Consider the following 230686-nt stretch of genomic DNA (forward strand, 5'->3'; position numbering starts at 1 on the left):
TGAATTTAAATAAGATAATTATGAATAGCGAAATTTGCGATATGCACTAAGAGTTCTGAACTTATTTTACTAAAAGTTAATGCAATGACTTCCAGTTTCATTACAATAGACGTTGCAGAATTAGAGAGGTGCACTGGTTTTTTCGCTCATCTATGTTTAGAGCAGCCCAGTGTTCCAATAACAGGAAGTGAGTATGGCAACGTTAAAAGATATCGCAACCGAAGCAAATGTATCATTGGCGACGGTTTCAAGGGTCCTTAATGAAGATCCAACATTGAGTGTTAAGGAAGAGACCAAAAGGCGTATCTTTGAAATTGCAGAAAAGCTGGAGTACAAAACCAGCAGCTCACGTAAAACAGTTAGCAGTAAGAAGCAGCACCATCACTTTCTTGCGCTGTACAATTACAAGCAAGAAGCTGAGGTAAACGATCCATACTACCTATCTATTCGCCACGGAATTGAAACCCAATGTGAGAAGATGGATATAGAGCTAACTAACTGTTATGAAAGTAAAATACAGTCTAGCACTAGCCCTATTACAGGTATTCTTCTTGTTGGTAGAATGTCTCCAGAAGTCATTGAGCAAGCGAAAAAACTCACTGATAACATCTGTTATGTGGACTTTACTGATCACTCAGAACCGTACGACTCCGTTGATATCGACTTAGCTCGAATCAGTAAAGAGATCACTAACTTCTTTGTTGACCAAGGCTACGACCGCATCGGCTTTATCGGCGGCCAAGATGACGTAAATACACCGGATATTCGTGAAGTCGCTTTCGCAGAGTACGGCCTTTTGAAACAAGTAGTGAGTGAACAAGATATCTATCGTGGAGATTTCTCAAGCTTGTCAGGTTATAAGCTAGCGAAGCAGATGTTAGAAACTGGCGACTATCCAAAAGCGATGTTTATTGCTTCAGATTCCATCGCAATTGGCGTATTACGTGCTATTCATGAGCATGGATTGAACATTCCTGAAGACATCGCTCTGATCAGCGTCAATGATATCCCTACGGCTAAGTTTACTTTCCCATCTTTATCAACGGTTCGTATTCACTCTGAACTGATGGGTATTCAAGGCGTTAACCTACTGATCGAGAAAGCTCGTGATGGGCGCACCATCCCACTTCGTGTTTACGTCCCAAGCAAGTTGAAGCTAAGAGATACCACAAAATAATCTTTTAATTTCAAAAAGATAGATAAAGTCACCTTCTCTAGAGGTGGCTTTTTTGTATCAAGAAAACTATCTAAACCTCTTCCTAAAATCGCCCAGATCTGCCCACCTTTCCACCACACAGCATTCTTTTAAGTCGATCACACCACGTTGTAAAAAGCCCTTAAAAAACGTGATGTAGTTAAAGTAAAACGTTTTCACCAATTTCATTTAGTAAAACTTTTACTAATAATTACCTCAGTCCAAAAAATACTCGTATTCACTACGACCCAATTACGCATAAGAACGTCGGCTAGCATTCAAATAGGCCGAGAGAGAGGCAACGTGAACAACTGGGAAAACTTCCTGAACTTACATGAGAACCGTATGGCACCACGTGCTTACTTCTTCTCATACGCATCAGAAAAAACCGCTAAAACATTTCAACGTGAACTAAGCAGTCACTTCCAACTACTGAGTGGTCAATGGAATTTCAGCTACTTCACTAACCCGCTCTTGGTTCCTGAAGAGTTTTACTCTCAAGAGATGAGCGATTGGGGCCATATTACGGTTCCAAACATGTGGCAGATGGAAGGCCACGGCGACCTTCAATACACAGACGAAGGTTTCCCTTTCCCAATTGATGTACCTTTCGTACCGTCAGATAACCCAACTGGCGCATACCAACGTTCGTTCTTTCTTGGCGACAGCTGGAACGACAAACAGACCATCATCAAGTTTGATGGTGTAGAGACTTACTTTGAAGTTTACGTAAACGGTGACTATGTCGGTTTCAGTAAGGGCAGCCGACTCACCGCTGAATTCGATATCTCTAGCCACGTAAAAGCAGGCAACAACCTACTTTCTATTCGCGTGATGCAATGGGCAGACTCCACTTACATTGAAGACCAAGACATGTGGTGGACAGGCGGTATCTTCCGTGATGTTTACCTTGTTGGTAAAGAACAACTTCACGTTCAAGATCTAACGGTTCGCACTGATTTTGACGACGCTTACCAAAGCGCTACCCTTTCGTGCAACGTTGCTCTAGAAAACCTAGCAGCAGCGACAAACGCAACTCTTGAGTACGCATTGCTTGATGGCAGCCAAGTTATCTCCCAAGGCTCAGTAGATAACTTAACGGTTCCTAACCAACAAACTGGCGGCAATGCGAACACTCAATTCTCTATCGATGTAGTGAACCCAGTTCAGTGGAACGCTGAAAACCCATACCTTTACCAACTGCTGCTGACGCTAAAAGATGCTGACGGCAAAGTGCTAGAGGTCATTCCACAACGCGTTGGTTTCCGTGACATTAAAGTTCGCAATGGTCTGTTCTACATCAACAACAAATACGTGATGTTGCATGGCGTAAACCGTCATGACAACGACCACCTAAAAGGTCGTGCAGTTGGCATGGATCGCGTAGAGAAAGACTTGGTGTTGATGAAGCAACACAACATCAACTCAGTACGTACCGCACACTACCCGAACGACCCACGCTTCTACGAGCTATGCGATATCTATGGCCTATTTGTCATGGGCGAAACCGATGTCGAAACACACGGCTTTGCTAACGTTGGCGACCTAAGCCGCATCACTAACGATCCAGCATGGGAAGCTGTGTTTGTTGAACGTATTGAACGTCATATTCACGCTCAGAAAAACCACCCTTCTATCATCATGTGGTCTCTAGGTAACGAATCAGGCTACGGCTGTAACATCCGTGCTATGTACGATGCGGCAAAAGCGATTGATGACACTCGTTTAGTTCACTACGAAGAGGACCGTGATGCTGAAGTGGTTGATGTTATCTCTACCATGTACTCACGTGCTCAGCTAATGAATGCCTTCGGCGAGTACCCACACGAAAAACCACGCATTATCTGCGAATACGCACACGCAATGGGTAACGGCCCAGGTGGCTTAACCGAATACCAAAACGTGTTCTACAAGCACGATGCAATTCAAGGTCACTACGTTTGGGAGTGGTGTGATCACGGCATCTTAGCTCGTGATGAAGCGGGTACTGAGTTTTACAAATATGGCGGTGACTACGGTGACTACCCGAACAACTACAACTTCTGCATGGACGGTTTGATCTACCCAGACCAAACACCGGGCCCAGGCTTAAAAGAGTACAAGCAGGTTATCGCACCAGTGAAGATCCGCGACTTCAATTCTGAAGACGGCACATTCACCGTTGATAACAAGTTGTGGTTCTCAAACATTGATGACTACACCATCACAGCAGAAGTTCGTGCTGAAGGCGAAACCATTGCAGTACAACACATCAAGGTTGAAGAGTTGGCTGAAAACTCTAGCCGTGAACTGACACTTAATTTGCCAGAGCTTGATGAGCGCGAAGTATTTGTGAACTTTACTGTGCGCAAAGATTCTCGCACGCCTTACAGCGAAGCGAACCACGACATTGCGGTGTACCAGTTCCAAGTGAAAGAGAACACAGCACAGCTAGAAGCCTTCATCAACAACAATGCAACGGCACTGAATGTTGAAGAGTCTCGTCTCGCCTATCTAATCAAAGGTCATAACTTCGCACTGAACTTCTCGAAAGTGAGCGGCAAGCTGACGTCATGGTTGGTCAATGGCGAAGAGATGATTAAGTCAGAACCACGAATCAACTTCTTCAAGCCAATGATCGATAACCATAAGCAAGAGCACGATGGTTACTGGGAGCCTGCACACCTACAGATCATGCAAGAGCACTTCCGCACGCTTAACGTGGAAGAGAACAATGGCAAGGTTGAAATCACGACAACCAGCATCATTGCTCCACCAGTATTCGACTTCGGTATGCGTTGTGAATACCGCTACCAAATTAATGCGGAAGGCCAATTAAACGTTGAACTAAGCGGCGAACGTTACGGTGAATACCCGCATGTGATTCCTGTGATTGGTTTTGATATGGGCATCAATGGCGACTTCGACCAAGTTCAATACTACGGTCGCGGCCCCGAAGAGAACTACCAAGACAGCCAGCAAGCCAACATGATTGATGTGTACCAATCAACCGTCGCAGACATGTTCGAGAACTACCCGTTCCCACAGAACAACGGCAACCGCCAACATGTTCGTTGGGCTGCGCTTTCAAGCCGCGCGGGCAATGGTATTGCAGTAAAACCACAGCAAGAAATCAACTTCAGTGCATGGTTCTACACCAACCAAAACCTGCACCAAGCACAACACACCATTGAGCTAGAGAAAAGCGGTTACATCACGCTAAACCTAGATCACCAAGTGATGGGCTTAGGCTCTAACTCATGGGGCAGCGAAGTGCTCGACTCTTACCGCGTGTACATGGACGAGTTCCGTTACGGCTTAACTCTGATTCCATTCCAAGCAGGCGATTGCGACGCACAGCACCTAATCAATCACAACTTTGGCGATGAGTTTTTTACGGCGAATGCACTAAAAGCTCAACAACAACTGAACGAGGCATAAACGATGATCGTTTTAGAGAACTTAGAACAATTTAAAGTCGTCTACCGTGATGGTCGTAAATGGCAACGCTGTGTAGAAGCGATTGAAAACATCGGCAACATCAAAGATGGCGTGATGTATTCAATTGGTGACTCACTGGCCTACATGATTGAAGACGGCGTGGCTCGCAACACAGAAAACTTCACCGGTAATCGTCGTTACTTCGATGTGCACTACTACCTAGAAGGCCGTGAAACGGTTGAGTTCGCAGCGAAGTCAGAGCTAGAGCAAATCCAAGCTTACAGCGATGAAACCGACCGTGAACACTTAGTGGGTAACGGCGAAACTCGTGAGCTGGCAGAAGGCCAAGTGGCCATTTTTGACAACAACCAGGCTTACCGTTTCCACGGTGATAGCCGAGTTCGCAAAGTGGTATTGAAAGTGACCATTGAAGACGGTTACTTCCTCAACAAATAACAACAACCCTATTTATTCGCAGAGTGAGCCTTGCCGTTCAGGCTCACTGAATAATTAACTCTCTAAGTCACCGAATAAAGACTTAGGACCATAACTACTATAATTACGTGATTCTCGGAGGACACTACTATGTCTGAATCTGTACGCGGAAAGTTAGGCAAATTTGCCCTACTCTCCATGACATTTGCAGCGGTATTTAACGTTCGCAACATCGTAAACAACAATATCGAATTGGGATTAAGTTCTGCCCCTATCTTTTTGCTTGCGACCCTTATCTACTTCATCCCGTTCGTGTTCATCATTGCCGAATTCGTTTCAGCAAATAAGAACTCTGAGTCAGGTATGTATGACTGGCTGAAAAAGCCACTCGGAACCAAAGCCGCTTACCTAGGTTCATTCCTATACTGGTTCGTAAACCTGTTCTGGTTTGTATCTCTGCTACCAAACGTCATTGCTTACGCCTCTTACGCGATGTTGGGCTACGAATACGCCTTCTCTCCACTAGTGACTTCGGTGATCTCGATTGTTCTATTTGCCGCTGCAACCCACATCTCGACTAAGGGTGCGACTTGGCTAGGTAAGATCTCTGAAATCGTGGCTTACGGTGTATTCGCACTCTTTGCAATCTACGTTATCGGTGCACTAATGGCGCTAGGCGGCGACCATGTTCCAGCAGAGCCAATCACGCTTCAAGCTATGTCTCCGACCATTAACTGGGCAACGCTAGGCATTATGTGTTGGATCTTCCAAGCAGCTGGCGGTGCAGAAACAGCGGCGGCTTACCTAAACGATGTAAAGGGTGGCCACAAGTCATTCATCAAGGTGATCATTGGTGCAGGTATCGCTATCGGTTCAATGTACGCTGTCGGCTCATTGCTGGTAAACGTGTTCGTTGCTCGTGAAGACCTAACCTATGCGGGTGGTATGGTTGAAATCTTCACAGGCATGGCTCAGTTCTTCAGCATCTCAGAATCTCTAGTTGGCCGCTTCGTTGGTATCGTTCTGTTCGTTGCTATGTTTGGTTCAATGATGATGTGGACAGCAGCACCAGTGAAAATCCACTTCTCTGAAATTCCGAAAGGCGTTTACGGTGAGAAAACAACAGAGCTAAACGAACATGGTGTTCCAGTCCGTGCTGCATGGTGGCAGTTTGCGTTCGTATTCGTGATGCTTGTGGTTAACGGCTTCGGCTCTGAGTCAGTACAAGACATGATGAACACTGCAATCAACCTAACAGCGGGCACCGCAATGCTACCGCCTATCTTCATCATGGTGGCGTACTTTGTGTTCCGCTTGAAGCATGACGACACACCGCGTGATTTCCGTATGGGTACTCGCACTCAAGGTATGGCCGTGGTTTCCGTACTGATTACTATCTTCGTTGTGAGCATGACAGCGTCAGCCTTCCCAACAGGTGTAGACCTAGTTCAAGCCTTCTTCATCAACGTATTTATGACAGCGGTATTCTCTGGCATTGCATGGTGGTGGATCTCTCGCTTTGAAAAGAAGCAAGCAGGTAAAGAAGCTAAGCTAGAAACCGCTAAACAGTCGTAACCTTAGTTAACCTATAACATTTATAAAAAAGCGCCTTACATTGGCGCTTTTTTCTATTTAAATCAGATAATTAAAATCACAGACTCAATAATAAAAACGCCATTCCGTCAAGTGTAAAACTCTCATAAATCGTCATAAAACCCACAGGTAAAACATTAACTAAATATATTTACTCAAGCTCACATATTTGACTAATTTCAGTTAACTTATTGGCGTCTAATCTTTAATCTTCTTGTTGAAGAGATAGCCGATTCTACACAATAAAAAACGACACAAAGTCCCTACAAGCCTTTAAATAGTCGAAGTGTAGATGTTCAACTCTTCCATCCTCTTCTTTGTTAAATATGGTCTCCACCAAGTAATAAATTTACTTAAAGAGTCATAAACACAGAGAAGACCGATCGTAAAAATAACAACAATAATCGCTCTCCCCCTCTTTAAGAAAGGGAGTTAGCAAACCAACACAATAATAAAAACGCGGTCTAGATTTTCCTCTCTAGAACCAAGTACTAACGATCATCAACGTGATTCACCGGAGAACATCATGTCCGATAATAAACGCAGTACGATAGGCAAGTTTGCCCTACTGTCTATGACTTTCGCGGCGGTATATAGCTTCAATAACATCATTAACAACAACATCGAAATCGGCCTCTCTTCGGCTCCGATGTTCTTTTTAGCAACCATCTTTTATTTTGTTCCTTTCTGTCTGATTGTTGCTGAGTTCGTATCCCTGAATAAAGACTCAGAAGCGGGTGTTTACTCATGGGTTAAAAGCTCTCTAGGAGGCCGCTGGGCATTTATTTCAGCTTACACATACTGGTTTGTTAACCTATTCTTCTTCACGTCTCTGTTGCCTAGAATCATCGCTTACGCGTCTTATGCGTTCTTGGGTTTCGAGTACATCTTCACGCCAATGACCACCGCGATATTGAGTACCATTTTGTTTGCGGTCGCGACGCATATCTCCAACAACGGCGCGAAACTACTAGGCCCTATCACCTCATTAACTTCGTCACTAATGCTGCTTCTGACCATGTCTTACATTTTGCTGTCAGGCGGTGCGTTGATCGGTGGTATCGAGCCAGCTGACCCAATCACCATTGAAGCAATGACCCCAAGCTTTAACTGGGCATTCCTAGGTGTCATCACTTGGATCTTCATGGCCGCTGGCGGTGCAGAGTCGGTCGCGGTTTACGTAAACGACATCAAAGGCGGTCACAAGTCTTTCGTTAAAGTGATCATCATTGCGGGTATCTTCATTGGTGCGCTGTACTCGGTGGGTTCTATCCTGGCTAACGTATTCGTATCTCGTGAAGAACTTAAGTTCACCGGTGGTTCAGTACAGGTTTTTGAAGGCTTAGCACTCTACTTCGGCTTACCTGAAATTCTTATGAATCGCTTTGTGGGCATCGTTTCTTTCACTGCGATGTTAGGCTCTCTACTGATGTGGACAGCGACACCGGTTAAGATTTTCTTCTCTGAAATTCCTAAAGGTATCTTTGGTGAGAAGACGGTCGCTCTGAACAAACAAGGCGTACCAGAGCGTGCAGCTTGGGTTCAGTTCTTCATCGTGATTCCGTTGATGTTCATCCCGACGCTAGCGTCTGACACGGTGCAAGATTTGATGAGCACCATCATCAACATGACTGCAGCAGCTTCTATGCTACCGCCACTGTTCATCATGATCGCGTACCTGCACTTGCGCCTGAAACTCGATCACCTACCACGTGATTTCCGCATGGGTTCCCGCCCTGTTGGTATCGCAGCGGTATCGATTCTTATCAGCATATTTACCGTGGGTTTCTTCGCATCGACCTTCCCAACAGGTGCTGACATCATGACTATCATCTTCTATAACGTCGGCGGTATCGTGATCTTCTTGGGTTACGCTTGGTGGAAGTACGGTCAATACGAGAAAAGCTTGTCTGCAGAAGAGAAGAAGCTAGAAGCACGACCTGAACCTGCAAACGCCTAAGCTAATCCTACATCCTTGTTAAAAATTCTAAGGCACTCCCCATTCGGTGAGTGCCTTGTTATTTCCCCTGTTCTATTCCTTAATTTTCATTCAATTATCAAATACTCCCCACACCAACTATTTGCCTATAAATTCAACTAAACCTCAAAATAAAACACAGGTAAAAATTTTACTAAAATAGATCACACTTTGGCGTTAAAGAGATTTTAAACAACACATTTATCAGTAATATCAGTCAGGAGAACGCGAGCAACCTGACCGCTACGCCTTGAGAGCACCCCATATTAGAAGTCAGAACTGCTTACGATTCTTCATTTACTAACCCGACACAGAAGTGAACAAAATGAAAAGTAGTTTTACTAAAACCACTCTTATTACAAGTTGTATCCTTGCTGCGCTATCGGCGAATGCCCATGCTGATGAAACAGCGGCTAACCACAGCGAGACTCAACCTCCCCAAACCGAAACTCTATTTAACTTTTACGGTGAACTTGGTCTAGGCGGTCATGTAGCCCTAGAAGGTGACGACAAAGGCCGCTACGCAGACGGAACTTACATTGAAGCTGGCTTGGCTATCGAGCATGGCAATTGGTTTGGTCTTGCTTATATGGAAGGCTGGACAGTTCAAGCCGATGACAAAGGCAATGCATGGGCGACTGGCCATGGTTGGGGCGGCTTCGAAGGTGGTTTTAACCGCTTCTACGCAGGTTACCGCACAGATGCAAAAACAGAATTTATTGTCGGTCGTATGGACTCATCTCTGGATGACGTTCAATGGTGGGGTGACCCAACGGTAGAGTACGGCTATGCGATCTCAAATACTCGTGACGTACACGTTGGTGTGAAGATCCAAAACCTAGAAGGCAAGCTGCGCTACAGCGTTTCCTTCGCTCCAGAATCTGACTTCTCTGAAGACGATGCGCTGATTCACTTTGGTAAATACGACAACTTCGCAGACCAATGGAAAGATAAAAATGCCATGGTCAACGGTTATGTCCAATACGACCTGACTGACGACCTAACACTAATGGGTGGCGGTGAAGTTCGTAATAATGACGGTGGCGAACTTCTACTATTGGGTGCTGAATACAAGAACTTTGCTACTCGTGTGTGGCACGACACTGACAAAGGCAACCAAGAGTCTTTCGGCAGTGAGTCTGGTATTCAAACCAGCGCTTGGTACGAAGTCGCGCAAGGTGTTTACCTATCTGCCGCATACAACTACGCCAACTTTGATGGCGATAACGGCGAAAAAGAGATCACTTCTTACATCAACGCAGGTGTTTGGTACGAATACGGAAACGGTGCATTTGCGACCGCTTTCGATAGCCGCTTTGGCGTAGGTAGCGACACTGAAATTGGCGACGCACAAGTGTTCGCAATGCAATACTTCTACTGGTAATAACAGGAACTCACTATGAAACTGAACATATCATTCGCAGCTATCGCTATTGGCGCAGCACTTGTTGTTACTGGTTGCGCGTCAAATACAGGCTCTGAAGAGCTTCAAGCAAATCAATTTAAAAACGTTATCGACCGCACTGGCTCACCAAAATACATGCGTGACTATGACTTCGATGACCATCAACGCTTTAACCCGTTCTTCGACCTAGGTGCATGGCACGGTCACTTGCTACCAGACACAGCTGAAGGCATGGGTGGCTTCCCGGGAACGGCGCTACTTACTGAAGAATACATTAACTTCATGGCCGATAACTTTGACCGCCTAAGCGTGTACAAAGATGGCAAGAAAGTCGAATTCACGATGGAAGCTTACAGCCTGCCGGGCGCGTTGATTCAGACCCTAAAATCTGACGATGTAACGGTAGAGATGACGCTGCGTTTTGCTTCTAACCGTACCTCTCTGCTAGAGACTAAAATCACCACTGACTCGCCAGTTGAGTTAGTGTGGGACGGTGAACTGCTTGAGAAAACACACGCGAAAGAAGGTGTCGCGCAAACCGATAAAACAATTGCCGAGACTTACCCTGATTACAATCGCCAAATCGTTGCAACCGACGATGGCCTAAAAGTCACTTTCGGTAAAGTGCGTTCAACGTGGGATCTATTGACCTCTGGCGAATCTGAATACCAAATTCATAAGTCGATTCCAACCCAAACTAAGGTCGATGGCCTAATGTTTACTTCAACCGCAAGCATTGAAGAATCAACCACCATCTACACCACATACTCACACGTGTTAACTGCAGAAGAAGCAAAAGCGGAACAGCCTGAGATCAAAAAGATCATGGCAAACCCTACCGATTTCTTAGCGGCATCGGAAGCGCGCTGGGAAGGTTACCTAGAGATGGGGTTAACCAACCCGAATGCGACGCCTGAGCAAGAGCGTGTTGCGGTAAAAGCGATGGAAACCCTAAACGGTAACTGGCGTGGTGCAGCCGGTGCGATGGAGTTTGACTCTGTGACACCTTCGGTAACAGCGCGCTGGTTCTCAGGCAACCAAACATGGCCATGGGATACATGGAAACAAGCTTACGCGATGGCGCACTTCAACCCAGACGTAGCGAAAGACAACATCCGCGCAATGTTTGCCTACCAAACTCAAGCTGACGATCCGGTTCGCCCTTGGGATGAAGGTTACGTGCCAGATCTATTGGCTTACAACCTAAGCCCAGAGCGTGGCGGTGACGGTGGTAACTGGAACGAACGTAATACTAAACCAAGCTTAGCGGCATGGGCGGTAATGGAAGTCTACAAGACCACCAGCGACGAAGCTTGGCTAGAAGAGATGTATCCAAAGCTAGTGGCATACCACGATTGGTGGCTACGTAACCGTGATAACAACGGCAATGGCGTTCCAGAATACGGCGCAGCGCGTGATAAAGCACATAACACTCCTGAAGGCGAAATGTACTTCACAGTAGTTCGTGGCGACAAACATGAGACAGTCGTAGGCCAAGCGGCGCTGGATAAAGTGATTGCAGAAGGTAACTATGACTACATCGAGAGCCCAGCTCAAACTGCTGCGTCTTGGGAATCAGGTCGTGATGATGCGGCAGCCTTTGGTTTCATCGATAAAGATCAGCTAGACGCATACGTTGCCAACGGCGGCAAACGCAGTGATTGGGATGTTGAATTCGCCCAAAATCGCGCGGAAGACGGCACCTTGTTAGGTTATTCACTGTTACAAGAGTCCGTTGACCAAGCAAGCTACATGTACAGCGATAACAAGTACCTAGCGGAAATGGCTGACATTCTTGGTAAAGATGCAGAAGCGAAAGAGTTCCGTGAAAAGGCTGAGCACCTGTCGAACTACATCAACACCTGTATGTTCGATGAAGGCACGAACTTCTACTACGACATTCGCATTGAAGATAAACCTTTAGCTAATGGCTGTGCTGGTAAACCGATTGTCGAACGTGGCAAAGGCCCTGAAGGTTGGTCACCACTGTTCAACGGTGCAGCAACCCAAGCACACGCGGATGCGGTGGTCTCTGTGATGAAAGACACCTCAGAGTTCAACACCTACGTACCACTCGGCACTGCAGCGCTATCTAACCCAGCATTCGGCCCAGATATTTACTGGCGTGGACGCGTATGGGTAGACCAGTTTTACTTCGGCTTGAAAGGAATGGACAGCTACGGTTACCGTGATGATGCGATTGAAATGGCAGGCGCTTTCTTCGACCACGCTGATGGCTTGGTACAAGACGGTCCTATCCGTGAGAACTACAACCCATTAAACGGTGAGCAGCAAGGTGCGCCAAACTTCTCTTGGAGTGCAGCTCACTTGTACATGCTTTACAACGATTTCTTTACTGACGCAGAGTAAGTCAAAGCTTTAACATCGTTCTAAAACCACTACAAAAACAAAGGCACCCAACAGATGTTGGGTGCCTTTTTCTTTGAATCAACTTTCAGCTCATTTAGGTTACTGTAGTATTTGGCCTACTATGATCTTTTTGCTCCACAAGCAGATCACCAAGCCTCTATGCACCAAAGAATCGAACCTGATAACGGTAGTGCTCTTGTGTTAATTTGAACTCATCATGCACACTTGGCGTCCATGAATCATCCCCACCAACCCCCATATGAAAGCCATCGATGTAAACAAACAACTGGTCTTGCTCGGTGAGTTCACAGGTGTGTTTGGCCTGCACAAGTTGCTGCTGTCCAAAGCGGCTGACCGAAAAATGAAAATCGCCCTGTAATTTAAATCCGCCAATAACGGCTTCACGCACATCGCAACGCAACCCACAATCGGACGGGAAAATATAAGGAGTATGCATCTGCTCTATGCTCTGCTGATAGCGACCAATATGAGCCGAGCTTTTTCTGTCTGGGTAGTTTTCATGTGGCCCACGACCAAACCATGTCACCTCATTCGACGTCTCTTTTAGCGCGAAGGATAAACCAACACGTGGCAGTGATGGCAGACCTTTGGCGGCCTGAACATGCACATCGATAATCACTTCGCCATCAGAGAACAATTGATATTGCCAAGTCGACAACAGGCGTACTTGCCCTTCAACAACATGGGCAATTTTCGACATCACAAGCACTTTGTTTTCATGCGTGAAGAAGGAGAAATCAATGCACTCTGGCGTCAGAGAATCTAATCCCGCGGCTTGCCATCGCGCTATCCATGAGTTGGGATCAACGCGATTTGCTTCACTCACACCAATATCGTTATCCAGTGGTGCACGATAGAAGTTATCACGAATGCCACTGGCAAACTGTTCAACACCGTCTTTCAACCAACTTTCCACATAGCCTGTTATACGATCGAACTCAACGCGATAACGCGCACCGACAATAGCGAGTCGCTCTTCACTCTCGATGGCCTGCGGTGGATGCTCAGAGACATTATCATCCAGCACCAGCTGTGATGATGTAGGTAAAGTGAGTTGCTCGGTGGCTGTAACGTGACCTTTGCTTGCCCACTTAGTATCTTGATGTAATCTCACTTCTAAATTTAGGTGGTTGAGCGCATTGGCCTTTTGAGGAAGCACAATGCCATCTAACTCAATCTGAATACTCGACTCTGGTTCTAACAACAGTTCAATGCTGCCACAACTTTGCTCTTCTCCATCTTGAGCAATAGACCAACAAAGGGTTTCTTTATCACTTGAGCAAAATAGGTTCTCGCTGCGCACTTCAATCACTACAGGCTCAGTCGATATCAGAGCGAATTGATAAAACTGTTGCGCCTTTTTTACCTCGTTCAAGCTCGGGTGCGGGGTTCGGTCTGGAAACACCAATCCATTGATACAGAACTGACGATCATTAATCTCATCACCAAAATCGCCACCATAGCCCCAATAAGGCTTGCCTTGTGCGTCGGTTTTGGTGATGCCTTGATCAACCCAGTCCCAGATAAAACCACCTTGCAGCCTTGGATTATCGCGAAAGGCTTGCCAGTATTTGTTAAAACTACCTAGGCTGTTGCCCATCGCGTGTGCGTACTCACATAAAATCAGCGGACGCTGCTCATTCGGCAATGCGATCGCTTTGCGAATTCCAACACGCGGCGTCACCTCTGGTTGATGAGCAACGACAGGTAAATCCCAATCCACTCGCGCATACATAGGGCACAGAATATCGGTAGCTGCGGTATCCGCCCCACCTCCTTCATATTGAACAGGTCGAGTTGGGTCGCTCTGTTTAACCCACTGATAGAGTGCATGATGGTTACGGCCAACCCCTGACTCATTGCCCAGTGACCAAATGATCACGCTAGGGTGATTTTTATCGCGTTCGACCAAGCGAGTCATGCGACGCATATAAGCATTTAGCCAAGAGGCATCGTCTGATAGGCGGCACATAGGTACTTGCCCGTGTGTTTCGATGTTTGCTTCATCAACCAAGTACAACCCATATTCATCACACAGTTCATACCAAAGTGGGTGATTAGGATAATGAGCGGTTCTCACCGCATTGAAGTTGTTTTTCTTGATGAGTTTAATGTCTTGAATCATGCCCTCACGAGTCATGGTATGCCCAAGTTCAGGGTGATGCTCGTGTCGATTCACGCCGCGAATTAGCAGCGGCTTACCATTAACTTTAAGCAGGCCATCGTTGATCTCGACACTGCGAAAACCGACATCGTAAGCTTCGCAATCGAGCAGCTCGCCTTGTTCATTCTCTAACGAGATAACACAGCGATAGAGATAGGGAGATTCAGCACTCCATTTGTGGGGGTTAGCAACGGAATTTTGGCTGTATGCAACTTCCTGCCAAGGCCCTTTTTCATCGACATATCGTTGGCCAAAACCGACAACATCAGGTTCAATGACTTTCTGAGCTTGCGCATCATACAATTCAATTTTTACCTGATAAGCATCGCTACTGCCGTCACTGTTTTTTGATATTTTCACATCAACACAGAGCTGCGCGTCGCGATAAGCAGCGTCTAATTGAGTTTCAATTTTTACATCTTCGATCGTAGTCTTCGGCTTAGTGAGCAATGTAACGTCGCGGAATATGCCGCTCAACCACCACATATCTTGGTCTTCAAGATACGAGCCATCTGACCAGCGTAACACCATAACTGCTAACGAGTTCTCTCCCGCTTTGACAAACGCCGATAAGTCAAACTCAGCAGGCAAACGGCTGTCTTGTGAATAGCCAACCCACTTGCCGTTACACCACAAATGAAAAGCAGAGTTGACGCCATCGAACACAATTCTGTGGGTATTCGCCAATGCTTGCTCTGTGCATTGAAAAGAGGTTCGGTACAGCCCTGTCGGGTTATCGCGAGGCACAAATGGCGGATTATCCGCAAACGGGTACTTCACATTGGTATAAATTGGTTTGTCATAGCCTTGCATCTGCCAGTTACTCGGCACCTCAATCGAGCCCCAGGTTGTATCGTCAAAATGCTCTGCAACCATGGCTTCACTAACCAACTCTGGCGCATCAAACAGCTGAAACTTCCAGACCCCATTTAAAGATTTGGTATTCGAAGCTGTTCGTGCAAGAGCACCTTCTCGAGAGGTATACGCCTTCAAAGGAGCATGCGCTTCCAGCACGTTATGATGTGTAATGTGTTGGTTTTCCCACTCACGAGCGGAGATGATTTGAGAGAAGCTTCTCATTAACTGTTCCTTGCAATAAGCCGTTCAGAGTGTGTCATTGTCAATATGACTTAACTGCCTTTAGCCAATGGCAGTGGCAACGAGGTGAGTCGCACCATAAATACTATTGACGATGACACATACAGAGTGATGAAAGCCGCAGCGACAGTTGCTGCGGCTTGGTCTCAATTACTTAAAGGCGCGTTTGCTTACCTTATCTAGCTTCTTAAGAATCTTATCGATACGTTCAGGGTGAACCATAAACTCTTGGAAACCTTTCATCCCCTCTTTTGCCATCGCTGGGTTGGTGTCTCGATCATAGAACTGTGCAGTACCATCACTCGCTGCCAACATCGCAACGCCTTTGTCTAAGAACGGATCTGACTTAGCTTTCGCTTTGTTGTTGGTTGGGATCTGCAGCAGCATCTCATTGATTAGCTGTTGGTTCTCAGCACGAGCGACAAACTCTAAGAACTTACGAGCATCAGCTTTGTTCTTCGCTTTTGATGGAATGTGCAGAGTATCCATTGGCGCATCTTCTGCCATTGGCACGCTTGGGTCGATGACTGGAAATTGGAAGAAATCCATCTTGCCGTCCAGCTCCGCCGGGAAGTTTGGCGTAATGAAGTTACCCATTAAGTACATCGCTGCCTTACCGTTGTATAGGAAAGGTTGCGCTTCTTGCCAAGAGTAAGATGCGTGGTTATCTAAGAAGTAGCCTGGCTCAACCAACTCAGCCCAGTTAGCGAATGTTTTCTTCACACGCTCATCGGAGTAAGGGACCTTGCCATCCATCAATTGGATATGGAAATCTAAGCCATTGGTACGCATGTTGATGTAATCGAACCAGCCAGCAGCCGTCCACAGATACTTAGTACCGATGGTAAATGGTGTCACGCCGTTTTCTTTTAGCGTTGCTGACGCCGACTTTAGCTCTTCCCAAGTTTTTGGTTCAGCAATACCGTACTGCTCAAAGATGTCTTTACGGTAGTAGATACCCCATTGGTAATACGTGTAAGGCACACCATATTGCTTGCCTTGCACCGTCATCGCCGGCGCCGCTGCTGCAAAGTCTTGCTTCATGTTGTTGTCTGCCCAGATGTCACTCACATCTTCAAACAAGCCACGATCAACAAACGCCTTCATACGGTTACCGGCATACCAGAACACCACATCCGGTGGCGAGGTCACCAACCAGTTACGAATCGTGGTTTTATACGACTCATGGTCATACAGGTTGTACTTAACCGTGATATCAGGGTTCTCTTTTTCAAAGCGACTGATGATCTCACTCCAAGCCTCTTTTGGCGCTGGGTCAGAGGCATCTGAGTTGATGACTAAGGTTCCTGCGAACGCTGTAGTCGAGACGGAGGCAGCAAGCACTGCAGTTGCAGCGATATGTTTCACGTATTTCATATGTAGGTCCTTGTTATAGAGCGGGGCTCACTAAGTCCAATTTTTATTATTGTGCTGGGTAGAGTTATTCGTGCTTTGGTTACTCTCGGTGTATCCATTTAAGGTGGATTGTTTACATAACGGCTCCTACTTTGAGGAGCCCTCATTGAATATTTAGCCTTTGGTTGCACCTAAGGTCAGACCGGCAATAAAGTGCTTCTGCATGGTAAAGAACAGCACAACGGGTGGAATTGCGGCGACTACTGCACCCGCTGACATGAACTGCCATGACGCCAACCACTGACCTTGAAGTGAACTTAAACCAGCAGTCACTGGACGCACTTCATCACTTTGAACCAGAACCAAAGCCCAGAAGAAATCATTCCAGATAAAGGTAAACACTAAGACCGCAAGTGCAGCTAACGCCGGGCGAACCAGCGGCAGAACCACATGCCAGAATATTTTCCATTCGCTGACCCCTTCTACACGCGCAGCTTCGATCAGAGCATCAGGAATACCGACGATAAAGTTGCGCATAAACAGGGTACAAAAACCGGCTTGAAAGGCGATATGGAAGAAGATCAGAGCCCAATGTGTATCGTACAAGCCTAGGTTAATCGTCAGGTCACGTACCGGGATCATCAGGATCTGGAAAGGTACAAAGTTACCCGCAATGAACATAGCAAAGATCCAGAGGTTGGCTTTGAAGTTGTATTTAGCTAACGCATAGCCCGCCAATGTCGAGAGAGCAACCGCTCCCGCCACCGCTGGTAGGGTGATGATTAAGCTATTAATTAGGTACTGGCCCATCGATGTCGAGGTGAACACTTGAGTGTAGTTTTCAATAAACTGAATCTCGCTTGGCCAGCCCCAGTAGTTACCTTTGTTGATGTCTTCCATCGAGCGAATCGAGGTCATCATCACCGCAATCAGGGGTAGCAGCCACATGACAATAGAGATTGGCAGAGCCACTCGATAACTGATGTTGGTAAAGCGTCCTGCTTTTTGAATCGGTTGTGGATACATTATTTTTCACTCCTCAACATACGCCACAAGAAGTAAGCGATATAGATATCCATAATCAGGAATAGGACAACGGAAACCGCAGCGCCATAACCCATTCGATAGTTAAAGATCGACTCTTCGTACATTTGATAAGCCAATACTGTAGAGCTTCCCCAAGGGCCACCAGCAGTCATGGTTGCCACCAAGTCAAATGAACGCAGGGCGCCAATTACGGTGACGACCACGGCAATAAAAGTGGCAGGTCGCAATTGAGGCAACACCACATACCACAGCATTCGCCACTTCTTGGCTCCATCCAGTCGTGCTGCTTCCAACTGTTCAGGGTCTAGGTTGTTCAAGCCCGTTAAGTACAAAATCATGCAGTAAGAGATTTGCGGCCACAGGCCTGCCACGATAATTCCGTAGGTAACGTAATCTTCATTGGCGAGAATGGAGATAGGCTCAAAGCCAAGTGAACCTAAGACGATATTGAACAGGCCAAAGGATGGGTCGTAAAACCAGGCAAACACTAAGCCCACAACCACTTGTGAGATAACAAATGGAAAGAAGAAGAGAGACTTAACGACACGGATGCCTTTCACTTGTTGGTTGAGAAAGAGGGCGATAGCCAGACCACAAGGTGGCGCAAGCATAAAGAAGATCAACCAAAGGAAGTTGTTAGTCAGTGAGGTGTAGAACGCATCGGAGTCAAATAGCTCACGATAGTTCTCTAGCCCCACCCACTCTTTCTCACCAAGACCGTCCCACTCGAAAAAACTCAACCAGATACTGTCCACAATCGGAAAGATCACATAGAGCGAGAAGATGGCTATTGCCGGTGTTAAAAACAGCCACGGCGACAGCTTAGAGCTGATGCGCCTTTTCTTTCTGGCTGATGGGATGCGATTTTCTGGGTATATCGTTTTCACAGATTGCACCATTTTCCCAAATTCCTTGTCTTCATAGCTTTGTTTACAATTCCATTTGTTTCAAAGTTAATCGGCGAAACATCATCAAATTGCTAAGCTTTAATCGTAACCATGCTCAAATATTAATCTCAGCAATCATATTTTGTATCTTTATGTTTAAATTGTGTAAACGATTCCACAAAAAACAGAATACTTTGTAAAATTTGTATGAGCCGGATCAATAAATCGTGCGAGGCACCTAACAAATTTCTGATGAATGCGTATGTTTTAAAGGCAAAGTGATGTAGTCCAACAAGGCAAGGAGATAGCATGGCTGATATCAGCTTAAAAAAGGTCATTAAGCGTTATGGTGATGTACAGACCATCCACGGTGTTGATCTAGAGATAACCAACGGTGAGTTCGTTGTTTTTGTTGGTCCGTCAGGTTGTGGTAAGTCGACACTGCTTCGCTTGGTTGCTGGTTTAGAAGAAATTACCGAAGGCGAAATTCATATTGGCGACGAGCTAGTCAACGATGTTGACCCTGCCGAACGCGGTGTCGCCATGGTATTCCAATCTTATGCACTCTACCCACACATGACTGTGGAAGAGAACATGGGCTTTGGTTTAAAGATGAATGGCGTTGCTAAAGAGACCATTGAAAAGCAGGTCACCAGCGCAGCCAAAACACTGCAATTGGAACACCTACTTAAGCGCAAACCGAAAGAGCTTTCAGGTGGTCAGCGACAAAGGGTGGCTATTGGACGTGCAATTGTTCGCAATCCGAAAGTGTTCTTATTCGATGAACCACTCTCGAACCTAGATGCAGAACTTCGTGTCGATATGCGCCTACAAATCGCCAAATTACATCAAGATCTGCAAAACACCATGATTTATGTCACCCACGATCAAGTCGAAGCGATGACGCTTGCCGATAAAATCGTGGTGCTTAGAGACGGTAGAGTCGAACAAGTCGGCTCACCATTGGAGCTTTACCACAACCCACAGAATGAGTTTGTGGCTGGCTTTATCGGCTCACCGAAGATGAACTTCTTACCATGCGTAGTGGGCTCTTGCTCAGAGACTCATGCTCAACTTTCGATTAATGGTAATAGCCAAATCACTCTGCCACTTCCAAATCAAAAGTTAGCAGAAGGACAACAGCTGACACTAGGCATCAGACCAGAGCATTTGGAGATCAACGGCGGCTCTGAGATAACGATTGAGTTTCAAAGTGAGGTGGTTGAACGACTAGGAAATAGCACCTACATGTTTGGTCAATCTTGCGGCATAGACGGCTTTAAGGTTCACCTCCCTGGCGACCAAGAGGTGTCTCGCTATCAATCTCTGGAGCTAAACTTCTCTGCAAAAGACTGTCATCTATTCGATGCACAGGGGCAGCGAATCGACTAGCTATACGCTTATACAAAGCCAGTCTGCGCACTGGCTTTGCCTTTCCAACACTCTCCTCTCTTACTCTATCTACTCCCTCAAGCTCGTTGGATAGGGTAAACGTTACCAAAACAGTGACATTTTCAGCTCCAAATCCGGCTCTTTTTGACCTTGTAGGTAATCCGGACATTATTTTGATAGTTGTTTTCTTAATAAGCACTACACTAAAGCCTCACCCTTCCTTTTTTGAGAAAACCTAAATGCCTAATGCTGATTCCAACCTAAACAAACGTATGGGAATCGTTGCGCTCACTTGGCCAATATTCATTGAAGTTCTACTGCGAACCGCGCTCAACACCAGTGATGTATTCATGCTATCTGGATACTCAGACAAAGCCGTATCAGCGGTTGGTGTTATCTCGCAAATCTCATTTTTCCTAATCATTGTCTCCACCATGGTGAGCAGCGGAACAGGTATCTTGATTGCACAATACAACGGCGCTTCTCGCGATCAAGAGAGTGCGCATGTCGGCGTAGCCAGTATTATCCTCGCCGTCATCACAGGCGTTTTGTTGAGTATTCTCGCAGTGTTAGGCGCTGAATATTTCATTCCGCTCTACCAGCTTGAAGCGCAAGTGGAGCAGTACGCTCAAGAATATCTGTTTATCAGCGGTGCGCTGACTTTTAACGTCACCATAGGGGTTGTACTGACTACGATTCTTCGCAGTCACGGCTATTCAAAGTCACCTATGGTCATCAATATGATTGCTGGTGTTATCAACGTTGTAGGTAACTACTGCGCTCTTTATCAACCATTTGGGTTGCCTGTTTACGGTGTTCAGGGTGTGGCGGTCGCGACCGTGTTCAGTCAAGTTGTCGGTATGTTCATTTTGATTGGAGTGGTCAGAAGCAAAGGGATCGACCTTCCAATGAAGCAATTTAGAGAGATTCCAAAATCGATTTACCAAAAGATCATCAAAATCGGCTCCATGAATGCGGGTGAAGTGCTCTCTTACAACATGGCCCAAATCAGCATTACCTTCTTTGTGGTGCAAATGGGCACCTCTTCGCTGGCGGCCTTTACCTACGCCCAGAATATCGCTCGCCTCTCTTTTGCGTTTGCGTTGGCTACTGGTCAAGGCAGTCAGATTCAAACGGGCTACTACATTGGCAAGGGCTGGATCGATGAGATCACCACACGAGTGCAGCGATACTTTATAGTAGGTTTTATTGCATCAACCGTTATCACCTGTTTGATATACCTATTCCGATTCGAGATCTTAGACGTCTTTACTCAAGATCCAGAGATCATCGCTCTGACGGCAGGTTTGATTGCTGGCTCAATACTGCTTGAAGCAGGCCGTGTGTTTAATCTGATTTTTATCTCTTGCCTAAAAGCCGCTGGCGACATTCAGTTCCCAGTAAAAATGGGCATATTGAGTATGTGGGGCATTGGGGTTGCCATGAGCTATTTGCTTGGCGTGCACTGGGGCTACGGCGTATTCGGTGCTTGGATGGCGATTGCGATGGATGAATGGTTCCGAGGCATCATCATGGCTCATCGTTGGCGAGCGAAGAAATGGACTAGATACTCTTTCTAAACGTATTGAGACAGAAAAGAAAAAGCGCTAGGGGGAGCTAGCGCTAACCAACTAAATCCGTTTAGTGTGGGAGAGTTTTCAACTATATCAAACCGTTATAGTCGATACTAAAAACTTAGATAAACGAAAAATTCTATTCATTACATCTGTAAAAATCTTTAATTTAAGTATAGTCAGGTTCTGAAAATTGGCGTGATTTTTTTGTAGGAAAACTCTGATATTTTAACCTCGTTTTTCCATCACATTGTCTTCATTAATAATTGCCGACACCGCATTAGAAACTAAGCTTCGTAAGTGTTTGTTTTTGTCTTCAGCGATCTTTCCTCGACGATAAAGTAACTGAATATCGAAGTCCGGCACATCGATAGGCGGAGTGATGGCAATCAGACTCTCTTCTACCACTTCCGACTCACTACGAGCCACCAGCTTAGGCACAATACACAGTATTTTTCGACCACGGATCAATCGTTTCACGGTCAAGAAGTTGCTTGAAGACAAAGCGACCTTTCGCGTTACACCGGCGTCGGCCAACTTAGCATCTACCCCTGTTTGCAACGCGCCATTCGGAGAAACTAAAGCATGCTCGACTGCAACAAACTCTTCAATTGAGATTGGATCGCTTACGTTCAAAATCTGACTGTCATAAAGGCAAACATGCTGCTCAGTGTAGAGGTGCTTAGTCCGATACAGTGATGGCACTTCTCCAAAGCTACCGATGGCAAGGTCTAATTTGGCCTCTTCGAAGACGTGTTGATAATTGGATCGGTTTACATTAAAGAACACAACTTGAGAATTAGGAGATTCAGTTTTGATGTAATCAAAGATGCTTGGACCAAACATCTGCTCAGCATAGTCGGTCAATCCAATCTTCCATGTACCTTGATAGGTATCAACATCAAACACTTTGGACATCAGTACTTCGGATTGAATAGTACTCAATAGAGCATCAACTGTTACAGCGAGTTCAATCGCTCTGTCAGTCGCTTGCATGCGTGAGCCAACTCGCTCAAACAGAGGGTCATCGAACAACTTCCTCAACCTCTGCAAGCTATGACTCATTGCTGATTGACTGACATAACATCGCTCAGCCGCTTTGCTCACACTGTTGGTTTTGTACAAAGCCTGCAATGCAATCAACAAGTTAAGATCAATACCCTTCCAATTGAAATCCGCCACCAGAAAAACCTATATGATTCATAGTAATAATTAAAACAATTAATTTGAATCATAGTACAACTCCACATAAATTAGCCACAAACATTTATTTGGATACGATCATGCTTTCAATTTTTAAGACGTTTTTCTGGCTTGGCTGGATTAGCTTTGGCGGGCCTGCCGCGCACATTGGGTACTTTCGTAAGACCTTTGTTGAAAAATTAAACTGGCTGTCAGATGAAGAGTACGGTCAAATTGTTGCCCTCAGCCAATTCCTGCCAGGGCCAGGTTCAAGCCAAGTGGGATTTGCTCTAGGCTACAAAAAAGGCGGCTTAACTGGCGCGATTGCCGCATTTGTCGGCTTTACCTCGCCATCTGTCATCTTGATGCTTGTGTTAGCCGTTATCAGTGGTCAGTTTCTCGAAAGCTCATTATTCAATTCGATCATCCATGGACTAAAACTACTGGCTGTGGTTGTCGTTGCTGATGCGACATTTGGCATGTACAAAAACTTTTGCCAATCAAAACTAGCCACGACCCTATGTGTTATCACGGCTGTTGTGCTACTGCTCATGCCCGGTATCTGGTCGCAGATCCTAGTGCTATTTTTTGCTGCATTCATCGGCAGCCAGTACTTGCTTCCTAAAGAACCTAAGGCAATTCAAAGTACCAATAAAATCTCAGTGATGCCTCTGATTATCTTTGTTGCCCTATTAGTTGGCCTACCACTAGCAAGCTCACTTTCACAAGGTATTGAAGTATTTGGGCTCTTCTATCAAGCCGGTAGCTTGGTATTTGGTGGCGGGCACGTAGTACTTCCGTTATTGCAAAATGGTATTGGTGACCAACTGTCCCAAGATGCGTTTTTAACCGGTTACGCAGCAGCACAGGCTGTTCCAGGGCCGATGTTTACCCTAGCAACCTATCTGGGTTACGTGCTAATGCCTTCCGCGCCTATTATTGGTGCTCTACTGGCAACTATCGCGGTCTTCCTTCCAGGCTTTTTACTGCTGCTTGGTGTGTTAAAGAACTGGCAGACTTTAGCAAGCAAGCCTAAGGTAGCAGGCGCTTTAACAGGGGTTAATGCTGCGGTCGTTGGTCTACTATTAGCGGCTCTATACCAACCGATCTTTACCAGTGCGGTAAACAATGGTTTAGACTTCGCATTGATTATTGTTGGTGTGTGGCTTCTCAAATCAGTTAAGCTGCCGATCGTTGGCCTAGTCGGTGTGTTTATTACTGCGGGTGTTGCTCTAAACTTTATTTAATGCGCTACTGTTACTAACAAAGAAAATGTTACTGACAAAGAAAAGCGTCACATTAAGGTGTGACGCTTTTTAATTTGAGTCATACTACTTTAAGACCATATCCACTCGTCGGTTTTGCTGCCTACCTTGCGAGGTATCATTGCTTGCGATTGGTACTAGCTCGCCTTTTGATACGCCTTCAAGAGACTCTTTATCAGCTCCTTTCTGAACAAGGTAATTCTCAACAGAAGTAGCACGTCGCAAGCCTAGAGAGAAGTTGTATTCCTTGGTACCAATGCTATCAGTATGTCCCTCAACAAATAGATTCGGATTATTACGGGTGATCTTCTTCGATAGCTCATCCAATACGTAAATGGATTCTGGTGTTAAGCGATATTTATCAAACTCAAAATAGACACGTGCAACCACATCGCCACTTTCGAAGTCCTCAAAGTTACCTTGAGTAATCAAAAACTCGATACACTTTGGGCTTACGCCTTGCCTTAACAGCTCTCGGCGCAATTGATCTTGTGGGAAGACATAGTTACTCTCTTGTTCAATCAGTGAAAACGGCCCTTGATTAAGCGTCATCGAGCGGCCTTTATGCGCTGAAATAGAGTGTTGAAAATTGACATCGTCCTGCGAGCAGTAATATTCCAACTTGGTAACCTGGTCTTCAGAGGCATAACCTGCTTGAGAATAACTAACCAAAAGCAACAGCGGTAATCCTACCCAGTAATTTGACTTTTTCATGTTTTCTCCTTGTTATCAGCACATTCAGACAACCACTATTTCAAATGACCGATCTCTTCACTAATCAGCTCAAGTATTTTGGCGAGTATCTCTGTCTTGTTTTGTGCTTTAAAAACGTTATCTTCGCCAGCACACGTTTTTAAACCCACGTTACTATCTAGGTCATAGTCAAAACCGATAACAGCAATTCTAGATAACACGTCATCACCGCCGCTCGTTGTTTGGCTATTCAAATCATTCCTAATCTTGTCGCACATTCCATGCTGCCCATAAAGCTTCTCCGAAATCCCTTTGTGGGATTTTGTTCCTTTGTTGGCGATTTTGTTGTCACCTAAGTCAGCACCATCCGATAAAATGATGATAAGTCGTCGAGGGTTATCTCCTTTCATTGCTAATTGTGCGCCACGAATTAGTCCTTGATGAGATGCGGTATATCCATCCGGTCTAAATGTCTTTACGGTATTATTAAAAGCCGTGAAACCTGTTGTCGGTAGAATATCGTTAAACTTAGCATCAGGGTATATATTTGATGTTCGACAATTTGATGCACTTTTTTCGTTGAAGACATTATTTACAGTCGAGTTGAAATTAACTCTAATTTCAGTTCTTGGTCTAAAGTTCTTTATTACTACCTTAGATTTATAAACGAGCTGATCTAAATAACAGTTATGTTGGGTCACTTTAGTATAATTATTAAAACCAGCAAAAGAGATAGTGTTATCATCAAGGTTCACGTTGTCATTAAACTTCTGTAACTCTACTGTTACTGCAGCGATTACATCCCTTAAGTCTTTATACTTATCTTGACTACCACCACTCCATCCATCATCCATAGAGCCTGAGAAGTCAGATACAAACACTACATCAACAGGGTTGTCTTGGTACTTTCTAGATATACTAGATCCTGAAACATCGAATTGAGCACCAAAATTTTCGTCACTCGAAAACCAACTGTCGTGTTTAGTTGATGCGGTCACTTCATACTGAAAGAATCTTGAATCACCATTACTTAATCCAGAAACACAATCGGGAATGTTGTCGCAATCTAACTTGGTTATTTTAACCCCTGTAATGCTCTCTTTATCTGTCACATAAGCATTTACATAGGCGTTAACTATATCTTTATTAACCTGACTACCGTTAGTCCCGATGTTGTCATCATTATGTGCCGATACTGCAAGCACCGCTGCCTCTAACGCATCATCTAAACGAGCTTTGTCTTGTAAACCCCTAGCGCCATCCGTCCCCATACTAAACAACATCCATAGTGCTGGGAGTATTAACACTGTTAATATTCCAGCGTGACCTTGTTGACCCTTACGCAGTCTCAGGTCATTTTTAGATAGTAAGATATTCATACTACCTCCCCACTATCACAGACGAAGATTGAACCGTCGTAAAACCCGCATTCAGCAAGTTGGCAATTAAATTCTCCGTTTCATAACATAATGTGACTCGATATAAAGTAGCTTGTCGCCCCCAAGAAGTTACGACACTCAAATCCCCTTCCACACTTGAAAGTGTTTGTGCAGGTTGGCAGTTCGTTCCTTCAGCATAAGTCACTAAAGTATTCGCAGTTCCATCGCTTTGATACGTCTGCTCTTCAATTAGAGCCCCAAACTTGGTTGAATCAAAACTCTCTAAAGTACGTCCAAATGAACTCTTAACGACGTCAAATACTAAGTCAGCATCAGCCTGAGTCGTCAGATAACTTTCGTTATATAATTGAGTTCTTTCTTTCAATAAATTTACTGAAGAAAAAGACAATCTATCCAATTTACCCTTTGTTGATATTTTTATGGTTGAATCTATTGTCACCATTAGAAGAATACCAAGAAATAATCCAACAATCGCAAATTCAATAGCAAACGTACCTTTTTGCTTATATTTCAAATTTGTCACGTTCATATTCTTGCACCACAATAACTTCGCGAGATAATAAGGTCGTACTCTCAAAAAAGTACGTAAAAACCCCACCTATGTCGTAACTAAGGTGATAAATCGCGATACTACTATTTTCTTCCGTGCCACATACCGCGTCCCCAGTAGAGCTAGGTGCGCAGGTATCTGCTATCGAATGCAAATCAGACATAGAAGCAACGTATTGGACTGAAGATTTAACTTTCGTTGCATCAACAAAGTTCGACCATACACTATTACTTTCATTCAAAACGTTCTTGAAAGCAGTTACGTAAGTACTATTGTCTTTCTTTGCTTGGCGTGAGGCATTTGCGATTGCGAGATCAGTCGCAGCCGATACATAGGATAGGAAGCAGACCTCCACCCACGCAGCTATGAACAACCAAAACGCAAAAAAACCTAGAGCAAACTCTACTGACACAACGCCTTTCTGTGATTGTCGCCTTCTTGCTAACAATCGACTCACTATAAAACTAGCCATACTCACCTCCTAGTAAGTAGAGCTTTTCCGTTAAAGCTGTGTCTTAACGGAATCGTTCAGAGAAACATCCTTTAATCCTGTATAGATGTGATACAACTCTTCGGTTGAATACATTCCACCTAACAGGGCTTTAACCTGAACGAAGTCACCCACCTTTGCATACGCTAACACTAGGTTAGATATGACTTGTTTATCCGCTTGCCCATTTTTATAAACTGGTTCTAAGCGTGTTATTGCTCGTTGATAATCAGCTTCTAAGATATCCATAACAGCTAAGTTATTACTGATTACCACGTCCTCATACAGAAGCGCCCGAGCTTTTAAAAAGTGCTCTCTGGCACTTTCAAATTTTCCTAATCTAACAAAAACCAACCCTAGCAAATTTTCAACTTCGGCGAATTCAGGTCTTTTCTCCAAAGAGCGCTTTCCATAAACGAGAGCTTGCTGTGGATCATCCTGTTCAAACTTCACTCTAGCCTTCAAATAGTCCAATTCTGCACTTTGACTTTCTGGAGCGGTCATTCTGTCCAAATGAAAATCAGCAGAATCGATGTCTCCAACCTCTAGATAAGCATGGACTAATTTCAACCTCACGTCATAGTTGTCATTCTTGGTTAACTCATCTTTATATAAGGCAATTAGCTTATTGTTATCGTTAGTATTTTTTAGAAGTGCCTCTTTAGATTTAAATTCTTGCTCAGAAACTAGGTGGCTATTTGAGTTCGATGTACATCCAATTAAAGTTATTGAAATAAATAGTATTTTAATAATCATTTCAACATTTTTAAAAGTGTTCATACTAACCTCCGAGCATACGCATTATCCCTGGAGCTGTAATTAAGATAACAATAGGGAACATAATAAAAAGTATAAGCGGTATTGACATTTTCGCCGCTAATCTTCCTATTTTTTCTTCAAGATCGAGCATATGAACTTCCCTAATATCTTTAGCTAGATTTGACAATACCTCGTAAATAGATGAACCATATTGTAAACTTTGGTTTAGGGTCATTACAAAACTACGTACTTCATTAGTAGGAACTCGTGCGTACAACTCTTCCAGTGCGCTCTCTAACCCAACCAACTTTGCTCGCTCATTTGTTTGGTGAAGCATATGCGCAATGTCTTTATCAAATCCCTCCATCTCATGAGCTAGATATGCAATCGCTGCTTCTATCGTCATACCAGTGCGAACACAAACTCCCATTAGGTCAAGCAAATAAGGTAGGCGCTCAGACAACCTACGTTGAAGCTTTCGCTTTCTTATCTCAAGATACAAATCTGGACCAACCACAACGAGTACAACCCACACTGCGATGAAGATAATCGTGTTGGTCAGTGTCATATGTTGTCCTGTCGTATAGAAAAATATGGCTACGACACCAACAGCAAGGGAGATATACTTTATTGGTAACAACCATTTATAGAACTTACTGTTATAAATACCTGCGGACGTGAACTTTTTCTCGACATCTCTTTCAGAAATTGAAAACAGCTGACCAAACCACTGGCTTAATGAGTCAATGTTAGACAACCTTTCAAGACCTTCATTTTCTTTGATATCTATACCTACTTTCTTTAAGTCTTTTTTTCTGGTTAAGTAATCAATCAAAGAATAAGCCAAAACAGATAACCCGATGACTATCATCCAGAAGAATATAATATTCTTAACTTTGTCATCTGATATTAGTATTAATAGTTCTTCCATTATCGAACCCTCTTCATTAAGAACCAGACAATAGAAATCCCTATAAATTCACTGATTAACACATAATAAAGAATTGGTTTACCACGCTCATTAAACATCACAAAGTCATAGTTTTCAGGACTAATAAACTGTAGTAAGAACAAGAATGCAAATGGTATTGCCGCTACAATCTTTGAAGACATACGAGCTTCTGATGTTAAAGCAAATTTCTTTTTGTTGATCGCTCGAGCATCAAACATAAGGCGATTAATGCGAGTCATCACCTCTTTTAATTGACCACCACGATCTAGGTTGGCTCGAAGTGTAATGATGAAGAAGTAGAATGATGGATACGGAAAGCGTAGACATGCCTTCCTAAATACGTCGTCAGGGCTTTCACCAATCTTCATTCGTTCAGCCATCAATCGAAACTCATTTCCCACATCATTGTCTTGTGATTTGCCAACATAAGCAACTGCATGCATTATGCTTTCACCTGCAGATACTGAGCTGGCAAGCATATTCAAGACATCAGGAAAAGATTCCTCAAATAGTCTTTCCTCCCTCTGCTTCAACCAAATAGAAGCATAGATGGAAGCTATAACCATGACTATAACGTTAATAAGTAAGCTTTCTGTCTTGAAGAAATACAACACAAGGATAGAGGTTAGACCGTAAATAAAAACTTCAAACAAAATAATTTTAACAATTGGATATTTGCCTAAACGTTTAGTGAAATTATCCCAACTCGTTTCCACTTTTTGCAAAAACGTCTGTTCGGTTAGAGATGCTAGGTTAACAGCTTGTTGACTTGTCGCAGCAACATGCTCAATTACAACCGTTTCACTGCTCTGCTTTAGATATGACAGTGTCTTTTTTTTCTTAGTCATAGAAATTGACAGCAGTAATAAACCTCCGACTATCAATAGTATGTAATAAATCATGCGACTCTCCCCGCTGAGGCGAATACAGAGTCAAGCTGTTGATGTAAACCAAAGAAACGTGCCTTCTCTACCAATACTGAGCGCTGCATCAGTCCTGTCGTCACGTAGTTACCTTGGATTTTACTGAACTCAGGTTGTTGTAAATCAGGTTGGAAACGAAATATCTCTTCCATTACAACGTTATCACCTTCCATTCCGACCACTTCTGAAATACTCATGATCTTACGACTACCGTCATGCAGGCGACTAACTTGCACAATAATGTCTACTGCACTAACAATGGTTTTACGGATAGCATCTAAAGGTAAATTCTTCGTAGCCATCATTACCATAGCTTCTACACGCCCAAGGGCATCTCTTGGAGTATTGGCATGGAGCGTGGACATAGACCCATCATGCCCTGTGTTCATAGCTTGTAGCATTTCGAAGGCTTCCCCACCACGACACTCCCCAACAATAATTCGGTCAGGTCGCATACGTAGGGCGTTAATAACAAGGTCCCGTTGTGTGACTTCACCTGTATTCTCAATACCGGCCTTACGAGTTTCTAACCTCACTACATGAGGTTGGAGCAAACTTAATTCTGCGGCATCTTCTATGGTTACGATGCGCTCCGTTTCCGCGATATGCTGAGACAAGGCGTTCAACAACGTTGTTTTACCCGACCCAGTCCCTCCAGAAATCAAAATGTTTAAGCGACAGCGAGACGCAATCATTAAGACTTGCGCCATCTCTTGACTCATAGAGCCATAATCGAGAAGGCGAGAGAAGTCTATAGCCTGTTTCTTAAATTTACGAATGGAGATACTAGTGCCATCAAGTGCTATTGGAGGAATCACAATATTGACACGACTCCCATCTTGTAAGCGCGCATCACATAAAGGTGAGGAATCATCGACACGACGACCAACTCGGCTTGCTATCCGTTTAGCAATATCAGTAAGTTGGCGCTCATCCACAAAGGTGATGTTTGATTTCTCGACAAGCCCATTTCGTTCGATGAAAATGCTGTCATAGCCATTGATCATTACATCTGTAATAGAGTCATCATCCATTAAAGACTGGAGAGGCCCTAAGCCATGTAATTCGTCCACAAGGCTTTTCACATATTGATGTCGAGTGGCAGACGATACAGACAATTGATCTTTTTCAATCAACAATTCAACAGCTTGCTTTAGCTGAGTAGCAAGTTGGTCACTCGACATCGCATTGATTGCATCCGGTTCCAATGCTTCAAAGATCTGGCTACGAATCTCTTTATACGCTTCTGCAGGATTTTTCATGTTGCCACCTTACCCAAACCAACTCGAACTAGACTTGACCTCTTCTCCAAGAATCAAGGCCCCAAGAGTTTCCAGAGATTTGGCGGGCTTCCCTCCCATCGAGATCACAGATTTCCCCTCCATGAGTTTATGGTCGAGTTTTTTGATATGAGGAATCACTACGTCAATGGAGGCTTTAAGGTACTTTTCGGCCTCTTGTTGAGTGACCGTCGCATCCCCATTTGCGTATATACAATTCATAACCAAAATGACACGTAAGTTATTATCCAATCCCAAACTATCATCTAACTTACGTTTGAACTGTCCTGCCTCTCTGAGTGACGATACGCTTGGCCCGAACGTCAAAACAACACAATTTGAAAGCTCGATTAACTCTTTAATGCCGTAAATAAGACTTGATGTATTGGATAAATCTTCCAACAGAAAGTTGCTAGTTTGAGAAATATGTCCAGAGGCCGATTTAGTGAATTGTTTTAACTCATCAATTTCCATTTCATTTGATGTTAAAGAAAGAACTGCTAATGAACTTGATTGCTTTTTGAGTAGACTTTGTGACGCGGCTTCATCCAAATTTAGAACTTGGCTTCCTGGACGTATTTCTCGTTTTTCAAAACCCTCAATGCCCAACATAATATCCATGTTTCCGCCATGGTAGGCATTATCAATCAACACACAGCTAGCGTGACGCTCGGAGGATAAATAACGGCCTATCTCGGCACAAACAAAAGTGTTACCCACTCCGCCTTTACAGCCAATAAAACTCACTTGCTTCGCTTTTCTTGTGAGCCCAACACCATTATTGGCCTCCCGATTGCGATAAACACCAAGAGCAAAATCAATAAACTCTTCTTTAGAGACAGGCCAGAATAGGTAGTACAGAACTAAAGAACGTAAACGACGTATTGTCGAGATAGAGTCTTCTTTACCGACTATGATCACAGATGCAGTATTCGGAATTAGATGACAAATTCTCTCCGCATCTACCACTATATCCGGGCTCTCATTGAGCTCTACAATAATGAGCTCAATGTCTTCACCCTTGCTAAACTCAGTCACATTTTCATCATTTAATGGTTGAAACTCAGGTAAACTAAAGCCCTCGAAGTTACACGCTTCACGTATTAAAGTTTTACATTCATCAGTTTGATAAAATACAACACTACGAATACCTGTTGTGGAATGTGCCTGAGACACTTTTTTATTTAGGATATCAATCAAGTCCATTTGGCGCCTCCCAGTTAATAGTTACTTTTATCAAACATACGTTCAGGATGAGTAATAGCCTTCCATCTCATACCTTCAGGAAAACAGCCATTCGTAATTGCTCCATAATTTCCAATTGTTATGTAATCACACATTGGAACCACAACCTTATGAACTGTCGTCGAGAAATTAAAATCAAAAGCGGTATTTAACTCTTTGTCTTGATATAGTGTTAAGTTCTGTGACTCCACACCTCTACTTTTTAAATACTCAGCATATTTGTAAACTAATTTCTTTCCTTCATTACTATTCCAACTGAAAGACATATGTTGGTTTGCAAACACAGACCAGTTATTAGAAACATACTCATCTAAATATTGCCATGCTTGTTGCTGCTTGCTTTTTTCAATTTTTACCGCGAGTTGATACTCAATAGGCACAACCTCAATGGAAGGGCCTGACTGCTCAGAAATATGTTCCGCACAACCGACAAGTCCGAGTAAAATTAGAAGTAATAAATGTTTCATTTTTTAAACCCTCCGGCTGCTAATATCTGATTAACAAACTCTTCTGAGGCTTTAGGGTAATCCGTGCTTAACCCCAACCAACGGTTTAAGTTATATGTCTTGTGTATCGTAGGAAGCTGAACTTGATTTGGATGAATAGGCTGTACAAGGTTCACTGTTGCGACAATGATCAGCTCTGTTTTGGTTCTTTCAGTCGCTGTTTTTCTGAAGAGCGCCCCCAAGACCGGAATATCTCCAATATACGGAATGCGTCGCAGCTCTTCTCGCTCTTCGGTACTCAACAGCCCAGCTAACACAAAGCTTTGACCGTCACCTAACTCAACAGTGGTTCTTGCTCGACGAGTTCTTAGTGCTGGCAAATCAAAGTTATCATTTTGATATTGATTATCTAATGCACTCACCTCCGGCATCATGGAAAGCTTTATCTTCTCATCGTTAAGAACTTTAGCCATCAATTCAAGGCGGATACCGTATTCGCGATACTCAACATCGGTACTACCATCAATTACCGTAACCACTGGTATTTCACCACCCGCTAAAAAGCTTGCTGTTTCACCCGATATTACAGATAAGTTGGGTTCTGCAAGGACTTGTCCGACTCGATCATCACCGATTGCTGTGATTACGGAGATAATGTCATCAGCACTAAAAGAAGTCAGCTGGTCAACGAAAACACCGGGAGAGACCGTACCTATTTCAATACCAAATTCTTCCAAAAAAGTGTGGGATACTTCAGCAATTGAGATTTTAACATTCACTTGTTTGGTCGTTTTTACCTCGATATTGTCAACAACACCTGGATAGCGGTAACGTCGCATAAACTCCATCTCATACTCTTCATCACCCAAACGCCAGCTTACATCGGTAATTTCCGCATCTTTTCCCAACAGCTCACCAGTTAATCGATAAATATCTTCTTTAATTTTCTCTGAAGATACCGTACCACTTAATACAGCCTGTTCTCCTAGATTGTAAATACTAACGTCAGCATCTGGATAACGAAGTGCTATCTGTTGTTCAATATGAACCAAACTCTTATTCACAACGAGTTTATTAGATATGACTGTATTACCGTCTTTATCAAATATCATAAAAGAGGCACTACCGGTTTGTCGGCCGAAGAAAACAACTTTATTCTCATCAATCACTTGATAATCGGCGACATCAGGGTTGGAAATAAATACTGAGCCTATTTCCTGCTTCGTCGATATACTACGCGCATCACCTTCTGCTAAGTTAATGACTCGCGCTATAGCAACTTGACACATAAACAACATCATTAGTGCAAGTATCCATCGAATTATATAATTATTGTTCATGGATGTACCCTCTTGCGTCCTTAGCGAATTTTGGCACTGTCACCGCGATATTCGACTATCGCGCGATATTCAGGTAATACATCTCCTGAATTAGCCTGTAGCTGCTCTGCATGCTCCACACCAATTGATTTGTGAATCTCTAATTGAGCAATATTTTTAGCGATTGACAGAGTTGCAACCTGACGGCGAGTCAACTCAAGAACAATAATCACACCTGATAGCTGATCTTCCCCAACTTCTTCCGAATCGAGGTTTTCCACTTTCAACACTTTTACTGCAAGTAGAATGGGTGAAACGGAAACTGTCTGAAAGCCATCAACTTCGTTCTCAATCGCTAAGTTTTGTTGTTGAGAACTCAACGCAATGACATCAACGATACTACCATGACTGATTACGCCACCAACGATCGACTCTCTTCCTATGATTACAGGATAAGGGACCATTTGATCAGATATCATTGCTTCGATGTAACGACTGTCATCGGGAGTGACAATTAAATCTGCCGAAAGAGTTGAATCAGCAGCAATATCAGATAACGCTACCGCCCCGGGAGGAATTGAGAGTGTTGTATTGGCTGCCACTTCGTTTTCAGGAACAGAACTAATTTCAAAGTGACCACGATTGAGCGTTTCACCTTTTGTTATGTCTTGACTAGCAACCAATGTATCTACAAGTTTGATTGTAGGGGCTTCATTTACCTGTTGATTATCATCAGAATTAGAAGACAAATACTGTTGAGATATACCGAACAACCCTGCCCCAACAATGATCAGGGCTACTGGAACCAATATTTTCATGAAACGTCTCCATCTTTAAAACGATGTTATTAGCCCAAAAATCCCACCAAAACTAATGGCTACACCGTATGGAAGAGTTCGTATTCCTTTCGTTTTCTTAATCTTGGAGTATAGAAAGTCGATTACGACTAAAAACCCTCCGAACAACAAGGTAACAATAAAAAAATACAGCATAGACTTGATTGAGATTGCACAAGATAGTGCGATGATTAATTTAGAATCTCCAGCTCCAAAAATACCAAACCTCCATAGTAATATTGATACTATCGAGGCAATGATAACGCTATATTCATTAAAGCCATTATTAAAATAAGAAAGTGAAATACAAAAAATAGCTGCTAATGCAGTTAAGTAGTTAGGTATTTTTCTATGTTTAATGTCTGAATAACAGACTAGTAGCAAACAAATAAAAATACCTAACAGACTTAGACTTACCATATGGATTAGAATGGCGCTGTACCACCCATCGCTGCTTTAATTTTAGCTACCCCTGTAGTTAAAGCATCTCCAAGTGAGCCGGTACCAGTTGCTGTAAATACTGCTAAAACAATGGCAGCAACTGCCACACCTAACACCGCGTACTCAATCGCAGTCACACCGCGCTCGTCATTTTTGAACTCGTCAAGTAGTAGTTTTGCTTTGATATAAGTTGATAAAAACATAATGAACTCCATGTCACTCTTTTGGTTTGCACTCACCTGAGTGCCTTTCCCCTAAAACGCAAATAAAACAATGCCCTAGGAGGAATATAAAATGAGTACGCTTTTTCGTGATCTTTTATTCCATCACTTACGTATCAATCTCACCTGTTCATTTCAGTACATTTCATACCAAGCAGTTAGTATTATTTTGTCAATAATTTGACCTTTCTTACTATTCTTCTAATATTTACTTTACCAATAATAAACTGGATTCATAAGGTAAATGCCTTATCAAATAGTTAGAGTTATGGACAAGGGAACTTTTTTTGGCGATGATTTAATTTATTTAGATTCTTGCTTGGCAAAAATAATCCAATCTAATTTTATTATTCATCATGTCGGATGGGATATATCTGTACTTAGTGAACCAAATCAGTCATTTAACTTTCTCTACCTATATAGTAGTAAGAATAGACAGCTAGCCGATCTCGCAGAGAAAATAGCGGTTAATTTAAATAGAGACATCATTGTTATTCACAATAATATATATCAACAACCAAACAATATAAGCAACATAACTCATATTAACGAGAAGAATATTCAAGCCTCCAATCACCTTTCAACGATATTGGAAAGGTACAAACAGTTGAATAGTAAATCTGACGCTTATTGTTTATCGCATCGGTTCAATATAGAAAGCACGGTTTCTTACATCGATGAACATTTAATTGACGCTTTAACTGAAAAAGATGTTGCTGATCACTGCCATCTATCAGTTAACTATTTTTCAAAAGTCTTTCATGCCAATGTGGGAGTGAGTTTTCAAGAGTACGTAACGACTGCACGCATTGAGCAAGCCAAGCTCACCTTGATTCAAAAAAGGGAACACACTATTGCCAACGTGGCTTATATGTTGGGCTTCAAAGATGTCTCATACTTTAGTCGTTTATTCAAAAAAAAGACCGGGCTCACACCTGGACAATTTAGGAAGTTTGGAAACCATTAATTTTACTCCCTAAAAGCTAAGTTACGTGCTATGTTTAACATAATTTTAACAATAATAACTTAGCGAAAAACATGGAGTTAGACAATGATTCAGCCTAACGAGTTTAGCCAAGACCAAAACCAAGCTCTCCCTACACCAAATGAAATGATTTTAAAATGGGCAGAGGAGCGCCCAAATGAGGTCTATCTAAAACAGATCATCAACCGTCAGTTTGTCGAGTTCACCTACAAAGAGGTCGCAGACAAAGCACTCAAATTAGTTACTGCACTTGAGGACCTGGGTGCTAAGCCTGGCGATCGAGTCGCCTTAGTGTCAAAAAACTGTGCCGAGTGGTTCATTACCGACTTAGCAATGATGCTGGGTGATTTTGTAAGCGTGCCAATCTTCCCAACGGCAGGTGCAGATACTATTGCTTACTGTATCGAGCACAGTGAAAGTAAGATCGTAATAGCAGGTAAGCTAGACGATCCCGCGGCCACTCAACAAGTGATCGATGAAAATCCTGAACTAATCAGTATCGCTCTGCCTTATGACACTGCAGCAAAATGCCAATACGCATTTAATGAACTCATAGACAAAAGTACTCCCTCTTCAAAACGCCCTGTGCATCACGATGACAAGCTTATGTCACTGGTTTATACATCAGGGACCTCAGGTCAACCAAAGGGCGCTATGTTGACCTATGGCGCCTTTACTTGGTCGGTTCAGCGTCTGATCGACCATATTGGTATCGAGAAAAACGACCGCCTGTTCTCTTATCTACCATTGGCTCACATCACAGAGCGTGTTTACATTTTTGGTTCATCAGTCATGGGTGGTGTACCAACCGCGTTCCCAGAATCACTCGATACCTTTATCGAAGACGTGAAGATGCACAGACCGACTCTATTCATCTCCGTGCCAAGGCTCTGGACTCTGTTCCAACAACGTATTCAAGACAAACTGCCGCAGAAGAAGCTTAATATTCTTCTCAAGATTCCGTTTGTTAACTCACTCATTAAGAAGAAGCTGGCAGATGGTCTTGGGTTAGATCAAGCTCGCGTTCTTGGTTGTGGTTCTGCGCCAGTATCTCCAGCTCTGCTGGATTGGTATGAGAGTGTAGGCCTGCACATCACTGAGGCATGGGGGATGACTGAGTCGTTTGCTTACAGCACCCTCAACTACCCATTCAGAGCCGATAAGATTGGTTCTGTCGGTAATGCCGGCCCAGGTGTTGAGCTTAAGATTGCTGAAGATGACGAGATCTTAGTGCGCAGTAAAGGCTTGTTCTCTGGTTACTACAAAAATGACATTGCTACACAAGAGTCATTTAACGCCGAGGGATGGTTACACACCGGTGATATTGGTGCCATTGATAACGAGGGCTACCTAACGATTCAAGGTCGTAAAAAGGATACCTTCAAGACAGCAAAAGGTAAGTTCGTTGCTCCTGTACCTATCGAGAAAAAGCTATTTGAGTACAGTCGCGTGGAGATGATGTGTCTGATTGGTCTGGGCTTACCTGGTCCTATCCTGCTTGTTGTTCCTCATGACTTCCCTAACTTCGACCGTGAACGCTACGAGAGAACCACTAAACGCGTTATTGAGAAGATGAACTCACAATTAGCGTCTCATGAGAAGATCAAAGGCGTACTGATGATCAAAGAACCGTGGAGCATTGAAAACGGTATTCTAACGCCAACGCTCAAGATCAAACGTCATATTCTAGAGCAGAAGTACCATGAAGTTGGCCATAACTGGCCAAAAGACAAATTGGTAGTTTGGGAGGAGTAATCCACCTTAAGCCAAGTTCTTTTTGGTAAAAGCGCTTGTGAATATACAAAAAAAAGCGTAACTCAGGTAACAACTTGAGCTACGCTTTTTATTTAAATCTAACTCCCTTACTCCCAAAACACCTTCCTCGCCTCTTGCTGTGCTTGTGTATGCGTTAGCCCAATATCATTTAAAAGGTGATCGGGTAGAGCAGCTAAGTGCTTTCTTGTTTTAGCATTTTGTCTAAATTGCTGTACTTTGAAATAGAATTTCTTAATCAAAGAAGTGTTGTTCGAGCGCTCATCTAGTTCGACTCTAACTGTAGCTGAATTCATAATTTACCCCTTCTATACTTTTATTCTCTATGTTTATCTGTTTACATGTCTAATATTCGACCAAAGACAGTCAGCCGACAAACGATAGATATTGGCATTCAGTTAAGGAAAACTAATGTGAGTGAACGAACACCTCCCTTTCAAGGCATCTACTACTTCTATATTGCAGCCGACAAAGGCAGCTTTAAGCTCGCTGCAGAAACCTTGTTTGTCACCGCTGCTGCGGTAAGCCAACAGATCAGGCAACTTGAAGACTGGCTCGGTGCCGAACTCTTCATCAGGCAGCACCGAAAAATTGTACTCACTCATGAGGGGGAGGTTCTATATCTTCAAGCGAAGAAAGGTTTTGCTCACCTTCAAGATGGCGTGAGAAGAATCAACCAAGACCCAAATCCAAATCAGCTCTCGATTTCCACCGTTCCATCCTTTGCGCAGCACTGGTTAGTGCCAAGGATTGGTGACTTCAGAGAGAGACATCCAGACCTATCCATGCTGATTGAACCAACCAACAAGCTAATCACCTTTGAGGATTCAAGTATTGATATCTGTATACGCTACGGGCACGGTAACTACCCAAATCTAGATTCGCGTTGGTTAATGGATGAGGTGCTATACCCTGTTTGTCATCCGCTCTATCAGGAAAAACATGGAATATACACTGTCGAAGACCTGCACAAAGCTGAGCTAATTGAAGACCGATGGCCCGATATGGATTGGTCAATATGGCTCAATGAAGTGGGCGTTGAAGGCGGTCACACGACATTGCAGTTTGATGGTTCTCACTTTGTACTAGAGGGAGCGCTCTCGGTTCAAGGTGTTGCTTTGGTGAAGCACAGCTTAGTGTATCGATACCTACAAGAAGGCAAGCTGGTCAGAATTGGGGATACCGCGCTAAGGCCGAAATACAACTACTTCTTATGTGCACCGCCGGGATACTTTCATCGCGATAAGATTCAACGCTTCTCTAAATGGATAGAAGAACAAGTCAGTGAGTTTGGTAATAAAGGAAGGGAAGATCTTAACATCGTCGATACTGATTTCTCTTTGAAATGGTCCGGAAACTCCTATGGCTAAGCTGCTATACTGACGAAAAATACCTATTGGACTTATCATGACACAAGTAAACAACCCACTGCATGGCATTACTTAGCAAAAACTACTGACTGAGCTAGTGGATCACTATGGTTGGGAAGAATTGAGTTACATGGTTAACATTAACTGCTTCAAGAAAGACCCAAGCATCAAGTCGAGCTTAAAGTTTCTGCGAAAAACAGAATGGGCTCGAGCTAAAGTTGAACAAATCTATATCGATCTAAAACGCTAATATCCGCTCCCTACATCGTTCCAATTCCCCGTAGTTACCTCGCGGGGATTATCCCCTGTGTCTACTTTTTAGGGCCACATCAATCTCGTATATCGTATCTCGTATATCGTATCTCGTATCTCGTATCTCGTATCTCGTATCTCGTATCTCGTATCTCGTATCTCGTATCTCGTATCTCGTATCTCGTATCTCGTACTATGATTACCATAAAATAAAAGCCCCGCAAGCTTTCACTTGCGGGGCTTTAAAACTAATTAGATTCTAAAAACAATTACTTGTTTTCTTTCTCTTCTTTAGCTTTTGCGATTACTTCTTCAGCAACGTTTGCTGGACATGGTGCGTAGTGTGCGAATTCCATAGAGAATTGACCACGACCAGAAGTAATTGTACGTAGGTGACCGATGTAACCAAACATTTCTGATAGAGGTACGTCAGCTTTAATACGTACGCCAGTAGCACCAGCTTGTTGGTCTTTGATCATACCACGACGACGGTTAAGGTCACCGATTACATCACCAACGTGATCTTCTGGAGTGAACACGTCAACGTTCATGATTGGCTCAAGAAGTTGCGCGCCAGCTTTTGGCATAGATTGACGGAATGCGCCTTTCGCTGCGATTTCGAATGCGATCGCAGACGAGTCAACTGCGTGGAAGCCACCGTCGAATAGTTCAACTTCAACGTCTAGAGTTGGGAAGCCAGCAAGAACACCGTTATCCATCATAGACTCGAAGCCTTTCTCTACTGCAGGCCAGAATTCTTTAGGTACGTTACCACCAACAACTGTTGAAGAGAACGTGAAGCCAGAGTTTGGCTCACCTGGTTTGATGCGGTAGTCGATCTTACCGAACTGACCTGAACCACCAGATTGCTTCTTGTGCGTGTAGCTATCTTCAATCGCTTGAGTGATAGTTTCACGGTAAGCTACTTGTGGAGCACCTACAGTTAGCTCAACGCCGTATGTACGCTTAAGGATGTCTACCTTGATGTCTAGGTGAAGTTCACCCATACCTTTCAGGATAGTTTCACCTGAATCTTCGTCAGTCTCAACTTGGAAAGATGGATCTTCTGCAACCATCTTACCGATAGCGATACCCATCTTCTCAGTAGAACCTTTATCTTTAGGCGCTACAGCGATAGAGATTACTGGTTCTGGGAAGATCATTGGCTCTAGAGTACATTCGTGCTTCGGATCACATAGAGTGTGACCAGTTTGAACGTTCTTCATACCAACAACTGCGATGATGTCACCAGCTTGAGCTTCAGTTAGCTCGTTACGGTCATCAGCTTGCATCTCAACCATACGGCCGATACGCTCAGTCTTACCAGTTGCAGCGTTAAGGATAGTATCACCCTTCTTCATGCGACCAGAGTAGATACGGATGAACGTTAGTGCACCGAAACGGTCGTCCATGATCTTAAATGCTAGAGCACGTAGTGGCTCATCTGCAGATACAGTTGCAACTTCACCAGTTGGTTCGCCAGTCTCTTTATCAGTTAGAGGCTGTGGATCAACTTCAGTTGGAGATGGTAGGTAATCTACAACAGCGTCTAGTACTAGCTGAACACCCTTGTTCTTAAATGCAGAACCACAGAATGTTGGGAAGAATGCTAGGTCACGAGTACCTTTACGGATACAACGCTTGATGTCTTCGATAGAAGGCTCTTCACCTTCCATGTAAGCTTCCATTAGATCATCGTCTTGCTCAACAGCAGTTTCGATTAGCTCTTCACGGTATTGCTCAACATCATCAACCATGTCAGCTGGGATGTCTTGGATTTCGTAGTTTTCTGGAAGACCAGAGTCGTCCCATACGTAAGCTTTACGGCTTAGTAGGTCTACAACACCAACGAAGTCGTCTTCACGACCGATTGGTAGAACCATAACTAGTGGGTTTGCACCTAGAACGTTTTTAACTTGGTCAACAACGTTGTAGAAGTCTGCGCCCATACGGTCTAGTTTGTTAACGAAGATCAGACGAGATACTTCTGATTCGTTAGCGTAACGCCAGTTAGTTTCTGATTGTGGTTCAACACCACCAGAACCACAGAATACACCAACACCGCCATCAAGAACTTTAAGAGAACGGTATACTTCAACTGTGAAGTCAACGTGTCCAGGAGTATCGATAACGTTTAGACGGTGACCGTTCCAGAAACAGCTTACAGCTGCTGATTGGATAGTAATACCGCGCTCAGCTTCCTGTTCCATGAAGTCAGTCGTTGATTCGCCGTCATGTACTTCACCAGTCTTGTGGATTTGACCAGTTAGCTTAAGGATACGCTCAGTGGTAGTTGTTTTACCCGCATCAACGTGCGCGAAAATACCAATGTTTCTGTATTTCGATAAATCTGCCATTGTCTTACTCTGTTAATAGGATATAAAATGCGCGCAGAGTATATCACAATCTGTGAAGACTGATAGCTTTGCATGCATTTGAGACTAAAAAACTTTTGCCTTTCCACAATAAGAAAGGAAAAGTGCTCTGTAGAAACAACCTAAGCGGTTGTTAATTTTAATATTGGGCTCGCAGAAAGACGATTAGCAAACCCAATTTGATTTGCTGCTGTATAGATTAGCCTAACTTAGCTTTATTACAACTCATCAAAAGCACTAATTGCTTCTGACAGCTTTTTCACTCCGTGGATTTGCATCCCTGGAATACCGCCCTTAGGCATATTGGCCGCTGGCACGATCGCTTTTTTAAAGCCGTGTTTGAAGGCTTCGTTTAGACGCTCTTGTCCACTTGGAACCGGTCTAATCTCCCCAGCCAAGCCAACTTCACCAAACACGACCACATCTTTAGGCAGTGCTCTGTCTCTAAAACTAGACAACAGTGCCATCACTAATGCTAGGTCAGCACTGGTTTCGGTTACTTTAACACCACCGACGACATTCACAAACACATCTTGGTCGGCCATTTGCAGTCCACCGTGTTTATGCAGCACGGCGAGTAATAAAGAAAGACGGTTTTGCTCTAAGCCTACAGCGACACGGCGAGGGTTTGCCAGCTGTGAATAATCCACCAGCGCTTGAATCTCGACGAGAAGTGGACGTGTACCTTCCCAGACCACCATCACTGAACTACCTGACGTTTCTTCTTCACCACGAGAAAGGAAAATAGCCGAAGGGTTGGAGACCTCTTTAAGCCCCTGCCCTGTCATCGCAAATACACCCAGCTCATTTACCGCACCAAAACGGTTCTTATGGCTGCGCAGCGTTCTAAAGCGGCTATCAGTGCCACCATCTAGCAGTACCGAACAGTCAATGATGTGCTCTAGAACTTTCGGCCCCGCCAGCGTGCCATCTTTAGTTACGTGACCAACAAGGAAAATAGCCACATTATTCTGCTTAGCAAAACGAGTCAGTGCGGTTGCTGACTCACGTACCTGAGCCACACTGCCCGGCGATGACTGAACATCGGCGACGTGCATAACCTGAATCGAGTCGATGACCATGATCTTCGGTTGCTCTTTCTCCGCAACCTGACAGATCTTATCAACGTTAGTTTCCGACAACATTTTCAGATGCTCTTTCGGTAGCCCTAGACGCGAGGCGCGCATCGCCACCTGCTGCAACGATTCCTCACCTGTGACATATAAGGTCGGAAGCTGTGAAGAGAGCAGACACATCGTCTGTAATAATAGAGTCGACTTACCCGCACCTGGGTTACCACCGATAAGAATCGCCGCACCCGGCACCACACCACCACCAAGAACGCGGTCGAGCTCTTTAAAGCCACTGCTAAATCTTGGTACTTCTTGCAGATCGATCTCTGAAAGGGTTTGAACACTCGATTCTGTTGCACTACCCGCGTAACCGGTAAGCCTCTCATTACGTGCAACCTGAGGTGATGCAGCAAGCCTTACCTCTGTGATTGTGTTCCAAGCTCCGCATGCATTACATTGCCCCTGCCAGCGCGGGAAGTCTGCGCCACAGTCATTACATACATAAGCTCGTTTTGCCTTAGCCATAAAACCTCAATAATTTACTTCGTTACACGATGATGTTGTCAAATTGTGATGTCGTTGTCCGTACGGATTAAAATAATCGTTGCAGTCGTACCAGTTATACTTAAAGATCGATTTAAACTAGTCGATAACATAAGTGCACTATCCATTCTAACAATAAAAGTATGCAGCAATCTGAAATTCTATCTGTAGCAGAGCGACTCATCCCAGCCTATCACGCTGAGGATTTCGATTTCCTTCTATCACAAATGACAGAGGGCGAATCCCCGTCTCTGAAATTGCTCGTTAAAATGGAACTGAATCGTATCATGGCGCCGTGTACCAAGAGTATCGATTTACGCGGCCGTATCGACGACGAATGTCACCAGTTTACCCTAGATGGGCGTAAACACTGGCTTGATGATATCGCACTTAATGCCTATCAGCGCGGCACAAAGAAGTTTCGCGGCTACACTGAAGGCGTTTGGGAGATGGTCATGTCTCCGCGAACTCAGCCAGTCAGCAACCAAATCAATACCACTCAGCAAGAAGACAACGGCATCACCAGTGCCAATAGTCCTTATGAAGCGGAACCTATTAACCTTGGTTATGATTTAAAACGTCAAGAGAACCGCCTAAAAGTTGCGTCACAAGTCGAGATAACAACCTCAAAAGGCCAAGTGCTGCATGGTGTGACTGTGGATATATCGCCATCAGGTGGGAAATTCAAGGTGCCAAGCGCATTCAAGTATAGCCTTGGCGAAGTGGTTGGCGTCAAATTTACTGAACTGGTCGAAAAGTCGAAAGAGCCGGGAGTCGATAAAACCACAGAGTTTCGAATTCTTGGTATCGACGACTCTTACGATAACAACGCTGTTAAGTTTTTAAGAACAGTACGCGTTTGCGACAGTAATATCGTAGGTCGTTTAATCGAAGAGTCACTTAACAGCAACAGCAAGAAGACTCAGCACGAAAACCAAGACCGAATCATTCGCACCCGCACTCGCGGAATCGAGCATACATACCTCAAGCACACCTGTAACTTGCCTCTCTTTTTTAGCGGTAGTGAGCTCAAGCTAGCTTTACTGACCGATAACAACCACCCTCTTTGGCAGTACTGGCATGATGAGCGTAACCAACAAGCTTTAGGTACGTTGTTTAATGAGCAACGTATGAACCAATTAGCGAAGCCAGGAGTGAAAGGCACGAGTAATGTTATCTACTCATTCACTCACGAGCACCAAAATAAGACGTTGTTCTACTCAATGATGTTGCCAGAAGCAACTCGCGAGCAACGCCAACTGTTCTGGCATATTGGTGCTAAGAGATCGAGCTGGAAAACCTTTAAGTTCTCTGTTTTTGAACTGTCCGAAGAAGAGCAACAAGCATTAGCTCAGCACTCGAAAGATCTCGCAAGAAGCTCAGAGCAATTGACCCACTGTGGTATCTTGCAAGAGATCGGTGCTGACGACAGTGCGGACGACTACCTGCTTACAGAAAAACCACGTATTGCCAGCAGTGAGCTGAATAAGTTCCGCCATGCTCGCACCGTTGTGGGTAATATTCAGAGCATCTACTTTGATTCTCAGTCTCGCCGCAAAGAGCCACGCTATCAGTTTAAGTCACCACTGCAGATCACTGCAGGCGATGGTGCAGCAGCGAACGGTCATACTCAGGATCTTTCCAAGCGTGGCTTAAGCATCACATTAGAGCAGCCATTGGTACTCAAGATCGACGATCCTGTAATCATCAATTTCAATGAGCTACAGCTCTATGATAAGAAGCTACCACTGAGCGCCGTACCTTACCGAGTGATCCGTGTTAGTCCGAACGGTAAGAATGTTCAGTTGGCGATCGATGAAACGGGCAAAACCATGCGTACCGTGGCCTTCCTTAATGGCCTCATTGATCATAACCAAAATAAACTGATCAAAAAGAAAGAGATACTACCGACTCACTCACTGTTGGAATCCCTCCACAATGTACTATTGAGTAAAATGGTCAGTAACCCGATCTTTATTGATAAGCCAAGTTCAAAACTACGCTGTAAGATCATTGGGGTTAACTTCCCACTCAATAACTACTTGAGCTTACTGGCGAAGCTTGGACACAACCATAAACTGTCATTAGAGCCGATATTTAAAGGGCACAGTAATACTCTATTAGCGGATCCGCTGAAGAAAATAGAGGGGGCTGGTCCAAAGCATCATGATGTTTACGTAGCAGCGGTTAAGTTTGGTGACAAGATTCAATCAGTACATACCAAGCTAAGCCGAGAGTTCAAATCGGTGAAAGAACGAATCATGTTCATCAAAAAAGCTCAGCATATGGGGGAGCTCTACGTTTTACGAGTATCAACAGCACCAGTTTTCGACCCACTGACCAGCCTGTTTCAATCTGATTTAGAGGCGATTGCTCGGATTAGTATGTACCAAGCGAAGAAACTCGAAAATGAAGTGACGGCCTTTATTGGTTATGGCGAAATGTGTGATATCACAGATGAAGTGCTGATCAGACTCGAGCTGACCAAGTAGCCGATCTACATCATTCAGCTATTAGCAAAACCCATTTAAAAAAGCAGGCTCTAAGGCCTGCTTTTTCTATCTATAAAGATGCTATGGCTTCACTTGCCAGCTGATTTTTTGATGCTTAGCCAATACACCAGAAAGAATACATAGCACGCCGCCCAACCCTGAGTAACGCACTGCAGACTGTGTCTGCTGCTCAACTTTCGGTTTCGCGTGATAAGCAATACCCAAACCTGCCGCTTTCATCATCACCAAGTCGTTAGCACCATCACCGACAGCCACCGTATTGTGCAGCTCAATCTCATGCTCGTCAGCCAGCTCAATCAGAATGTCAGCTTTGGTTTGCGCTGATACGACATCGCCCAACACTTGCCCTGTCAGCTTACCATTGACGATTTCCAAGGTGTTAGATTGCGCGTAATCGAGATTAAGAGTGTCTTTAAGGTAGTCAGAGAAATAAGTAAAGCCGCCTGATGCAATGGCCGTTTTCCAACCTAGCTTATTCAGTGTGTTAACCAGCTCTACCAAGTCTGGCATGAATGGTAGTGTACTGCGCACCTGCTCTAAGATAGCTTCATCGGCGTCTTTCAGTGCACCAACACGTTGACGAAGGCTCTGTTCAAAATCGAGTTCACCCTGCATTGCGCGCTCGGTAATATCGGATACCAGCTCACCCACACCCGCCAGTTTTGCAATCTCATCGATGCATTCAATTTGAATCGCTGTGGAGTCCATATCCATCACAATCAAACCCGGCTTCGATAAGTCTGGAACTTCGCTTAGGCAAGCGTAATCCAGTTTTAGACCCTGTAAGATCTCTTCATGCGCAGGAGTAAGTTGTCCAGACATCAGAGCAACTTCGTATTTGCCCACTTTCCAAGTGTCTAGAATGGTGTTGTAGAAGCCTGTGAAAAAGTCGATGTCATCGAAGGCTTGAGGAGAAAGATACTCACCAAACACGATCCAGTTTGCCTTTGATTTGGCCAGTTGAGAGGCGAATCGCGTCTCCGGGAGTCGAGTTAACAGTGTAGTATGCCTTTTGATAGGCAAGAGTTTCTGTGCGTCCATGTGTATGATTCCTAATTAACTTAGCTAGACGTTAACCTATTGCAATTTACATGTGCAAGTCTCAATATACCTTAATCATAACATTTGTTTATTTCAGGCGAGATGAATCATGAATGAATCGCTATTCTCATTACGCAATGCACTGCGTATCTTAGCGCTGATTTTATTAGCCGCTATGTTGGTGGTCACCATCAAAAATACCGTAGTGATCAGTAAGGGTAATGAGAAAATTCAAGCCAAACAGCTCGAAACTCTAACCAAGGTTCTGATCTCACAAGCGTCGCTGTCTGCGAGCAAAATGATCATTCAGCAAGACCAAGAACGCCTGCTAGAGCTTACCAATCAGCTATCTCAAGACCGACTGGTTTTTGATACCACAATCTACAACGCTGAAGGTATTCGTTTAGCATCGAGTGAAAAAGCGCTAACGGTTCGTGAAGTACTAGGGTTAGACACTCCTCTTTCTACAGCCAGTATCGGCAAACAACAGCTGGTTGAACCTATCTACTCTCCGGAAAACACCATCATAGGGTTTATCCGTGTGACTTTTGAGACAGGCCGAGTCACGGCTATCTCAGATCACCATTACCGCAAGAGTGACCGCTATATGATTGGTATGGTAGTGATGGGATTTGTGAGTGGTGTGCTGTTTATTCTATTAATCCTCAGACGCGGCAAGTCTAAGTCAGGCGAGAACCTGCTACTCAAGAACGTTAACTCTTAGTAGGCAAGCTTCAATACAACCAAACAATAAAAAGCCCCTACAGTCGAGACTGTAGGGGCTGTTTTCATTCAGCTCAAAGCATACTGAGGCTTTCGATTACTCGTCGTCGCCCAGCAGAACAGAGTCTAGTGCGATTACCATCATGTCATTGAAAGTCGTTTGACGCTCATCAGATGTGGTTTGCTCGCCTGTTTTAATGTGGTCTGAAACAGTACAGATAGTTAGTGCTTTCGCGCCGTACTCAGCACATACGCCGTAGATACCAGCCGCTTCCATCTCAACGCCAACGATGCCGTACTTGTCCATAACTTCAAACATTTCTGGATCTGGAGTGTAGAACAGCTCAGCTGAGAATAGGTTACCGACTTTTACGTCAACACCGCGCGCTTTTGCCGCGTCTTCAGCTGCACGAACCATTTTGTAGTCAGCAATTGCAGCAAAGTCATGACCTTTAAAGCGAATACGGTTCACTTTTGAATCTGTACAAGCGCCCATGCCGATAACAACATCGCGCACTTTAATATCTTCGCTAACCGCACCACAGCTGCCAACACGGATGATTTTCTTCACACCAAAGTCTTTAATAAGCTCTGTCGCGTAGATAGAGCACGATGGGATGCCCATACCGTGGCCCATCACAGAGATCTTACGACCTTTGTAAGTACCTGTGTAACCAAACATGTTGCGAACATCACACACCTGAACAACATCATCTAGGAATGTTTCTGCGATGTATTTAGCACGTAGCGGGTCACCCGGCATAAGAACAACGTCTGCGAATGCGCCCATTTCAGCATTAATATGTGGAGTTGCCATTGAAAATATCCTTTATCTCAAAACAAAAAAGAAGAGAGAGGCTACCCTCTCTCTTCAGTATACTTAAAAATTACAAAAAGCTTGTGCCGTAGCCCATTGGCGACGTACCGAAGTATGCTGCTAGCGTTTGGCCGATATCAGCAAATGTGTCACGACGACCTAGTGAGCCAGCAGGTACATTCTTACCGTAAACAATCACTGGGATGTGCTCACGAGTGTGGTCAGAACCAGGCCATGTTGGGTCACAACCGTGGTCAGCAGTTAGGATCAAGATGTCATCTTCTTGCATCATATCCATAACTTCGTGAATACGACCATCGAAGTACTCAAGTGCCGCTGCGTAACCCGCTACGTCACGACGGTGACCGTAAGCAGAGTCGAAATCTACAAAGTTAGTGAACACAATCGTGTTGTCACCCGCTTCTTTGATCGCGTCTTTGGTTGCTTCAAATAGGTCAGGAATACCTGTCGCTTTAGTCTTCTTAGTGATACCACAGCCAGCGTAGATATCAGAGATCTTACCGATTGAGTGAACCTCACCGTTTTTCTCTTCAACCAATTTTTGCAGGATCGTTGCTGATGGCGGCTCAACAGATAGATCGCGACGGTTACCGGTACGCTCAAACTGACCTTTACCCGCACCAACGAAAGGACGCGCGATAACACGACCAATGTTGTAATCTTCTAGCTCTTCACGAGCGATCTGACAAAGATCTAGCAGGTTTTGTAGACCAAATGTCTCTTCATGACATGCGATCTGGAATACTGAATCTGCAGAGGTGTAGAAGATAGGTAGGCCCGTCTTCATGTGCTCTTCACCTAGATCATCCAGTACTTGAGTACCCGATGCGTGACAGTTACCTAGGAAACCAGATAGGCCAGCACGCTCTAGAATGCGGTCAGTCAGCTCTTTAGGGAAGCTGTTCTCTTTATCCGTGAAGTAACCCCAATCAAAAAGAACAGGAACACCCGCAATTTCCCAGTGACCCGACGGTGTATCTTTACCAGAAGATAGCTCAGCTGCATGGCCGTAAGCACCGATGATTTCAGCGTCTGCATCCATACCAGGAGCAAAACGACCTGTTGACTCTTTATGAGCCATCGCAAGACCCAGTTTAGATAGGTTTGGCAGAGTCAGTGGACCTTGACGGTCAGCGTTATCCGCTAAGCCCTTATCACACTGATCAGCGATGTGACCCATAGTATCTGAACCTACATCACCAAATTTCTCAGCATCAGCCGTTGCGCCAATACCAAATGAGTCTAAGACTAAAATAAATGCTCTTTTCATTGCTATTTCCTTTAGCCCGCTCATTATCGAATAATTTTGGTGTGAGCAGGCTTTGTGTAATTTCTTAATTAAACGTCTTCTGAACGAATTTGACGGTAAACGTCCGGCGTTGCTGTGTATTCACCACCAACAGTAATCGCACTTTGAAGGGCTGTTGCCGCTTCTTGCCATTGCTCTTCGTTGCGTGCGTGAATAACCGCAAGAGGCTTGTCTTCGCTTGCCACTTCACCTAGACGGATGAAGTTATCGAAGCCAACTGCGTAATCGATGCTGTCAGTTGCAACGCGACGACCGCCACCCATGCCAACAACAGCCATACCGATTGCGCGCGTATCCATTGCTGATACAACGCCACTTTCAAGTGCGTATACTGGCTTGATGATTTCCGCTTTCTCTAAGTAGTTGTCGTAGTTTTCTACGAAGTCAGCTGGCCCACCTAGACCTGCAACCATCTTGCCGAAGCACTCTGCTGCTTTACCGTTATCCAGTACCGCCATTAGCTTCTCACGAGCCTCTTCAGAGTCTTTCGCAAGGTTGCCAAGCACGAGCATTTCAGCACATGAAGCTAGCGTGATCTCTAGAAGACGAGGGTTACGGTATTCACCCGTCAGGAATTGAACCGCTTCACGTACCTCTACTGCATTACCTGCAGAAGAAGCCAGAACTTGGTTCATGTCAGTTAGAATCGCTGTTGTCTTAGTACCTGCACCGTTTGCTACAGCAACGATAGATTTCGCCAACTCTTCAGACGCTTCGTAAGTTGGCATGAATGCACCAGAACCTACTTTTACATCCATTACTAGAGAATCTAGGCCAGCAGCCAACTTCTTAGAAAGGATTGAAGCTGTGATTAGCGAGATGTTATCTACAGTCGCAGTGATATCACGCGTCGCGTATACCCGCTTGTCCGCTGGAGCTAGATCACCTGTTTGACCGATGATTGCAACACCTGCGTCTTTGGTTACTTCACCAAACACTTCATTTGTCGGTGTGATGTTGTAGCCAGGGATAGATTCAAGCTTATCTAGGGTACCACCTGTGTGGCCAAGACCACGACCAGAGATCATAGGAACGAAACCACCACATGCTGCCACCATTGGGCCAAGCATTAGTGAAGTTACGTCACCTACACCACCTGTAGAGTGTTTATCAACGATAGGACCATCAAAGTTCATGTGGCTCCAATCGATAACCATACCTGAATCACGCATTGCACACGTTAGCGCAATACGCTCTGGCATTGTCATTTCGTTGAAGAAGATCGCCATTGCAAATGCGGCGATTTGGCCTTCAGAAACCGTGTTTTTAGCAACGCCCTGAATAAAGAAGTTGATCTCTTCAGCAGTCAGCACTTCGCCGTCACGTTTTCTGCGAATAATTTCTTGAGGTAGAAAAGTTGGAGTTTTGGTATTAGATACTTCAGACATTAGATTCCTCCCAACACTCATGATGAGTATGGTATGTAAGGTAAAGAGGTAATATGGAGCGGTAAAATCACCGCTCCATCAAACAGACAATTTAAGAATTAGTAAGCTGTTGGATCAGCTGTCTCGTCTGTTACTTCTAATGTGTTTAGTAGGTTAGTCAGTAGGCTTGATGCACCAAAACGGTAGTGCATGTTGTCAGCCCAATCTGCGCCTAGGATGTCATCAGCCATTGCTAGGTATTGTGCTGCATCTTCAGCAGTACGAACACCACCTGCAGGTTTGAAACCAACAGTCTTAGCTACGCCCATGTCACGGATCACTTCAAGCATCATGCGCGCGTACTCTGGAGTCGCGTTTACTGGCACTTTACCTGTTGAAGTTTTAATGAAGTCAGCGCCTGCTTTGATACAAATTTCAGATGCTTTCTTGATTAGTGCTTCTTCTTTAAGCTCACCAGTTTCGATGATTACTTTCAGTGTGATTTCGCCACATGCTTCTTTACACTGTTTAACTAGCTCGAAACCTACTTCTTCGTTGCCAGCGATTAGAGCGCGGTATGGGAATACTACGTCTACTTCGTCTGCACCGTAAGCTACTGCTGCTTTAGTTTCTGCAACTGCGATTTCGATGTCATCGTTACCATGAGGGAAGTTAGTTACAGTCGCAATACGTACTTCTGGAGTACCTTGCTCACGCAGTGCCTTCTTAGCTGCTGGGATAAAGCGAGGGTAAATACAGATTGCAGCTGTGTTGCCCACTGCAGTCTTCGCGTCGTGACAAAGCGCTACAACTTTTTCAGTTGTGTCGTCGTCATTTAGCGTAGTTAGGTCCATAAGTTTAAGTGCACGTAGAGCTGCTGCTTTTAAATCGCTCATTTCTATCTCCGATCAATATATTCAAATAGTTAACTACTTCGCCCTCCATCCAGTATAGATGGATATTTTAGTAATGCTCTGTAGTCACCAATGAACGGACTTGGTTCCCTGAAGACTTGTTGGCCTTACGCCATCAATTGCTATCCTTGTCACCGCACAGTACCAGTTTGGTCTATGGCACAACAAATCTACCTTGTTGTGTCTAACATCTATAGCGTATCGCTATGTTTGGCCTAATCCCAGAAGAATCACGATTGCGATTAAACAAGCGATCATTTTCTTGCCAAAAAGGGAAATCCTATCCCTATAGCTTATACATTATAGGTATCCTTCGATAATTTGTAGTGCTCCTTAGAACGCAAACGGTTTGTATCTCAAAATAATTCAGTTTCCGAGTTATTGATGGCAGCAATCGTTGTGAGTAACACATACTATGTATCAACGTTTCCTGCACTTATTGCTCAATAACCCGGTCCCTAAAACAAAAAAGCCCCGCAGCAATCTCTTGCTACGGGGCGATATTAAAGTGGCGTCTATATAATCTAATCTACTTAATTAGAAAGATAGGAAGAAGCCAGCAATTGTCGCTGCCATCAGGTTAGATAGAGTACCAGCAACAACCGCTTTAACACCCATACGAGCGATGTCGTGACGACGGTTTGGAGCTAGACCACCTAGACCACCCAGTAGAATCGCGATAGAAGAAAGGTTTGCGAAACCACATAGAGCGAACGAGATAATTGCTTGAGTCTTAGTAGACATTACTTGACCAGTCGCTTCAACGATTTGAGCGTTTTCACCAACGAAAGGTACGAAGTTTAGGTATGCAACGAATTCGTTAACTACGATCTTCTGACCGATGAATGAACCAGCGATATCTGCTTCAGCCCATGGCACACCAATAATGAATGCTAGTGGAGAGAATACTTTACCAAGGATCCATTCAAGAGTTAGGCCTTCGAAACCAACCCAACCACCGATGCCACCTAGGATACCGTTGATTAGAGCGATTAGACCGATAAACGCTAGTAGCATTGCACCAACGTTTAGAGCAAGTTGTAGACCAACAGATGCACCACCAGCAGCTGCGTCGATAACGTTAGCTGGTTTGTCGTCGCCACCGTCCATTTCATCAGCGATGTCGTCAGCAGGAGTATCAGTCTCTGGCTTGATGATCTTAGCGAATAGTAGACCACCTGGTGCCGCCATGAATGATGCAGCAACTAGGTACTCTAGAGGTACACCCATAGAAGCGTAACCCGCTAGTACACCACCAGCAACAGAAGCTAGACCACCACACATTACAGCGAATAGTTCAGACTGAGTCATTTTTGGTACGAAAGGACGTACAACTAGAGGAGCTTCAGTTTGACCAACGAAGATGTTTGCTGCAGCAGACATAGACTCCGCACGAGATGTGCCAAGAGCTTTCTGTAGGCCACCACCAAGAATCTTGATAACCCATTGCATTACACCAATGTAGTAAAGTACAGAGATAAGTGCAGAGAAGAAGATTAGAGTTGGTAGTACTTGGAATGCAAAGATGAAACCGATACCGTCAACTGAGAAGTTAACTAGGCTGCCGAATAGGAAACCAGTACCGTCTTTACCGTAGTCGATTACGTTTGCTACACCAGCAGAGAAACCTGCAAGCAAATCACGACCCCAAGGGATGTAAAGTACGAATGCACCAAGTGCGAATTGGATAGCGAATGCGCCACCCACCGTTCTTAAGTTAATAGCTTTGCGGTTGTCAGATAGTAGTACTGCGATTGCAATCAGTACAACCATACCGACTAGGCTCATAAACAGGCTCATAGTTTATGACTTCCTTATTAGTTATTTATTGGCGTGTTACAAAATGGGGCTATAAAGCGGAGGCAATTATACTCATGCGACCACTAATAAAGTAATGCCGTCCTCACACTTTGGTATAAGATTCATGTATCATTCATTTACATCTGTGAGCCAAGTCACGATACAGCTGTAAAACACGCAAACGATAAACAAAAACTTTAGATTTTATTCACATATACCGAATAGCTGATGGCTATTTTGCCACATTTGAGTTGCAATCGATTGCTTTGACTCTTTCCTGAGCGAAACAAGTTCATTTAATATCGTAACTAAATATTTGGAATGATTAATGTTTCCTTGCTTACCGCTGATCGGCATATCCGGTGCATCCGTCTCTAAAACGACCCATTCAAGGGGTAAACGAGCGACAGTGGTGCGCGTTTTCTGCGCTCTAGGGTAAGTTATCGTTCCACCGACACCGATATAGAATCCCAAGCGAATCCACTCTAAAGCTTGCTGCTCGCTTCCCGAAAAACCATGGATCACTCCACCATTGGTGAATTTTTGTTGCTTGATAAGCTGGATAAGACGGTTATGTGATTTCCGTTCATGGATAATCAGAGGCAGTTTAAAAGCAGTCGCGAGCTGTATCTGATGGATAAAAAAACGCTCTTGCTTATCGATATCCACATCCACAAAGAAATCCAAGCCGCACTCTCCTATCGCAACACACTGCTCAGAAGCGCCACTTAAATTCAGTTCAAGTTGAGCAAATTCGCTCTCACTCGCCGTCGCTAGAAAGTAAGGATGAAAACCCAGCGCATAGTAAAGGTTGGAATGTTCCGAGCTCAGTTGCTCGAGCTTTTCCCAGTTGGTTTGACCAATCGAGGGGACGACGACCTTCTCAACGCCTTGCTGCTTAGCAGTTATGAGATAGTCTTGAGCGGCCGCAGAACTGTCTTGATCACCCAACGAAAAGACGTCGAAGTCTAGATGACAGTGGGTATCGAATAGCGGTATCGACATTACGGCTTATCTTTCGGTTCAGGTTGAGGATCGCTACGATAAGGGGTGCAGCTACGCTTATTTTCTGGCGTTAACCCTAACTCTTTACACCATTTATCGTACTGCTTAATCCATCTTTTAATGACTTGAAACATCCACTCTCCTTAAGGCAAACATAAAAAAACGCCTATTGCAGAACAATAGACGTTTTTAATCACTTCGACTAGCACCACCTCAGTGAGTTGGCACCGTCATCAATAGATTAGTGCTCGCGAGTTGCACGGAACTCAACATCAGGGAAACGCTCTGATGCTAGGTTCAAGTTAACCATAGTTGGTGCGATGTAAGTTAGGTTATCGCCACCATCCAACGCTAGGTTAGTCTGGTTCTTACGCTTGAACTCTTCGAACTTCTTAGCATCACCACACTCAACCCAACGTGCTGTCGCAACGTTCACGCTCTCATAGATCGCTTCAACGTTGTATTCCGCTTTCAGACGAGCTACAACCACATCAAACTGAAGCACACCAACCGCACCTACAATCAGATCGTTGTTCTGTAGTGGACGGAATACCTGAACCGCACCCTCTTCAGAAAGCTGAACTAGACCTTTAAGTAGCTGCTTCTGTTTTAGTGGATCGCGCAGACGAATACGACGGAATAGTTCTGGTGCAAAGTTAGGAATACCAGAGAACTTCAGTGACTCACCTTGAGTGAAGGTATCACCAATCTGGATTGTACCGTGGTTATGCAGACCAATGATGTCACCCGCGTATGCTTTCTCAGCACGTGCACGGTCGCCCGCCATAAAGGTTACCGCATCAGAGATACTTACATTCTTGCCTGTACGAACATGGTTCATCTTCATACCTTGAGAGTAAGTACCCGATACGATACGCATGAATGCGATACGGTCACGGTGTTTTGGATCCATGTTTGCTTGGATCTTAAATACGAAGCCAGAGAACTTCTCTTCTGTCGCTTCAACATCACGCTCAACTGCTTGGCGAGTTTTCGGCATTGGCGCCCACTCAGTCAGGCCATCTAGCATGTGGTCAACACCAAAGTTACCCAATGCAGTACCGAAGAAAACCGGTGTTAGTTCGCCCGCTAGGAATAGGTCATGGTCGAACTCAGGGCACGCGCCCATGACAAGTTCAAGCTCTTCACGAACGCTTTCCGCTAGATCTGCGCCAACTTCTGCATCCAGTTCCGGGTTATCTAGACCTTTGATGATACGAACTTCTTGGATCTCATGGCCGTGGCCAGATTCGTACAAGATCGTCTCATCGCGGTGAATGTGGTAAACACCTTTAAACTCTTTACCACAACCGATTGGCCAAGAGATTGGTGCACACGCCATGCTCAGCTCGCTTTCAACTTCATCTAGAACTTCCATTGGATCACGCACATCACGGTCCAATTTGTTCATGAAGGTTACGATTGGAGTATCACGTAGACGTGTTACTTCCATTAGCTTACGTGTACGGTCTTCGACACCTTTTGCAGCATCGATAACCATTAGACATGAGTCAACAGCCGTTAGTGTACGGTAGGTATCTTCCGAGAAGTCTTCGTGTCCCGGAGTATCTAGTAGGTTTACTAGGCAATCATTGTACGGGAACTGCATCACAGACGTGGTTACCGAGATACCACGTTCTTTTTCCATCTCCATCCAGTCAGATTTAGCATGCTGGTTAGAGCCACGGCCTTTTACGGTACCCGCTTTTTGAATCGCGTTTCCGAATAAAAGAACCTTTTCAGTAATCGTGGTTTTACCCGCATCCGGGTGAGAGATAATCGCAAACGTTCTACGTTTGCTCACTTCTTGTTGGAAAGACATAGTCGCCCTTTGCTGATCTAAAGCGTAAAAAGGGCAAGTTGTTGAGACTTGCCCTTGAATTTTGTGTGCGGATTATACAGAAGTCGCCCAGCTTTCTAAAGCCTGAGCTAGAAAAAGTCAGAGAGTTAGGATAACTGCGGCTTACACTAGCCTAAAGTGCCGGACATGGGCACAACGTTGGAGGCAGAGTTCAACTTAAGATTCTCTATCAATCTATCTGCGGTTTGAGGAGAAGTAAGATAGAATCCTTGCCCTATCTCAAACCCCATCGACATCAAGTCTCGTTGCTGTTGCAATGTTTCCACGCCCTCGGCGATGACTGCTACTCCTAGCTCGTTACCTATCTGAATCATGCTCTTGAGTAGAACGAGTGAGGTTGAATTGGTGACATAGTCCATCACAAAGCTGCGATCTATCTTCAGAGTATCGAACTCAAAGTCCTTGAGGTAAGAGAGCGATGAAAAGCCAGTACCAAAATCATCAAGTGCGATACGAACGCCGAGCTGGTGCAGCTCTTTAAAGATGATTTGTGCGAATTGGTCATTCTCTATCATCACAGTCTCAGTGATCTCTACTTCTATCCTATGCGTGGCCACACCACTAGAAATAATCACGCGCTTTAAAGCATCAAAGAATTGAGGATGCTTTAAGCTTCGAGCTGAGATGTTAAGACTCATTACGCCGATATCAATACCGCGGGTAAGCCAGTTTTTGTGTTGCGCCAACGCTAGCTCAGCCACCAGCAGATCTATCTGACGAATTTGCCCCGTCGCTTCCGCAACAGGAATAAAATCATTTGGGTACATCAAGCCTTTAATTGGATGCTGCCAACGCACTAGTGCCTCAACACCCTCCACATCACCTGACTTCAACGCCCATTTTGGTAAGTAGTGAATCTCAAACTGCTGTTTGTCGATCGCCTGCCTTAAATCGCGTTCCAACTCTTTTTGCGACATCGCAATGTAGTTGAGCTCTTTGGAATAGAACTGGAAATTGTTTTTCCCTAGTGACTTGGCGTGATACATCGCATCATCAGCGTAACGGATCAGAGAGTGTTGAGAGGTGCTATCGTCTGGGTAAATAGAAATACCAATACTCGCTGTGACCTCCGCGGTTCCATGTTTCAGTTCAAAAGGCTCTCTCAGACGCTTAATCAGTTTCGAGGCAATTTTATTGGCGACACTCACCGCCATATCGACATCGCGCAGGTGTTCCAAAACAATGACGAACTCATCACCGCTGAATCTCGCTGAGAGATCCGTCACTCGAATCGATTGTGTTATGCGCTGTGCGACCTGCTTTAACAGTTCATCACCTGCGGCATGACCATAGAGATCGTTGACCTCTTTAAAATGGTCAAGATCGAGAAACAATAACGCGAACGGACGCTGAGTCTGTTGAGCATTGAGTATCGACTGCCCGAGTCTATCGAGAAACAGAGTACGGTTGGGCAGCTCGGTTAAAGGATCGAAGTAAGCTTGAGTATGAAGCTGTTTGTTCTTGAGCTCGATAGAAGACTTGGCGTCAGTGAGCGATTTCAATAATAAGTCTCGGCTCTGTTCATGCTTAAACTGAACACGAAGCGAGTACACACCGATAAAGACAGCTGCGATAATCAAGGTAATGCTGGTTTTGGTATAGCTGGCAATGCCTGACTCATAGCTAGTTTTAATCACGCGCTGAATCTCATCCGCCTGACTGGCGAAGTCGAGATAATACTCGTCAGTCTTTAATCCCAATGACGGCGTTTCTAAAACCGATTGTTGATAATGCGAACCTGCATATTGGCGAAATTCAGCCAGTGTTTGGCGTAGCATCATCAATCGCTCTCGAAGTTCAGGATCGCTGATCGGTTGATAGCTGCCCATGATGCTCTCTCCTCCATCGAGCAACGCCCCTACATGCCAATCAGCAATCTCTAGGTAGTACCAAACCTCTTGGATCGATTGGGTTGTATCGCCAGAAACAATTTCATCAAACCATAAATAAGCCAGAGAGCCGTTGATCTTTATCTCAGCAGCAGCTTCTGCAAGGGGGGACTTTTTGATCAAAAGATCGGTCGATTGCATGACGAGGACTGTGGTCGACGCTACCACCAGCAACGCTAATAAAGAGGTGAATAGGAACTTTCGTTTATTTAGCATTTTGGGGAATAACATAATCAGGACAAAAAGATTGGGAATAAATCGACCTTAATCCATCAATGTTTCAAATCAATGAACAATCAACCATTTCAGTCACTTATGAAGTTTTGATGAATATTGATGAGTGCGCATTGTATAACCAAGTTCAACACCGTATATTTCGGTGGCTTGATTAAATCTGACAATGCTGGCCGATAGAAGCGTAACGTACACTATGATGGAAAGGTTCTTACACAAAGCAATCACCACTGTTATCTGTTTGTCTCTATGGCCAACGATGGGCATGGCAAAAGATCTGATCAAGATCGAAGGCTCAAGTACGGTTTATCCGATCACTCGTCAATTTGCTCAGCAATTTATGACGCAGCAGAAAGATGTCGCACAGATAGTGGTTGGTGTCACAGGAACTGGTGGCGGGTTTCGCAAATTTTGCCGTGGTAAGACGGATATCTCTAACGCTTCCCGCCCTATCAAAACGCAAGAAAAAGCCCTGTGTCGAGAAAACGGCATTGAGTTTTTAGAACTGCCCATTGCGCTCGATGCGATCACACTCGTGGTCAGTAAAGACAACGAGTGGTTACAACACCTATCCCTTGAGAATCTGGCAACCTTATGGCACCCCTCTTCTGAAAAAACCATTACGCATTGGCATCAGCTCAATCCAAGCTTCCCCGCAGAGCCGATCAAGCTCTATGCTCCAGGGAGCGACTCTGGAACTTACGACTACTTTACCAACGTTGTTCTTAATGGCGACGAGCTGCGCGGTGACCACATCGCCAATGAAGACGATTATCTATTGGCCTCAAAGGTCGCTAGCGACCCAAATGCGTTGGCATTTTTAGGCTTTGCTTATTACCAAAACAATCAAACCCAACTCAAGGCTGTTTCAATTTCCAATGACAAGCAGCAAGCCATCGCTCCAAGTATCAATAGTGTCACCAGTGGCAAATACAGCTCGCTTTCTCGACCGCTGTTTATCTACGTTAACAAAGCAGCCGTCAATCGTTATTCCGTCAATCAGTTCATCGAGCACTACTTAAATCAAAAGCATCTATCGTATGTCGTGAGTACTGCTGGCTATATTCCACTGTCCCCGAAAATGCAGAGCGCTGCCCAATCAATCTTTGAAACGCAGACCATGGGTTCGGTATTTAACAGTAAAGAGCTAAGCACTAACTTCGAACGCTTTATGGAACGTAACTAAACAGTAGCCCTGTTCTCAAAGGGCTGAGGGTAATAAAAAAGCCCAACCTAAGTTGAGCTTTGCCAATATCGATGTGAGCGAGTGACAGGTTAAAAGAAGATGTAACTCATGATAATTGCATCTTCTTTACCAGTGGCCGTTGGGTAATAGTTACGGCGACGGTCCACCTCGTTGAAGCCAACCCACTCATACAGACCAAACGCGTTGATATTACTTTCACGGACTTCAAGCCATGCACTTTCTGCTTTTGCCTGTTCGCACACACGTAGAAAATGCTCAATCAACGCCTTGCCATATCCCTTGCCTTGATGATGAGGGGCAACAGCGATATTGAGAAGTGTTACTTCACCAACAATGTTTTGCGCATAGAAGTAACCAACCACCTCGTCATCGACTAGCATCACATGATGGCAACCACCTCGGCTATCGAGATCGCGAATCATGTTTTGTGACCAAGGGTGCGTATGAGCTTGTTGCTCAATCTGCCAGATTGCATCAAGGTGCGACTCTGACATGGAGATAAATTGACTATTCATAAGAACAAATTTGCTGCCACAGAGCGCGGCGTTGCTGATTGTTACCATCAATCTGAGATAGTAAAGGGGATTGCAGCGTTTTAGCCGCTATATCAGTATCGGATTCACACCCTGCGAACCATACCCATTGCGGTGAGCTTAAATCAAAATGGCTCAGCTCACTTGGATGGACATATTGCGCTTGTGACAGTTCCAGTTTGATGCTTTTTAGCACTCGCTCAAACATCTCAGCTAGCGCGCCTTGAGGCTTTTCTGGTGAGACTAATAGCAACTGACATGTTTCAGGCAGTTTAACGAGCTCGGTCTGATAACCAGCCAGACGTTCAGGGTGGCTCAGTTCCCATTGAGTAATTCCCATTTCCTGTAAATACTGCGCATGAATCTGTGACATGTCTGTGCCTATATGACTGAGCCTAAGGTTGAATCGAGCTGATACTAACAAAAAATAAAGGAGCATCAAGCTCCTTTATCTCTATTGGTCACGTTTCTTCTATCCGCATCTTATGTGCTGGCGAAGTCGATGAGGGTTGCGCTCGCCTAGAGCTCATTAAACTCAGGGCTGTACTCAATAGTACCACTGTGTCCAGAGAATGCGCCTTCCACCAGCTCAATCGCTTGAAATGCCCCTTCAGGAACATCCCAACGGCACTGAAAACCAAACTCACTCGCAGCCTTAAAACCGACTTTACTGTAAAAGCTTGGATCGCCCAGAACCACACAGGCTGGATAACCAAAATCGCGCAGTGACGAAAAGGCCTCTTCCATCAAAGATCGAGCAATGCCTTGACTACGAAAGTCCTCACGCACAGCTAATGGCGCTAAACCCTGCCAATTATGATCTTCGCCTTGTAGTGTCAGTGGACTAAACATCACGTGGCCAACCACTTCACCTTCATCAGAGCACGCCACCAAAGACAGCGTCAGATGACTGTTTTCACGCAGGCTCATCACTAGGTTCGCTTCTGCGTCGGTTTCAAAAACAGATTTCAGCAAGCGGTCAATTGCAAGTATGTCTGCAGGTGCCTCAGTTCGAATAAGCATTCATTACCTCATTTTGTGTCTGAGGCGATTGTACCCCCTTCTGCACAAAATCAGCTAATTGATTCAATAACATTTTCATCGGAGCCGGAAGTAGGTCTAAATCTACACTGTCCATCAGGTTCTTCACCTCTAGACCAAGCTCGGTATCCCCTTCAATAGAGAGGCGGCGTTGAAAGAACAAAGTATCTGGGTCTTCTTTGCGTCCAGCGATCAAAACAAGATCGTTCAGGTTGCCACTAAAGCTCACGTCTTCTGTCACTTCTTTATCTGCAACAACCAGCTGCTCATCTTGATAGCTGATGCACCAACTCAAGCCCATATCTTTAATCGACACTTTTAACCACTTGTCTTCAAGAAACTCAAAGTCGCCATCTTCTAGCGCTTCCTTGAAAACATTCTTAAGTGCTTCTAACAAGGCTCTTTTTTGTACTGTTTTTGGCAATAACTGGACTGGAGATCGCAAAATTGATGCGGCGTTTTGAACTAGTTGAGTGCGAATCTTGTTTATCACGTGACTTATCCGTAACTTTATCAATAATATGGCACTCATCTTAAGTGATGTTAAAGGCTCAAATCCTGTTATGTATCAAATTAATTTCGGTTTGATGCTTGTACTTTAATATCCTCAAAATCATAGTTATAGTAACTCTGGTAATAAGAACAGTCGCAGAATTGCTGCTATGCTAGGTAAATAGCTAAAATTACATCATTTAGTAATAAACATTCACCTATAATGAATACTCAAGCTTTTGGAGAATTGGTAGTACTTTGATGCCTCCCCAGCAACTACAACATTGGTTTTCACAGCTCACAGCAAATAGTCCTTTCTTTTTTGCTGTTCTCGATGCTCAGCATAACTATTTTATGGTTAATGAGCGCTACTGTGATATTGCGGGGTTAAACCAATCAGAGTTAACAGGAATGAACGACCGCCAAACCCTTGGTGAACAGTTCTACCAACACCTGAAGCCATACTACGAGCGCGCCTTCAAGGGTGAATCCATTGAGGCGGAAATTACGCTCAACGAAACCGACCTCGATACCAGCCTTCATTTTAGCCTAGCACCACTGTCTAACGGAAAAGACACCGACTACATTGTCTTTCACGCCTTTGACACCTCTGAAAATCAAGTTCTTGTCCGCTCACTGGAGGAGTCTGAAGCCAAATTCCATAAGCTGACTCACTTACTACCGGACGGACTTCTTCTCGTTGAAGATGATTTCATTCTCTCTTCTAACCCAGCTGCAGCTCGTTTGCTTGGCTTTAACTCTCCATCAGAGTTACTTGGCGAAGAGCTAGGACGCCTATTCATTGATGAGCAAACCAAAACAGTCTTCAGCAATAAGCTCAGCTCTATTGTTTCTGAGTCTGGTTTGGTTTGCTTAACTGGCGCGCGCTGCGGATTTGAGCGTAAGGTTCAGTTGCATATTGATTCAACTGCCCTGTTGGGAAGCACTACCCAATTAGTCCTGATTCAAGACGCGCAAGAAGCACCCAAAACCCTCACCACCAACGTTAATGAAGATGCCTACATTGACGACCTGACTAAGCTGTATAACCGTGTTGGGTTCACCAAACGTTTAGAACAGTTTATTCATAATGAGACGCCAGCGGTTATGTTGTACCTAGATATTGATAACTTCAAAAATATCAATGACTCATTGGGTCATCACATCGGTGACAAGGTGATTAAAGAGGTCGCATCTCGCCTTAAGCGTCTATTACCAAGACGCGCGGTAGTAGGTCATTTGGGTGGCGATGAATTTGGTATCATCCTGCCAGAGCCAGAACACAAAAAAACCGTTGAAGCCCTAGCTGAAAAGATCATTGCTCTGATCAATCAGCCGTTCGATCTTCACCATTTTAGCAAACGCTTGGCTTGCTCCATTGGTAGTGTCAGCTTTCCTCAAGATGGTACCGATGCGCGTATCTTGCTGCAAAATGCCGATACTGCGATGTATGAAGCCAAAGACCGAGGCCGTAACCGCTTAATTAAATTCAATGAGCAGATGAACAAAGAGGCTCGTATGCGTCTTTGGCTTGAAATCGAACTTCAGAAAGCACTGCAGCAAAATGGTTTAGAGGTTTGGTATCAACCTAAGGTCAACGCCCGTGACTTCACCATCAATGGTGCTGAAGCCTTGGTACGCTGGAAGCACCCAGTCGAAGGTTACATTAGCCCAGCTGCCTTTATCCCAGTTGCTGAACGCGCGGGTTTGATTGAACAGCTAGGCCGAGTGGTGATGCGTGAGGTGTTTGCAACGGTTAAGCGTTGGAAGATTCAAGGAATCCTTCCTGGGCGCGTAGCGATCAACCTTTCCCCTGAGCAATTTGGTAACCCTAAACTGATCGACTACATGGAAAAGCTACTGCGAACTACAGAGCTAGACCCAAGCGCTATCACCTTCGAGTTAACCGAAAGTGCGGTGATGAGTGACAGCGAACACACGCTTCAGATGCTGAACGCCATTAAGAAGCTTGGCTTTGCCCTCTCGATTGATGACTTCGGCACCGGTTACTCATCGCTTTCTTACTTGGCTCGTTTCCCAATTGACGAGTTGAAGATAGACCGCGCCTTCATCACCGACATTGATACCCTGCCAAAGCAAGTCACGGTGATTGAGAACATCATCAACCTAGGTAAATCTCTTAACCTGACGGTGGTTGCTGAAGGTGTTGAAACTAGCGAGCAAGCGACACTGCTATCGAACCTCAACTGTAGCTCAATTCAGGGCTTCCACTTCTACCGACCTCAACCAAAACAGGAAGTTGAGGAGCTCTTTGCCCAGAACCGTCGCCATAAAAACTAGCCCACCATTTTTAGGTTTTGCTCTACCTCAAACGGAGTAAAAGCGGATTTATCCGACTAAACCTGCCTTACATCAATTCTGACGTTCACATTTCTTCATAAAATGCTCGCTTCAAATTTATCTACTGGTAGTGAGCAAATGGAACTCTTATGCCCAGCAGGAAACTTACCTGCTTTGAAAACAGCCATTGACTGTGGTGCGGATGCTGTCTACATCGGATTCAAAGACGACACTAATGCACGCCACTTTGCTGGACTGAACTTCTCTGGCAAGAAGCTAGATCGTGCCGTTGAATACGTCCACGACCGCAAGAAAAAAATTCATATCGCACTCAACACATTCGCTCACCCTAATGGTTTTGAACGTTGGACCAATGCTGTTGACCAAGCTGCGGCATTAGGTGTGGATGCGCTGATCGTGGCGGATATTGCCGTTCTTGAATATGCGGCGAATAAGTACCCGCATATGGAGCTACACCTATCAGTACAAGCTTCAGCGACCAACGCTGCAGCCATTGACTTCTACCACAAAAACTTCAACGTGAAGCGTGTGGTACTGCCACGCGTACTCTCTATTCACCAAGTAAAACAGCTGTCTCGCAATATCTCTTCAGATGTAGACCTTGAGGTATTTGCCTTCGGTAGTCTGTGTATTATGGCAGAGGGTCGCTGTTACCTCTCATCTTACATGACCGGTGAATCTCCAAATACAGTAGGCGCCTGTTCTCCAGCGAAATACGTACGCTGGCAAGAGACTGAAACCGGGCTTGAATCTCGCCTCAATGAAATCTTGATCGACAAGTACGCACAGGGTGAAAACGCTGGCTACCCTACCCTTTGTAAGGGCCGCTTCGAAGCTGAAATCGAAGGCGAACGTAAGCGTTATCACGCACTGGAAGAACCAACAAGTCTAAACACCTTATCGATGCTGCCAGAGCTGTTTGCCGCCAACGTAGCGTCAGTCAAAATCGAAGGCCGTCAACGTAGCCCAGCTTACGTAGAACAAGTGACTCGCACTTGGCGAGCTGCCATTGATCGTTACCAAGCAAACCCAGAGGCTTACCAAGTTGAAGCCGCTTGGAATGCGGCTCTCGCGAACGTGTCTGAAGGTACACAAACCACGCTTGGCGCTTACCACCGTAAATGGCAATAGGATTGATGGAGAACACAATGAAATACGCATTAGGCCCACTACTCTATTTTTGGCCAAAACAAGACGTAGAGAGCTTCTACGAGCAAGCTAAGACGAGCTCTGCTGACATCATCTACCTTGGTGAAGCGGTCTGTTCGAAACGCCGCGAGATGAAAGCAAAGCACTGGTTGGATATCGCCAAAGAACTTTCAGCTTCAGGCAAGCAAGTCGTACTATCGACTATGGCGCTTTTGGAAGCACCAAGCGAAGTAAACATCATGAAAAAGTACGTCGACAATGGCGACTTTGCGATTGAAGCAAATGATGTATCGGCCATTCAGCTTGCGAGTGAAAGTAAGGTTCCATTCGTAGTTGGCCCAGCGGTCAACACCTACAACGCGCACACGCTGAACCTATTTCTAAAGCAAGGCATGACTCGCTGGTGTATGCCTGTTGAGTTATCTCGTGAGTGGTTATCAAACGTGATGACTCAGTGTGAAGAGCTCAACATTCGTAATAAGTTTGAAGTGGAAGTCTTCAGCCACGGCTACCTGCCTTTGGCTTATTCTGCACGTTGCTTTACAGCTCGCGCAGAGAACAAAGCGAAGGACGATTGCGAGACCTGCTGTATTAAGTACCCAACCGGTCTTCAAGTAGAGAGCCAAGAAGGACAATCAGTCTTCAACCTAAACGGTATTCAAACCCAATCAGGCTACTGCTACAACCTGATCAATGATCTGCCAAATATGCATGACTTGGTTGATGTGATTCGTTTAAGCCCATTAGGCATTGATACTTTCTCTGAGCTCAATAACTTTAGAGCTAATGAAAAGGGTGAGAACCCAATTCAAATTGCTGACCGCCAATGCAACGGCTACTGGCATCAGTTAGCTGGCTTGGAAGTAAAAAACATCTAAGCTAAGCTCCAAATACAAAAAAGGTCTAGCAGTCGCTAGACCTTTTCTTTATCAATTGACTCTTAATTCATTACGCTGTTGCTGTCTGCAGCGGCTGTGCATTGAGCTTCTTTACATCTTTCACCAACATCAGAATCACCACCACACTCAGCGCAATGTTCGACAGTGGGTAAGCAATCCAGATCCCCGGTACACCGAACAGCTTCGGCATGATGTACAAGAACGGCAGTTGAATCAGCATATTGCCTACCGTTACAAACATTGCTTTGCTGCCTTTGTTTACAGCTTGATAGTAAGCACCAGCGACGACCAAAAAGCCATCAAGCGCCAGAGCGAACATATGCAGCCTAATCCCCAAAACTGTGTACTCGACTAGTTGTGGATCTTCTGAGTTAAACACCGATACAAACTCTCTCGGGAAGATGTTCAACAGAACAATAAAGACCATACCCACAGAGACTGAACTCACCATCGCAATCTTAAGCAGCTGGCGAATATTGTCGTGACGCTTAGCACCATGGTTATAACTCACTAGAGGTTGCATGCCATTGGCGATCCCCTCTGCTGTGAGGTAGTAAACCGTCACAATGTAGCCGAGAATCGCATACGCACCAATCATCAGTTGGTTACCATATTGTGCAAACAACGCATTATGTAGCGCCACCATCATCGAGCCATAAGCGTACATAAAGAAGCTCGACGTACCGATAGCGAAGATCTGTGGAATCACATCAAGCTTAAGTCTCAGCTCACTCCAACGCAGACGCAAGTTCGCTCTGCGTGAGAAGAAGTAAGCTAAACCTAGACCTGTTACCACTAGCTGTGCGATTGCGGTAGCTAAAGCGGCACCTGTCAGTTCCCAGTTCAGCCATGCAATGAATAGATAGTCGAGCACAATGTTAATCACCGCACCAACCACCATCAAAATAGTGGCTAAATTTGGACTGTCGTCATTGCGCAGTAAGAACGGCATCGCGATCGAACCCAAGGTAAAGACACTGCCCACAATCAGAATCTGTAGGTACTGTAAGCCAAGATCAAATACGCGCCCTTCCGCCCCCTGCCAACGCAAAAAATCGTCTGCAAAGAAGAAAAGAACGCCAGCGACTAACGGCGTCAACGCCAATAATAGAGTGAGACCAGTAGCGAGGATCTGTTTAGCCCCTTGGGTATCTTTTTCCCCTTGGCGAATCGATACTAAAGCTCCCGTACCCACACCAACAAGCATGCCTAGACCGAGAATTGAACCGATCACCGGCCAAGCCACGTTGATACCGGCAAGGCCATCGGCACCAACAAAACGACCAATGAAAATACCATCAACCACTTGGTATAAACCATTGACCAACATTGCAGCCACGGTTGGGATTGTATAGCGCCAAAATTGACGACTGATTGACTGACTCATCTTCTACTCTTACTTTCTACTGTTATCTCACTATAACCAGTGAGTGATGACGTTTCTGTTGTCCTTGAAACCTGCGCTCATCCTGCCGACCACTTAGTTAACTAGGCTAACTAAATAATCAAATTTTTACTTGAGAGCCTTATTCAACAATAAGTTCAGCTGATCTATTTCTTGCTCGCTTAACTGGCTCTCTAATGTGTTTGCCATAACCTGATAGATCTTACTCTCTTCCTCTAAGCCCGTTTCAGCTTTTGCTGTGAGTACAACTAGCTTCGAACGTGCATCTTCAGGGCTCGGGCGTCGCTCTACTAACCCTTTTCGCTCTAAGCGCTGTACCATAGTGGTCGCAGAGGGTTTAGTCACTTGCATTTCTTCTGCAAGGTCCGTTAATCGAATGGGCTCTTTAGCCGCCTCAATGACCTTGAGGTAGTCATACTCATTAAAGCTAAGCTGACCAATTGGATCCTCTTTCGATTGCGTTCGCCATATTTTCGACGCAAATCGCTCGATCTTTTCTAGGTTCTCATTCAACACAGTTCTTCGAATAACCCACATTTAATTAGCAATGCTAACTATTTTAATCCAGGTTGATTAAATTGCAATCAGAAAAAGTGTGCCACATAAAAAAGCCGCTCATCAGAGCGGCTTTATTGAAAGCTATTTTGAATAGGACTAATTTACTTTTCTTCAGCTTTTGCTTGTTCTAGCTTAGCCTGCGCAAGGCGCTCTTCCTTAAGGTCCATGAAGATACGACCAAGCTCAAGGAAAGAGTAACGATGCTCTACGTACTCATAAACATTAAATGACACAGCTAGCTTGTAAAGAGAGATCGCGTTCGCATAGTCACCACGCAAATGATAACGCTTACCTAAGTAGAAGTAGGTCTCGGTTAAACGCTGAGCCAACAGTGTGTTATCACGAGTGCCACTCAAGATCGCTTTGAATGCCTGCTCTTCTGAAATTTCATCGAGCATAATCGCAACCAGCACCCAGCCCCATTGCTCATCACGCTCTTGGTAGCGTGATTGCAAATCTTTTAGTGCTTGCTCTGGCGTAAGTTCACTCTGAATGATGTAAAGCCATAGAGCACGGAATGGGTCACTTGGATCATCATTATAGTGCTTAAGCATCTCTTCATTTGACAGCTCGTAACGCTCGCCATAGTAAAGGGCAATAGCGCGGTTACGTTCTGCGTATGAGTTGCTTGGATCAAGCTCTAATGTTGAGTCGAAAGATTCATAAGCAGCATCAAACTCACCCACTTGGGTAAAGTAAACACCCAATAGATTAAAGATGTCAGGTTGTGCCGGATTCAAAGATAAAGACTGATTAAAATCGAGTCGAGCGAGATCACGCAAGCCGACGCTGTCGTAATAGTTGCCGCGTTCAAATAGCATCTTAGCTCGAACGTCATCACCAAGGTCAGGTCTTTGTAACAATTGAGATAAACGAGCTATCTGAACTTCTTGTTGCACACTCGGCTGCAGTGGCACAGCCATAGGTGGGTAGACCCAACGCTGAGCTGAACTGTCCATTGTCGATGCACAACCTGTTAAAACAAGCAGCAGAGACAGACTCGCGGTTTGAAACCATTTCACAAATACTTACTCCTGTTATGACCGCAATAAAAAAGGGAGCGATATGCTCCCTTTATAACATGCTTTGTTAATGATGGGTTAGAAATCACTAAAAAGCGATAGTTCCATCATTTTACTGAGAATTACTCAGCAGCAGGTGCTTCGCCTTCAGCTGGCGTTTCAACTGCTTCTTTCATGCTTAGACGTACACGGCCTTGACGGTCGATTTCAAGAACCTTAACAGGAACTTCTTGACCTTCAGTTAGGTAGTCAGACACTTTCTCAACGCGCTTGTCAGCGATTTGAGAGATGTGTACTAGACCATCTTTACCTGGAAGGATAGTAACGAATGCACCGAAGTCTGCAAGACGCGCAACCTTACCTTGGTAGATACGGCCAACTTCAACTTCTGCTGTGATCTCTTCGATACGACGGATTGCTTCTTTCGCAGCTGTACCTTCAGTTGCAGCAATCTTGATTGTACCGTCGTCATCGATTTCGATAGTTGTACCTGTCTCTTCAGTTAGAGCACGGATAACTGCACCACCTTTACCGATAACGTCTTTGATCTTCTCTGCGCTGATCTTCATTGTATGAATACGCGGAGCGAACTCAGAGATATCTTCACGAGCACCAGAGATAGCTTCATCCATTACAGATAGGATGTGCTTACGTGCACCTTGCGCTTGGTTAAGAGCAATTTGCATGATCTCTTTAGTGATACCTTCGATCTTGATGTCCATTTGAAGTGCAGTGATACCAGTGTTAGTACCCGCTACTTTAAAGTCCATGTCGCCTAGGTGGTCTTCGTCACCAAGGATGTCAGAAAGAACAACGAAGTCGTCGCCTTCTTTAACAAGACCCATTGCGATACCCGCAACAGAAGACTTGATTGGCACACCTGCATCCATAAGAGCAAGAGAAGTACCACATACAGAAGCCATTGAAGAAGAACCGTTAGATTCAGTGATTTCCGATACAACACGTACTGTGTATGGGAATTCATCAACAGAAGGCATTACTGCTGCGATACCGCGTTTAGCCAGTTTACCGTGACCGATTTCACGACGCTTAGGAGAACCTACAAAACCAGTTTCACCAACACAGTATGGAGGGAAGTTGTAGTGTAGTAGGAAGTGATCTTTACGCTCACCAGTTAGCTCGTCGATGATTTGAGCATCACGCTGCGTACCTAGAGTCGCAGTTACTAGAGCCTGAGTTTCGCCACGTGTAAATAGTGATGAACCGTGTGTACGAGGAAGAACACCAGTACGTACGTCTAGCGCACGAACCATGTCTTTTTCACGGCCGTCGATACGTGGGTTACCAGCGATGATGCTGCGACGTACAACTGTCTTCTCTAGATCGTGGAAGATAGTGTGGATTTCTTTTGTGTTCGCTTCAGGGTCTTCAGCAAGTAGTACTTCGTTTACTTCACCAGCGATCTCGTGGATGCGGTCGTAACGAGCCATCTTCTCAGTGATTTGGTAAGCTTCAACAAGTTTCGCTTCAGCTAGCTCGGCGATCTTATTTACAAGTGCTGTGTTCTCTTCTGGAGCAACCCAATCCCAAGCAGGAGTCGCAACTTCAGCAGCAAACTCGTTGATTGCGTTGATCACTGTTTGTTGTTGGTCGTGGCCGTAAACAACCGCTGATAGCATTTCTTCTTCAGTTAGGTTGTCAGCTTCTGACTCAACCATTAGTACTGCAGATTCAGTACCCGCAACAACTAGGTCTAGCTTAGAAGCTTCTAGTTCTGTGTTGCTTGGGTTAAGTACTAGTTGACCGTCGATGTGACCAACACGTGCAGCACCGATAGGACCGTTGAACGGAATACCAGAGATAGCTAGCGCTGCAGAAGTACCGATCATAGTTACGATATCAGGTTGAACATCTGGGTTAACAGATACTACCGTTGCGATAACTTGTACTTCGTTTTTGAATGCATCTGGGAAAAGTGGACGGATTGGACGGTCGATTAGACGAGCCGTTAGCGTTTCACCTTCAGATGGACGACCTTCACGCTTGAAGAAGCCACCAGGGATCTTACCTGCAGCGTATGTACGCTCTTGGTAGTTAACTGTTAGTGGGAAGAAGTCTTGACCTTCAACCGCTTCTTTTTTACCAACAACAGATACGAATACAGACGTATCGTCCATTGTTACCATTACTGCAGCAGTAGCTTGACGTGCAATAACACCTGTTTCTAGAGTTACGGTGTGGTTACCGTACTGAAACGTTTTTACAACTGGTTTTTCAAACATTGTATTTCCTTCATCTAAAGATTGCTCTTTAGAATAAGTGAATGGGTACTCCGCAATGACTAATCGCGACTAGTAAAAAAAGACGAAAAAGAACGACGTATTACGCTCATCTGTTTTTAATAGTCGCGACCTATTGGCCGACATCTGTGACTGTCATTGTTGAGTAAAGTGAAGTGCCAGAGTTTCATAGAATTACTGGCGTGCAAGAGTATAAACTATTTTTCTGACAAGAGACATTTTCAGAGCCAAAAAACGAGTTTACAGCACACATAACGGGTACTTTTCTCTGCGTTGTGACGATATTTCAGACATAAAAAAAGCCTCAGCAATTGCTGAGGCTCTTTCATCAAATTCGAGATTTGATTAGCGACGTAGACCTAGACGCTTGATAAGCTCTTGGTAACGACCAAGATCTTTACCTTTTAGGTAGTCTAGAAGCTTACGACGGCTAGAAACCATACGTAGAAGACCACGACGGCTGTGGTGATCGCCTTTGTGAGCTTTGAAGTGACCTTGTAGGTGGTTGATAGAAGCAGTAAGTAGAGCTACTTGTACTTCTGGTGAACCTGTGTCGCCTTCAGAGCGCGCGTATTCTGCAACGATTGCTGCTTTAGTTTCTGCATTCAGAGACATAATTCTCTCCTGATAAGAGTAGTTTGATATTTGTAGCAGCCAATCTCTGATTCAGCCGCTACGCGAGCCGTGGATTATAGGGAAGTTTGCCTAGTGGTGCAATAACAATCTATCGCGATCTCACTGAACGAAAACAAAAAAGCAGAAGACCTAAATTGGACTTCCGCTTTTCACGACTTATAAGCAAAGATTGCGTTTAATCTTGATTACGCTTGCGGCTCTTCTTCACGGAAAACCACCAAGCGTTTTGGTGCTACGCGACCATCATTATCGATCTGAGCTACACCGACAAACAGCTTCTCTTCGCCACTTGTCATACGCACTGTGCCTTCTGCTGGCGCACCGGCAACTTGAACTGGCATACCGTGTTGAACTAAATCAGTCAGCTCCGCATTCAGGTTCACTTCTGGTAGATCTTCTACTGCGGTGTCCATTGGCATCAACAGTGGATCAAGCAGCTCTTTTGGTGCAATGTCTTGCTGTTGAGCTTGCTCTAGGATCTCGTTCAGTTGCTCTAGCGTAACCATGCGCTCGTATGGGTACTTTGCAACACCGGTACGACGTAACATGGTTACGTGCGCACCACAGCCTAGCATTTCGCCCAGATCGTCAGTGATGGTACGGATGTAAGTGCCTTTTGAGCAGTGCACTTCCATCTCTACTTCATCACCTTCAAAGCGAAGTAGATCGATAGAGTAAACCGTGATCTTACGAGATTCACGCGGTACTTCGATGCCTGCACGCGCGTATTCATACAAAGGCTTACCTTGATACTTTAACGCAGAGAACATGGATGGAACTTGGTCAGTTTCACCCTTGAAGCTCTCAATGCAACGCTCAAGCTGTTCGCGAGTGACATTCACTTCACGAGTTTCAACAACTTCACCATCAGAGTCGGAAGTGTTGGTACGCTCACCTAGCTTAGCGATCACAACGTAGCGCTTATCAGAATCTAATAGAAACTGAGAAAACTTGGTTGCCTCACCTAAACAGATTGGCAGCATGCCTGTCGCAAGAGGATCCAAAGCACCGGTGTGCCCTGCTTTCTCCGCAAAGTAAATACGCTTTACTTTCTGCAGTGCGTCATTCGATGAGATGCCAGTCGGCTTATCTAATAAAATAACCCCGTTAATCGGGCGACCTTTACGACGGCGAGCCATTACTCTTCACCTTCCGAAGTAGACTCATCACGGCCAGCAGCTTGCTGCTTACGCTTGTCTTCGCTTACCACTTCAGACACTAAGTTAGACATACGCATACCTTCAACCAAAGTGTTGTCGTAAGTGAAACGAATTTCTGGCGTTAGGCGTAGACGGATACGCTTACCTAGCATCATACGTAGTTGAGGCTCGTGCTCTTTCAGTGCAGCTAGGCTCGACTCTGGTGTTTGCTCGCCCACACATAGGAAAGTAACGAATACTTTTGCGTAAGCAAGGTCACGAGAAACCTCTACATCAGAGATAGTTACCATACCGATACGTGAGTCACGAACTTCACGTTGTAGCATGATTGCTAGCTCTTTTTGTAGTTGCTGAGACACGCGCTGCGTGCGGCTAAATTCTTTTGACATTTTCTTTTCTCACTTAGAAAGATGGGGGGCTTGGTAATAACCAGCCCCCCATGGTGTATTCAACAACCGATTACCACTTACCTATACCAGTAATGTTAGTAACCTTAGTCAATATGTCGAGTCAGCGGACTAATTAGTCTAGAGTACGCTTAACTTCAACAATTTCGAATACTTCGATTTGGTCACCAACGCGAACGTCATTGTAGTTCTTAACGCCAATACCACACTCGTAGCCATTCTTAACTTCTTGTACGTCATCTTTAAAGCGACGTAGTGACTCTAGTTCACCTTCGTAGATAACAACGTTGTCGCGTAGTACGCGGATTGGGTTGTTACGCTTGATCGTACCTTCAGTAACCATACAACCTGCGATTGCACCAAGCTTAGGCGACTTAAACACGTCACGTACTTGAGCAAGACCGATGATCTCTTGTTTGAACTCAGGAGCAAGCATACCGCCCATCGCCTGTTTCACTTCATCGATCAGTTGGTAGATGATTGAGTAGTAACGTAGGTCTAGGTTTTCGTTCTCAACAGTACGACGAGCTGTCGCGTCTGCACGAACGTTGAAGCCTAGGATGATAGCGTTAGATGCTGCTGCAAGTACTGCATCAGTTTCTGTAATACCACCAACACCAGAACCTACGATGTTCACTTTAACTTCGTCAGTAGACAGTTTCAGTAGAGAGTCTGCGATTGCTTCTACAGAACCTTGTACGTCCGCCTTAAGAACAACGTTAAGCTCAGCAACTTCACCAGCAGCCATGTTAGAGAACATGTTCTCAAGTTTCGCTTTCTGTTGACGTGCTAGTTTCACATCACGGAATTTACCTTGACGGTAGTTCGCTACTTCACGTGCTTTACGCTCATCACGTACAACTGTTGCTTCATCACCAGATGCTGGTACGCCAGAAAGACCTAGGATCTCTACTGGGATAGATGGACCTGCAGATGTAACTTCTTGACCGTTCTCATCGCGCATTGCACGAACACGGCCGTACTCTTGACCACAAAGAACGATGTCGCCCTTGTTTAGAGTACCCGACTGTACAAGTACAGTAGCAACTGGACCACGGCCTTTATCTAGGCGAGATTCTACAACCACACCAGATGCCATGCCTTCTTCTACTGCTGTTAGTTCTAGAACTTCAGATTGTAGAAGGATAGTCTCTAGAAGACCTTCGATGTTAGTACCTTGTTTCGCAGAGATGTGAACGAACATGTTCTCACCGCCCCACTCTTCAGGGATAACGTCGTACTGTGCCAGCTCGTTCTTAACGTTGTCTGGGTTAGCGTCTTCTTTATCGATCTTGTTTACAGCAACGATTAGCGGTACTTCAGCTGCTTTCGCGTGCTGGATCGCTTCGATCGTTTGTGGCATTACGCCATCGTCTGCTGCTACTACTAGAACAACGATATCTGTCGCTTGAGCACCACGAGCACGCATTGCTGTAAATGCCGCGTGTCCAGGAGTATCAAGGAAAGTGATCATGCCGTTTTCAGTTTCAACGTGGTATGCACCGATGTGCTGCGTGATACCGCCCGCTTCGCCTGAAGCAACGTGAGCTTTACGAATGTAGTCAAGTGTAGACGTTTTACCGTGGTCAACGTGACCCATGATAGTTACAACAGGAGCACGTGGAACAGCTTCAGCGTTGTTGTCACGGTCGTTTAGTACCGCTTCTTCTAGCTCGTTCTCTTTACGTAGGATTACCTTGTGACCCATCTCTTCAGCAACAAGCTGTGCTGTCTCTTGGTCGATCACTTGGTTGATAGTCGCCATAGCGCCCATCTTCATCATTACTTTGATAACTTCAGTTGCTTTAACAGCCATTTTGCTAGCTAGTTCAGAAACAACGATAGTTTCACCGATAACAACGTCAGCTTTCGCTACAGATGCTGTCTTATCGAAGCCCTGTTGCATTGAAGTTGGTTTAGCCAGTTTACCTTTACCGCCACGACCACGTTGGTTACGACCACCACGGTTGTTAGTAGCTTGCTTGTCAGCTGGCTTCTTCTTACGACGACGAGGCGCCTTCTCTTCTTTCTGGTCAGCTGCATCTTCCGCTTCACGAGCGTACGTAGAAGTTGTCACATGGTAGTCCGCAGACTTCTCTTGCTCTTGCTTCTTCTGCTCTTCTTCAGACCAGCGTGCTTCGTTCTCTTCTGCTAGTTTACGTGCTTCTTCAACTAACTTCGCCGCTTCAGCTTCAGCTTTACGCTGTGCTTCCTGCTCTTGACGAGCTTTTAGTTCATCCGCTTCTTTTTTCGCTTGTGCGTTAGCGTCTGCATTTTTTGCATTCATGTCTTTTTTAGCCTTATCAGCTTGTGCGCGTTTTGCTTTTTCTTCAGCTTCACGTTTTGCGTCCGCTTCACGTTTTGCCTTCTCTTCAGCTTCGCGCTGTGCTTTCTCTGCAGCTTCACGTTTCGCTTGCTCTTCAGCTTCACGACGTGCTTTCTCTTCAGCTTCACGCTTCGCTGCTTCCTCAGCTTCACGTTTCGCCTCATCTTCAATAGCGCTGCGCTTCACGTAAGTACGCTTCTTGCGTACTTCTACTTGAACATCCTTACTCTTACCGCCTCCAGCGGCAACACTTAGCGTGCTGCGGGTCTTGCGTTGAAGAGTTAAACGAGTCGGTTCTGCTTCACCAGATGTATCACCATGCTCTTTCTTAAGATGCGTTAGTAATGCTTGCTTCTCTGAATCAGTAACTTGATCCGACCCTGTTTTCTTCATGCCTGCATCAGCAAGTTGTTCAATTAAGCGGTCAACTGGCGTACCAATCTCTTCACTCAGTGCTTTAACTGTTAATTGTGTCATACCGCTTTCTCTCCTTGCTGAATTATTCTTCGTCGCCGAACCAACAGATGTTACGTGCAGCCATGATTAGCTCGCCCGCACGCTCTGCAGTTAGGTCTTCAATGCCTTCTAGTTCATCAACGCCTTGGTCAGCTAGGTCTTCTAGTGTTGCTACACCTTTCGCTGCCAGTTTGTACGCCATTTCGCGTTCTAGGCCTTCAAGTGCTAGAAGGTCTTCTGCTGGCTCAACACCGTCAAATGTCTCTTCTTTCGCTAGTGCTAGCGTTGTTAGAGCATCTTTAGCACGGCTACGTAGCTCTTCTACGATGTCTTCGTCTAGACCATCAATTTCTAGAAGCTCGTTTACTGGTACGTAAGCGACTTCTTCTAGCGTAGAGAAACCTTCTTCAACAAGCATTTGAGCGAAGTCTTCTTCGATGTCTAGGTGCTTCATGAAGTTTTCAATAGAAGCAACAGCTTCTTCTTGGTGTTTCTTCTGAAGATCTTCAACTGTCATTACGTTCAGTTCCCAACCAGTCAGTTGAGATGCTAGACGAACGTTTTGACCGCTACGGCCGATAGCTTGCGCTAGGTTGTCTGCTTCAACAGCGATGTCCATTGAGTGTGCATCTTCATCAACGATGATAGAAGCAACATCTGCTGGAGCCATTGCGTTGATAACAAATTGTGCTGGGTTATCGTCCCAAAGCACGATATCGATACGCTCACCGCCAAGTTCGCTTGATACCGCTTGTACACGTGCACCACGCATACCAACACACGCACCTACTGGATCAATGCGCTTGTCGTTTGTTTTCACAGCGATTTTAGCACGAGAACCTGCATCACGTGCAGCACCTTTTAGTTCAATCAGCTCTTCACCGATCTCTGGTACTTCTACGCGGAATAGCTCAGCAAGCATTTCTGGCTTAGAACGAGTGATGAACAGTTGGAAACCACGTGCTTCAGGTGCAACTTTGTAAAGAAGACCACGAACACGGTCGCCTGGACGGAAGTTTTCACGAGGAAGTTGGTCATCACGTAGGATAACTGCTTCAGCGTTGTTACCTAGGTCTAGGATAATAGTATCGCGGTTAACTTTCTTAACTACGCCTGTTACTAGCTCGCCTTCGTTGTCGATGAACTGCTCAACGATTTGTGCACGCTCAGCTTCACGAACTTTCTGTACGATAACTTGCTTAGCAGTTTGAGTCGTAATACGGTCAAATGTTACAGACTCAATCTCGTCTTCGATGAAACCACCAAGTTCGATTGTTTCGTCTTCGAACTGTGCTGCTTCTAGAGAGATCTCTTTTGTTGGATTCTCAACTTCTTCTACAGCTTCCCAACGACGGAAAGTTTCGAAATCACCAGTCTTACGGTCGATCTCTACGCGAACTTCGATTTCGAATTCGCTTTTCTTTTTCGTTGCTGTAGCAAGCGCGATTTCAAGCGCTTCAAAAATACGCTCACGAGGAACTGCTTTCTCGTTAGAAACAGCTTCTACTACCGCCAAAATTTCTTTGTTCATTAATCTAGCCTCTTAAGCTCTTCTCTCAGGGAGAACTAAAATTTAGGGATCAGGTTCGCTTTTGAAATATTGCTGAGGGCGAATTCTTCTTGTTGCCCTTCAACCAATACTGTTACGGTTTCGCCTTCAATAGATTGGATATCACCTTTCCATTTACGACGGTTGCCAACAGCCATTTTCAAAACGATGCTTACCTCGTGACCAATAAATTGTTGGTAATGCTCTGCTTTGAACAGTGGTCTTTCTAAACCTGGTGAAGACACTTCAAGGTTATAAGCCACTGAAATTGGATCTTCAACGTCCATTACGGCACTTACTTGGTGACTTACTTCTGCACAGTCATCCACATTGATACCGTTTGGTGAATCGATGTAAATACGTAGCGTTGAGTGCTCACCCGCACGAATAAATTCTAATCCAACTAACTCATAACCTGATGCTGCTACTGGAGCTTCAAGCATTTCAGTAAGTTGTCTTTCTAAACCAGTCATTTAACCACTCCAGAAACAAAAAAAGGGCTCAAAGCCCAATTTAAATTCCAAGCAAACATTATCTAATAGCATTTACAAATGCTTAGATAACAAAAAACCCCGTATAAGCCGGGGTTTTTGTTGCTGGACCCTTATATACTAAGCGCCTTCATAAAATGAGTTACTGCACTTAGTTCACAGTGAGGTTCACACTGTGCAAACTTGCTACCAATCAAGACTAAATATAGCACTTAAAATTGGTTGCGGGAGCCGGATTTGAACCGACGACCTTCGGGTTATGAGCCCGACGAGCTACCAAGCTGCTCCATCCCGCGTCCGACTTGCGAGCATTATACGCCCAACAAGATGTTTTACAAGTTTGTAAACAATGGTGCCGAGAGAGGGACTCGAACCCTCACACCAAAGGCACCAGCACCTCATGCTGGCGTGTCTACCAATTTCACCATCTCGGCATCAAATCTTTCAGATTATTGTGGAATTTCGTCGCCTTGCGCCGGAACTTCACTCACTGCATCTTCAGCTTGTTGGATAACTTGACCTTGTGTAGGGTCTACCCATTGTGACTCAGTTTTATGTGTAGACATATTACCAAGCACTAAGCTAAGGATAAAAAATGTAGTTGCAAAAATTGCTGTCATTCGGGTTAGGAAATTTCCTGAGCCACTAGCACCAAACACAGTGTTTGAAGCGCCAGCACCGAAAGAGGCTCCCATATCTGCGCCTTTACCTTGTTGAATTAACACTAGGCCAATTACACCAAGCGCTGCCAACAGGTAAATCACAAGTAGAACTGTAAACATTTTTCCACCTATGTTCCAAATTGTTGAGCCAGCGCCGTTAAGTATTGACATAAATTCATGTTATACAAAACAAGGCTAGCGACCTCCTTACTGAAGGCCGAGCAATACTAGCGAATGCGACGTACGCTGACAAGCGGAATTTACCAAAAAATAAGCCTTTGACTAACGAACGCTCAAAAAAAGGGCAAAACGCAATAAAACCTTCTCTAAAGAGAGGTAAAGCGTCGCCCTTTTTACAGTTTTCGTTATTTAGCTACTTTCGTTAATTAGATAAAGGTAACTTAGCAGCTTGCTTTCACTGCTTCGGCAATTTTAAGTGCCGAGTTTTGTACTAGTTCAGCGTCTTCGCCTTCCACCATCACACGTAATAGAGGCTCAGTACCTGATTTACGTAGTAATACTCGACCTTTCTCACCAAGCTCAGCTTCTACTTCAGCAACAGACTGTTTTACTGCATCTGCTTCTAGTGGGTTTGAATCACCACTAAAGCGTACGTTCTCAAGTACTTGTGGGTAAAGCGTCATACCTTGAGACAACTCATTTAATGACATTTCGCTACCAACAACCGATGCCAGTACTTGCAATGCCGCAACAATAGCATCACCCGTTGTTACTTTATCTAGCAGGATCACGTGACCAGAGTTTTCAGCACCGATCTTCCAACCTTTAGCAAGAAGCTGCTCCATTACGTAACGGTCACCCACAGCCGCACGAACAAATGGAATACCTAGCTGTTTCAGGCCATTTTCCATGCCAAGGTTTGTCATTAGCGTACCAACAACACCGCCTTTTAACTCGCCACGACGCAATGCGTCACGAGCAATGATGTAAGCGATTTGGTCGCCATCAACTTTATTACCCAGTTCGTCAACCATGATGATACGGTCACCGTCACCATCAAACGCTAGGCCAAGGTCTGCCTTCTCTTCAACAACACGCACTTGCAGAGCGCGTACATCGGTTGCACCAACTTCGTGGTTGATGTTGGTGCCGTTTGGCTCCACACCCATAGCGATCACTTCAGCACCTAACTCGCTGAATACTGCTGGAGCAATGTGGTAAGTCGCACCGTGTGCACAATCAACAACGATTTTCTTACCTGCAAGGCTCAGCTCTGACGGGAAAGTGCTCTTACAAAACTCAATGTAACGACCCGCAGCATCGTTCAGGCGAGTTGCTTTACCAAGCTCTGCTGATTCAACACACTCGATTTCTTTGTCCAACTCAGCTTCAATCGCCAGTTCAATATCGTCAGGCAGTTTTGTACCTTCAGAAGAGAAGAACTTGATGCCGTTGTCATAGTAAGGGTTGTGAGAGGCAGAGATTACAATACCTGCTTCAGCACGGAAAGTTTGCGTTAAGTATGCAACTGCCGGAGTTGGCATAGGACCAGTAAAAGTCGCTTTCAAACCCGCCGCAGCCAAGCCTGCTTCTAGTGCTGATTCCAGCATGTAACCTGAGATACGCGTATCTTTACCGATGATTACTTTCTTTGTGCCTTGTTTTGCAAGTACACGGCCCGCAGCCCAGCCAAGCTTTAGAACAAAATCAGGTGTGATTGGGTATTGACCAACCTTACCGCGTACACCATCTGTACCAAAGTAACGTCTTTTATTAGACATGTTGTTTTCCTTAATTATATTTCTATCTTTTTTAATGATTGTTATTCATCATTTTAATAATTTGCATTGCTTCCAATGTATCTTCTACATCGTGAACTCGAATGATCTGAGCCCCTTTCATGGCGGCAATCGTAGCACAAGTTACGCTACCAACCATACAATCGGCTGGTTTCTTGTCCAACAATTTAAAGATCATTGACTTGCGAGACATCCCTGCGAGTAACGGCAAACCGAGTGTATGGAACTTATCAAGATGTGCCAGCAGCTGATAGTTATGCTCAAGCGTCTTACCAAAACCAAAACCAGGGTCTAGAATCAGTTTGTCTTTTGATATTCCTGCGGCTTCACACGCTGCGATACGCTCCTGAAGAAAATCAGAAACATCTTGCAATAAGTCATCATAAGTTGGATTGCTTTGCATGGTGCGTGGCTGCCCCTGCATATGCATTAAACAGATCGGCACACCCGCTTCGGCAGCAACGTCAAGGGCACCCGGTTCTTGCAGTGCACGAACATCATTTATCAAATCAGCGCCAGCAGCGACGGCTTGTCGCATCACCTCGGCTTTACTCGTATCAATAGAGATCCAAACATCGTGACGTGCGCGAATGGCTTTAATGGCCGGGATCACTCGCTCAAGTTCCTCTTCAAGCGTTACATCTGGCGCCCCTGGACGAGTCGACTCACCACCGATATCAATAATTGATACACCAGCATCTATCATCTTTTGGGCTTGAGCCAATGCGTTATCAAGCGAGTTGTATTTACCACCATCCGAAAAAGAGTCAGGTGTTACATTTAGAATACCCATCACATGTGAGCGGTCGAGAATAAGCGTCTTGTTGTTTGCTGTTAAGTTCATGAATTCCATTCTTCGCAGGTCATTAGCCTAAAAACAGAAAAACCCTGAGCGAGTACTCAGGGTTTTTATTTACGATTTCCAGATTAAGAATCTTTATTCGCGCTATCTTCAGAGTCCGTTTTCGCTTCTTCAGCTTTCACTTCTTCTTTAGCTTCTGGTTTTGCTTCCGCTTTTGGCTCTTCCTTTGCAGGCTCAGCTTTTACTTGTTCGCCCCAACCAGCAGGCTCACGAATTGTATCTTTACGGTCCATTAGGTCATCAATTTGACCTGCATCGATCGTTTCGTATTTCATAAGCGCATCTTTCATTGCGTGCATGATATCCATGTTCTCTTCAAGGATCTTCTGCGCACGAGCGTAGTTACGGTCAATCAGAATACGAATCTCTTCATCGATAAGCTTAGTGGTGTCGTCAGAAACATGTTTAGTCTGACTTACACTGCGGCCTAAGAATACTTCACCTTCTTCTTCAGCATAAAGAAGAGGACCTAGCTTCTCAGAGAAGCCCCACTGAGTCACCATCTTACGCGCAATATCAGTTGCACGTTCGATATCGTTAGAAGCACCAGTCGATACTTTATCTTTACCGTAGATAAGTTCTTCAGCAAGACGGCCACCGTACAAGCTAGAAATCATAGACTCTAGGTGTTGACGAGACATACTTACACGATCTTGCTCTGGTAGGTACATCGTTACACCAAGTGCACGACCACGTGGAATGATAGACACTTTGTACACTGGATCATGTTCAGGTACTAGGCGGCCAACAATCGCGTGACCCGCTTCGTGGTATGCCGTTGACTCTTTTGTTTCTTCCGACATAACCATAGAGCGACGTTCTGCACCCATCATGATTTTGTCTTTTGCTAGTTCAAACTCAACCATAGATACGTTGCGTTTGTTACCGCGAGCAGCGAATAGTGCCGCTTCGTTAACTAGGTTAGCTAGGTCAGCACCAGAGAAACCTGGAGTACCACGAGCAATCAATGACGGCTCCACATCACCAGCTAGAGGAACTTTGCGCATGTGAACTTTAAGGATCTGTTCACGACCACGTACGTCTGGTAGACCAACCACAACTTGACGGTCGAAACGACCAGGACGAAGTAGTGCTGGGTCAAGTACATCCGGACGGTTAGTCGCAGCGATAACAATAATACCTTCGTTACCTTCGAAACCATCCATCTCTACAAGCATTTGGTTCAATGTTTGTTCACGTTCATCGTGACCACCACCAACACCTGCGCCACGCTGACGACCTACCGCATCGATCTCATCGATGAAGATGATACAAGGTGCCGCTTTCTTCGCTTGTTCGAACATGTCACGCACACGAGATGCACCAACACCAACAAACATTTCTACGAAGTCAGAACCAGAGATAGTGAAGAATGGTACTTTCGCCTCACCTGCAATCGCTTTTGCAAGTAGCGTTTTACCTGTACCCGGAGGACCAACAAGTAGGATACCTGTAGGGATCTTACCGCCCAGCTTCTGGAATCGGCTTGGATCACGCAGGTAATCAACTAGCTCTTTCACGTCTTCTTTTGCTTCGTCACAACCTGCAACATCGGCAAACAACGTTTTGATCTGCTCTTCGCTCATCATACGAGCTTTGCTCTTACCGAAAGACATAGCGCCTTTACCGCCGCCACCGCCTTGCATTTGACGCATGAAGAAAATCCACACACCAATCAGTAAGATCATTGGGAACCAAGAGATGAAGATAGTGCCAAGTAGGCTCTGCTCTTCAGGTGGTGTACCTTGAACTTTTACATTTTGATTAATTAAGTCATCAAGGAGCTTCTGGTCATAAACAGGCATGTACGTAACGTACTTAGCACCACCGCCACGACGTGTGAAAGTGATTTCGCTGTTATTGAACTGCGCCTCTTGAATCTGGCCTTGGCCAACTTCCTGTACAAACGTGGTGTAATCTACTGCTCTGCCGTTACTTTCACCAGGGCCAAAGCTCTGGAATACCGACATCAACACTACAGCAATAACAAGCCACAGAATTAAATTTTTTGCCATGTCACTCAAGGTGTCAGCCTCGCGATAACTAATTGTAATTAAAGGTAGGGTACTACAGTTTGTAACCTGTAGCTATATTGTTAACGCACACTATTTAAGAGAATCGTTAACCTTTGTAACCAGTGGCTACAATAAACACTTCACGGGAACGAGCTCGCGAAGAATCGGGTTTTCTCACTTTAACCGTTTTGAACATCTCACGAACGTCCTTAACGTATTGGTCGAACCCTTCGCCTTGGAATACTTTAACAACAAAACTACCATTGGTAGCTAGAACTTGTCGACACATATCCAATGCTAATTCAACTAAATACATAGCTCTTGGTTGATCTACAGAGTTGTTGCCTGCAATATTCGGAGCCATATCAGACATTACTACGTCCACCATGTCCGGTTGGATCCTATCTAATAGTGCTTCTAGTACCGCATCCTCTCTGAAGTCCCCTTGCAAGAAGCTCACACCTGCGATTGGGTCCATAGGTAATAAGTCACATGCAATGATTTGACCACTGTCACCTACAATCTTAGCAGCATATTGAGACCACCCGCCAGGCGCAGCCCCTAAATCGACAACTGTCATGCCCGGAGACAGCAATTTGTCTTTAGTTTGAATCTCTTCCATTTTGAAGTAAGCACGTGAACGGTAGCCTTTCTTACGGGCTTCATTCGCGTACTTGTCGTCGAAGTGTTCCTTCAACCAACGGCCTGAACTGGCCGAATGTTTCTGTTTGCTCATTGGGTACCTAAATTGGAGGAAAGTACTAATTGCTGAATAAATTATAGTCTTCAGCTTTAGATGGCGTTAAAATAGGTTTTTTCAACCCTAATAGTAAAGAAAATTGGCCGCGTAATGAACCTAAGTACCAAACAAAAGCAGCATCTAAAGGGCCTAGCTCACAGTTTAAAACCTGTTGTGCTAATGGGCGCAAATGGACTTACTGAAGCTGTTCTAGCGGAAATCGAAATCGCTCTAGACCACCACGAACTGATCAAGATTAAAGTTGCATCAGAAGATCGTGAGACTAAACAACTGATTATCGATGCCATTGTACGTGAGACTAAAGCAGAAAAAGTACAAACTATCGGTAAAGTACTTGTGCTGTTCCGCCAGTCTGAAGAGCGTAAAATCGAGATTCCACGTAAGTAAGCTTAAATATCAGGAACAATCTCAAATATCAGAGATAATCTCTTTGTTTAATCACTACGTGAGAAAAGAAAAAGGTCGCAATTGCGACCTTTTTTGCTATCTAGAGACTGATAAATTAGATGTATTCTACTTTATCAATTTCAAAATCTTTCTCACCACCCGGCGTTGAAATCATTACTTCGTCGCCTTCCATCTTACCGATAAGGCCACGAGCGATTGGTGACTTCACAGAGATACGGCCAGTTTTGATGTCCGCTTCATCTTCAGAAACGATTTGGTAGCGAACTTCTTCATCTGTATCCACGTCGATCAGCGTTACAGTAGTACCGAAGATGATCTTACCTGTATTTTCCATCTGTGTAACATCGATGATTTGAGCTACAGATAGCTTGTATTCGATATCACGGATCTGCGCTTCACAGATACCTTGCTCTTCACGAGCAGCGTGGTATTCGGCGTTTTCTTTTAAGTCACCCAGTTCACGAGCTTCACCGATCGCTGCTGAAATGATTGGACGCTGTTTTAGTAAGCGCTCTAGTTCTTCACGTAGCTGCTGTGCGCCACGTACTGTCATTGGAACCTTTTCCATTTTCTACCTCTATGCTGAAAGTTTTCTTCAGCCAAAATAAAGCCACCCAACCTCGTTGGTTAGGTAGTTAGAACAAAACGATTTAGCTTAGTGTAAACAAACTTAGTGGCTAAATCACCTTTATTCAGCGTTGTATTACAAAACCGCTATCTAGGTCTAAATTACATATATCACAAAAATGAATATTAACTTCACAATCAATAAGTATCGAAATAAAAACCTAAAAAAAACAAAAACAAGCAAAAGCCCAAGTTTACGATTAAAAATAAAAACCAAATTAAAACATAAACTTAAAACATAAAAACAGCAATAAAACACTGTTCATTATTTTTATTGATATCATTTTACTAACTTGCGGCGGAACTTTAAGGGTAAAAAGTACCCCACGGATTGCTCTGGCAAGTTTCTAGCTTATGTTCTAAGCCTGATTATGAAGCTTGATTAATACGAGCAATACAAAAAAGGATTCAAATCCTTGATAACAACCTTTATGGACAGTAATTAGGAATTAATAACATGAACAAGACTATGATCGCGCTTGCTGTATCGGCTGCAGCTCTTGCAACTGGTGCTAACGCTGCTGAGCTTTACAACCAAGACGGCACTTCTCTAGACATGGGCGGCCGTGCTGAAGCACGTATGTCTATGAAAGACGGTAAAGTTGAAGACAAATCTCGCATCCGTCTAAACTTCCTAGGTAAAGTTGAAATCCAAGACGGCCTATACGGTGTTGGTTTCTACGAAGGTGAATTCACTACTTCTGACTACGACGGCAACAAAAACGTAAGCGGCGATAACACTATCGACAACCGTTACACATACGCTGGTCTAGGCGGCGCATTCGGTGAAGTAACTTACGGTAAAAACGACGGCGCACTAGGCGTAATCACAGACTTCACAGATATCATGGCTTACCACGGTAACTCTGCAGCAGACAAAATTGCAGTTGCTGACCGTGTAGACAACATGCTGTCTTACAAAGGTCAATTCCAAGACCTAAGCGTAAAAGCAAGCTACCGCTTCGCTGACCGCTCTGAAAATGCAAACGAAGAATATGTAGATAACGGTAAAGATGGCTACTCTCTATCTGGTATCTACGCAATCGGCGCAACTGGCATTAAAGTAGGTGCAGGTTTCGCAGACCAAGATAAGAGCAACGAGTACATGCTTTCTGGCTCTTACACAATGGGCGACCTATACTTCGCTGGTGTATTCACTGACGGTGAAAAAGACTACACAGCAAACACTGGTGACTACAGCAACGCAGGCTTCAACGGTGTAGAAGACTACACTGGTTACGAACTAGCAGCGGCTTACACTATGGGCCAAACTGTATTCACAACTACGTACAACAACGCTGAAACTGGTGGCGACACTTCTGCAGACAACATCGCTGTAGACGCAACTTACTACTTCAAGCCTAACTTCCGTGGTTACGTATCGTACAACTTCAACCTACTGAGCGCTGGCGACAAGCAAGGTACTTCAACTATCTCTAAAGCAGATGCTGAAGACGAGCTAGCTCTAGGTCTACGTTACGACTTCTAATTCTGATTATCTAATTGATTAATTAGTTAATTTCGAATCAAAACGCCCGCTGACTAGCGGGCGTTTTTTATATCTGTATACTGAGATTATCGCCCACGACTCAGCACTCTTATGCGTCTACTCTCTTCTTTGCTGGCTATCAGCTTCACTTGTTCTGCCTCAGCTTATGCGCCTCTAGAAAAACTCCCTGACGGCAGTTCTAGCAGTCTAATCTTGCAATCTTTAAGCGAGAATAAAGTTCAGCTTAGTACCAATACCCAAGGCTACTATCCACCAGCAAGCACACTCAAGCTAGTAACAGCGCTGGCAGCTAAGCTAGAACTTGGAGATAATTTTCATTACACCACCAGCATCGCTCAGTCTGGGAAAGATGCCATCATCCAGTTCAGTGGTGATCCCACCCTGCAACGTGACGACTTAAAAAATATTTTTAATCAGTATGCCCAAAAGCAAAGCAAGACTATTCAGGGCAATCTCTATTTGGATAACTCCGCTTTCACTGGTTACCAACGTGCCGTCGGTTGGCCATGGGACATTCTTGGGGTCTGTTACAGTGCTCCATCAACAGCTATCACGCTTGATAGCAATTGCGCGCAAGCGTCCATCTACACTCAAGACAACGGTAAGACACGAGTTTACATCCCTGTTCACTACCCAGTGGTTGTCTCAACCATTGCTGATACCGTGACCAAATCCGGCCAGAAAGCGACACAGTGTGAGTTAGAGCTTATAACCACACCAGACAATCACTACCAGTTGTCGGGGTGCTTAGTCGAACGCAAAAAGCCACTACCACTGAAGTTTGCGATTCAAAACCCGGAGCTTTACACGCGAGAAGTAACGCAATCGCTGCTCAAAGAATCAGGGCTAACCGTTAAAGGTAACATTATCGTTGGAGCGAAGCCTTCATCTAAACAAGCCAGAGTGGTCGCGAGCCATCAATCGCAGAAGCTACCTGTTTTGCTCGATACCATGCTTAAGAAATCAGATAACCTGATTGCTGATAACCTGACTAAAACTCTTGGTTCTAAGTTTTACGTACAGCCAGGCAGCTTTAATAACGGTACTGAGGCTATAAAACAGATTATACTTACCAAAGCAGATATCGATTTATCCCAAGCACACCTTGCAGACGGCTCAGGTCTCTCTCGTAACAATCGAATGACATCGCAAAGTATGGCTAAGGTATTGCATTACATATGGCAGAACGATGCTGATCTTCAGCTTATCAAGGCGATGCCAACTTCTGGGGTCGATGGCACACTGCGTTACCGTCAGAGCATGCGTAAAGCACCTATCAAAGAGAACCTCATAGCCAAGAGTGGTTCGGTGTATGGGAGCTACAATATGGCAGGTTATGGCCTTGATAAATCAGGTAGACCAAACTCGCTGTTTGTTCAGTTTGTGCGCGATTACTTCCCAAACAAGCAAGACCAAGATAAGCCCGTGGAAGCGCCAATAGTGACCTTCGAGAAGGCGTTTTATCGTGATGTGATTGAATTTAGTCAGAATAAATAAACATAAAAACGGCGCAGTAAGTAAACACTTACTGCGCCGTTTTTTATTGAGAGCTAATTAAAGCGTAGAATCAAGCGATACCAAGAAAGGAATTCACCACCGTAAAGTAGATCCACATACCAGAAATATCGACGATAGAGGCGAGTACTGGGCTCACAAGTACCGCAGGGTCGAGCTTGAACAGACGAGCCACAATAGGCAAACCTCCACCAAGTACCGTCGAAATGGTCACCTGAATAAACAGAGCAACCGCAATCGCAAACGCGATCATGTTAATGTCATAACCACCCGTTGACTGGTTTTCGCTAAACAGCAGAATACGACCAACCATCACTACAGCAATTGCTCCAGCTAAGCAGATAGCCACTCGCAACTCTTTCCAAATTACGCTCAGCCATTGACGCTTTTTGAGTTCGCCCGTTGCCAAGGCTCGAATCACCAGAGTCGCCGCTTGTGTGCCCGTATTTCCCCCAGCAGCCGCAATGACAGGCATGTAAATCGCAAGCAGAACCAGCTGACTGAGAATATCCTCATACTGAGCGATAATCAGGCCAGAAACGATCCCCAAAAGTGCTAGCGCAATAATCCAACCGATACGTTGCCTTACGTGGCTCATCACCCCAGTCGTGAGATAACCCTGCTGAGGTTCAACTTCAGAGTAGATAAGTCCTAATTGGTGAGCTAAATGGCGAGAGCGTTTTTCATAACCCTGCTCTTCTAACTCACTAAGTAGAGCTTGAATAACACTGAGAGAACACTGACCAAGTACCAAGACTGCGTCTTCCAGTGGCATACGATTCAGCAACTCAACTTGCTGCTCACCCGTGTACTGTTGAAAGGCACTCGATACGGCCTGAATGTCTCGTTCAGAGTATAAAGCTTCAATAGATAAAAAAGTGTTGTTCATTACCGTCATGGCGAATCTCCCGATTGGCAAAGGTAACGACCATCAAAACAAGTATCCTACAGCGAGCACTTCAAGAGCATAAAGCTGGGCACACCAAAAGCTTATAATTCTATAACCCAAGCATATATAGCTAAGTGCACCAAGAGCTTAAAGCACTGATGTGTCTACTTGTTAGAATCTAGAGTGTGGAAAAGAATGAGGGGAAACAAAAGGTACCCTACCTGAACGGCAGGACATTAGATCAATACCGAGACAGGTTATTCTTCTCCCTTCAAACTAGGAGGATGGTCGGTATTGTTCATAAAAATCTCCAAAATTACTGTCAGTTCGACAGCGCGCATAGTGTAGCAAGGCCACACAAAATACTTGGTCAACTTTGTGTCAATAAAAAAGGCATCCGTAGATGCCTTTTTACTAACTCATTGAGATTTAATATTACTTGATAGTAATACGAGCAAACTTACGCTTACCTACTTGGTAAACCGCTGTACCCGCTGCAGGTACTAGCTTGCTGTCTTCAATCTTCTCACCTTCGATCTTAGCCGCACCCTGCTTGATCATACGCATCGCGTCAGAAGTCGAGTTTACTAGACCGGCTTCTTTAAGCACGTTAGCGATGGGCAGACCCGCTTCGAATTCAAACTCAGGCATTTCATCTGGCACTTGGTTCTTAGCAAAACGGTTTACGAACTCTTGCTCTGCTGCGTCAGCATCTGCTTCAGAGTGGAAACGAGCAATGATCTCTTTCGCTAGAAGAACTTTAACGTCACGTGGATTCTTACCCGCTTCAACGCCAGCTTTCAGCTCAGCCACTTCTTCAAGCGGACGGAAAGACAATAGTTCGTAGTAGCTCCACATTAGATCGTCAGAGATAGACATGATCTTACCAAACATCTCGCTTGGTGCTTCGCTGATACCGATGTAGTTGTGTGCAGACTTAGACATTTTCTTAACGCCGTCTAGACCTACAAGTAGTGGCATCATGAGTACTGCTTGTGGCTTCTGACCTGCAGCTTTTTGCAGTTCACGACCCATTAGCAGGTTAAACTTCTGGTCTGTACCGCCAAGCTCAACATCGCTCTCTAGTGCAACAGAGTCGTGACCTTGTAGAAGTGGGTACATGAATTCGTGGATAGCGATCGGTTGGCCACCTGCGTAACGCTTTTTAAAGTCATCACGCTCAAGCATACGAGCAACAGTTTGGTTAGAAGCAAGACGAATCATGCCTTCAGCACCAAGGTCTGAAAGCCACTCAGAGTTGAAACGAATTTGTGTTTTCTCTGGGTCTAGGATCTTGAATACTTGCTCTTTGTAAGTTTCAGCATTCTTTAGAACATCTTCACGGCTTAGTGGTGGACGTGTTGAGTTCTTACCAGACGGGTCACCAACCATTGCAGTGAAATCACCGATCAGGAATGTCACTTCATGACCAAGCTCTTGGAAAGCACGAAGCTTGTTAAAGATAACAGTATGGCCTAGGTGGATATCTGGTGCTGTTGGATCAGCACCCAGCTTAATACGTAGAGGACGACCCTCTTTCAGTTTTGCAATCAGTTCGTCTTCTGGAATCAGTTCTTCAACGCCACGTTTGATCTCGGCTAGTGCAGCTTCAATACTCGCCATTCTTGTTCACTCCCACAGATTTGGCAAAAATATAATAGTTAGACATCTTACTTGAATAGCGATGTATTTTGAAACCAGTTACACTATTCAGTCGTCTATTTTCTTAATATTTACTATACGAACCGGAACATGTTGTCTATTTTTGCACGCCTTCCTATATTGCACCGGGTCTTTATTGCATTTTTTAGTGCTGTAATCTTCGTTGCCCTTTTCCTTCTACCCGATGTCAGTTCTCTGCGTGATAAAAGTGACTCTCTAGTTATTGGCAAACATTACCCTCTCACTATCAACGCTGCCGCTCTGGTCAGTAATGAAGAACATGTACCTACAGCGGTACTCAATTGGGAGAAGTACACGGTTCGTTCTGGTGAAAGTACCTCAGTACTATTCGAGCGTATCGGTCTCTCCTATCGACTATTGATTACGCTGCTGAACACCAATAAAGACATCAACAAACAGCTGTCGAACCTTAAGCCAGGTGACGTTTTACAGTTTGGTTTTGATGAAAACAACGACCTGATTCAGCTAAAAAGGCAACTCAGTGCCTTCGAGAGCTTTAAGATCACCAAGTCAGGTGACAGCTACACCTCAAGCTTTGATAAAAAAGAGGTCGCTTACCAATACAACTACGCAGAAGCAGACATCACTTCTAACTTCTGGAACGCAGGCATGAGTGCAGGCTTAACCGCAAACCAAATCATGGAGCTGGCAGGTATCTTTGGTTGGGATATCGACTTCGCGTTAGACATTCGCAAAAACGACAGCTTTAAGATCTTGTATCAAGAAAAAGTGGTTGAGGGTGAAGTGATTGGTCGCGGCAAGATCACCGCTGCGGTTTTCAAGAATCAAGGCGATACCTTTACCGCGATCCTTGATGACAAAACAGGGAACTACTACGACGATCAAGGGCGAGCGATGAAAAAAGCCTTTCTACGCTCCCCAGTCGACTTTAGACGCGTAACATCGAACTTTAACCCTCGTCGTAAACACCCAGTTACCGGTAAAGTACGCCCACACAGAGGCACCGACTATGCCGCGCCTGTGGGTACACCGATTTGGGCTGCCGGCGACGGTATTGTTCAGAAGTCAGGCTACAACCAATTCAACGGTAACTATGTCTTCATTCGACACAGTAATACGTACCTAACCAAGTACCTGCACCTTAAGAAACGCTTGGTAAAAACAGGGCAGCGCGTGAAACAAGGCCAGACTATCGGTACCTTAGGCGGTACAGGTCGTGTTACCGGCCCACACCTGCACTACGAATTCTTAGTGAATGGCGTGCACAAGAACGCTCGTACTGTGAAGCTGCCACAGTCTAAGTCACTGACTGGTAAAGCGAAAGCAACCTTCATTGCTAACTCGAAGCTACGCCTAGAAAAACTAGACCGTTATAGCCAACTACTGGCCACTAACTAACGTTTTCACCTACAGCGTTTAACCTTGTGTAAACCAATACGCAAAACAACATAAACGACAAAGGGCACTCTGAGGTGCCCTTTGTTTTATCTATCGTACCTAGCTTTTACTGTTGAGCTTATACCAATCGTAGTAAATAATTGCTCACCCTAGCTTGTTAAAATGCTCGATAACTGCGTTAGAGTTTTTGATTGTAGAATAACTACTTATCGAAAAATTCTGCCTTGTTCTCAAGCCTTTTTCCTGCGCTATTTTTGATCACTTATTTACTGTGATTGGTATTATTCATCCGCGCTTGTGCTCTGTTTGTTTTTATCTCTACCTAGCATCAACAAACAAGGTGTAAGCACCAAGGTTAGAACCGTCGCAAACGCCAAACCACCAGCAATGGCAGTTGCCAATTGCGACCACCACTGGGTACTCGGTGCACCAAATTCGATCTTCTGGTTGATTAAATCGATATTCATCTCAAGCACCATCGGCATCAAGCCTAAAATAGTTGTCACTGTTGTTAGCATTACTGGCCTTAGACGCTGGACACCGGTTCTCAAAATCGCATCCCTTTTGTCTAACCCCCGCTTGACCAGCTGATTGTAGGTATCAATCAGTACAATATTGTTATTCACGACAATACCTGCCAATGCGATTACCCCGATGCCGGACATCACCACTCCAAAAGGACGCTGGAATATCAATAATCCCATAAACACACCAACTGTCGAGAACAGCACTGCACTGAGGATAAGAAAGGCTTGATAAAAGCTGTTGAACTGAGTGATGAGAATCAAGGCCATTGCTGCCAAAGCGACCATGAACGCACTTTGCAAAAATGCTGATGAGTTCTCTTGCTCTTCATTCTGGCCACGAATACGAAACTCAACGCCATTGGGTAAGCCCAACTCGTTTAGCGTTTGTTCAATCTTAGGTAGCTCTAGCGCAAGATTGAACCCTTCTTTCATATCGGCCAACACGTTTACCACGCGTTTACCATCTAGGCGCTTAATGGTGTCTTGCTTATGGTCTGGCACAATCTGAGCAAAATTGGTAATAGGGACCAGACCTGCAGGCGTTTTTACTCTTAACTGATCAAAACGGCCAATATCTCTCTTATCATTTGGATAACGAACTAATATATCGACCTCTTCAGAAGAGTCATCGGGTAAGTAGTCCCCGATCTTTAGCCCGTTGGTCACAAATTGAACCGTATTTCCGACAAGAGTGGCATCGGCAGAAAAGCGAGCTGCATCATCACGCCTAATATCCACTTTCCAATCAATTCCATCTTTACTGCTAGTATCGCTGATGTTGGTCAGAGCTGGGCTGGCATCTGCCCACGACCGAACTATTTTAGCAGCTTGATTTAGCTGCTCTGGCGTTTTAGCAGAGAGCTCAATCACCAAGTCGTTCTCTACTGGAGGACCAGCATCTGGAAACTTAAACTCAATTTCGACACCTGGGTATTGGTCAGTTTGAACTTTTAGCTCTTCAATGATTGCTTTAACACTGCGACGATACTGCCAATCGACAGGCGTAATCGAAATAAGACCAATCTGATCATCTCCCCCTGTGCGCGTATAAACACTGTCAAACTCTTCATGGCCAAGCATCATCTGCTCAATATCTCTCATGATGACGTCTTTTTCTTGAATCGAGAGGTCACCATGCGAGCGCACTTTAACGTTGAAAAACGGTGGATCAACCTCAGGGAAGAACTCAGCCCCAAGTCCAGCTTTGGCATAAGAGAAACCAACTGCGATCGAAAGCAATATCGCACTCAACAAGATTTTGAGTGGATGCTGAATCGCTATAGAGAGGGTGTGGTAATAGAGCTTGGTAATCCCTGTCGCTTGTGAGAAGTCTCCGTTATGTAGAGCCACCATTCGAGATTGATTAGAAGCAGAGACATACTGCGGTTTACCAATCAGCCCTCCCAACACTGGAACAAACAACAGTGCCATCAGCAGAGAAGCAAACAAGGTCGCAATCAAGGTTAGGGGCAAGTACTTCATGAACTCACCAGTCACATCTGGCCAGAACAGCAATGGGGCAAACGCCGCTAAAGTTGTAGCTGTGGAAGCTGTGATTGGCCACGCCATGCGCTTCGCTGCCGCTTGATACGCTGTTTTCCTTGCTTCGCCCTCTTGCATCCTTCTATCGGCAAACTCGGTGACAACAATCGCACCATCCACCAGCAAACCGACGGCCATGATCAACGAGAACAACACTACGATGTTGACCGTTAAACCAAACACCGATAACACCAGTAACCCAGTTAAGAACGATCCGGGGATAGAGATGCCGACCAATAACGCAGTGCGAACACCCAAGATCGCGATGATCACGATCACCACTAAAATAATGGCGGAGAGGATGTTGTTTTGCAGATCATTAAGCATGATCTTAACGTCTTTCGACTCATCCCAAGTGAACTTAACCAATAAATTATTTGGCCACTCTGCTCTTTGCTGAGCAACACCAACGACAGCTTTAACCAGTTCTACCGTCTCAATGATGTTCTCACCAGCACGTTTTTTAATATCTAATACTACGGCAGATTTACCATCTAAACGGGCAAAGCTTTCAGGATCGCGAAAGGCACGCCTTACCGTGGCAACATCGCCAAAGGTCACCACCTGTTTACCATCAACCTTGATCGGCAGCTCAAGCACATCTTTCAGAGAGTTAAAAACGGAAGGAACTTTGATCGAGAATCGACCATAACCGGTATCCACAAATCCAGCCGCTACAACGCGGTTATTCAGTGCGATCAGATTATAGATATCGGCTTGATCTAAGCTGTAGCTTTCCATAAGTAAGGGATCGACAATGATTTCTACAATGTCTTCTCTGTCGCCGGCGATATCCACTTCGAGTATCTGTCGATAGCTTTCTAGTCTGTCTCCCAGTTCACGAGCAATCTGAACGATAGTGCGCTCGGGAACTGTGCCATACAAAACCACGGAAAGCACTGGCTGCTCTGAAGCTAGAGTCACCTCATTAACGGTTGGTTCATCACTATCTTCCGGCAACTTAGGCTTGGCAAGATCGACCGCATCTCGCACGTCTGCCATTGCCTTGGTGAGATCAACCCCGACGTTGAATTCCAACAACACCGAAGCATGGCCTTCAGAGGCCGTTGCTGTCATCTCTTTTACACCCTCAATCGAGCGCAGCTCTTGCTCTATAGGTCGAACTAATAAGCGCTCGGCATCTGTTGGGGAAATACCTTGGTGGCCAACAGACACATAGATGATTGGAATGGTAATGTCCGGGCTCGACTCCTTTGGAATCGTAATATAAGTGCCGATGCCCGCGACCAAAATAAACAGCAGCAATGACAACATGGTTCGCGAACGAGACATCGCAGCATCAATCAATGAATACATGATGTTCTCTCCTAGTTCACCGCTGTTGGTTGCTCTGTGGCAATCACGTTATCACCATCGCGCACAAAACCTTGTCCAACGGTAATGATATCCACTGTCTCACCCAGTCCTGCAAGCCAAACTCCATCTTGTTCTGCTTTCACTAACTGAATCGGAACAAACTTTACGACCTTGTCATCACCAGATGGTACTAAGGTTTTCACACCAAGGTTGCCAGCCTCATCTAAAGCCAACATCGCAGGTGTCACTTTGATCGCTTGCTGGCTTTCTAGATTCAGAGAAACCTCTGCACTGACGCCAGCTGGCAAACTGCGCTGGGGGTTTGGGATTTCAATCTCAATTGGGAATGTATTGGTCGACGCTGTCGATATGCGTGAGATATAGCGAAGCTTGCCTTCAACACTTTGATGACCTAATAAACGAACCTTTGCCGCTTGGCCTAACTGCAGTTGTTGAATGTGACGTTCACTCACATCCGCTTCAATCACCAGTGGGTCGAGGTCAATGACACCAGCAACCGGATCGCCGACCCCAACGAAGTCTCCGACTTCAACGTGTAACTCCTGCACGATGCCAGAGAAAGGAGAACGAATCACCGTATTACGCAGCGCTAGCTCTGCATTACTTTTCATGGCTTTTGCTTCGGTCAGTGCAGCTTCTGCCGTGGTATAAGCAATCTCACCTTGTAGGCCACGCTTTTTCAAAGATTGCGCAGCCTTAAACTCTTTCTGCTTCAAGCGATATAGTGCTGAAGCTCGCTCCAACTGAATACCTAAATCGGCTTTGTCTATCTGCGCGATCGCTTGACCTGTTTCGACCACATCACCTTTCGCAATATTGAGTGTTACGATTTTTCCAGCAATCTCTGCGCCTAGGCGCGCATGTCTATCTGGTGCTGTTCTGCCATATAAATCAATAGTTTTGTAAGTAGGTGAGGCGTCAAAGGTTTGAAAGGAGACTTTTGCGAGAGGCACTTCTGTACTCGCTGAAGAAGGTGGCTCTTCGGCCTGCCCTACGCCCAATCCCAACCATACAGATAACAGCACCACCAAGAAGAGGGATACCAACCAAGGTTGCTTTGACCAAGAGGAAAACCCAATACGGGCGAAGCGGCTAGGCATAACACGTCCTTTTACTATTCATAACCTGATGATTGAGAGAGAAACTGAACTCACTTAAGCATGTGCAACTTCCTGATACACATCTCCAACCATAACAGACCCACAAAAGGTAAAATTCGATGAGCACGACACTTTATTCAACATGTCGTTCAATAGAAAACAAAGCTAATTCTTTTAAAGACAGAAACTTAGCCTAAAATCCGAGAATCCCTCTCTCTAAATTTTTTGGTCAATGTGCCAAGCACTAAGATAAAAATACAAAAAAAACGCCGAACCTAAGTTCAGCGTTTCTATATAACAATACGTTTTGTCAGCTTTTACACGCTGAACGATGCACCACAACCACAAGTTGTTGTTGCATTTGGGTTGTTTACAAAGAAGCGTGCGCCCTCAAGGCCTTCTGTGTAATCCACAACACCGCCGATCAGGTACTGAAGGCTCATTGGGTCAACCACTAGCGTTACACCACTATTTTCAATAGTCATGTCACCATCATTTACTTTTTCATCAAATGTGAAGCCGTATTGGAAACCGCTACAACCACCACCTGTAATGTATACACGCAGTTTTAGATCTGGGTTTTCTTCTTCAGCAATCAGCGTTTGTACGCGGGTAGCTGCTGCATCAGAAAAAGACAATGGGATATTTGCTTCGCTCACGACAACCTCTCTTACCTGTGTCAAAAACAACATGATACAAATCGAGTTCGAGATCATAGTTGTTGAATATATTTTTCTATTCCGGTGATTATCCAATACCTGACTGAAACGTTCAAGTATTCACCATCTGATCGCCGTTTTTCCTGCTAAAAACTCATCAAATAAAAATAAATTAGCCGCTTAACCCCTCAAAACCACCAGATTCGGGCGATTATCTCAGCGAAACCATTCCTAGTTGGTTTATGGATAGGTACAATGCGAGCCAATTGGTCCCGACAGTCAAAAGAGGATATATCAATGACCAAATCAGCAGAGCTGTACGAAAAAGCACAGCAAACTATTCCGGGTGGCGTTAACTCTCCTGTACGTGCATTCAACGGTGTAGGTGGTTCTCCAATCTTCATCGAGCGCGCTGATGGCCCGCTAATTTTTGATGCTGATGGTAAAGCATATATCGACTACGTTGGTTCTTGGGGCCCAATGATCCTTGGTCACAACCACGCTGTTATCCGTGATGCAGTTATCGAAGCGGCTCAACGTGGTCTTAGCTTCGGTGCTCCGACGGAAACTGAAATCAAAATGGCTGAGCTTGTATCTGAGATAGTTCCTTCAATGGAACAGCTACGTATGGTTAGCTCTGGTACTGAAGCAACAATGAGTGCGATTCGCCTTGCTCGTGGCTTTACTGGTCGTGACAAAATTCTTAAGTTTGAAGGCTGCTACCACGGCCACGCAGACAGCCTACTTGTTAAAGCAGGTTCTGGTGCTCTGACTCTGGGTCAACCAAGCTCTCCAGGTGTGCCAGCAGATTTTGCTAAGCACACGCTAACGGCGACATTCAACAACCTAGACTCTGTACGTGAACTGTTTGAAGCAAACAAAGGTGAGATCGCTTGTATCATCGTTGAACCTGTAGCGGGCAACATGAACTGCATCCCACCTGTAGAAGGCTTCCACGAAGGTCTACGTGAAATCTGTGACCAAGAAGGCGCACTACTTATCTTTGATGAAGTAATGACAGGTTTCCGTGTTGCTGAAGGCTGTGCGCAGGCTTACTACAACATCAAGCCAGACCTAACGTGTCTTGGTAAAGTGATTGGTGGCGGTATGCCAGTGGGTGCTTTTGGTGGTCGTAAAGAAGTGATGCAATACATCGCACCAACTGGCCCAGTTTACCAAGCTGGTACTCTATCAGGTAACCCAGTAGCAATGGCGGCAGGTTACGCATGTTTGAACCTTCTACGTGAAGAAGGTAACGAGAAGCGTCTAGCGGCAAAAACTAAGCAACTGGCTGATGGCTTCAAGCAGCTTGCAGACAAACACGGTATTCCACTACTTGTTCACCAAGTTGGCGGTATGTTTGGTTTCTTCTTCACTGACCAAGAAACGGTGACTTGCTACGAAGATGTAACTAAGTGTGATGTAGAACGCTTCAAGCGCTTCTTCCACCTAATGCTGGACCACGGTGTTTACTTGGCTCCTTCAGCGTTCGAAGCAAGCTTCACATCACTAGCTCACGGCTCAAAAGAGATTGACGCAACACTAGAAGCTGCTGACCGCTGTTTTGCAATCCTTGCTGCAGAATAAGGCTATTTAGCTTTAACACATTGTTTATAAAGGCTGCTTTGTGCAGCCTTTTCTTTTTAGAGCAAACCAAGAGTCACAAAATAGTTCTCACCTCTTTGCGACTTCCAATTAGCGCTCCCAGAATAAAAACACCAGTAGCATTAAAGTGCCCAGCAACATTCGAAACCACGGGATCTCCTTTTTAGCTTGCTGCTCATTCTCTTGGCATTTTTTGTCGTTATTACAACACCCCATAATGAAAACTCCTCATTGCTAACTCTCTGTTTTGCAGCCATTATAAACTGAGTTCGCAAACATAGAGACCACTACCGTGTCAGAAAAGATCAAAATTAACTCAAGTCATTGGGTGATTATTGTTGCCCTACTTGCGGCGGCGTATGCCTGTTATTTATTGATTGAACCTTACGTCAACTCGATCGTGATGGCGTTCATCATCTCGCTATTGATGTTTCCGATCCATGAATGGCTTGAGAAAAAACTTCCTAACAAAGCCAATCTGGTCTCTTTGCTCTCGTGCATTATTCTCACATTCATCATTGTGATCCCTTTGCTCGCTGTCTTTGCTGCGATTGTTCAGCAAGGCTCACTGTTCTCGCAAAACACTTATAAATGGGTCACGCACGGTGGTATCCAAACCCTGTTTGAACATCCTTTGGTGGTTAAAGCGCTCGCCTTCATTAATGACTACCTGCCGTTTGATAACATTGAACCACAAGCAATTGCGCAGAAAGTCGGTGAATTCGCTACTAGCTTTGGCTCCAAATTGGTTGGGATCAGTGCCAAGATCTTAGGTGATGCGACCAACTTCCTAATGGACTTCTTCTTGATGCTGTTCGTGCTGTTCTTCCTGCTGCGCGACCATGACAAGATCATAAGTGTTGTTCGTCACATATTGCCTCTGTCTCGCAGCCAAGAAGACAAGCTACTGGCAGAGATCGAACAAGTATCTAAATCCGCGGTTATGGGCTCATTCTTAACCGCAATTGCACAAGGTTTTGCTGGTGGTTTAGGTATGTGGATTGCAGGCTTCCCGGGGCTTTTCTGGGGCACCATGATGGGCTTTGCTTCATTCATTCCGGTCGTTGGTACAGCACTGATTTGGGTTCCCGCAGCCGTCTACTTATTCCTAACCGGTGATACTACGTGGGCTATCTTCCTCACGGTTTACTGCGTCGCGGTGGTTGGCTCGATTGATAACCTGCTCCGCCCACTCCTGATGCAAGGTAGCGCAGGTATGAATACCTTGATGATCTTCTTCTCGCTATTAGGTGGTATCCAACTGTTCGGTCTCATCGGTCTGATCTACGGCCCACTGATCTTTGCGATTACTATCGTACTGTTCAATATCTACGATGAAGAGTTTAAAGATTTCCTTAATCGACAAGACAACACATAATCGACTTAGCGACGATTAAAACTTCAAGCTTGGGGCGGATTATGCGAAAATCCGCCCCTATTTTTTGCTAACGATTCAACAGAGAGTCCCTATGTCTGCCTATATCGCCCCAAGCCAAATTGCTCAACGCCAACTCGCCTACTTTGAAGGCAAACATGTTCTGGTTGCAGGTGAGGCTGAAGACCTATTTCCTGTTGAATTAGCTAAACACTGTGAGTCGGTATCAGTATTTACCTCTAACTACAGCTATTACCGTCAGCTAGAGAACTGCAATACCATTCAACGTTTCTATGGCGCCGAGTTCACCGAAGAGACTCAAGCAGATCTCGTTCTACTTTATTGGCCAAAAGCCAAAGCTGAAGCGGAATTCTTGCTCGCGATGTTGATGGCGAAACTGGGAAAAGATACTGAGATTGTGGTTGTTGGTGAAAACCGATCCGGTGTGAAGAGCATCGAGAAGATGTTCAAGCCTTACGGCAATGTTGTTAAATACGACTCAGCGCGTCGCTGTTCTTTCTACTGGGGTCAATGCCTAGAGCAAGCTCCAGCGTTCAATCTTCAAGAGTGGTTTAAAACCTATTCGGTGAACATTGGTGAGCAGTCACTTACAGTTAAGAGCCTGCCTGGTGTATTCAGCCACGGTGAGTTTGATATCGGCAGTAAATTACTGCTCGATACGCTACCAAGCCTAAACGGTAAGGTGCTCGATTTTGGTTGTGGTGCTGGTGTGCTTGGTGCTGTGATGGCTTCACGTAACCCTGAGATCGAGCTAGAGATGTGCGACATTAGCGCCTTTGCCGTGGAATCAACTAAAGCGACACTGGCAGCTAATGGACTGACGGGTAAAGTATTCGCTTCCGATGTCTACTCAGATACATCAAAAGATTACCGTTTCATCATCAGCAACCCACCTTTCCACTCAGGTCTAGACACTAGCTACAGTGCGACGGAGACCCTATTGGCAGATGCTCCGAGCTACCTGAACGTTCAAGGTGAAATGATTATTGTGGCTAACAGCTTCCTCAAATACCCACCAATTATTGAGCAAGCTTTTGGTAAATGCGCGACTCTAAATAAGACCACTAAATTCGCTATCTATCACGCAGCGAAATAACCTCCCCCTAAAAAGTGCAGGACAATCCCTGCACTTTTTGTTCATATTGCTAGCAAAATTTAATAAATTTGCGCGACTGCACACGCTTTAAATAGCACTTACTTGTCAAAGTAAAAAAACTCGTTAATTTCGTTAAATTAGAAACCACTCAATCTATTCTTTGTACTCAAATTTCAAACATTTTCAGAAGTACATTCAAGGAAAGTAGTACCTAATTTATGTTTAGATTCTATCGAAAGCAGAAGTTTAAACGCCTTCAAAGTACGCTCATGCTAGCGTTTCTCGTGTTAAGTCTGACTCCTGTTACTCTTATTGCTGTCTTTTTCCTTCAATCTCATAGCCAAGATCTACAAGAGCAGAGCACCTCTCACTTGGTGTCTGTGCGTGATACCAAACAGCAACAGATCATTGATTACCTGCAAGCTCAAGAGTCGCAAGTGATTGGCTTTGTTCGTTCAGAGTTGGCTATCGCCAGTGGCGGACGTTTTTATGGCCTTATCAATGCCTTTCAACGCCTCGGCCTAGACATCGAAGAAGCACGTAGCAATGCGCAACAACGTTATATTCAAGGTTCTGGCAACGAGGTAAAAACGTCAATTTTGCCTGAATCGAGCAGCTACGTTGGCAGTGAGCGTTATCGCCTACTTCACAAGCGCTACCACAACGCCTATCTAGAACTGATTAAACGTGCCGATTTTGACGATGTCCTCCTGGTTGATATCAACGGTAACGTCGCTTACTCAGTGTTTAAACAAGACAACTACGGTACTAACCTGCTCACTGGTAAATACAAAGACTCAAACCTTGGCCTGACGTTCCAGAAGCTAGCAAAAGACGTAACAGAAAAGCGCAAAACCAATGAAGACTACACCCCAGTAATCGTCTCTGACTTCCTTGATGAAAACGGCAAACAGAGCGCATGGCTAGGCGCACCGATTGTTCAACAGGGCTATCTACATAGCTACGCGATGTTCAGACTACCAATCAATGGCATCACCAAGCTGATTGCGGATCTCAATAAGAGCTCGAACATGCAGACCCTACTCGTTGGTAGCGATCACCTTCCAAGAAGCTTGGCGCATAGTCAGCAAGCCATCGACCTCAGTCTCGAAGTCATTGATAAAGCATTAGCTGGTGAAACTGCGGTTGGCACCTTTAACAACAGTTCAGATCAAGCGATCATTGCCGCATACGCACCTATCGAGTTGGATTACGCAAACTGGGCGCTGGTGGTTGAACTACCAGAAAAAGAAGCCTTTGCTCGAATCCACCAACTGGAAAAAATCTTTGTGATCGTAATGCTGACGGCAATAGTGCTGGTATTTGTCGCGTCTCATTACCTATCCAACTTCATTACTTCCCCCCTGCTTAAGCTCACTTGGGCTGCTGAGAAGGTATCGGCAGGCGATCTCGATGAAGCGATGATCAATACCGAGCGAAAAGATGAAATAGGACGCCTGGCAGTCAGCTTTGAGCGTATGCAGCGCTCCATTCGTGAAAAGATGGGGCTTATCAAGTCGCAAAATGAAGAGCTTGAAGATAACCTCAAGACCATCCAAAAACAGAATGAAGAGTTGCAGCTCGCCAACAAGCTCAAAGATGAATTCCTAGCCACAACCTCGCATGAGCTACGTACTCCTTTACACGGCATGGTAGGTATCGCTGAGGCATTGATCTCTGGCGCGAATGGTCCTATTCCAGCAAATCAAAAATACCAACTGGATATCATCATCAACAGTGGCCAGCGCCTCGCAACTCTGGTTGATGACCTGTTGGATTATCACAAAATGCGTTATGGCAGCTTAGACATTAAAAAGTCAGCGGTTGACCTCTCTGCCGCCACTAGCCTGGTGTTAGAACTTTCTCATCACCTACTTGGCAGTAAGCCGATTCGTATCATCAACCAAGTTCCAGCGGACTTAGGTCTTGTGTCATCCGACCCACAACGCCTAGAGCAGGTAATGTATAACTTGGTTGGCAATGCCATTAAGTACACCTCTGAGGGCAAGATCGTTATCTCTGCGAGCGTGATTGACGACAATATTCGAGTTCAGGTGGTCGATACTGGCCAAGGCATCCCAGCAGAGCATTTAGAGCATATCTTTGAACCACTTATTCAAGCAGGACAAGACGCAAGTTCATATCGACAAGGTGCCGGGCTTGGATTATCGATCAGCCGTCAATTGATTGAATTAATGGGTGGTTCACTCTACGTCAGCAGTCAACCAATGGTGGGGACGACATTCAGTTTCACGCTACCACTAGCAACACCGGAAGAGCTTGAGCATTACAATGAGTCTAGCAATTACTCGCACTTCCAAGCGCCAGAGGTACTAGAGAGCGGCCAGCAAGATAATAGTGAGATTCACGAAGACCCAGATGGCCCGCTACTTGTGATTGCCGATGACGAACCGGTTAACCTACGTGTGCTTGATAGCTTCTTGAAGCTCGAGGGTTATCGCGTCCGCACGGCTTGCGATGGTCCTGAGACCATTGAATTAATTGAAAAAGAGAAACCAGAGCTGCTACTGCTCGACATCATGATGCCAGGTATGAGCGGCTACCAGGTGTGTGAAACACTGAGAAAAGAGTATGACCACGCACAACTACCAATCATTATGCTTACCGCGCTAAACCAACCTGAAGACCGCGTTCGAGGCTTTGAGGTTGGAGCCAATGATTACCTGTCTAAGCCGTTCAATAAGCAAGAACTAGCGGCGCGAATCACAGCGCACCTATCAGCAAGTAAGGCAGAGCAACGACGCATCGAGAACGACCAGCTGCAGCAAGAGTTGAAGCATAGAGCAATGGTAGAAGCCAACCTGCTTGAAACCCAAGGTCGTCTGCTTGAGCAATTAGAATCAGCGCCTGAAGCGATTATCTGCATTCGCGATGATCAACGCATACGCTTTGCTAATGAAGCTGCCGCTAAGCTATTTAGACGCAGCCAAGAACAACTCAAGCGTTCTATGGCTGATGAAATCATTGCACCGAAGTATTTACGCGTAGACCAAGCACACTACTGTGGCGAGATTGATGTCTACATCAGTGATACTCGCCAACGAGTTTCAAGTGATATTCTCAAACTACCTGAAGGCTCTGGATTAGACACTATGTATATTTTCAACGTTGGCGGTGCAGTAAACTCAAATCGTATCAACAACTTAGAAACGGCCGTAGAAGCGCTGTCGAGTTATGCCTTTGAAGGTGATAAAGACAAGCTACAACAACTGAAAGAGCTAGGCGGCGAATTCACTCGCCTTGCTGACAAGGCCGCTGGTGAAGGTAAGAATAAACAAGAGTTAATGCGAGAGGTGCTTGTCGAAGCCATGACCAACGCCCTTGTTTATTGGGAGTCGGTCACAGGAGAGACTAAGTTTGCCTTCGCTGAAAAGAGTGGCTTATGGCGTGTCTATCTCGACAGAAGTACCTTGCAAACTCGAACACTAGATAAGTACTTACGTGTAGAAACTCTGCCTAAGACGCCTCGTTGGCGCACCGTATTGAGCTCTCTTGAATTTATTCTGGAGCACTGTAAAGAGCAAACACCGGAAAGAACTCACATTGAAATGCTCAGAGATAAACTACAAAAGCTCCTCACTAGTTAGGCTAGTGCTTACTATTTGCTTTACTACCCTAGCCCGCTGCCACCAGCGGGCTTTTTAATGCCTCAGCATCTACGCCTTCTCATCAACCTGAATTCATTTATCCAAGTCTAAATTCCCTAATTCCCTTGGGAATCGTTCTATCGTCATATTGTACGCTCAAGGCCATTCACAATAGCCGATTTAAGAGGCTTTAGTACATTAGGCACCTATCACTTCTATAGCGCTTAAATGACTTCACAAAGCACTTATTTAAAGATATAAAACAAGCTCAAAATCACGTTATACAAACGAAATAAACAGGCTAATTATCGGGCTCTTTTCTTCGTTACTGACACATTACTAGGCGTTGGTTTGATTATTTGTTGGACTTTGAGAAGCGAGTCACAACAGAACGGCAGATTTAATTTTTTGTGGAAATTTAACGTCATTTGTCGAAGTGATGGAGATCTACAAATATGAGAAAAGGCAAAAAATAACCAAATTTAAAAGCCCAAAAGGTAAGTAACCACTAACAACGATTATCTATGCGCTATTAACTGCGACTCATATCACCCAAGCATCGATTGTACATTTATCAATCAAAAGTGCATTTTTTGACGTTAATGACGTGTCGTTTTGTAGTTTTAACGTTTTTAACGGGAAACGAGTTTGATTAATTCATGAATAAGGTGTTTTCTTACTCGTGCCAAAGGTCTACAGGCCACTCTTAACACTTCATAGAAGCAGCGATGATTCTTGGAACAATGACAAAGAGGTAGACCTTGAACAGAGTGTGTATCTACGAATAGCAAAAGATGACATTCAATCCATTAGTGAAATGAAAGCAAATAGTAAGGAACAGCTATGCTTGCCAATATAAAAAAAACAGCACTAGCAACAGCAATTATTGCGACTGCTACGACAGGTTTTGCATCGGTAGCAACAGCTGCAGAACGCAGCGAACTGACTATCCACCCGAAAGAGTACACAACGTTTGTACGTAACTTTAACCCGTACCTAGGTGCTACTAACTTACATACAACGACTGACTTCTTATACGAGCCACTTGTTGTTTTCAACGAAATGCACGGTAACACACCTGTATTCCGTCTAGCTGAAAACTTCAAAATGGCTGACGACCTAATGAGCGTAACGTTCGACATCCGTAAGGGTGTTAAATGGTCTGATGGTGAAACCTTCTCAGCAGATGATGTTGTTTTTTCTTTCAACCTTGTAAAAGAGAAGCCAGAGCTTGACCAATCTGGTATCAACTCTTGGGTAACTTCAGTAGAGAAACTTAACGATTACCAAGTTAAGTTCCGCCTAACAGAAGCAAACTCAAACGTACCTTATGAGATTGCTAAAGTACCTGTAGTACCTAAGCACATCTGGAAAGACATCAAAGATCCAGCAACTTTCACCAATGAGAACCCTGTAGGTTCTGGTCCATTTACTGAGATCGATACTTTCACAGCTCAACTTTACATTCAGTGTGAAAACCCGAACTACTGGGATGCTGACAACCTAGACGTAGACTGTCTGCGTGTTCCACAAATCGCAAACAACGACCAATTCCTAGGTAAAGTGGTTAACGGTGAAATGGACTGGACATCTTCTTTCGTACCAGACATCGACCGTACTTACGCAGCAGCAAGTCCTAAGCACCACTACTGGTACCCGCCAGCAGGCACGCAAGCATTTGTTGTGAACTTCAAGCACCCAGATGCTGCGAAGAACGAAGCGCTAAACAACGTTGAATTCCGTCGTGCATTCTCTATGGCTCTTGACCGTCAAACTATCATCGATATCGCGTTCTACGGTGGCGGTACAGTGAATGACTTCGCATCTGGTCTTGGCTATGCATTCGAAGCTTGGTCTGATGAAAAGACTCACAACAAATACAAAGGCTTCAACACTTACAACGCTGAAGGCGCGAAGAAGCTTCTTGCTGACGCTGGCTTCAAAGACGTAAACAAAGACGGCTTTGTTGATACACCATCAGGCAAATCTTTCGAGCTATTGATTCAATCACCAAACGGTTGGACTGACTTCAACAACACAGTACAACTTGCAGTTGAGCAACTAAACGAAGTTGGCATCAAAGCAAAAGCTCGTACACCAGATTTCTCTGTGTACAACCAAGCAATGCTTGAAGGTACGTACGACGTAGCTTACACAAACTACTTCCACGGTGCGGATCCATACACTTACTGGAACAGCGCGTACAACTCTTCACTGCAATCTGGTGAAGGTATGCCTCGTTTCGCGATGCACTTCTACAAGAACGACAAGCTAGACGGTCTTCTAAACAGCTTCTACAAAACAGCTGATAAGAACGAGCAGCTAGACATCGCTCACGGTATCCAGAAGATCATCGCCGCAGACCAAGTAACGATTCCTGTAATGTCTGGTGCATACATGTACCAATACAACACAACTCGCTTCACTGGTTGGTGGAACGAAGAGAATCCAAAAGGTCGTCCAAACATCTGGGCTGGTATTCCAGAGCGTCTACTTCACGTACTGGACCTAAAACCAGTTCAATAAGCAGTCGTTCAATCCTTGCGGCGTAATCCCTTACGCCGCTTATAAAAATCCCCACACTCTCAATTGAAAGTATGGCGCTCGTCGTCAGGGGATTTCTCGTTCCAAATTTTCGCTAGGAGCGACCTGAATCCAGAAACAGGGAAACAATCTGGGTGAGTAAGGTGTGAGTTATGGGTTATTTTTTAAGACGTTTGTCATTTTATTTTGTCGCGCTATTAGTTGCTGCGACGTTAAACTTTGCAATTCCGCGAGCAATGCCGGGCGACCCGGTGACCATGATGTTCGCTAACGCTTCTGTTCAGGTAACCCCTGAGCGTATCGCAGCAATGAAGGAACTACTTGGCTTTGTCGATGGCGGTCTATTAGTACAATACATTGCTTACATGAAGAACATCCTTAGCTGGGAGCTAGGTACTTCAATCCAATTCTACCCACTGTCTGTAAACTCGCTACTCGGCGGCGCATTCGGTTGGTCTCTATTCCTAGCAGGGACTGCGGTTGTTCTATCGTTCTCGCTAGGTTCTATCTTAGGCATCTTCGCAGCTTGGAAACGTGGCAGTAAATACGATGCATTCGTGACCCCAGGTATGCTGATTCTACAAGCGGTACCTCAAGTGGTTATCGCAATGATTGCACTGTTCACCTTTGCAATCGGCCTTAAGTGGTTCCCGACTGGCTACGCATATACCGCGGGTACAGTGCCAGATTGGACAAGCTGGGAATTCATTAAAGACGCAGCTTATCACGCTGTTCTCCCTCTATTTTGTGCTTCTGTGGTTCAAATTGGTGGCTTCCTAGTCAACATGCGTAACAACATGATCAACCTTCTTGCAGAAGATTACATCACTATGGCTAAAGGTAAGGGCCTAAGTGAAAACCGAGTGGTATTCAACTACGCGGCACGTAACGCACTACTACCAAGTGTAACCGCACTTTCAATGTCATTAGGTATGGCAATCGGTGGTCAGCTCATCATCGAAATCATCTTCAACTACCCGGGTCTTGGTACGGTTCTATTCAATGCGATTAACGCGCGTGACTACCAAGTTCTTCAAGGTCAGCTGCTTATCATGACGCTGTTCATGCTGTTCTTTAACCTTGTCGCTGACATGCTTTACGTTGTTCTTGACCCTCGTCTACGTAAGGGTGGTAAATAATCATGAAAGACTTTCTAAAACTCATTTGGCGCAACCCGATGGCACTGACTGGTGTAATCATTCTTGGCGTCTTCATCTTCGCAGCGCTGTTTGCACCATTAATTGCAAAGCACGCACCAGACAAACGTACGGGTAACCCGCACGAGTACCCAAGCTTCGTAGTGAAATCGGCTCAATCTAACCCTGATGGCTGGGTAGCAACAAACCTAGCAGATGACCGTCGTACGCTGATCATGTCTAAAAAAGCAGACCACGTACTGGGCACAACTCGTATGGGGCGTGATGTTTGGTCTCAAGTAGTACACGGTGCTCGCGTATCACTAGCAGTAGGCTTCGGTGCAGGTATCACGGTATGTCTACTTGCTACTGTAATCGGTGTATCGGCAGGTTACTTCGGCGGTCGTGTTGACGACATTCTTACCGCAGCGATGAACATCATGCTGGTTATTCCACAATACCCATTGCTCTTTGTAGTCGCAGCATTCATTGGTGAGGCGGGCCCATTAACCATCACCTTAGTTATCGGCTTTATGTCCTGGGCTTGGGGCGCGAGGGTTATCCGCTCACAAACACTGGCTCTGCGTGAAAAAGAGTTTGTGAAAGCTGCTGAGGTATTGGGTGAGTCTTCTTTCCGCATCATCTTCGTTGAGATTCTGCCAAACCTTATCTCAATCGTTGGCGCGAGCTTCATCGGCTCTGTGATGTACGCAATCATGATGGAAGCGACACTGTCGTTCCTTGGTCTTGGCGACCCGAACACCGTGAGCTGGGGCATCATGCTTTACAACGTACAAGCCTCTTCTTCGATGCTGATTGGCGCTTGGTGGGAACTGCTAGCTCCATGTATCGCGCTAACGCTACTTGTAACTGGCCTAGCACTGCTGAACTTTGCTGTTGATGAGATTGCTAACCCACAACTGCGTTCGCACAAAGGTATGAAGCGCTGGAAAAAACTTGCTGCGCAAGACAAGCAAGAGCGTGAGCCTGAACTACCACCACAAAATGCACTTTGGAGCGGAGATAAATAATCATGACAGCACCACTCATTTCTATCCGCAACCTTTGCGTAGATTACATCACAGACGCGGGCGATGTCCGCGCCTGTAACAACGTGAGCTTTGACATTGCACCCGGAGAAGTCTTCGGTCTAGCTGGAGAATCTGGTTGTGGTAAATCAACCGTTGCGTTCTCACTGATGCGCCTTCATAAGCCGCCAGCGTTTATCACTGGTGGTGAGGTTATCTTCAACGGTGAAAACATCTTAGATTACAGTGACGATCGTATGCAGGCATTCCGCTGGAGCGAGATGTCGATGGTATTCCAGAGTGCGATGAACGCGTTGAACCCTGTCTTACCAATGGAAGAGCAGTTCTGTGACGTGATTATGCGTCACACCAACATGACTCGTGAACAAGCAAAACAACGTGCTGAAGGCCTATTGGAAATCGTTGATATCCACCCTAGCCGTCTTAGCGATTACCCGCACCAATTCTCTGGCGGTATGCGTCAGCGCTTGGTGATTGCTATCGCATTAGCTCTGAATCCGAAGTTGATCATCATGGATGAACCAACAACGGCTCTCGATGTGGTGGTACAGCGTGAGATCCTACAGAAGATCCACGCGCTAAAAGAAGAGTTCGGTTTCTCTATCTTGTTCATTACCCATGACTTGTCGCTGATGGTCGAGTTCTCCGACCGTATCGGCATCATGTACTCAGGCGAACTGATCGAGGTGGCGAACTCACAAGATATTCTAGAAAACCCTTATCACCCGTACACCAAGGGACTGGGTAGTTCCTTCCCTCCTTTGACGGGTCCAAAAACGAAATTGGCAGGCATCCCTGGTAACCCTCTGAACTTATTAGAAATACCAGAAGGTTGTCGCTTCCAAGCTCGTTGTGACCGTGTACATGAAACTTGTACGAAAGTGCCAACCAAGCTGCGCTCAATTGAGCCAGGGCATCTTTCAAACTGCCACCTTTATGGTGAGCCAATAGTACATACCAAGCTCTAGCTTGCCTGCTCTTAGAGCATCAATACAACAAGGCGGATAAACCGCCATGCAAGCAAAAAGCGATAAAGGATTCTGGAGACAATTATGAGCAAAAATTACGGTCAACTATTGGTAGAAGGTAAGAACGTCGTCAAAGACTTCCCAATAAGCAGTACCACAATTCAAACTCCAATGATGCGTGCGATCAACGACGTGTCATTCAAGATGTATAAAAGCCGTGGCCTCGCCGTTGTTGGTGAGTCAGGCTCAGGTAAATCAACCACAGCGAAGATGATCGCCAAGATGTACGCGCCAACTGATGGCGTTATCGAATACAAAGGTCGCGATATCCAAACTATCGCGTCTAAGCGCGATTTGATGACCTATCGTGAAGGCGTACAAATGGTATGGCAAGACCCGTTTGGTTCACTCAATCCAACTCACAACATCTTCCACCATATTTTACGTCCACTGCTGATTCACAAAAAAGTGGACCCGCGTAATAAGCGTGAGCAAGAAGAACGCGTATACGATCTTCTTGAGCAAGTTGGTTTGATCCCACCAAAAGAGACGGCTCAGAAGTACCCGCACCAACTGTCTGGCGGCCAGCGTCAGCGTGTCAATCTGGCGCGTAATATCGCAGTAGGTGCCGAGGTAGTTCTTGCTGACGAGCCAACCTCAATGCTCGACGTATCAATCCGTGCAGGTGTTCTCAACCTGATGGAAGAGATGAAGTTCGAAAAAGAGATGTCGCTACTTTACATCACCCACGATATCGCGACAGCTCGCTACATCGCGGAAGACCTTTCAGTGATGTATGTCGGACACATGGTGGAATGGGGAGATACCGATGAGGTCATCGCCAACCCACAACACCCATATACCCAGCTTTTGGTGTCAGCAGTTCCGGATCCAAAGAAATCAATCCATGAAAAATTGGCTGGCAACAAAGGGGAAATTCCACTGTGGACTCCTGAGTCTGCGGGCTGCCCTTTTGCTGGTCGCTGCACGCACGCAACCGATAAGTGTAAAGAGCAACTACCGGGCGTAACTCAGTTGGGTGCAAACCACTTCGTACGCTGTTACCTGCACGAGAGTTAATCATTGGGGTTGGGGGCAGTGCTGCCCCTAACCATTTCACTCTGGTCATTTAACGTCGACCATTTTTAACCAAAGATTTAGTACCTAGCCAATAGAAATTAGGACTGTCGGAGACATTTGATGCTGTTACTCACCAATCACATCGGCTATGAAGCCAACGCGCCAAAGCAAGCGATACTGCAAACTCGCAAGGCTCGTCTTTCCTCTACCTCCGTATTGTTGGTGTGTGCTGATAATCATGTCACCGTTGATAGTTTTGATGTGGTTAAGCACGGCCAAGTTGCAAACTGGCACACAGGAAACTACTTCACGATTGATTTCAGTGAAGTGACCAAACCGGGGCGTTACTACCTGCGCTTCGAGAATCTGCGTTCGGAAATTTTCGAGATTGGTGAACACCTACTGATGCAGAGAACTTTCTCTGACGTTCTGCATTACTTCAAATCACAGCGCTGTGGCGGCATTTTCGACAAGAAGGATAAACAAGCTCAATTGCTGGGCACTGAGCGTTATGTTGATGTGCACGGTGGTTGGTACGATGCATCGGGTGACGTCAGTAAGTACTTCAGTCATCTCTCTTATGGAAGCTACCTAAATCCACAACAGATTCCGATGGTAGTTTGGAACATGCTCAAAGGGCTGCGTTTAGCTCAGGCTCATGAAGCGTTCCAGAAGTTCACTCAAACTCGCCTTACTGAAGAGGCTCTATTTGGTGCAGACTTCTTAGTGCGTATGCAAGATGCAGCCGGCTACTTCTACATGACTGTATTTGACAAGTGGAGCAAAGATATCAACCAACGTGATATCTGTGCCTACGCGACGCAGGAAGGTATCAAATCTGACGATTTTCAAGCTGGTTTCCGTCAAGGCGCAGGAGTTGCTATAGCTGCACTAGCCAGCGCTTCTGCTCTAGAAGTTTCTGGAGAGTACTCTAATCAAACCTATTTAGAGACAGCTGAAAAAGGCTACTGGCACCTAAAAGAGTACAACCTTCTCTACCTCAACGATGGTGAAGAGAACATCATCGATGAGTATTGTGCACTGTTGGCGGCAAGCGAACTCTATCGCGTAACTAAAAACTCTAAATACCTTGCTGAAGCGAGAATCTGGACTAACCGCCTTACTCAACGCCAACAGTCAGATCAAACCTTTGCTCACTTCTGGTCAGCTAATTCCGACGGTTCGCGCCCTTATTTCCATGCAGCGGAAGCTGGCCTGCCCGTGATTGCTCTATGTGAATACTTAGCTATAGAACCGGATATGCAGCATCATGAAACTACACGTCTCGTGGTCGAGCAAGCCTGCCAATTTGAAATTACCGTTACCGACAGAGTCGCGAACCCATTTGGTTACCCTCGACAATATGTAAAACCAGTCGACGGTGATAAACGAGACGCCTTCTTCGTTGCTCACAACAACGAGACGGGCTATTGGTGGCAAGGTGAGAATGCGCGCCTAGGCTCTTTAGCAACTATGGCTTTGCTCGCTCAACCTTATATTCGAGACGAAGTGCTCAAAGCTCGCCTGATTACCCTGTCTCAAAACTGTTTAGACTGGATTTTAGGTCTCAACCCTTACCACATGTGCATGCTAGATGGTCATGGCCACAACAACCCAGACTACCTACCACAGCTTGGTTTTTTCAATGCCAAGGGCGGTATTTGCAATGGCATTACTGCGGGTTTTGCAGACGAAGAAGATATCGCCTTTAATCCACCAGCACAAAAAGACGACATGCTTCAAAACTGGCGCTGGGGAGAGCAATGGATCCCTCATGGCGCGTGGTACCTGTTAGCAACAGCGGCCCAGTTTAACTTCACCGTTAATCAAGGGGAGCAATAACATGTACTACGTAGGTATTGATGGCGGCGGCACCTCTTGCCGAGCTCGAATCCGTGACACTGAAGGCCAATTTATTGGAGAAGCCAAAAGCGGTAGCGCCAATATTCTTCTTGGTACTGATATTGCGATGGCGTCCATCGTTGCTGCAATTCGCGATGCGGCTCTACAAGGCGGTTTAACAGAATCTGATTTTTCGAAGATGCATGTTGGGTTAGCACTTGCTGGTGCTGAACAAAAATCGGCTTGGTTGAACTTCATGACAATCGATCACCCTTTTGCATCAATCACCCTGAATACCGATGCCTATGGTGCTTGTGTTGGGGCGCACAACGGGCAAGACGGCGCGATCATGATTGGTGGTACTGGTTCGTGTGGCATTTTGCTCAAAGATGGGGAGCAACACGTCGTTGGTGGTCGTGAGTTCCCAATTTCAGACCAAGGCGGTGGTGCCGTGATGGGGCTCAGACTTATCCAGCAAGTACTGCTTGCAGAAGACGGTATTCGCCCAAAAACATCACTCTGCCAACACGTCATGAACCACTTCGATAATGACGTAGACAATATTGTTGAATGGTCAAAGACCGCCATTCCAAAGGACTACGGTCAGTTTTCCCCGGTTATTTTTCAACTCGCCAACGAAGGTGATGAGCTCGCTATTGAGATGCTCAAACAAACGGCAGCTGACATCGAAATGTTTATCAATGCCCTCCACCGAAAAGGAGCCAATCAAGTGTGCCTAATGGGTAGTATCGCTGAACGTATTCTGCCTTGGCTCTCTCCCGTTGTTCAGCAATGGGTTGTACAGCCTCAATTCGACGCCATCGAAGGTGCGCTGATGTTTGCTGGCAAGCCCGAACATAACTTGTACTAATAGACTTAACAGGGAAGTGATATGAATTACCGCATTGACTTAGCTGTTCTCTCAGAACAAAAGCAAAACTGCCGCTTTGGTCTTACCGTACATAATTTAAGTGATGCCGACATCAAAACATGGTCGCTGCATTTTGCCTTTGATCGCTTTATTCTCCCAGAAAGCTTATCGCAAGGCACTCTAACTCAGGTAGGTAGCTACTGTACGTATACACCTAATGACAGCGAGCTTAAGGCCAATAATCACTACTATTTTGAATTCAGTATCCAAAGTGCCCCATTCCGTTTCCTTTCAGACGGTTTAAACGATGCGTTTATCCAAACTCTCACTGATGATGAAACGCAAATCTTACCGGTAGATATTTCCCCAATCGTTCTGGCCTCTCCCTACCGCGAACGCACTGAAGTTCCTCAGGTTGATGCCGCACCATTGGCGCTGATCCCACAACCAAACTCAGTCACAACACAAAGCGGAGCCTTCCCCCTAACTCCAAGTACGGCGCTCGCTATCACCTCTGCACTGGCAAGCGATGGTGAAGAGTGGCTGAAAGAAGAATTGCGCACCCATTTCGAGCTATCACTGCCTGAGCAAGAGGTGGGTGCCATCACCTTTAGAACCAACCCAACACTCGATGATGCTGAATATAAGCTCACAGTGACAGCGGAAGCCATAACAGCAGAAGCCGGTAGTCAAAGTGGCTTTATCTATGCAGCCGCAACCCTGCTTCAACTGATTGAGCAGCAAGGTGTGGAGTCTTTCTCGGTTCCATGCTGCAAAATCGTCGACAAGCCAAGATTTAAATACCGCGGGATGATGCTTGACTGTGCGCGCCACTTTCACTCGCTAGAGGATGTAAAGCGTTTAATCAACCAACTCGCCCTGTACAAGTTTAATGTTTTCCACTGGCACCTCACTGACGATGAAGGTTGGCGCATAGAGATAAAACAGCTGCCTCAACTGACCGACATTGGCGCATGGCGTGGTCTTAATGAAGCACTGGAGCCTCAATACACACATCTGGCTCAGCGCTATGGTGGCTATTACACCCAACAAGAGATCCGCGAAGTGATCGCCTACGCCGAAAAGCGCGGCATTACAGTGATTCCAGAAATTGATATTCCAGGCCACTGCCGAGCAGCAATCAAATCTCTACCAGAGATGTTGGTTGAGCAGGAAGATACAACCGCATACAAGAGTATTCAGCACTATACCGATAACGTACTCAACCCAGGGCTTAAAGGCACCTATCAGTTCCTAGATATCGTTATCGAAGAAGTCGCTGATCTCTTTCCAAGCAAGCTTATCCACATGGGCGCCGATGAAGTGCCACATGGCGTTTGGACAAACAGTCCTGCAGCTCAAGCCGTAATGAAAGAACACGGTTATCAAGACATTAAAGAGCTGCAAGGTCACCTATTCCGCTATGCCGAAAACAAGCTCAAACAGCTTGGTAAAAAAATGGTCGGTTGGGAAGAAGCACAACACGGCGACAAGGTCAGCAAAGAGACCATCATCTACTCGTGGCTAAGTGAAGAAGCCGCCGTCAATTGTGCTAGACAAGGCTTTGACGTGGTGCTGCAACCGGCTCAATTCACTTACCTCGACATGACACAAGATTTTGCACCAGAAGAACCTGGTGTCGACTGGGCTTCAGTGATTCCACTGGAACAAGCCTACAACTATGAGCCACTCGCGGAGATCTCTGACACTGACCCGATTCGAAAACGAATTCGCGGAATTCAGTGTGCGCTTTGGTGTGAAATTGTTACCCACCAACAGCGTATGGATTACATGGTATTCCCTCGGATCAGCGCACTAGCGGAAGGATGCTGGACCCACAAGAACAATCGTAACTGGCTGGATTACCTATCCCGCCTAAAAGGTCACTTACCACTGCTTGAACGGTTAGATATTCAGTACCGCTCACCTTGGTAAGAACACTAGAAAACCCATTAATTTCGGATACATAGCCACGAGGCTCTGAATCAATATTTGTAAGATTAACTGCCGGAGTGCAGTTTGTTAAAAAGGAAATAACAATGAAATACGGCTATTTCGACAACGAGAATCGCGAATACGTCATCACTCGCCCAGACGTACCGGCACCTTGGACTAACTACCTAGGTACCGAGAAGTTCTGTACGGTCATATCACACAACGCTGGCGGTTACTCGTTCTACAACTCACCAGAATATAACCGTGTTACTAAATTCCGTCCTAACGGCACTTTTGATCGTCCGGGACACTATGTTTACCTGCGTGATGATGAGACTGGTGATTACTGGTCTATCTCGTGGCAGCCAGTGGCAAAGAGCCTAGATGAAGCAAACTACGAAGTTCGTCACGGCCTGTCATACTCAAAGTTCAAATGTGAATACAGCGGCATTACCGCAACCAAGACGCTATTCGTACCTAAGGGCGAAGATGCAGAAGTTTGGGACGTTGTACTAAAGAACAACACTGATAAACCACGTACTATCAGCACATTCTCATTTGTAGAGTTCTCGTTCAGCCACATCCAATCAGACAACCAAAACCACCAGATGTCTCTGTACTCTGCGGGCACGTCTTACCAAGAAGGTGTGTTGGAATACGATCTGTACTACAACACTAACGACTTTGAAGGCTTCTACTACTTAGCATCAACCTTCTCACCAGACAGCTATGACGGTCAACGCGACACTTTCCTTGGCATGTACCGCGATGAAGCTAACCCGATTGCGGTTGAAAATGGTAAATGTTCGAACAGCGCGCAAACCTGTTACAACCATTGTGGTTCTCTGCATAAGCAATTCACAATTCAACCGGGTGAAGAAGTTCGCTTTGCTTACGTACTAGGTATCGGCAAAGGCAACGGTGAGCGCCTACGTGAGAAGTACCAAGACACTGCAAACGTAGATGCTGCGTTCCAAGGAATCAAAGATCACTGGAACGAGCGTTGCAACAAATTCCAGGTTAAGTCTCCAAACGAAGGCTTAGACACAATGATCAACACCTGGACACTATACCAAGCAGAGACTTGTGTGGTGTGGTCGCGCTTTGCATCATTCATTGAAGTGGGCGGCCGTACTGGCCTTGGCTACCGTGATACCGCGCAGGACGCTATCTCTGTACCTCACGCTAACCCAGCAATGACTCGTAAACGTATCGTCGACCTACTACGCGGCCAAGTTAAAGCGGGCTACGGTCTACACCTATTCGATCCTGACTGGTTTGATCCAGAAAAAGCGGATGTTAAACCTTCGAAATCACCAACAGTAGTTCCGACTCCATCAGACGACGATAAGATCCACGGTATCGAAGACACGTGTTCTGATGATCACTTATGGATCGTTCCAACCATCATCAAGTACGTGATGGAAACCGGCGAACATGAGTTCTTTGATGAAGTGATTCCTTACGCAGACGGCGGTGAAGCGACTGTTTACGAACACATGAAAGCAGCACTGAACTTCTCTGCAGAATACGTTGGTCAAACAGGTATCTGTAAAGGTCTACGTGCTGACTGGAACGACTGCTTAAACCTTGGTGGTGGTGAGTCGTCAATGGTTTCATTCCTTCACTTCTGGGCACTACAAGAATTCCTAGACCTTGCTAAATTCCGCAACAATGACGCTGACGTTGAGAAATACACTGAAATGGCAGCGAACGTTCGTGAAGCGTGTGAAACACACCTTTGGGATGACGAAGGTGGCTGGTACATCCGTGGTCTAACAAAAGATGGCGACAAGATCGGTACTGCACAACAAGCTGAAGGTCGTGTACACCTAGAGTCAAACACACTGGCAGTTCTATCTGGCGCAGTTTCTCAAGAGCGTGGTGAAAAAGCGATGGATGCAGTCGATGAGAACCTATTCTCTGAATACGGCCTACATCTAAATTCTCCATCATTTGCAACACCAAACGATGACATCGGCTTCGTCACTCGTGTTTACCAAGGCGTAAAAGAGAATGGTGCAATCTTCTCTCACCCGAACCCATGGGCTTGGGTAGCAGAAGCGAAGCTTGGTCGCGGTGACCGTGCAATGAAATTCTACGACGCTCTTAACCCGTACAACCAGAACGACATGATTGAAACACGCTACGCAGAACCGTACTCATACGTGCAGTTCATCATGGGTAAAGACCACCAAGACCATGGCCGTGCTAACCACCCTTGGTTAACCGGTACCTCTGGTTGGGCATACTTTGCGGTTACCAACTTCATTCTTGGTGTTCGTACCGGCTTTGAAGGGTTAACGGTTGATCCTTGTATCCCAACAGATTGGCCAAAGTTCGAAGTAACTCGTCAATGGCGCGGAGCAACTTACAACATCACGGTGCAAAACCCGAACGCAGTGAGCAAAGGGGTAGCCTCTATCACTATCAACGGTGAGCCAGTAAAAGGCGCTATTCCAGTTCAAGCAGAAGGCAGCGTCAACCAAGTGATCGTTGTTCTTGGCTAGTCACGCAACTTAACCAACAGCTCTTGCCTCAGCCTTGTCGGGCTGAGGTAAAGAGATAAAAAGGATTTTCTCATGATTAAATTTGGTACGGGTGGCTGGCGCGCATTCATTGGCGAAGAGTTCACTCGCGATAACGTCCGCTTGGTCGCTCAAGCACTGGCGAACATCATCAATGATGAAGATGCGGCACAAAATGGCTTTGTCATTGGCTACGATCGTCGCTTCTTATCCGATAAAGCAGCCTGCTGGTTTGCTGAAGTACTTGCTGCCAACAACATCAAAGTCAGCTTCATCGACAAGTTTGTTCCGACACCGATCGTGATGTTCCAAGCGAAAGAAATGGGCTGTACCTACTCGGCATGTATCACTGCCTCTCACAACCCGGCAGATTACAACGGCATTAAGGTATTCATCGAGGGTGGCCGCGATGCTGATGAGATCATCACCGAAAAGATCGAACAGCAGATTGCTACGCTAACTAGCGAAGACGTTGTGCGCGTCGATTTCGAACAGGCATTAAATGACAAAGAGATCGAAATCATCAACCCGATGAACAGCTTTGTTGATTCGATCATCAACTTCATCGATATCGATGCGATCAAGAAAGCCAACCTTCGTGTGCTGATTGATCCTATGTTTGGTGTAGCTAAAAATGCGCTTCAAACTGTTCTTATCAACGGCCGTTGTGATGTGGACGTGATCAACGACGGCAAAAACCCAGACTTTGGCGGCTTAATGCCATCACCAAGTGCGGCTACGCTCTATCGCTTGAAGCACTTGGTTGCGGCTGAAGGTTATGACATCGGTATTGGTACCGACGGCGATGCCGACCGTTTAGGTATTATCGATGAGAAAGGTAACTTCATTCACCCGAATGAAGTGCTGCTTCTACTTTACTACTACTTGCTGGAATACAAGGGCTGGAAAGGCTCGGTAGTACGTAACATCGCAACCACTCACCTACTCGATAAAGTCGCCGCTGACCATGGTGAAAAGAGCTTTGAGGTTCCAGTAGGCTTTAAGCACATTAGTTCACAAATGGAAGCGGATGACTCACTGATTGGTGGCGAAAGCTCAGGCGGCTTGACCATTCGCGGACACATCAAGGGTAAAGATGGCGTATTCGCTTCAAGCTTGCTGGTTGAGATGATCAGTGTAACGGGCAAGAAACTCTCAGAACTGCTGGATGAGATCTACTCAAAGTACGGTTATGCATACACAGCCGAGGGTGATTGCACGTTCAAACCTTCTCAGAAAGAGGCGCTTTACACCAAGATATACGTCGAGAAGCAGCTGCCTGAATTTGAATATGAGATTGAGAAAGTCAGCTATGAAGATGGAGCGAAAGTCTACTTCAAGAATGGTGGTTGGGTGATTGCTCGCTTCTCAGGAACCGAACCGTTGCTGCGTATATTTGCAGAAATGGAAGATAAAGACACTGCTGAACGTGTTCTTCAAAACATGAAAGCCTTCCTATCTTTGTAACTCTTTGAGGAAGGGTTTTATACCTAGATTTAACCCTATAGGTGAAGAACGCTTGCCCAGTATCCTACTTAGTCAGTTTGATACTGGGCTTTTTTATTCACACGAGACTATTTGTTAAACGAATAGCTTAGAAAGCAAGAACGCCCTTGGTATCGACTTTTACTGTCACGGGCATGCCGACTTCCAATGCTTCAGAAGAAGTCGCCAGCAGTTTCTGACCATGCGCTTCAATCACATAACGACAATGGTCTCCCATAAACTGCTGCTCCAATACAGAGATAGCACTGTCTTGCTCATAGCTAGCCAAGATATGCTGAGGTCTCAACAACAACTCACAATCATTACCCAACTCGATTTCCGTTTGAGATTTTGCCTCAACCACACCTAAGCTGGTTTCAAATTCATGTTCAGAGATACGCTGAGCATTCAGGTAGCTACCACCACCTAAGAAGTCAGCAACAAACTTGCTCGAAGGGTGGAAATACAACTCCGAAGCAGAACCGTACTGTTCGATCACACCGTTGTTCATCACCGCCATTTTGTCAGCAAAAGCAAAAGCCTCTTCACGACTGTGCGTTACAAAGATCGCGGTAACCCCCTGCTTCTTGAAGATCTTTCTGATCTGAGAAATCAGCTCATGTCGCACCTGAGTATCGATATTTGAAAATGGTTCATCAAGTAGCAGCAGATCTGGCTTATAAGCTAAAGAACGTGCAATTGCGACACGTTGTTGTTGACCACCAGAGAGTTGGTGCGGGTAACGATCGCCATATTCACCAAGGTGTACTAACTCAAGCATCTCACGCACTTTATCTGACTTCTCTTGCTCTGATAATCCACGCAAACCAAAAGCCACGTTTTGGTTTACCGTTAGATGTGGGAAGAGCGCATAATCTTGAAAGATCATACCGATGTTGCGTTGCTCTGGCGGTAGCCAATTCTTACCATCATCAATGGTTTGGCAATTGAGGTTCATTACGCCACTGCTCAACGGAAGTAGACCAGCAATTGCCTTTAGCAAGGTTGTTTTGCCACAACCACTGGCACCAAGCAGACAGACAATCTCACCGTGCTCAACCTCTAAAGAGAGGGACTCTAGAACCGTCTGAGACTCATACTTACAAGTCAGATCTTTAATTGATAATGCACAACTCATTAGTTTTTTTGCTCCAAAGAACGGTTAACGATGATAAGCGGAATCAATCCCACCAGAACCAGTAACACCGCTGGCATTGCGGCTAGCTCAAGGTGCTCATCCGAGGCGTAGTTATAAACATAGGTCGCAAGCGTTTCAAAGTTGAATGGGCGCAGTAACAGCGCTGCATTCAGCTCTTTCATTGATTCAATAAACACCAGCAAACCAGCGATTAAGGCGCCACGCTTAATTAAAGGAAGGTGTACTCGACGCAACATCTGGTTGGTGTTGCAGCCCATGGTTTTCGACGCCATATCCAATGATGGGGAAACCTTACTCAGGCTACTTTCGATACTGCCGATTGCGACGGCTGAAAAACGCACCACCATGGCAAAAATCAGTGCGAACATTGAGCCAGAGAATATAAGTCCCGGACGGCCCCACTCCATCGCTTTGGCAATATCATTCACCAAGTGATCCATAAACAGAACCGGAACCATTACACCGATGGCTAATACCGTTCCTGGTACCGCGTAGCCCATAGAAGAGAGACGCATGTAAGCAAGGTTACGCTTGCCCGGATTCACTCGTTGGTTGAAGTTAACAATCAGTGCTACCAGCACACCAATCACAGCGGCAAGAACAGAGACATTTAAACTGTTCATCGCGTACTCTCTAAACTCAGCAGTCCAGCTTTGAGCGAAGTACTTGTACGCGTAGATAAGCAGTTGACCGAGCGGGAATAAGAAAGCGATACAAACTAGTCCCCAACACCAGAAAAGTGCTAACCACTTTTTCCAACCTTTCAGCTGATAACGGAAATCTTCTCGGCTATTGAATTGGTTTTGAAATAGCTTCTGCTTGCGGCGGCTGTAGCGCTCTGAACTCAGTAACAAGATCACGATAACCAACATGATAGCTGAGATCTTGGCGGCAGCCGTGAGGCTAGAGTAACCAAGCCAAGTATCGTAAACCGCAGTAGTTAGCGTATTAACCGCAAAGTAGCTTACTGTACCGAAGTCACCTACGGTTTCCATTGCAACAAGAGATAGACCAACTGCCATCGAGGGGCGAACCAAAGGTAAAGAAATACGACGGAAACTTTCCCATGGAGAACACTTTAGGAGTCGTGCAGATTGCAACAAAGAAACATTCTGCTCCATAAATGCAGCACGGCATAGTAGGTACACATAAGGATATAGAACCAGAGAAAGTACAATGATTGCACCGCTTAGGGTTCGGATATCTGGGAACCAATATTCACCCGGCCCCCACCCTGTGATATCACGCAGCAGAATCTGTACTGGCCCCGCGAAATCAAACCAATCGGTAAAGATATAACCTACGATGTAACCCGGCATCGCTAAAGGAAGCACGAGCGCCCATTGAAGGACCCGCTCGCCAGGGATACGGCACATTGCCATGATCCACGCAGAGGGAATACCAAAAATCAACGACAAACACATAGTGCCGAACACTAAAACCACTGTGTTGTAGGCGTAGGTAGGCATCACCGTAGACATAAGATGAGAGAAGAGCTCATCCGTTTCACCAACAGCGGTTGTGAATATCGCTAAGATCGGAAAAACCAGCAGCAAAGCAATCACTCCACTGCTGGTGTTCCATATATAATTCTTTTGTTTCATCGCTTAATTACAACGGAGAGGGATAACTCGAAAATGCGTTTGAAAATACATCTCATATCCTTTTAAAAACTAAGGCTAGTTATACCGATATCGCACTGTGACTGCAAGGCGCGAAGCTCGGAACTCGGTAGTTCTAGGCGTTGCTTTGTATCAAAAAGTGACTTGCTTAAAAACAAAACAACCCCAAGTCCTTAAAGTAGGAACTTGAGGTTGTTAATCAATCTAGGCCGAAGCCTACATTAATGAAATTAAAGGTCGAATTTAACTTCGTCTAGAAGTTTGATTGCCGCTTCGTGGTGGTTAGCAATCTCGTCTAGAGAAATTGTATCTGCTTTGAACTCACCCCAAGATGCTACAAGCTCAGATGGTTTAACATCAGCTTTTACTGGGTACTCGTAGTTCACTTCAGCGTACATACCTTGTGCAGTGTTACCTGCTAGGAATTCCATTAGCTTAACAGCGTTCTCTTTGTTTGGAGAGTATTTCGCCATTGCCATACCAGAGATGTTTACGTGAGTACCAGTTGTCTCTTGGTTAGGGAAGTTGATGTAAACAGCGTCAGCCCAAGCTTTTTGCTCTTTATCATTAACCATCTTACCTAGGTAGTAGCTGTTACCAAGAGAAACGTCACATAGACCTTCTTTGATAGCTTTAACTTGTGCACGGTCGTTACCTTGAGGCTTACGAGCTAGGTTAGCTTTAACGCCTTCTAGCCATTCTTTCGTTTCTGCTTCGCCTTTATGAGCGATCATAGAAGAAACTAGAGATACGTTGTAAGGGTGCTTACCGCTACGAGTACAGATTTTGCCTTTGAATTCTGGCTTAGCTAGGTCAGCGTAAGTGAAATCTTCACCTAGACGGCCAACACGGTCACGTGAAGAGTAAACGCTACGTGTACGAGTTGTTAGAGCAAACCACTCGTTATCAGTATCTTGGTACTGAGCTGGGATGTTCTTTTCTAGTACGTCGCTTTCAACAGATTGAACTAGACCTTGCTTAGTTAGCTCAGATAGACGGCTGATGTCCACAGTTAGGATAACGTCAGCTGGGCTGTACTCGCCTTCTTGAGCTAGCTTCTCTGCTAGACCTTTCTTTGCGAACTTAACGTTTACTTTAATACCAGTTTCTTTAGTGAACTCGTTGAACATAGGCTCAACAAGGAAAGGTTGACGGTAAGAGTATACGTTTACTTCTTCTGCAGCGATTGCCGCTGTAGGTGCGATAGTTGCGCAAGCTAAAGCAGAAAGAGTTAGCAGTTTTTTCATTGGTTCAATCCTTTTTGACATACAAATGATAATATTTATCAGTTTCATTATTATATTTAACAACTAGTGAAACACAACGTCAAAGATCAAAAAAACCTGCTCATCCGAGCAGGTTTCAAGTAGGTTAAATGTAAATCTTTGTAAATATTACTTCACAGATACGAACTCTGGGTAAGCACCAACACCACAGTCGTGCATATCCATACCTTCTAGCTCTTCGTCTTCGCTTACACGGATACCGATTGTTGCTTTTAGGATTGCCCATACCGCTAGACTTGCACCAAATACCCAAGCAAAGATTACAGCAGCACCGAATAGTTGAGCACCAAATGTTGCGTCAGCGTTGCTTAGAGGCACAGCCATCAGACCAAAGAAGCCACACACACCGTGTACTGAGATAGCACCTACTGGATCATCAATCTTAGCTTTATCCAGAGCGATGATGCTGAATACTACTAGCGCACCAGAAACTGAACCGATAGCGACTGCAAACAGAGGTGATGGAGATAGTGGATCCGCTGTGATAGCCACTAGACCAGCCAACGCACCGTTCAACACCATTGTTAGGTCTGCTTTACCCCAAGTTGTTTTACATACTAGTAGCGCTGCGATTGCACCTGCTGCTGCTGCTGCGTTTGTGTTTAGGAAGATTTGACCCACTGCTGTCGCGTTTTCAAAGTCCGATACCATTAGCTGAGAACCGCCGTTGAAGCCGAACCAACCAAACCATAGGATGAATGTACCTAATGTTGCTAGTGGCATGTTTGAACCAGGAATTGGGTAGATTTCACCGTTTTTACCGTATTTACCTTTACGAGCACCTAGTAGAAGTACGCCTGCTAGAGCTGCTGCTGCACCTGCCATGTGTACGATACCTGAACCTGCAAAGTCACTAAAACCAGCTTCAGATAGGAAACCACCGCCCCATGTCCAGTAACCTTCCATTGGGTAGATGAACGCTGTCAGAACTACAGAGAAGATTAGGAATGACCATAGCTTCATACGTTCAGCAACCGCACCAGATACTACTGACATTGCTGTTGCAACGAATACTACTTGGAAGAAGAAGTCAGATTCTAGAGAGTGATCCGCACCTTCACCTTGCGTACCAATTAGTGCACCAAAAGATGGCAACCAACCGCCTTCACCGTTATCGACATACATGATGTTGTAACCAACAACTAGGTAAGTCGTACATGCAATTGCATACAAACAAACGTTTTTAGTCAGGATTTCAGTGGTGTTCTTTGAACGTACAAGACCAGCCTCAAGCATTGCAAAGCCTGCCGCCATCCACATTACCAACGCACCTGAAATGAGGAAGAAAAAAGTGTCTAGTGCGTAACGTAATTCCGTTACTGTTGTTAAAAGTTCCATATTAAATTCTCCAGTCCTTGAATTCTTAAAGTGCTTCTGCGTCCATTTCGCCTGTACGAATACGTACCGCTTGGCTCAGGTCGTACACAAAAATCTTACCGTCACCGATTTTACCGGTGTGAGCCGCTTGGCTAATTGCTTCAACAACACGGTCTACGTTTTCTGCTTGAGTCGCGATTTCTAGTTTTACTTTTGGAAGGAAATCAACTTGATATTCCGCACCGCGGTACAGTTCCGTGTGGCCTTTTTGACGACCAAAGCCTTTAACTTCTGATACAGTCATACCTTCGATACCGACATCAGATAGCGCTTCTCTCACATCGTCTAATTTGAATGGTTTCACTATGGCATTGATGAGTTTCATAATCGTTCCTTAGATTTTTCACTTAGTCCGTTAATACTCTTTCTATAATCCAAGTAGCGTGCCAAAAAGTTAAATTATTGATACTTAACAACTTTAACTTTATACACCTCCAATAACGAAAAAGGTCGCACCATGATGGTGCGACCTTTTCACTATCTTAATGCGCTGGTATCAAATTGCTCTATATTTGGGCAATGCGCTCAATTGGGTATTCTACAATCCTAAAAAATCTACCCAGCGCTCCATCAGCAACTCAAAATCATCAATTCCACAAACCGATAAGCTTTCACTGTTGTAAAAGTCGAATTCACTGCCCTCTTCCATTTCATACTCATGGCCGAGAACATTCTCTTGAATCGTTACTTCATCTTCATTGATCGATAACGTGATCTCTTTACCTACCATTGAAAGCTCATTGCTAAAGTTAGTACGTGACTCTTCAACAAGTGCCAACACCTGATCGATTTTACTTTTGTCTTTACCAATCTCTTCTTGAAGCCAACGTCCAACGATCTCGTGCCCCATGCTGCATTTCACGTAGTACTCACCCATCAAAGTGTTTCTTGTAAATTCGAATTCCATAGTGGCTCCACGCAGTAACTGCAGACAGGGTTAAAAATGAGGCGAGAGTATATAGCGAAGTAATCAATAGATCGAGGGTTCGTCACCCAGCATCCAGACATAAAAAAACGCCCTCTACGAATAGAAGGCGTTTAATTAGTTACTTAGTCAATCAGCAATTATGCTGGTTCTTGGAAGATAACCGTGTCAGCTTTTTCCGTGTACTGACCCATTTTGTGGAAGTTCAGGTAACGGTATGTGTCAGCTGCCGTTGCATTAATCTTCTCTGCGTACTCTAGGTACTCTTCTTTCGTTGGGATACGACCTAGAATCGCACCTACAGCAGAAAGCTCAGCGGACGCTAGGTAAACATTCGCACCTGTACCCAAACGGTTCGGGAAGTTACGAGTAGACGTAGACATTACTGTCGACTTGTCTGCAACACGTGCTTGGTTACCCATACATAGAGAACAACCCGGAGTTTCGATACGAACCCCTGCACGACCGAAGATGCCGTAGTAGCCTTCTTCTGTTAGCTGGTCTTTATCCATCTTAGTTGGCGGAGCCACCCATAAACGAGTACTTAGAGAGCCGTTGAACTCTTCAAGCATCTTACCTGCAGCACGGAAGTGACCGATGTTAGTCATACAAGAACCGATGAACACTTCTTGGATCTCTGTACCTTGAACGTCAGAAAGAAGACGAGCATCATCTGGATCGTTTGGTGCACATAGGATTGGCTGATCGATCTCAGCAAGGTCGATCTCGATAACGTGAGCGTATTCAGCATCTGAATCAGCAGATAACAACTCAGGGTTCGCTAGCCACTCTTCCATTGCTGTAATACGACGCTCGATAGTACGAACATCACCGTAGCCTTCAGCGATCATCCACTTAAGCATAACGATGTTTGAGTTCAGGTACTCTTCGATAGACTCTTGAGACAGCTTAACAGTACAACCTGCCGCTGAACGCTCAGCAGATGCATCAGAAAGTTCAAACGCTTGCTCAACAGATAGGTGTTCAACACCTTCGATTTCTAGTACGCGACCAGAGAATTCGTTGATCTTACCTGCTTTCTCTACTGTAAGTAGGCCTTGCTTGATGCCGTATAGAGGAATTGCATGTACCAGGTCACGTAGCGTGATACCTGGCTGCATTTCACCTTTAAAGCGAACCAAGATAGATTCTGGCATATCAAGAGGCATTACACCTGTTGCTGCCGCGAATGCAACTAGACCAGAACCTGCAGGGAATGAGATACCTAGAGGGAAACGAGTATGCGAGTCACCACCTGTACCTACAGTATCAGGAAGAAGCATACGGTTTAGCCATGAGTGGATAACACCATCACCTGGGCGTAGTGAAACACCGGCACGGTTCATGATGAAATCAGGTAGTGTGTGGTGCGTGTTTACGTCGACTGGTTTCGGGTATGCCGATGTGTGACAGAAAGACTGCATCACTAGGTCTGCTGAGAAGCCAAGACATGCAAGGTCTTTAAGCTCATCACGCGTCATAGGACCTGTTGTATCTTGAGAACCTACTGTTGTCATCTTAGGCTCACAGTATTGACCAGCGCGAACACCTTCAACACCACATGCTTTACCAACCATCTTCTGAGCTAGCGTGTAGCCCTTGTCAGATGCAGATGGATCAACTGGCTTAGCAAACAGGTCTGTCTCTTCTAGACCAAGAGATGTACGAGCACGGCTAGTTAGGCCACGACCGATGATTAGAGGAATACGACCACCCGCACGAACTTCATCAAGCAGTACTTTGCTCAGCTCAAAGCTAGAGATCTCTTCACCATTTTTACGTACAACGCCTTCGTATGGGAAGATGTCGATAACATCGCCCATATTCATGTTCTGTACGTCTAGTTCGATAGGTAGTGCACCAGAGTCTTCCATTGTGTTGTAGAAGATTGGAGCGATCTTACCACCCAGACAAACACCGCCAGTACGCTTGTTTGGTACGTATGGGATATCTTCACCCATGAACCAAAGTACAGAGTTCGTCGCAGACTTACGTGAAGAACCTGTACCTACTACATCACCTACGTAAGCAAGTGGGATACCATCTTTTTGCAGTTCTTCAATCTGAGCGATTGGGCCAACAGTGCCTGGTTGATCTGGGTTGATGCCGTCACGTTCCATCTTCAGCATCGCTTTTGCGTGTACTGGAATGTCTGGACGAGACCATGCATCAGGTGCTGGAGATAGGTCATCGGTGTTCGTTTCACCAGTGACTTTAAATACTTTTACTGTAATTTTTTCAGCAACTTTCTCTTTCGAAGTAAACCAATCAGCGTCTGCCCAAGATTGAAGTACTTGTTGTGCTGAAGCATTACCTGCCTTGGCCTTCTCTTCTACATCATAGAAAGCATCAAACATCAGTAACGTGTGAGATAGTGCTTTAACAGCAATAGGAGCAAGTTCAGCATCATCAAGAAGTGAAATCAACGACTCGATGTTGTAACCACCTTGCATAGTACCTAGCAGCTCTGCCGCTTTCTCTTTGCTAACAAGTGGTGATTCTACTTCACCTTTGGTGATAGCAGTTAAGAAGCCCGCTTTTACGTAAGCAGCTTCATCTACACCTGGTGGAATGCGATTTTCTAGTAGGTCAAGAATGAACTCTTCTTCACCTTGAGGTGGGTTCTTTAGAAGTTCAACTAGGCCAGCAACCTGCTCGGCATTTAGTGGTTTTGGAACAACTCCTTCGGCAGCACGTTCTTCGACGTGTTTACGGTAGGCTTCAAGCACGACTTTTTTCCTCTCATTGCGGTCCACCACCTTCCTTCATAATTGTTAGTAAAATAAAGCGGTGAACATCCTTGGAAACTTGGCTCTCCATTGCCATTTTCGTCATTCAATTTGTATTGATGATCGGCATCAGAGAGGCCAAACTGTGGGCGGTATAATAGCAAATTTAACGATTAATTAAAATCTTATCATTTTGACCAACATAGCAAGTTAAGACGAAAGTCCCACTATTTTTGCCTAATTAGTCGCCAGTATCGCTATTTTTCGCATGGTTATTTATATGACGTTCCGATAATAAGGTAAACAGAATCGTAGTTATCTTCTGTCATACCATACGCCAAAATAATTGGCCCAATCGGAGAGTCGACGCCTGCAAACAGCGAGCCTGCGGTGTACAGCGGCGCTTCATGAATTTTCAAGTCATTGTTCGACCAAACACCACCGTGTTCAATGGATGCGCCCAGATAGAACGGGGACTCAAACAAGCCGAAATCATTCTCAAACCATTTATAGCGATACACTAAACTGGTAAATGCCAGGTTTTGACCGAGTAAACTGTTACGCGGGATACCTGATAGGTTTAAGAAACCTCCGAGTTGTTTCGGGTCGATTGGGAATAGAGAGTTTTTACTTTCTACGATGCCGTAATCCACCTTTGCGACTAAAGTATGGCGTTTGTAGCTCTGTGCGGCCATTAGATTGGCTGAGAACTCATAGACGGTGTCATTGTCTTGAACAAGGTTGGGATCAGAGATAACAGTATCAGAGTCAAACTCATCATGAGAAACAAGGTATTCTAAATCAACGAAATAACCTTCCGTAGGAAGACTGAAGTTATCTAAGGTATCAAGACGATAGCTGATAAAGCCACCGATTCGCTCGTAAGAGCCGCCACCAAGCGACGGCAACGATGAAACTTCAACCTCACCATCAGTGTATCGCCCACCAAATTTCAACTCTTGCCACAAAGTTGGTTGATAACCGAACGCCAGCTCAACGATGTTCTCTTTGTATGTCATCGATACAAAGTCTTGAGTTACATCTAAGGTCGGTTCCTCAATTTCATCGATGTTAGCGGGTAGGTTCCGCTTCTGGTTGGCATAGACATACGACGCTGAGGTAAATAGGTTGTGATGTGAGAAGAATGGAGAAAACAGCTCGGCCTCAATGCGCTTATCGGTGCCCATCTCTAAATTGGTTCTGAGCTCTGCACCGTGCTGATTGATATCCGTAAAGTTTGCAGAAACACCAATGGAGTATTGACTATCAGTAGCAAAGTCATCTTCTAAGAAAAAGCGGAAGTTGAGGTAGTTTGGTCCCCACTCCTTCTCGTTCACATCGACGACCAATTGATCGACACCATCAACATCATCGAATTGGTAAGTAATCAGTTCAAAGCGATCGAGCGCGTAGAGGTTTTGTACACTGGTTTCAATTTGACTGGTTTTTAAGACTTTCCCAGCTTCAAGGTTTAGACGGTTTTCAATCAACTTGTCGGAATAGTGGCTGTTATTGTTAATCACAACCTCATCAACCACGGTTTTATCACCGTGCTTAAGTTTACGGCGAGCTTGCTGCTTGCCTTCAACATAATCTTGATACTTGGCAGTACTCATTGAAAGGCCGCGAAGCTTGTCTTCAAACTGGTAGGCAACCTGATAACCCGCTTCATAAGCGCCGGGCATCTTATCAAATTCAGTGGTCTCCATCTGGCCAACGTCAGGCTTAAGAAAGACGTCCTCTTCCGTTAAGGTTTCCGCTTGTTGTTGGGTGCTGCGACGTACCAAGTAATTCGAAAGTTGATCAGCGACCGTGAAAAGGTTGGTGAACTCTTCTTCGCCTTTGTAGTTGGTACTGATGTCTACTGCGATAACAATGTCCGCGCCCATCGCACGGGCAACATCAACTGGCATGTTGTTGATGACACCACCATCGACCAGCATGCGGCCATCAACCTCATAAGGAGGTAAAGCGCCCGGCACTGACATACTCGACATCATTGCATCGACGATCTGCCCTTTATCGATCACCACCTCTTCGAGTTCGATGATATCCGTTGCGACAGAGCGATATGGAATAGCAAGATCATCAAAAGATTCAAGTGGAGCTAGGTTACCCGTTGTCTCACGCAGGATACGCAGCATGTTCTGACCTTGTACGACACCCGTTGGTGCACGTACCTCTCCCCAACCTAAACCTAAATCCGTGGTCAGTTGGTAACGGTCTTCATACTCTTTGTCACGCACGCGTCGGTCGCTACGGTTTACACGATCGCGATAGCCTTTGTTCCAATCAACAGAATAGATAAAACTTTCAATCTCGTCGGCACTCATGCCCGTTGCGTACAAGCCACCAACATAGGCCCCCATACTAGTACCTGTGACGTAGTCGACTGGAATACGCATCTCTTCAAGTGCCTTCAGAACACCAATATGAGCCGCGCCCTTGGCTCCACCACCAGCAAGAACCACAGCGATACTTGGGCGATTTTTCTGCTCAACTTGCGTTTTGTCGGCTGGCTCAACCACATTTTCAGCCAAAACCTGCGAGCAAAACACAATCCCAACGACACCTAAACCACGGCTCAGCCAACGAGAAATCATCATTTAAACTCTATCCTTGTCATCCATTTCTTATGCAACTTTACCACTCAAAAAGCTTCTTTAGCCACTGTTTTGGTTGGCTTTCACATCCCTTTTTAATGTCACCACGTTCATCCCAAACGGGTAACTGCACTGGCCCATCACAATTAAACTCTAATGCACCAGAGTTCGTATTCACAAAATTAGCGGTAGCTATACCATTTGGCCAAGGCAAACGCAGCACTTCTGGGCCACGTTGTTTCAGGTAATCTGCGTAGACACGAAGGGCACCACTCGAACCGGTTAGTTTCGTCGGTTTATTGTCATCACGCCCTAACCAAATTGTGGTCACCTCACGGCCATCAACGCCTACAAACCAACTATCGCGACTATCGTTACTGGTGCCCGTTTTACCTGCGAGTCCAGCCCAAGAAAATTGGCTCTGCAAGAATCGACCTGTCCCTTCTGATACACCTCGCTTCATCGCATAGGTGGTAAGCCATGCCGCTTGCTGCTCAACACTTTGCGATACGCGAGGTATTGATTGATAGAGAACCTCACCATCACTGTCTACCACTGAGCGCAAAGCAGAGAGTGGCGCTTTTCTGCCTGAGTTAGTCACCGTTTGATACATCTGCGCCACTTGGAAAGGAGTTAAAGAAAATGAGCCTAAGAACATCGATGGCACAGGGCGAATCTCACTTTTATCAACCCCGAGCTTTTCAATGGTATTCGACACAGAGTCAATGCCAAGCTGCATTCCTAGGCGAACCGTCGGCACATTGTAAGACTTAGATAGCGCCACATATAAAGGCACCTCACCGCGGAATTTACGATCAAAGTTTCGCGGGCTCCATACGCTTCCCTTACTGCCTTTCAAGCTCAGCGGCGTATCCATCAAGGTCGTCGCCAGTGTGTATTTATCCGGTTGCTGTAGTGCTGTTAGGTATACCGCAGGTTTGACTAATGAACCGATCGGGCGGCTTGCATTCAATGCACGGTTAAAACCGTCGTAGCCAGTGCGTTTACCACCGACCATAGCTCTTATCTCACCGGTATTACGGTCAACCGCAATCGCAGCTGCTTCAAGTTTATTGCCTGCGGTTTTAGCTAATTGAGGCACCTTGCGCGCGATGGAGCGTTCTAGCTCTTGCTGTGAGACAGGGTCTAGCGAAGTAAAGACTCGCAAGCCTTTTTGTGCCTCAAATCGGTCACCAACAAACTTCTTCAACTCGATATTCACTTGCTGGAAGTAAGCAGGTTGTCGACTCGCTATACGTGGGTTGTCTTGAATATCAAGATCTCGACTGGCTGCCGCCTCATATTGGCTAGCACTCAAGATATCTTGTTGCATCATCAAACGCAGCACCAAGTCACGTCGTGTTTTTGCACGCTCAGGATAGCGAACTGGGTTGTAATACGATGGCCCTTTCACCATCCCCACCAGCAATGCCAGTTGGTCGATTCTCAGCTCTTGAATTGGTTGCCCGAAATAGAGACGCGATGCCAAACCGAAACCGTGAATTGCCTCACCACCGTTCTGACCTAGATATACCTCATTGAGGTAAGCCTCAAGAATTTCATCTTTGCTGTATCGATAGTCCAAAATCAACGCGATATAGGCTTCACGAATCTTACGCCAAAGGGTGCGCTCACTCGATAAGAACAGGTTTTTCGCGAGCTGCTGTGTCAGTGTACTACCACCTTGTACAGTACGTCCGGCCTTGACGTTAACCACCATCGCACGAGCTATCGCTAATGGCGATACACCATCATGCTGATAGAAATCTCTATCTTCGGTCACGAGTAGTGCATCGACCATCACTTCAGGAAACTGGTTTCGCTTTAAGAAAAGGCGTTGTTCATCGTTACTTTTCTCAAGCATGCCTAACATCTTAGGTTCAATGCGCAAATAGCCCATATCGCCTTTCTTTTCGAGCGACTGAATACGGGTTAACTCATTGCCATTAAAGTGCAACATCACATGACGGTCAGCTTCTGGGCCATCAACAAATTCAAATGGGCGACGTATCAGCTCAATCTTAGTTGAAGACGAAGAGTACTCCCCCGGGTGACGAGGAGCACTGACCTTACGGTAGTTGAGTACATCTAGCTCATTACGTACTTGCTGAATGCTGATTGGGGTACCCGGCGATAAATCTAATACTCGGGCATAAACCACTGTTGGTAGGTCAAAGAGTTGCCCTTCAAAACGCTGTTTCACCACAGTATCGAGATAAATGCCAACAAAGAGCAAGATCGCAGCGACAGCAAGGCCAGCTTTCCAAGCAAAGCCCCACAGCATTTTCAACCAACCACGATTGGCTTTGCTTCGCTTACTCGGCGTTCGCTTTTTTGCAGCTGCTCTCGGCTTTCTTGTTTTGGTTGACTTGTTTTGAGGCGACTTGGCTGTCGGTGACTTTTTCGCAGGTGCCTTTTTTGCTGGCCCCTTTTTTGGTGTAAACATTTTTATCATCATCGATTCAACTGTCGTTTGGTTTTGGTCGTCGCTACATGGTTAGCCGGGTCATCTGGCCAAGGGTGTTTAGGGTATCGACCTTTCATCTCTTTCTGAACTTCTTTATAAGCCCCAGCCCAAAAACCGGCTAAGTCTTGAGTGATTTGCAATGGCCTTTGTGCTGGTGAGAGTAACTCAAGTACGACTTTTTTACGCCCTTGAGCAATCAAAGGAGAATCTTGCTCACCAAACACTTCTTGCATTCGAACCGATATCACAGGTTCTGCATTTTCTTGATAACGAATAGATTTCTTACTCCCCGTAGGCATCACGTAGTGTGTAGGCAACCATTGGTCGATCTCTTGGTTTAATGGCCATCCCAGATACGCCATCAAAGCCTGCTCGACATTGACATTTTGCAGCCCTTTTACTGACTTCACGCCATTCAGGTACGGCATTAACCAGTCATCTAAGTTCGTCAACAAACTTTGCTCATCAGCCGCGGGCCATGCTTGTTCAGGCAGCCACTGCCCCGCACACAAAATGCGCGCTTGGAGTTGCTTTGCTGCAGATGTCCAATTCAATATCTCCAGGCCTTTACGTCCTACATAGTTGAGCAGAGCTTCACTAATTTGCTCGCTACCCGGCTCAGGTAGGGCTTTGGTATTAATGACCAGCTGACCCAGACAAACGCGCTGCTCTGCCACTAAGCGCCCTCGTTTATCATCCCAGTCAACATAATCGCGAACCGTAAACATATCTGGAAAATGCTCTTCTAGACTCACGATATCGACTGCGGTGGCCAAGAATACTTGACTGGAGCGACCTGCACTTCTCATCAAATCAATAACCACTAGGTACTCACTATCCGCGAGTGGATCGTCATCGCGCACCTCTGCACCATGACCATTGGCAAGCAGGAACTGATGATTCTGCTTACCGCGCGATTGAGCGATGCGATCAGGAAATGCGAGGCACAATGCCAAAGGCAGCAGCAATTCATCAACACTCTGTAAGTCAAATTTATGTTCTAATTTAGCCGCGAGCGCTTTCACACGCTGAGTCATGAAATGATTGCGTGCATGTTTCCCTTGTTTCAAGCGGAATAACGAATGCTGGACATCAGAAACACTACGTTCAGGCTCTTCAATCAACGCAGCAGCAATAGCAGCATTCAACAACTGACTACTGTGCTGCTTGGCTTTAATCAGCATGCTGGCAATCCGAGGGTCTAGCCCAAGTTGCTGCGCTTGCTTACCTTGCGCAGTAAATTGCCTACTATGATCCAAAAGCCCCAATTGCTGTAACAAGCTGCTCGCCTGCGCCAAGGCCGCTTGAGGTGGAATATCAAGCCATTGAAGCTCATCAGCGCTTGCCGCTCCCCATTGAATCAGCTCAGCCAGCAAGGAGGATAGATCGGAATGAAGAATCTCAGGAACAGGAACCAAGGGCTGTTGTTGCAATTGAGCTTCGCTGTACAAACGAACGCACAATCCTTCCTCAATACGCCCTGCGCGGCCAGCTCTCTGCTCAGCCGAAGATTGAGATATTTTGACCTGTTCTAGCTTAGTGACACCGGTTTTCAAATCAAACTTCGCCACTCGTTCCAGCCCAGAATCAACCACCAAGCGGATCCCCTCAATCGTCAGTGAGGTCTCGGCGATATTGGTCGCCAACACCACTTTACGCTTACCTTTTTCAGCTGGCGAAATTGCTTTCTGTTGCTCTGCAAAACTCAACTGACCATACAGAGCAAATACATCCACATCACTACTCAAATGTTGCAGTCGCTCTTGCACCTGCTTAATCGCCGAGACGCCGGGCAGAAACGCCAGCAGTGAGCCTTGCTCTTTCTCCATCAGAGATTCGATTGTTGTGGCCATCTTTGCAGGTAAGTAATCATTGACTGCTAACGGTTGGTAACGGTACTCGACAGGAAACGAGCGTCCCTGTGATTCAATATATTCGGCCTCAGGTAACAGAGCTTTGAGAGTCGCTTGATCGAGCGTCGCTGACATCACCACGATTTTGAGATCGTCTCTGAGCGCTTCTTGGATTTCCAAACTAAAGGCCAAAGAGGTGTCTGCATGAATACTGCGTTCATGAAATTCATCAAAGATCACCATATCGATTCCCGTGAGCTCTGGATCGCTCTGAATCATACGGGTCATGATCCCCTCGGTAACAATCTCCAGACGAGTATTACGGCTGGTTTTGTTCTCACCACGAACCCTAAAGCCAATCGTCTCCCCTACCTTTTCACCCAACTGCTCAGCGAGATAACTGGCAATATTTCGCGCCGCAAGGCGTCTTGGTTCAAGCATAACTATCTTGCCAGTTACCGCCTGAGACTTAACCAGTTGCAATGGGAAGAACGTCGATTTACCAGCACCGGGGGCCGCTTTAAGAATGACTTGGGAGTGAGAACGAACGCCGGAGAGCAACTCGGGCATCACAGCTTCAATGGGCAGTTGTGACAATGGAAAGACCTTGTGGTGTAATGTTACCAATATTGTACATAAAAACAGTTCTCTCTAAATAAGTAAAATGCACTTCGATCCTCCTTTAGAGTCTGCGACTCTTATAAAACGCTACAAACGTTTCCTGACGGATATCAAACTTCCTGATGGCAGTGAACGTACTATCCACTGTGCCAACACTGGCGCGATGACAGGTTGTGCTGAGCCGGGAAACATCGTGTGGTACTCAACCTCTGACAACCCTAAGCGAAAATACCCAAACAGCTGGGAGATCTCAGAAACAGCACAAGGCGATCGAATTTGTGTGAACACTGCCCGCGCTAACCAATTGGCAGTGGAAGCGATTGAAAATGGCGCTATAGTTGAACTTTCAGGTTATCAAACGCTGCGCACCGAGGTTAAATACGGCAGTGAGAATAGCCGGATAGACATTTTGCTCGAGGATGAAGCAAAAGCGGATTGCTATATAGAGGTGAAAAGCGTCACTCTATTGGCAGATGACCCAAGTGTTGGAAAGGGACAAGGCTACTTTCCAGATGCCGTTACCACGCGTGGTCAAAAGCATCTGCGTGAACTCACAGAAATGGCAGAATCTGGTCAAAGAGCAGTACTTTTATTCACTGTTTTACATTCAGGTATTGAAAAAGTCTCAGCGGCACACCATATAGACGCCAAATATTCATTATTACTAAAACAAGCACAAGACGCTGGTGTTGAAGTTCTCTGTTACAAAGCTGAACTCAACAATACTCAAATGGAATTGAATCAAGCGGTTGAATTCATCGCTTGATTCGCAAAGTGCGGAACTCTGCACATTGATAACAAGTTTACATTTGAGTGTTTGCCACCATTCGTTCTTTCTGCTATAGATACCCGCCTTAAAATTAGCTGCTTTGCAGTTGACTAGGTGTAAATAGGAGATGCTGTATGCCAGAATCTAAGAAAAAAGCGCTAGGCATCCTAGCAATCGCAGGTGTTGAACCATATCAAGAAAAGCCAGGTGAAGAGTACATGTCACCTGAGCAAATGGCTCATTTTACAAAGATTTTGGAAGCTTGGCGCAACCAGCTCAGGGAAGAAGTTGATCGTACTGTTCACCACATGCAGGACGAGGCAGCAAATTTCCCAGACCCAGTTGACCGCGCTTCTCAAGAAGAAGAGTTCAGCCTAGAGCTACGTAACCGTGACCGTGAACGTCGTCTAATCAAGAAGATTGAGAAGACACTAGACAAGATCGAAGAAGACGATTTCGGCTTCTGTGACTCTTGTGGTATCGAAATCGGTATTCGTCGTCTTGAAGCTCGTCCGACTGCTGATCTTTGTATTGACTGTAAAACACTTGCAGAAATCAAAGAGAAACAGATGCAAGGCTAATCCTTGTTGATGTGAAGAAAGGGAGCACTCGCTCCCTTTTTTATTTGGTCTTTTATTCCCCATACAACCATTACTTAGGCTTTTACTATGAGTTATATCGGGCGCTTTGCACCTTCTCCCTCTGGCCCTCTTCATTTTGGCTCGCTTGTGGCTGCACTCGGTAGCTACTTTCAAGCAAAATCACAAAAGGGACAATGGCTAGTTCGCATGGAAGATCTCGATCCACCGCGCGAAATGCCAGGAGCCGCCGATCTTATATTAAAAACCTTAGAGACCTATCAGTTGCATTGGGATGGCGAGGTCATATATCAGAGTCATCGACACCCGGCTTACCAAGCACAGATTGAACAATGGCTTACCGAGCAGCAAGCTTACTACTGCGAATGTACCCGCAAGCAGATAAAAGCCCTAGGTGGCTTCTACAACGGTCACTGTCGTCACGCAGCACTAGACGATAATGTTGAACGCGCGGTACGCATAATGATGAATCACCCAGTTGAGTCATTCGAGGATATTCGCCACGGCACCATGAGCATTCCAGCCGAACTCGCCAAAGAAGACTTTATTATTAAGCGTCGTGATGGCTTATTCGCGTATAACCTTGCGGTGGTACTGGATGATATCACTCAAGGGGTTACCGAGGTGGTGCGAGGAGCTGACTTAATTGAGCCCACAGGCCGTCAAATTAGCCTCTATAAAGCCCTAAATCAGCCACAGGTGAGTTACCTCCATCTGCCTCTAGCGACCGACGCTACGGGTAACAAGCTCTCAAAGCAGAATCATGCAAAGGGTATCGACTTAGACAACCCAAAACCGGCACTGTTGAGTGCAATGCGCTTTCTCGGTTTCACTTTACCTCTCGACATTGAGCAAGGTTCTTTGAGCGAGATTTTGGCTTGGGGTTGCCAGCATTGGCATATCAATCAGCTACCCGATACACTGCATAAAGAGCACCGTGATTGACACGTTTGCGGCATGAAATCGTATAAACGACACATAAAAATGCCATAACCCTTAGGTGTGTATAAGCGGACAATGTTCTCAAATGGCTTCCGCTAGGCTATTATTAGCCGCAATTAAACTCTGCACTACCACTTTGGACTAAGAGAAAAGCAAAGTTGGCGATACCTACTTTGTTGTAAACTAATGAATACAAACGACAATACCCCTAGCGAACAACGTGGATTCCACGATTTAGCTCTGAATATTTACACTCGACAAGAGCACAATATTTCACGCAAGCAGATCAGTGATAACGCACTAAAAGTGCTATATCGCCTGAATGGTGCGGGTTTTGACGCATTCCTAGTCGGTGGTGGTGTGCGAGATTTACTGCTCGGCTCACAACCGAAAGATTTCGATATCGCGACTAACGCGACGCCAGAGCAGATCAAAAACCTATTTAGAAACTGCCGTCTTATCGGTCGTCGTTTCCGTCTTGCGCACATCATGTTTGGTCGCGACATCATCGAAGTAGCAACTTTCCGTGGTCACCACCAAGAGCCATCAAAAAACGTATCAGCTCAATCGAAAGAAGGTATGTTGCTACGTGATAACGTCTACGGCAGCGTAGATGAAGATGCAGAGCGTCGTGACTTCACCATCAATGCGATGTACTACAACATTGCAGACTACAGCATCCACGATTACGCAGGTGGTGTGGAAGACTTAGAAGATCGCTTAATCCGTCTGATTGGTGATCCAGAAACTCGCTACCGTGAAGACCCGGTTCGTATGCTTCGTGCCATGCGTTTCTCTGCGAAGCTAGATTTCGACATCGAAGAAGACACGGCGGATCCAATTGAAGAGTTAGCTCACCTACTAAAAGATATCCCAGCAGCTCGTCTTTATGAAGAGTCACTGAAGCTTCTTCAATCAGGCTACGGTCTTGAAACTTACCACCTAATGCGCGAATACAATCTGTTCCAACAGATGTTCCCAGCAGTGGCTGAGTTCTTTACTGAGGACTACTCATCTCAGACAGAACAGATGCTGGACTTGGTGTTGGATTCTACTGACCTACGCATCGAAGATGGCAAACGCGTTAACCCAGCCTTTATGTTCGCAGCTATCTTGTGGTACCCGATGAACAAACTGGCAGAGAAACTAGCCGATGAGCTTGGTCTTTCTCAATATGACGCCATCATGGAAGCAAGCAACGTGATTCTTGATCAACAGGTTAAGAGTATTGCTATTCCACGCCGCCACACGGCGACTATTCGTGAAGTATGGCAGCTGCAACTTCGCCTACCTCGTCGCAACGGCAAGCGCGCTCAACGCCTAATGGAGCTCAACAAGTTCCGTGCTGGCTTTGACTTCCTTGAGATGCGTGGCGAGATCGAAGGTGGTGAAACCCAAGAACTTGCTAAATGGTGGGAGCGCTACCAGAGTGCAGGACGCAACATGCGCCAAGCGATGGCAAACGATGTGGCTCCACCATCTAAATCTGGTCATCGACGCCGTAAGACTTACCGCAACAAGAAAAGTAAGCAGTCATCATGATCACAGCGTACATCGCGGTCGGCAGCAATCTTGCCGACCCTGTGAGCCAAGCAAATTTGGCTATCGAAACACTAAAAAGCCTACCGCAATCAAAGTTTATTGCGACCTCTAAGCTATATAGTAGCACTCCAATGGGGCCGCAAAACCAACCAGATTACATCAACGCGGTGGTTGCTATTGAAACCGAATTAACGCCGATTGAACTGCTCAACTGCACCCAAGCGATTGAGCAAGAGCAAGGGCGTGTCCGTAAAGATGAGCGTTGGGGACCAAGAACCTTGGATCTAGACATCATTTTATACGGCAATGAGGTGATCGATTCAGAGCGCTTAACCGTTCCTCACTACGGAATGAAAGAGCGAGAATTCGTTCTTTACCCGCTAGCTGAAATCGCACCAAGTTTACAACTCCCTGATGGGACTGAGCTCAGTGAACTGCTTAAAGTAGTCGACAAAAACGGGCTCAATGTTTGGCAAAAATAAGCCAAACGCATTAAGGAAAACCAATGAAAAAAGTAACCATTAACGACCTGATCAAGTGCAAACGTGAAGGCCGTAAATTTGCAACGTCAACGGCTTACGACGCAAGCTTCAGTCAACTATTCGAAAGCCAAGAAATCCCTGTACTTTTAGTCGGCGATTCACTTGGTATGGTGCTGCAAGGCCAAACTGACACACTGCCAGTTACCGTAGAAGACATTGCTTACCACACTCGCTCAGTACGTGCAGGTAGCCCAAACTGTCTGTTGATGGCTGACATGCCATTCATGAGCTACGCAACACCTGAGCAAGCATGTGAAAACGCAGCGACGATCATTCGCGCTGGTGCCAACATGGTTAAGATTGAAGGTGGCAGTTGGCTGGTAGATACAGTGAAAATGCTAACAGAGCGCGCTGTACCGGTTTGTGCACACCTAGGTTTAACGCCTCAGTCTGTGAACATCTTTGGTGGTTACAAGGTACAAGGTCGCGATGACGAGCAAGCGGATAAAATGGTTGCAGACGCATTAGCTCTACAAGAAGCTGGCGCGCAAATCGTCCTGCTTGAGTGTGTACCGGCTTCATTGGCAAAACGTATTACTGAAGCCTGTGATGTACCAGTAATTGGTATTGGTGCGGGCAATGTGACCGATGGTCAAATCCTAGTTATGCACGACATGTTCGGTATTTCTGCGAACTATATGCCTAAATTCTCTAAGAATTTCTTAGCGGAAACGGGCGATATGCGTAAAGCCGTGGCAAAATATAAAGAAGATGTTGAGAGCGCACGTTTCCCTGATGACGCTCACACAATCGCTTAGGAGTTAGTATGCAATCTTTCGCTGAAGTAGCGGCTCTTCGTGAGCAGATTAAGCAGTATAAACGTGATGGACGCACTGTTGCTTTCGTTCCTACTATGGGCAACCTTCATGAAGGTCACCTTACTCTAGTAAGAAAAGCGCGTGAACTGGCTGACATCGTTGTGGTTAGTATCTTCGTTAACCCAATGCAATTTGACCGTGCAGATGATCTAAACAACTACCCTCGTACTTTAGAAGCTGACTTGAGCAAGCTAACTGGCGAAGGTGTTGAGTTGGTCTTTACACCAACACCAGAGATCATGTACCCAGCAGGTCTTGATAAACAGACTTTTGTTGAGGTACCAGGCCTTTCTCACATGCTAGAAGGCGCTTCTCGTCCTGGTCACTTCCGTGGTGTAGCAACGATCGTAACCAAGCTGTTCAATATCGTTCAGCCTGACTTTGCCTGCTTCGGTGAAAAAGATTTCCAACAGCTCGCTGTGATTCGTCAGATGACGACCGATCTTGCACTCGATATCGAAATCGTGGGTGTACCTACGGTACGCGAGATGGACGGTTTAGCAATGAGCTCTCGTAACGGCAACCTCACTATCGATGAGCGCCAACGTGCACCTGTACTGGCTCGTACTATGCGTTGGATCAGCAGTGCTATCCGTGGTGGACGTGATGATTACGCGTCAGTTGTGGAAGATGCGACCGACCAACTTCGCGCTGCAGATCTACAACCGGATGAGATCTTCATCTGCGATGCCAAGACTCTGCAAGCCATCACTTCTGAATCCACTCAAGCTGTGATTCTTATGTCTGCTTTCCTAGGTAAGACTCGTCTTATCGACAACCAAGTTCTTGACTTAGTTACGGAAACCAAAGAAGAAGTGAAAGAAGAAACCGCTGAGTAATTAACGGTTTCTTAAAAGCAAAATACAAAAAAGGTCGATGTTATATCGACCTTTTTCTTTATCTGTAAGCTCGGTAGTGCAAAGACTAGCTACGTAAGCCAATGCCCTTTGTTACCAAGTAGTGTGCAACGCCATACAGCACCACAATAAACACACCCAGTACACCAAACGAGGTCACAATACCCACATCAGACACGCCCAAGAAGCCGTATCTGAATGCGTTAACCATATACACAATCGGGTTCAGCTTAGATACACCTTGCCAGAACTCAGGCAGTAGACTGATTGAGTAGAACACCCCGCCAAGATAAGTCAGCGGCGTTAGGATGAAGGTTGGAATAATTGAGATGTCATCAAAGGTGCGCGCAAATACCGCATTGATAAGACCACCCAACGCAAATACCACTGACGTTAAGAACACAGTCGCAATGATTACGCCCCAATGGTCAACCTGCAGATCAACGAAGAATAGCGACACAAAGGTAACAATAGCGCCAACTAGCAAGCCACGCACAACCCCGCCCATCACGAAGCCCGCGATAATCACATAGTTTGGTACCGGAGCGACCAAAAGCTCTTCAATGTTCTTTTGGAACTTGGCACTAAAGAACGAAGAGGCAACGTTCGAGTAAGAGTTGGTAATCACCGACATCATGATAAGGCCCGGCACAATGTACTCCATATAGCTGAAGCCGTTCATCTGGCCAATGCGAGAGCCAATCAAGCTGCCGAAGATGATGAAGTACAAGGTCATGGTGATCGCAGGTGGAACCAGAGTCTGAACCCAGATTCGGGTAAAGCGGTTCACCTCTTTGGTGAGCAGGCTACAAAAAGCCGTCCAATACAGTTGATACATCTTATTTGCTCCCCTCACGAACGATACTCACAAACAGCTCTTCCAAACGGTTCGCCTTATTACGCATCGACAATACTTTGATACCCTGCTCTGTTAGCTGGCTAAAGATGGTATTCAAACCTAACGTCTTATCAATCTCGATCTCTAGAGAACCATTCACCATCACTTGACTGTTTACACCTTGCAGCGTCGGCTCAGATGCCCCCTCTTCCAAATCAAGGATGAAGGTTTCAACGCTGAGCTTATTCAACAGCGACTTCATCGTCGTGTTCTCAATTAACTCACCACGATTGATGATGCCGATATTACGACATAGCATCTCAGCCTCTTCTAAGTAGTGAGTAGTCAAGATGATAGTGATGCCTTGTTTCTCGTTGATCTCTTGTAGGAATTCCCACATTGAACGGCGCAGTTCAATGTCAACACCGGCTGTTGGTTCATCCAAGATCAGTAGTTGAGGCTCATGCATCAATGCACGGGCAATCATCAAGCGACGCTTCATACCACCAGACAAGTTTCGCGCTCGTTCGCTACGCTTTTCCCACAGATCGAGCTTAGATAGATACTTTTTAGCGCGCTCTTTGGCTAATGACTTAGACACACCGTAGTAGCCAGCTTGTTGAAGTACAATCTGCTCAACGGTCTCAAACTGGTTAAAGTTGAATTCTTGAGGAACTAAGCCAAGGTTTTGCTTCGCCAGCTCTAGGTCTTTATCGATATCAAAACCAAAGACATTCACCTTGCCTGACGTTTTGTTTACCAGTGAGGAGATAACGCCTATCGTGGTCGATTTGCCCGCGCCGTTCGGCCCAAGTAATGCGTAAAAGTCGCCTTTTTTCACCTGCAGACTGATGCCTTTCAAGGCCTCAAATCCACCAGCGTAGGTCTTTCTAAGTTGTTCGATTTCTAATGCGTACATGAAGATAACTTGCCATTTGCGATTAGTGAGTGGGCATGAGAGAAAAGATGACTTTATTCTCAGACACGTCCAATATACCAACAAGTCTATCGTCAAATGACGATTAAGACAAACTAACATTTCCAAATCTATAGAAACATTTATGGATACGGCTAAAACAAGATAAAAAAATACCGCTAAGTCATTAACTTAACGGTATTTTACAGCTAGATATTAATTTGCTTTTTACTAAGCGGAACCGAGCTCATGCTCATCGCGTACCACGTAGTTAGTTGCCGCTCTTAGGGCTTCATAACGGAAGCGATAGGTATTCGATTCTGGCACCAGATCAATCACATGGAATTTCTCAAGCTGTTGGCGAGTATTGTCGTTTGGACACAACAGGTAGACCTCACAGTTGGCGTCTAGTGCATCCTTAATCGCATTCTCCAACGCTAGACCAACCGTGACATCAATCATAGGTACATCTGTGAGATCGAGAATCATCGCTTCGTAATCAGAGATACTGGTGTGCTGACGTGAAATCGCCTTAGAGACACTGAAGATCATTGGTCCAGACAGATAGAAGAACAGCACTTTACCATTGGCCATATCAAGCAAGCCACGTTCGCTATCCGATAAAGGCACATCATCTTCATCCGCATCGCTGATCGCCTTCACTTGGCGCGCCTGCTCACGGCTCAATCGCTCAATGATGATAATGTTAGAGATAAAGACACCAAGACCTACCGCAACAATCAAGTCGACGAATACCGTTAATAGCATCACGCCATACATGATCGCCATACCCGCGAAGCTCACGCGGTGCGCACGCTGAATGAAGCTCCAATCAAGGATATTGAAGCCCACATATACCGCAATACCAGCCAGTACCGCCATTGGAATTGGTTCAGTCAAACCACCGGCAACCAGTACCACTAGCGCAAGTACTAACGCACGAATCACACCTGATAATGGAGATCGCGCACCAACCTGAATGTTGGTTACGGTACCCATGGTTGCACCTGCGCCTGGAAGCGCACCGAACAAGCCAGAAATCATATTTGCTAAACCTTGACCACGCAGCTCTTTATCCGAATCGTGCTCTTTACGAGTCAAAGAGTCACCAATAACTGCAGTCAAAAGCGTATCAATACAACCCAGAGTACCCAGCACCAATGCATCGATGACCATCTCGGTAAACATAGAAGCGTCAATGTGCGGCACAACCAGTGATGGTAAACCTGCAGGGATTTCACCGATACGACGAATCGCTTCTGTATCAAACAGAATGACAGAAAGCAGTGTTACTGCGACCAAGGCAACCAATTGTGCGGGAACATACTTTCGGTACTGTTTAGGGAAGAAGAACAGAATACCGAGCGTTAGTAAACCAAGAAACAGCTCGCTGAACTTCATATTCGCCACTGTGTCAGGCAGTGCCGATAAGGTACCCATCACACCACCCGCAGGGGCTGCATGACCAAGAAGTGGCGAAAGCTGTAGAATGATAAGAATAACGCCGATACCCGACATAAATCCGGAGATCACGCTATATGGCATCAAAGTTATGTATTTTCCTAACTTTAACGTTCCGAGTAACACCTGAAATGCACCGGCCATCATCACAACAGTAAAGGTCATTGCCAAGCCAGTCTCAGGATACTTGGCCATCATGCTGGTGAGTACCGCCGTCATGATCACTGTCATTGGGCCGGTTGGCTCAGAGATCAGCGTATTGGAACCACCAAACAATGCGGCAAACAGGCCGACCATGATCGCGCCCCATAAGCCCGCTTCGGCGCCTGCACCAGAAGCAACACCAAATGCCAACGCCAATGGCAGTGAGATAATGGCTGTGGTGACACCGCCAAACATATCCCCTTTGAGGTTGATATCTGCAAAACGACTTCCAAACAAAATACATCTCCCTGTGATGAGCTGACAAACCGTATCACTTTAACAAATGTATCAACTGCTCAGAAAGTGTTAATTCAATCACAATATTTATGTCTTATAACCGGATGATAGCTTTATGCCTAAGTTTATGATTTTACGTACTAGAACACGTCAGATGAGTACTTTTTGACGCACTTTTTACAAGATTGAATTTGTAACATTGTGTATAGTTAAGCATCTTAATTGAGGGATGTATGAAGCAAGATGCCAGAAATAAAACAGCTTTTTGAAAACAATTCCAAATGGTCTGATGAAATTCGCTCAGAACGACCTGAATATTTTACCACGCTTGAAGAGGGTCAAAACCCGGGGTTCCTTTGGATCGGTTGTTCAGATAGTCGTGTACCAGCTGAACGCTTAACAGGGCTCTATTCTGGTGAACTGTTTGTACACCGTAATGTGGCAAACCAAGTCATTCATACCGACCTTAACTGCCTATCTGTTGTTCAATACGCGGTTGATGTATTGAAGGTAAAACACATCATTATCTGTGGTCACTATGGTTGTGGCGGTGTTAATGCGGCTATTGATAACCCTAAACTGGGCCTTATCAATAACTGGCTACTGCACATCCGTGATAACTACTTAAAGTACCGCAAAGAGATCGAAGCACTACCACGTGAACAATGGGGTGATAAGCTTTGTGAAATCAACGTTGCTGAGCAAGTGTACAACTTGGGTAACTCTACCATTATGCAGAGTGCTTGGGAGCGCGGCCAAGAGGTTGAAATCCATGGCGTTGTGTATGGTATCGGTGATGGCAAACTGAAAGATCTTGGTGTGCGTTGTTCAAGCAACGATACCCTAGAGAACAGTCATTTAGAGGCATTGAACAAGATTCTAACCACGCCTCTTCTAGGCCAACAAGGTTAAGTACTTTCCTAATAGATACAAAAAAGCCCGCATCATGCGGGCTTTTTAATCATTCGAGCTCATCCAATCGACAATTACTCTTGAGGTACAACCTTACCAATGTATGGTAGGTGACGGTATTTCTGAGCGTAGTCGATACCTACACCCACAACAAACTCGTCAGGGATCTCAAAACCGATCCAGTTTACTTCTACGTCAACTTCACGGCGAGAAGGCTTGTCCAGCAGCGTACAGATACGTACTGACTTAGGATCACGTAGGCTCAGGATCTCTTTCACCTTGTTTAGTGTGTTACCAGTATCGATGATATCTTCAACTAGCAGTACATCTTTACCTTTGATGTCATCATCTAGGTCTTTAAGGATGCGCACGTCACGTGAGCTTTCCATTGTGTTGCCGTAGCTAGAAGCTGTCATGAAATCTACTTGGTGCGTAAGGTTAATCGCACGCGCAAGATCGGCCATAAATACGAATGAACCACGTAATAGACCTACCAATACGAGATCTTCACTACCTTGGTAATGCTCAGTGATCTGTTTGCCTAGTTCTTGCACTCGATCTTGAACTTCTTGCTCGGAGATCATGACTTCAACTGTATGTTTCATACTGCTCTCATTTTATTTAGTGACTGCGACAAGTGTAGATCGTTTCATCAATAGTGCCGCTGATTTTCGAGCGTAAGTCTAGCACTGCTCAAATACCCACACCACCTCGTCTATCAATTTAAATCACAGTTCTCGCATCAAGAGTCTTATTCTCGGGTTTCGAGTTAGATCGCATTACAACGCCCTATGCGGATCACGATTTATGTATCAACTTTGATGCAATTGTCCATAAAACAAGCACAAATGATTGACCATTTGCATATGCACCATTACACTCATCTTGGCTTAAATAATAATAAAATCATTAATATAATATTTCGTTGGCAAGGAAAACATTATGGACTCAATATCTAAGAGACCTAGAACTAGGCTTTCACCCCTAAAAAGAAAACTTCAATTGATGGAGATTGCTCTTGAAGTATTCTCTCGTCGCGGCATTGGCCGAGGCGGACACGCAGATATCGCTGACATTGCTCAAGTGTCTGTCGCTACTGTATTTAACTACTTCCCAACACGTGAAGATCTGGTCGATGAGGTTCTAAACCACGTTGTTCGTCAGTTCTCGAACTTCCTTTCAGACAATATCGATCTTGATCTGCATGCGAAGCAGAACCTGACCAACATCACCAATGAGATGGTTGCACTTGTTGAACAAGATTGCCACTGGCTTAATGTTTGGTTCGAATGGAGTGCATCGACTCGTGACGAAGTATGGCCACTGTTCGTAACAACCAACCGCACTAACCAAATGCTGGTTCAGAACATGTTCGTTAAAGCGATCGAGCGCGGCGAAGTATGTGACCAACATGAACCGAAACACTTGGCGAACCTATTCCACGGTATCTGCTACTCGCTGTTCATCCAAGCGAAGCGTGCAAATTCAACTGAAGAATTGCACTCACTGACTGACAGCTACTTAAATATGTTGTGTATTTATAAGTAGATTCGAGATTCGAGATTCGAGATTCGAGATTCGAGATTCGAGATTCGAGATTCGAGATTCGAGATTCGAGATTCGAGATTCGAGTAAAACTATTGAAAGGGTTGGTGTTTGCGCCAACCCTTTTTTGTTACCAACAGATAGCAATTGGTTGAAAGAGATTCCCTACTCCTTCCTTCGTCAGTCTAGGGAATGACGGATATAAAGAACTCCTGCACTTCACCGTCGGAGAAATAGATCAACCGTTCAAGCCAGAGGTTACCTCTTCCCTCCCTCATCCGAGGAATAGTGAGCTGCAGCTCTTTCACACTCAAGAATCACTAAAGCACAAACTCCAACATCTCACTCCGTCATCCTCAAGAGCGAGGGACGAGCGAGTTGGGGATCTCTTGCGGCCAAACGACTTGCTTACACTGACGTACAAAAAAGCCGCTGACGAATCAGCGGCTTTGAAAAACATTAGCGAGTGGCTAAAGGAGAATTACTTCTTCTTTTTCACTGCTTTTTTGTTTGGAAGGTCAGTGATTGAACCTTCGAATACTTCCGCAGCTAGACCAACAGACTCGTGTAGAGTTGGGTGAGCGTGGATAGTTAGAGCGATATCTTCTGCGTCACAACCCATCTCGATTGCTAGGCCGATTTCACCAAGAAGCTCACCACCGTTAGTACCTACGATAGCACCACCGATTACACGGTGCGTGTCTTTGTCGAAGATCATCTTCGTCATACCGTCTGCACAGTCAGATGCGATTGCACGACCAGAAGCTGCCCAAGGGAAAGTAGCAACTTCGTAGTTGATGCCTTCAGCTTTCGCTTCTTTCTCAGTCTTACCAACCCATGCTACTTCTGGCTCAGTGTACGCAATTGATGGAATTACTTTAGGGTCGAAGTAGTGCTTCTTACCAGAGATAACTTCAGCTGCTACGTGACCTTCATGCACACCTTTGTGAGCAAGCATTGGTTGACCAACAACGTCACCGATCGCGTGGATGTGAGGAACGTTTGTACGCATTTGCTTATCAACGTTGATAAAGCCACGCTCATCAACTTCGATACCTGCTTTTTCAGCGTCGATAAGTGCGCCGTTTGGAACACGACCGATAGCAACAAGAACAGCATCGTAGCGCTCAGCTTCAGCTGGTGCTTTTTTGCCTTCCATTGAAACGTAGATACCGTCTTCTTTCGCTTCAACTGCAGTAACTTTAGTTTCAAGCATTAGCTTGAACTTGTTCTTAATGCGCTTAGTGAATACTTTAACGATGTCTTTATCTGCAGCTGGGATAACTTGGTCGAACATCTCAACTACGTCTACTTTAGAACCTAGAGAGTGGTAAACCGTACCCATTTCTAGACCGATGATACCACCACCCATGATAAGTAGTTTTTCTGGTACTTCTTTCAGCTCTAGCGCGTCAGTTGAATCCCAAATACGTGGGTCTTCATGTGGGATGAATGGCAGTTTGATTGGGCGAGAACCCGCTGCAATGATAGCGTTGTCGAAGTTAACCGTTGTTGACTCGCCTTCACCTTCTACAAGGATAGAGTTAGGACCAGTGAACTTACCGTAACCGTTAACTACAGTCACGTTACGCATCTTAGCCATACCGCCAAGACCGCCAGTCAGTTGGTTTACAACTTTCTCTTTCCAGATGCGGATCTTGCTGATGTCAGTTTGTGGCTCACCGAATACAACGCCGTGCTCAGCCATCGCTTTAGCTTCTTCAATTACTTTTGAAACGTGAAGAAGTGCTTTTGATGGAATACAACCAACGTTTAGACATACACCGCCAAGAGTGCTGTAACGTTCAACTAGTACTGTTTCTAGACCTAAATCCGCACAACGGAATGCAGCTGAGTAACCAGCAGGACCTGAACCAAGTACAACAACTTGGGCTTTAATTTCTTTGCTCATTGTGACCTCTTGTAGTCATTATCCCTAACAGGCTTGAGAAGATGTTCTTAAATTATTGGGCTTTCAAACAGCCAACATTTTACAGAGATGTTAACAGTGTGAAAGTAGCTTTAAGTTAGCCTGTGAGCTAGACAACACTTCCCTTTCGCTTTATGAGAAAAGCGGGAACTGTTCTCTAAAAAATACTTTGTATAAAGAATTAAGGTGACCCGAAAGCCACCTTAATATTTACTTTCTAAATTACAGTACTAGACGACGAATGTCAGATAGTGCGCTGTTTAGGAAAGTAATGAAGCGTGCACCTTCAGCACCATCGATCACACGGTGGTCGTATGATAGAGATAGTGGAAGTTGTAGGCGTGGTTCGAACTCTTTGCCGTTCCACACTGGCTTCATTTCAGACTTAGATACACCTAGGATACCTACTTCTGGAGCGTTTACGATTGGCGTAAATGCAGTACCGCCGATGCCGCCAAGGCTAGAGATTGTGAAACAACCGCCTTGCATGTCAGCTGCAGTTAGCTTACCAGCACGTGCTTTCTTAGACACAGCCATTAGCTCTTCAGATAGCTCGTAGATGCCTTTCTTGTTCACGTCTTTGAATACAGGAACAACTAGGCCGTTTGGAGTATCTACTGCGATACCTACGTTTACGTACTTCTTAAGAATGATGCTTTCGCCATCTTCAGAAAGAGAAGAGTTAAACGCTGGGAACGCTTCTAGCGCTTTAGCAACAGCTTTCATGATGAACACAAGTGGAGTGATCTTCATACCAGTGTCTTTCTTAGCTTCGATTGCGTTCTGCTCTTTACGGAATGCTTCTAGCTCAGTGATGTCTGCGTTGTCCCACTGTGTAACGTGAGGGATCATTACCCAGTTACGGTGTAGGTTTGCACCAGAGATCTTCTTGATCTTAGAAAGCTTCTGAACTTCAGTTTCGCCGAACTTGCTGAAGTCAACTTTTGGCCAAGGTAGAAGACCAAGAGCAGAGCCGTCACCGCCTTTGCCAGATGCCGCAGCACCAGACTCAAGACGCTTAAGTGCATCTTTAACGTAAGACTGAACGTCTTCTTTAAGGATACGGCTCTTACGACCAGTACCTTTAACCTTAGACAGGTTAACGCCAAATTCACGAGCAAGACGACGAACAACAGGAGACGCGTGTGCGTAATCGTTGTTTTCTTGGAAGTCGTTAGCTGCAGGTGCCGCCGCTGGAGCTTCAGCTTTTGGAGCTGGAGCTGCTGCTGGAGCAGGTGCTGCCGCTTGAGCAGGAGCCGCTGCAGGAGCAGGAGCCGCTGCAGGAGCAGGTGCTGCGCCTTCAACAACGAAAGTCATGATTAGAGAACCAGTCGTTACTTTGTCGCCAGCTGCAATCTTGATCTCTTTTACTGTACCAGCAAATGGAGCTGGAACTTCCATTGAAGCTTTGTCGCCTTCAACAGTAATTAGAGATTGCTCTTCTTCTACTGTGTCGCCAACCGCTACCATTACTTCAGTAACTTCTACTTCGTCACCGCCGATATCAGGAACGTTTACTTCTTTTTCTGCTGATGCTGCAGGTGCTGCTGCTGGAGCCGCTTCAACTGCAGGAGCAGCTGCTACTGGAGCGCCAGAGCCTGCTACTTCGAATACCATCACTAGAGAACCAGTTGATACTGAGTCACCAGAAGCGATCTTGATTTCTTTAACTGTACCAGCGAATGGTGCAGGAACTTCCATTGATGCTTTGTCGCCTTCAACAGTTAGAAGAGATTGCTCTTCTTCTACTGCATCGCCAACTGCAACCATGATTTCAGTAACTTCTACTTCGTCGCCACCGATATCTGGAACGTGAACTTCTTTCAGTTCTGCCGCTGCTGCTGGAGCTGGAGCCGCTGCTGGAGCTGCTTCTGCCGCAGGAGCAGGTGCAGCTTGCGCTGCACCCTCGGCTTCGAAAATCATGATTAGAGAACCAGTTGTTACTGAATCGCCTTCAGAAACTTTGATCTCTTTTACGATACCCGCTTGAGACGCAGGAACTTCCATTGAAGCCTTGTCGCCTTCAACAGTGATCAGTGACTGTTCTTCTTCAACCTTGTCGCCAACGTTTACTAGAATCTCAGTTACTTCAACCTCATCAGCACCGATGTCAGGTACGTTAATTTCGATTGCCATTGTTTTTCTACCTTATGCGTATTGCGGGTTTGTTTTTTCTGTATCGATGTTGAACTTAGCAATTGCTTCTGTAACAACAGACTTCTCAACATCACCACGTTTAGCTAGCTCAGTTAGGGCAGCAACTACTACGTAGCCTGCGTTAACTTCGAAGTGACGACGTAGGTTTTCACGGCTGTCAGAACGGCCGTAACCGTCTGTACCAAGTACTTTGTAAGACTCAGTTGGCATGAACGCACGTACTTGCTCAGCGTAGTTCTTCATGTAGTCAGTCGCAGCGATTGCTGGTTCGTTACCAAGAACTTGAGCGATGTAAGGTACTTTCGCTTCGCCTTCTGGGTGAAGCATGTTGTAACGCTCTGCATCTTGACCGTCACGAGTTAGCTCGTTGAACGATGTTACAGAGAACACGTCAGACGCGATGCCGTACTCTTCGCTTAGGATAGTTGCAGCTTTGCGTACTTCGTTCATGATAGTACCAGAGCTCATTAGTTGAACTTTAGACTTGTCACCAGCGTAAGACTCAAGCTTGTAGATACCCTTACGGATGCCTTCTTCAGCGCCTTCTGGCATTGCTGGCATTGCGTAGTTTTCGTTCATTACTGTTAGGTAGTAGAACACGTTCTCTTGCTCAGTACCGTACATGCGACGAATACCGTCTTGCATGATAACTGCAACTTCGTAAGCGAATGTTGGGTCGTAAGAGATACAGTTAGGGATAGTGTTCGCTAGTACGTGCGAGTGACCATCTTCGTGCTGTAGACCTTCACCGTTAAGCGTAGTACGACCAGCAGTAGCACCTAGTAGGAAACCACGAGCTTGTTGGTCACCAGCCATCCATGCCATGTCGCCAACACGTTGGAAACCGAACATAGAGTAGTAGATGTAGAACGGGATCATTGGCAGATCGTTTGTGCTGTAAGAAGTAGCAGCAGCAACCCAAGATGCCATTGAACCTAGTTCGTTGATACCTTCTTGTAGTACCTGACCTGATGTCGCTTCTTTGTAGTAAGAAACGATGTCGCGATCTTGAGGAGTGTAGTTCTGACCGTGCGGGTTGTAGATACCGATTTGACGGAACAGACCTTCCATACCGAACGTACGCGCTTCGTCACAGATAATAGGAACAACGTTTTTACCGATGCCTTTATTCTTCAGAAGGATGTTTAGTGTACGTACGTATGCCATCGTAGTAGAGATTTCACGCTTCTGTTCGCTTAGTAGCGGTGCAAACTCTTCTAGTTCTGGGATTTGTAGTTCTTGAGTGAACTTAGGTAGACGCTGTGGCGTGTAACCTTTTAGTTCTTTACGACGAGCGTGTAGGTATTCGTACTCCGCTGAACCTTCTTCAAGTTTCAGGTACGGAAGCTCTTTCACTGCTTCGTCAGTTAGGATGTCTTGAAGACCTAGACGATCACGTAGGTGTAGAACGTGAGTCATGTCCATCTTCTTAACTTGGTGCGCGATGTTCTTACCTTCAGCCGCTTCACCCATGCCGTAACCTTTAACAGTCTTAGCTAGGATTACTGTTGGACGACCTTTAGTTTCTGCCGCGTTTTTGTAAGCTGCGTATAGCTTAGAAGACTCGTGACCACCACGCTTAAGAGCGAAGATTTCGTCGTCAGTCATGTCTGCAACTAGTGCAGCTGTCTCTGGGTACTTACCAAAGAAGTGCTCACGTACGTACGCGCCATCTTTAGATTTGAATGTTTGGTAGTCGCCATCTACAGTTTCGTTCATTAGCTGCAGTAGTTTACCAGACGTATCTTTAGCAAGTAGTGCATCCCAGTTGCTACCCCAGATAACTTTAACAACGTTCCAACCAGCACCTTTGAATAGGCCTTCTAGTTCTTGGATGATGCTACCGTTACCCATTACAGGGCCATCTAGACGCTGTAGGTTACAGTTGATTAGGAATGTTAGGTTGTCTAGCTTTTCACGTGCTGCGAAAGATAGAGAACCACGTGATTCTGGCTCATCCATCTCACCGTCGCCTAGGAAAGCGTATACACGTTGAGCAGAAGTATCTTTAAGACCACGGCCTTCTAGGTACTTAAGGAAACGAGCTTGGTAGATCGCAGAGATTGGACCAAGACCCATAGATACTGTTGGGAACTGCCAGAACTCAGGCATTAGTTTAGGGTGCGGGTATGAAGGGATACCTTTACCATCTACTTCTTGACGGAAGTTATCTAGCTGCTCTTCAGTTAGACGACCTTCTAGGAACGCACGAGAGTAGATACCTGGAGAGATGTGACCTTGGTAGTAAACTAGATCGCCACCGTCCGTCTCGTTTGGAGCACGGAAGAAGTGGTTGAAACATACTTCGTAGAAAGCAGCCGCTGATTGGTAAGAAGCCATGTGACCACCTAGGTCTAGGTCTTTCTTAGAAGCGCGCAATACGATCATGATTGCGTTCCAGCGAATAATCGAACGAATACGACGCTCAAGAGTTACGTCACCAGGGTAAGCCGGCTCTTGTGCTGCTGGAATGGTGTTGATGTAGTTAGTGTTGATACCAGTTGGCATATCAACGCCGTCTAAACGTGCCTTTTCTAGAACTGTTTCTAGTAGGAACTGTGCACGTTCTACACCTTCTTCACGTACTACTGACTCAAGAGCTTGTAACCAATCTTGAGTTTCCAGAGCATCAACGTCATGCTTCATGTCAGACATGGCGATCTATCCTTTTTGTTAGTTGGATTCTACTAAACACGTAAAAAGCCGTAGAATTACGACTCTTTACCCTGTTGAATTCGACGCAGTGAACGTTCGCGACGCGACTCTTCTCTGGTCAAATCCAGCAATGTTTCTTCGATATAAGCTAAATGAGAATGTGACATTTCACGCGCCTTCTCAGGCTGGCCAGAAACAATCGCATCCACGATGTTAGCTCGATGTATACTCACTTTTTCCACAACGTCTTTTCGACGATGCAACAGCTTTAGATTTTCTAAGACATTTTGCTCAAGTAACGGAGCTAAACTGCGAACGATATGCAAAAGCACTACGTTATGAGCCGCTTCCGTTAAAGCGATAAGGAAAGCCATCACAGCTGCCGATTCAGCTTCAATATCGGCCTTTTCTTGCGCGCCTCGAATGTTATCTTGGCATGCTTGAATTCGAGCAAAGTCTTCTTCGGTACCACGCAGCGCAGCAAAGTAAGCAGAAATTCCCTCCATCGCATGACGCGATTCCAACAAGTCTAGTTGGGTTTCGGAGTGAGTGGACAACAAATTCAGGAGCGGATCTGAAAAGCTTTTCCAGATATTTTCACTGACGAACGTTCCCCCACCTTGACGGCGAGTTAGTAAGCGCTTGGCTTCTAAACGTTGTATCGCTTCTCGGATCGAAGGACGAGACACATCGAACTGTTTAGCCAGTTCACGCTCTGGCGGCAGTTGCTGCCCGGGCGCCAGTGTTCCTTCCACAATCAACCTTTCCAACTCTTTTTCAATAACATCAGAGAGTTTTGGCTGACGAATCCTTTGATAAGCCATAGTTTGCTGTTCTTCTTTTTATTTGCTGGTAATTGGTAATACCAATTTTAATTGATGCAGAAATTAACATAATTAAAACGCCACTGTCCAGCTGAAAATTGACCTGAATCATAGAACACAGTGTGAATTAACCATGATTTAACAAATGAAATTTAAAACAGCAACCAAATTGGTCTTACCATTTACAGCGTTAATACTTTTGGGGAGTGTTCGTGCTAGAAAGTTTCAGGATAAAAATGAAATATTTCAGATTGATTAGGCTGCCTTGATTAAAATTCAAACCAAGCGCACAGATTGGGAATAAATCCTATTAACAATTGGTCACATCTGGCCTTTTGAAAGATTCATCACACTCTTGAGGGAATAAAAAAGGCCTGCATCCAGAACGATTACAAGCCTTTAACATTGGCGTAAAAATTAATATGCCAATATATGATTATCAGAATCACTACAGAGTTAAGCGTCGACGGTACTTCACCCAATCAAAAGAGAGCCCCGGATCGGTTTTTCTTAATGGGGCAATGTATTGATGCCCTGTAATACGCTCCGCCGTGATTTGCGGAAAAAGCTGGGTAATCGCATCGGTTAGCTCTGCCAATGCACGATATTGAGGTTCGCTGTAGGCAACAAAATCCGTCCCCTCAAGCTCAATGCCAATCGAATAATCATTGCAACGCTCTCGGCCAGCAAAGCTCGACTGACCCGCATGCCAAGCACGATCAAGAAAAGAGACAAACTGGACAATCTCTCCGCTCCTACGAATTAAGCAGTGCGCAGATACGCCCATTTTGTGAATCACTTTAAAGAACGGATGCTCCTCTGGATTGAGCTTACCCGTAAAGAACTGCTCGATATAAGGTCCACCAAACTGACCAGGCGGCAGACTGATATTATGCACCACCAGCAAAGAGACATCGTCTTGTTGAGGGCGGGCGTCATAGAAGGGAGAAGGTAGATGTTTCGCGGCGCTATACCACCCAGTTTCGCTGATCATCATAAACGCCATGCTCCTTACTCTTTTATTGCTCAATATATAATGGCTATCAGTGTGAGCTCGACCTAACTCAAGGCGGGCTCAACCCTTTAATTTGCAGTGAAGCAAGAGTATCATTCCTACCCCACTCCCTTTCAAGATTAGATTTGCGATGAAAAACACACATAACAGCCACCAACGCCTTGACTACTTAAAAGAGCAGCTTCCACTAGAGATCTCTCGCGCAGTTGCAGAAACAATCAAAGAAGACCTAGGCGGTACACTGGATCCAGCGGCTGACATCACTGCAAGTCTAATTCCAGCGGATGCGGTTAACAGCGCAACCATCATTACGCGTGAACACGGTATTTTCTGTGGTCAAGCTTGGGCTGACGAAGTATTCAAACAGCTAGGCGGTGAAGTGACTATCGAGTGGCATGTGCAAGATGGTGACAAAGTTGAGCCGAACCAAACTCTTTGTACACTATCTGGCCCAGCTCGTGCTCTACTAACGGGCGAGCGCAACGCGATGAACTTCATCCAAACGCTATCAGGTTGTGCGACAACAACGGCCGTTTATGCAGAAAAAATCGCTCACACAGAGTGTCGTCTGCTTGATACACGCAAGACAATCCCAGGTCTGCGTAGTGCACTAAAATACGCAGTGGCATGTGGAGGCGGTTTCAATCACCGTATCGGCGTGTTCGATGCCTACCTAATTAAAGAGAACCACATCATCGCTTGTGGCGGTATCGAGAAAGCAATCTCTACAGCAAAAGAGCTTAACCCAGGTAAACCTGTTGAAGTTGAAACCGAGAGCCTAGAAGAGCTTGAGCAAGCGATCAGCGCAGGTGCGGACATCATTATGCTGGATAACTTCACCACAGACATGATGCGTGAAGCGGTTAAGATCAACGCAGGTCGTGCCGCTCTAGAAAACTCAGGTAACGTGACTCTAGACACCATCGCTGAGTTTGCAGAAACCGGTGTTGATTACATTTCAGTAGGTGCATTGACTAAACATCTAAAAGCAATGGATCTTTCGATGCGTTTCAAAGCGTAATCTATTGATTAAAAACACATTTGACATCAAAGGCACCGTTTACTAAGGTGCCTTTTTTATTGCTAGCATTTCACAATTGAGACACCTTATCTAACTTGATCGCATAATCTTATGCAGCATATGAAACAAGTCACCAATAAATTCAAAGCGACTCGCGCCCTTCTCTGAACGCCATTCCACACCTAGATATCGACTCTTATTCTCTAATTCATCTGGTGCTTGCACTGTAACCGACAATAAATGGATTAGAACAATGAAAAAAAGACAAACAAAGCAGAAAGGTTTTACGTTAATTGAGTTGATGATTGTAGTGGCGATTATTGGCATTTTGTCAGCTATCGCTGTACCAGCATACAAGGATTATGTTGCTAAATCTGCTGCATCATCTGCACTTGCCACACTGCGGTCACTACTCACTAATGCAGACTTATACGCTCAAAACAATTCAGCAACGACTACGGACTTAGCTAATTTCGGGGGAAGTTCGACGATGAACCCTCTTGGCACTATTTCAGCTTCTGTTGTGGGGGCTGGTGCAGCTTCAACAGCAACATCTACACTCACTTTTACATTTTCAACAGGTGAAGCAGCCTCAGGTAACATTCAATTTTCGAAAACTCCTGTTACTCCTTGGGTATGTGCGAACAATACAAGTCCTGCAATTGAAGTTGATGGCTGCTCATAAGTGTTAACCAACCTCCCCACTGTCCTTCGTCAGGCTAACCACCTTAGCCTGACTCAAGAACAAGCCGTAGTGGAGCACTTGCAAGCTTCTGGTGGCTCAACGCCAGAAGCTTTAATCGCGCATGGCTTGTTTAGCGCCGATGACCTTGCCGAATACACAGCACATATCTTTGGTTTACCTTTAATTTCGCTAGCGGATTACGATTACGAGCTGTTATGCGAACAGCTCGGGCTGCGCGAACTCATCACTCAGCACCAAGTCATACCGATCGCCAAGTCAGCATCTACGCTGACCTTAGCCTCTGCCGACCCAACTGACCTACAAGCTGAAGATAACTTTCGTTTTGCCACTGGACTTCAGATTGAACTGGTGGTTGCAAACTATCACACACTTGAAGGTGCCATTCGGCGGCTTTACGGCAAAGTAATTACCAATGGTGATAGCAATCGTAAAGAGATAACCCAAGATGAACTCGCTCACTTAGTGGAAATTTCTGACGATGAGGTCAGCACTGTCGAAGACCTTAGCCAAGATGACTCGCCCGTCAGTCGCTTTATCAATCAAATCCTAGTCGATGCGGTGCGTAAAGGGGCATCTGATATCCATTTCGAGCCTTATGAAGAGTACTACCGAGTCCGCCTACGGTGCGATGGCATCTTAATCGAAACCCAACAACCGGCAGCGCACCTAAGTCGACGACTGTCTGCTCGCCTGAAGATCCTATCCAAGCTTGATATCGCGGAGCGACGTTTACCTCAAGATGGTCGGATTAAGTTAAGGCTCAATCAAGAGATCGCTATCGATATGCGCGTCTCTACTCTGCCAACACTTTGGGGTGAAAAAATTGTGCTTCGTCTACTCGATAGCAGCGCTGCCAATCTTGATATCGACATCCTAGGCTATAGTGAGCAACAAAAGACACTCTACCTTAATGCTCTGAAACGCCCACAAGGCATGATTCTTATGACTGGGCCTACCGGTAGTGGCAAAACGGTATCGCTTTATACTGGACTTCGAATCCTCAATACCTCAGAAAGAAACATCTCTACCGCTGAAGACCCAGTTGAGATTAACCTTTGCGGCGTCAATCAAGTGCAAGTACAACCAAAGATAGGCTTTGGATTTGCTGAAGCATTGCGATCTTTTCTGCGCCAAGATCCGGATATCGTGATGGTTGGTGAAATACGCGATATTGAAACAGCCGAGATTGCGATTAAGGCTTCCCAAACCGGTCACTTAGTGCTCTCAACGCTACACACCAATTCAGCAGCAGAGACGGTTACACGCCTTACTCACATGGGGATTGAGCATTTTAACTTGGCTTCATCATTGAGCCTCATCATTGCTCAACGTCTCGCTCGACGACTATGCTCACATTGCAAAATTGAAGACGATGACCAAACCATTTATCACCATCACAACATTGATGCTAACCATAGGTTCTTTAAAGCAAACCCGAACGGCTGTAACGAGTGCAATCAAGGGTATTCAGGCCGTGTGGGTATCTATGAAGTGATGCCGTTCACTGACACGCTGAAAGCAAGCCTCATATCTCACCCAAATGCGATTGAGGTAGAAGCCCTAGCTAAACAAGAAGGCATGCAAACACTCCGAGATTCGGGCTTAGAGAAATTGTTGTCCGGGGTCACTAGCTATCAAGAATTGCAACGCGTCCTCTATCTCTAGACGTTTTATTTCTATCTAACTCTCTACCTACATCGGTGTGAATTTTATGGCAATCAAACCCAAACAATCACAACTCAAGAATTATCACTGGAGAGGCGTTAACAGCTCAGGGAAAAAAGTGTCAGGGCAAACCTTGGCTCTCACGGAACTTGAAGTCAGAGACAAGCTGCGCGGACAGCACATCCAGATTAAGAAGATAAAGAAAAAAAGCATCTCGGCGCTGACTCGCCTAACCCATAGGGTCAAAGCAAAAGACATCACTCTGCTCTCACGCCAACTGGCAACCATGCTAGGAACTGGTGTCCCTATAATCCAAGCCATCAAGTTGGTGTCAGATAATCATAGAAAAGCAGAGATGAAATCGATCTTGTCGCAGATCTGCAAAGGCGTTGAAGCGGGGACCCCTCTATCAAAAGCGATGAGAACTGCAAGCCGTCATTTTGATGGCTTGTATACCGACCTTGTGGCAACCGGAGAACTGTCTGGAAATCTCGCTGAGGTCTTTGAAAGGCTGGCTAACTATCGAGAGAAAAGTGAACGCTTAAAATCAAAAGTCATAAAAGCGCTCATCTACCCGGTGATGGTGGTTGTCACCGCTTTAACGGTCTCATTTCTAATGCTGACAATGGTGATCCCTGAGTTTGAATCTATGTTCTCAGGCTTTGGTGCCGATCTCCCTTGGTTCACCGCAAAGGTGATGGCGCTATCGCACTGGATGCAAGCTTACAGCCTTTATACTTTGCTTGGCTTTGCAGGTGCTATTCTCTTTGTCATTCAAGCTCGCAAGCGCTCCTATTCCATAAGGCTGGCCCTTAGCAGATTAGGACTCAAACTTCCTATCATAGGAGGGGTCATAGCCAAAGCTTCCATCGCCAAATTCAGCCGCACATTATCAACCAGTTTTAGCTCTGGCATCCCGATCCTAACCAGCCTCAGAACTACCGCTAAAACCACAGGTAACATACATTTTGAATCCGCCATTACAGAGATCCATAAAGAGACAGCTGCAGGGATGCCGATGTATATCGCAATGCGCAACAGCCAGGCCTTTCCTGAAATGGTATTGCAGATGGTGATGATAGGCGAGGAGTCTGGCAACCTAGACGAGATGCTCACCAAGGTTGCGACCATCTATGAGTTTGAAGTAGACGATACCGTCGATAACTTAGGCAAAATCTTAGAGCCGGTCATCATCGTTTTTCTGGGTTCAGTAGTGGGTGGCTTAGTGGTTGCGATGTACTTACCGATCTTTAATCTAATGAGTGTGTTAGGATAGGCGATAATCAATGACACACTCATGGCTCTCGCCAGTTAGACCCCAGTGGACAGGACTCTATGGAAGTATTTCACTACTATCCTTGGCTATTCCCCGTATTAGCTTTTATCTTCAGCCTACTCATCGGTAGTTTTCTCAACGTCGTTATCCATCGTTTACCAATTATGATGGAGCGAGAGTGGCAACAAGAGTGCTCTGAGAGCTTTCCTGATTATAAGATTCCGATGCCAAAGGGGACGTATAACCTCAGCGTGCCTCGTTCGACATGTCCAAAGTGTGAAACGCAGATCCGAGCCATCGATAATATTCCGGTACTCAGCTGGTTATTTTTGAAAGGCAAATGTCGAAAGTGTTCGAACCCAATCAGTCCACGCTACCCTTTCGTAGAGCTACTCACTGCAGTGATGTGTAGCTTTGTCGCGGTTCACTTTGGCTTTAGTTACTACGCAATCGCACTGATCTTTTTTACCTTTGCTTTGATCGCGGCGACCTTCATCGACCTTGACACCATGCTACTGCCTGATCAAATCACTCTACCATTGGTCTGGTCAGGGATTGCGCTTGCATTGTTTGGCATTAGTCCTATCTCCCTCCAAGATTCTGTAATAGGAGCAATGGCAGGCTATCTGGCTCTATGGTCAGTCTACTGGCTATTCAAACTCCTTACAGGCAAAGAGGGAATGGGCTATGGCGATTTCAAACTCCTTGCAGCATTAGGGGCTTGGCTTGGTTGGCAACACCTACCGATGATCATACTGACCTCTTCACTTGTCGGTCTTGTATTTGGCTTAATTCAGCTGCGATTGAAACAGCAAGGCATCGACAAAGCCTTTCCTTTTGGTCCTTACCTCGCCATTGCCGGTTGGATAAGTTTGATTTGGGGCGAGAACATTATGGCTTGGTATTTTACTTCGGTTTTAGGAATTTAATTTATGGCGACCATTATTGGCCTCACTGGCGGCATTGCTAGCGGAAAAACCACCGTTGCAGACCTATTTCAAGAGCACTTCAATATCGATATTGTCGATGCCGATATCGTGGCTCGTGAAGTCGTAGCAGTCGGCAGTGACGGACTACGCCAGATTGCTGAACATTTTGGCGAAGCGATCCTTTTAGAAGACGGTACCCTCAACCGAGCTAAGCTTCGTGAGCAGATCTTCAGTAATCCAGAAGACAATACTTGGTTGAATGCACTGCTTCACCCAATGATCCGCAATAAGATTGAAGAAGGGCTGACAAACATTCGCTCTCCCTATGGTTTACTCGTTGCACCTTTACTGATTGAAAACCAGATGCAAGGTATGGCAGATCGCGTTTTAATTGTTGATGTTCCTACAGAAGTTCAGATTGAACGCACTATGAACCGAGACAATGTCTCTGAAGAACAGGTCAAAGCGATCCTCAAATCACAAGCTTCACGAGAGCAGCGTTTAGCGGTTGCGGACGACGTGATTAAAAACCATACTAAAAACCAAGATCTTTTGCCTCAAATCACAGATTTACATCAAAAGTATCTAGCAATAAGCACACAAGATCGGTAAAAATAGTCTTATGTTGAATGAAGGTTTGCTTGATGATCACTCATAAATTTGAACATCCTCTAAATGAGAAAACACGTATCTACTTAAGAGTGGAATCCCTCTTGAGGCAACTGCACCTGTCTTCAACATTTTCAGATGCTCAGCAGTACCAGCTGTTCTTTCGTTCAATCTTCGATTTGATCGAAATCTTTGAGCAAATTCAACTAAAGAGTGAACTAGCAAAAGATATTGAGAAACAGCGTGTAACGTACAAGAGCTGGCTCAATGTAGAAGGCGTCGATCAGGAGATGCTCACTTCACTGCTAGAAGACATCGGCAGCATCTACCGTGAGCTAATGCTGGCTGAACGCTTTGGTCAGTCTTTGAAAGAAGATCGCTTCTTGAGTGCCATTCGTCAGCGTTTCAACCTTCCGGGTGGTTCATGTTGCTTTGACTTACCGGCTCTGCACTACTGGCTGCACCTCCCTCTCGATAAGAGAATGAACGATGCTAAAGCTTGGATGGACAGCTTACAGCCTCTGTATGACGCGCTAACCCTATGGTTAAAGCTAACTCGTGAAACGGGTCACTTCCAACCACAAATCGCTCGTGCAGGCTTCTTCCAGAGCGATGCTGAAGAGGCCAATATCTTACGCCTCTCAATTCCAATGCAATATGGCGCTTACCCAATGATTTCAGGACACAAAAACCGCTTTGCCGTGAAGTTTATGTGCTTTGAAAGCGGCCAGGCGTGCACTCAAGATATCGAATTTGAGCTAGCTGTCTGCAGCTAGCTTATTTGTCGCTAAATACCTTATTAAAGTTGGCTTGAGCCATGCTCAGGCCTACAATTCTAGAACCACACCCAACTAAGAACCATTATGTCTAAGAAAATCACCATCGTTAAATGCCCACAATGTCAGACTGATGTTGAGTGGGGTGAGCAGAGTCCACATCGCCCTTTCTGTAGCAAGCAGTGTCAGATGATTGATTTCGGTGAGTGGGCCGACGAAGAGAACAGTATCGCTGGTGCCCCTGATATGTCGGATAGTGATGGTTGGTCGGAAGATCAGTACTAGATTCGAGATTCGAGATTCGAGATTCGAGATTCGAGATTCGAGATTCGAGATTCGAGATTCGAGATTCGAGATTCGAGATTCGAGAAGAATTATTAAAGGGTTGGCGTTTGCGTCAATCCTTTTTTATTGCCGATTGTTTGGTGTTTGCCAAAAGAGATTCCCTACTCCTTCCTTCGTCAGTCTAGGGAATGACGGTTATTCCGGGCTTTAAAATTAAGTTCATCACTGCCGCCTTAAGCGCAGCCTATTTACAATAAATACCCACCATCCTACTACATTCGTCATCCCCAAGAGTGAGGAACGAGCGAGTTGGGGACCTCTTGCTTTCGAAATTCTAAATAACGCGCACAAAAAAGCGGAGCCAAATGGCTCCGCTTTTATCGATAGAATGCAAAAAGAATTACTTCTTAGCAAGCTTCTCTTTAATACGAGCAGACTTACCAGAACGCTCACGTAGGTAGTACAGCTTGGCACGACGTACTGCACCGCGGCGTTTAACTTCAATGCTATCAACCATTGGAGAGTGAGTTTGGAACGTACGCTCAACACCTTCACCGTTCGAGATCTTACGAACTGTGAATGCAGAGTGAAGACCACGGTTACGAATAGCGATTACAACGCCTTCGAAAGCCTGTAGACGCTCACGGTCACCTTCTTTTACCTTAACCTGAACTACAACAGTGTCACCTGGTGCGAATTTAGGAAGGTCTGATTTTAGTTGCTCTTCTTCAAGAGCTTTAATGATGTTGCTCATTTGTATAAATTCCTAGAATAAACTGATACTAAATTTAATAGGTTACTGCTTGCTTTTCGTTAAGAGCGCTGCTCTTTAATGAATTCAGCCAGTAATTGTTCCTGTTCGTCAGTCAGAGCTAGGTTTTCCAGGAGTTCTGGTCTTCTTAGCCAAGTACGGCCTAGCGATTGCTTTAATCGCCAGCGACGAATGTCCTTATGGTTTCCAGACTTGAGTACCGAAGGCACTTCTTTGTCGTCTAGCACCTCAGGGCGCGTATAGTGAGGGCAATCTAGCAAACCATTTGCAAAAGAATCCTCTTCTGCTGACGCGAAATCACCTAGGACTCCCGGAATAAACCGTGAGACCGAGTCAATTAACGTCATAGCTGGCAGTTCGCCACCCGTCATCACAAAATCACCAATCGACCATTCTTCGTCGACTTCTGATTGAATGATGCGCTCATCTACCCCTTCATAGCGGCCACAGATAAGAAGTAAATTCTCATTTGTTGCCAGCTCTTCAACACCTTTCTGGTCGAGCTTGCGACCTTGAGGTGAAAGGTAGATAACTTTCGTCTTCCCCGGTGATGCTTGCTTGGCAGTATGAATAGCGTCGCGCAAAGGCTGAACCATCATTAACATGCCAGGACCACCACCGTAAGGTCTGTCATCAACAGTGCGATGTTTATCGTGAGTGAAATCGCGAGGATTCCATGTCTCAATCGATAAAAGACCTTTTTTAACCGCTTGACCTGTTACTCCAAAATCAGTAACAGAACGGAACATTTCAGGAAAAAGGCTAATTACGCCAACCCACATGTGTTCTCTCGCTCTGTAATTTTGGAATTAGAATCCAGGATCCCAGTCAACTTCGATCCGTTGAGCTTCGCGATCAACTTTTTTGATCACTTGCTCTTCAAGGTACGGGATTAACCGTTCCTTTTGGCCAAAAGCATCTTTAAGATTTGCTTTCACCACTAGAACATCGTTTGAGCCAGTTTCTAATAGGTCAGTGACCTCACCAAGGGAATAGCCCTTAGTGGTAACAACTTGCATACCAAACAATTCACGCCAGTAGAATTCATCTTCTGACAATTCAGGTAGTGATGCCGGGTCTACAGCGATTTCAAAGTTAGTCAGAGTATGAGCTTCTTCACGAACCTCAAGCCCTTCAAGCTTACACACCATACCTTTGTTATGGCGCTTCCAGCTTTCAACATTGAACTCAACCCACTTACCCTTTTGGTTAATGTACCAAGGGGTGTAATCGAATATGCTTTCAGCATTGTCTGTGTAGGAAAAAACTTTCAGCCAGCCGCGAATGCCATAGGTAGCACCAAACTTGCCCATAACAATTTTTTCGTCTTGCTTGCTCATCGTTTCTTTATCCTTCATCGACATAAGCTATGTCTTCTACTTTAAAGTAAAATTAAGCCGCTTTTTGAGCGTCTTTAACTAGCTTAGCTACGCGGTCAGATAGAGATGCGCCTTGACCAACCCAGTGGTTAACGCGATCTAGGTCTAGACGTAGACCTTCTTCTTGACCTTGAGCAGTAGGGTTAAAGAAACCTACTTTCTCGATGAAACGGCCAGTTGCTGCATTGCGGCTGTCCGCTACTACGATTTGATAGAATGGACGCTTCTTAGCGCCGTGACGTGCCAAACGAATGGTTACCATGTCGTCCTCTTTGCTTTCTTAATAAATAAATTAACCCCAGAAGCTACTTATCAATAAATAACTTGGGGTCTCGTGCCAAATTAAAGCCCCGGAATTTTACTCTTATTCCGGGGCAATGCAAGGGGTTTAGCTATTTTTTCGCCAACAGAGTCTCTGTACACTTTCTGTGACAGAGCTAACACTCTGAAAAGTAACGCAGCGAGCATTTCACTGACTACGCAAACTTAGGTGGTGATAGCTCAAACTTAATAGGAAGAAGGACTTAACGGCCGAATGGGTTAAAACCGCCACCCATGCCACCACCGCCCATGCCACCCATCATACCTTGCATGTTACGCATCATGCCTTTCATGCCACCTTTCTGCATTTTCTTCATCATCTTCTGCATCTGGGTGAACTGCTTAAGCAGACGGTTAACATCTTGTACCTGAGTACCAGAACCTGCTGCAATACGTTTCTTGCGTGAGCCTTTAATAAGCTCAGGGCGCTGACGCTCTTTCATGGTCATAGAGTTGATGATCGCTTCCATTTGCTTGAACATCTTGTCATCAACTTTATCTTTTACGTTGTCTGGTAGCTGAGACATGCCTGGAAGCTTATCCATCATGCCCATCATGCCGCCCATGTTTTGCATTTGACCTAGCTGCTCGCGGAAGTCTTCAAGGTCGAAACCTTTTTTCTCTTTGAACTTCTTAGCCAGCTTCTCTGCTTTATCTTGGTCTACGTTCTTCTGTAGATCTTCGATAAGAGACAGAACATCACCCATACCTAGGATACGAGAAGCAACACGATCTGGGTGGAATGGTTCTAGCGCGTCGGTTTTCTCGCCCACACCCAAGAACTTGATTGGCTTACCTGTGATATGACGAACAGAAAGCGCCGCACCACCACGTGCATCACCATCAACCTTAGTTAGGATCACACCAGTTAGCGGTAGTGCATCACCAAAGGCTTTCGCTGTATTCGCCGCATCTTGACCTGTCATTGCATCAACAACAAACAGCGTCTCAACTGGGTTAATCGCAGTGTGAAGCTCTTGGATCTCACCCATCATCTCTTCATCGATGGCTAAGCGACCCGCGGTATCGACAAGTAGCACGTCGTAGAATTTCTTCTTCGCGTGATCAATCGCTGCATTCGCGATATCAATAGGCTTTTGATCTGCAGAAGACGGGAAGAAATCCACGCCAACATCTGCAGCTAATGTTTCAAGCTGTTTGATCGCCGCAGGGCGATAAACGTCGGCAGAAACAACCAGTACTTTCTTTTTATCACGCTCAGTTAGTAGCTTAGATAGCTTACCTACCGATGTGGTTTTACCCGCACCTTGTAGACCAGCCATCAAGATCACTGCTGGCGGTTGCGCAGCAAGGTTAAGAGCCTCATTCGACTCACCCATTACCGCTTCAAGCTCAGCCTGAACGATCTTAATAAATTCTTGGCCAGGAGTTAAAGATTTAGAAACCTCAACACCTACCGCGCCTTCTTTAACGCGCTTTACGAAATCACGGACAACCGGTAGTGCAACGTCGGCTTCCAGTAGCGCCATACGTACTTCACGTAGCGTATCCTTGATGTTGTCTTCGGTCAGACGACCTTTACCGCTGATATTCTTCAGCGTTTTGGATAGACGATCCGTTAAATTATCAAACATAGTTTTCTCTTCGCTCAATCCTGCGACTATTACCGAGAGTATACATTAGCGTGGAATAGAGTCACACCCGTTGTCAGCGGTTAATAATAGCGGTGTGTGATATAGGGCGCTGTTCACTAATAAATGAGTGAGGTTCACCATAGCCCAAAAGGGCGATGCAGGGTATAATTCGCGAATTAGTAATCATTTAAATGGATACCATGGACAGTCTAATTGCGATCGCAGCAGCCTTTCTATACACAATGGCTATATCCACGATCATCCCAGGTCTTGTACACCAAACAGGAATCCGTGCCAAAACGGTACTGGTGAGCGCGTTTCTTGCTATCGCTTTTCATGCGTGGTTGCTGGGCGACTTAATCTTTAACGCCGGCGGTCAAAACCTCAGTATTCTCAATGTTGCCTCATTGATCAGCTTTATTATCTCGTTGGTAATGAGTGGAGCAATGCTTAAAAACCGCCTCTGGTTTATTCTCCCTGTAGTGTACAGCTTTGCGGCTCTAAACCTGTTGGCCGCTGCATTTCTCCCAAGCACCTTTATTAAGCACCTAGAGAACGACCCTAAACTGCTGATGCATATTTCATTAGCACTGTTCTCGTACGCAACTCTAACCATCGGTGCTCTGTATGCGATGCAACTGGCGTGGCTCGATTACAAGCTTAAGAAGAAGAAGGCACTGGTCATCAACCCAAACCTACCACCACTTATGATGGTTGAAAGACAGCTGTTCAAGATTATTCTTATCGGCAACGGCCTGCTTACGGGTACGCTTCTTACTGGCTTTATTTTTGTTCAAGACATGTTCGCTCAAGGTAAAGCACACAAAGCGGTGCTCTCTTTTATCGCTTGGGTGATCTACTCAATACTGCTTTGGGGTCATTACAAAAAAGGTTGGCGCGGCCAGAAGGTAACTTGGTTTGCGCTAGCGGGTGCGACCTTACTAACACTGGCCTACTTCGGTAGTCGCTTTGTTCAAGAAATCATCCTGAATTAATAGTTCGCTATAAAAGGCAAGGTACACACCTTGCCTTTAATGTATGGCATACTTTACATTCGGTTGACATCTCGACCTGCATCGGTCATAAATTAATCAAGATACAAATTTAGGAAAGTAATAGTTTTGGACGACATATCTACGGGTATCTTATTTGCGCTACTCGCGTGTCTCATTGTAATTTCTGGTTATTTCTCTGGTTCTGAAACGGGCATGATGTCCTTGAACCGCTACCGTTTGAAACACCTATCCCAATCGGGTCATAAGGGTGCGCGTCGTGTAGAAAAACTCTTAAGCCGACCTGACCGCCTTATCGGTCTTATCCTTATCGGCAACAACCTCGTTAATATTCTCGCTTCAGCCATCGCAACTATCTTAGGTATGCGTATTTATGGCGACCTTGGTGTGGCAATCGCAACCGGTGCCTTAACCCTAGTGGTTCTTGTGTTTGCTGAAGTAACCCCTAAGACCATCGCCTCTCTTTACCCTGAGCGCGTCTCCTACGCCAGCAGTATTGTATTAACGATACTGATGAAGGTTCTTTCGCCGCTTGTCATGCTGGTTAACTTCATCACTAACGGTTTTATCCGCATCATCGGCGTAAAAGCAGATCACGATGCGACGGACCACCTCAGCTCTGAAGAATTAAGAACGGTGGTGAATGAAGCAGGTACTCTGATTCCACAGCGCCACCAAGATATGTTGGTGTCTATTCTCGATTTAGAGCACGTCACGGTGAATGACATCATGGTGCCACGCAACGAGATCACGGGCATCGACATCAATGATGACTGGAAGTCGATCGTTCGACAACTGACCCACTCTCCTCATGGCCGCATCGTGCTGTACCGCGATCAAATCGATGAAGTAGTGGGTATGTTGAGATTGCGTGAAGCGTACCGCTTGATGCTAGAAAAAAATGAATTCAACAAAGAGACACTGCTGCGCGCAGCTGATGAGGTGTACTTTATTCCTGAAGCAACACCACTCAATATTCAGCTTCTAAAGTTCCAACGTAATAAGCAACGTATCGGTTTGATTGTTGATGAGTATGGCGATATCAATGGCCTTGTAACACTAGAAGATATCTTGGAAGAGATTGTTGGTGAGTTTACAACCTCGATTGCACCGAGCCTGTCGGAAGAGATCACACCGCAAAGCGACGGGAGCTTCCTGATTGAAGGCAGCGCTAATATTCGAGACATCAACAAAGGGCTTCAATGGAGCTTGCCGACCGATGGCCCAAGAACTCTCAACGGTTTGATCCTAGAGCACCTAGAAGACATTCCAGAAAGTCACCTAAGTGTTCAAGTTGCGCGTCACCCAATGGAGATTGTAGAGCTAGAAGAGAACCGGATTAAGCTGGTTCGTGTTTTCCCTCAAATAATGCAAGAGACCACCAGCTTTAATACATAGTGTCACTCGATAGACACAATGTAGTAGACAAACAAAAAGCCCTGTTCAACTTTACCCTTATGGGGTCAGTTCAGAACAGGGCTTTTTTAATTCACGAACGATAAAATGAACTTAGTCTACCTTCAGCTCTTTAAGCATAGATTCTGGTAGTGCCAGCTCATCATTCTTATTCACTGAGATACCAGCATCTAAAATAGCCTTAGCAATCTCTTTTGCTTCTTCTAGAGAGTGCATCGCTGCTGTGCCACACTGGTATTCATTCAGCTCAGGAATCTTGTTTTGACTCTCAACTTTCAGCACGTCAGCCATTGCTGCTAACCAAGCATCAGCGACTTGCTGCTCTGAAGGTGTACCAATCAGGCTCATGTAGAAACCCGTACGACAACCCATTGGTGAGATATCGATGATTTCAACTTGCTCGCCATTTAGGTGCGCACGCATAAAGCCAGCGTAAAGGTGCTCAAGAGTGTGAATTCCTTTCTCTGACAGGATATCTTTATTGGGTGCAGTAAAACGTAAATCGAATACTGTGATCGTATCTCCCTTAGGAGTCTGCATCGTTTTTGCCACACGTACTGCAGGTGCATTCATGCGTGTGTGATCCACAGTAAAACTATCTAATAAAGGCATTCTTTTTCTCCATGACGGTCGGTTTAGAAAAACCAACTCCGGTTGTCTTCCAGTTCTTGGCGGCACTGTTTCAATTGCCAACCATAATCTTTCGCTTGCTTCTCAACTTTGCGCGCCACCTTAATTAATGACGGCTTGCTGTTATAGGTTTTACGTTTGTAGCCACCACGACCTTCGTGATAAGCCAAATACTGATTGTATGGGTCCCACAAAGAGAGCCCTAATTGACGGCGTGTTTCATTGGTGTACCAACCGATAAACATTAGCGAGTCATCAAAATTCGTTCGAGAGCCACCATGCCCTGTCGCTTTTTGAAAGTCTTGCCAAGCAGGGTCTTGCGCCTGAGCATAACCATAAGCACTGCTGACATGCCCCCATGGGATAAAGCCTAGCAGGTAATCTTTCGGTGGGCGGGCATCGTGACGAAAGCTACTCTCTTGTTTCACAAACGCCATCGCCACGTTAATTGGCGTGCCCCACTCTTCTTGCATATCGACGGCATCGTCATACCAAGACGGGTTCTCTCGAAAGATACTGCACAGGTTGTCTTGCTTCTTAGGCGGAGGGGTTGCACAACCAGCTAAGAGGCTAACAGCAACACCCATAGTAACCCAAGATAGCAGCTGACGACGCTTGTTACTTGATACGGCTTGAATCCTTTCCACCACAAACTCGCTATGCTTTAAGGTACGAGAAGTAATCAGCTAAGAAGCTATCAAAGTCTTGAGTACTCGCCTCTTCGACCTGTTTCTGCGCCATCACTGAACGTGCAACCTCAGATTCCATCAGCTCTGCTGAGTAGACTTGGTATTGGTGATCACGGTGCTTCTGAGCGTACTCTTTACCTAGCTCACAGCCAACCTTGCCTAAACCGCCGTGCTTCTTAGTCTCTTCTAGTAGTTGGCCAGAGATCGTCAGTTCTGGATTATCAATCCAAGCTTCTAGGGTGTCGCATGTCTCTTGGTAAGCACGACCACCTTGCTCAGCATCCATCAATTCTGCAATCACGCGAAGATCTTTAAAGACGCGCTTCGCCCAATCTTGCAGCGACAGTTTCTCGCCGTGGCAACCGATTTGCAGCTCAAGACCCACTTGACGACCTTCAAGGATCACCTTGTTCCAGTTGTCACGCCAGCACTCAAGTTCACAGTTGTCCATCTCAGCAGACTCAGATAGAACACTCCAAGTTAGGAATAGGTCTAGGAAGCGAACCTGCTGCTCAGTGATACCGATTGAGCTGAACGGGTTAACATCCAATGAACGAACTTCAATGTACTCAACACCGCCGCGCGCTAGCGCTTCAGACGGTTTCTCACCACTTTTAGCCACACGTTTAGGACGAATTGGTGCGTACAGTTCATTTTCAATCTGCAGAACGTTGCTATTCAGTTGGCGGTATTCATCGTCAACCTTAATGCCGATTTCAGCAAACTCTTGTGATGGTGTGCGAATCGCTTTGTTCAGCCCTTCAAGGTATTGGTCCAGGCTATTGAAACCAATCTTAAGCACACTTTGAGCACTGTTAGTGTAGCCAAGGTCGCTTAGGCGCAGTGCCGTTGCTTTTGGCAGGTACAAAGTGCCACCTAGCTGTTCAAACGGTAGTTTGGTTTCGCGGCCTTTGATGAATGAAGAGCATAGAGCTGGTGACGCACCAAAGAAGTATGGGATCAACCAACCAAAACGGTAGTAGTTACGAATCAAACCGAAGTACGCATCCGATTTAGCGTCGCTACGCTCTTGTTCAGTTTGCTCACCAAACAAGCTATCCCAGAAGCTTTCTGGGAACGAGAAATTAAAGTGAACCCCTGAGATGATCTGCATCAGGCTACCGTAACGGCGCTTTAAACCTTCACGGTATAGAGTCTTCATCTTACCCGTGTTCGACGTGCCATATTGAGCCAGCTGAATGTCATCCTCGCTACCTACGTAACAAGGCATAGACAGTGGCCATAGCTTTTCGCCATTTAACTTGGTTTGAGTAAAATGGTGAATGTCTGATAACTGGTTCAGCAATGTCGGAACGTCATTCGAGACCGGCGTAATGAATTCGAGTAACGATTCAGAAAAGTCCGTCGTTACCCACTCGTTGGTTAACGCAGAACCTAAAGCTTCAGGGTGAGGACCAGTCGCTAGACGACCATCTTCCTTGTAGCGGAGCGTTTCCCTCTCAACACCACGACCAAACTGAGAAAAGGTCTTTGGGTTGGTTGCAACTTGCTTCAGTCGCGCAGCAAAATCAGTCAAAATTCAGTTCACTTATCTTATATCGTTCTGATTAGAACTATCATAATTGGTTGGGAGAGAAAAACAGCTTCTCTCTTTTCTCCCCCATTAATGTGTACTCTAACGAATGATTTCAAGCTCTTCTATGGGAATATCTAACTTTTCTAGTTGTGGACGCAGTGAAGCTGCATCACCCACGACAATAATTTGATAATCATTCGGATCAAACCAGCGTTTAGCGAGCTCATTAAGCTGCTCTTTAGAGACGTTGTCGACTATCTCGTTGCGCTGCTTAAGGTAGTCTTCATCAAGACCTAAGGTCACGATGTTACTTAGCAGTCCCGCTTTCTGGCTTGGTGTTTCGTATTTGAGTGCATCTTGTTGACCGACGGCAAGGCGCATAAATTTCACCTCTTCATCAGTTAATCCACTCTGGCTAAACTCATTGAGCTCATTAACGAACTCTTGAATAGAGGCAACTGTCGCATTAGCACGAACTTGGGCACTAAATACTACCGCCCCTGTTTCACGATTACTTGCGAAGTAGCCACTTGCCCCGTAGGTATAGCCTTTGTCTTCACGTAGGTTCTGATTCACTCGGCTATTGAAGTTACCTGCAAGGTTGAAGTTCGCCAATTGAGCTAAGTACTGCTCGCCAGTCGCGTCAAAAGGAAGACCTTTACGCACCAAGCGAACAATACTCTGTGGTGCATTTGGCTTGTCGACCAAATACAGATGTTGGCTTTCCAACGGCGTAATGATCTGTGGGCGCGTCAATGGAGCTGCATCGCCTTGCCACTCTTTAAAGAAGTTTAGCTGCTTTTCAGCCTCTCTTTTCGAGATGTCGCCTACAATAACAATATTCGCCCCTTCAGGAGTATAGTGCTGATTGTAAAACTGTTTTACATCATCCAGTGTTAACGACTTTAGAGACGCCTCAGTACCATCACTTGAACGGGCAAACAGGCTATCGCCAAACAACACTTCGCGTGTGGCCTGGGATGCCATCCAGCTCGGTTGTTGATGTTGATACACTACTCCCTCTAGCATCTGTCTCTTCACTCGTTCGAAGTCTTGTTCATCAAACTTAGGAGAGAACAGCACCTCTTCTACAATCGCCAGTGTCTGCGCTAGATTTTTCTCAAGCGATGACACTGAGATATCGGTGGTATAACTACCCGCGCTAATACTGACGCTGCTACCCAGTTTATCGAGTGTCGCTTGCAACTCTTCAACTGAGCGCTGCGTTGAGCCCTCTTCCATCATAGCTGCGGTTAGGTTCGCTAAACCTTCCTGACCTTTTGAAACGTAACGCTCACCGGCTGGCAGCTGGAATTGAAGTTGTACCGTTGGTGTTTCTGTCGTCACAGTACCAATCAGTTCACCACCATTGGCGTAGTGGACGCGATACAACTCAGGCATAGTAGCGGTAACACCAAAAGTGACCTCTGGCATCACACTGCGATCAAAGGTATTAGGTGCCTTTCTAAACTCCAACTGATCTTCAGTTACCTTGGTATATTCAGGTAGCGTGCGAGGTGGCGTCACAAATGTCGCTTCACGCACGGCTAAATCAAGCTGACGGCGAGGAATAACGCTTAACGTCACTTTGTGCTTATCTTGGACAAAGTCTTTATAAGCTTGAGTTACACTCTCAGGGGTCACAGCTCGAATTTGTTCTAGTTGTGACTCAATACGATCTGGCTGCCCGTAGAAGGTTTCATTCGAAGCGAGTTGCGATACCTTGCCGCGAACACTTTGCAGCGCAAACACCGCATTGGCTTCTGCCATACCCGTAATTTGGTCAAGACGTTCTTGAGTCACGCCCTCTTTAGAGAACTTATCTAGCGTATCCAATAGTGCTTGATTCAATACGGTCAGGTCGCCCTTCTTACCCGAGTCGCCCATCGCATAAACATAAAGAGTACATGCAAGCTCGCCACAATCATGGAATGAACCCGCGCTGACGGCTTTCTGGGTTTTGACTAGGTTTTGATACAAGTAGCTGTTGGTCCCTTTACCAAGAACATTAGACAAGGCATTCAATGTCGCCTGTGTTTCTTCACCACGATAAGTCGTTGGCCAACCGACTAAAACCATTGGCTGGCGAATGTTGTCTTCAAGCGTAATGTATTTGTCTTCCGTTAGGACTGCTGGTTGCTTCTCAGCTTTCTCAACTTCTGGCCCTTTAGGGATCGGGCCAAAGTACTTATTCACCCACTCAAGTGTGTCTTCTACGTCAATGTCACCACCGATAGTCAGTACCGCATTGTTTGGGCCGTACCAACGAAGGAAAAAGGCTTTAAGATCGTTAACATCAACGCGGTCGAGATCTTCAACATAACCGATTGGTTGCCACGAATATGGGTGACCTTCAGGGTAGAGCGCTTCTCCCATACGCTCCCACATTAAGCCATAAGGACGGTTTTCGTAGGTTTGAGCGCGCTCGTTTTTCACCGTATCTCGCTGAATTTCAAATTTTCGTTGAGAAACCGCATCCAGCAAAAATCCCATACGATCAGATTCCAACCACAGCATTTTCTCTAGTTGGTTTGATGGCACGGTTTCAAAGTAGTTGGTTCGGTCTCGATTGGTGGTGCCGTTTAAGGTACCACCCGCTTCCGTGATGATCTTAAAGTGCTCTTGGTCACCTACGTTTTCAGAGCCCTGAAACATCATATGTTCAAAGAAATGAGCGAAACCGGATTTACCTATCTCTTCTCGCGCAGAGCCGACATGGTAAGTCACGTCAACATGTACCAAGGGATCAGAATCATCCGGTGAAAGGATGACAGTTAAACCATTCTCCAACTGATACTTGGTGTATGGAATCACAACTTTATCGCTAGAAGGTTTCACCTCATCAACAAGCGTGATGCCTTCTGGCAGGGAAGAAAACAGGGAAGTTGAGCTAGGTACTTGATGAGAACACCCTGCAAGGGCAATAAGAGAAAATGTACCCAGTAAAACCTTCTTCATAGGTTCTCCTTAGAAAAAACCGAAATAGATGCCAGCCAATAAGCTGTATCGCAGTGCTTTGCCGATCGCAATCAATATCAAACTTGGTAAGAACTTCATTCGAAGCCAACCCGCAGCCAGACATAATGGGTCACCGATCACGGGCAACCAGCTGAATAATAGGGTCCAATAACCATAGCGACGCAACCAAGATATAGCTTTATGACCATGCTTCTCGGATTGAGTTCGATTAGGCAACCATAAACCAATCCAATAGTTGGTTAGTCCACCTAGGGTGTTACCTACAGTTGAGACCAAAATAATCGAGAACGTTGAGAATTGGTTGAGGCTCAAAGCAGCAATAAGGCTGGCTTCTGAACCTCCGGGTAACAATGTGGCACTGAGAAAGCCACTAATGAATAGTACCCATAGCGCGGAATCAGAGAACCACAGCGCTATGGCTTCAAACAGTGAATTAAATGATTCTAGCACTTCATATCCAGTAGAACTTTGCCTCGTGTATGACCAGTTTCAACCTGTAAGTGCGCTGCTTGTGCTTCCTCTATAGGGAAGATACGTTGCACTTCTGTCTTTAAGAGACCAACACTCACCATGTATAGCATGGTATCCATTTGCTCAGGTTGTGGCTCAACCAACATGCCGCTTGCCGTAAAGCCTAACAGCTGAGCCTTTTCACAGATTAGCTCTGCCGATAGCGTTGGTACTGTGACCACCCGAGCGCCGTCTTTCAGACACTTAAGTGCATCAAGCGCCGTGTCGCCACCAACAAGGTCAATCAGAACATCAACGTCAGACACTCGCTCTGAAGCAGGAGCAAACTGATAGTTGATAGCATGAGCACCAAGTGTGGCAAGGTAATCGAGGTTTGATTCGCTACATGTGGTGTAGACTTCAGCTTTCGCTGCGACGGCAATCTGCACCGCTAGGTGACCAACACCACCTGCACCAGCCAATATCAGAACGCGATCGCCCTCTTTCACTTCAGCTTTATTTAGCGCCTGTGCAGCAGTTTGACTAGCCAATGGCAGTGCTGCTGCAGCTTCTAGAGTCACTGCGTCAGGTACAGCACTCAAAGCGCTCTCTGGTACCGCAACATATTGGCTATAGCCGCCACCTTGAAGCGGAAATCCAATGAAACCCGCGACATTAGCGCCAACAGAGAAGCGCTCTGCCGACTCACCACAAGCAATCACTTGACCCGAAATGTCGTAGCCAGGAACCCAAGGAAGATTATCTTTGTTCTGTGCAGCAGCCCAACCTAATCCCGCACGGGTTTTAACATCAATTGGGTTAACGCCAGAGAACGCAACCTTAACCAGAACCTCACCCTCTTGAGGTTCTGGTATCGCACTGGTCTGAAGCACAAGGTTTTCTACCCCGCCAAACTCGGTAATCGCTATCTGTTTATTTTCCATTTCAACACGTCCCTAATTAGTTAAAACCTAACGAATAAAAGAAAGGGATGCACAAGCATCCCTTCGACTATAAACCATTTTGTTAGGCTAAGTTAACCACTGGTTTGAAAATTAACCATCAATTAACTCAATCGCTTGGCAAGATGTAACCTGCTTAACCCACTAGAGCCAACAAGATACCTGCCGCTACCGCACTTCCCAGTACGCCCGCAACGTTTGGCCCCATAGCATGCATTAGTAGGAAGTTTTGTGGGTTAGCCTCTAGGCCAACCTTGTTCACTACACGTGCCGCCATTGGTACAGCAGAGACACCCGCCGCGCCAATAAGAGGGTTGATATCTTCTTTAGATAGCTTGTTCAATAGCTTCGCCATTAACACACCACCCGCAGTACCGATACTGAATGCAACAGCACCTAGACCAAGAATACCAAGTGTCTCTAGGTTCAAGAAGGTATCTGCTTGTAGCTTAGAGCCGACACCTAGGCCAAGGAAGATAGTCACAACGTTGATCAACTCGTTTTGAGCTGTCTTCGATAGACGATCGACCACACCGGCTTCACGCATCAGGTTACCTAGACAGAACATACCTACTAGCGGCGTTGCCGATGGTAGGAACAGAATCGTCATCAGCAGCACGGCAAGCGGGAAAAGGATCTTCTCACCCTTGCTCACGTGACGCAGCTGAGCCATCTGAATCTTACGCTCTTCTGGAGATGTCAGTGCCTTCATGATTGGCGGCTGGATAATTGGTACAAGCGCCATATAGCTGTATGCTGCAACCGCAATCGCACCCAATAGATCCGGAGACAACTGGCTGGCTAAGAAGATTGCCGTTGGGCCATCTGCACCACCAATGATCGCGATAGACGAAGCATCCGCCATCGAGAACTCCATACCAGGTACGTAGTTCAACAAGATCGCACCGAATAGCGTTGCAAAGATACCAAACTGCGCTGCCGCGCCAAGCCACAATGTTTTCGGGTTAGCGATCAACGCACCGAAGTCAGTCATAGCACCAACGCCCATAAAGATCAGAAGCGGGAAGATGCCCGTTTCAATCCCAATGTAGTAAACGTAGTACAGCAGACCACCCGGCTCAGTAAAGCCAGCATTAGGAATGTTTGCCAATACTGCACCGAAACCAATCGGTAGCAGTAGTAGGGGTTCAAATCCTTTACGAATTGCCAAGAACAACAGTAAGCAGCCAACCAACATCATGCAGATCTGACCAAACTCAAAGTTAGCAATACCCGTTTCAGACCATAAGGTCATCAATCCTTCCATGGTACTCCCTTACGCCAAGCTTAGTAGTGGAGCGCCTACAGTAACTGCATCGCCTTCTTTAACATTTAGCTCTTGCACGATACCACCACGCGCTGCACGAACTTCAGTCTCCATCTTCATCGCTTCTAGGATCAGTAGAACGTCACCTTCTGCTACTTGAGCACCCGGCTGTACGTTGACTTTAAAGATGTTGCCAGCCAGTGGTGCTGGTACAGATTCCGCGTTCGATGCCGCAGGGGCTGCTGCTGGTGCACTTTGCTGAGCAGGTTGTGCTGCAGGAGATACTGATGTCAGTTGACCTTGAGGGCCGACTTCAACATCGTATACTTGACCATCTACTTTCACGCTGTAGCTTTCAATGCCACCCGCGGCCGGTGCAGGAGCTGCAGCTGCTGGAGCTTCAACTTCAGTACCTGGTGCAGGCTCAAAGGCTTCAGGGTTGTGACGATTCTTCAGGAACTTAAGACCAACTTGTGGGAAAAGCGCGTAAGTCAGCACATCATCGACGGTATCTTCAGCCAGAGAAATACCTTCTGCTTTCGCTTTTTCTAACAAATCAGTAGTTAGATCATCCATTTCTGACTTAAGCAGATCAGCAGGACGACATGTAATTGGCTCAGCACCGTCTAATACTTTCGCTTGCAGTTCTGCATCCAGCTCAGCGGGCGCTTGACCGTATTCGCCTTTCAAAAGACCCGCTGTTTCTTTCGTGATGCTCTTGTAGCGTTCACCCGTTAGAACGTTGATTACCGCTTGCGTACCGACGATTTGAGAAGTTGGCGTTACCAATGGGATGTAGCCCAGCTCTTTACGTACGCGTGGGATCTCTTCCAGAACTTCATCCATGCGATCCGCAGCGCCTTGCTCTTTCAGTTGACCTTCCATGTTCGTCAACATACCGCCTGGTACTTGAGCAATCAGGATACGTGAGTCGACACCCTTCAATTGACCTTCCCACTTCGCGTACTTCTTACGAACTTCGCGGAAGTAAGCAGCGATCGGTTCAATTTGGTCAAGCTTAAGGCCAGTTGCACGCTCAGTGCCTTCCAGCATAGCAACAACCGTTTCTGTTGGTGTGTGGCCGTACGTACAGCTCATTGAAGAGATAGCGGTATCTAGAATATCGATACCCGCTTCAACCGCTTTCACAGCTGTTGCCGTTGATAGACCCGTTGTAGCGTGGCTGTGTAGTGCTAGAGGAACATCACACGACGCTTTAATACGTGTGATCAGTTCTTCTGCTTCATAAGGCTTCAGAAGACCTGACATATCTTTGATACAAAGCGAGTGACAGCCTAGATCTTCTAATCGCTTAGCAAGATCAACCCAAGTATCTGCGTTGTGCACTGGGCTTGTGGTGTACGACAGAGTACCTTGAGCGTGTGCGCCAACATCAACCGTTGCTTTTACCGCTTTCTCAAAGTTACGTACGTCATTCATTGCATCAAAAATACGGAATACATCCATCCCGTTCTTGTGTGCACGCTCTACAAATTTCTCTACCACGTCGTCTGCATAATGACGGTAGCCTAAAAGGTTTTGACCACGAAGTAGCATTTGCATTGGGGTGTTTGGCATCGCTTTTTTCAGCTCACGCAGACGCTCCCATGGGTCTTCGCCCAAGAAACGAATACATGAATCGAAGGTTGCCCCGCCCCATGTTTCAAGTGACCAGTATCCAACTTTATCCAGTTCAGCTGCGATTGGCAGCATATCCTCGATACGCATTCTTGTAGCAAATAGTGACTGATGGGCGTCACGAAGTACCACGTCTGTGATAGCTAGTGGTTTAGACATGCTCATTAACTCCTTTTAATCCTTTTTAATTGCTACTTAGCAGTCGATACACGGTATTGATGAACCGCGGACGATATTGCTGCCACAACCTGTGGACTAACAGCAGAAGGGGTTGATTGTGATTTTTGAATTGTTTTTGGTGCAGCGATCGGCTCGGGTACTTCTTCTGGTACCAGTTTCGACATTAACCGAACGAGATAAACGAGAATAGTTAAGAAGATAAAGACGACAGACATACCTGTCACCATTAGGGTTGCCGCATCTCCTAGCAGGCTTCCTATATTAGTCATGTTGCTTCCTTTCTTTGTCATCCTGACATGTGTGCAGGATTTCAGCGAATAATGATCCCGACCCATGGATTATCTCGATTGGTAAAAGTTTGTCAATTTTGTTTAAGGCTGTGTTACGGATAACACACAGATCAGGTTAATTATTCGCCATACAGATCACATAAATCTGACAAATTAATGATTTTTAGGTGAATAAACTGCGACTTAATTAGGAGTTTTTCTGGAAATGATATGAGCAAGGTAGAATAAGTAGTTAGATATAACTAATTACAATAAATACAACAAGTTAGAGAAAATTAAATGTTAACATTTAATTAACAATAAAAGCTTGAGACGAAAAAAAACCTCGTATAAACGAGGCTTTCTTTGAATAGTGGCGCGCTCTGGAGGATTCGAACCTCCGACCGCCTGGTTCGTAGCCAGGTACTCTATCCAGCTGAGCTAAGAGCGCGCGGTTTTGTATCAACTAAAGTCAATACTAGGATTCCATGCTCATAAGAGAGGAAGCCTTTAAATAGTGGCGCGTCCTGGAGGATTCGAACCTCCGACCGCCTGGTTCGTAGCCAGGTACTCTATCCAGCTGAGCTAAGGACGCACGGTTTTCGATATCGGTGATACCAACATCAGGAGTTCACTAGGAAACCCTAAATAGTGGCGCGCTCTGGAGGATTCGAACCTCCGACCGCCTGGTTCGTAGCCAGGTACTCTATCCAGCTGAGCTAAGAGCGCACAGTTTTTGATATCAGCATTACCAATATCAGGAGTTCACTAGGAAACCCTTAAATAGTGGCGCGTCCTGGAGGATTCGAACCTCCGACCGCCTGGTTCGTAGCCAGGTACTCTATCCAGCTGAGCTAAGGACGCACAGTTTTCGATATCGGTGTAACCAACATCAGGAGTTCACTAGGAAACCCTAAATAGTGGCGCGCTCTGGAGGATTCGAACCTCCGACCGCCTGGTTCGTAGCCAGGTACTCTATCCAGCTGAGCTAAGAGCGCACGGTTTCGATATTAATTGCCAAAGGCATAATAATCAATATCAGGATTCTCATTCTATTAAGAAAGAAAGCCCTAGAATAAGTGGCGCGTCCTGGAGGATTCGAACCTCCGACCGCCTGGTTCGTAGCCAGGTACTCTATCCAGCTGAGCTAAGGACGCACGGTTTTCGATATCGGTATTCCAATATCAGGAGTTCACTAAGAAACCCAAAATAGTGGCGCGCTCTGGAGGATTCGAACCTCCGACCGCCTGGTTCGTAGCCAGGTACTCTATCCAGCTGAGCTAAGAGCGCGCGGTGTTTCACTCTTTCGAATGAAGTTGTGAAATATATCACATTTTGCTTACAACGAAACAAAAAAAAGGCCATCGGCCTGTAATGAATGGCGGTGAGGGAGGGATTCGAACCCTCGATGCAGCTACAAACCACATACTCCCTTAGCAGGGGAGCGCCTTCGGCCACTCGGCCACCTCACCTAATTCATTATTATCACACCTATCTTATGATAAGAGAGATAATGGCGCGCTCTGGAGGATTCGAACCTCCGACCGCCTGGTTCGTAGCCAGGTACTCTATCCAGCTGAGCTAAGAGCGCACATATTGTTGTCTAACTTGCTACGTTTAGACTCGCAAGAAATGGCGGTGAGGGAGGGATTCGAACCCTCGATGCAGCTACAAACCACATACTCCCTTAGCAGGGGAGCGCCTTCGGCCTCTCGGCCACCTCACCGTCTTGCGGAGGCACATATTACGTTTTACCGAAAATATGTCAAACACTTTATTGAAAAAAAATGGATAAAAACACTCAACCGTTTGCAATTTAATCAAAGCGCTTGCTATTTGAACTTATTAGTATCAAAAGGCTCTTTTTCCCTTAAAAATTAAGGTGAAAGATTAGCAAGATTACGAGCTGAATTAAGTTATCTAATTTTCAACAATGACATTGTCAGTGCATAAGCAACCATACTACGAGCCTAAAAATTTCGCTACATGTGAATGCAAGAAAAAAGACAAACTCGTGACACAGCTATAGTGTTTATCGGTGAAAGCGGAATTGCAGCAAATGTTTCAACTACTCACTATCGCTATCACCTATTCTTGGTTTAAAACACCAAGATCAAAAAAGGCTAGCAACAGTGCTAGCCCTTTTTCTACGCGAAAGTATTAGTAGTTGCCAGATGCAACGTTACCATTACCTTTTTCAGCTTGAATGCGCATGTAGATCTCTTCACGGTGAACAGATACTTCTTTAGGTGCATTAACACCAATACGTACTTGGTTACCTTTAACGCCCAGTACAGTCACTGTTACTTCATCACCAATCATCAGTGTTTCGCCAACGCGGCGAGTCAAAATTAGCATTCTTTGCTCCTTGAGTAATCTCTAAATTTATCTAGCTACGAGAGCATTATCCACCAAAAGTTATATTTTCGTAAACTATCGAATGAGTTTATTTAACCAAAATGCACTTCTTTTTTAAGATAACCCTGTGTTTCACGCGCTACAATGTATGCTTTGTGTAGTATGTTAGCAGCTGTATCGACCTGGTCGGGAGAAACCACCAGGGTTAAAGACTGCTGCTGCAATAAGTGATGCTGTACATCAACCTCGCCTTCAGACAACAATCCATGTGAACTGACCACAATATCTTGTGTTCGACTACCTACTACAGTTAACAAACTAACTTGTTCACTATTACGGATTTTTTCAGCAAAAACTAGCTTTAATTTCGTACTTGCGTCGCGTTTAATCACCACTGCTGCTCGTTCTGTTTCCTCGATCACACTACACACTTCGATACCAAGAAGTTGCGCTTGTGATATGAGAGACGACAGCTCTTCTAATGCGCATTCTATCAACACCATATCTTTCTGAATGGCGATGCCAGAAATGTCATTCAAACACTCTTCACCTGAAATTAAGGTGCCCTCACCCTTCTCAAAGCTTGATAGTACTCGTAGTGGCACTTGATGCTTCCATGCAAATTGAACGCACGGTAGGTGTAAAACCTTAGCTCCGCAGCGCGCCATCTCTTCCATCGAAGGGAAATCCAGTTGAGGTAGACGTTTGGAATCCTTAACCACTCTCGGGTCACAAGAGTAGACACCATCAACATCAGTATAGATCTGACATTCTTGGGCATCGAGTGCTCCCGCTAGCGCAACAGCACTGGTGTCCGATCCGCCACGCCCCAGAGTTGTGATATCACCTTTATGATTGACGCCCTGAAAGCCGGCCACAATCACGATCTGCCCTTGTTCAAGCAAGGCTTCAATCGGAGTGGTATCGATATGAGTGATCGCTGCATTATTGTGGTTTGAGTCGGTGTGAATCTTGGCTTGATAACCTGTCATCGATGTCGCTTCATAGCCCAATTTGTGTAACGTCATTGCTAATAGAGCCATCGAGACCTGTTCACCGGCTGTCAATAAGACATCCAATTCTCTCGCGTTTGGTACGCAATCTATCTGATTGGCTAAATCAACTAACCGGTTTGTTTCTCCTGACATTGCAGAGACCACCACCACGACTTGATTCCCGTCGTTTTTTGCTTCAATGATTTTCTCTGCAACTGAGTGGATTCTCTCGATAGAGCCCACTGACGTTCCACCAAATTTCTGCACGATAAGAGGCATTTTCACCCGTCCTCACCTTCCCAAGACCAATGTCTATATATGACAAAACAACACACTTCGCGTCATAGCGAAGTCATAAAAATTACCCAAGAGGTCGGGATAGGCTCTCGGCCTCTTAGCTAATTTCAATGAAATCTACAAATTTGAACAATTATCGATGATACAAAATAAAAGATGCCCAATCGGGTGATTGGGCATCTTTGAATCAAGAGATAAGTTTTATAGGCGCTCTTCTAGCCATGGTTGAACTGACTTCATCGCTTCAGGCAGAGCTGATACATCTGTACCACCTGCTTGCGCCATGTCAGGACGACCACCACCTTTACCGCCTACTTGCTCAGCAACCATCTTCACTAGGTCACCCGCTTTTACTTTGCCGATAAGGTCTTTAGTTACACCAGCGATAAGACCAATCTTGTCACCGTTTATGTTAGCCAGCATCACAACGCCGCTACCCATTTGGTTCTTAGCGTTATCAACCATAGTACGTAAGTTCTTAGGATCCGCACCTTCCATACCAGCGATCAGAACTTTTACGCCGTTGATTTCTTGTGCTTTACCCATGATGTTTGCACTTTCAGATGCAGCCATCTTCTCTTTTAGCTTCTGAATCTCTTTCTCTAGAGCTTTCGCCTTAGAAGCAGATTCAGCGATCTTCTCTTCGTATTTCGCTTGTTGCTCTTCGATAGCATCGAGTGCTGCTTCACCCGTTACCGCTTCGATACGACGGATACCCGCTGCGATACCACCTTCAGAAGTGATCTTGAACAGGCCAATGTCACCCGTGTTTGAAGCGTGGATACCACCACAAAGCTCAGTAGAGAACTCACCCATAGACAGTACGCGAACTTCATCATCGTACTTCTCACCGAACAGTGCCATTGCACCTTTCGCTTTCGCTGATTCGATGTCCATGATGTTGGTTTCAATCACATGGTTCTTACGAATTTGTGCGTTAACTAGACGCTCAACTTCTTTAAGTTGTGCTGGTGTTACCGCTTCAAGGTTAGAGAAGTCAAAACGTAGGTTGTCTGGCTTAACCAAAGAACCTTTTTGAGCTACGTGCTCACCAAGAACTTCGCGCAGCGCAGCGTGAAGTAAGTGAGTTGCAGAGTGGTTCAGAGAGATAGCAGCACGACGCTCAGCGTCTACGGTTGCTTCTACTTTATCGCCTTTCGCGAATACACCTTCAACCAGCTCACCGTGGTGGGCAAATGCGTTACCTAGCTTTTGAGTGTCTTCAACTTTGAACAGACCAGACGCAGTTTTTAGCGTACCTGTATCACCACATTGACCGCCTGATTCAGCGTAGAATGGCGTCTCTTCAAGGATGATGATTGCTTTATCGCCCGCAGACAGAGAAGCAACCTCTTCGCCTTCAACGAACAGTGCAGAGATCTCACCAGCACCTTCTGTACCTGTGTAACCACAGAACTCAGTGTTGATTTCCACTTTGATCGTCGCGTTGTAGTCAGTACCGAATTGGCCCGCTTCACGTGCGCGCTGACGTTGAACTTCCATCGCCTTCTCGAAGCCTTCTTCATCAATTGTGAAGTCGCGCTCACGAGCTACATCGTTAGTTAAATCAGCTGGGAAGCCGTAGGTATCGTAAAGTTTGAATACTGTTTCACCGTCTAGCTCTTTGCCTTCAAGTGCGTCTAGTGCTTCGTTCAGGATAACCATGCCGCGCTCTAGTGTGCGACCAAAGTTCTCTTCTTCGATACGAAGTACTTTTTCAACAAGCTCTTGTTGCTTCTTCAGCTCGTCTGCTGCAGAGCCCATCACTTCAGCTAGTACACCCACAAGTTTGTGGAAGAATACGCCTTGTGCACCTAGCTTGTTACCGTGACGAACTGCACGACGAATAATACGACGTAGAACGTAACCACGACCTTCGTTTGAAGGCATAACGCCGTCAGCGATCAGGAATGAACAAGAACGGATGTGGTCAGCAATAACGCGTAGCGACTGGTTTGATAGGTCTTCGTAACCGATCGTTTCAGCCGTTGCTTTGATTAGCTTTTGGAATACATCGATTTCGTAGTTTGAGTGTACGCCTTGCATGATTGCAGAGATACGTTCAATACCCATACCTGTATCAACAGCAGGCTTAGGTAGCGCTTCCATGGTGCCGTCTGCGTGACGGTTGAACTGCATGAATACGTTGTTCCAGATCTCGATGAAACGGTCACCATCTTCTTCAGGAGTGCCTGGACGGCCGCCCCAAATGTGCTCACCGTGATCGTAGAAAATTTCAGTGCATGGACCACAAGGACCTGTGTCACCCATTGTCCAGAAGTTGTCAGACTCGAACTGTTTACCGCCTTCTTTGTCGCCGATGCGAACGATACGGTCAGCTGGTACGCCTACTTTCTTGTTCCAGATATCGAATGCTTCGTCATCTGTCTCGTATACCGTTACCAATAGACGATCTTTTGGCAGTTGAAGAGTTTCAGTTAGGAATTCCCAAGCAAACGCAATCGCGTCTTCTTTGAAGTAGTCACCAAAGCTGAAGTTACCAAGCATTTCAAAGAATGTGTGGTGACGAGCCGTGAAACCTACGTTTTCAAGGTCATTGTGTTTACCGCCAGCACGTACACAACGTTGAGCCGTAGTCGCTCGAGTGTAGGCACGCTTTTCGGCGCCTAAGAAACAATCTTTGAATTGGTTCATACCTGCGTTAGTGAATAGCAGGGTTGGATCGTTATGTGGAACTAACGATGAACTGTCTACGATTTGGTGTCCTTTGCTCTCAAAGAACTTAAGGAACGCGTTGCGAACCTCATCAGTGCTCATGTACATGCAGCTCTTCCTGAAAATAGTCGAGTTAGAATTTTGCCGTATTGTAGATCATGGTTAAGGCTTCGACTAGTTTTCTTGTACAAAAGAACCGTTAGGATGGAATTTTGGTCGGAATTATTCAAAATCGAGAGTCATTGCCATCAAACGGCGCAGAAAATAACGCAGCGACATGCTTAAGCTCGACAATAAATATAGAGTCGATTAACCAACCCATTAAATGAAAAAACCTCAAGACCATAAGCCTTGAGGTTAATAATAAGAACGAATTAGCCTTGAATCGCTTCAACGACTAGGTTGAAGTTAGGCGCTTCAGTGATTTCGCTAACGAGCTCGCTATGAATCACTTTGTTTTCGCTATCCAATAGGATAACCGCTCGTGACGCTAGACCTGTCAGTGCATGGTCTTTAATTTCAACACCAAATGCGTTTAGCGCAGCCGCATCTTTAAACACAGAAAGGTGCTCAACGTTCGCAATCTCAGATGCTTCATTGTATCGCGCCAAAGCAAATGGCAGATCTGCTGACACAGTGTAAACCGAAACATCTTTCAGGTTTAGTTGCGCCAGTTCAGATAGGCTCTTGGTCGTTGCCGCGCATACTGGAGTATCGATACTCGGAAATAGGTAGATCAGCTTGTACTTGCTGTCTACATCAGAGATTGTCAATGGGTTAAGCGACAGAGTACACAACTCAGGTGTAACTAGTTGCTCGCCTTTACTTGGGAAATTACCTGCCAATACAACTTCTTCACCAAGAAATGTAACTTTATTCATGATTTATCCTTTTGATTGCGACGACTCTAAAAGCCATCTGTTTTATTTTTCTCGTGTTGTTTAAGTGACGTTAATAACCGTTTTAAATTCGCTCAGCTTTGGTAGCGCACCGTCGAAGCCAACAGATTGTGAAAAGTCCATTTCTACATCGATGTGCTGCTTGGCAAGATTCAGTAAGACGGCACGGTCATTATCGTCTAATGACTTAATGTTTGCAGACAGCACTTTGACTAGGCTTTGCAGCACATCCAGTTGAAAGGATTCGATCGACGTCATCGTTCGATACTCCTCTAGCAAATGCGTCGCCAACTCTGCGTCTTTTTTCTTAATCTTTGACATTCTCTTACCTATTCACAAAACAAATTAATAACTTAACTATCAGTAACCTCAAATCGTGGAAAAAATTTATCACTCGATATAACGCCGAGCCACAAACCTTTCTCAAAGCAAAATGTAATGACGGATAAAACATCACACCTTACTAAAACATCAGCGCATAAAAATGTAACGACCAACAAAATCATCAACGTAAGACACTGATAAATATTGAAATAGATTTTCAATCAAATCTGACTAAGGTGTTTCATTGTGATTAAATCTGCACGAAGAAAAGTACGACATGGAATTTTGTTTTCCTGTTCTCAGCACAATGCAATAGAGGAAACAAATTCCTAGCAAGATATGACAGTCAACAAAGGCACTACAGTAAGCAAAGCTAAGCAAGACAAAGCCAAGAGTTCTCAGGCAGTAGCCGTGAGTTTTTGGTGGTGGGGTAGAAAAACTTAATAAGATGCAGAGGAGAAATAACAACTAAGGGTAGCGGGCATAAAAAAGCCCCGCATAAGCGAGGCTTTCAATATCAGGCTGCAGGTAAATTACAACTCTTCTTGTGGCATTTCGCCAGTCTCTGGCTCTTCAGGCTGAGCTGGAGTCAGTAGCATTTCACGAAGTTTAGCATCGATAGTTTTCGCTGCTTCTGGGTTCTCACGAAGGAACTTACCAGCGTTCGCTTTACCTTGACCAATCTTATCGCCGTTGTAGCTGTACCAAGCACCTGCCTTTTCAATTAGCTTGTGCTTAACACCTAGGTCAATCAGCTCACCTTCACGGTTGAAGCCTTGGCCGTATAAAATTTGAGTTTCTGCTTGCTTAAATGGTGCAGCAATCTTGTTCTTAACAACCTTGATACGAGTTTCGTTACCAACAATCTCGTCGCCCTCTTTGATAGAGCCAGTACGACGAATATCAAGACGAACAGATGCGTAGAACTTAAGTGCGTTACCACCAGTCGTCGTCTCTGGGTTACCAAACATAACACCGATCTTCATACGAATTTGGTTGATGAAGATACACATACAGTTAGATTGCTTAAGGTTACCCGTTAGCTTACGCATAGCTTGAGAAAGCATACGTGCTTGAAGCCCCATGTGGCTGTCGCCCATTTCGCCTTCGATTTCCGCTTTCGGTGTCAATGCTGCTACTGAGTCGACAACAAGAACGTCAATCGCACCTGAACGCGCTAGCGCATCACAGATTTCTAGTGCTTGCTCACCTGTATCTGGTTGAGAAACAAGAAGTGCATCGATATCAACACCCAGTTTTTGAGCGTAGATAGGGTCTAGTGCGTGCTCTGCATCGACGAATGCACACGTTTTGCCTTCACGTTGAGCTGCTGCAATAAGCTCTAGTGTTAGGGTTGTTTTACCTGATGATTCTGGACCGTAGATCTCAACGATACGACCCATTGGTAGACCACCAGCACCTAGTGCGATATCTAGAGATAGCGAGCCAGTAGAAATCGTTTCTACATCCATTGTGCGGTTGTCACCAAGACGCATGATAGAGCCTTTACCAAACTGCTTTTCAATCTGACCAAGGGCTGCGGCTAACGCTTTTTGTTTATTCTCGTCCATTACTATCTCCACATAATCGGTTGTCTATAACAAGCGATTTAGAATCTGTTTCTAACCCACATAGGGGTGACTAATTGGTGTTTATTATACTGTTGATTCATACAGTGTCCATACCTGTATGAAAATTATTTGTACAATTGTTACTTCTCTTCCAACAGGTAATCATAAATAACCTCAAGCGCACAGGCGGTCGCTTGTTGTCGTACTTGTGATCGATCACCCGCAAATACATGCGTTTCTACTTTTTGCCAACCACTGTTTGAAGCCCAAGCAAAACAGACCGTGCCGACGGGCTTCTCTTCACTGCCTCCGCCAGGGCCTGCAATACCACTGATCGATACGGCGATCGTGCCATTAGAGTGCGCCAACGCGCCTTGCGCCATTTCAACCACCACAGCCTCACTGACTGCACCATGCGCTTCCAGCGTTGCATCTTGCACGTCAATCATCTCTTGTTTGGCTTCATTGCTGTAAGTGATAAAAGCACGGTCAAACCATGCTGAACTACCGGCTATATCTGTGATTGCACTTGCAACGCCACCACCAGTACACGACTCTGCCGTGACCAAAACGTGCTGATTTTTTAATAAAAGCTGGCCGAGTTTTTCGCTGAGTTGTTGAATCGATGACATGGTGACAAACTCCATTGTTTCTGCATGGTTTCTACATGAGTGAATTTGAATCTTTATCGCTTGCGCCGCTTTTCGCAGGTATCGCTTTCACGTATCCTAAGCCGCAATAGAAATAAACGAAAGAAGTTAACAGTGAAAGCCGATCAAAAACATACTCCCATGATGCAGCAGTACCTAAAACTCAAAGCAGAGAATCCAGAGATCCTGCTTTTCTATCGCATGGGAGATTTCTACGAGCTTTTCTATGATGATGCCAAAAGAGCCTCTCAACTCCTTGATATTTCCCTAACCAAACGTGGCTCATCTGCTGGCGAACCTATCCCAATGGCAGGCGTGCCGTTTCATGCTGTAGAAGGCTACCTCGCTAAACTGGTTCAACTCGGTGAATCTGTGGCGATCTGCGAACAAATCGGTAACCCTGCGACATCGAAAGGTCCAGTAGAGCGTGCCGTTGTTCGTATCGTGACACCGGGTACCGTCACTGACGAAGCCCTTCTTTCTGAGCGCGTTGATAATCTGATTGCTGCGATTTATCACCACAACGGCAAGTTTGGTTACGCAACTTTAGATATCACTTCAGGTCGATTCCAACTTTCGGAGCCAGAGACCGAAGAGTCAATGGCCGCTGAATTGCAACGCACTTCTCCAAGAGAACTGCTCTTTCCAGAAGACTTCGAACCTGTAGAGTTAATGGCGAACCGTAACGGTAACCGCCGTCGCCCAGTATGGGAGTTTGAATTAGATACGGCCAAGCAGCAACTCAACAAACAGTTCGGTACTCGCGACCTTGTCGGCTTTGGTGTGGAACATGCCAAGCTTGGTCTATGTGCTGCGGGTTGTTTGATCCAATATGTAAAAGATACCCAACGTACCGCTCTACCGCATATTCGCTCACTGACTTATGATCGCCAAGATCACTCTGTGATCTTAGATGCAGCGACTCGTCGCAACCTAGAGATCACTCATAACCTTGCAGGTGGCACCGACAACACGCTGGCAGAAGTGCTCGATCACACAGCAACGCCAATGGGTAGCCGTATGCTCAAGCGTTGGTTACATCAGCCAATGCGCAATATCTCAGCCCTCGACCAACGCTTAGATGCAATTGGTGAGATGAAAGATTTATCTCTATTCACAGAGCTGCAGCCAACACTGAAACAGATTGGTGATATTGAGCGTATCCTTGCTCGATTAGCTCTTCGCTCTGCACGTCCGCGTGATATGGCCCGCCTGCGTCAAGCGATGGACTACCTTCCAGAACTTGCAGATACATTAGAACAAGTCTCTCATCCATACCTGACTCAGCTTGCACAATATGCAGCACCTTTTGAAGAAGTGTCTGAGCTGCTTACTCGTGCGATCAAAGAGAACCCACCAGTTGTGATTCGCGATGGCGGAGTAATTGCTGCAGGGTACAGCGCAGAGCTAGATGAGTGGCGCGACCTTGCAGACGGTGCAACAGAGTACTTAGACAAACTCGAAGCAGAAGAGCGTGAACGCCACGGGATTGATACGCTAAAGGTTGGCTACAACAACGTGCACGGCTTCTTTATTCAGGTGAGCCGGGGTCAAAGCCACTTAGTTCCACCTCATTACGTACGCCGCCAAACGTTGAAGAACGCTGAGCGCTACATTATCCCTGAGCTAAAAGAGCACGAAGACAAGGTTCTGAACTCAAAATCTAAAGCACTAGCGATTGAAAAGCAGCTTTGGGAAGAACTATTCGACCTACTATTGCCGCACCTAGAGCAACTGCAGAACATCGCCTCTTCTGTATCGCAATTAGACGTTCTTCAAAACCTAGCTGAACGTGCTGATACTTTAGATTACTGCCGCCCTACTCTAAACAAGGAGCCTGGAGTTCACATTCAAGCGGGTCGTCACCCTGTGGTTGAACAGGTGATGGACGAACCTTTCATTGCCAACCCGATTGACTTGAATGATCAACGTAAGATGCTGATCATCACAGGTCCAAATATGGGCGGTAAATCGACCTATATGCGTCAAACTGCGTTGATCGCACTAATGGCTCATATTGGTTGTTACGTTCCTGCAGAGAGTGCAACCATTGGCTCTATCGATCGTATCTTCACTCGAATTGGTGCATCTGATGACCTTGCATCTGGCCGTTCAACCTTCATGGTAGAGATGACAGAAACAGCGAACATTCTCCATAACGCAACACCGAGCAGCTTGGTTCTGATGGATGAGATAGGTCGTGGTACTAGCACCTATGATGGCCTATCACTGGCTTGGGCAAGCGCGGAGTGGTTAGCAAATCAAATCAATGCGATGACACTGTTTGCGACTCACTACTTCGAACTGACTGAACTACCAAACCAGATCCCAACCTTGGCGAATGTTCACTTGGATGCCGTTGAGCATGGCGACAGCATTGCCTTCATGCACGCAGTTCAAGAAGGTGCTGCAAGCAAATCTTACGGTCTTGCAGTAGCTGGGCTTGCGGGAGTGCCAAAAGCCGTGATTAAGAATGCGCGAGCTAAGCTCACCCAATTGGAAGCGCTAAGTGCTGAGACACCAACAGCAAAACCAAGCGGTGTCGATATTGCGAATCAACTTAGTCTTATCCCAGAGCCAAGTGAAGTAGAGCAAGCGCTAGCAAACGTAGATCCAGATGATCTAACACCACGCCAAGCACTGGAAGAGTTGTACCGCCTAAAGAAACTTCTCTAGTCAAAAGAAAGTCTCTTTAACCTCGATAAAAACAAAAACGCTGACATTGAGTCAGCGTTTTTTATTGGGCATTTCTAGAACTAGACTAATCGTTTTCGACGTTGAATAGATTTTCCATATTCAAGCCTTGCTTGATCAGGATTTCTCTTAAACGACGTAGACCTTCTACTTGAATCTGGCGCACACGCTCACGACCGACTTCTTCAAGAGTCGATGGCTCGTAACCAAGAAGCCCAAAACGACGTGCAAGCACTTCTTTCTGCTTAGGATTCAGTTCATCTAACCAGTAGATCAGTGATGTTTTGATATCGCTGTCTTGAGTCGACACTTCTGGGTCTGAGTTGTTTACGTCTGGAATGATGTCCAGCAGCGCTTTCTCGCCGTCACCACCGATTGGTGTATCGACTGAGCTTACACGTTCATTAAGGCGTAGCATTTTGCTTACGTCGCTCACCGGCTTATCTAGCTTGGTTGCGATCTCTTCCGCTGTTGGCTCATGGTCAAGCTTTTGTGATAGCTCACGAGCGGTACGCAGGTAGATGTTTAGCTCTTTCACAACATGAATTGGCAGACGAATAGTACGCGTTTGGTTCATCAACGCACGTTCGATCGTTTGACGAATCCACCATGTTGCGTAAGTAGAAAAGCGGAAGCCTCGTTCTGGATCGAACTTCTCAACAGCACGGATCAAACCTAGGTTACCCTCTTCGATAAGATCGAGAAGAGCTAAGCCACGGTTGCTGTAACGACGTGAAATTTTAACCACAAGACGTAGGTTACTTTCGATCATGCGCTTGCGAGCAGCTTCGTCTCCGCGTAAGGCGCGACGAGCATAAAGCACTTCTTCTTCTGCGGTTAAGAGTGGTGAGAAGCCAATTTCACCCAAATACAACTGAGTCGCATCTAGGCTTTTCGAAGTCACTTCGACTTCTTCTTTTGCTTCTGTTTTTTTAGTGACGGTTTGTTCGCCTTGCTCAACATTTGCCAACTCCGTGGTCTCTTGGTCAAGTTCGAACTCTTCTTTAATAACTGCATTGCTGATACTCATAACGCCTCCCCCTGGCGATATTAGCAAGACATTACAACTTCAAATGTCGCTAAATGACTATGTCACTTTATACAAGTACCATTGCGGCACTCATATTAAGGTAAATAACGTTTTGGATTCACGGATTTACCTTGGTAACGAATCTCAAAGTGCAGCCTAACGCTTTTGGCTCCAGAACTTCCCATTGTGGCAATTTTCTGTCCTGGTTTAACACTTTGCCCTTCAGATACTAATAGTCGATCGTTATGCGCGTATGCACTTAAGTAGTTGTCATTATGCTTTACAATCACGAGATTGCCGTAGCCTCTGAGTGCATTACCCGAATAAACAACCGTTCCCCCTGCAGTAGATACGATAGGCTGACCACGCTGTCCTGCTATGTCGATGCCTTTATTTCCTTGTTCACCTACAGAGAAATTCTTGATTACTCTCCCTTTGGTTGGCCATAACCATTTCGATACTTTATCGTTAGTTGGCTTGCTGGCGGTTGTAACATTCTGTTTACCTTTAGAACCAACATACTCCTTTGGCTTCGATTGTTCAACCTTCTTTGGTGGATCTTTTTTAACCGTTTTCGCCGTTGACTGCACAGGTGCCGGTTTAGAGTTTTTACTCTTCACAGGTTCAGCTTTGGTGGTCGCTGGCTTAGAGGATTTCGAGCTGGAGGAGCTCGGCGTGCTCACAACGGGAACTATCGGTGCTGGTTTAGGTGCAAGGGTAACGCTGGCAACGGCCGCCGACTTGCCATAAGCAGGAGCCTTGTATGACGGACGCCATAACTTAAGCTTCTGCCCTGGATGGATAGTATAAGGCGCAGAGAGATCGTTGTAGTGAATCAGGTCATTGACATCTTTGTTGGTCAAATAAGCGATAAAGTAGAGGGTATCGCCTTTCTGAACTTCATAATAACTGCCACGATAGCTGCCACGCTCAATGGTGGAGTAATCTTTGTTCAGGTTGGATACAGGTGCAGGGGAATTCGCTGCGCACCCTGCTAGTGCGCAACTCAACAATATCGCTATCCCTTTTGAAAACTGTGAATACATTCAGTTGTTATCCATCTACACCAATAGTTTTGTTACGCCAATTCACCCGGAACCAAAGGAACGAAACGTACCATCTCAATCGTTTCTGAAAGGTACTCGTCACCTTGACGGGTAATTTTTAACAGTTGTTGCTCGTTGTCCCCAACCGGGATCAGTAAACGTCCACCATCACTCAATTGCTCTAAAAGCGCTTGAGGGATTGATTCAGCAGCTGCCGTTACGATGATGGCATCAAATGGGCCTTTCGCAGCCCACCCTTGCCAGCCATCGCCATGTTTCGTGGAAATGTTATAAAAATCAAGCTGCTTGAGCCTTCTTTTCGCATCCCACTGTAATGACTTGATACGCTCAACAGAATAAACATGATCGACTAACTGAGCCAATACCGCTGTTTGGTACCCCGAGCCAGTTCCAATCTCTAAGACGCGGCTAGTCTGTTGAAGTTCCAACAGTTCCGTCATTTTCGCCACTATATAAGGTTGAGATATCGTCTGACCTTGTCCAATAGGCAATGCATTGTTGTCATAAGCTTGGTGGTACATCGCCTGCGATAGAAAGCGCTCGCGAGGCAAACGGAATATCGCATCTAGAACCTTTTGGTCTCGAATGCCACTCTCAATCAAGAAACTGACTAAGCGGTGTGCGTGAGGGTTAGTCATTGGCGCTCTCCTAGCCACTGCGACATGGCACCTAAAGATTCATGAGCTGTTAGATCAACCTGCAGCGGCGTCACTGAAACGAAGCCATGCTCTATCGCATAGAAATCTGTTCCCTGTCCTGCGTCCTGCTCTTTACCTGGAGGACCTAACCAGTAGATATCATGACCCCTTGGATCTTTCTGCTTAATCATGTCTTCAGAGTGATGGCGAGCACCAAGGCGCGTCACCTGTGTTCCCTTAAGATCACCAACAGCAACATCTGGAACATTGACGTTCAACAAACGATTGGTTGGGATCGGTCGAGCTAAGTGCTGTTCAACGATTTGGCGTGCAATAAGAGCGGCGGTTTTAAAATGTTGTTTGCCTACCAAAGAAAACGCGACTGACTGTACACCTAAAAAGTGCCCTTCCATCGCTGCGGCAACGGTGCCTGAATAGAGCACATCATCGCCTAGATTTGCTCCGTGATTAATGCCAGCCAGCACTAAATCAGGCATATCATCCTTAAGCAGCTCATTCAATGCAAAGTGCACACAATCCGTCGGTGTACCTTGCACAGAGTAAGTGTTAGCTGCGATTTCTTGAACGCGCAGAGGCTGCTCAAGCGTTAATGAATTCGACGCACCCGAGCGATTACGGTCAGGTGCAACGATAATAACGTCAGCAAGGTCGCGTAACTCATCAGCTAGGGCATGAATACCCTGAGCATGAACGCCATCATCATTGCTGAGTAAAATCTTCATTCTGTATCCTTTCTTATATCCGTCCAATTTACGCCTTTACTGCGCGTATTGTCGCTCTACAGCCACTTCTTCCACTAGCTCACGAACAATCGCTGTCGCAAAGCAACCTGCATCCAATGAGAACTTAAGCGTGATGTTGTCGCCATCCACTTCCCATGAGAGCTGTTGTGGTTTAAGAGAAGCTTCACGACGATCATGACGCATACGGTTTCCGCGAATGAGCGCCATTAAATCTGGCTCGTCATCAAGGTGCTTCTGCTCAAGAGCGAGTGCATTCTCTTGTGTCGGCAATGCATTGTCGCCAGCCATCGCTACAGAAACCTGCGCTTCACCTTTCTCAATCGCCAAGTTCAACGCTTCAATGTTTTCACCCGTTGCCAACAGTTGCTCACCAGCGCTGAAAACGACGTCGCCAAGAATTGCTGAGTTAAACACGTTCTGTTCAATACGCTCTGACAAAATGCGATTGAAAATCCAAGAGCGAGCTGCAGATAGATATAAACTACGCTTGTTCTGGTTACGTGTACGCACATTATCACGCCCCCAGCGACGAGCTTCAGACAAATTATTACCTTCATTGCCAAAACGCTGAGCACCAAAATAGTTCGGTACACCTAGCTGAGCCACTTTCTCAAGGCGATTAACCACGTCAGCGGTGTCAGTCACTTCAGACAGAGTCAGTTCAAATTGGTTGCCAACTAGGTCGCCCGGGCGCAGCTTTTTGTTGTGGCGTGCCGTCGCTAAGATCTCAATACTTGGGTACTGAGCTAAGAAAGCTGTAAAGTCTGGCGTCCCCCCCTTTGGTAGGTGAACACTCAACCATTGCTCAGTCACTGCATGACGGTCTTTCAGACCCGCCCAGCTCACGTCTTTCGATTTAACGCCACATGCTTTTGCCAGTTCATTGGCAACAAAGCTGGTGTTCTCACCGGTTTTGCGGATACGCACCATTAGGTGCTCACCTTCTCCAGTGAATTCGAAACCTAAGTCTTCGATAACCACAAAATGCTCGGCCTTCGCTTTCAGTTTAGCTTGTGCCGTCGGCTTGCCATTCAAATAGGCAAATGAAGATAGAATATCTGACATGCTGTTCTTTTCGTTTTGGTGCTTACGCACTTTTAGTAATTAGGACGACTGCTTCGCTTGCAATGCCCTCTTTGCGTCCGGTAAAACCAAGACGCTCAGTTGTTGTCGCTTTTACATTCACGTTGCCAATATCTGTTTCAAGATCCTCAGCAATCGCTTGGCACATTGCATCAATGTGCGGGGCCATTTTTGGCGCTTGTGCCATGATGGTCACGTCCACATTACCGATTTGGTAACCTTGTTCTTTAACGCGGCGGTAAACATCTTTAAGCAGATCACGACTATCTGCTCCCTTCCACTCATCATCGGTGTCTGGGAAGTGACGACCAATATCGCCTGCGGCAATCGAGCCTAATAGCGCATCACATAATGCGTGCAAAGCCACATCACCATCTGAATGCGCAACCAGTCCTTGCTCATAAGGAACGCTCACGCCACCAATAATCACTGGGCCTTCACCACCAAATTTATGAACATCAAAACCGTGGCCAATACGAATCATCATTATTCCTTATTCTGACTTAAATAGAACTCAGCCAATGCTAAATCTTCTGGCTGAGTAACCTTAAAATTATCTGAGCGCCCAGCAACCAGAGCTGGTGATGCGCCTTTCCACTCAAACGCAGACGCCTCATCGGTAATCGACACGCCTTGTTCTAGAGCCTCTGTTAGAGCCTGCTGCAGCGGTAAAGTTCGAAACATTTGCGGCGTCAATGCGTGCCATAAGTTTGCACGCTCTACCGTGTGATCAATCTGCCCATCAACACCACGTTTCATCGTATCACGAACGGGAGCAGCCAAAATGCCACCTACCGGATGAGACAGTGCTACTTCAATCAGCTTATCGATGTCGTGCTGTTGAATACATGGCCTAGCAGCATCGTGCACCATGACCCACTCGCCCAAACCGTTCTCTTGAATATAGTTCAGAGCAGACAGAACCGAGTCTGCTCGTTCATTACCACCCTTAACACGCACCACATCTGGATGTTGGCTCAAGCTCAGCTCAGGGAAGTATGGGTCACCTTCACTTACGGCTACCACGACCTTGCTCACTTGAGGATGAGAAAGTAGCTTGTTGATGGTGTGCTCCAAGATGGTGATCGCGTTAATCGTCAGATATTGTTTTGGGCGATCGGCCTTCATTCTACTGCCTACGCCAGCCGCAGGTACAACTGCGACAATACCTTGTTTATCAGTCGACATTAATGCGATTCCTCACCAATTATGCGATAAAACGTTTCACCTTCTTTCACCATTCCGAGCTCATGTCGAGCACGCTCTTCGATGGCGTCTAACCCTTGTCGAAGGTCGTCGATCTCAGCAAACATTTCTGCATTTCGAGTATGCAGCTTCTCATTCACTTGTCTTTGAACGTCGATTTCGTTGTTCACTGTGTAGTAATCAGAAATGCCATTTTTACCGAGCCACAATGTGTGTTGCAGCCAGCCAAGTAAGATCAGCAGGACAAGAGCAAAGATTCGCATAACACCTTTCGCCGGTTAGAAAAGAAGGAACTAGAATAAGGCACATATATACCATAATGCGCTTATTGGTGCGAGATATGTGGTGTAAGGGAATCGATAAGTAGCAGAATTATCGGACAGAATCTTTAATGGTAACAAAGATACTCCCGATTCATTCACCTCCCACTCTCGTCATTCCCAAGAAGGAGGGACGACTGAGTTGGGAATCTATCGAAGTTAACATTAAGAGATTCCCGACTCCTTCCTTCGTCAGTCTAGGGAATGACGAATTGTAGGCAAAAAAATGCCCCGCATTAGCGAGGCATTTAAAGCTTAGATTAACAATTCAATGTATGAATTATTGACCTTTAACTTCTTTAAGACCGTTGTAAGGAGCTTTAGAACCTAGAGCTTCTTCGATACGGATTAGTTGGTTGTACTTAGCAACACGGTCAGAACGGCTCATAGAACCAGTCTTGATTTGACCTGCAGCAGTACCTACCGCTAGGTCAGCGATAGTTGCGTCTTCAGTTTCGCCAGAACGGTGAGAGATTACAGCTGTGTAACCTGCGTCTTTAGCCATCTTGATTGCAGCTAGAGTCTCAGTTAGAGAACCGATTTGGTTGAACTTGATAAGGATAGAGTTAGCTACGCCTTTCTCGATACCTTCAGCAAGGATCTTAGTGTTAGTAACGAATAGGTCGTCACCTACTAGTTGAAGCTTGTCACCTAGTAGTTCAGTTTGGTGCTTGAAGCCATCCCAGTCAGACTCGTCTAGACCGTCTTCGATAGAAACGATTGGGAATTGGTTAGCTAGCTCAGCTAGGTAGTGGTTGAACTCTTCAGAAGAGAAAGTCTTACCTTCGCCTTTCATGTTGTAGATGCCAGCTTCTTTGTCGAAGAACTCAGATGCAGCACAGTCCATAGCTAGAGTAACGTCTTTACCTAGTTCGTAACCAGCAGCTGCAACAGCTTCTGCGATAACTTCTAGAGCTTCAGCGTTAGACTTAAGGTTAGGAGCGAAACCACCTTCGTCACCAACTGCAGTGCTGTAGCCTTTAGACTTAAGAACTTTAGCTAGGTTGTGGAATACTTCAGCACCGATACGTAGACCTTCTTTAAGAGTCTTAGCGCCAACTGGTTGGATCATGAACTCTTGGATGTCAACGTTGTTGTCTGCGTGCTCACCACCGTTGATGATGTTCATCATTGGTAGAGGCATAGAGAACTGACCAGCAGTACCGTTTAGCTCAGCGATGTGCTCGTATAGAGGCATGCCTTTAGCCGCTGCAGCAGCTTTAGCGTTCGCTAGAGAAACAGCTAGGATTGCGTTAGCACCGAACTTAGATTTGTTCTCAGTACCGTCTAGCTCGATCATTACTGCGTCGATTGCAGCTTGGTCTTTAGCGTCTTTACCAGTTAGAGCTGTAGCGATTTCGCCGTTTACAGCTTCAACAGCTTTAAGAACACCTTTACCTAGGAAACGTGCTTTGTCGCCGTCACGTAGCTCAAGAGCTTCGCGAGAACCAGTTGATGCGCCAGATGGAGCAGCAGCCATACCTACGAAACCGCCTTCTAGGTGTACTTCAGCTTCTACAGTTGGGTTACCACGTGAATCGATGATTTCACGACCTAGAACTTTAACGATCTTAGACATTGAATGTTTCCTTCTCGTTGAATATATAATGTCAAATTAAAGGCAGTAGCACTGCAAACGCTACTGCCGGTATCCTTTACTTCTCTAATTCGTCACGCTGGTTTTGGCCAGCCGCTTTAACGAAGCCTTCGAACAATGGGTGACCATCGCGAGGCGTAGAAGTGAACTCTGGGTGGAACTGAGCTGCAACAAACCATGGGTGGTTTGGAATCTCGATAACTTCAACCAGCTTCTTGTCCGCAGACAGACCCGATACTTTTAGGCCCGCTTTTTCGATTTGTGGACGAAGATTGTTGTTCACTTCGTAACGGTGACGGTGACGTTCATGGATCGTCGCGCTACCGTATAGTTCACGAGCTTTCGTACCTTTCTCTAGGTGACATAGCTGTGAACCTAGACGCATAGTACCACCTAGGTCAGATTTTTCAGTACGTTCTTCAACTTTACCTTCACCATCTACCCATTCAGTAATTAGACCAACTACTGGGTACTTCGTGTCTTTGCTAAATTCTGAAGAGTGTGCACCTTCCATGCCCGCAACGTTACGTGCGTACTCGATAAGTGCCACTTGCATACCAAGACAGATACCTAGGTAAGGTACTTTGTTCTCACGAGCGTATTGTGCTGCGAAAATCTTACCTTCAACACCACGGTCACCGAAGCCACCTGGTACTAGGATAGCGTCAAGACCTTGAAGTGCTTCTTCGCCTTTAGCTTCTACTTCTTGAGAGTCAACGTACTTGATCTTAACGCTTAGACGGTTCTTAAGACCCGCGTGCTTAAGCGCTTCGTTCACTGACTTGTATGCATCTGGTAATTCAATGTATTTACCAACCATACCGATGGTTACTTCACCAGTTGGGTTTGCTTCTTCATAGATTACCTGTTCCCATTCTGATAGGTCTGCTTCTGGAGCGTTGATACCAAAACGAGTACACACTAGGTCATCAAGACCTTGTGATTTAATTAGTTGAGGGATCTTGTAGATTGAATCTACGTCCTTCATTGAGATTACCGCTTTCTCTTGTACGTTACAGAAAAGAGCAATCTTCTTACGTTCGTTCGCAGGGATCATGCGATCAGAACGACAAACTAGGATATCTGGCTGGATACCGATAGACAGTAGCTCTTTTACAGAGTGCTGAGTCGGTTTAGTTTTCACTTCACCAGCTGCTGCTAGGTAAGGAACTAGTGTTAGGTGCATGAACATTGCACGCTCACGGCCTAGCTCAACTGCTAGCTGACGAATCGCTTCCATGAATGGTAGAGACTCGATATCACCAACCGTACCACCAACTTCAACGATCGCAACATCGTGGCCTTCAGCGCCAGCGATTACACGGTCTTTGATAGAGTTAGTGATGTGAGGGATTACTTGGATAGTTGCACCTAGGTAATCACCGCGACGCTCTTTCGCTAGAACGTCTGAGTAAACACGACCCGCTGTGAAGTTGTTACGCTTAGTCATCTTGGTGCGAATGAATCGCTCGTAGTGACCAAGGTCAAGGTCAGTTTCAGCGCCATCTTCCGTAACGAACACCTCACCGTGTTGAGTCGGGCTCATAGTGCCTGGATCAACGTTGATGTAAGGGTCAAGCTTCATCATAGTCACTTTAAGACCACGAGCTTCTAAAATAGCTGCAAGCGATGCCGCTGCAATACCTTTACCTAGAGAGGATACAACCCCGCCAGTAACAAAAATGTAATTTGTCGTCATGTTTAACCTGAAATTGGTTGAATGAGGGAAAATGGATTTCTTCTGGACGGGATGAAAATATACCAGAAGCCCCTTATCGCCACAACGTGAAATCTATCACACTGCTATTTTTTATTTTTTGCTTCAAATCAAATCAGCACAAAAGCTTTGTTCAACTTTTCTCCGCCAACTTGACTTCATCCCACATAGAATCGAGCTCAGAGAGGGAAAAATCGTTCAAAGCTTTGCCTTTTTGACGAACTTTTCCTTCTATACCTTTAAAGCGACGCTCAAATTTTACGTTTGCTTTACTCAGTGCCGATTCTGGATTTTTCCCTAGATGCCTCACTAGATTCACAGTCGCAAACAGTAAATCACCCAATTCTTCCTCTACCAAATCCTCATTTGGCGTAATTTGCAGTGCCTCTTCCAGCACTTCGTCGACCTCTTCCCGAACCTTATCGACAACAGGGCCAATTGATTCCCAATCAAAGCCATATTTTGCTACCTGCTTTTGCACCTTTGTAGCACGCAAAAGTGCAGGTAGAGAGTTTGGTATTGAGTCTAGAATACTTTCCTGAGTTTTGCCTGCTTGCGCTTTTTCTTTAACTTTCTCGGCTTCCCAGTTGGCATTAATTGCCTCTTCATCATCAAACTCAACATCAGAAAACACATGTGGATGACGACGAGTTAGCTTTTCATTCACACCATCAACAACATCGGCAAACTCGAACAACCCTTGCTCTTTCGCAAGTTGACTGTAAAAAATCACCTGAAACAACAAGTCGCCCAGCTCTTCTTGTAGGTTTGGCCAATCCTTGTTGTGAATCGCATTCACCACTTCGTATGTCTCTTCGATAGTATGCGGGACAATTGTTTCAAAATTTTGTTTCAGATCCCAAGGGCAGCCACCTTCTGGATCGCGCAGCTTCGCCATAATTTGTTCTAGTTGTTCAATCGGGTGGCTCATGGTGCTTTCCTATTATTCTGTTTGATTGTTTTAATCTAATTCTTTTCTTAAAACTAAAAAAGGTGAGCAGTTAAAACCACTCACCTTTCAATTTATTCGTCATCCCCAAGAGTGAAGGATGAACGAGTTGGGGATCTCAAACTACTTAGCGAGATTCCCTATCACGTTTGTTCCTCACTGTAGGGAATGACGAGGACGATACCAAGTATCACCCCAGTCTCTTAACGCTCATGACATCTTTGATCTGTTCTACTCGGCTCGTCACGCGGCTAAGGATTTCAATGTTAGTCACTTCTAGATCAAAGTCCATCACTGACAGCTGACGCTTGTAGTCGGTACGGCTCTTCATAGTCGTGACACTGATTTTCTCATTAGCAAACAGCGAGGTGATGTCTTTCAATAATCCACTACGTTCTAGCGCTTCAACACGCAGCGTTAGGATGTAAGAACCAACGAAGCCATTACCCCAAACCGTATCAATGATTCGCTCTGGTGCGTGGATTCTTAGCTCACTCAGTTGCTCACAATCACTACGGTGAACTGAGATACCGCGACCTTGAGTGATGTAGCCCTTAATGCTGTCACCTGGGATTGGCTGACAACAGCGTGCAAGGTGCGTCATCAGGTTATCGACACCTTCCACCACAACCGCATCTTTCTTAGGACGGCTCTGTTGAGCAGGCTTATTTTCTGACTCAAGTAGCTTCTCTAACGCCTTTTGATCTTCCTCTTCCGCGGTTGGCTTATTCACCAGCGCGTTGATGTGGTTGATCACCTGGTTGATTCGCAAATCACCGCTACCGATACCCGCATACAGCTCATCTGGCGTATTCACGTTGAAACGCTTCAGGGCATATTGGTCGGCGTCTTTAAGCGTTGCGCCAATCTTGTGCAGCTCACTCTCTAGAATGTCACGACCTGCTTCGAGGTTTTTCTCACGACTCTGCGCACGGAACCAAGCATTAATCTTGGCACGGGCACGACCAGAATGAACAAAACCTGTGGTTGGATTTAGCCAATCACGTGAAGGGTTTGGCTCCTTCTGAGTGATGATCTCAACCTGATCACCCATCGAGAGTTTGTGAGTAAATGGAACGATACGTCCACCTACTTTGGCGCCGATACAGCGGTGACCGACCATAGAGTGGATGTGGTAAGCGAAGTCCAATGGAGTTGCGCCCATTGGTAAGTCGACCACATCACCGCGAGGTGTAAACGCGTATACACGGTCATCGAAAACTTGGCTACGAACTTCATCCAGCATCTCGCCAGAGTCAGACATCTCTTCTTGCCAGTCGATCAGCTTACGCAGCCATGTGATCTTCTCATCGTAACCGCTGCGACCACCTGATGAGCCTTCTTTATACTTCCAGTGCGCCGCAACACCCAGCTCTGAGTCTTCGTGCATCTGTTTAGTACGGATCTGGATCTCGATGGTTTTACCTTCAGGCCCAAGTACCACGGTATGGATAGATTGGTAACCATTCGGTTTCGGGTTCGCGACATAGTCATCGAACTCACTTGGTAAGTGTTTGTATTTGGTATGCACAACACCAAGCGCTGCATAACAGTCTTGCAGTTGGTCTGCGATGATACGTACAGCACGCACGTCAAATAGCTCATCGAAGGCCAAGCCTTTCTTCTGCATTTTACGCCAGATGCTGTAGATGTGTTTTGGACGACCGCTTACTTCCGCGTTGATGCTAGAGCGTCCCATTTCAGACGTAAGGTCATCAACGAAGTCTGTGATGTACTGTTCGCGAACGATACGACGCTCAGAAAGCTGCTTAGCGATCTGCTTATAGGTATCTGGTTGTTGGTAACGGAAAGCGTAATCTTCGATTTCCCATTTAAGCTGACCAATACCAAGACGGTTAGCCAGTGGCGCATAGATATTGGCACACTCTTTCGCTGCCGCTCTACGCACCTCATCAGGCGCTTTTTTCACCTCGATAAGGTTACAAATACGCTCAGCAAGCTTGATGACCACACAACGGAAATCATCAACCATGGCCAATAGCATGCGGCGCACGTTATCAACCTGTCCTGACGCAGCGCTGCCTTCAAGGGTAACGTTGAGTTGGCCAAGTGCCGCCATCTCTTCAACGCCATCAATCAGCTTAACGATCTCTTTGCCGTAGCTCTCTTCAAAGGCTTCTCGCTCAAAGACACCACTGGAGACAACAGGAAAAAGCTGAGCCGCAACGAGTGTCGCGCGATCCATTGATAGCGTCACCAAGATTTCTATCATCTCTCGGCCACGCCACAATAGCAGTGAGGCTTGCTCATGCGCTTTTAGCAGTTCTTCACAGTGACGATAAACCTTGATCAGTTTATTCGACGTTTTGGCATCCTGATTTAAAGATGCAATCCAGCTCTCTAGCTCAAACTGTTCGCTTGGGTTTAAATGTGCGCTTCGTACCGCAACCATCATGCCTTCCTAGTTATTATGTTTTATACCCAACTCAGTATGACTAACCGGGTCCAAGTTAGTTCGACTCATACTGGTAACAAGACGTTTCTTATACGCCTTTTCGTTCTATGATTTTTCTTTGACGAATAGTGCCATAGATTCCAAATGACTGGTATGCGGAAACATGTCTAACATACCCATTTTGACCATTTGATAACCTTGATTTTGCAAGCTTGCCGTATCTCTAGCTAGAGTAGCAGGATTACATGAAACATAAACCACGCTCTTCGCTCCTAGCGCTGAAAGTTGGTCGACAATCCCACTTGCTCCAGCGCGCGCAGGATCAAGCAATACCTTATCGAATTTCTCTTTCGCCCACTGCTGAGAAGAGAGCTCTTCTTCTAGATTCGCTTGGTAAAATGTCGCGTTGTTGAGTTGGTTTACTTCGGCATTGCTCGTTGCCTGTTTCACCATTTCATCGACGCCTTCAACACCGACCACCAACGCAGATTGTTTTGCAATAGGTAAACTGAAATTACCTAAACCGCAAAACAGATCGAGAACACGTTCATCCGCTTGTGGATTCAGCCATTCAATCGCTTGTGCCACCATCTTCTGGTTCACTTGCTGATTGACTTGAATAAAGTGATTCGGTTCAAACGGCAGAGTAACACCAGTTTCACTGTATGTCGGCGAATCACCCACCAAGCGAACCAGCTGATCCGTTTCTGGCATTGAATACAAGATTACACCCTGCTCTGTCGCTAAATCGATGAGTGCTTGCTGGTCTTTGTCCGCTAGTGGTTTAAGGTGACGAAGGACAATCACAGGCCCTTTATCAGACAGAACAAGTTCAACATGCCCAAGGTTCATGGGTTGGCTAAAAGTATCGAGTAGCGCTTTCAACTTTGGCAATAGTGCATTTAAGCTTGGTTCCAACACCGCACAATCCGTCACATTCTCGATATACTTGCTCTGTTTCTTGCGAAAACCAAACTGCAGCTGTTGATTCTTTCTATCCATAAACAAGCTCACGCGAGCACGGCGACGATAGCCAACCTGCGGGCCAGTAATTGGTTCTGCAATTTCAGTGGTAGGCGTTTGGTATTGGCTCATCAAGTGACTCAGTGACTGCCCTTTGTGCTCTACTTGCGATGCATAATCCATATGTTGTAGATGACAACCACCACACTGATTAAAGTGCTTACAGAAAGGCTTTAATCGCTGCTCACTTGGCTTTAATAGTTTAATTAACTTCGCACGGGCAAACTTACTTTTGCTTTCCGTTAATTGAATCACCACTTGCTCGCCCGGCAACGCACCATCAATAAACACAGGTTTATTTTTCTGATAAGCGATACCTGCGCCATTGTGATCCATTCGTTCAACCAAAACCGATTGATGCTTGGTCTCGAATTGAGTTTTCTTTTTTGGTTGAAAAAAACGTGCCATTGCTTGTGCCTAAACTATCTTTTAATCATTTATTTGTATCCAGGACTCACTATTATGTCTTGGAATCATTGTCGAACGTGGCGGCTTTGATTAAGCTTACCGTTCACTTAGCCACCATTGTGTGCGTTATTTTCCCATATCCAGACCTCGATGTAATTAAAGAACATGACCAGATATGGCTTGAGAGCCCGTGTAATTACCCTAACTCTAGCTCCGACCCTGATTATAGGGTTGTTATTGAGTGCATTCTTCTCATTTAACCGCTATCAAGACCTCGAAGGACAAGTTGTCAATACAGGTACCAGCATTATAGAACCTCTTGCGATTGCAAGTGAGTCTGGCATGCAATTAGAGAGTCGAGAGTCGGTTCGTCAACTCATCAGCTACGCCCATCGTAAGAACTCTAAGTTGGTGCGCAGTATCGCGGTGTTCGATGAACGTCATGAGCTGTTTGTAACCTCAAACTTCCACCCTGACTTTGAAAGCCTGACCTATCCCAAAGATAAGCCTATCCCGCATCTTAGTTCGTCCAAGTTGCTCGATAATACGCTGATTTTAAGAACCCCGATTATTGCCGAAGGTCAGTTCATGAACTCTGCTAACGGGCAGTCTCAAGCGAATCAGGCTGTCGGTTACATCGCCATCGAGTTAGATCTATCCTCATTACGACTACAACAATACCAAGAGATCTTCTCAGCGTTTCTGGTCCTTATCTTAGGCCTTGGTTTGTCTGGTGTATTTGCATTTCGATTAATGCACGACGTGACTCAACCGATCACACACATGAAGAACATGGTCGACCGAATTCGTCGCGGTCACTTAGATGTACGTATCGAAGGTAAGATGCACGGTGAGTTGGACTCACTCAAAAACGGCATCAACGCAATGGCGGTATCTCTGTCGGAATACCACGTTGAGATGCAGCACAGTATCGATCAAGCGACTTCCGATCTACGTGAAACACTCGAGCAGCTAGAAATTCAGAACGTTGAATTGGATATCGCGAAGAAGCGCGCTCAAGAAGCGGCGCGCGTGAAATCAGAGTTCTTAGCCAACATGTCACACGAGCTAAGAACGCCACTGAATGGTGTGATTGGCTTTACTCGTCAGATGCTGAAAACGCACCTATCCACCAGCCAGACCGATTATCTACAAACCATCGAGCGCTCAGCCAACAACCTACTGAGCATCATTAACGATATCCTCGACTTCTCGAAGCTAGAAGCGGGTAAACTGGCACTAGAGAACATCCCGTTTGAGTTCCAAGCAAGCCTTGAAGAGGTAGTGAACCTACAAGCCACCAATGCTCACGAGAAAGGGCTTGAACTAACACTGAAAGTCGACCCGAAAGTACCTGCTGGTCTTGTCGGTGACCCACTGCGTATTCAACAGATTCTGACTAACCTGGTGGGTAACTCAATCAAGTTCACCGAGCGCGGTAATATCGATATCAGCGTTGAGCTACGTTCTCAATCTGAAGATAACATCGAGCTGCAGTTCATGGTGCGCGATACCGGTATTGGTATCTCTGAACGTCAGCAAGCACAACTGTTCCAAGCCTTTAGCCAAGCCGATGCGAGTATCTCGCGTCGCTATGGCGGTACAGGCTTAGGTCTGGTTATCACCCAAAAACTTGTGAGCCAGATGGGCGGCGAGATCAGTCTAACCAGTCGCCTGCACCAAGGTTCGACCTTCTGGTTCACACTAAGACTATCGACCACCGATATGCCGATGACAGATCTTATTGAGACGCAGTGTCTGCAAGAGAAGCAACTACTATTGATTGAACCGAACATGCAAGCGGCGTCGATTACTCAGCAAGTACTGACTCAGGAAGGATTAGTCGTGACCTACCGCTCAGTAATGCCAGAGGAGTCGACCAACTATGATTACGTTCTTCTCAATCTTGCGGCTAACCAAGACTATGAACTAGAAGTCGTTCAGCAGTGGGCAAACCGCGCTAGAGAGATCTCGCAAAATGTCATCATTGGCACCCCAAGTACAGAGTTGGCACTGGGTGAGCAGCTGATGAAAAATGTTGATGTACAGTGCATCACCAAACCGCTGTCTCGCAAGAAGCTGCTGCAAACTCTGGTCTCTAACCAAGCACCGCTCCTTAATGCGCCAGTCATTGAGACGCACAGTGACGAGAAATTGCCACTGACAGTAATGGCTGTAGATGATAACCCCGCCAACTTGAAACTAATTACCGCGCTATTGCAAGAGCGTGTAGAAACGGTTGTCAGCTGCACCAATGGCCAACAAGCGATTGACCGAGCAACCGAGCAGACATTCGATATCATCTTCATGGATATCCAAATGCCACAGATGGATGGTGTGACCGCGTGTAAGCACATCAAAGAGCTGGAAAATAACGCCAATACACCAGTGATTGCGGTGACTGCACACGCGATGAGTGGCGAACGCGATCGTCTATTGGCTGCTGGTATGGATGATTACCTGACCAAACCGATTGAAGAGCATGTGCTGCAGCAAGTCCTGATTCACTGGAGTCCCGAATCCGAAGTAGATAATGTAGAAAAGATCGATCCTGAGCACCCTGCAGTTGGTGTTGAGATTGAGAGCCACACCATCGAAACAGAGAGCAGCCAGCACAAAAACATCATCATTGATTGGCAAGCCGCACTCAAGCAAGCAGCCAATAAAGAAGATCTTGCGCGTGATATGTTGCAGATGTTGGTCGACTTTATTCCTGAAGTGTACGACGCAGCAGAGAAAGCGATTGAAGAACCGGACTACCCAGTTGATGAGCTAATCCACATCATCCACAAGATGCACGGCAGCAGCTCATACAGCGGTGTGCCGAGACTCAAAGCGGTGTGTGCAACCATTGAGAAAGAGCTGCGCTCTGGCACTCAGATAGAGGACATCGAGCCAGAACTGTTCGAACTTCAGGATGAGCTAGATAAGGTTCAGGCAACAGCTATTCACTACCTAACGCCAATTCAGCCGAGTTAGCTCTCGGCATAGTTAAGTAGTGGGGACCATAGAAACAAAAAGCAGAGCCAATAGCTCTGCTTTTTATTTGATTATCATACCAATCACAGTAAATAAGTGATCAAAAATAGCGCAGGAAAAAGGCTTGAGAACAAGGCAGAATTTTTCGATAAGTAGTTATTCTACAATCAAAAATTCTAACGCAGTTATCGAGCATTTTAACAAGCTAGGGTGAGCAATTATTTACTACGATTGGTATCAGTGCTTAGCGGAACATTAAGACTCGAAGAGCACCGTTGCTACTGCGTAGTGACGTTCATCTGAGATGGTAATGTGGATAGAGTTAACACCAATGCTTGCGGCTAACTCTTTCGCTTTGTTGTGCAAGGTAAGAACTGGCTTACCATGCTCATCGTTCGCAACCTGAAAATCATGAAAGGTGACGCCCATTGCGATACCTGTACCTAATGCTTTTGAAGCTGCCTCTTTGGCGGCAAAGCGCTTAGCTAAAAAACGCCCTTTCTGCTTCAAAGAATGGAACTGTTCAAGCTCCACCTCACTTAAGATACGCTCCGCAAAGGCTGCGCCACTGCGTGCTAATGCCTTTTCAACTCGCTCAATCTCTGCGATATCTGTACCAAGGCCAACCACTGCCATGACTCTTTAACCTTCCAATTTTATCAATTAAGCGTTGTTACGCGCGTTTTCCATGACCGCTTTCATATCTGATACCGCTTTCGCTAGGCCATCAAACACTGCACGACCAATCACAGAGTGACCGATGTTCAACTCATAGATCTCTGGTAAAGCGGCGATTGGCGCCACGTTGTGGTACGTCAGACCGTGACCTGCATTAACTGTGATACCTAGGTCGTCTGCGTAGCTTGCGCCTGCTGCAATCTTCTTCAGCTCATCTTGTTGATCTTCTTCAGTCTTCGCATCTGCGTAGTGACCAGTGTGCAGTTCAATGAATGGTGCACCACACGCTTTCGCTGCATCAATTTGCTCACGGTCCGCATCGATAAATAGAGATACCTTGATGCCCGCTTCAGTTAGCTTTTGTGTCGCCGCTTTTACTTTTTCAAGTTGGCCAACCACATCCAAGCCACCCTCTGTCGTTAGCTCTTCACGCTTTTCAGGAACCAGACAAACAAACTCAGGCTTAGTATCTAGCGCAATCTGTACCATCTCATCTGTTACCGCCATCTCTAAATTCATGCGAGTCTGGATAGTTTCAGCCAGAATGCGAACATCGCGGTCAAGGATATGACGACGGTCTTCACGAAGGTGAATAGTGATACCGTCTGCACCGGCACGCTCAGCAATTTCTGCTGCGTGAACTGGATCTGGGTATTGAGTTCCACGTGCATTACGTAGGGTTGCAACGTGGTCGATATTAATGCCTAAAAGGATTGAGCTCATTTTCCAATACTCCGTGCTCTAGAGAGACCTATTTGTGGCATAAACAGCTCTCTACTTTTTAATGGTTTGCCGCCAAGATACGGCTTTAAGGCTATGCGTGTAAAGCGTTTTGCCGCTTTTAACTGCTCTTTCGTTATAAATCTACGTTCACTGATCGCTATCAGTTCATCACCCATAAAGGTAAGGTTGTCACGACGCACTGAGGCGATAAAGCCTTTCTGCTCGCGATAGCGATAAGTCATTGTCGGATCAATAGGTTCTCCGGTACCTGCACAGTGCAGAAAATCAACGCCGTAACCCATTGCTGATAACAGAGCGAGTTCAAAGCGTCGCAATGCAGGCTCAGGATTCTCATTATGCGCCAGTTCTGTTAAAGCATTAAGATAATCATGAAAAAGTGCGGGCATCGGCACTTCTGCCATCAAAACTCGTCCAATTAACTCATTCACATACATGGCGGAGTAGAGGTTAATCCCAGTTAGCGGCAGTCCAAGGCTGATAGGTTCCGCTTGGCGCAATGTTTTCATTGAGCCATTACCAGACCATTTCAGCAGCAGTGGCGTAAACGGCTGCAACGCGCCCTTAAGATTGGAACGCTTACTGCGTGCCCCTTTAGACATCAGTGTCATTCGTCCGAACTCTTCACTGAACACATCTAAAATCAGGCTCGATTCACTGTACGGTCTGCGATGTAATACAAAGCAGCGCTGTAACCCTTCTGAAGACATATCACCTTCTAAATAGAAAAAAGGAGCCTAACTGGCTCCTTTTAAAATGGTTTCGACCCGGAGCGAAGCGCTTGCGCCTCTAGCGGGTTATAAGTCGTCGATGTAGCCTAGTGAACGCAGTGCACGTTCATCATCAGCCCAACCCGACTTCACTTTAACCCAAGTTTCTAGGAATACTTTACGACCGAATAGCTCTTCCATATCCAGACGAGCTTCGCGACCGATTGTCTTGATCTTCTCGCCGCCTTTACCAATCACCATCTTCTTCTGGCCACTGCGCTCAACTAGGATAAGAGCGTTAATGTGGAAGCCATCGTTGTCTGGGTTGTAGTCAAAGCGTTCGATCTCAACCGTCACTGAGTAAGGCAACTCATCACCCGTAAAACGCATCAGCTTCTCACGAATGATCTCTGACGCCATGAAGCGCTGAGAACGGTCTGTTACATACTCTTCAGGGAAGTGGTGTGTCGCTTTCGGAAGATGTTCACGAACGTGCTTACGCAGTACATCAGTGTTCTTACCGTGTTTTGCCGAAATTGGCACAACATCGATGAAGTCCATCTTCTTAGACACTTCCATCATGTGCAGCATCACGTCATTGCGGTCTTGCACGTTGTCTACTTTGTTCACACAAAGAACGACTGGGAAGTTCGCTTTCTTAAGCTTGGTCAGTACCATCTCATCGTCTTCAGTCCAGTGCGTACCGTCAACAAGGAAAAGTACCAAGTTCACATCACTCAAAGAGCTGTTTGCTGCACGGTTCATCAGACGGTTGATAGCACGCTTCTCTTCGATGTGAAGTCCTGGAGTATCAACGTAAATCGCTTGGTAATCCCCTTCGGTCTCTACACCCATAATACGGTGACGAGTCGTTTGAGGTTTACGCGATGTGATCGAAATCTTTTGACCCAAAATATGGTTCAGAAGTGTCGACTTACCTACGTTCGGACGACCGACGATAGCGATGAAACCACAGTGCTGGTTTTCCGGTAGGCTAGGTTCTTTGTTATCAGATGCAAAGAATGCATCGATATCGAATTCTTGGTTGTTATCAGACATTGCTTAGTTGCTCTAATGCTGTTTCAGCAGCCGCTTGTTCTGCCTTGCGGCGGCTAGTGCCTTTACCGATAACAGGTTTATCCACACCTGCCACTTTACACTCAACCGTAAACTCTTGGTTGTGTGCTTCACCTTTAATATTAGTCACTGTGTAGACAGGTAGCGGATTTCTTCGGCCCTGTAGGAACTCTTGCAGACGCGTTTTCGGGTCTTTTTGAGAAACACCAGGCTGAATCGCTTCTAGGCGAGTTTTGTACCAGCTTAAAATGATGCCGCGAATTGTTTCAGTGTCGCTATCTAGGTAGATAGCACCAATGATTGCTTCGACAGCATCTGCCAGAATAGAGTCACGACGGAATCCGCCACTCTTTAACTCACCTGGACCTAATTTTAAGTAATCTCCTAGGGCGAATTCACGACCTAGTTCAGCCAATGTATGTCCACGTACCAAAGTAGCACGCATACGGCTCATATCACCCTCGTTTACTTTCGGGAAACGGTGGTAGAGATCATCAGCGATGACAAAACTTAAAATTGAATCGCCCAGAAACTCAAGACGTTCGTTGTGCTTACCTGCAGCGCTGCGGTGAGTCAGCGCCAGGTGAATGAGATCGGTATCTTTGAACTGATAGCCGATCTTTCTCTCTAGTTTATCAATTGGAGAATTCATGCTCTCTCGATGTATTTAGTGATCGATTAATTAATGCCACCGATGCGGTTGAAACGCACACCAGTTGGGATCCAAGAAGGTAAAACACTGTCTGAGCTGCGCTCAAATTCAAAGCTGATCCAAATCGCAACCGCTTTACCTACTAGGTTTTCTTCAGGGACAAAGCCCCAGTAACGGCTATCTGCACTGTTGTCACGGTTATCACCCATTACAAAGTACTGGCCTTCTGGAACAACCCACTCGTTAACACCTGGACGAGGCTGGTACGATTGCACACGGTCACGACGCAGTGGGTTAACTAAAACTTGGTGCTCAACGTCACCCAACTTCTCATTGAGTTGGATAAGTGGCACGCCGTCTTGAATAAATTGGCTCTCTTCAACGTTACTCAGCTTCACAGGTTTGCAGCCTTGTGTGCCTTTGGTTTGAATACACAGCTCTTTATTACTGTTGTAACGAATCATATCGCCCGGCAGGCCAACCACACGTTTAATGTAGTCAATGTTTGGCTGTGGCGGGTACTTGAATACGATTGAGTCACCACGCTCAGGCTTGCCTGTTTCTACCAGTTGAGTGCGCCATACTGGGTCTTTTAGACCGTAAGCGTATTTCTCAACTAGGATAAAGTCACCTACAAGTAGGGTTGGCATCATCGAGCCCGATGGGATTTGGAACGGTTCATAGATAAATGAACGCAGCACCAAAACAAATGCAATTACAGGGAAAATGGATACGCTATTTTCAACCCACCAAGGCTGAGCCGTCACTTTTGCACTGGTTTCAGCATCTAAACCATTAGTTTGAGCAGTAACGCTAGCCAGTTTCAATTGGCGCTTCTTAGCCCAAACAAACTTCTCTAACGCCCATACAACGCCAGTCACCAAGGTTACGATCACTAAAATAAGCGAAAATGTATTAGCCATTTATATCCCTTAAATTTCATTTCTTTAAAAATAACGAAAGTGAAAGAATAGCGAGCTACCCTTTCACTTTCAATTATTCGTTTATCGTTGGATAAGCCTAGTCTTTGCCAACGTGAAGAATTGCTAAGAACGCTTCTTGAGGCAGCTCTACGTTACCGATCTGCTTCATACGCTTCTTACCTTCTTTCTGTTTCTTCAGAAGCTTCTTCTTACGACTCACGTCACCACCGTAACATTTCGCGATAACGTTCTTACGCAGCTGCTTAACTGTTGAACGAGCGATGATGTGGTTACCGATAGCCGCTTGAATTGCAATATCGAACATCTGACGAGGGATGAACTCTTTCATCTTCTCAACTAGCTGACGACCACGAGTCTGAGACTGATCTTTGTGGGTAATCATTGCTAGTGCATCAACAGTGTCGCCGTTTAGAAGAACGTCTACACGAACCATGTTAGACGCTTCAAAGCGTTGGAAGTTGTAATCCAGTGACGCGTAGCCACGAGATGTTGACTTCAGACGGTCGAAGAAGTCCAGTACCACTTCAGCCATTGGAATATCGTAAACAACCGCTACTTGGTTACCGTGATAGATCATATCGACCTGCACACCACGCTTCTCAACACACAGTGTGATTACGTTACCTAGGTAATCTGATGGCACTAGGATATTACAACGCGCGATTGGCTCACGAATCTCATCGATATCGTTAATAGCCGGAAGCTTAGCCGGGCTATCTACGTAAAGCAGTGTGCCGTCAGTTTTTTCAACTTCGTAAACTACGGTTGGCGCAGTTGTAATCAGGTCTAGGTCGTATTCACGCTCTAGACGCTCTTGGATGATCTCCATGTGAAGCATACCAAGGAAGCCACAACGGAAACCGAAACCTAGAGCTGCAGAGTTTTCTGGCTCGTAGAATAGTGATGCATCGTTTAGGCTCAATTTGCCTAGTGCATCACGGAAGTTTTCGTAATCGTCAGATGATACTGGGAATAGACCTGCGTATACCTGTGGTTTTACTTTCTTAAAGCCCGGTAGTGCCGTTTCACAGCCGTTTTTAGCCAGTGTCAGCGTATCACCTACTGGTGCACCAAGGATGTCTTTAATACCACATACAACCCAGCCTACTTCGCCAGTTTGCAGAACTTCGGTATCAACCTGTTTTGGTGTGAAGATACCTAGACGGTCTACACCCCAAACTTGACCAGTACTCATTACTTTGATCTTGTCGTTCTTTCTTAGAGAACCGTTCTTGATACGTACTAGCGATACAACACCAAGGTAGTTATCGAACCAAGAGTCAATGATCAGTGCTTGTAGCGGCGCATCTGGATCGCCTTCTGGCGCAGGAATCGCTGAAACAATGTTTTCTAGTACATCGTCAACACCAATACCCGTTTTCGCAGAACAGCGAGTCGCTTCCATCGCGTCGATACCAACGATCTCTTCGATCTCTTCAGATACGCGCTCTGGATCCGCAGCAGGAAGGTCAATCTTGTTTAGGATTGGCACAACTTCCAGATCCATTTCAATCGCTGTGTAACAGTTTGCTAGTGTCTGAGCTTCTACACCCTGACCCGCATCGACGACCAGTAGCGCACCTTCACAAGCGGCTAGAGAACGAGATACTTCGTATGCGAAGTCAACGTGTCCTGGAGTATCGATGAAGTTTAATTGATAAGTTTCACCATCTTTAGCAGTGTAGTTAAGAGTCACACTCTGAGATTTGATAGTGATGCCACGTTCACGCTCCAGATCCATCGAATCAAGGACTTGCGCAGCCATTTCACGATCGCTTAATCCTCCACAAACTTGGATTAGACGGTCAGATAGGGTCGACTTACCATGGTCGATGTGGGCGATAATCGAAAAGTTACGAATGTGCTTCATAATTTGGTGTGACAAACTCTTTAAATTAGGACGGTAAGAAAGCCGCGTATCGACCGCGTTTCATAGACTGCGGTGGCGGCATTTCAATCAAGTTGGCAGATTCTACCCAATTTAACCGCAATACGCATCATAAATTAGACAAGCGGCTCACCAAGGATTCGAATCAACACCACTTGCTGCTTCGATTTGTCTTCCATTGGTTTGGCCAAACGTTTTGCAAGGGCAATGCCACCAGCTGTAAATATAGCAGCAGACAAAATAACTGCGCCCTCTCCGACTCCAAGTAAAGGCGCTAACAGCAGCTGACCAAAGGCAGCACCGAGCATCATCATGAACAATGGAACGAGGTACACTAGAGCTGCCGACTCCAGCAGACTCCTTTCAGGAAAACCTATCTCGACGATTTGTCCAGCTTTCACAAGGTTCTTGGTCGTTAATTGCCAGAAAAGGGACTTATTGCCAACGGCTTTGGTCACGATACCAGTGCCACAACTCTTTTGAGAGGAACAGCTGCTGCAACTGGTCTGTTGCTCGCAGCTCAATTGCACATGATAGTGAGCGCCCTGTTTCTCAACGGCGCTCACGGTAGCCAATGCGGTCATCATTGGCTTGTACCTTGATTAGCAGCAAATTGCACCGATTGTGCGATACGCTGCGCGGTTGCAGGAGGAATATCTCCGACTACAGAGATCTCGTTATCACCACTCACTAAGCTATGCAGAGTACGACGACCTTGGCGCACAAGCTGACCTTTAAGAGAGTGCTCATCTCTGTCTGAGATATAAACCGAGAAACTAAATAGACCGTCACTAAACATCTGGCTTTCAACCATCTTATTGGTTGTTGCCATTGGGTAGCGGTTTAGCTCTTTCGCTTCAAATCCATCAGGGATCCAAGAGACACGCCAATCGCTTTCCCCCACTACACCATCGGGTAAAGAGAGGACTTTCGGTAGCTGAGCGTTGTTCAGCCCTGCCATCGCTTCTGCAATCTTGTCGTTAACCACATAAGAAATCGTACGGTACTGCTCTAGAATTTCACCATCTCGGTCGAGCAGATCCGCTCGTAGAGGCAAATTCGTATTCTCATCAACCCAAAGAACATAGGAGTAACGCAGGCCATCTTTTGGCACCACACGCAATACTTGCGTTGTCGTACCGGCTTCACGCGCACGCCCTACCTTCACGAAATCGTAATACTCGTTCAGGATATCAATGTCGTTATTCAACATCGGAATAACTGGCGCAACCATATTGCCAGACTCAATCGTAAAAGGTTCAGTACCTGGTTCGATGTAGCTGACTTCGTTGCCGCGGCGAATTACTTCGCGTACAGGACCACTTAGGTAGACAAGGTGAGCGAGTTGTTGCTCGTCACTTACGGCATGACGATACAAGAGCGGTTCAATACTGCTCTTTTTGATCAGTATGTAGGAAAGTTCGTAATTTAAATGCTGACTGGCCTCGTTCATTTGATGCAATAAGGCCTTTGCAGAGGGCTCTTCTGCAAAGGCGCTTGGAGAGATCAAGCTGAACAGTGTCAGTGCACTGACCAGGAATTTCTTCATTCAATATCCGATTCTAGACGCGACTCATTTTCAGTCGACGCGTCGTTGTTTAATCTCAATTGCAACTCGTAATCTTGCAACATAGCGTGTACGCGCTTGCGCTGCTCTTGCAAGTTAGCATCTGTTACCGGTTTCTCAACAGATTCACGAGTTAGGCTTACTGGCTCTACCGAACCGGCAAACGGGATAGTTTGCAGTACAGGCAGTTGTTCTGCTTCAGGTGCGGCTGGATCGCTACCACCATACTGTTGAACACCCAAAATAACCGCCAACGACACACAAGCCGCAACGGCAACTTGACCAAACTGCTGCAGCCAAGCTGGCATCTGGCGTTTTGCTTGTTGAGGTTTAGGTTGTTCTTCTTGCACTTCTGGAGCAACAGTTTGTGTCTGCTCTGGGCGCAATGAATGCACATTGTTGAGTTTGTTGTGCGCAGGCTCATTCTCAAGCGCCGCAGCAACACTATCCGCAATGTTCCACTCTAGCGTTTCTGGCGCATCGCCTCGCATGACATCACCGATTAAATGGTAACTCTGCCAGGTATCCTTGCTTTCTTGATCGGACTCCAACTCTGCAATCAGAGCTTTATCGACCGTTTCACCATCCATGAGTGCCGAAAGCTTTTCTTTATCAGCCATTATTTTCACCATAATTATTACAAGTTTTAGCGCTGCAAAAGAGGTTTAATTTTCTTTTCCACCGCTTCACGAGCACGGAAAATACGCGAACGTACGGTTCCTACAGGGCAATCCATTACTTCTGCAATCTCTTCGTAACTCAAGCCTTCAAGTTCGCGTAAGGTCATTGCAGTTTTCAAGTCTTCCGGTAGCGCTTCAATCGCTCCGAAAACCACTTCTTTCAATTCTTTCGACAGCGTTAAGTTCTCAGGGTTCGAAATTTCTTTCAGTGCGCTGCCAGTTTCAAAATATTCTGCATCATCTGCATCTACATCGGTTGCAGGAGGCCTACGGCTCTGTGCAACTATGTGATTTTTTGCTGTGTTCACGGCAATTCGGTACAACCATGTGTAAAAGGCGCTCTCGCCTCTAAAGTTTGGTATCGCGCGGTAAGCCTTTATAAACGCTTCCTGTGCCACATCAGCCACATCACCGGAATTATTCACGTAGCGAGAGATAAGATTGCAAACTTTGTTTTGATACTTAACCACTAACAGGTTAAATGCTTGCTTATCTCCACTCTGAACTCGCTCAATCAACACTTGATCGGTTAGCTGCTCGTTCATTCGAGCGGGTACTCCTATTGTTATCACCCTTACCTTCTCAGATATGGGTACTAATTATGCGAAATGTAGTATTGACACCACTGTCTACATGAGCACTATTGTGACTAGGTCAAATAAGGAAAGTTCCAACTTTCTTAAAATTATTTGCCATTATTGTTTCACAATGTGATGTAATAAAAATAGCTACCCCTATCAATTTGGGGAAACTTAAGCAAAAGCAATGGTATTGAGCAATTAAATATTTCTAGATAGCTGTCTATATCTTGATTCTGCATTGTCTTTAAGGACTCATTGAGACTGAGTATAACAGTCGTTAAAGCCCTCCTAAAACAAGACAACGTCAATTTAGAGTGGACAACTCGACTATAGCCCGGGATTTAAAAAGTTTTATGAACGCAAACCGTGAACATCAATGTGATGTATTAGTGGTGGGGAGTGGTGCTGCTGGCTTGTCATTAGCCTTACGCGTCGCTGAACATGCAAAAGTAATCGTATTAAGCAAAGGACCACGTAGCGAAGGATCGACGTACTACGCACAGGGTGGTATCGCGGCAGTATTTGACGAATCGGACAGCATTGAGTCGCACGTTGAAGATACGCAAATTGCTGGCGCTGGGTTATGTGAAGAAGACACCGTTCAATTCATTGCTGAGAATGCTAAAGAGTGTGTGCAATGGCTAATCGATGGCGGTGTGCCTTTCGATAAAGACGAAAACAGCACTGAAGGTCAGCCTAAATACCACCTGACTCGTGAAGGCGGCCACAGCCACCGACGTATCCTACACGCAGCAGATGCAACCGGCATGGCAATGCAGACCTCTCTGCAAGACAACGTTAATAACCACCCAAACATTGAGATCTTCGAGCGCCATAATGCCCTCGATTTGATCACCGAAGATAAAATCGGTGGCTCAAAAGATAAAGTTATCGGTGCCTATATTTGGAACCGCAACCAAGAGCAAGTAGAAACCGTTCGCGCGAAATTCGTGGTACTTGCCACTGGTGGTGCCTCGAAAGTTTACCAGTACACATCCAATCCAGATGTCTCTTCGGGTGATGGTATTGCGATCGCTTGGCGTGCAGGTTGTCGCGTTGCGAACCTTGAGTTCAACCAGTTCCACCCGACTTGTCTATTCCACCCTGAAGCTCGTAACTTCTTGTTAACCGAAGCTCTTCGCGGTGAAGGCGCGTATCTACGTCGCCCTGACGGCACTCGCTTCATGAAAGATTTCGACGAACGTGGTGAGCTAGCCCCTCGTGATGTGGTGGCTCGCGCGATTGACTTTGAGATGAAGCGTCTTGGCGCCGATTGCATGTATGTGGACATCAGCCACAAGCCTGAAGAATTCATTACTGCGCACTTCCCAATGATTCACACGCGCTTGATGGATCTGGGTATCGATATGACCAAAGAACCGATTCCAATTGTTCCTGCTGCGCACTACACCTGTGGTGGCGTGATGGTGAACAAGGATGGCCAGACCGATCTGCAAAACCTCTACGCGATTGGTGAGGTGAGCTACACAGGCCTTCACGGTGCGAACCGCATGGCGTCAAACTCACTACTAGAGTGTGTCGTTTACGCTTGGTCCGCAGCAAAACATATCGTAGAGAACATCGAACAGTCTCAACTGTGTGCAGCGCTACCAGCATGGGATGAGAGCCAAGTGACCAACAGTGACGAAGAGGTTATCATCCAACACAACTGGCATGAACTGCGTCTGTTTATGTGGGATTACATGGGTATCGTACGTACTGATAAGCGTCTTGAGCGCGCTATGCGCCGTATTCAGATGCTGCAGCAAGAGACTCACGAATACTACAGTCACTTTAAGGTTTCAAATAACCTGCTAGAGCTGCGTAACCTACTGCAAGTTGCTGAGCTAATGGTGCGTTGTGCGATGCAACGTAAAGAGAGTCGCGGTCTGCACTATACGCTGGACTACCCTGAACTCGCTGAAGACAGCGGTCCAACGATTCTGACGCCGAACAAAAACTAAGGCGAAAAAATTACGACTTAAAGGGAGCATGATGCTCCCTTTTTGTTTTTAGCCACACCAATAAATAACGATAGTCCGCTTCACGAAAGCTATCTCGCCATACAATGACTGGCTCACCTTCACTGAACTTCAGCATCACAAACAGAGAACGGAAAATAGTATCGCTTGATTGAAGAACACGTTTCTGCCCATTAACCGTTATCTCTTGGTTAGGTCTAAGCTCTATCGCACCCGTCGCTATTGGCCAGCCCATTTTATTGTCGCGCATCATCAGGAACAGCAGTGAGAAGATGCAAGGAGTGGCAACAAGAGGGATATTTGACGTGATAACGAAAAACAAAAGGCACCACAGAGTGGCGCCTTTTGCGAATAATGCGTAATACGAAGGGCTAAGCTTGAGCTTAACGAACCTTGCTGAGGTTGTGTGCAACAATTTTGTCGACCATTGATGCGTGACCTAGGTTTTCACTACGACCGTGACCCATCACCCATGTAAACAGATCGGGATCATCACACTCTAGTAGCGAAACAAAATCACGTTGCTCCTGCTCTTGCAATGAATCAAAACATTCCTCAAAAAAGGGCATGATGACTACATCAAGCTCTAACATACCGCGACGGCAGCCCCATTTAATTCGTGCTTTCTGCTCTGCAGTGTACATTGGTTATCCTCACCTATTATTTTTCTCTCTTCGAGTGTAACAACTCATAAGCGCTGCAACTAGCATAGTCGTCTCAGTCCCTATCTCAGCTCACAAAAAAACCTAGGCTGACAAAAAAAACGAACCGGATTAACATAGACACAAATCAAATTTCTCAGGAAAGGCAAAATGGATTGGAAAAACACGTTTCAACCACTTAATCACACGCACAACGACACACTTCCAGAAGTAATGATGACACACATCTCTGACTGGGGTGCGATTACTATGGTAGGCGACGACAAGAAGTCTTACCTACAAGGCCAAGTAACGTGCGACGTAGTACAGCTAGCGAGTGATGAATCAACGCTAGGCGCACACTGTGATGCGAAGGGTAAAGTGTGGAGCATTTTCCGCCTATTCCACCACAATGATGGTTACGCCCTACTTCAACCTAAGTCAGCGATTGAAGTTGAGCTTCAAGAAATCAAGAAGTACGCGGTATTCTCTAAGGTAACCATTGAGCAGACTGAAGACGTTGTTCTTGGCATCATGGGTTCTCAAGCTGATAGCTTTATCGATACCCTTTCTGAGGATCGTGGCAATGTACGTGCGATCGAAGGCGGTAGCGCTGTGAAAGTCGCGGATTCTCGCTGGGCACTACTTGTGACTTCAGGCGCGGCACAAACATTAGTTGAGGGCAGCTCAGTTGAAAAAGTTTCCGAAACGCTGTGGCAATACTTTGAGATCATAGATGCTCAACCAAAGCTGTCTGCAGCAGAGCAGAATGAACACATCCCGCAAGCGCTGAACTTACAAGCGATTGGCGGCATCAGTTTTAGCAAGGGTTGTTACACTGGCCAAGAGACCGTAGCGCGCGCGAAATACCGTGGCATGAACAAACGTGAAATGCGCATTGTATCTGGTACGACCGAGCAGCCACTAACGTTGGATTCAGCGATTGAACTAGAGCGCAGCGTACGTGAAAACTGGCGTGGTGCAGGCCGTCTTCTGAACGTCTACCAATTCTCTGATAACACGGCTATTGGCCTGATTGTTCTACCGAATAATTTAGATGATGATGTTGAACTGCGCCTTGCCGAGCAACCAGAACACAAATGGACTATCCAACCGCTACCTTATAGCTTGGAAGAAGAGTAATTTCCTTTGAAAACGGTAATTACAGCTTGGTTGGATCAACAGCAGGTGGCCTACCGCCTGCTATTGCAAGATAAAGAAACCACTTCGATTGAAGAGACAGCACAAGCTCGAGGTATTGAGCCGTCACAAATGGTCAAATGTATTCTGCTGCGAGATATGGGCAACCAATACGCGCTGGCGTGTGCACCGGGCGACAAGTCAATTGATCCCAAAAAAGTGCGAGCCGTGCTCAATTGCCGCCGAATGACCTGTGTATCCCAACAAGATGTTGAATCGGTCACTGGCTTTAAAGTCGGCTGTGTTGGCCCACTAGCACTTAAGCGCTATATGCCGATCATTTTTGATCGTTCTCTTCAACAGAATAAAATTGTCACCATCAGTTCTGGTGAGCGAATGGCTGGGATCGCCCTTGATCTCAACGATCTTATGAACCTATGTGCGCCGATTGAAGCCGAGATCTGCAAATAACCTCAATTACAGATCGATCTTGATCTCAAAAGCACTAAGCTTTGTATGAAAATTCTCATAACAATTGAGACATTTATCATATTTACCAGACCGACCAGAAAATATATTTAGTCAAAATTAAAGCATAACTAGTCAAGAAGACTATTCTAGGGTAGTCTACATTCACTGGTTAGGTTTTAATCAAATCGATAACTAACCAGTCAAAGTGAATCCACTGAGTAACGTCAGTCATCCACTTTTGTGTAATGCATCTGTGACTATTCGCCCGTTTTTGAACGGGCTTTTTTTATGCAAAAAATTTACACTTTTATTACACAAATAAAGAATTTACGCCTATTCTTAACTTTGCCAACAGTGTGCTGCCTAAAGCCCAGACAGGAAAGTCAGCAGGCAGTTCACTAAACCCACTATTTTTGAGGAGAAGCTCACGATAAAAACGATATTTGCTAGTAAATCTGCTTACTGCAGCACAAATATCTACTAAGAGACAACTCTACTGCATATTACTCCACGCTTATCACAATTATTCCCCCGGAGATTTTCTATAATATGCTGGCTAGGTAAAGATAAGGATAAGAAAAAATGAGACTGTTTAAGCGCTATACACCCGGTATGATTGCTAAACATGTAAGTCGACTTTTTAAAGGACGAATCTACATTTACGGCGTTGGGAAATTTGAATTTGATAACGGTAAACTGGTTCTGCCAGAGAGGGCTGAAAAGCGCCATTTTGATACCGTCAAAGAGATAAACAATGAAATTATGAAGCTAAGGTGCGCTTACGCTTAATCAACATAATTATCGACTGAATACAGAAAAGGGTTGGCACTGCCAACCCTTTTGCGTTTCTAGAAACCTGAGCATTTATCATTAATTGGTGCTTATTGGTCGCTTAGCAAGCTCCGGTAGATTACCGGTTAAACCTAGTGCACGTTTCATGATTTCGTCTTTTGCCCCTGGTAGCTGTCCTGCGAGTTTCATCCCCAAACCACGAATCAACTTCTTAGCTGGGTTGTCTCCTTCAAACAGGTCTTTAAAGCCCTGCATCGAAGCAATCATTTTCGCCGCTTCAGCCTTACGCCAGCGTTCGTAGCTGCGCAGATTACGCTTGGTTCCGATGTCTTCACCCGCTTGCCACAGCTTGATCAACTCTTGCGCTAGACTCGCAGCATCAAGCAAGCCAAGATTCACGCCTTGGCCTGCCAATGGATGAATGGTGTGGGCAGCATCACCGACCAAAGCAACACGCTCTACGGCAAAGTCACGCGCATAACGCATACGAAGTGGGAAGGCAAAGCGCTCACCGACTACGCTACATAAACCAAGCTTGGCATCAAACTCTGTAGTTAGGTGCTTGTTGAACTCTTGTTCGGACATCGATACCAATTTCTCGGCACGATTCGGCTCAGTTGACCATACGATTGAGCTCATATTTGGCGACTGCATCGGCAAAAACGCCAATGGACCTTGCGGTGTGAAGATCTGACGCGCAACACTGTCATGCGCAGATTCAGTGTGAATGTTTGCCACTATCGCGCTGTGCCCATAGTCCCAATGTGTGAGTGGGATATCTTGCTGTCTGCGAACCCATGAGTTTGCACCATCCGCGCCAACAACCAGCTTGGCCGTCAATGCCTGACCATTATCTAGAGTCAGCCAAGCTTCACTTTCGCCAATTGCCAAAGATTGGCATGTAGCTGGCATATACAAGCTCACATTGTCCTGCTTTTTCACTTGCTCCAGCAGTGCCAGTTGAATCACTCGGTTCTCAACAATATGACCAAGATTTGGCTGCGCCAGACGAGTGGAATCAAACTCGATGCGTGCGAAGCTATCTTGCTCCCACACTTCCATCGCTTGATAAGGTGCAGCACGTCGCTGTTCAATACCGCGCCATGCGCCTAGATTACGTAATATCACTTCGCTTGAACGGCTCAATGCCGACACACGAACATCCGGCAGTTCATTCAATCCTTCGCTCGGCGCTTTGCCTTCAATCACAGCGATTCTTAGATCACTATCTTTAAGGGCTGCGGCTAATGCCAATCCAACCATGCCACCGCCAACAATAGCGATATCAACACTTTGCATCATTATTTTCTACCTTATCTCTCAACCAAGCCTAGCGTGTGGCGCAATAAAGGGCCTTTAAGGGGTGAGATGTTATCCATTGCTGCCAATCCGAGATTACGACCTAAGCGTGTAGCTGGCCAGTCATTTGAAAACAGGTGAACCAGACCTGAAGTGAGTGAAATCGTGGTTTCACGATCCGACTCTCGACGTTTTCTAAAGCGTGTTAACCCTGAGTAGTGGCCTGCGTCATCCAGTTGCCCACATACCTCTTCCGCTAGCGACGCAACATCGCGAATGCCGAGGTTAAATCCTTGTCCCGCAATTGGGTGTAGGGTTTGTGCGGCATTGCCAACAATCGCGAATCGATGGGAGATGTTCTGTTGTCGATGACGCAAAATCAGCGGGTAACTCGCCCTCTGTCCTACTTTTTCCAACTTGCCTAGGCGCCAACCAAAGGCGTCTTGCAGTTGCTCAAGAAAGGCCGTTTCATCTAACGCCATTACTTTCTCAGCTTGTTCTGGTGGCAGACACCAAACTAACGACAAACGGTTATTAGTCATCGGTAATAACGCGACTGGGCCGTGCTCAGTAAAACGCTCGAATGCACGTCCAGCATGCGGTTCGTTCGCGACAATATTTGCGATAACGGCAACCTGACCAAAGTCGTGCTCGTTCAGAGTAATACCTAAACGCTCACAGCAAGTCGAGATGGCACCATCAGCTGCCACCAACAACTTAGTGGAAATCGTCTCGCCACAACTCAGTTCAATATCCGTATGCTCAAGATGGCGAGTAATCTCACTCACCGAGGATGGACAAAACAGAGTAATATTGCTTTCAACCTCAAGTTTCTCTTGGTAGATACGCCCAACATCAGCAAGTTCTACCACGTAGCCAAGGGCATCCACTGCGAGCTGCTCGCTAAAGATATCCGTCATCCCTGCATGACCGCGGTCTGAGACATGAATATCTTTGATCGCCGTCGCTACCGGTAAGATCGATGACCACAATTGGAGAGACTCTAAAATCTGCACCGTTCCGTAAGAGAGTGCGATAGAGCGAGAATCAAACCCAGGGTGAGCACTATGGTCAACCTGATACGGTTCAACCACAGCTATCGATAAAGAGCGTTGACTTAACTGGCTGAGGGCTAAAGCAAGTGTTGCACCTGCCATTGCTCCACCAGCAATTACCACATCAAATTGAGCCATCGTGACCTCTAAACTCGAAACAATTAGTGAATGGTTGGTGCACTATCTTCTGATGGACGAGCACCGAACTCCGCATGAATCGTCAATGCACAAGCCTTAACGTGTTCAATAACCTGTTCAAGTAGCTGTGCTTGTTCATCTAGAT

The 230686-nt window shown here is 45.6% G+C and carries 188 protein-coding genes, 12 tRNA genes and 1 pseudogene (1 of these 201 running past the window's edge); 63 read left to right on the top strand and 138 right to left on the bottom strand.

Translation table 11 applies throughout. The features are described 5' to 3' along the window. Positions 1-193: 193 nt before the first annotated feature. From ebgR to ygjK, 7 genes are all read left to right on the top strand, one after another. Positions 194-1177 (top strand): transcriptional regulator EbgR, encoded by a 984-nt coding sequence (gene ebgR, locus FIV04_RS11585; RefSeq protein ID WP_150869175.1) that lies wholly within the window; start codon positions 194-196, stop codon positions 1175-1177. 321 nt (positions 1178-1498) lie between these two features. Next, the gene (ebgA, locus tag FIV04_RS11590; protein ID WP_152469202.1) at positions 1499-4615 is read left to right on the top strand and encodes a beta-galactosidase subunit alpha; all 3117 of its coding nucleotides are present in this window, start codon (positions 1499-1501) and stop codon (positions 4613-4615) included. A 3-nt stretch (positions 4616-4618) separates the two neighbouring features. Then, complete coding sequence (locus tag FIV04_RS11595; RefSeq protein ID WP_032551613.1) at positions 4619-5071, top strand: beta-galactosidase subunit beta; 453 nt, start codon at positions 4619-4621, stop codon at positions 5069-5071. A gap of 129 nt (positions 5072-5200) precedes the next feature. Further along, complete coding sequence (locus tag FIV04_RS11600; protein ID WP_150869178.1) at positions 5201-6625, top strand: amino acid permease; 1425 nt, start codon at positions 5201-5203, stop codon at positions 6623-6625. Between the two features lie 544 nt (positions 6626-7169). Further along, positions 7170-8603, top strand: a complete 1434-nt coding sequence (locus tag FIV04_RS11605) for an amino acid permease (RefSeq protein WP_150893609.1) — start codon at positions 7170-7172, stop codon at positions 8601-8603. A 343-nt stretch (positions 8604-8946) separates the two neighbouring features. Continuing rightward, positions 8947-10005: a protein YgjJ gene (gene ygjJ, locus FIV04_RS11610; protein WP_152469203.1), complete on the top strand. Its 1059-nt coding sequence runs from the start codon at positions 8947-8949 to the stop codon at positions 10003-10005. 15 nt (positions 10006-10020) lie between these two features. Further along, the gene (gene ygjK / locus FIV04_RS11615) at positions 10021-12396 is read left to right on the top strand and encodes an alpha-glucosidase (RefSeq protein ID WP_152469204.1); all 2376 of its coding nucleotides are present in this window, start codon (positions 10021-10023) and stop codon (positions 12394-12396) included. Positions 12397-12553: 157 nt separating this feature from the next. Here the strand turns inward: ygjK and FIV04_RS11620 are convergent, their stop codons facing one another. From FIV04_RS11620 to FIV04_RS11635, 4 genes are all read right to left on the bottom strand, one after another. Continuing rightward, a complete protein-coding gene (locus FIV04_RS11620; RefSeq protein ID WP_152469205.1) occupies positions 12554-15661 on the bottom strand; it encodes a beta-galactosidase in 3108 nt (1035 codons plus the stop codon). A gap of 168 nt (positions 15662-15829) precedes the next feature. Continuing rightward, positions 15830-17056, bottom strand: a complete 1227-nt coding sequence (locus tag FIV04_RS11625; RefSeq protein ID WP_150869181.1) for an ABC transporter substrate-binding protein — start codon at positions 17054-17056, stop codon at positions 15830-15832. Between the two features lie 153 nt (positions 17057-17209). Continuing rightward, positions 17210-18061, bottom strand: a complete 852-nt coding sequence (locus tag FIV04_RS11630) for a carbohydrate ABC transporter permease (RefSeq protein WP_032551606.1) — start codon at positions 18059-18061, stop codon at positions 17210-17212. Further along, positions 18061-18981, bottom strand: a complete 921-nt coding sequence (locus FIV04_RS11635) for a carbohydrate ABC transporter permease (protein ID WP_032551605.1) — start codon at positions 18979-18981, stop codon at positions 18061-18063. Before FIV04_RS11635 ends, FIV04_RS11630 begins: the two co-directional genes overlap by 1 nt. A gap of 297 nt (positions 18982-19278) precedes the next feature. Between FIV04_RS11635 and FIV04_RS11640 the strand changes: the two genes are divergently transcribed. Next, positions 19279-20361, top strand: a complete 1083-nt coding sequence (locus FIV04_RS11640) for an ABC transporter ATP-binding protein (protein WP_152469206.1) — start codon at positions 19279-19281, stop codon at positions 20359-20361. Between the two features lie 239 nt (positions 20362-20600). Continuing rightward, complete coding sequence (locus tag FIV04_RS11645; RefSeq protein ID WP_152469207.1) at positions 20601-21941, top strand: MATE family efflux transporter; 1341 nt, start codon at positions 20601-20603, stop codon at positions 21939-21941. 222 nt (positions 21942-22163) lie between these two features. Here FIV04_RS11645 and FIV04_RS11650 read toward each other — a convergent pair whose 3' ends face one another. After that, entirely contained in the window at positions 22164-23117 is a 954-nt protein-coding gene (locus tag FIV04_RS11650; protein ID WP_152469208.1) for a LysR family transcriptional regulator, read from the bottom strand. Between the two features lie 101 nt (positions 23118-23218). On the opposite strand from FIV04_RS11650, the gene chrA reads away from it, so the two are divergent. Then, positions 23219-24364 carry a chromate efflux transporter gene (gene chrA / locus FIV04_RS11655; protein ID WP_152469209.1) on the top strand — a complete coding sequence of 382 codons (1146 nt, stop codon included), beginning with the start codon at positions 23219-23221 and terminating at the stop codon, positions 24362-24364. An 84-nt stretch (positions 24365-24448) separates the two neighbouring features. Here chrA and FIV04_RS11660 read toward each other — a convergent pair whose 3' ends face one another. Genes FIV04_RS11660 through FIV04_RS11725 form a run of 14 tightly spaced genes read right to left on the bottom strand, consistent with a single transcriptional unit; the run spans position 24449 to position 35919 of the window. After that, positions 24449-25096: an OmpA family protein gene (locus tag FIV04_RS11660; protein ID WP_152469210.1), complete on the bottom strand. Its 648-nt coding sequence runs from the start codon at positions 25094-25096 to the stop codon at positions 24449-24451. A 35-nt stretch (positions 25097-25131) separates the two neighbouring features. Continuing rightward, positions 25132-26454 (bottom strand): TadE/TadG family type IV pilus assembly protein, encoded by a 1323-nt coding sequence (locus FIV04_RS11665; protein ID WP_152469211.1) that lies wholly within the window; start codon positions 26452-26454, stop codon positions 25132-25134. A 1-nt stretch (position 26455) separates the two neighbouring features. Further along, entirely contained in the window at positions 26456-27004 is a 549-nt protein-coding gene (gene tadF, locus FIV04_RS11670) for a tight adherence pilus pseudopilin TadF (protein ID WP_152469212.1), read from the bottom strand. Beyond that, positions 26979-27497, bottom strand: a complete 519-nt coding sequence (locus FIV04_RS11675) for a TadE/TadG family type IV pilus assembly protein (RefSeq protein ID WP_152469213.1) — start codon at positions 27495-27497, stop codon at positions 26979-26981. The genes tadF and FIV04_RS11675 overlap by 26 nt, the downstream gene beginning before the upstream one ends. Before the next feature lie 30 nt (positions 27498-27527). Next, the gene (locus FIV04_RS11680) at positions 27528-28295 is read right to left on the bottom strand and encodes a lipopolysaccharide assembly protein LapB (RefSeq protein WP_152469214.1); all 768 of its coding nucleotides are present in this window, start codon (positions 28293-28295) and stop codon (positions 27528-27530) included. Position 28296: 1 nt separating this feature from the next. Further along, entirely contained in the window at positions 28297-29205 is a 909-nt protein-coding gene (locus FIV04_RS11685; RefSeq protein WP_152469215.1) for a type II secretion system F family protein, read from the bottom strand. Next, positions 29205-30128: a type II secretion system F family protein gene (locus FIV04_RS11690; protein WP_152469216.1), complete on the bottom strand. Its 924-nt coding sequence runs from the start codon at positions 30126-30128 to the stop codon at positions 29205-29207. The genes FIV04_RS11685 and FIV04_RS11690 overlap by 1 nt, the downstream gene beginning before the upstream one ends. Continuing rightward, positions 30125-31411: a CpaF family protein gene (locus FIV04_RS11695; RefSeq protein ID WP_152469217.1), complete on the bottom strand. Its 1287-nt coding sequence runs from the start codon at positions 31409-31411 to the stop codon at positions 30125-30127. Before FIV04_RS11695 ends, FIV04_RS11690 begins: the two co-directional genes overlap by 4 nt. Before the next feature lie 9 nt (positions 31412-31420). Further along, positions 31421-32635 carry a type II secretion system protein Z gene (locus FIV04_RS11700; protein ID WP_152469218.1) on the bottom strand — a complete coding sequence of 405 codons (1215 nt, stop codon included), beginning with the start codon at positions 32633-32635 and terminating at the stop codon, positions 31421-31423. Between the two features lie 14 nt (positions 32636-32649). Beyond that, entirely contained in the window at positions 32650-33141 is a 492-nt protein-coding gene (locus FIV04_RS11705; protein WP_152469219.1) for a hypothetical protein, read from the bottom strand. Further along, the gene (locus FIV04_RS11710; RefSeq protein ID WP_253895410.1) at positions 33138-34421 is read right to left on the bottom strand and encodes a type II and III secretion system protein family protein; all 1284 of its coding nucleotides are present in this window, start codon (positions 34419-34421) and stop codon (positions 33138-33140) included. Before FIV04_RS11710 ends, FIV04_RS11705 begins: the two co-directional genes overlap by 4 nt. A 59-nt stretch (positions 34422-34480) precedes the next feature. Further along, positions 34481-35257, bottom strand: a complete 777-nt coding sequence (gene cpaB / locus FIV04_RS11715) for a Flp pilus assembly protein CpaB (RefSeq protein ID WP_152469221.1) — start codon at positions 35255-35257, stop codon at positions 34481-34483. 15 nt (positions 35258-35272) lie between these two features. Beyond that, the gene (locus FIV04_RS27390; RefSeq protein WP_152469222.1) at positions 35273-35695 is read right to left on the bottom strand and encodes a prepilin peptidase; all 423 of its coding nucleotides are present in this window, start codon (positions 35693-35695) and stop codon (positions 35273-35275) included. 5 nt (positions 35696-35700) lie between these two features. After that, on the bottom strand, positions 35701-35919 hold the full coding sequence (locus tag FIV04_RS11725) for a Flp family type IVb pilin (protein ID WP_152469223.1): 219 nt from the start codon (positions 35917-35919) through the stop codon (positions 35701-35703). 286 nt (positions 35920-36205) lie between these two features. Between FIV04_RS11725 and FIV04_RS11730 the strand changes: the two genes are divergently transcribed. Together FIV04_RS11730 and FIV04_RS11735 are read left to right on the top strand one after the other, a co-directional pair. After that, on the top strand, positions 36206-36904 hold the full coding sequence (locus FIV04_RS11730; protein ID WP_172974241.1) for a helix-turn-helix transcriptional regulator: 699 nt from the start codon (positions 36206-36208) through the stop codon (positions 36902-36904). An 84-nt stretch (positions 36905-36988) separates the two neighbouring features. Next, a complete protein-coding gene (locus FIV04_RS11735) occupies positions 36989-38677 on the top strand; it encodes an AMP-binding protein (protein ID WP_152469225.1) in 1689 nt (562 codons plus the stop codon). 107 nt (positions 38678-38784) lie between these two features. On the opposite strand, the gene FIV04_RS11740 is transcribed toward FIV04_RS11735, so the two are convergent. Further along, entirely contained in the window at positions 38785-38991 is a 207-nt protein-coding gene (locus tag FIV04_RS11740; protein WP_152469226.1) for a DUF1127 domain-containing protein, read from the bottom strand. A gap of 117 nt (positions 38992-39108) precedes the next feature. Here FIV04_RS11740 and FIV04_RS11745 point away from each other — a divergent pair, with 117 nt between their 5' ends. Together FIV04_RS11745 and FIV04_RS11750 are read left to right on the top strand one after the other, a co-directional pair. Beyond that, positions 39109-40065: a LysR substrate-binding domain-containing protein gene (locus FIV04_RS11745; RefSeq protein ID WP_152469227.1), complete on the top strand. Its 957-nt coding sequence runs from the start codon at positions 39109-39111 to the stop codon at positions 40063-40065. 85 nt (positions 40066-40150) lie between these two features. Then, the gene (locus tag FIV04_RS11750; RefSeq protein ID WP_253895411.1) at positions 40151-40315 is read left to right on the top strand and encodes a VF530 family DNA-binding protein; all 165 of its coding nucleotides are present in this window, start codon (positions 40151-40153) and stop codon (positions 40313-40315) included. Positions 40316-40586: 271 nt separating this feature from the next. Here the strand turns inward: FIV04_RS11750 and fusA are convergent, their stop codons facing one another. After that, positions 40587-42674 carry an elongation factor G gene (fusA, locus tag FIV04_RS11755; RefSeq protein ID WP_150869204.1) on the bottom strand — a complete coding sequence of 696 codons (2088 nt, stop codon included), beginning with the start codon at positions 42672-42674 and terminating at the stop codon, positions 40587-40589. 236 nt (positions 42675-42910) lie between these two features. Then, positions 42911-44290, bottom strand: a complete 1380-nt coding sequence (gene radA, locus FIV04_RS11760) for a DNA repair protein RadA (RefSeq protein ID WP_105025478.1) — start codon at positions 44288-44290, stop codon at positions 42911-42913. Positions 44291-44451: 161 nt separating this feature from the next. Here radA and FIV04_RS11765 point away from each other — a divergent pair, with 161 nt between their 5' ends. Beyond that, on the top strand, positions 44452-46800 hold the full coding sequence (locus FIV04_RS11765) for a PilZ domain-containing protein (RefSeq protein ID WP_152469228.1): 2349 nt from the start codon (positions 44452-44454) through the stop codon (positions 46798-46800). Positions 46801-46881: 81 nt separating this feature from the next. On the opposite strand, the gene serB is transcribed toward FIV04_RS11765, so the two are convergent. Beyond that, complete coding sequence (gene serB, locus FIV04_RS11770) at positions 46882-47862, bottom strand: phosphoserine phosphatase (RefSeq protein ID WP_152469229.1); 981 nt, start codon at positions 47860-47862, stop codon at positions 46882-46884. A gap of 109 nt (positions 47863-47971) precedes the next feature. Here serB and FIV04_RS11775 point away from each other — a divergent pair, with 109 nt between their 5' ends. Then, entirely contained in the window at positions 47972-48586 is a 615-nt protein-coding gene (locus tag FIV04_RS11775; RefSeq protein ID WP_032551571.1) for a YtjB family periplasmic protein, read from the top strand. A 96-nt stretch (positions 48587-48682) separates the two neighbouring features. On the opposite strand, the gene deoD is transcribed toward FIV04_RS11775, so the two are convergent. From deoD to FIV04_RS11815, 9 genes and pseudogenes are all read right to left on the bottom strand, one after another. Continuing rightward, a complete protein-coding gene (deoD, locus tag FIV04_RS11780; RefSeq protein WP_032551570.1) occupies positions 48683-49402 on the bottom strand; it encodes a purine-nucleoside phosphorylase in 720 nt (239 codons plus the stop codon). Positions 49403-49472: 70 nt separating this feature from the next. Beyond that, positions 49473-50693, bottom strand: a complete 1221-nt coding sequence (locus FIV04_RS11785) for a phosphopentomutase (protein ID WP_152469230.1) — start codon at positions 50691-50693, stop codon at positions 49473-49475. Positions 50694-50761: 68 nt separating this feature from the next. After that, complete coding sequence (deoA, locus tag FIV04_RS11790) at positions 50762-52120, bottom strand: thymidine phosphorylase (protein ID WP_152469231.1); 1359 nt, start codon at positions 52118-52120, stop codon at positions 50762-50764. Between the two features lie 98 nt (positions 52121-52218). Beyond that, a complete protein-coding gene (gene deoC / locus FIV04_RS11795; protein WP_152469232.1) occupies positions 52219-52995 on the bottom strand; it encodes a deoxyribose-phosphate aldolase in 777 nt (258 codons plus the stop codon). Between the two features lie 555 nt (positions 52996-53550). After that, positions 53551-54813, bottom strand: a complete 1263-nt coding sequence (locus FIV04_RS11800) for a NupC/NupG family nucleoside CNT transporter (protein WP_152469233.1) — start codon at positions 54811-54813, stop codon at positions 53551-53553. 204 nt (positions 54814-55017) lie between these two features. After that, positions 55018-55818, bottom strand: a complete 801-nt coding sequence (locus tag FIV04_RS11805; RefSeq protein ID WP_152469234.1) for a TatD family hydrolase — start codon at positions 55816-55818, stop codon at positions 55018-55020. Next, positions 55757-55952, bottom strand: a pseudogene (locus tag FIV04_RS26930) (DUF5363 family protein). Before FIV04_RS26930 ends, FIV04_RS11805 begins: the two are co-directional and overlap by 62 nt. A gap of 107 nt (positions 55953-56059) precedes the next feature. Further along, positions 56060-57640, bottom strand: coding sequence for a peptide chain release factor 3 (prfC, locus tag FIV04_RS11810; protein WP_032551563.1), 1581 nt, complete (start codon positions 57638-57640; stop codon positions 56060-56062). 146 nt (positions 57641-57786) lie between these two features. Beyond that, positions 57787-59784: a bifunctional diguanylate cyclase/phosphodiesterase gene (locus FIV04_RS11815; RefSeq protein ID WP_152469235.1), complete on the bottom strand. Its 1998-nt coding sequence runs from the start codon at positions 59782-59784 to the stop codon at positions 57787-57789. A gap of 217 nt (positions 59785-60001) precedes the next feature. Between FIV04_RS11815 and FIV04_RS11820 the strand changes: the two genes are divergently transcribed. Further along, positions 60002-60988, top strand: coding sequence for a PstS family phosphate ABC transporter substrate-binding protein (locus FIV04_RS11820; RefSeq protein WP_172974242.1), 987 nt, complete (start codon positions 60002-60004; stop codon positions 60986-60988). An 89-nt stretch (positions 60989-61077) separates the two neighbouring features. Here FIV04_RS11820 and rimI read toward each other — a convergent pair whose 3' ends face one another. From rimI to FIV04_RS11840, 4 genes are all read right to left on the bottom strand, one after another. Beyond that, positions 61078-61524: a ribosomal protein S18-alanine N-acetyltransferase gene (rimI, locus tag FIV04_RS11825; protein WP_152469237.1), complete on the bottom strand. Its 447-nt coding sequence runs from the start codon at positions 61522-61524 to the stop codon at positions 61078-61080. Then, positions 61517-61915, bottom strand: coding sequence for a DNA polymerase III subunit psi (locus tag FIV04_RS11830; RefSeq protein ID WP_150869212.1), 399 nt, complete (start codon positions 61913-61915; stop codon positions 61517-61519). Before FIV04_RS11830 ends, rimI begins: the two co-directional genes overlap by 8 nt. 146 nt (positions 61916-62061) lie before the next feature. Then, positions 62062-62565 (bottom strand): GNAT family N-acetyltransferase, encoded by a 504-nt coding sequence (locus FIV04_RS11835; RefSeq protein ID WP_152469238.1) that lies wholly within the window; start codon positions 62563-62565, stop codon positions 62062-62064. Next, complete coding sequence (locus FIV04_RS11840) at positions 62549-63076, bottom strand: SCP2 domain-containing protein (protein ID WP_172974243.1); 528 nt, start codon at positions 63074-63076, stop codon at positions 62549-62551. Before FIV04_RS11840 ends, FIV04_RS11835 begins: the two co-directional genes overlap by 17 nt. A 260-nt stretch (positions 63077-63336) precedes the next feature. Between FIV04_RS11840 and FIV04_RS11845 the strand changes: the two genes are divergently transcribed. The 3 genes from FIV04_RS11845 (at position 63337) to FIV04_RS11855 (ending at position 67424) form a co-directional block, all read left to right on the top strand. Beyond that, positions 63337-65376, top strand: coding sequence for a bifunctional diguanylate cyclase/phosphodiesterase (locus tag FIV04_RS11845; RefSeq protein WP_032551557.1), 2040 nt, complete (start codon positions 63337-63339; stop codon positions 65374-65376). Between the two features lie 138 nt (positions 65377-65514). After that, positions 65515-66528: a peptidase U32 family protein gene (locus FIV04_RS11850; protein ID WP_152469240.1), complete on the top strand. Its 1014-nt coding sequence runs from the start codon at positions 65515-65517 to the stop codon at positions 66526-66528. Between the two features lie 17 nt (positions 66529-66545). Beyond that, positions 66546-67424, top strand: coding sequence for a U32 family peptidase (locus FIV04_RS11855; protein WP_172974244.1), 879 nt, complete (start codon positions 66546-66548; stop codon positions 67422-67424). 70 nt (positions 67425-67494) lie between these two features. Here the strand turns inward: FIV04_RS11855 and FIV04_RS11860 are convergent, their stop codons facing one another. The 17 genes from FIV04_RS11860 to rlmE form a co-directional block, all read right to left on the bottom strand. Next, positions 67495-68832, bottom strand: a complete 1338-nt coding sequence (locus FIV04_RS11860) for an MATE family efflux transporter (protein WP_152469242.1) — start codon at positions 68830-68832, stop codon at positions 67495-67497. Between the two features lie 126 nt (positions 68833-68958). Next, the gene (locus FIV04_RS11865; RefSeq protein WP_152469243.1) at positions 68959-69366 is read right to left on the bottom strand and encodes a MarR family winged helix-turn-helix transcriptional regulator; all 408 of its coding nucleotides are present in this window, start codon (positions 69364-69366) and stop codon (positions 68959-68961) included. Between the two features lie 143 nt (positions 69367-69509). Continuing rightward, positions 69510-70430: a lipoprotein NlpI gene (gene nlpI / locus FIV04_RS11870; protein ID WP_152469244.1), complete on the bottom strand. Its 921-nt coding sequence runs from the start codon at positions 70428-70430 to the stop codon at positions 69510-69512. Between the two features lie 122 nt (positions 70431-70552). Further along, a complete protein-coding gene (gene pnp / locus FIV04_RS11875; RefSeq protein ID WP_152469245.1) occupies positions 70553-72673 on the bottom strand; it encodes a polyribonucleotide nucleotidyltransferase in 2121 nt (706 codons plus the stop codon). Positions 72674-73036: 363 nt separating this feature from the next. Next, positions 73037-73306 (bottom strand): 30S ribosomal protein S15, encoded by a 270-nt coding sequence (gene rpsO, locus FIV04_RS11880; RefSeq protein ID WP_032551549.1) that lies wholly within the window; start codon positions 73304-73306, stop codon positions 73037-73039. A gap of 206 nt (positions 73307-73512) precedes the next feature. Then, the gene (gene truB / locus FIV04_RS11885; RefSeq protein ID WP_150869219.1) at positions 73513-74466 is read right to left on the bottom strand and encodes a tRNA pseudouridine(55) synthase TruB; all 954 of its coding nucleotides are present in this window, start codon (positions 74464-74466) and stop codon (positions 73513-73515) included. Next, positions 74466-74876, bottom strand: a complete 411-nt coding sequence (gene rbfA, locus FIV04_RS11890; protein ID WP_032551547.1) for a 30S ribosome-binding factor RbfA — start codon at positions 74874-74876, stop codon at positions 74466-74468. The genes truB and rbfA overlap by 1 nt, the downstream gene beginning before the upstream one ends. Positions 74877-75009: 133 nt before the next feature. Continuing rightward, positions 75010-77697, bottom strand: a complete 2688-nt coding sequence (gene infB, locus FIV04_RS11895; RefSeq protein ID WP_150869220.1) for a translation initiation factor IF-2 — start codon at positions 77695-77697, stop codon at positions 75010-75012. 22 nt (positions 77698-77719) lie between these two features. Continuing rightward, positions 77720-79207 (bottom strand): transcription termination factor NusA, encoded by a 1488-nt coding sequence (gene nusA / locus FIV04_RS11900; RefSeq protein ID WP_150869221.1) that lies wholly within the window; start codon positions 79205-79207, stop codon positions 77720-77722. Between the two features lie 35 nt (positions 79208-79242). Further along, positions 79243-79698 (bottom strand): ribosome maturation factor RimP, encoded by a 456-nt coding sequence (rimP, locus tag FIV04_RS11905; protein WP_032551544.1) that lies wholly within the window; start codon positions 79696-79698, stop codon positions 79243-79245. 237 nt (positions 79699-79935) lie between these two features. After that, positions 79936-80012 (bottom strand) — tRNA-Met (locus FIV04_RS11910). 54 nt (positions 80013-80066) lie between these two features. Beyond that, positions 80067-80150 (bottom strand) — tRNA-Leu (locus tag FIV04_RS11915). 15 nt (positions 80151-80165) lie between these two features. Further along, the gene (gene secG, locus FIV04_RS11920; protein ID WP_032551755.1) at positions 80166-80498 is read right to left on the bottom strand and encodes a preprotein translocase subunit SecG; all 333 of its coding nucleotides are present in this window, start codon (positions 80496-80498) and stop codon (positions 80166-80168) included. A gap of 281 nt (positions 80499-80779) precedes the next feature. Further along, on the bottom strand, positions 80780-82120 hold the full coding sequence (glmM, locus tag FIV04_RS11925) for a phosphoglucosamine mutase (protein ID WP_152469246.1): 1341 nt from the start codon (positions 82118-82120) through the stop codon (positions 80780-80782). 31 nt (positions 82121-82151) lie between these two features. Further along, positions 82152-82982, bottom strand: a complete 831-nt coding sequence (gene folP / locus FIV04_RS11930; protein WP_152469247.1) for a dihydropteroate synthase — start codon at positions 82980-82982, stop codon at positions 82152-82154. 83 nt (positions 82983-83065) lie between these two features. Beyond that, positions 83066-85015 (bottom strand): ATP-dependent zinc metalloprotease FtsH, encoded by a 1950-nt coding sequence (gene ftsH / locus FIV04_RS11935; RefSeq protein WP_152469248.1) that lies wholly within the window; start codon positions 85013-85015, stop codon positions 83066-83068. A gap of 106 nt (positions 85016-85121) precedes the next feature. Further along, positions 85122-85751 (bottom strand): 23S rRNA (uridine(2552)-2'-O)-methyltransferase RlmE, encoded by a 630-nt coding sequence (gene rlmE, locus FIV04_RS11940; RefSeq protein ID WP_032551539.1) that lies wholly within the window; start codon positions 85749-85751, stop codon positions 85122-85124. Positions 85752-85865: 114 nt separating this feature from the next. Between rlmE and yhbY the strand changes: the two genes are divergently transcribed. After that, positions 85866-86162, top strand: a complete 297-nt coding sequence (gene yhbY / locus FIV04_RS11945) for a ribosome assembly RNA-binding protein YhbY (protein WP_032551538.1) — start codon at positions 85866-85868, stop codon at positions 86160-86162. 115 nt (positions 86163-86277) lie between these two features. On the opposite strand, the gene greA is transcribed toward yhbY, so the two are convergent. Continuing rightward, positions 86278-86751 carry a transcription elongation factor GreA gene (gene greA, locus FIV04_RS11950; RefSeq protein ID WP_032551537.1) on the bottom strand — a complete coding sequence of 158 codons (474 nt, stop codon included), beginning with the start codon at positions 86749-86751 and terminating at the stop codon, positions 86278-86280. 516 nt (positions 86752-87267) lie between these two features. On the opposite strand from greA, the gene FIV04_RS11955 reads away from it, so the two are divergent. Both FIV04_RS11955 and dacB read left to right on the top strand, forming a co-directional pair. Beyond that, a complete protein-coding gene (locus FIV04_RS11955; RefSeq protein ID WP_152469249.1) occupies positions 87268-88299 on the top strand; it encodes a porin in 1032 nt (343 codons plus the stop codon). Positions 88300-88410: 111 nt separating this feature from the next. Next, positions 88411-89817, top strand: a complete 1407-nt coding sequence (gene dacB, locus FIV04_RS11960; RefSeq protein ID WP_152469250.1) for a serine-type D-Ala-D-Ala carboxypeptidase — start codon at positions 88411-88413, stop codon at positions 89815-89817. 70 nt (positions 89818-89887) lie between these two features. On the opposite strand, the gene FIV04_RS11965 is transcribed toward dacB, so the two are convergent. Both FIV04_RS11965 and tyrS read right to left on the bottom strand, forming a co-directional pair. After that, complete coding sequence (locus FIV04_RS11965; protein ID WP_152469251.1) at positions 89888-90733, bottom strand: magnesium transporter; 846 nt, start codon at positions 90731-90733, stop codon at positions 89888-89890. A gap of 426 nt (positions 90734-91159) precedes the next feature. Further along, the gene (gene tyrS / locus FIV04_RS11975; protein ID WP_032551533.1) at positions 91160-92347 is read right to left on the bottom strand and encodes a tyrosine--tRNA ligase; all 1188 of its coding nucleotides are present in this window, start codon (positions 92345-92347) and stop codon (positions 91160-91162) included. Between the two features lie 129 nt (positions 92348-92476). Here tyrS and FIV04_RS11980 point away from each other — a divergent pair, with 129 nt between their 5' ends. Then, complete coding sequence (locus FIV04_RS11980) at positions 92477-93766, top strand: peptidoglycan DD-metalloendopeptidase family protein (protein ID WP_150893541.1); 1290 nt, start codon at positions 92477-92479, stop codon at positions 93764-93766. A gap of 281 nt (positions 93767-94047) precedes the next feature. Here FIV04_RS11980 and FIV04_RS11985 read toward each other — a convergent pair whose 3' ends face one another. The 3 genes from FIV04_RS11985 to erpA form a co-directional block, all read right to left on the bottom strand. Next, positions 94048-97152, bottom strand: coding sequence for an efflux RND transporter permease subunit (locus FIV04_RS11985; protein ID WP_152469252.1), 3105 nt, complete (start codon positions 97150-97152; stop codon positions 94048-94050). 11 nt (positions 97153-97163) lie between these two features. After that, positions 97164-98273, bottom strand: a complete 1110-nt coding sequence (locus FIV04_RS11990; RefSeq protein ID WP_152469253.1) for an efflux RND transporter periplasmic adaptor subunit — start codon at positions 98271-98273, stop codon at positions 97164-97166. Between the two features lie 317 nt (positions 98274-98590). Next, a complete protein-coding gene (gene erpA, locus FIV04_RS11995; protein ID WP_032551754.1) occupies positions 98591-98932 on the bottom strand; it encodes an iron-sulfur cluster insertion protein ErpA in 342 nt (113 codons plus the stop codon). Between the two features lie 297 nt (positions 98933-99229). On the opposite strand from erpA, the gene hemL reads away from it, so the two are divergent. From hemL to FIV04_RS12065, 14 genes are all read left to right on the top strand, one after another. Beyond that, entirely contained in the window at positions 99230-100519 is a 1290-nt protein-coding gene (hemL, locus tag FIV04_RS12000; RefSeq protein ID WP_152469254.1) for a glutamate-1-semialdehyde 2,1-aminomutase, read from the top strand. 310 nt (positions 100520-100829) lie between these two features. Then, the gene (locus FIV04_RS12005; protein WP_150869232.1) at positions 100830-101915 is read left to right on the top strand and encodes an AI-2E family transporter; all 1086 of its coding nucleotides are present in this window, start codon (positions 100830-100832) and stop codon (positions 101913-101915) included. Positions 101916-102006: 91 nt separating this feature from the next. After that, positions 102007-103029: a 16S rRNA (guanine(1207)-N(2))-methyltransferase RsmC gene (gene rsmC / locus FIV04_RS12010; protein ID WP_152469255.1), complete on the top strand. Its 1023-nt coding sequence runs from the start codon at positions 102007-102009 to the stop codon at positions 103027-103029. 218 nt (positions 103030-103247) lie between these two features. Beyond that, a complete protein-coding gene (locus FIV04_RS12015) occupies positions 103248-106637 on the top strand; it encodes a response regulator (protein ID WP_152469256.1) in 3390 nt (1129 codons plus the stop codon). An 843-nt stretch (positions 106638-107480) separates the two neighbouring features. Beyond that, entirely contained in the window at positions 107481-109163 is a 1683-nt protein-coding gene (locus FIV04_RS12020; RefSeq protein ID WP_152469257.1) for an ABC transporter substrate-binding protein, read from the top strand. Between the two features lie 170 nt (positions 109164-109333). Further along, positions 109334-110320, top strand: coding sequence for an ABC transporter permease (locus FIV04_RS12025; protein WP_032551522.1), 987 nt, complete (start codon positions 109334-109336; stop codon positions 110318-110320). A 2-nt stretch (positions 110321-110322) separates the two neighbouring features. Then, positions 110323-111348, top strand: coding sequence for an ABC transporter permease (locus FIV04_RS12030; protein ID WP_150869236.1), 1026 nt, complete (start codon positions 110323-110325; stop codon positions 111346-111348). A gap of 2 nt (positions 111349-111350) precedes the next feature. Beyond that, positions 111351-112334, top strand: a complete 984-nt coding sequence (locus tag FIV04_RS12035) for an ABC transporter ATP-binding protein (protein WP_150869237.1) — start codon at positions 111351-111353, stop codon at positions 112332-112334. An 84-nt stretch (positions 112335-112418) separates the two neighbouring features. Beyond that, entirely contained in the window at positions 112419-113414 is a 996-nt protein-coding gene (locus FIV04_RS12040) for an ABC transporter ATP-binding protein (RefSeq protein WP_152469258.1), read from the top strand. 120 nt (positions 113415-113534) lie between these two features. Beyond that, positions 113535-115256, top strand: a complete 1722-nt coding sequence (locus tag FIV04_RS12045; protein WP_152469259.1) for a glycoside hydrolase family 9 protein — start codon at positions 113535-113537, stop codon at positions 115254-115256. A 1-nt stretch (position 115257) separates the two neighbouring features. Next, entirely contained in the window at positions 115258-116127 is an 870-nt protein-coding gene (locus FIV04_RS12050) for an N-acetylglucosamine kinase (protein ID WP_152469260.1), read from the top strand. Positions 116128-116148: 21 nt separating this feature from the next. Next, on the top strand, positions 116149-118062 hold the full coding sequence (locus FIV04_RS12055) for a beta-N-acetylhexosaminidase (protein ID WP_152469261.1): 1914 nt from the start codon (positions 116149-116151) through the stop codon (positions 118060-118062). A 104-nt stretch (positions 118063-118166) separates the two neighbouring features. Next, a complete protein-coding gene (locus FIV04_RS12060; RefSeq protein WP_152469262.1) occupies positions 118167-120572 on the top strand; it encodes a N,N'-diacetylchitobiose phosphorylase in 2406 nt (801 codons plus the stop codon). A 72-nt stretch (positions 120573-120644) separates the two neighbouring features. Beyond that, positions 120645-122057: a phosphoglucomutase/phosphomannomutase family protein gene (locus FIV04_RS12065; RefSeq protein WP_152469263.1), complete on the top strand. Its 1413-nt coding sequence runs from the start codon at positions 120645-120647 to the stop codon at positions 122055-122057. A gap of 127 nt (positions 122058-122184) precedes the next feature. Here the strand turns inward: FIV04_RS12065 and FIV04_RS12070 are convergent, their stop codons facing one another. From FIV04_RS12070 to hrpB, 10 genes are all read right to left on the bottom strand, one after another. Next, positions 122185-123213, bottom strand: coding sequence for an ABC transporter ATP-binding protein (locus tag FIV04_RS12070; protein WP_152469264.1), 1029 nt, complete (start codon positions 123211-123213; stop codon positions 122185-122187). Further along, the gene (locus FIV04_RS12075; RefSeq protein ID WP_152469265.1) at positions 123213-124838 is read right to left on the bottom strand and encodes an iron ABC transporter permease; all 1626 of its coding nucleotides are present in this window, start codon (positions 124836-124838) and stop codon (positions 123213-123215) included. Before FIV04_RS12075 ends, FIV04_RS12070 begins: the two co-directional genes overlap by 1 nt. Before the next feature lie 248 nt (positions 124839-125086). Further along, the gene (locus tag FIV04_RS12080; protein WP_032551510.1) at positions 125087-126103 is read right to left on the bottom strand and encodes a Fe(3+) ABC transporter substrate-binding protein; all 1017 of its coding nucleotides are present in this window, start codon (positions 126101-126103) and stop codon (positions 125087-125089) included. 147 nt (positions 126104-126250) lie between these two features. After that, positions 126251-127480, bottom strand: a complete 1230-nt coding sequence (locus FIV04_RS12085) for an ammonium transporter (protein WP_032551509.1) — start codon at positions 127478-127480, stop codon at positions 126251-126253. A gap of 25 nt (positions 127481-127505) precedes the next feature. Continuing rightward, positions 127506-127844: a P-II family nitrogen regulator gene (gene glnK / locus FIV04_RS12090; protein ID WP_004738200.1), complete on the bottom strand. Its 339-nt coding sequence runs from the start codon at positions 127842-127844 to the stop codon at positions 127506-127508. A gap of 213 nt (positions 127845-128057) precedes the next feature. After that, complete coding sequence (locus tag FIV04_RS12095; RefSeq protein ID WP_152469266.1) at positions 128058-128426, bottom strand: YacL family protein; 369 nt, start codon at positions 128424-128426, stop codon at positions 128058-128060. 158 nt (positions 128427-128584) lie between these two features. Then, on the bottom strand, positions 128585-131173 hold the full coding sequence (gene acnB, locus FIV04_RS12100) for a bifunctional aconitate hydratase 2/2-methylisocitrate dehydratase (RefSeq protein ID WP_152469267.1): 2589 nt from the start codon (positions 131171-131173) through the stop codon (positions 128585-128587). A gap of 272 nt (positions 131174-131445) precedes the next feature. Then, positions 131446-133776 (bottom strand): patatin-like phospholipase family protein, encoded by a 2331-nt coding sequence (locus FIV04_RS12105; protein ID WP_152469566.1) that lies wholly within the window; start codon positions 133774-133776, stop codon positions 131446-131448. A gap of 40 nt (positions 133777-133816) precedes the next feature. Continuing rightward, positions 133817-136234, bottom strand: coding sequence for a penicillin-binding protein 1B (mrcB, locus tag FIV04_RS12110; RefSeq protein WP_152469268.1), 2418 nt, complete (start codon positions 136232-136234; stop codon positions 133817-133819). Continuing rightward, positions 136231-138666 carry an ATP-dependent helicase HrpB gene (gene hrpB, locus FIV04_RS12115; RefSeq protein ID WP_253895412.1) on the bottom strand — a complete coding sequence of 812 codons (2436 nt, stop codon included), beginning with the start codon at positions 138664-138666 and terminating at the stop codon, positions 136231-136233. The genes mrcB and hrpB overlap by 4 nt, the downstream gene beginning before the upstream one ends. A gap of 94 nt (positions 138667-138760) precedes the next feature. Between hrpB and sfsA the strand changes: the two genes are divergently transcribed. The 7 genes from sfsA to panC all read left to right on the top strand — a co-directional run bounded on the left by sfsA (position 138761) and on the right by panC (position 144768). Further along, complete coding sequence (gene sfsA, locus FIV04_RS12120) at positions 138761-139483, top strand: DNA/RNA nuclease SfsA (protein ID WP_152469270.1); 723 nt, start codon at positions 138761-138763, stop codon at positions 139481-139483. Positions 139484-139620: 137 nt separating this feature from the next. Further along, complete coding sequence (dksA, locus tag FIV04_RS12125) at positions 139621-140067, top strand: RNA polymerase-binding protein DksA (protein ID WP_032551504.1); 447 nt, start codon at positions 139621-139623, stop codon at positions 140065-140067. An 87-nt stretch (positions 140068-140154) separates the two neighbouring features. Next, on the top strand, positions 140155-141030 hold the full coding sequence (gene gluQRS / locus FIV04_RS12130) for a tRNA glutamyl-Q(34) synthetase GluQRS (RefSeq protein WP_152469271.1): 876 nt from the start codon (positions 140155-140157) through the stop codon (positions 141028-141030). A 183-nt stretch (positions 141031-141213) separates the two neighbouring features. Continuing rightward, positions 141214-142569, top strand: a complete 1356-nt coding sequence (gene pcnB, locus FIV04_RS12135) for a polynucleotide adenylyltransferase PcnB (RefSeq protein ID WP_032551502.1) — start codon at positions 141214-141216, stop codon at positions 142567-142569. After that, entirely contained in the window at positions 142566-143051 is a 486-nt protein-coding gene (folK, locus tag FIV04_RS12140) for a 2-amino-4-hydroxy-6-hydroxymethyldihydropteridine diphosphokinase (RefSeq protein WP_032551501.1), read from the top strand. The genes pcnB and folK overlap by 4 nt, the downstream gene beginning before the upstream one ends. A gap of 23 nt (positions 143052-143074) precedes the next feature. Further along, positions 143075-143869, top strand: coding sequence for a 3-methyl-2-oxobutanoate hydroxymethyltransferase (panB, locus tag FIV04_RS12145; protein ID WP_150869250.1), 795 nt, complete (start codon positions 143075-143077; stop codon positions 143867-143869). Between the two features lie 8 nt (positions 143870-143877). Beyond that, a complete protein-coding gene (gene panC / locus FIV04_RS12150; protein WP_032551499.1) occupies positions 143878-144768 on the top strand; it encodes a pantoate--beta-alanine ligase in 891 nt (296 codons plus the stop codon). Positions 144769-144853: 85 nt separating this feature from the next. Here panC and FIV04_RS12155 read toward each other — a convergent pair whose 3' ends face one another. The 3 genes from FIV04_RS12155 to FIV04_RS12165 all read right to left on the bottom strand — a co-directional run bounded on the left by FIV04_RS12155 (position 144854) and on the right by FIV04_RS12165 (position 148442). Further along, positions 144854-145624 carry an ABC transporter permease gene (locus FIV04_RS12155; RefSeq protein ID WP_150869252.1) on the bottom strand — a complete coding sequence of 257 codons (771 nt, stop codon included), beginning with the start codon at positions 145622-145624 and terminating at the stop codon, positions 144854-144856. 1 nt (position 145625) lies between these two features. Beyond that, a complete protein-coding gene (locus tag FIV04_RS12160) occupies positions 145626-146543 on the bottom strand; it encodes an ABC transporter ATP-binding protein (protein ID WP_152469272.1) in 918 nt (305 codons plus the stop codon). A 228-nt stretch (positions 146544-146771) separates the two neighbouring features. Continuing rightward, complete coding sequence (locus tag FIV04_RS12165) at positions 146772-148442, bottom strand: SulP family inorganic anion transporter (RefSeq protein WP_032551496.1); 1671 nt, start codon at positions 148440-148442, stop codon at positions 146772-146774. Between the two features lie 243 nt (positions 148443-148685). Between FIV04_RS12165 and can the strand changes: the two genes are divergently transcribed. Then, positions 148686-149354, top strand: a complete 669-nt coding sequence (gene can, locus FIV04_RS12170) for a carbonate dehydratase (RefSeq protein WP_150893490.1) — start codon at positions 148686-148688, stop codon at positions 149352-149354. A gap of 74 nt (positions 149355-149428) precedes the next feature. Here the strand turns inward: can and hpt are convergent, their stop codons facing one another. Then, positions 149429-149959, bottom strand: a complete 531-nt coding sequence (gene hpt / locus FIV04_RS12175) for a hypoxanthine phosphoribosyltransferase (protein WP_150869255.1) — start codon at positions 149957-149959, stop codon at positions 149429-149431. 337 nt (positions 149960-150296) lie between these two features. Between hpt and FIV04_RS12180 the strand changes: the two genes are divergently transcribed. Continuing rightward, positions 150297-150902, top strand: a complete 606-nt coding sequence (locus FIV04_RS12180) for a LuxR/HapR/OpaR family quorum-sensing transcriptional regulator (protein ID WP_032551493.1) — start codon at positions 150297-150299, stop codon at positions 150900-150902. Between the two features lie 478 nt (positions 150903-151380). Here FIV04_RS12180 and lpdA read toward each other — a convergent pair whose 3' ends face one another. From lpdA to ampD, 5 genes are all read right to left on the bottom strand, one after another. Continuing rightward, the gene (gene lpdA, locus FIV04_RS12185; RefSeq protein WP_032550144.1) at positions 151381-152811 is read right to left on the bottom strand and encodes a dihydrolipoyl dehydrogenase; all 1431 of its coding nucleotides are present in this window, start codon (positions 152809-152811) and stop codon (positions 151381-151383) included. A gap of 240 nt (positions 152812-153051) precedes the next feature. Then, complete coding sequence (aceF, locus tag FIV04_RS12190) at positions 153052-154965, bottom strand: pyruvate dehydrogenase complex dihydrolipoyllysine-residue acetyltransferase (RefSeq protein WP_152469273.1); 1914 nt, start codon at positions 154963-154965, stop codon at positions 153052-153054. 12 nt (positions 154966-154977) lie between these two features. Then, the gene (gene aceE / locus FIV04_RS12195; protein WP_152469274.1) at positions 154978-157641 is read right to left on the bottom strand and encodes a pyruvate dehydrogenase (acetyl-transferring), homodimeric type; all 2664 of its coding nucleotides are present in this window, start codon (positions 157639-157641) and stop codon (positions 154978-154980) included. A gap of 56 nt (positions 157642-157697) precedes the next feature. Further along, complete coding sequence (gene pdhR, locus FIV04_RS12200) at positions 157698-158465, bottom strand: pyruvate dehydrogenase complex transcriptional repressor PdhR (protein ID WP_032550147.1); 768 nt, start codon at positions 158463-158465, stop codon at positions 157698-157700. 448 nt (positions 158466-158913) lie between these two features. Then, on the bottom strand, positions 158914-159462 hold the full coding sequence (gene ampD / locus FIV04_RS12205) for a 1,6-anhydro-N-acetylmuramyl-L-alanine amidase AmpD (RefSeq protein ID WP_152469275.1): 549 nt from the start codon (positions 159460-159462) through the stop codon (positions 158914-158916). Between the two features lie 148 nt (positions 159463-159610). Between ampD and nadC the strand changes: the two genes are divergently transcribed. The 8 genes from nadC (at position 159611) to yacG (ending at position 166747) form a co-directional block, all read left to right on the top strand. Next, positions 159611-160501: a carboxylating nicotinate-nucleotide diphosphorylase gene (gene nadC, locus FIV04_RS12215; protein ID WP_032550149.1), complete on the top strand. Its 891-nt coding sequence runs from the start codon at positions 159611-159613 to the stop codon at positions 160499-160501. Between the two features lie 253 nt (positions 160502-160754). Then, positions 160755-161186 carry a prepilin-type N-terminal cleavage/methylation domain-containing protein gene (locus FIV04_RS12220; protein ID WP_152469276.1) on the top strand — a complete coding sequence of 144 codons (432 nt, stop codon included), beginning with the start codon at positions 160755-160757 and terminating at the stop codon, positions 161184-161186. Beyond that, on the top strand, positions 161187-162872 hold the full coding sequence (gene pilB, locus FIV04_RS12225; protein ID WP_152469277.1) for a type IV-A pilus assembly ATPase PilB: 1686 nt from the start codon (positions 161187-161189) through the stop codon (positions 162870-162872). 46 nt (positions 162873-162918) lie between these two features. Continuing rightward, a complete protein-coding gene (locus tag FIV04_RS12230; RefSeq protein WP_172974246.1) occupies positions 162919-164148 on the top strand; it encodes a type II secretion system F family protein in 1230 nt (409 codons plus the stop codon). A gap of 59 nt (positions 164149-164207) precedes the next feature. Continuing rightward, positions 164208-165077, top strand: a complete 870-nt coding sequence (locus FIV04_RS12235; RefSeq protein ID WP_152469278.1) for an A24 family peptidase — start codon at positions 164208-164210, stop codon at positions 165075-165077. Positions 165078-165080: 3 nt separating this feature from the next. Continuing rightward, positions 165081-165689 (top strand): dephospho-CoA kinase, encoded by a 609-nt coding sequence (coaE, locus tag FIV04_RS12240; RefSeq protein ID WP_152469279.1) that lies wholly within the window; start codon positions 165081-165083, stop codon positions 165687-165689. Between the two features lie 32 nt (positions 165690-165721). Beyond that, positions 165722-166462 carry a cell division protein ZapD gene (gene zapD / locus FIV04_RS12245; RefSeq protein WP_032550155.1) on the top strand — a complete coding sequence of 247 codons (741 nt, stop codon included), beginning with the start codon at positions 165722-165724 and terminating at the stop codon, positions 166460-166462. Positions 166463-166549: 87 nt separating this feature from the next. Next, the gene (gene yacG / locus FIV04_RS12250) at positions 166550-166747 is read left to right on the top strand and encodes a DNA gyrase inhibitor YacG (protein WP_032550156.1); all 198 of its coding nucleotides are present in this window, start codon (positions 166550-166552) and stop codon (positions 166745-166747) included. Positions 166748-167147: 400 nt separating this feature from the next. Here yacG and rplS read toward each other — a convergent pair whose 3' ends face one another. From rplS to ffh, 5 genes are all read right to left on the bottom strand, one after another. Further along, complete coding sequence (gene rplS, locus FIV04_RS12260; RefSeq protein WP_032549758.1) at positions 167148-167501, bottom strand: 50S ribosomal protein L19; 354 nt, start codon at positions 167499-167501, stop codon at positions 167148-167150. Positions 167502-167560: 59 nt separating this feature from the next. Next, a complete protein-coding gene (trmD, locus tag FIV04_RS12265; RefSeq protein WP_150869263.1) occupies positions 167561-168301 on the bottom strand; it encodes a tRNA (guanosine(37)-N1)-methyltransferase TrmD in 741 nt (246 codons plus the stop codon). Between the two features lie 27 nt (positions 168302-168328). Next, complete coding sequence (rimM, locus tag FIV04_RS12270) at positions 168329-168883, bottom strand: ribosome maturation factor RimM (RefSeq protein ID WP_032549760.1); 555 nt, start codon at positions 168881-168883, stop codon at positions 168329-168331. Positions 168884-168911: 28 nt separating this feature from the next. After that, positions 168912-169160 (bottom strand): 30S ribosomal protein S16, encoded by a 249-nt coding sequence (gene rpsP / locus FIV04_RS12275; protein ID WP_004410028.1) that lies wholly within the window; start codon positions 169158-169160, stop codon positions 168912-168914. A 262-nt stretch (positions 169161-169422) separates the two neighbouring features. Further along, entirely contained in the window at positions 169423-170814 is a 1392-nt protein-coding gene (gene ffh / locus FIV04_RS12280; RefSeq protein ID WP_032549761.1) for a signal recognition particle protein, read from the bottom strand. Between the two features lie 200 nt (positions 170815-171014). Between ffh and FIV04_RS12285 the strand changes: the two genes are divergently transcribed. Together FIV04_RS12285 and FIV04_RS12290 are read left to right on the top strand one after the other, a co-directional pair. Further along, on the top strand, positions 171015-171809 hold the full coding sequence (locus FIV04_RS12285) for an inner membrane protein YpjD (protein WP_032549763.1): 795 nt from the start codon (positions 171015-171017) through the stop codon (positions 171807-171809). Positions 171810-171935: 126 nt separating this feature from the next. Next, positions 171936-173225 carry an HlyC/CorC family transporter gene (locus tag FIV04_RS12290; protein ID WP_032549765.1) on the top strand — a complete coding sequence of 430 codons (1290 nt, stop codon included), beginning with the start codon at positions 171936-171938 and terminating at the stop codon, positions 173223-173225. Positions 173226-173336: 111 nt separating this feature from the next. Here FIV04_RS12290 and luxS read toward each other — a convergent pair whose 3' ends face one another. The 26 genes from luxS to pncC all read right to left on the bottom strand — a co-directional run bounded on the left by luxS (position 173337) and on the right by pncC (position 193596). Beyond that, positions 173337-173855, bottom strand: a complete 519-nt coding sequence (gene luxS, locus FIV04_RS12295) for an S-ribosylhomocysteine lyase (protein WP_032549766.1) — start codon at positions 173853-173855, stop codon at positions 173337-173339. Positions 173856-173878: 23 nt separating this feature from the next. After that, positions 173879-174460 carry a hypothetical protein gene (locus FIV04_RS12300; RefSeq protein WP_152469568.1) on the bottom strand — a complete coding sequence of 194 codons (582 nt, stop codon included), beginning with the start codon at positions 174458-174460 and terminating at the stop codon, positions 173879-173881. A 70-nt stretch (positions 174461-174530) separates the two neighbouring features. Further along, the gene (gene gshA, locus FIV04_RS12305) at positions 174531-176099 is read right to left on the bottom strand and encodes a glutamate--cysteine ligase (RefSeq protein WP_032549769.1); all 1569 of its coding nucleotides are present in this window, start codon (positions 176097-176099) and stop codon (positions 174531-174533) included. 99 nt (positions 176100-176198) lie between these two features. After that, positions 176199-179057 (bottom strand): pitrilysin family protein, encoded by a 2859-nt coding sequence (locus FIV04_RS12310; protein ID WP_152469281.1) that lies wholly within the window; start codon positions 179055-179057, stop codon positions 176199-176201. Between the two features lie 9 nt (positions 179058-179066). After that, the gene (locus FIV04_RS12315; RefSeq protein WP_032549771.1) at positions 179067-179528 is read right to left on the bottom strand and encodes a YqaA family protein; all 462 of its coding nucleotides are present in this window, start codon (positions 179526-179528) and stop codon (positions 179067-179069) included. Next, positions 179522-180472: an NADP-dependent oxidoreductase gene (locus FIV04_RS12320; protein WP_152469282.1), complete on the bottom strand. Its 951-nt coding sequence runs from the start codon at positions 180470-180472 to the stop codon at positions 179522-179524. The genes FIV04_RS12315 and FIV04_RS12320 overlap by 7 nt, the downstream gene beginning before the upstream one ends. A 154-nt stretch (positions 180473-180626) precedes the next feature. Next, entirely contained in the window at positions 180627-181757 is a 1131-nt protein-coding gene (locus FIV04_RS12325) for a sodium ion-translocating decarboxylase subunit beta (RefSeq protein WP_032549773.1), read from the bottom strand. A gap of 9 nt (positions 181758-181766) precedes the next feature. After that, on the bottom strand, positions 181767-183554 hold the full coding sequence (gene oadA / locus FIV04_RS12330) for a sodium-extruding oxaloacetate decarboxylase subunit alpha (RefSeq protein ID WP_152469283.1): 1788 nt from the start codon (positions 183552-183554) through the stop codon (positions 181767-181769). 32 nt (positions 183555-183586) lie between these two features. Then, the gene (locus FIV04_RS12335; protein ID WP_032549775.1) at positions 183587-183844 is read right to left on the bottom strand and encodes an oxaloacetate decarboxylase subunit gamma; all 258 of its coding nucleotides are present in this window, start codon (positions 183842-183844) and stop codon (positions 183587-183589) included. 374 nt (positions 183845-184218) lie between these two features. Further along, a tRNA-Arg gene (locus FIV04_RS12340) sits at positions 184219-184295 on the bottom strand. Positions 184296-184362: 67 nt separating this feature from the next. Beyond that, positions 184363-184439, bottom strand: a tRNA-Arg gene (locus FIV04_RS12345). 57 nt (positions 184440-184496) lie between these two features. Next, positions 184497-184573, bottom strand: a tRNA-Arg gene (locus FIV04_RS12350). A gap of 58 nt (positions 184574-184631) precedes the next feature. Next, a tRNA-Arg gene (locus FIV04_RS12355) sits at positions 184632-184708 on the bottom strand. A 57-nt stretch (positions 184709-184765) separates the two neighbouring features. Beyond that, a tRNA-Arg gene (locus tag FIV04_RS12360) sits at positions 184766-184842 on the bottom strand. Positions 184843-184924: 82 nt separating this feature from the next. Then, positions 184925-185001, bottom strand: a tRNA-Arg gene (locus FIV04_RS12365). Between the two features lie 56 nt (positions 185002-185057). Continuing rightward, positions 185058-185134, bottom strand: a tRNA-Arg gene (locus FIV04_RS12375). An 89-nt stretch (positions 185135-185223) separates the two neighbouring features. Next, positions 185224-185316 (bottom strand) — tRNA-Ser (locus tag FIV04_RS12380). Positions 185317-185358: 42 nt separating this feature from the next. Beyond that, positions 185359-185435, bottom strand: a tRNA-Arg gene (locus tag FIV04_RS12385). A 42-nt stretch (positions 185436-185477) separates the two neighbouring features. Further along, positions 185478-185570: transfer RNA gene (locus tag FIV04_RS12390), tRNA-Ser, on the bottom strand. A gap of 434 nt (positions 185571-186004) precedes the next feature. After that, positions 186005-186202 (bottom strand): carbon storage regulator CsrA, encoded by a 198-nt coding sequence (gene csrA, locus FIV04_RS12395; RefSeq protein ID WP_004415691.1) that lies wholly within the window; start codon positions 186200-186202, stop codon positions 186005-186007. Positions 186203-186294: 92 nt separating this feature from the next. Then, positions 186295-187476, bottom strand: coding sequence for an aspartate kinase (locus tag FIV04_RS12400; RefSeq protein WP_084181818.1), 1182 nt, complete (start codon positions 187474-187476; stop codon positions 186295-186297). A 219-nt stretch (positions 187477-187695) separates the two neighbouring features. Further along, positions 187696-190278 (bottom strand): alanine--tRNA ligase, encoded by a 2583-nt coding sequence (gene alaS / locus FIV04_RS12405; protein ID WP_152469284.1) that lies wholly within the window; start codon positions 190276-190278, stop codon positions 187696-187698. Positions 190279-190544: 266 nt separating this feature from the next. Then, positions 190545-191051: a thiol peroxidase gene (gene tpx / locus FIV04_RS12410; protein ID WP_152469285.1), complete on the bottom strand. Its 507-nt coding sequence runs from the start codon at positions 191049-191051 to the stop codon at positions 190545-190547. Between the two features lie 60 nt (positions 191052-191111). Next, the gene (locus FIV04_RS12415; RefSeq protein WP_152469286.1) at positions 191112-191390 is read right to left on the bottom strand and encodes a hypothetical protein; all 279 of its coding nucleotides are present in this window, start codon (positions 191388-191390) and stop codon (positions 191112-191114) included. A gap of 536 nt (positions 191391-191926) precedes the next feature. Further along, positions 191927-192964, bottom strand: coding sequence for a recombinase RecA (gene recA / locus FIV04_RS12420; protein ID WP_032549782.1), 1038 nt, complete (start codon positions 192962-192964; stop codon positions 191927-191929). 140 nt (positions 192965-193104) lie between these two features. After that, positions 193105-193596, bottom strand: a complete 492-nt coding sequence (gene pncC / locus FIV04_RS12425; protein WP_152469287.1) for a nicotinamide-nucleotide amidase — start codon at positions 193594-193596, stop codon at positions 193105-193107. A 132-nt stretch (positions 193597-193728) separates the two neighbouring features. Between pncC and mutS the strand changes: the two genes are divergently transcribed. Continuing rightward, complete coding sequence (gene mutS / locus FIV04_RS12430; RefSeq protein ID WP_152469288.1) at positions 193729-196290, top strand: DNA mismatch repair protein MutS; 2562 nt, start codon at positions 193729-193731, stop codon at positions 196288-196290. Positions 196291-196375: 85 nt separating this feature from the next. Here the strand turns inward: mutS and rpoS are convergent, their stop codons facing one another. From rpoS to rlmD, 13 genes are all read right to left on the bottom strand, one after another. After that, positions 196376-197338 carry an RNA polymerase sigma factor RpoS gene (gene rpoS, locus FIV04_RS12435; RefSeq protein WP_152469289.1) on the bottom strand — a complete coding sequence of 321 codons (963 nt, stop codon included), beginning with the start codon at positions 197336-197338 and terminating at the stop codon, positions 196376-196378. A gap of 95 nt (positions 197339-197433) precedes the next feature. Beyond that, entirely contained in the window at positions 197434-198384 is a 951-nt protein-coding gene (locus tag FIV04_RS12440) for a peptidoglycan DD-metalloendopeptidase family protein (protein WP_152469290.1), read from the bottom strand. Between the two features lie 32 nt (positions 198385-198416). Continuing rightward, complete coding sequence (locus FIV04_RS12445; RefSeq protein WP_150869276.1) at positions 198417-199043, bottom strand: protein-L-isoaspartate(D-aspartate) O-methyltransferase; 627 nt, start codon at positions 199041-199043, stop codon at positions 198417-198419. Further along, a complete protein-coding gene (gene surE / locus FIV04_RS12450) occupies positions 199040-199786 on the bottom strand; it encodes a 5'/3'-nucleotidase SurE (RefSeq protein WP_152469291.1) in 747 nt (248 codons plus the stop codon). The genes FIV04_RS12445 and surE overlap by 4 nt, the downstream gene beginning before the upstream one ends. 36 nt (positions 199787-199822) lie before the next feature. Next, positions 199823-200872, bottom strand: coding sequence for a tRNA pseudouridine(13) synthase TruD (truD, locus tag FIV04_RS12455; protein WP_152469292.1), 1050 nt, complete (start codon positions 200870-200872; stop codon positions 199823-199825). A gap of 22 nt (positions 200873-200894) precedes the next feature. Beyond that, positions 200895-201374: a 2-C-methyl-D-erythritol 2,4-cyclodiphosphate synthase gene (gene ispF / locus FIV04_RS12460; RefSeq protein ID WP_152469570.1), complete on the bottom strand. Its 480-nt coding sequence runs from the start codon at positions 201372-201374 to the stop codon at positions 200895-200897. Between the two features lie 2 nt (positions 201375-201376). Then, complete coding sequence (gene ispD, locus FIV04_RS12465) at positions 201377-202078, bottom strand: 2-C-methyl-D-erythritol 4-phosphate cytidylyltransferase (protein WP_152469293.1); 702 nt, start codon at positions 202076-202078, stop codon at positions 201377-201379. Beyond that, positions 202078-202359, bottom strand: a complete 282-nt coding sequence (gene ftsB / locus FIV04_RS12470) for a cell division protein FtsB (RefSeq protein ID WP_032549794.1) — start codon at positions 202357-202359, stop codon at positions 202078-202080. The genes ispD and ftsB overlap by 1 nt, the downstream gene beginning before the upstream one ends. Positions 202360-202696: 337 nt before the next feature. After that, a complete protein-coding gene (gene eno, locus FIV04_RS12475; protein WP_032549795.1) occupies positions 202697-203995 on the bottom strand; it encodes a phosphopyruvate hydratase in 1299 nt (432 codons plus the stop codon). Positions 203996-204071: 76 nt separating this feature from the next. Then, entirely contained in the window at positions 204072-205712 is a 1641-nt protein-coding gene (locus tag FIV04_RS12480; RefSeq protein ID WP_004739047.1) for a CTP synthase, read from the bottom strand. A gap of 151 nt (positions 205713-205863) precedes the next feature. Further along, positions 205864-206661: a nucleoside triphosphate pyrophosphohydrolase gene (mazG, locus tag FIV04_RS12485; RefSeq protein ID WP_152469294.1), complete on the bottom strand. Its 798-nt coding sequence runs from the start codon at positions 206659-206661 to the stop codon at positions 205864-205866. A gap of 208 nt (positions 206662-206869) precedes the next feature. Then, positions 206870-209092, bottom strand: coding sequence for a GTP diphosphokinase (gene relA / locus FIV04_RS12490; protein ID WP_152469295.1), 2223 nt, complete (start codon positions 209090-209092; stop codon positions 206870-206872). A 108-nt stretch (positions 209093-209200) separates the two neighbouring features. Further along, a complete protein-coding gene (gene rlmD / locus FIV04_RS12495) occupies positions 209201-210526 on the bottom strand; it encodes a 23S rRNA (uracil(1939)-C(5))-methyltransferase RlmD (protein WP_152469296.1) in 1326 nt (441 codons plus the stop codon). Positions 210527-210691: 165 nt separating this feature from the next. Here rlmD and barA point away from each other — a divergent pair, with 165 nt between their 5' ends. Beyond that, positions 210692-213505: a two-component sensor histidine kinase BarA gene (barA, locus tag FIV04_RS12505; protein ID WP_152469297.1), complete on the top strand. Its 2814-nt coding sequence runs from the start codon at positions 210692-210694 to the stop codon at positions 213503-213505. Between the two features lie 255 nt (positions 213506-213760). Here barA and acpS read toward each other — a convergent pair whose 3' ends face one another. The 11 genes from acpS to rpoE all read right to left on the bottom strand — a co-directional run bounded on the left by acpS (position 213761) and on the right by rpoE (position 222987). Beyond that, positions 213761-214141 (bottom strand): holo-ACP synthase, encoded by a 381-nt coding sequence (acpS, locus tag FIV04_RS12510; protein WP_032549800.1) that lies wholly within the window; start codon positions 214139-214141, stop codon positions 213761-213763. 27 nt (positions 214142-214168) lie between these two features. Then, on the bottom strand, positions 214169-214906 hold the full coding sequence (gene pdxJ, locus FIV04_RS12515; protein ID WP_032549801.1) for a pyridoxine 5'-phosphate synthase: 738 nt from the start codon (positions 214904-214906) through the stop codon (positions 214169-214171). Further along, a complete protein-coding gene (gene recO / locus FIV04_RS12520; protein WP_032549802.1) occupies positions 214903-215634 on the bottom strand; it encodes a DNA repair protein RecO in 732 nt (243 codons plus the stop codon). Before recO ends, pdxJ begins: the two co-directional genes overlap by 4 nt. Positions 215635-215721: 87 nt before the next feature. Continuing rightward, positions 215722-216693, bottom strand: a complete 972-nt coding sequence (gene era / locus FIV04_RS12525) for a GTPase Era (RefSeq protein ID WP_032549803.1) — start codon at positions 216691-216693, stop codon at positions 215722-215724. After that, complete coding sequence (rnc, locus tag FIV04_RS12530) at positions 216686-217363, bottom strand: ribonuclease III (RefSeq protein ID WP_032549805.1); 678 nt, start codon at positions 217361-217363, stop codon at positions 216686-216688. Before rnc ends, era begins: the two co-directional genes overlap by 8 nt. Positions 217364-217389: 26 nt before the next feature. Beyond that, the gene (gene lepB, locus FIV04_RS12535; protein ID WP_032549806.1) at positions 217390-218286 is read right to left on the bottom strand and encodes a signal peptidase I; all 897 of its coding nucleotides are present in this window, start codon (positions 218284-218286) and stop codon (positions 217390-217392) included. 97 nt (positions 218287-218383) lie between these two features. Continuing rightward, positions 218384-220177: a translation elongation factor 4 gene (gene lepA, locus FIV04_RS12540; RefSeq protein ID WP_150869442.1), complete on the bottom strand. Its 1794-nt coding sequence runs from the start codon at positions 220175-220177 to the stop codon at positions 218384-218386. A 134-nt stretch (positions 220178-220311) separates the two neighbouring features. Then, positions 220312-220782, bottom strand: coding sequence for a SoxR reducing system RseC family protein (locus FIV04_RS12545; protein WP_032549809.1), 471 nt, complete (start codon positions 220780-220782; stop codon positions 220312-220314). Continuing rightward, positions 220779-221744 (bottom strand): sigma-E factor regulatory protein RseB, encoded by a 966-nt coding sequence (gene rseB / locus FIV04_RS12550; RefSeq protein ID WP_032549810.1) that lies wholly within the window; start codon positions 221742-221744, stop codon positions 220779-220781. Before rseB ends, FIV04_RS12545 begins: the two co-directional genes overlap by 4 nt. After that, on the bottom strand, positions 221741-222382 hold the full coding sequence (locus tag FIV04_RS12555) for an RseA family anti-sigma factor (RefSeq protein ID WP_152469298.1): 642 nt from the start codon (positions 222380-222382) through the stop codon (positions 221741-221743). Before FIV04_RS12555 ends, rseB begins: the two co-directional genes overlap by 4 nt. 26 nt (positions 222383-222408) lie before the next feature. After that, a complete protein-coding gene (rpoE, locus tag FIV04_RS12560) occupies positions 222409-222987 on the bottom strand; it encodes an RNA polymerase sigma factor RpoE (RefSeq protein WP_032549813.1) in 579 nt (192 codons plus the stop codon). Positions 222988-223376: 389 nt separating this feature from the next. On the opposite strand from rpoE, the gene nadB reads away from it, so the two are divergent. After that, the gene (gene nadB, locus FIV04_RS12565) at positions 223377-224987 is read left to right on the top strand and encodes an L-aspartate oxidase (protein ID WP_150869287.1); all 1611 of its coding nucleotides are present in this window, start codon (positions 223377-223379) and stop codon (positions 224985-224987) included. Between the two features lie 10 nt (positions 224988-224997). Here nadB and FIV04_RS12570 read toward each other — a convergent pair whose 3' ends face one another. Further along, positions 224998-225420 (bottom strand): protein YgfX, encoded by a 423-nt coding sequence (locus FIV04_RS12570; protein WP_367618259.1) that lies wholly within the window; start codon positions 225418-225420, stop codon positions 224998-225000. Further along, entirely contained in the window at positions 225389-225649 is a 261-nt protein-coding gene (locus FIV04_RS12575; protein ID WP_032549815.1) for a succinate dehydrogenase assembly factor 2, read from the bottom strand. Before FIV04_RS12575 ends, FIV04_RS12570 begins: the two co-directional genes overlap by 32 nt. A 168-nt stretch (positions 225650-225817) precedes the next feature. Here FIV04_RS12575 and ygfZ point away from each other — a divergent pair, with 168 nt between their 5' ends. From ygfZ to FIV04_RS12590, 3 genes are all read left to right on the top strand, one after another. Beyond that, positions 225818-226789 carry a tRNA-modifying protein YgfZ gene (gene ygfZ, locus FIV04_RS12580; RefSeq protein ID WP_152469300.1) on the top strand — a complete coding sequence of 324 codons (972 nt, stop codon included), beginning with the start codon at positions 225818-225820 and terminating at the stop codon, positions 226787-226789. 6 nt (positions 226790-226795) lie between these two features. Beyond that, positions 226796-227257, top strand: a complete 462-nt coding sequence (locus FIV04_RS12585) for an aminoacyl-tRNA deacylase (RefSeq protein ID WP_152469301.1) — start codon at positions 226796-226798, stop codon at positions 227255-227257. Between the two features lie 582 nt (positions 227258-227839). Then, positions 227840-228046, top strand: coding sequence for a DUF1107 domain-containing protein (locus FIV04_RS12590; RefSeq protein WP_032549819.1), 207 nt, complete (start codon positions 227840-227842; stop codon positions 228044-228046). A gap of 81 nt (positions 228047-228127) precedes the next feature. On the opposite strand, the gene FIV04_RS12595 is transcribed toward FIV04_RS12590, so the two are convergent. The 3 genes in view from FIV04_RS12595 to FIV04_RS12605 are tightly spaced (at most 23 nt apart) and all read right to left on the bottom strand, a layout consistent with a single transcriptional unit that may run on beyond the window. Next, complete coding sequence (locus FIV04_RS12595) at positions 228128-229351, bottom strand: FAD-dependent 2-octaprenylphenol hydroxylase (RefSeq protein ID WP_152469302.1); 1224 nt, start codon at positions 229349-229351, stop codon at positions 228128-228130. Positions 229352-229362: 11 nt separating this feature from the next. Beyond that, complete coding sequence (gene ubiH, locus FIV04_RS12600; protein ID WP_152469303.1) at positions 229363-230541, bottom strand: 2-octaprenyl-6-methoxyphenyl hydroxylase; 1179 nt, start codon at positions 230539-230541, stop codon at positions 229363-229365. 23 nt (positions 230542-230564) lie between these two features. Then, positions 230565-230686, bottom strand: partial view of a YecA family protein gene (locus tag FIV04_RS12605; RefSeq protein WP_032549822.1) — the final stretch only. It continues 454 nt past the right edge of the window; 122 of the gene's 576 nt are visible here — the last part of the coding sequence; its start codon lies beyond the right edge, outside the window; it ends in the stop codon at positions 230565-230567.

The organism is Vibrio sp. THAF190c, from assembly GCF_009363355.1.
Classification (GTDB): Bacteria; Pseudomonadota; Gammaproteobacteria; order Enterobacterales; family Vibrionaceae; genus Vibrio; species Vibrio fortis_A.

Coding starts and splice junctions, on each gene's coding strand:
- ebgR (WP_150869175.1), top strand. CDS start 194: ATGGCAACGTTAAAAGATATCGCAACCGAAGCAAATGTATCATTGGCG.
- FIV04_RS11595 (WP_032551613.1), top strand. CDS start 4,619: ATGATCGTTTTAGAGAACTTAGAACAATTTAAAGTCGTCTACCGTGAT.
- FIV04_RS11600 (WP_150869178.1), top strand. CDS start 5,201: ATGTCTGAATCTGTACGCGGAAAGTTAGGCAAATTTGCCCTACTCTCC.
- FIV04_RS11605 (WP_150893609.1), top strand. CDS start 7,170: ATGTCCGATAATAAACGCAGTACGATAGGCAAGTTTGCCCTACTGTCT.
- ygjJ (WP_152469203.1), top strand. CDS start 8,947: ATGAAAAGTAGTTTTACTAAAACCACTCTTATTACAAGTTGTATCCTT.
- ygjK (WP_152469204.1), top strand. CDS start 10,021: ATGAAACTGAACATATCATTCGCAGCTATCGCTATTGGCGCAGCACTT.
- FIV04_RS11620 (WP_152469205.1), bottom strand. CDS start 15,661: ATGAGAAGCTTCTCTCAAATCATCTCCGCTCGTGAGTGGGAAAACCAA.
- FIV04_RS11625 (WP_150869181.1), bottom strand. CDS start 17,056: ATGAAATACGTGAAACATATCGCTGCAACTGCAGTGCTTGCTGCCTCC.
- FIV04_RS11630 (WP_032551606.1), bottom strand. CDS start 18,061: ATGTATCCACAACCGATTCAAAAAGCAGGACGCTTTACCAACATCAGT.
- FIV04_RS11635 (WP_032551605.1), bottom strand. CDS start 18,981: ATGGTGCAATCTGTGAAAACGATATACCCAGAAAATCGCATCCCATCA.
- FIV04_RS11640 (WP_152469206.1), top strand. CDS start 19,279: ATGGCTGATATCAGCTTAAAAAAGGTCATTAAGCGTTATGGTGATGTA.
- FIV04_RS11645 (WP_152469207.1), top strand. CDS start 20,601: ATGCCTAATGCTGATTCCAACCTAAACAAACGTATGGGAATCGTTGCG.
- chrA (WP_152469209.1), top strand. CDS start 23,219: ATGCTTTCAATTTTTAAGACGTTTTTCTGGCTTGGCTGGATTAGCTTT.
- FIV04_RS11660 (WP_152469210.1), bottom strand. CDS start 25,096: ATGAAAAAGTCAAATTACTGGGTAGGATTACCGCTGTTGCTTTTGGTT.
- FIV04_RS11665 (WP_152469211.1), bottom strand. CDS start 26,454: ATGAATATCTTACTATCTAAAAATGACCTGAGACTGCGTAAGGGTCAA.
- tadF (WP_152469212.1), bottom strand. CDS start 27,004: ATGAACGTGACAAATTTGAAATATAAGCAAAAAGGTACGTTTGCTATT.
- FIV04_RS11675 (WP_152469213.1), bottom strand. CDS start 27,497: ATGGCTAGTTTTATAGTGAGTCGATTGTTAGCAAGAAGGCGACAATCA.
- FIV04_RS11680 (WP_152469214.1), bottom strand. CDS start 28,295: ATGAACACTTTTAAAAATGTTGAAATGATTATTAAAATACTATTTATT.
- FIV04_RS11685 (WP_152469215.1), bottom strand. CDS start 29,205: ATGGAAGAACTATTAATACTAATATCAGATGACAAAGTTAAGAATATT.
- FIV04_RS11690 (WP_152469216.1), bottom strand. CDS start 30,128: ATGATTTATTACATACTATTGATAGTCGGAGGTTTATTACTGCTGTCA.
- FIV04_RS11695 (WP_152469217.1), bottom strand. CDS start 31,411: ATGAAAAATCCTGCAGAAGCGTATAAAGAGATTCGTAGCCAGATCTTT.
- FIV04_RS11700 (WP_152469218.1), bottom strand. CDS start 32,635: ATGGACTTGATTGATATCCTAAATAAAAAAGTGTCTCAGGCACATTCC.
- FIV04_RS11705 (WP_152469219.1), bottom strand. CDS start 33,141: ATGAAACATTTATTACTTCTAATTTTACTCGGACTTGTCGGTTGTGCG.
- FIV04_RS11710 (WP_253895410.1), bottom strand. CDS start 34,421: ATGATGTTGTTTATGTGTCAAGTTGCTATAGCGCGAGTCATTAACTTA.
- cpaB (WP_152469221.1), bottom strand. CDS start 35,257: ATGAAAATATTGGTTCCAGTAGCCCTGATCATTGTTGGGGCAGGGTTG.
- FIV04_RS27390 (WP_152469222.1), bottom strand. CDS start 35,695: ATGGTAAGTCTAAGTCTGTTAGGTATTTTTATTTGTTTGCTACTAGTC.
- FIV04_RS11725 (WP_152469223.1), bottom strand. CDS start 35,919: ATGTTTTTATCAACTTATATCAAAGCAAAACTACTACTTGACGAGTTC.
- FIV04_RS11730 (WP_172974241.1), top strand. CDS start 36,206: ATGGACAAGGGAACTTTTTTTGGCGATGATTTAATTTATTTAGATTCT.
- FIV04_RS11735 (WP_152469225.1), top strand. CDS start 36,989: ATGATTCAGCCTAACGAGTTTAGCCAAGACCAAAACCAAGCTCTCCCT.
- FIV04_RS11740 (WP_152469226.1), bottom strand. CDS start 38,991: ATGAATTCAGCTACAGTTAGAGTCGAACTAGATGAGCGCTCGAACAAC.
- fusA (WP_150869204.1), bottom strand. CDS start 42,674: ATGGCAGATTTATCGAAATACAGAAACATTGGTATTTTCGCGCACGTT.
- radA (WP_105025478.1), bottom strand. CDS start 44,290: ATGGCTAAGGCAAAACGAGCTTATGTATGTAATGACTGTGGCGCAGAC.
- FIV04_RS11765 (WP_152469228.1), top strand. CDS start 44,452: ATGCAGCAATCTGAAATTCTATCTGTAGCAGAGCGACTCATCCCAGCC.
- serB (WP_152469229.1), bottom strand. CDS start 47,862: ATGGACGCACAGAAACTCTTGCCTATCAAAAGGCATACTACACTGTTA.
- FIV04_RS11775 (WP_032551571.1), top strand. CDS start 47,972: ATGAATGAATCGCTATTCTCATTACGCAATGCACTGCGTATCTTAGCG.
- deoD (WP_032551570.1), bottom strand. CDS start 49,402: ATGGCAACTCCACATATTAATGCTGAAATGGGCGCATTCGCAGACGTT.
- FIV04_RS11785 (WP_152469230.1), bottom strand. CDS start 50,693: ATGAAAAGAGCATTTATTTTAGTCTTAGACTCATTTGGTATTGGCGCA.
- deoA (WP_152469231.1), bottom strand. CDS start 52,120: ATGTCTGAAGTATCTAATACCAAAACTCCAACTTTTCTACCTCAAGAA.
- deoC (WP_152469232.1), bottom strand. CDS start 52,995: ATGAGCGATTTAAAAGCAGCAGCTCTACGTGCACTTAAACTTATGGAC.
- FIV04_RS11800 (WP_152469233.1), bottom strand. CDS start 54,813: ATGAGCCTGTTTATGAGCCTAGTCGGTATGGTTGTACTGATTGCAATC.
- FIV04_RS11805 (WP_152469234.1), bottom strand. CDS start 55,818: ATGTCGATACCGCTATTCGATACCCACTGTCATCTAGACTTCGACGTC.
- prfC (WP_032551563.1), bottom strand. CDS start 57,640: ATGTCTTTCCAACAAGAAGTGAGCAAACGTAGAACGTTTGCGATTATC.
- FIV04_RS11815 (WP_152469235.1), bottom strand. CDS start 59,784: ATGCTAAATAAACGAAAGTTCCTATTCACCTCTTTATTAGCGTTGCTG.
- FIV04_RS11820 (WP_172974242.1), top strand. CDS start 60,002: ATGGAAAGGTTCTTACACAAAGCAATCACCACTGTTATCTGTTTGTCT.
- rimI (WP_152469237.1), bottom strand. CDS start 61,524: ATGAATAGTCAATTTATCTCCATGTCAGAGTCGCACCTTGATGCAATC.
- FIV04_RS11830 (WP_150869212.1), bottom strand. CDS start 61,915: ATGTCACAGATTCATGCGCAGTATTTACAGGAAATGGGAATTACTCAA.
- FIV04_RS11835 (WP_152469238.1), bottom strand. CDS start 62,565: ATGCTTATTCGAACTGAGGCACCTGCAGACATACTTGCAATTGACCGC.
- FIV04_RS11845 (WP_032551557.1), top strand. CDS start 63,337: ATGCCTCCCCAGCAACTACAACATTGGTTTTCACAGCTCACAGCAAAT.
- FIV04_RS11850 (WP_152469240.1), top strand. CDS start 65,515: ATGGAACTCTTATGCCCAGCAGGAAACTTACCTGCTTTGAAAACAGCC.
- FIV04_RS11855 (WP_172974244.1), top strand. CDS start 66,546: ATGAAATACGCATTAGGCCCACTACTCTATTTTTGGCCAAAACAAGAC.
- FIV04_RS11860 (WP_152469242.1), bottom strand. CDS start 68,832: ATGAGTCAGTCAATCAGTCGTCAATTTTGGCGCTATACAATCCCAACC.
- pnp (WP_152469245.1), bottom strand. CDS start 72,673: ATGTTTGAAAAACCAGTTGTAAAAACGTTTCAGTACGGTAACCACACC.
- rpsO (WP_032551549.1), bottom strand. CDS start 73,306: ATGTCTCTGAATGCAGAAACTAAAGCAGCAATCGTTGCAGAATACGCG.
- truB (WP_150869219.1), bottom strand. CDS start 74,466: ATGGCTCGCCGTCGTAAAGGTCGCCCGATTAACGGGGTTATTTTATTA.
- rbfA (WP_032551547.1), bottom strand. CDS start 74,876: ATGTCAAAAGAATTTAGCCGCACGCAGCGCGTGTCTCAGCAACTACAA.
- infB (WP_150869220.1), bottom strand. CDS start 77,697: ATGACACAATTAACAGTTAAAGCACTGAGTGAAGAGATTGGTACGCCA.
- nusA (WP_150869221.1), bottom strand. CDS start 79,207: ATGAACAAAGAAATTTTGGCGGTAGTAGAAGCTGTTTCTAACGAGAAA.
- rimP (WP_032551544.1), bottom strand. CDS start 79,698: ATGACTGGTTTAGAAAGACAACTTACTGAAATGCTTGAAGCTCCAGTA.
- secG (WP_032551755.1), bottom strand. CDS start 80,498: ATGTTTACAGTTCTACTTGTGATTTACCTGTTGGCAGCGCTTGGTGTA.
- glmM (WP_152469246.1), bottom strand. CDS start 82,120: ATGTCTAATAAAAGACGTTACTTTGGTACAGATGGTGTACGCGGTAAG.
- folP (WP_152469247.1), bottom strand. CDS start 82,982: ATGAACTTAACAGCAAACAACAAGACGCTTATTCTCGACCGCTCACAT.
- ftsH (WP_152469248.1), bottom strand. CDS start 85,015: ATGGCAAAAAATTTAATTCTGTGGCTTGTTATTGCTGTAGTGTTGATG.
- rlmE (WP_032551539.1), bottom strand. CDS start 85,751: ATGAGCAAACAGAAACATTCGGCCAGTTCAGGCCGTTGGTTGAAGGAA.
- yhbY (WP_032551538.1), top strand. CDS start 85,866: ATGAACCTAAGTACCAAACAAAAGCAGCATCTAAAGGGCCTAGCTCAC.
- greA (WP_032551537.1), bottom strand. CDS start 86,751: ATGGAAAAGGTTCCAATGACAGTACGTGGCGCACAGCAGCTACGTGAA.
- FIV04_RS11955 (WP_152469249.1), top strand. CDS start 87,268: ATGAACAAGACTATGATCGCGCTTGCTGTATCGGCTGCAGCTCTTGCA.
- dacB (WP_152469250.1), top strand. CDS start 88,411: ATGCGTCTACTCTCTTCTTTGCTGGCTATCAGCTTCACTTGTTCTGCC.
- FIV04_RS11965 (WP_152469251.1), bottom strand. CDS start 90,733: ATGACGGTAATGAACAACACTTTTTTATCTATTGAAGCTTTATACTCT.
- tyrS (WP_032551533.1), bottom strand. CDS start 92,347: ATGGCGAGTATTGAAGCTGCACTAGCCGAGATCAAACGTGGCGTTGAA.
- FIV04_RS11980 (WP_150893541.1), top strand. CDS start 92,477: ATGTTGTCTATTTTTGCACGCCTTCCTATATTGCACCGGGTCTTTATT.
- FIV04_RS11985 (WP_152469252.1), bottom strand. CDS start 97,152: ATGTATTCATTGATTGATGCTGCGATGTCTCGTTCGCGAACCATGTTG.
- FIV04_RS11990 (WP_152469253.1), bottom strand. CDS start 98,273: ATGCCTAGCCGCTTCGCCCGTATTGGGTTTTCCTCTTGGTCAAAGCAA.
- hemL (WP_152469254.1), top strand. CDS start 99,230: ATGACCAAATCAGCAGAGCTGTACGAAAAAGCACAGCAAACTATTCCG.
- rsmC (WP_152469255.1), top strand. CDS start 102,007: ATGTCTGCCTATATCGCCCCAAGCCAAATTGCTCAACGCCAACTCGCC.
- FIV04_RS12015 (WP_152469256.1), top strand. CDS start 103,248: ATGTTTAGATTCTATCGAAAGCAGAAGTTTAAACGCCTTCAAAGTACG.
- FIV04_RS12020 (WP_152469257.1), top strand. CDS start 107,481: ATGCTTGCCAATATAAAAAAAACAGCACTAGCAACAGCAATTATTGCG.
- FIV04_RS12025 (WP_032551522.1), top strand. CDS start 109,334: ATGGGTTATTTTTTAAGACGTTTGTCATTTTATTTTGTCGCGCTATTA.
- FIV04_RS12030 (WP_150869236.1), top strand. CDS start 110,323: ATGAAAGACTTTCTAAAACTCATTTGGCGCAACCCGATGGCACTGACT.
- FIV04_RS12035 (WP_150869237.1), top strand. CDS start 111,351: ATGACAGCACCACTCATTTCTATCCGCAACCTTTGCGTAGATTACATC.
- FIV04_RS12040 (WP_152469258.1), top strand. CDS start 112,419: ATGAGCAAAAATTACGGTCAACTATTGGTAGAAGGTAAGAACGTCGTC.
- FIV04_RS12045 (WP_152469259.1), top strand. CDS start 113,535: ATGCTGTTACTCACCAATCACATCGGCTATGAAGCCAACGCGCCAAAG.
- FIV04_RS12050 (WP_152469260.1), top strand. CDS start 115,258: ATGTACTACGTAGGTATTGATGGCGGCGGCACCTCTTGCCGAGCTCGA.
- FIV04_RS12055 (WP_152469261.1), top strand. CDS start 116,149: ATGAATTACCGCATTGACTTAGCTGTTCTCTCAGAACAAAAGCAAAAC.
- FIV04_RS12060 (WP_152469262.1), top strand. CDS start 118,167: ATGAAATACGGCTATTTCGACAACGAGAATCGCGAATACGTCATCACT.
- FIV04_RS12065 (WP_152469263.1), top strand. CDS start 120,645: ATGATTAAATTTGGTACGGGTGGCTGGCGCGCATTCATTGGCGAAGAG.
- FIV04_RS12070 (WP_152469264.1), bottom strand. CDS start 123,213: ATGAGTTGTGCATTATCAATTAAAGATCTGACTTGTAAGTATGAGTCT.
- FIV04_RS12075 (WP_152469265.1), bottom strand. CDS start 124,838: ATGAAACAAAAGAATTATATATGGAACACCAGCAGTGGAGTGATTGCT.
- FIV04_RS12080 (WP_032551510.1), bottom strand. CDS start 126,103: ATGAAAAAACTGCTAACTCTTTCTGCTTTAGCTTGCGCAACTATCGCA.
- FIV04_RS12085 (WP_032551509.1), bottom strand. CDS start 127,480: ATGGAACTTTTAACAACAGTAACGGAATTACGTTACGCACTAGACACT.
- glnK (WP_004738200.1), bottom strand. CDS start 127,844: ATGAAACTCATCAATGCCATAGTGAAACCATTCAAATTAGACGATGTG.
- FIV04_RS12095 (WP_152469266.1), bottom strand. CDS start 128,426: ATGGAATTCGAATTTACAAGAAACACTTTGATGGGTGAGTACTACGTG.
- FIV04_RS12105 (WP_152469566.1), bottom strand. CDS start 133,776: ATGATTTCTCGTTGGCTGAGCCGTGGTTTAGGTGTCGTTGGGATTGTG.
- mrcB (WP_152469268.1), bottom strand. CDS start 136,234: ATGATGATAAAAATGTTTACACCAAAAAAGGGGCCAGCAAAAAAGGCA.
- hrpB (WP_253895412.1), bottom strand. CDS start 138,666: ATGCCCGAGTTGCTCTCCGGCGTTCGTTCTCACTCCCAAGTCATTCTT.
- sfsA (WP_152469270.1), top strand. CDS start 138,761: ATGCACTTCGATCCTCCTTTAGAGTCTGCGACTCTTATAAAACGCTAC.
- dksA (WP_032551504.1), top strand. CDS start 139,621: ATGCCAGAATCTAAGAAAAAAGCGCTAGGCATCCTAGCAATCGCAGGT.
- gluQRS (WP_152469271.1), top strand. CDS start 140,155: ATGAGTTATATCGGGCGCTTTGCACCTTCTCCCTCTGGCCCTCTTCAT.
- pcnB (WP_032551502.1), top strand. CDS start 141,214: ATGAATACAAACGACAATACCCCTAGCGAACAACGTGGATTCCACGAT.
- folK (WP_032551501.1), top strand. CDS start 142,566: ATGATCACAGCGTACATCGCGGTCGGCAGCAATCTTGCCGACCCTGTG.
- panB (WP_150869250.1), top strand. CDS start 143,075: ATGAAAAAAGTAACCATTAACGACCTGATCAAGTGCAAACGTGAAGGC.
- panC (WP_032551499.1), top strand. CDS start 143,878: ATGCAATCTTTCGCTGAAGTAGCGGCTCTTCGTGAGCAGATTAAGCAG.
- FIV04_RS12155 (WP_150869252.1), bottom strand. CDS start 145,624: ATGTATCAACTGTATTGGACGGCTTTTTGTAGCCTGCTCACCAAAGAG.
- FIV04_RS12160 (WP_152469272.1), bottom strand. CDS start 146,543: ATGTACGCATTAGAAATCGAACAACTTAGAAAGACCTACGCTGGTGGA.
- can (WP_150893490.1), top strand. CDS start 148,686: ATGCCAGAAATAAAACAGCTTTTTGAAAACAATTCCAAATGGTCTGAT.
- hpt (WP_150869255.1), bottom strand. CDS start 149,959: ATGAAACATACAGTTGAAGTCATGATCTCCGAGCAAGAAGTTCAAGAT.
- FIV04_RS12180 (WP_032551493.1), top strand. CDS start 150,297: ATGGACTCAATATCTAAGAGACCTAGAACTAGGCTTTCACCCCTAAAA.
- lpdA (WP_032550144.1), bottom strand. CDS start 152,811: ATGAGCAAAGAAATTAAAGCCCAAGTTGTTGTACTTGGTTCAGGTCCT.
- aceF (WP_152469273.1), bottom strand. CDS start 154,965: ATGGCAATCGAAATTAACGTACCTGACATCGGTGCTGATGAGGTTGAA.
- aceE (WP_152469274.1), bottom strand. CDS start 157,641: ATGTCTGACATGAAGCATGACGTTGATGCTCTGGAAACTCAAGATTGG.
- pdhR (WP_032550147.1), bottom strand. CDS start 158,465: ATGGCTTATCAAAGGATTCGTCAGCCAAAACTCTCTGATGTTATTGAA.
- ampD (WP_152469275.1), bottom strand. CDS start 159,462: ATGATGATCAGCGAAACTGGGTGGTATAGCGCCGCGAAACATCTACCT.
- nadC (WP_032550149.1), top strand. CDS start 159,611: ATGAAAAACACACATAACAGCCACCAACGCCTTGACTACTTAAAAGAG.
- FIV04_RS12220 (WP_152469276.1), top strand. CDS start 160,755: ATGAAAAAAAGACAAACAAAGCAGAAAGGTTTTACGTTAATTGAGTTG.
- FIV04_RS12230 (WP_172974246.1), top strand. CDS start 162,919: ATGGCAATCAAACCCAAACAATCACAACTCAAGAATTATCACTGGAGA.
- FIV04_RS12235 (WP_152469278.1), top strand. CDS start 164,208: ATGGAAGTATTTCACTACTATCCTTGGCTATTCCCCGTATTAGCTTTT.
- coaE (WP_152469279.1), top strand. CDS start 165,081: ATGGCGACCATTATTGGCCTCACTGGCGGCATTGCTAGCGGAAAAACC.
- zapD (WP_032550155.1), top strand. CDS start 165,722: ATGATCACTCATAAATTTGAACATCCTCTAAATGAGAAAACACGTATC.
- yacG (WP_032550156.1), top strand. CDS start 166,550: ATGTCTAAGAAAATCACCATCGTTAAATGCCCACAATGTCAGACTGAT.
- rplS (WP_032549758.1), bottom strand. CDS start 167,501: ATGAGCAACATCATTAAAGCTCTTGAAGAAGAGCAACTAAAATCAGAC.
- trmD (WP_150869263.1), bottom strand. CDS start 168,301: ATGTGGGTTGGCGTAATTAGCCTTTTTCCTGAAATGTTCCGTTCTGTT.
- rimM (WP_032549760.1), bottom strand. CDS start 168,883: ATGTCGATGAAGGATAAAGAAACGATGAGCAAGCAAGACGAAAAAATT.
- rpsP (WP_004410028.1), bottom strand. CDS start 169,160: ATGGTAACCATTCGTTTGGCACGTCACGGCGCTAAGAAGCGTCCATTC.
- ffh (WP_032549761.1), bottom strand. CDS start 170,814: ATGTTTGATAATTTAACGGATCGTCTATCCAAAACGCTGAAGAATATC.
- FIV04_RS12285 (WP_032549763.1), top strand. CDS start 171,015: ATGGACAGTCTAATTGCGATCGCAGCAGCCTTTCTATACACAATGGCT.
- luxS (WP_032549766.1), bottom strand. CDS start 173,855: ATGCCTTTATTAGATAGTTTTACTGTGGATCACACACGCATGAATGCA.
- FIV04_RS12300 (WP_152469568.1), bottom strand. CDS start 174,460: ATGGGTGTTGCTGTTAGCCTCTTAGCTGGTTGTGCAACCCCTCCGCCT.
- FIV04_RS12310 (WP_152469281.1), bottom strand. CDS start 179,057: ATGAAGAAGGTTTTACTGGGTACATTTTCTCTTATTGCCCTTGCAGGG.
- FIV04_RS12320 (WP_152469282.1), bottom strand. CDS start 180,472: ATGGAAAATAAACAGATAGCGATTACCGAGTTTGGCGGGGTAGAAAAC.
- FIV04_RS12325 (WP_032549773.1), bottom strand. CDS start 181,757: ATGGAAGGATTGATGACCTTATGGTCTGAAACGGGTATTGCTAACTTT.
- oadA (WP_152469283.1), bottom strand. CDS start 183,554: ATGTCTAAACCACTAGCTATCACAGACGTGGTACTTCGTGACGCCCAT.
- FIV04_RS12335 (WP_032549775.1), bottom strand. CDS start 183,844: ATGACTAATATAGGAAGCCTGCTAGGAGATGCGGCAACCCTAATGGTG.
- csrA (WP_004415691.1), bottom strand. CDS start 186,202: ATGCTAATTTTGACTCGCCGCGTTGGCGAAACACTGATGATTGGTGAT.
- FIV04_RS12400 (WP_084181818.1), bottom strand. CDS start 187,476: ATGCCTCTTATCGTGCAGAAATTTGGTGGAACGTCAGTGGGCTCTATC.
- alaS (WP_152469284.1), bottom strand. CDS start 190,278: ATGTACATGAGCACTGATGAGGTTCGCAACGCGTTCCTTAAGTTCTTT.
- tpx (WP_152469285.1), bottom strand. CDS start 191,051: ATGAATAAAGTTACATTTCTTGGTGAAGAAGTTGTATTGGCAGGTAAT.
- FIV04_RS12415 (WP_152469286.1), bottom strand. CDS start 191,390: ATGTCAAAGATTAAGAAAAAAGACGCAGAGTTGGCGACGCATTTGCTA.
- recA (WP_032549782.1), bottom strand. CDS start 192,964: ATGGACGAGAATAAACAAAAAGCGTTAGCCGCAGCCCTTGGTCAGATT.
- pncC (WP_152469287.1), bottom strand. CDS start 193,596: ATGTCATCGATTCAACAACTCAGCGAAAAACTCGGCCAGCTTTTATTA.
- rpoS (WP_152469289.1), bottom strand. CDS start 197,338: ATGAGTATCAGCAATGCAGTTATTAAAGAAGAGTTCGAACTTGACCAA.
- FIV04_RS12440 (WP_152469290.1), bottom strand. CDS start 198,384: ATGTATTCACAGTTTTCAAAAGGGATAGCGATATTGTTGAGTTGCGCA.
- FIV04_RS12445 (WP_150869276.1), bottom strand. CDS start 199,043: ATGACTAACCCTCACGCACACCGCTTAGTCAGTTTCTTGATTGAGAGT.
- surE (WP_152469291.1), bottom strand. CDS start 199,786: ATGAAGATTTTACTCAGCAATGATGATGGCGTTCATGCTCAGGGTATT.
- truD (WP_152469292.1), bottom strand. CDS start 200,872: ATGTCAGATATTCTATCTTCATTTGCCTATTTGAATGGCAAGCCGACG.
- ispF (WP_152469570.1), bottom strand. CDS start 201,374: ATGATTCGTATTGGCCACGGTTTTGATGTTCATAAATTTGGTGGTGAA.
- ispD (WP_152469293.1), bottom strand. CDS start 202,078: ATGTCGACTGATAAACAAGGTATTGTCGCAGTTGTACCTGCGGCTGGC.
- ftsB (WP_032549794.1), bottom strand. CDS start 202,359: ATGCGAATCTTTGCTCTTGTCCTGCTGATCTTACTTGGCTGGCTGCAA.
- eno (WP_032549795.1), bottom strand. CDS start 203,995: ATGTCTAAGATCGTTAAAGTTCTAGGTCGTGAAATCATCGATTCACGT.
- FIV04_RS12480 (WP_004739047.1), bottom strand. CDS start 205,712: ATGACGACAAATTACATTTTTGTTACTGGCGGGGTTGTATCCTCTCTA.
- mazG (WP_152469294.1), bottom strand. CDS start 206,661: ATGAGCCACCCGATTGAACAACTAGAACAAATTATGGCGAAGCTGCGC.
- relA (WP_152469295.1), bottom strand. CDS start 209,092: ATGGTTGCGGTACGAAGCGCACATTTAAACCCAAGCGAACAGTTTGAG.
- rlmD (WP_152469296.1), bottom strand. CDS start 210,526: ATGGCACGTTTTTTTCAACCAAAAAAGAAAACTCAATTCGAGACCAAG.
- barA (WP_152469297.1), top strand. CDS start 210,692: ATGACCAGATATGGCTTGAGAGCCCGTGTAATTACCCTAACTCTAGCT.
- acpS (WP_032549800.1), bottom strand. CDS start 214,141: ATGGCAGTGGTTGGCCTTGGTACAGATATCGCAGAGATTGAGCGAGTT.
- pdxJ (WP_032549801.1), bottom strand. CDS start 214,906: ATGAGCTCAATCCTTTTAGGCATTAATATCGACCACGTTGCAACCCTA.
- recO (WP_032549802.1), bottom strand. CDS start 215,634: ATGTCTTCAGAAGGGTTACAGCGCTGCTTTGTATTACATCGCAGACCG.
- era (WP_032549803.1), bottom strand. CDS start 216,693: ATGTCTGATAACAACCAAGAATTCGATATCGATGCATTCTTTGCATCT.
- rnc (WP_032549805.1), bottom strand. CDS start 217,363: ATGAATTCTCCAATTGATAAACTAGAGAGAAAGATCGGCTATCAGTTC.
- lepB (WP_032549806.1), bottom strand. CDS start 218,286: ATGGCTAATACATTTTCGCTTATTTTAGTGATCGTAACCTTGGTGACT.
- lepA (WP_150869442.1), bottom strand. CDS start 220,177: ATGAAGCACATTCGTAACTTTTCGATTATCGCCCACATCGACCATGGT.
- FIV04_RS12545 (WP_032549809.1), bottom strand. CDS start 220,782: ATGATGACCGCATTGGCTACCGTGAGCGCCGTTGAGAAACAGGGCGCT.
- rseB (WP_032549810.1), bottom strand. CDS start 221,744: ATGAAGAAATTCCTGGTCAGTGCACTGACACTGTTCAGCTTGATCTCT.
- FIV04_RS12555 (WP_152469298.1), bottom strand. CDS start 222,382: ATGGCTGATAAAGAAAAGCTTTCGGCACTCATGGATGGTGAAACGGTC.
- rpoE (WP_032549813.1), bottom strand. CDS start 222,987: ATGAACGAGCAGCTAACCGATCAAGTGTTGATTGAGCGAGTTCAGAGT.
- nadB (WP_150869287.1), top strand. CDS start 223,377: ATGAACGCAAACCGTGAACATCAATGTGATGTATTAGTGGTGGGGAGT.
- FIV04_RS12575 (WP_032549815.1), bottom strand. CDS start 225,649: ATGTACACTGCAGAGCAGAAAGCACGAATTAAATGGGGCTGCCGTCGC.
- ygfZ (WP_152469300.1), top strand. CDS start 225,818: ATGGATTGGAAAAACACGTTTCAACCACTTAATCACACGCACAACGAC.
- FIV04_RS12590 (WP_032549819.1), top strand. CDS start 227,840: ATGAGACTGTTTAAGCGCTATACACCCGGTATGATTGCTAAACATGTA.
- FIV04_RS12595 (WP_152469302.1), bottom strand. CDS start 229,351: ATGATGCAAAGTGTTGATATCGCTATTGTTGGCGGTGGCATGGTTGGA.
- ubiH (WP_152469303.1), bottom strand. CDS start 230,541: ATGGCTCAATTTGATGTGGTAATTGCTGGTGGAGCAATGGCAGGTGCA.